We start from the raw sequence: 226,056 nt of genomic DNA on the forward strand, positions 1-226,056 counted from the left end.
CCGGACCCGTTCACCGCGTGCCCGCCGCGGCCTCCACCGGAGGCACGGCGGGCGCGCGGCGTTCGGCCCCCTTCCGGCCGTAGGCGATGGCGGGCTGTTCGACCCAGCGGCGCAGCGCGCAGGCGAACAGCAACGCGACACCGGTGGTCGCCGCGGCCTTGGCGAGCCCGCTGGGCAGCAGCCAGCCCGTGACCCCGGCCGCGCCCGTCTGGGCGAGGTAAAGCGCGTAGGAACGATCGCCGATGAAGGTCAACGGCCTGCTCGAGAGCAGCTTCCGGACCGGACCTGGCGACACGACGGCCACGAGCAGCAGTGCCGAGCCCGCCGCGTAGACCGGGACCACGAACTGCCAGTGCCCGCCGAGTGCCTTCGCCAGCGGGCCGACGGAGAACTGCAGCACGACGAACCCGCACCCGATCGCCGCGGCGACGACAGGCCTGGTCAGCGGCCGGACCAGGGCGAACCCGCGCGGATGGTGCAACGTCATCGCCAGCAGACAGCCGATGACCAGCGAGCAGTAGTGCACCGACAGACTCGCCCAGGTGTGCGCGGGTGCCAGCGGCAGCGCGAACAGCACCACACCGAGGACGACCGAGACGCCCAGCAGCAGGCGCAGCGCCGTCTTCCCGCTCCGCGCGAACGACGTGAGCACCAGCAGCGCGGGCCACACCAGGTAGAACTTCTCCTCCACCCCCAGCGACCACGACGTCGGATAGGGCGTGTTGTAGTCGACGAGTTCGTTGCCGAAGACGAGGTAGTACGGCATGGCGTCGGCGAGCCTGCTGCTCTGATACGTGCCGCCGAGCACCACCGCGAGCGTGGTCAGCGCCAGGAGCAGGAAGTACACCGGCATGATCCGGAAGACCCGGCGAACGAAGAAGCCGCGCAGCGAGATCCGGCCCTCACGGTCTTCTTCCCTCAAGGCCAGTGTCGTGATGAGAAAACCGGACAGCACGAAGAACAGCTGCACGGCGATCCAGCCCTGCAGAGGGTCGGCGACGGGGCCGCCGTAGTGGAAGAACACGACGGCGACGGCGGCGAGCGCGCGCACGCCGGTGAGGCCGGGGAACCACGACGAGGCCAGGTAGTCGGCGTGGCCGAGCGGCCGCCACCAGGAGTGACGCGAGGGAGCGAACATGACCCGAAGGTTCGAGCGTGAACGCTGAACGGAAGCTTAAGGAAACTGAAGACGTCTTCAGCTTCGCGCTTCCGCCGACGGCAGGCGGACGACGAGGCGGGCTCCACCGTCGTGGTCGGCGACCTCGACGGTGCCGCCGTGCGCCCGGGCGATCTCGGCGACGATCGCCAGCCCGAGTCCGGCGCCACCGTCGTCACGCGCACGTCCGTCGTCCAACCGCACGAAGCGGTCGAACACCCGCTCGCGGTCGGCTGCGGGAATGCCGGGACCGTCGTCGGTGACCGTCAGCACCCCGAAACCGTCCACTGTGGACGCCGTCACTTCGACGCCGGTGCGGGTGTGGCGTTGCGCGTTGTCCACCAGGTTGCGCAGCAACCGTTCCAGCCTGCCGCGGTCACCGAGGACCGTCGGATCCTCCTCGATTTCCGCGCGCACACCCTGCCGTCCGGACAGACAGGATTCGACCACTTCGGACAGTCGCACCGGGGTGAACCGTTCCGGAGCCGCGTTGTCCAGCTTGCCGAGCAGCACGAGATCGCCGACGAGGTCCTGGAGACGGGTGACGTCGAGGAGCGCGTTCCGGCAGGCGTCGCGCCAGTCCAGCCGGTCCGGATGCGCGAGCAGCACCTCCAGCTGGGTCCGCAGGGACGCCAGCGGGGTGCGCAGTTCGTGCGAGGCGTCCGAGGTGAACCGGCTCTGCCGGGTGACCGCGGTGTCCACGCGGGCGAGCATCGTGTTCATCGTTTCCGCGAGCTTCGCGATCTCGTCGGCACTGTCCGGGGCCGGGACCCGGCGGGAGAGATCGTGCGCGCCGATCTCCGCGACCTCCGAGCGGATCGCCTCGACCGGCCGCAGCGACCGGCGTACCGCGAGCCACGCGATCACCCCGATCAGCAGTGCGATCACCGGGACACCGGCCAGCAGCGTCACGCGCACCGAATCGAGCGCCGCCTGTCCGGACTCGTCCACGATGGCCGCGCCGAACACCCGGTACTTACTGTCTCCGCTCGGGATGGCCGCCACGTGCAGCCGGAGTCCGTTCCCCTCTGGATCTTCCCCGAGCGCACTCGCGCAGCCGATGGATTCCTGGCTGGCGAGGTCGACGTCGCCCGGCTTGAGGTCCTGGACACTGTCTCTGTACAAGATGCCCCCGTCCGGGACGATCCCCCCGGATCGCAGGCCGGGACAAGACGCGACCCGCTCGCCGGTCCGGGTGGTCACCTCGTAGATCGAAGCCCGCACGTGGAGCCGCAGATCGGCCGGGGCGGCGCCGGTGTTCAGTACCTGGACGATCGCGGCCGCGCGCTCCCTCGCCACCTGCGCGGCGCCGTTGCCCAGCCGGTTCTGGGCATCGAGCACGAGCCACGCCGAAACGACCGCCAGCGCGATGAGCGACGCCAGGAAAGCGGTCAGCGCGACCCGGAACCGGGTGGTCCGCAAGAATCTAGGCACCGGAGCCCACCACGTGGTAGCCGGCGCCGCGCACCGTCCGGATCGTCTCCACCCCGAACGGCAGATCGATCTTGCGCCGCAGCGCACTCATGTGGACCTCAACCAGGTTCGCCGTCGCTGACGCCGCGAAATCCCAGAGGTTCTCCAGCAGTTCCGCCTTGGTGACCACTTCACCCTGCCGTTTCATGAGATACGCCAGCAGCGCGAACTCCTTGGTGGTCAACGGGATCTCGGCCGCGCCGCGACGGCAGCTGTGACTGGCCTGGTCGAGTTCGAGGTCGCCGAGCCGCAGCGTGCCCGGCCGGATCGCTCCCCCGCGCCGGATCAGCGCCCGCAGCCGGGAGAGCAGGACGCCGTACGAGAACGGCTTCGGAAGGAAGTCGTCGGCGCCGGTGTCCAGCGCCTCGATCTCGTCGTCCTCGCCGTCCTTCGCGGTCAGCATGAGGATCGGGGTGTTGTCGCCTCGTTCGCGGAGCCTCCGGCAGACGCGGTAGCCGTTGAGGCCGGGCAGCATGATGTCGAGGATCATCGCGGCGTAAGGATGCTCGGCGGCATACCAAAGCGCGTCGCGGCCGTTGTGCGCGACGTCCACGGCGTACCCTTCGGCGCTCAGCCCGGCGCGCAGCGATTCGGCCAGCCGCCGCTCGTCTTCCACGAGCAAGATCCTCATCGGCTCACGATCCCATACGGCCGGTCGGCACTTGGTCACCGTGCCGGGCACAATTACCCTCGTACGCGAGGAAATCCGATGTCACCGTCCCGGCATGCCCACCCACCGCGGCCGCGGAGCGCTTCTCATGGCGCTCGCCGCCGTCCTCGTCGCCGGATGTTCCTCCGAGCCCGAGCCGCCGCCGGCCTACCGGCTCAGCGGTGACGCGTGCGGGGCGGTGAATCCGGCGGAATTCGAAGCGCTCACCCGCGCCACGCCGGCCAAGAAGCCGAGCAACCTCGTCGAGAGGCTCGATGGCGGGAACTGCGCGATGGAGTTCGACGGTGCCGGTGGTTACGTCCTGCTGACGACGTTCATCGCCATCCACCCCTCGGGAGAAGCCGCCGCCAAGGCCATGTACGACGATTTCCGGCAAAAGGACGGCGAACGGGTGACGTCCGGTCGCGACCTCAAGGTCATCGACGTCGAAGGTCTCGGCACCGCGGCCTATCTGTACCGGCAGCACGACGACTCGAAGCCGTGGACACCCGGCGAACTCTGGCTCTACAAGTACCTCGTCCGGCACGGCTCGCTGTTCCTCACGGTCACCGGAACCGGCAACGCGCGAGAGGCCGACGGCTGGCCCACCGTGGAGCAGGAAATGCAGGACAAAGTCAAAAAGAGCGCCGAAGAGACCATGAAGGCGCTTAAAGCCTGATCACCGCTGTCCGGGTGAAGGCTTCGTGTCCTGCTCCAGCACCACGGGGTCAATGGTCCGGCCCGGACAGCGGCCGAGCAGGAAGCCGGTGATCCAGGCGAGGTAGGTCTCGACGGTATGGAGGCCTCGCATGCGATGCAGCGAAAGCGCCCTTCAGCCCTCGAGCGCACCGGCCGTCTTCTGCGCGGCACCGGTGATGTTGCGGACCATGCCGCCGAAGACGACGCCGTGGAACGGCGCGATCGCCTTCCAGTACGCGTGCCCGGCGAACCCGTGCGGCTCGAACACCGCCCGCTGCCGGTAGATGGTCTCACCGTCCTCATCGGACTCGACGCCGAGTTCGAGCCAGGCGCGGCCCGGCAGCTTCATCTCGGCTCGCAGCCGCAACATCCGCGGCCGGTCGAGGTATTCGACGCGCCACCAGTCCAGCGCTTCGCCGAGGTGCAGCCGTCGCGGATCCCGCCTCCCGCGCCGCAACCCGACCCCGCCGACGAGCCGGTCCGCCCAGCCACGGACCGACCAGGCCAGCGGGAACGAGTACCAGCCGTGTTCGCCGCCGATGGACTCGATGACGTCCCACAGCGCTTCCGGTGAGGCGTCCGTCCGCTGCTCGCGCTTGTCCTCGTAGACCGTGCCGCCCGCCCACTCCGGGTCACTCGGCAGGGGGTCCGACGGCGCGGTCGAGGCGTCCGACCAGCGGGTCGGCACATCGGCGTTCCGAATCCGGGTCAGTGCCAGTTCGACCGCGTGTTCGTAGTGCGTCAGCCCCGCTTCCGGGTCGGGGATGTGCCCGGCGATCGCGTGGTCGTGACAGACCACTTCGTGCACCAGCGATTCGATCAACGGCACGGCGATCGACTTCGGCACGGGGGTGACCAGGTTGACCCACTGCGCGGAAAACCACGGGGTCAGCACCGGAACAGGCACGACGGCCCGCCGGGGCAAACCCGCGACGACGGCGTAGCGGCGCATCATGTCCAGATAGGTCAGGACGTCGGGGCCGCCGATGTCGAACGCGCCGTTCACTTCGGGCGGCAGGTCGGCGGCGTGCACGAGGTAGTGCAGCACGTCCCGGATCGCGATCGGCTGGATGCGGTTGTGCACCCACCGCGGGGTGATCATCGCGGGGAGGCGTTCGGTCAGGTAGCGCAGCATTTCGAAACTCGCCGAACCCGAGCCGATGATCACCGCGGCCTGCAGGACGACGGCGGGCACCCCGGAGTCCAGCAGGACCTTACCGACTTCGGCCCGGGACGCCAGATGCGGCGACAACTCCTCGTCGTCCGGCACGATGCCGCCCAGGTACACCAGCCGCCGCGCGCCCGCCTTCTTCGCGGCCTCGGCGACCGTCTTCGCCGCTTCGCGGTCGATGTCGACGAAATCCCTCTGCGCCAGAGAATGCACGAGATAGTAGACGACCTCGCCCTCGGCCAGCGCCGTGCTGATCGAGGCCGGATCGGTGACGTCGCCGCGTTCGACCTCGACCCGGTCCCGCCACGGCTCCTCGGCGACCTTCTCCGGCGAGCGAGCCACCACGCGGACCTCGTGACCTGCTTCGAGCAGATGCGGCACCAGCCGCCCGCCCACGTATCCCGTCGCACCGAGCACCACACATCGCATGCCCCGAGTGTTCACGGTGCCAGGCGTGCTCGCACCTCCACGGTCGCGGCGATACTGCTCCGGAGGAACCGCGCGACCGTCCGCCGCTCGTCTTCGCCCAGGTCACGCCACGCGGTAGAGAACCGCTCACCGAGGGGCTGGAAGAACTCGCCGCCGATCTCCCGCGCCTTCTCGTGCATCCGCAGCTCGACCTTGCGCCGGTCGGTCGCGCTGCGGTCCCGGTAGAGGTGCCCCGCCCGCTCCAGCCGATCCAGCACCGACGTCGTCGCCGACGCGCTCAGGTGCAGGGCGCTCGCGAGCCTGCTCGGGCTCATCGGGTCCCCCATCCTGGCCGCGTCCATGATCACCGCGAGGGCGTTGAGGTCGGTCCGGTGCAGGCCGTGGGCCTCGCCGAACATCTCGGCGAACCGGTCCGATTCGACGGTCAGCTGCCGCAGCAGAAGGACGAGCAAGTCGTCCGTGACCTTCTCGGTGTCGTCGGTGTCAGCCACGTCCGAACCCTCCCCTCACACTGCACCGTTCGGGTGACCACTCTACTATTTCGATGGTCGAATTATTCACCCGTCGAAGTAGTACTGCCTCGGGAGCCATCCGCTCATGATCTCCGAAGTCGAACATCCCACTCGCACGCGGTCACGTCTGCGCTGGCTGCTCCCCGCCCTCGTCGCGGTGGCCTGGCTGATCTTCGGGGGATTCAGTGGCCCGTACGCGGGCAAGCTGAGCCAGGTCACGGAGAACGACAGCAGCAGCTTCCTGCCCGCTTCGGCCGAGGCCACCGAAGTCGGTGAACTCCAGAAGCAGTTCTCCAGTGCCGCCGTCATCCCGGCCATCGTCGTCGCGGAGCGGCCGTCGGGCCTGACCGAGGGCGACAAGCGGTTCCTCGCCGATCGGACGGCGAACGCCCGGCTCGTCCCGGCGCCGGGGAGCAACGCGGGCGCACAGGTCGTCGTGCTCCTGGACGCCACGACCGACCCCGGGGACGGGGTCGAGGCGCTGCGGGACGCGCTCGCCCGTGACACACCGGATGGGCTGAAAGTGCTAGTGACCGGGCCGGCCGCGCAGGTCGCCGATCTCAAGGAGGCGTTCGGCGGGATCGACGGGCTGCTGCTCCTGGTCGCGGGCGCGGTGGTCGCGCTCATCCTGATCATCGTCTACCGAAGCCCGCTGCTGCCCCTGCTCGTCCTGTCGTCCGCGGTGTTCGCGCTGGGCACGGCGAGCCTCGCGGTGTACCTGCTCGCGGAGCACGACGTGCTGGCGCTGAACGGGCAGAGCCAGGGCATCCTGTTCATTCTCGTCTTCGGCGCCGCCACCGACTACGCGCTGTTGATGATTTCGCGCTATCGCGAAGAACTCAGGACGACCGAAGACGCCCGCTCCGCGCTCCGCACGGCCTGGCGCTCGACCATCGAGCCGATCGCGGCCTCCGCCGGGACGGTGATCCTCGGCGTCCTCTGCCTGCTGTTCAGTGACCTGAACTCCAACAAGGGACTGGGCCCGGTCGCCGCCATCGGCATCGGCGCGGCCTTCCTGACGACCATCACGTTCCTGCCCGCCGTCCTGGCCCTGTGCGGACGCAACGCCTTCTGGCCGTTCCGGCCGGCGGTGGCCCCGCCGAAGGAAGAAGCCGGCGGGATCTGGGGTCGCGTCGCGGGCTGGATCTCCCGCGCGCCGCGAACGATCTGGCTCGTCACGACCGTCGTCCTCCTCGCGGGCGGCGCGTTCCTCCCGCAACTGAAGGCTTCCGGCACCGCGCAGTCCGACGTCTTCCTCACCCCGGTCGATTCCGTGGCGGGGCAAGAAGTCCTCTCGCGCTACTTCCCCGGCGGCTCCGGCTCTCCGACCGTGCTCATCACCCCCGCCGGACAAGCCAAAGCGGTGACCGACCTCGCGCGGGTCCCCGGTGTTTCGGACGTCCGTCAAAGCGGCGAAGCGGGCGGGCTCGCGAAAATCGACGCGGTACTGACCGATCCGCCCGATTCCGACGCGGCCCTCGCGACGGTCCAACGGATCCGCGAGGCCGTGCACACCGTCGACGGCACCAAGGTCGGCGGGCCGACGGCGACCCTGCTCGACACCAGGGAGACCTCGGAGCACGACCGGCTGCTGATCATCCCGATCGTCCTGGTGGTGATCTTCCTCGTGCTCGCCCTGTTGCTGCGATCGCTGCTCGCGCCGCTGCTGCTGATCGGCACGGTGGTGCTGTCGTTCGCCGCGACGATGGGTGTTTCGGCACTGGTGTTCAACCACGTCTTCGAATTCCCCGGCGCCGACCCCGTCGTCCCGCTGTTCGGCTTCGTCTTCCTCGTGGCACTGGGGATCGACTACAACATCTTCCTGATGACCAGGGTCCGCGAAGAAGCGGGCAGGATCGGCACCAGGGACGGGACGCTGCGCGGCCTGCGTGTCACCGGCGGCGTGATCACGTCCGCGGGTGTCGTGCTCGCCGCGACGTTCGCCGCGTTGGCCGTCCTGCCCATCCTCTTCCTGGCGCAGCTGGCTTTCATCGTCGCGTTCGGCGTTCTGCTCGATACCCTTCTGGTGCGTTCGCTGCTGGTGCCCGCTCTGTCGATGGACCTCGGTCGGAGGATCTGGTGGCCGTCCAAGCCGGCGAGGACCGGCCGGGAATGAACGCGGCGCAGGAACTGCCCTTGGCCTGGTGCCATGAGTGACGAACAGGACGCCATCGACGAGCGGGTCCAGGACGCCGGGGAACGCGGCGACCTGGCCGGACTCCGGCGGCTGGCCGACGGCGGCAGTGCCGACGCGGCGGACCAGCTGATCGAAACGGCGACCGGACTGGGCGCGCTGGACGAGCTGCGGCGACTGGCCGAGCGCGGCAACCGGGATGCCGCGGACCAGCTGGCCGAGCTCACGGAGGAGTAGGCGGTCAGAGGTCGATCGGCTCGACCGTCACTTTCGCCCCAGCACGATCTTTCCCCACTCGGCACCTCCGTGTCGCTCGCCTCGGTTTCCGGGGAGATTCTTGGTCAACGGAGGATTCGGATCTGCCCGCCCCGAAATCGGTGGTCCCTGCCAGCACCCGGTCGAGCCCCGCGGGACCTCGGTTCTAGTCCTGCGAAGGATGCCGCAGCGAGCGGCTCGTCGACGCGCCCAGCACGCGCGACGCCATCCACGCCAGCGCGTCGGCCGTACGCGCCGGAGTGTCCGACGGCTGCATGACGTGGCTCAGCACGGTCCGGACCACGACGTCGATCGCCACGTTCAGCTGCTCCGCGTCCAGCGGTGGACCGTAGGCATGAACGCGACCGCGCAGCATGAGCGTCGCCTCGCTCAGGAGGCTCCCGGCCCGCACCGTCAGCAGTGGCAGCAACTCGGTGTCGGCGCCGTGCGTCGCCGAGACGATGGCTCGCAGCAGGAGGTTGTCGTCGGCGAGTTCGAGGACGCCGCGGACGGCGTCGTGGATCGCCTCGACAAGGTTTTCGGGATGCCCTTCGAAGGCGTCCTGGACGATTGAGAGGAACCGGCCGAGTTCGTGCGAGATCATCGCTTCGGCCAGCTGGTTCTTCGAGCCGAGTTCGTTGTAGACGGTCTGGCGGCTGACGCCGACGATCTCCGCGAGCTTGCTCATCGTCACCGAGGACCAGCCGGAGCGCACGGTCACCTCGATCGCCGCCGCGACGATCGGTCGACGGTACGGACCTCCCGTGACCGGCGCCTCGCTCATGATCGTCATTCTAGGCCGTGCCTTTTCAGGGCGCGCTTTCGGATTTCCGTAGCCGGGACATGGCATCCGCTGCCGGCTCGCCTGTTCGGGACACACTTTCCAAGCCGCTGCTCCCACGACGACCAGCGCCACGATCAGTCCCGCGGCTTCGGGTGACGACCGTGCCGTAGTCGTCCACCTCGAAGAAGCCGGGCGTTATCGCCTCGTATGCCCAGTCACATCTCGCGCGGCGGCCTCGATCTTCATCAGGCTCCGACCTTTCCCGGTGCCACGAAATCGACCTTCTCCCGCACCCCGCAGTCCGGGCAGCACCACGAATCCGGGATCGCCGACCACGGCGTTCCGGCGGGGAAACCTTCACGGGGGTCGCCGAGTTCCTCGTCGTAGACGTAGCCGCAACCGGGGCACGTCCCGCCCTCGGTCGCGTCGCCGTGCGTGTCGGCGGCGACGCGGGACGGCGCGGTGACGCGCGTTCCGTAACGTGCCAAGATCTTGGCGCGTTTCGACGGCTGGATGTTGGCGCGGGAGATGTCACCGTCGAAATGCGCGAGCACGCGTGGATCCATCACTCGCCGCCACACCGGTGGGATCAAGGCCAGCACGATCATCCCGGCGTAGCCCGTCGGCAGGACCGGCGATTCCGCGAAATCGCGCAGCGTCTGGTAGCGGCGGGTCGGGTTGGCGTGGTGGTCGCTGTGCCGTTGCAGGTGGTAGAGCAGGACGTTGGTGGCGATGTTGTTGGAATTCCAGCTGTGACCGGGGTCCACGCGTTCGTAGCGTCGCCGATTCGGCGGGCCGACCTTCCGCCGCCGCATGCCGTAGTGCTCCATGTAGTTCACGACCTCCAGCAGCGAGAAGCCGATCACGGCCTGGATCACCAGGTACGGCAGGATCCCCGGGCCGAGCCACCCGGTCATCGCCGCCCACAGCACCGCCGACATCAGCCAGGCGTTGAGCACGTCGTTGCCGATCCGGAACGGATGCCGGTCGCGCCGGGCGTACCGCTTGCGCTCCAGGCGCCACGCCGATTCCAGGGAGCCGAACACCGTGCGCGGCCAGAACCGGTAGAAGCTTTCCCCCACCCGGCTGCTGGCCGGATCCTCCGGAGTCGCCACCCGGACGTGGTGGCCGCGGTTGTGCTCGATGTAGAAGTGTCCGTAGAAACTCTGTGCCAGTGCGATCTTCGACAGCCAGCGTTCGTGGCGTTCCTTCTTGTGCCCCAGTTCGTGCGCGGTGTTGATGCCGATGCCCCCGATGCAGCCGATCGAGATCGCCAGGCCGACCTTGTCCGCGACGGAGAGATCACCGCGGGCGATCAGCCAGAACGCGACCACGAAACCCGCGTACTGGATGGGCAGGAAGGCGAAGGTGATCCACCGGTAGTAGCGGTCCCGCTCCAGCCGCTCGATCACGTCGTCGGGCGGATTGCTGCGATCGAGCCCCGCGAGCAGGTCGATCAGCGGCACGATCACCAGGATCACGATCGGCCCGAGCCAGAACCACACTCCCCAGCCGGTGGCCGCGTGCAGCCCGATGGCCAGGAACGCGAGCGAGGGGACGACCAAGCCGATCAACCACAGGTATCGCTTGCGGTCGGTCCATCGTTCGGTCGAGCCCGCCGGGATCGTGCCCGTCAGCTGGTTCATCGCACCCTCCTCCGCCGGGCTGGGTTTACAAAACTTTAGGTGATGTACATCAAGTTTGACAAGTAGTCATTATTTGTAAATCCGGCGTTGCTTCGTTCGTTGGGAACTCGGCGATATCTTGCGTTAGTAAAGAAACTTACTTAACTTGAGCTGACACGCCGCGACCCACTTCGTCCGCCCCGAAGGAGCGCGAATGCCCCGATCATCTCGTCGGATCCGACCCGTCGCCGTGGCCGCCGTCGCCGTGGCCCTGCTGGCGCCGCCCGCCACGGCCGCCGCCGCGAGCACCGCGGCGAACAGCCCTTGGCCTGGCGCTTCCGCCGTCACGAACGCCGACGGCTCGAACGTCCTCGGCGGCAACATGAGCGGCTTGTCCTTCGGCGAACCCGGTGTCCTTTGGGCGGTCAAGAACGGTCCCGGCACGCTGTACCGTCTCGTGCGCAACGGCACGAAGTGGCAGCCGGACACCGCCAACGGCTGGTCCTCGGGCAAGGCGCTGCGCTACCGCGACGGCAAGGGTGATCCCGACGCCGAAGCCGTCGTGGCCACCCCGGACGGCGTGGTCGCGGCCACCGAACGCGACGGCGACAACAGCAAGACGAGCGCGCTCAAGGTGCTCCGTTACGACGTTTCCGGCTCGGCCAAGACCCTCACCGCCAAGGCCGAGTGGAATCTGACCGCGGATCTGCCGAAGGTCTCGGCCAACGACGGTCTCGAAGCCGTCTCGTGGATCCCCGACAGCGCCCTCACCGCGAAGGGATTCGTGGACGAGCGCACGAAGGCGCCGTACAACCCGGGCAGCTACCCCGGTCACGGCACCGGCCTCTACCTGGTCGGCCTCGAGAGCAACGGGATGATCTACGCCTACGCGCTGGACCAGGCGGGCGGGAAGTACACCCGCGTCGCGAGTTTCGCGAGCGGTCTCGACTCGATCATGGAACTCGAGTACGAGACTTCGACCGGCAAACTGTGGGCGGTTTGCGACGACAACTGCGGCGGCGCCTCGACGACACTCGCCGTCGGCCCGCAGGGCAAGTTCGCCGTGACCGCCACATACGACCGCCCGGACGGGATGCCGGACCACAACAACGAAGGCTTCACCATCGCGGGCGCCTGTGTTTCGGGAAGCAAGCAGGTGGTCTGGGCCGACGACGGGAACGAAGACGGCCACGCACTTCGCGCCGGCACTCTGTCCTGTAGCTGAACTTTCACTCCATTCCGGCGCGGATCGGAGTGCATCGATTCCTCCCGGCCGGTTCCTGAACTGTTGAGGGGTAAGCAAGGGTGTCGTGTGGGTGACGAGTCCGTGAAGGCCTCCTTGAGGGACTTTATTTGCTTGCCCATGGGAATCCGGCTTTGTCTCGCTGTCGCTGTGGGTGGTGCTGGGCGGTGTGTCGTCCGTTGCTCAAGCACTGGGACCGGAACATCCTCTCGACGATGGAGGAATTGGGACACTCAACGTCCCGATTCCTCCATCGTCGACACCGGTACGCGGTAAGCGGTCAACCCTCATCGTCGGCCTGGTCAGGGGTGGGCAAAGCACGGATCGGTCCGTATTCCTCGCGCCAGGAGCCTTCGCATCGCTTTCGCGGCGGCGGCACCGAAGGAGCAAGGGACCTTTAGTGTCGCTAGCTTTCCTAGCGGTGCTAGCGGAATAGTGGGCGCCGCACAAGTCCGTGAAGGCCTCCTTGAGGGACGCAGGGTCCCTCAAGGAGGCCTTCACGGACTTCACGACCCAACGCTGGCGTCACAGCCGTATACGCGGCGGGCGTCCTCGCCCCGTCCCGACGATGATCGCCGACTCCCCGGACACAAGATCGAAGCCATGACCTGTCTTTCGCACTCATGCGGCAGCCTGCTCCACGGAACCGACGACGAGGCCGCGGGCGGTAGGCTCCGGATCGCGACCAGGAACGACCCGGAGGACCAGTGATCAGCGAAGACCTGCGCGAACGCCGCCACAAGATCATCGAAGAGCACATGGACACCGAGGTGGCCCACGAGTTCGAGCGCACCCTGGACACCTTCAACGGCCATCCGCACTACGAGATCATGGCGACCGGGCAGATCTTCGACGGCGACGAAGAGGTCATGGCGTACTACCGCATGACCCGGACGGCTTTCCCGGACCAGCGGCACGACAACGTGCGGTACCACTTCGCCGACGAGTCGGTCGTCGTCGAATTCGACCTGCTCGGCACCAACCTCGGCGAGTTCTACGGCCGCCCGCCCACCGGCAAGGCGTTCCGGGTGCCGATCATCGCGGTGTTCTTCTTCGACGGGGACCGGATCACCAACGAGCGCGTCTACTTCGACGCCGCCAGCCTGATCACCCAGGCCGGGCACGCCGAACTGCTGACCCTCCTGGCGTCGGGCGAGGTCTGAACAAGCAGCCGGTGATCAGCCGCCGACGTGCGAAAGGCCGAACGCGGTGAGGAAGCCGGCGACCGTGATCAACCCGGTCCACAGCTGCGCGTCTTCGAAGGCCTCGGGGATCATCGTGTCGGCGATCATGGCGAGGATCGCGCCGCCGGCGATCGCCGTGATCACCGCCAGGGTGGCGCCGGAAGCGCCGCCGAGAACGCCGTAGCCGAGCAGGGCCGCCACACCGCTGATCACGGCGATACCACTCCACAGGAGGAAGACGTAGCGCGGACTCCGGCCCGCCCGCTTCATCCCCGCGGCACTGGACAACCCTTCCGGGACGTTGCTGATGAACACGGCGGCCACGGTCACCACGCTGACGCTTCCGCCACCGAGCAGGCTGGTGCCGATCACCATCGATTCGGGGATACCGTCCAGCAGGGCACCGAGCGCGATGGCGGTCCCGGAGCCCGCTTGCTCGGTTTCGGACGGTTGCTGGCCACCGGAGCGTTTACGATGGCGGGCGCCTCGCCGGGCCAGAGCGACGTTGGCGAGAGTATAGATCAGCGCGCCGCCGAGAGCGCCGAGCGCGGTCGGCAGGAAGCCGCCCTTCTCGTGGGCCTCGGCGATCAGTTCGAAGGAGACGGCGGAGATCAGCACGCCGCTGCCGAAGGCCATCACACCCGCCACGGCCTTGCCCGGAATTCGGACGAGGAAGCCCGCCACCGCGCCCAGCAGCAACGCCGACCCGGCCAGCAGGCCCCAGCCGCCCGCGGCGAGTAGTTCCGGCACCCGAGCCTCCTCCTCGTTCGGAAATCCCGGCGTTCAGTCTGTCCGATCCGGTGGCCGGACGCGCGTCAGGAGGATTGCCCCGCAGAACGCGCGGGTACCCGGCCCTCATGGAACAAGAAGGCGTGACACGCGGCACCCGACGGCATCCGCCGCAGGTGGCCGCCCTGATCGTCGGCGTGGCCTTTCTCGTGGTCGGGATCCTCGGCTTCATCCCGGGCATCACCACCGGCTACGACGGGCTGAAATTCGCCGGACACCATTCCGAAGCCCGCTTGTTCGGTGTCTTCGCCGTGTCGATCCTGCACAACCTGGTGCATTTGCTCTTCGGCGTGGTGGGCGTGCTCGCCGCTCGCAAACGCGCCGCCTCCCGTGTCTTCCTCATGGTCGGCGGCGGGCTCTATCTGCTCCTGTGGATCGTCGGTCTGGTGATCCCCCAGAGCAGCCCGGGTAACTTCCTGCCGTTCAACGTCGCCGACAACTGGCTGCATCTCGGCCTCGGCCTCGGCATGGTCGCGCTGGGTCTCCTCACCACGGCGCTCGAACGCAAGGCGGGCGACTACCCGGAGCCCGAACTGCAGCACGAATGAGAAAGTCCGGGCCCGCCGCGGAGGCGACGGGCCCGGACTTTCTCCGGTCAGCGGGTTCACGCGGGACGGAGGGCGCCACTCGCGTGATCGGACGCGGAACACACGGCGGATCCGGTCACGGGTGACGTCCGGCTCGGATCAGTCGTCCCGCGCCAGCAGCTCCCGGACCCGTTCCTGCAGCGCCTCCCGCGGGTACGCGTTCACCTGGGCACCCGCCATCCGCACCGGGTCGCCGAAGAAGAAGTACTCGTACAGCGACTCACGCCCGGCGAAGCTCGAGACCGACGCGTCGAACGCCAGCTTGAACAGTCGCGCGCGGTCCTTGGCGGGCAGCGTGGCCGATTGAAGGTAGGTGTCGATGTCGGGACGGCCTTCGGCCTCGAAGTCCGCTTCCCCCGGCAGAGCCATGAGGCCGGACGCGGAGAACTTGCGGATGATCTCGGTCAGCCGCGGCGAGACCTTCGTGGGATACCAGTTCCGGGCGGCGTTGAGGACTTCCCACTTGGGCAGGAAGACACCGTCTTCGCTCACCTTGCCGTCGGCTTCCGCCGCGCGCAGCACGGCCTTCTCGATCTCGACGTAGGAGATCAGCTCCGACAGGTCCTGCTGGATGTGCTGGAAGCCGCCGATGCCGATCGCGGCGGCGATCTCGCTGGCGAGACCGAGATAGAACTCGGTCTTGGCCAGGGTGCGCGTGACGACCTGATGGGTCATGAGCGCGCCGGCGCCGGTCTCGGAGTACCACGCGTTGCACAGTTCCGGATGCCCCAGCAGGAACACTCGCTCGTTCGGGACGAAGACGTCGTCGAACACCACGACCGCGTCCATCTCCTCGAACCGCGAGGCGAGCGGCTCGTCGAAACGCGAGCGGCCGTGGTCGAGTCCGGCGCGGCAGAAGTACTTCAGCCCGGGCGCGTCGTTCGGGACGGCGAAAGCGTAGGAGTACGGCGCGTCCTCGGGGGTGCCGCGCAGGACGGTCGAGGGGAACACCAGGAGTTCGTCCGCGATCGGCGCGATGGTGGCGAGCATCCGGGCACCGCGGACGACGATGCCGTCCTCCCGTTCCTCGACCACCTTCGCCGACAGATTGCCGCCGCCCTGCTGACTTCCGGACACCGAACGGTTGACCTGCGGCGGGATCAGGGTGTGCGTCGCGAGGAGGTCGTTCTCACGCGCCGTTTCGTAGTACTTCTCGATGCGCTCGCCGAAGACGGGATCCGCCTGGGAGAAGAACTTCTTCGCGGTCGACAGCGCGGTGAGCGACGAGTTCATGTAGTCGCCGGTGCGGCCGAGGAAACCCCCTGCGTACTGCGCCCACACGGAGAAGGCGGCACGGCGCCGCTTGAGGTCCTCCTCGGTGCGCGGCACCAGGAACGAGGTTCCGACGCGCTCCCCCGTCGTCGGTGATTCGTAGGTGAGGACGTCACGGTGCGCCGGGTCGTGCTGGAGGTCGAACAGCTTCGCGTAGGTCAGCGCGTTGTTGCGGAACGCCGGATGCTCGGCGACCTTCGAAGTCACCTTCTCGCCGTCGACGTACAACTCCGGCGTCATCGCGTTGAGCTTGTCGAGATACTGCCGTCCGGTACGGGCTCCCATGTCGTGCTCCTTCTCGAGGGGGACGTCGTTGTCAGAACAGGGATTCGTGGCCTTGCACGGATTCGTGGATGGTCGAGAACTGCCCGTCGACGAAGCCGAGCGCGTCACCGGATCGGTAGTCGAACTCCCGCACCTCGCCGAGGAACAGGGTGTGGTCGCCGCCGTCGTAGGCGGCCCATGACGTGCAGTCGAACCAGCTGAGGACGCCGCCGAGCCGCGGCGCGTGCCCGCCTTCGACCCAGACCGGCGCCCCTTCGGGAGTCGGGCGGCCGGCGAAGTTCATCGCGAGCGCCTCCTGTTCCGCACCGAGGACGTTGACCGCGAAGGGGCGGCCCGTGAGCAGGTCGTGGCTCTTCACGGTCCGCTGGATCGAGACGAGCACCAGCGGCGGATCCATCGAAACCGCGGTGAAGGAGTTCACCGTCAGGCCGTGCCGTTTCACCGTCCCATCGGCCGCGGTGGCGTCGAAGGTCACGACGGCGACACCCGTCGCGAACCGGCCGAGACAGCCTCGGAAGAACTGCGCGGGAGGCCGATAGAGATTCGAGCCCGGCGGAAAGCTGGACTCACGCGACATCGTGACCACTCCAGTTCGATCCTGTTCTATAATCGAACAAACAGTTCAATTATCGAAACGGATCGTATATGATGGCTTCGGACCCCCGCAAGACTTCCAGCACGTCTCAGACGCTCAGCCGAGGCATCCGCGTGCTCGAAGTCCTCGCCGACGCACGAGAAGCACTCAGCGTCGACCAGATCGCCGAAGGCCTCGGCGTCCATCGGTCGATCGCGTACCGGCTCATCCGCACACTCGAGGACCACGGGCTTCTCGTCCGGGAGCACGCGGGAAGATTCGAACTCGGGACGCGGCTGGCCGCGCTCGCGGCGGGGATCAAGCACGACCTGCAGGCCGCCGCGCTGCCCGAACTGACCGCGGTCGCGAACGAACTCGGCATGACGTGTTTCGTGGCGGTGATGGACCGCGAAGAATGCGTGACCCTGGTCAGCGTGGAACCCCGGCACGCCGTCGCGTCCGTCGCGCAGCGCCCGGGGTCCAGGCATCCACTCACCGCGGGCGCACCCGGCCGCGCCATCCTTTCCCAGCTGCCGTCCGAAGACTGGTCCCGGGAAGTACGAGAAACGGCCGCCCGCGGATACGCGGACAGCCAGGGCGAAGTGATCGAGAACCTGAGCTCGGTGGCGGTGCCCCTCCCCCTGCGCGGTCACGATCCGGCGGCACTCGCCGTCGTCCATCTGTCGAGCACACGGGCCCCCGCCGAGCTCGCGGAGCGGCTCAAGGCGGCGGCGAAGGCCGTCCGTGACGCTCTCGGCGGATGAGCGTCACGGACGGACTGCTCACTTCTCGAACGCGGTCACTTACCGAATCGGAGCGGGCTCACCGCCTGCTCGGCTTCGTGGTCCGGTCCGAGCGGGATCCCCGACCGGTCCCGCAGCAGCAAGGTGGCGACGAGGCCGACGACGGTCATCCCCGCCAGGTAAACGGCCACGGACATCGACGTGCCGGTCGCGCCGACCAGGGCGGTCGCGATCGTCGGCGCGAAAGCGCCACCGAGGATCGCACCGAGCGCGTAGGAGATCGAAACACCGGAGAACCGGATCGAGGCGGGGAACAGCTCCGCGTAGAACGCGGCTTGTTGACCGTAGGTGAACCCTAGACCGACACTGAGGATGACCAACCCGAGCGCCAGCAACACGATGTTGCCGCTGTCCACCAACGGAAAGAGCACCGCGACGCCGGCGAGCTGCGCGATCCAGCCCAGTACGTAGGTGCGCCGCCTGCCGATCCGGTCGGACACCGCGCCCGCCGCCCACGTCGAGAGCAACCAGGTCGCCGCCGACGCGGTCACCGCCCACAACACCGGTCCGCGGTCGAGGCCGATCGGCCCCTTCGGGTTGGTCGCGTAGTTCTGGATGTAACCGCCGGTGGTCATGTAGCCGACGGCGTTGTTGCCCGCGAACACCAGCGCGGCCACCAGGACGAGCACGGAGTGCTTGCGGAACAGCTGGATGATCGGGGTCCGGGTCTGCTCGCGGCGTTCGGCGATCTCCCGGAAGACGGGGCTCTCCTCGACCCGGCGCCGCACGTAGTGGCCGACCAGGATCAGCCCGACGCTGAGCAGGAACGGAATCCGCCAGCCCCAGTCGAGGAACGCCTGGCCGGGAACGAGCAGGCTGGTCAGCGCGAGGACACCGGAGGCCAGCAGCAGGCCGAGCGGAACGCCGATCTGCGGCGAGGCACCGAAGAGACCCCTTCGCCGAGGCGGCGCGTGTTCGACGGCCATCAGCACGGCGCCGCCCCATTCACCGCCCGCCGAAACCCCTTGCAGGATCCGCAGCAGGATCAGCAGCACCGGCGCGAGGACCCCGATCTGGTCGAAGGTCGGGAGCACACCGATCAGCGTGGTCGCGGCACCCATCAGGATCAAGGTGAGCACCAAGACCACACGACGGCCGTACTTGTCGCCGAAATGCCCGGCCAGGAAGGCACCGAGCGGACGGAACAGGAAGCTCACGCCCACCGTGGCGAAGGAAACGAGGGTGCTGTTGGCACCGAGACCGGAGAAGAACAGCTTGCCGAACACGAGGCCGGCGGCGGACGCGTAAACGAAGAAGTCGTACCACTCGACCGTGGTGCCGACGACGGTCGCGAAGGCGACCCGGCGCCGATCGGAAGACGGTGGGGCGGTCCGGCCGGGCGTGCGGGCATCCTGCGCTGGATTCGACACCTTGACTCCTTTGACCTGGGCCTGACGCGAGTGGCGGCCCGCTGGGATCCCGGGCGAGGCGAAGGCCACTCGGTGACCACCTTGCCACTGTGGCACAGAATCATATACGTTATTAGATACGAAGCAAGGGTCGAGGGATTCAGGGGAACATGGGCACTCACGAGACATCAGCGCCTTCCGGCCGCGCGTCCGGTCCGCTGGACACCCGGCCGGGCAAGATCATCGCCGTCCATCTCAGCTACGCGTCACGGGCCGCGCAGCGCGGGCGGCGTCCGGCGAACCCGTCGTACTTCTTCAAACCGTCGAGCTCGATCGGCACGTCCGGCGGCACGGTCGAACGTCCAGCCGGGACCGAACTGCTGGCCTTCGAGGGTGAGATCGCGCTGGTCATCGGCACCACGGCCCGGTGGGTCGAACCCGACAAGGCGTGGGAGCACGTCGCCGCGGTCACCGCCGCGAACGACTTCGGTCTCTACGATCTGCGTGCGGCGGACAAGGGCTCCAACGTCCGGTCCAAGGGCGGTGACGGCTACACCCCGCTCGGCCCCGGCCTCATCGACGCACGTGACATCGATCCCTCGTCGCTGCGTATCCGCACCTGGGTGAACGGCGACCTGGTGCAGGAGGACAGCACGGCCGGGCTGCTGTTTCCGTTGCGGCAGTTCGTTTCCGACCTCTCCCAGCACTTCACCCTCGAACCGGGCGACGTCATCCTCACCGGCACTCCCGCCGGTTCGACGGTGGTCTCCCCCGGCGACGTCGTGGTGGTCGAAGTGGACGTACCCGGCACCTCCGCCAGCAGCGGACGGCTGCACACCACCGTCACCCAGGGAATCCGGTCCTTTTCGGACACCGGCGGCCTACCCGAGGTCGACGACAAGCAGCGCGCCGAGGCTTGGGGCACGCCGGTGGAGGAAGCTGCCGGGAAGGACAGTCCCGCGATCGGCGAGGAGCTCCGGGCCAAGCTACTGCGCGCACCTGTCGCCGGCTTGTCCGCCCAGCTGCGCAAGCGGGGCTTGAACAACGTCGCGATCGACGGTGTACGCCCGAATCTGCCCGGCTCGAAGGTCGTCGGCACGGCGAGGACCTTGCGTTTCGTCCCGAACCGCGAAGACCTGTTCAAGTCCCACGGCGGCGGCTACAACGCGCAGAAACGCCTGTTCGACTCGGTCGGCAGCGGCGAGGTGATCGTCATCGAAGCCCGCGGTGACAAGGGTTCCGGAACGCTCGGGGACGTCTTGGCGTTGCGGGCACGCTATCTCGGCGCGGCCGGGGTGATCACCGACGGCGGGGTCCGTGACTTCGAAGCCGTCGCCGCGACCGGGCTCCCGGTGTTCTCCCAGGGCCCGCATCCGGCGGTCCTCGGCCGCAAGCACGTGCCGTGGGACACCGACGTCGCGGTCGCCTGCGGCGGTGCCACCGTGCTGCCCGGCGACATCATCGTCGGGGACGACGACGGCGTGGTCGTCATCCCGCCGGCGCTGGCCGAAGAGGTCGCCGACGCGACACTCGTCCAGGAGGACGAGGACGCCTGGATCGCCGAGCAGGTCGGCCAGGGCCGCCCGATCGAGGGGCTCTTCCCGCTGAACCAGTCGTGGCGGGAAAGGTATGAGGCATGGCAGAAGAAGCAGTGAAGACCACCAGCAAGTCCGAACTCGCCTACGAGTGGCTGCGGGAGCGGATCGCCCGGCACGAGTACGGGCCCGGCTACCGGCTCGTTCTCGCCGAGATCGCCGGCGCGCTCGACATGAGCGTCGTCCCGGTGCGCGAGGCGATCCGGCGGCTGGAGGCCGAACGGCTGGTGACCTTCGAGCGCAACGTCGGCGCGCGCGTGGCGATGGTGGACCAGAACGAGTACGTCCACGCGATGCAGACCCTCGGCGTGGTCGAAGGGGTCGCCACCGCGCTGTCCGCGCCCGGACTGTCCGAAGAGGACATCGCGAAAGCACGCCGGGTGAACGAGCGCATGATCGCGCTGCTGGACCACTTCGACGCGCACGAGTTCACCGCGCTGAACCAGCGGTTCCACTCGCTGCTGTTCGCCTGCTGTCCCAACCCGCAGATCCTCGACCTCGTGCACCAGGGTTGGACGCGGCTGTCCGGACTGCGTGACTCGACCTTCGCGTTCATCCCCGACCGCGCACACCGGTCGGTCGAGGAACACGAAAAGCTTCTCCGGCTGATCTCCGGGAAAGCCGACCCGCTCGACATCGAATTCGCCGCGCGCAATCACCGCTGGGCCACCATGCAGGCCTTTTTGGACGCGCGAGAGCGCGCGAAACGCTGACTGAGGAGGAATCTTGACCAGCACGACTCCCCGGCCGATCCCCGACGGCGTCCCGGAGCGGATCCGGCACTACATCGGCGGCGAACTCACCGACTCGGCCGATGGCGCCGTTTTCGACGTCCTCGACCCGGTGACCAACGAGGTCTACGTCCGCGCCGCCGCCGGAAAGAAGGCCGACATCGACCGCGCCGTCGCCGCCGCGCGGAAGGCGTTCACCGAAGGCCCCTGGCCGAAATTGCTGCCGCGCGAGCGTTCGCGCGTGCTGAACCGCATCGCGGATCTCGTCGAGTCGCGGGACAAGCGGCTCGCGGCACTGGAGAGCTTCGACTCGGGCTTGCCGATTTCACAGGCGCTGGGGCAGGCTCGCCGGGCCGCGGAGAACTTCCGGTTCTTCGCCGACCTGATCGTCGCGCAGGCCGACGACACCTACAAGGTGCCCGGCCGTCAGATCAACTACGTCAACCGCAAGCCGATCGGTGTCGCCGGGCTGATCACGCCGTGGAACACCCCGTTCATGCTGGAATCGTGGAAACTCGCCCCCGCGCTGGCGACCGGCAACACCGTCGTGCTCAAACCCGCCGAGTTCACCCCGCTCTCCGCGTCGCTGTGGGCGGAGATCTTCGAAGAGGCCGGGCTCCCGCAGGGCGTGTTCAACCTCGTCAACGGCTTCGGCGAGGACGCGGGCGACGCGCTGGTGAAGCACCCGGACGTCCCGCTCATCTCCTTCACCGGCGAGAGTGGGACCGGCAGCCTGATCTTCGGGAACGCGGCGCCGTTCCTCAAAGGCTTGTCGATGGAGCTGGGCGGCAAGTCACCCGCCATCGTCTTCGCCGACGCCGATCTGGAGACCGCGATCGACGCGACCATCTTCGGCGTGTTCTCCCTCAACGGCGAACGCTGCACGGCGGGCAGCCGGATCCTGGTCGAGCGCGCGATCTACGACGAGTTCGTCGAGCGGTACGCCGCGCAAGCCGAACGGGTGGTGGTGGGTGACCCGAGCGAGCCCGGGACCGAGGTCGGCGCATTGGTGCATCCCGAGCACTACGAAAAGGTCATGAAGTACATCGAGATCGGGAAGACCGAGGCCAGGCTGGTCGCCGGCGGCGGCCGCCCCGACGGCTTCCCGACCGGGAACTACGTGGCGCCGACGGTGTTCGCCGACGTCGAACCGGACGCCCGGATCTTCCAGGAGGAAATCTTCGGCCCGGTCGTCGCGATCACGCCGTTCGACACCGAGGAAGAGGCGCTCGAACTCGCGAACAACACGAAGTACGGGCTCGCGGCCTACGTCTGGACCAACGACCTCAAGCGGGCGCACAACTTCGCGCAGTCCGTCGAGGCGGGCATGGTGTGGCTCAACTCGAACAACGTCCGTGATCTGCGCACCCCCTTCGGCGGGGTCAAGGCGTCCGGACTGGGGCACGAGGGCGGCTACCGCTCGATCGACTTCTACACCGACCAGCAGGCGGTGCACATCAATCTCGGCGAGGTGCACAACCCCGCCTTCGGCAAGGGCTGACCCCGTTCCCCGTCCACGAAGGATGACGCAATGAAGCCGATCCCCACCCCCAAATCACCGCCGCCGGACGTCCTGCGCTGCGCGTACATGGAACTCGTCGTCACCGACCTGGCGCGGTCACGTGCCTTCTACGCCGACGTCCTCGGACTGACGGTGACCGAAGAGGACGACACCACGGTCAGCCTCCGCACGATCGACGAGTTCATCCATCACAACCTCGTACTGCGCCAGGGCCCGGTCGCCGCGGTCGCGGCGTTCTCCTACCGGGTGCGGTCGCCGGAGGACCTGGACAAGGCCGTCGCGTTCTACACCGAACTGGGCTGCCGGGTGGAACGCAAGGAAAACGGTTTCATCAGGGGCATCGGGGACTCGGTGCGCGTGCAGGACCCGCTCGGCTTCCCGCTCGAGTTCTTCCACGACGTCCAGCACGTCGACCGGCTCAGCTGGCGCTACGACCTGCACGTTCCGGGCGCTCTCGTCCGGCTCGACCACTTCAACCAGGTCACGCCGGACGTCCCGCTCGCGGTCAAGCACATGGAGGACCTCGATTTCCGGGTCACCGAAGACATCCAGGACGACCAGGGCGTCACCTACGCGGCCTGGATGCGCCGCAAGCCGACCGTGCACGACACCGCGATGACCGGTGGCGACGGACCGCGGATGCACCACGTCGCCTTCGCCACCCACGAGAAGCACAACATCCTGTCCATCTGCGACAAACTCGGCTCACTGCGGATGTCGGACCACATCGAACGCGGCCCCGGCAGGCACGGCGTCTCGAACGCATTCTACCTGTACCTGCGCGACCCGGACGGGCACCGCGTCGAGATCTACACGCAGGACTACTACACCGGTGACCCCGACAACCCGGTCGTCACCTGGGACGTGCACGACAATCAGCGCCGCGACTGGTGGGGCACGCCGGTGGTCCCGTCCTGGTACACCGACGCCTCCCTCGTGCTCGACCTCGACGGTAAACCGCAGCCGGTGGCCGCGAGAACCGAGGACAGCGAACTGGAGGTCACCATCGGCGCCGACGGCTTCTCCTACACCCGCAAGGGTGACGACGACGGCGAACTGCCGGCCTGGAAACAGGGCGAGTACAAACTCGGCAACCAGCTCTGAGGCGGGAACATGCTCGAACAGGAAACGATCACCGCGATCGCCGACGAACTGGCGGCCGCGGAGGAGACCCGGAAGACGATCCCGCTGCTGACGGCACGTTATCCGGAAATGACCGTCGAGGACTCCTATGCCGTGCAGAACGAATGGCGGCGGCGGGGCATCGCGGCGGGGCGCCGTCCGGTCGGCCGCAAGATCGGGCTCACGTCGAAGGTCATGCAGGCCGCCACCGGGATCACCGAACCCGATTACGGCGCCATCTTCGCGGACATGGTGTTCGAGAACGGATCCGTGCTCGAACACAGCCGGTTCTCGAACGTGCGCATCGAGGTCGAGCTGGCCTTCGTGCTCCGTGATTCCCTCGCCGGACCGGACACCACGGTGTTCGACGTCCTGCGCGCGACCGAGTACGTCGTGCCCGCACTGGAGATCCTGTCGTCGCGCATCGAAATGGCGGGACGGACCATCGTGGACACGATCAGCGACAACGCCGCCATGGGCGGGATGGTCTACGGCGGCAATCCGGTCGCCGTGGACGCCGTCGACCTGCGGTGGGTTTCCGCGTTGTTGTACCGCAACGAAACCATCGAGGAATCCGGTGTCGCCGCCGCGGTGTTGAACCATCCCGCGAACGGTGTCGCCTGGCTGGCGAACAAACTCGCGCAGCACGGCGACCACCTCGATCCGGGTGACATCGTGCTGGCGGGCTCGTTCACCCGGCCGATGTGGGTGCGTCCCGGCGACACCGTGACCGCCGACTACCGGGACCTGGGGGCGATCACGTGCCGCTTCGTCTAGACACGCCGTTCCGGGAGCGACTGACTGAGCGACCACGGATCGGCATGTGGGTCACGTCGGGCAGCCCGGTCGTCGCGGAGATCTGCGCGGGCTCCGGACTCGACTGGCTGCTCGTCGACACCGAGCACTCCCCCGCCGGGCTCGAAACGGTGCAAGCGTTACTGCAGACGATCGCCGCGTATCCCATCACGCCGATGGTGCGTGCCCCGTCCGGTGACGCCGTCGCGCTGAAGCAGTTGCTCGACCTGGGCGCGCAGAACCTGCTGGTACCCATGGTCGACAGCGCGGAGGAGGCGGAGGCCGTCGTGCGGGCCGTTCGCTATCCGCCGCGAGGCGTGCGCGGCGTCGGCAGTGCTTTGTCGCGGTCGGCGCGCTGGAACCGCGTCGAGGACTACCTCGCGAAGGCCGAGGAGTTCACGTCGCTGTTCGTCCAGATCGAGTCGACGGCAGGTGTCGCGGCCGCCGCCGAGATCGCCGCTGTCGACGGGGTGGACGGGGTCTTCGTCGGCCCATCCGACCTGGCCGCCTCGATTGGGCTGCTCGGAAAGCAGACGCACCCCGACGTCACAGCGGCCGTCTTGCGCACCTTCGAGGCCGTCCGCGCCCAGGGGAAACCGGTGGGGGTCAACGCGTTCGACCCGGCACAGGCTCAGCGTTACCTTGCTGCCGGCGCTTCTTTCGTGCTGGTGGGCGCCGATGTCACCCTGCTCGCTCAAGGCTCGGAGGCGCTCGCGCGACGGCATGCGGATCATTGAGGGGTCGACTCCAGGGAAGCGTTTCCGGAACTCAAGCCGGACACCGGCCTTTATGCCGATCTCGGCCTCATCTGTCCACAAGGACACACCGCCTCCTTCATACGCCCGATTCACGGGCTTTCCTGAGGTCGTAAGTGGTGATGATCGCCCTGACGACGCTGCCACTCACGACACCTCTGCCCGCTAGGCCACCGCCGTTCTCTCGTGAGTACATGAAGGCCTCCTTCCTTGCGCTAGGCGCAAGGAAGGAGGCCTTCATGTACTCGTGGGTCGCCCCAGGCGCACCGGCGTAGCCGACGACCCCTGCGGTGATCGGGTCCCGCAAGGATTCGGCGGCCGGACACGCTTGCCTCACCCCTCGATAACCGGTGCTTCGCCTTGGCGGACTGAATGCGAGTGCCTGGAAGCGTCCGGGTATCCATCGGTAAGGGCGGCGGTGCGTGAAGGCTTCACGGCCATTCACTTCGACCACCCGAAACAATTAGCCGACCGATTGCGAAAGCGGGCTCACGCCACCTCACCCACCCGCGAGCGCTCCGGAAGTCGAGAAGCGGCAACGACACCACCGACAGCCACAAGTCCCACGAACCCGAATACGACCTCGAAAGCCACCACGGGCCTTGCTTCGAGCCCCGCCAGGATCGCGCCGGTCACCGCCACCCCGGCCACCGCGCCCACCTGCCTGACCGTGGTGAACAGACCCGAGGCGCCGCCTGCGGCGCCGGGGTCGACGGAGGCCGTCGCGATCGCGGACAGCGGTGACCACGCCATCGCGTTGGCGGCACCCAGAAGCGCGGCGCCCACCGAGATCCACCAGGGGTTCAGGTCCAACGCCACCACCAGCCCGATGAGGTAGACACGCTCGGGGTCGAAGAGGTCACCCAGTCGGCCGGCGACCAGCAAGGGAACCGAAAACGCGAGCAGGTAGCCCGCCGTCACCCAGAAGAACGCGGCGACGTCCCCGCCCGGATCGGCTTGGATGCTCGGGCTCGCCACCGCGACGATGGTCGTGTCCAGCAGGAGCACGAAGAAGCCGGCGAGCAGGGCCGCGAGTCCGCCCCATCTGGAAGTACCCATAGCGCACAACCCATCCAGGAAAATAACGATCGCGGCCAGGACGAGCGCGGTCTAGGGTGCCGCCATGACCGTTCTTCCGCGCGGCGGCGGCCCCGCCGAGGCCTTGGTGGCCGTCGAGGCGAGCATCGAGGACCGCTGGCGCCGCCTCCTCGAGGAATACGGTGTCACCGCCGGCACGGAAGCGGAGAGCGACCTCGTCGAACTGGTCGTCACCGACACCTCCGTGTTCGAATGGCGAGTCGTCGACGCCGCCTACGACAGGGTGGACTGCACCGACTGTGGCAACGCGCTCGGCGCGGGGCCCACCGGCTGCGGGAAATGCGACCACGCCACCGGTTTCCGGTTCGCCGCGATCGAGACCGACAAGCCCGCGACGCCGCCGGGTACCGAGCACGCGCTCCGCGTCGCCACCGCCGTCGCCCGCACCCGGCACCGCTACGGAGTGCGTGCCCGCTGCGGTTTCGAACTCGGACTCCCGCTTTTTCTCCAGGGGGAACTGCCCGGTACGGCTCAGGCACAAGCGTGCCGGGCGGCCATCGACAAACTGACCGAAGAGGAATGCGAACGCGTGACCTCGTACGACGAGGTCACGCGGCTCAGTAGTCGTCGCGCCCGGTGAACTGCTGCTCCAGCAGCTCCGCGGAACCCGCGACGAGTTCGAGCGGATCGGTGAACTCGTTGATGTCGAGGTTCACCAACGGCAGGGAATGGCGCAGCACCAGGTGTTCTCCCATGACCACCAATCCCCCGACGACGATCGTGTTGCCGATCTCCGTCAGCACGGTCGCGAGGTCGACCTGGTCGACGCGCGCGAACGGCGTCGCGATCTGCACCCAGTCTTCGCGGCGGTCGAAGATCTCCCGCGCGATGACCACGGTTTGGGCCCGCTCTTCGTAGTCGTCGTCGCCGTAGGACAACCGGATGCGGATTTCGTCCGGTTCGTCCTTCACCACCCGATATTGTTGCCGTACGAACGCGACCAGATCGGCCCATTCCGCCATGAATTCAGTCTCCTTCGCAGTCGGAGATCAAGACTAGCGACTACCCGGGCGGGAGAGATCCCGTCCCAGCCCGACATCACCCGGACAGCTCCCCGTGCGGCAGCGCCGCGCCGACAGGAGGCAGGGTCAGCTCGAAGCGCGACGAGTGAGCGACACCGGCAATATCCGCTGCCGGGGTTTGAGCTCCCGGTCGTCCATCAGCGCCAGCAGGGTCTCGACCATCGCGTGGACCTGCTCACGCGGGTCCTGATGCACCGAGGTCAGCGGCGGGTCCATCTCCGGCGCCAAGGTCGCGTTGTCGTCGAAGCTGACGACGGCGACGTCGGCGGGGATTCGCCGTCCGGCGGAATGCAGGGTGCGAAGCGCCCCGAGGGCCATCATGTCGCTGGCCACGAAGACGGCATCGAGGTCCGGGCGCCGCGCGAGCAGGTTCGACATCGCCTTCGCGCCACCGGTCAGGGTGAAGTCGCCTTCCTCGACCAGGTCTTTCGGGTCGAGCCCGGCGTCGAGCAGGGTTTTGCGCCAGCCGGAGAGCCGGTCGATCGCCGCGCTCTGGTCCTGCGGACCGGCGATCGTGGCGATCCGGCGGTGGCCCGCCTCGACCAGATGCGCGACAGCCAGTTTCGCGCCACCCTCGTTGTCGAAGTCGACGACGTGGACACCCCGTTTGAGCCCGGCCGCCTGCCCGCCGTAGACCACCGGGATCCGCAACTGTCGCAACGCCTTGGGCAAGGGGTCGGTGCGATGCGGGGCGAACACCAGCACCCCGTCGACGTGCCCGCCGTCGAGGAACCGGACCGTGCGGTCGAGATCTTCACGGGTGTCGCTGAAGATCAAGACCATCTGACACCCGATGTCGGCGAGTTCGCGGTAGCCCGCACGCATGACGGCGGTGCGGTACGGGTCGTCGAGCAGCCGCGCCTCCGGCTCCGACAGCACGACCGCGACCGCCCCGGTTCGCCTGGTCACCAAAGATCTGGCCGCTTGATTCGGCGAGTAGCCGAGTTCGCGGGCGGCGGCCTGCACCCGCTCGCGAGAGCGCGCGCTGACGTAGCCGTCGTCGTTCAGCGCCCGGGACGCCGTCGACCGGCTGACCCCGGCGGACGCGGCGACGTCTTCCAGCGTCGGCCTGCCGTCTTCCCCTGGTCGAGGCCTCACCCGCGCCACCTTCACCCTTCGACTCCGTCCGGACACCGACAGCTTAGTGTCCGGCGGCCCCGGGTACTGAGAACGCTCCCCCTGGTGGAAACGCTCTCAGTACCGGCCCTTGACACGGCGAAACCTTGCCGACAGACTTTGCGCATCCTGGGAGCGCTCCCATTTCCTGGTCGAGACCCGACGGCGTTCCCTCCCATCGGCAAGGGGTGTGACACGTGAGAAGGATCCGGAACGGCCTGGTACTGACCCTGGGTATCACCATGACGGCGTGCGGACTGACGGCGTGCGGTGGTGACGACGGCGCGACGCCCGCGGCGCCGGACCCGAACGCGAAGGTCGAGCTGTCACTGGCGACGTTCACCGAGTTCGGCTACGAGGCACTCATTCCCGAGTACGAACGGCTGCACCCGAACATCGAGATCATCCACCGCAAGACCGGCCAGGGCGGGCCGTACCACCAGGACCTGATCACGAAGCTGGCGGCGGGCTCCGGCCTCGCCGACGTCACCGCTGTCGAGGAAGGGCATCTGTCGAACGTGCTCGACAAGGGCTCGAAGTTCAACGACCTGCCCGAGATCGGTCCGGCGGAGGCCTCCCCCGGCCGCTGGCTCGGCTGGAAGTACGAAGCGGCGAAGACCAAGGACGGCAAGGTCATCGGCTACGGCACGGACATCGGCCCACTGGCGATGTGTTACCGCAAGGACATGCTCGAGGCGGCGGGGCTCCCGTCCGATCCCGAAGCGGTCAAACCCCTGTTCGCCACCTGGGACAGCTACTTCGCCGCGGGCGACCAATACGTCGCCAAGACCCGCGGGAAGGCGTGGTTCGACTCGGCCGCGCAGAACTTCAACGCCATGGTCAACCAGCTCCCCAGCGGCTACCTCGGCCACGACGACAAGCTCGCGGTGGAATCCAACCAGGGCATCAAGGACGCCTGGACCAAGGTGACCGGCGCCGTCGCGAAAGGACAGTCGGCCAAGCTGACCGCGTTCAGCAACGAGTGGAACTCCGGGTTCAAACAGGGCGCCTTCGCCACGAAGGTCTGTCCCGCTTGGATGCTCGGCGTGATCGAGGAGCACTCCGGCCCGGAGAACGCCGGCAAGTGGGCGGTCACCGCGGCCTTCCCCGGTGGCGGCGGGAACTGGGGCGGTTCGTACCTGACCGTGCCCACGCAGTCGAAGCATCCGAAGGAGGCGGCCGAACTCGCCGCCTGGCTGACCGCGCCCGAGCAGCAGATCAAGGCGTTCCAGGCGAAGGGCACGTTCCCCAGCCAGGTCAAGGCGCTGGAGGACCCGGCACTGCTGAACGAGACCGACGCCTACTTCGGTGGCGCCGAGATCGGCAGGCTGTTCGCGGAGCAGGCCAAGAAGGTCGCCAAGCCGCAGTACAAGGGCCCCGGTGACGGCCAGATCCAGGAGAACGCGTCGAGCCCCGCTCTGCAGGCCGTCGAACAGGGCAAGTCGGCGGACGAGGGCTGGACGCAACTGCTCGACGCCGCGAAGAAGATCACGCGCTGACCGATGACCGTCGTCGACAAGATCGCGCCGGAGGGCAAGAAAGCCGGGGTGCGCACGTCATCCCGGCCCACCCTCCGCCACCGGCTGAGCCGCTGGGACGTCAAGGTCTCGCCGTACCTTTACATCACCCCGTTCTTCCTCGTCTTCGGGATCGTGGGGCTGTTCCCGCTGCTCTACACGGCGTACGTGTCGCTGTTCAGCTGGGAGGCGGGCGACGACAACCCCGTGTTCATCGGGGTGGACAACTTCAAGGAGTTGTTCGCCGACACGCAGTTCTGGAACGCGCTCGAAAACACCGTCAGCATCTTCCTGCTCTCCAGCGTTCCGCAGCTGATCATCGCGGTGCTCCTGGCCGCGCTGCTGAGCGCCAGGCTCCGCGGGGCGGCAGGCTGGCGCGTCGGCGTCCTGCTCCCCTACGCCGCCGGCCTGGTGGCGCTCGGGATCATCTTCGCCAATCTGTTCGGTCCGAAGTACGGGCTGGTCAACGGCCTGTTGCAGACCATCGGGCTGGACCCGGTCGACTGGCAGGCCGGCCGGTTCAGCAGCCACGTCGCGATCGCGACCATGGTGAACTGGCGGTGGACCGGGTACAACGCGCTGATCGTGCTGGCGGCGATGCAGGCCATCCCGAAGGAACTGCACGAGGCCGCCCTCATCGACGGCGCGGGAGCCGTGCGCCGGTTCTCGAGCATCACGCTGCCCCTGCTGAAACCGACGCTGATCTTCGTCACCATCACCTCGACGATCGGCGGGCTCCAGATCTTCACCGAGCCCAAGCTGTTCGACGCCATGCCGGGATCGAACAACGGCGGCTCGTCCAACCAGTTCCAGACCGTGACGCTGTACCTGTACCAAACAGCCTTCGAGAACTACGAACTCGGCTATGCCTCGGCGATCGCGTGGGTGCTGTTCGTGCTCATCGTGCTGATCGCGCTGGTGAACTTCTTCCTCACCGGCAGGCTCGCGGCGGTGAAGAAGAGATGACCACCCTCCAAAAGGGACTCCAGCGAAGGATGTCGGCGCTGGGCAAACCACGCCGGGCGACCTACGTGGTGCTCGCGATCTTCGTGCTGGGCTCGCTTTTCCCGTTCTACTGGTCTTTCCTGGTGGCCAGCCGGGACAGCGGGATGCTCACCGAGCGGGTCCCGCCCTTCCTGCCCGGCGGGAACTTCTTCGCCAACGCGGCCAGGGTCTTCGACACGGTGCCGTTCTGGAAGGCGCTCGCGAACAGCCTGATCGTCTCCGGCACGGTCACCCTCACCACGGTGCTGTTCTCGGCACTGGCCGGGTTCGCCTTCGCGAAACTGCGGTTCCGCGGCCGGAACGGGTTGTTCGTCTTCATCGTCCTCACCCTCGCCGTGCCGACCCAGCTCGGCATCATCCCGTTGTTCATGGCGATGTCGGAGTTCGGCTGGGCCGGCGGGCTGCACTCGGTGATCTTGCCCAATCTGGTGACCGCGTTCGGCGTCTTCTGGATGCGTCAGTACACAGTGGACGCCGTACCGTACGAACTGATCGAAGCGGCACGGGTCGACGGGTGCAGCATGATCCGGATCTTCTGGAACGTCTGCCTGCCCGCGGTCCGCCCGGCGGCGGCGATCCTGGCGATGTTCACGTTCATGACCTCGTGGAACGACTTCCTCTGGCCGCTCGTCGTGCTCGACGCCGGCAACCCCACCGTCCAGCTGGCACTGGAGAAACTGCAAAGCGGCTACTACGTCGACTATTCGCTGGTGCTGGCCGGGACCACCCTGGCCACCATCCCGATCCTCATCGTCTTCCTCCTCCTCGGCCGCCAGATCGTGGCCGGGATCATGCAAGGTGCCGTGAAAGGGTGACCATGTCCGCACATCCCGACAGTGTCCGGGCGAAGACCGCGCTGCTGTTCCCGCCCGGATTCGTGTGGGGCGCCGCCACCGCGGCTTACCAGGTCGAAGGAGCCACGGCCGCCGACGGCCGGACCGACTCGATCTGGGACGTCTTCGCCCGCCGTCCCGGCGCCGTCGCCGGTGGCGACACCGGCGAACCGGGCGCCGATCATTACCACCGCTATGCCGAAGACGTCGACCTGATGCGTCGACTCGGGCTGGGCGCTTACCGGTTTTCCCTGTCGTGGCCACGGATCAGGCCCGACGGCGGCACACCGAACCCGCGCGGGCTCGCGTTCTACGATCGGCTCGTCGACGAACTCCTCGGAGCCGGGATCGCGCCTTGGGCGACGTTGTACCACTGGGATCTCCCTCAGGCGCTGGAGGACGAGGGAGGCTGGGCCGCACGCGAGACCGCTTTCCGGTTCGCCGACTACGCCGAAACGGTCGTAACGCGCCTTGGCGATCGAGTGGCGCACTGGTCCACCCTCAACGAGCCGTGGTGTGCCGCGATGCTGGGCTACGCGCACGGGATCCACGCACCGGGCAGGCAGGAAACCCGTGCCGCCGTCGCCGCCGCACACCATCTGCTCCTCGGACACGGCCTCGCGATGGACGTCCTGCGGCGGCACGCCCCGGCCGCGTCGTCGGGGATCACGCTGAACCTGTACCCGGTGTCGGCGGTCGATCCGTCGTCCACCGTGGACGTCGAAGCCGCGCGCCGGATCGACGGCCTGCAGAACCGGCTGTTCCTGGACCCGGTGTTGCGGAGCTCGTACCCGGCCGATCTGCGGGCCGACCTGGCTCCGCTCGGCATCGAGGAGCTCGTGCGGGACGGTGATCTCACGACCATCGCCGCCCCGATCGACTGGCTGGGCATCAACTATTACCGCGGTTACCAGGTGGCGGGCACGCCCCGGCCCGGCAGTGCACCGGCGGACGCCGGCTGGCTCGGTGTCCCCGACGTCCATTTCGTCCCCGACGAGGCGGCACCGCGCACCGACTCCGGCTGGGAGGTCCAACCTTCGCGGCTCACCGAATGCCTGCTCCAGGTCCATCGCGAGTATCGGCCGATTCCTCTGTACATCACCGAAAACGGCGCATCCTATCCGGATTCCCTCATCGGCGGCGACATCGCGGACACCGACCGGATCGCCTTCCTCGACTCGCATCTGCGCGCCGCGTACGAGGCGATCGAGGCGGGCGTCGACCTGCGCGGATACTTTTACTGGTCGCTGCTCGACAACTTCGAATGGGCCGAGGGGTACGCCAAGCGGTTCGGCCTCGTACACGTCGACTACGCCACGCAGCGACGGACGCCAAAGCGAAGCGCGCTTTGGTACGCGCGAGCGATCAGCCTCAACGGACTGAGCTGAGCCGTTACGGCGCTCGCGGTCTCGCGCGGGCGCCGTCCGGTTTTGTTATGGTGGACGCGCAGCTGATCAACGAGCATGGAGACCAGACGTGGCAGGTGAAGACGACATCTCCGGGTGAGCCGGAGTTGCCAGGCCACCGGCGCTGACGCCGATGTGGCCGTTTTGTCGTCCCCTCACGCCACGTCCACCGCGGTGCTGCTTCATCGTGCCCGTACTGCTTCGCGAGGTCATTTCCATGTCAGACGCTTTCGTCGTCGTGTCCGCTCTCTCCTTCGCCTGGCCGGATGACACTCCGGTCTTCGACGACCTGTCGTTCACCGTGCCCGGTGGCCGCACCGGGCTGGTCGCACCCAACGGGGCGGGCAAGAGCACGCTGCTCAAGCTCATCGCCGGTGAGCTGCGGCCGGTCTCCGGGACCGTCTCCACGCAAGGGATCCTCGGTTATCTGCCACAGTCGCTGCCGCTCACCGCCGAACTGGACGTGGCCGAGGTGCTCGGGATCGCTCCGCAACTCGCCGCCCTCAGCGCCATCGAGTCCGGCGACGCGAGCGAAGAGCACTTCACCACCATCGGCAACGACTGGGACATCGAAGAGCGCACCCGCGCCCAACTCGACCGGCTCGGCCTCGACGGTCTCGCACTGGACCGGAGCCTGCGCACGTTGAGCGGTGGGCAGATCATCTCCCTCGGCCTGGCCGCGCAGCTGCTGAAACGGCCCGACATCCTGCTGCTGGACGAACCGACCAACAACCTCGACCTCGACGCCCGCCGCAAGCTCTACGGGGTGCTCGAAGATTGGCCGGGCTGCCTGCTGCTGGTGAGCCACGACCGGGAACTGCTCGACCGGATGGACCGTATCGCCGAACTCGACCGCGGCGATCTCCGTTACCACGGCGGGAACTTCACCCAGTACGAAGCGGCGGTCAAGGCCGAGCAGGAGGTCGCCGAGCGCAACGTCCGCAGTGCCGAGCAAGAGGTCAAACGCGAGAAACGGGAAATGCAGCAAGCCCGCGAACGCGCCTCGCGACGCGCGGGCAACGCGGCGCGCAACCTCGGCAACGCGGGCCTGCCGAGAATTTTCGCCGGCACGATGAAACGCGACGCCCAGGAGTCCGCCGGAAAGGCGAACGAGACGCACGCCGCCAGGGTCAACGACGCGAAGAACCGGCTCGACGAGGCCGAACGCTCCCTTCGCGACGATCAGAAGATCGCGCTCATCCTGCCGGGTACCCACGTTCCGGCCGGTCGCACGATGTTCCACGGCGAGCGCATCCAAGTACGCTACGGCGGCCGGAACGTCTTCGCGGGCGACGGGGTCGACCTGACGATCCGCGGCCCCGAACGGATCGCGCTGACCGGCGGAAACGGCACCGGCAAGTCGACGCTCCTGCGGGTCCTCAACGGAGACCTCGCACCCGACGGCGGCGTGGTGAAACGAGCAGAGGGCCGGATCGCGTATCTCTCCCAGCGGCTGGACCTCCTGGACCTCGACCGGACCATCGCCGAGAACTTCGAGACCTTCGCCCCCGGCCTCCCCGAGTCGCAACGGATGACCCTGCTCGCCCGCTTCCTCTTCCGAGGCGCGCGGAGCCGGCTGCCCGTCGACGTGCTCTCCGGAGGCGAACGCCTGCGAGCCACCCTGGCCTGCGTGCTGTTCGCCGAACCCGCGCCTCAGCTGCTCCTGCTGGACGAGCCGACGAACAACCTCGACCTCGTCAGCGTCGGGCAACTGGAGAGCGCGCTGGGTGCGTATCAAGGGGCATTCGTGGTCGTGAGCCACGATGAGCGGTTCCTGACCGGGATCAAGGTGGACCGGCGGGTGCGGTTGACCGACGGGACACTGCTGGAGTCCTGAGGTTTCGCGTCCGGGTCGTGAGCGGCTTCGGTCACTCACGACCCGGGGGAACTTCGGCGCCGATGGTTTCATCGAGACCCACCAAGAAGCGGGCCAGTCCGCCGGCCATCCCCGGATCGACGAGCGCCACCCGCAGTTCTTTGGGAGTGTCAAGCCGGTAAGCGATTTCTCGCGCCGGGATGGCCGACACCGCTTCGGCGAGTTCGTGTCATCGTCCAGGACATGACGTCCGAGTGCACGAAATCAGGTGTTCGCCTCAGCCACGGTCGTGAAGGGTGATCCGGTAGCCATCGGGGTCGGCGAAGGTGAACGTCCGGCCGAAGGGCCCGTCGATCGGCGCGGAGACGATGGGGTGACCGTCGGCGACGAGCGCGTCGTGAATGGCCTGAACGTCGGTCGCGTGGAGCCAGATCGCCGCGCCGATACCGGGCTGCGCGACCGAGGCGAGGTCGGTGCCGGGAACGAGGTCGCGGAGCGCGAACGCGATCGGCTTCGTCTCGAAGACGACGGCGTGCGGAGGTCCGGCCGATGAGCGGACGAGGCCGAGGTACTGCTCGTAGAACGCCTGCGAAGCGGCGAGGTCACGCGTTTGCAGCGAGATGAAGTCTGGGCCGGTGGCGGGCAAGGTGATGCTCCTTTGGTTCATGTCAGCCTTCTGACATTGGCCACCGTATGTCAGTGTATTGACATGCGTCAAGACGAAGTCGGCTTGGACAAGCCGCTCGGCTACCTGCCGAAGGAGAAGTCGAGCGCGCTGCCATGAAGGAGGTGGCGCGGTCGCTCCGGGTGAGCGTGATGCACTACTCCCACCTCGCACTGTCGGCTCAGCGACCGGGCTTGCCGAGGTTCCGAGCGTCCGTGACGCGGCGGTCGATGAACGCTTTCGTTTCAGGCCCCGGAAAGGACCATGCGCCCAGGCCTGCGCGGCACACACCGCGCGTCCGACTGCGGCTTGAAAAGGCGACCGTAGCGATTCAGTCCACCGAGGTCAGAATGCCGACCAGTCCAACTGATCCTGTAACGCGAGATTCCCTTTGCAGGTGGGGCAGGACTTGCCTCCGGGCTTGTCGCGTCGAGTAAGCGTCAGACTCTTCCACAAAAGCCCACCCATCACCCTTCAGTGTTGTTTGCTCGATTTTGATGTCGCTCAAAATTACGAACGCCTGTTCGATTGTTTTGCGGTATTCTTGGGGGTGTCCGAGACTTTTCTTCCCGAGTTGCCGCAGGAGTTGTGGCGTGCCGGCAAGCTGGAGCTCGCCCAGGGTGTGCGGCGGTCCTTGCAGGTGATCAGGATGGCTACCGCCGGGTTGGGGCGGTATCCGGCGGAGATCGAGTCCCGTGGTGTCAAAGACCTGTACGGCTATGGCCGCACGGCGACCTGGTTCGCCGACCTGGCGGGATTGTCGGTCGGTGAGGCGCGGCCGGTGGTGAACCGGGCGATCGCCCTGAACCCGACCCGCGCCCTGGACGGCACGGAGGTTCCGGCCGTTGCCCCGGCGACCGCCGCGGTGGCCGCCGAAGGCATGGTCGCGGACGAACGGATCGAGCAGATCCTGGGATTCTTGGCGAAGCTTCCGGCCGGGACCTCGATGGAGGATCGGGCCAGTGCGGAGAAGATCCTCGCCGACCTCGCCCGCGACGCCGGACCCCGCCAGTTGGCGGACGCCGAAGCGAACCTCCTCGCGTGGCTGGACCCCGACGGCGGCGAACCCAAAGACCCCGAACCTGCTCAGCCGCGCCGGGAAATCACCCTGGAGCGTCGCAGGGACGGGATCTGGAAACTGACCGGTCTCCTCGACGACGAGACCGGGGCCCGCACCGCCGCCGCCCTGGAGGCCTACGCCCAACCACGCCCGGTGGACGAGTTCGGCCAAGCCGACCTACGCATGAAATGCGAACGCCTGGGCGATGCGTGGGCCGACCTCCTGGACCTGGCGATCGCCTGCCCCGACCAACCCGGCACCAACGGCTACCGCACCCTCGTCCACGTCACCATCGGACTCGACGACCTGAAAACCGGCCTCGGCACCGCCTGCCTCGACTACCTCGGGCAAATGACCGCCCGCGAAGCCCGCCTCACCGCCTGTGACTGCCTCAGGCTCCCCGTCGCCATGAACGCCGCCGGTGAACCCCTGGACGTCGGGCGGCTCAAAAGGTTCGTCACCCCCGGCCAGCGACGAGCACTCAACATCCGCGACGGCGGCTGCGCCTTCCCCGGCCGTCATCGGCGGCCGAAGAACTGCCACGCCCACCACATCCACCACTGGGCAGACGGCGGCCCCACCAACCTCCGCAACCTCGTACTACTCTGCGGCTTCCACCACCGGTTGATCCACCACGGCGACTGGCAAGTCCACATGGCCGCCGACGGATCACCGGAATTCACCCCACCCCAATACCGAGATCCACTCCGCAAACCCCGCCGCAACACCCTCCACCACGTCCGACCCCGAGGAACCCGCCCGCCACACCCGACGACGGGCCCCTCGCCATGCCCACAGGTCGAGCGCCCTCTTGACAGCAAATGGGCAGACCATCCCGACCCAAGAGCCGCACCACGGGTTCGCAGCATCGAAGGACTGCCGTGCCGACTTCGGCTGATCTCGTCGTAAGACGACTTCAGGCCTTTGATGCTCGGCTGGCGGCCACGAGCGTGTAAGGGGACTCCTCGTTTCATGCCGTGCTCTGCACCTACATCGAAGACGGCGACGAGATCGGCGGAATGGCAGCGGCTGCACGGCTGTGCAGCGTGCACGAGAAGCCACATCCATTACCGGCAAAGAAAAGGTCCCGCTTCCGCTCAGCGAAGGCTGGGGGTACCTGCGAGCAGAAGCGGGAGTTCGTGGCCGGTACGGTGGGCCGCCTCTCGGCGAAAAGCACGACACAGCTCCGGCCGAACCGGTATTCCATGAAGGCGAAAGGTGAGGCCCGGGGGCACCATCCGTACCGACACCCTTTACAACGCACCACCATCCCAAATGTTCCCCCCAACCAAGCCCCACCGATGTGACCCGCATCAACACACCAATGCCGCAAACACCGACAAAACAAAAAAACCCGCCCCCGCTCAGCGAAGGCCTGGGGGTCGCCTGCGAGCGGAAGCGGGAGCAAAGGCCGGTACGGTGGCCGCCTCTCGGCGAAAAGCACGACACAGCTCCGGCCGAACCGGTATTCCATGAAGGCGAAAGGTGAGGCCCGGGGGCACCATCCGTACCGACACTCTCTACAACGCCTTGCCCCGCGAAACGTTCCCGCCGGAACAGTGACGCGCGTCAACACACAAAAGCAGTAACGCTCAGCAGGGCGGCGGGACCTGGGCGACGAGTTCCTCGGGAGCGGACAGCCGCCAGGCCTCGTAGACCAACTCGGTCAGCTCGTCGGATTCGATGCCGTCGAGGTGGACCACGACCCAGCCGAATCCCCCGGCGGTGAACTGCACCTCGAAGACGTCGGGCCGTTCGGCCACGAGGGCTTCCTGTTCCGAAAGCGTCTGCTTGAGACCGACGGTCTGGGTCCGCGGCCAGTAGTACCCGAACCGCTTCCCGCGCACGCTGAACGACTCCCACTCCCGCGCGTCGGATCGCTCGACGTCTGCGAGCGCCTCCAGCATCCGGTGGAACTCGTCACTCGGCACACTCATCTCGACCCCAAACCCCAGGAACTTCGGCGCGCCCAGTCTAAACAGGCGAACCGGCCCATCGTCCTCAGCGGACGCGTGGAACGGCGGGCTTCCTGACGGTAGATTCGCTCGCGGGAGATCCACTCGAGCCGGGGAGCGGCGAAATGGACCGACTGGTCACGGCGGCGGAGCTGTTCGACGCCATCGGTTCCGCCTACGAGGACGTCTTCGGGCGAGCGCCGGCGGTCGACAGGGCGGTGCGGCACCTGCTGAAGGCGCTGCCGCCGTCGTCGAGGGTGCTCGACATCGGCAGCGGGACCGGCAAGCCGGTGGCCGAGGACCTGTCCTCGGCCGGACATCGGGTGACCGGGCTCGACGTGTCACAGGTGATGATCGCTCTCGCGCGTGAGCAGGTTCCCGCCGCCACCTTCGTCCACGCCGACGTGCGCGAGTGGACTTCACCGCCCGAGTCGTGGGAGGCGGTCTGCGCCTTCTTCCCGTTCCTGCAGATGCCGCGCGAGGACACCGAAGCCGTACTCGCCGACATCGCTCGCTGGCTGGTGCCAGGAGGACTTTTCGCGCTGGTCACCGTGCCGCGGGATGCCGAGAACGTGCCCGCGGAGTTCTTCGGCCGCACGTTCCTCGAGACCAGTTTCGCGCCGGACGATCTCGTCCGGCGGGTCGAGGCGACCGGGCTGGAGGTCACCGCCACCCATTCGGAGATCTTCACCGCGGACGAACCGGGGACACCGCCGGAGGAACACTTCCTGATCACTGCTCGCCGTCCGGAGTGAGCATGCCGGTCATCAGCGTGCTCACCCCGGTCCGCCCGCCGAGTCCGCCGTACTTGCCCGAGGCGCACGAATCCCTAGCCGCGCAGGAACTCCCGCCGGGCTGGAGCTGGGAACGACTGGTGCAGGAGGACGGCGAGGCCGGTCTGCTCGACGGCGTCCTTCCCGCCGACGAGCGAGTGCTGCCCGGCTCGGGTCGCCGGGGTCGCGCGGATGATGGCGTTGTCGCGCTCGCGCGGAGAGCTGATCAAGGCGCTCGACGCGGACGACCTGCCGGGTGCTCGACCACCTCCCGGACGGGACGACGGCGGGCGTCGAGAGCGACCCCGGCGAGGGGCCGATCGAAACGCGGCGCGATCCTCCGGTACCGGCAGCGCAACGGCTACGTGTCTTCGGTGGTGGCCGGGACGTTGTGCATCCGTCGCGACCTGCTACTGAACCTTGGCGGCTGGACGGCGCTGCTCGCGTCGGAGGACACCAGGTCCGCGGCGCACAACGAGGACGGCGAACGGCTCACGCGAAGAAACCTGATCGGGGAACGCGCCGAGGTCATGCCGGCACGTCGACGAGGTCGAGCAGCGCCTTCGCGCACAGATCCCGCGTCTGGTCCCGGGTCAGCCGCCGGTACTTGAGCCAGTCGAGGCAGACCGCGACGACGAAGGCCAGCCAGCCGCGGACGAGCACCCTCAGGGTCTCCGGCGGCTCGCCGTCCGGGCACAGGACCTCGAGGATCCGGCGCCCTTGTTCGGCGAAGTTGTTGTCCAGGACCTCACGGACGCCGTCGACCGCGATGGACGTGCCCGAGTGCAGTGCCCGGTAGCCGTCCTCGTTGGCTTCGACGTAGCGGAGGTACGCGTCGAGCCCGGCCGTCAACTGCTCCTCGACCGGCAGCGTCCGGTCGGACTCGGTCATCTCGAGCAGCCGTTCGCCCTCGGCCCGGATGACCTCGGTGACGAAGTCCCGTTTCGTCGGGAAGTAGTGGTAGAGCAGTCCTCGCGAGACCTCGGCGATGTCCGCGACCTGCTCGATCCACACGTCGTCGTACGGCCGCTCCGCGAACAGGCGGGCGCCGATCCGCAACAGCTGTTCCCGCCGCTCGGCGGTGCTCAGCCTGCTGCGGGGCTTTCCGGAAGCACTCGGCGCCATCCGGACATCGTAGCTACTTGACACGGGTTCAGTACCAGGCCACGCTCACTATTGGATGCCGATTCAACAGCGCTGACCCTGGAGGGGCTCGATGGCCGCCGCTCTCCCCCATCCCCCACGCCGGATCCCGCTGATCGGGGACGTACTCGGCGTGTCGCCGAAGACCCCGGTCCAGGATTCGATGCGGCACGCCGCCGAGCTGGATCCCGTCTTCGAGCGCAAGGTGTTCGGCCGCGGCATCGTGTTCGTCCACGGCGCCGGGATGGTCGCCGACCTCTCCGACGAGAAGCGGTTCGCGAAGCACGTCACGCCCGCGATCTCGAACCTGCGCCCGCTCGGCGGCGACGGGTTGTTCACCGCGCACAACGAAGAGCCGAACTGGCGGCGCGCGCACGAGATCCTCGCGCCCGCGTTCAGCCGCAACGCCATGCAGCACTACCACCCGACGATGCTGGCGATCACCCGCGAACTGCTCGACGCGTGGGACGGGGGCGGTGAGGTCGACGTCGCGGACGACATGACCAAGCTGACGCTGGAGACCATCGGCCGCACGGGTTTCGGTTACAGCTTCTCGTCGTTCGAACGCGCGGAACCGCATCCGTTCGTCGCCGCGATGGTCCGCACGCTACGGCACGCGCAACGGATGGCGCTCCAGCCGCCGGTCATCGGCCCGCTCCTCGGCCGCAAGGCGAATCGGCGCAACGAGGCCGATCTCGCGTTCCTCCACTCCGTCGTCGCCGAGGTCGTCGAGGCGCGCCGGGGCGACACGAGCACCGACGACCTGCTCGGGCTCATGCTGAACACCACGCAGCCGAGCACCGGCGCGGCGCTGGACGAGGACAACATCCGGCACCAGATCATCACCTTCCTCGTGGCCGGGCACGAAACCACGTCCGGCGCGCTGTCGTTCGCGCTGTACTACCTCACCAGGAATCCGGACGTCCTCGCCCGCGCACAGTCCGAAGTGGACAAGGTCTGGGGTGAGAACCCCGATCCCTCCTACGAGGAGGTCGCCAAGCTCCGCTACGTCCGGCGAGTGCTCGACGAGGCGTTGCGGCTGTGGCCGACGGCGCCCGCGTTCGCCCGTCAAGCCCAGGTGGACACCCTCGTCGGCGGCGAGTATCCGATGCGGAAGGGACAGTGGGCACTCGTCCTCATCCCGTCGCTGCACCGTGATCCCGTCTGGGGCGACGATCCCGAGTCGTTCGATCCGGACCGCTTCTCCCCGGAGCGCAACCGGGCCCGTCCCGCGCACGTCTACAAGCCGTTCGGCACCGGCGAGCGGGCCTGCATCGGACGGCAATTCGCCCTGCACGAGGCGACGCTGGTCCTCGGCATGCTGCTGAGCCGGTACGACCTGCGCGGTGACCCGTCCTACCGGTTGAAGGTGCAGGAACTGCTGACCCTGAAGCCGGAGGGTTTCAAGCTGAACGTCTCACTCCGTGACCGGGCGCCGGTGGCCACGACCGCCTGAAGTCTCGGCACCCCGCACCTGACGCCGCCGGTCACGCCGCCGCCCTGAAGACCTTGATCGCGCTGACGGAGGCTTTCACCCACCTCGCGGACCGGGCCGACCCGGTCGGCGACGAGGTCTGGAACGAGGCGGCTCGGCACTACGACGAAACGCGGCTTTCGAGCCTCTCCAGCGCCGCCATCGACACCTGGAACCGGCTCGGCGTCGCCACCCGGCAGATCGCCGTCACCGCCTGAGCGGTCTACCTGGCCTGCCGTAGTTCCACACAGCACTCGGCCGCACCGGGAACGAGGGCCGCTTCCACGTTCCCGGCGCGCACGCCGTTCAGGAAGCCGGCAAGGAAAGCCTGATTGATCCCGCAGACGAGCTCCGGGGCCTCTGCTGCCAAGGACTGGAACGGACAGTTCCGCAGCCGGACGCAGGTCGTGCTGTCACGGCTCGGCTCGAAGCCGTAGCGACGCAGCATCCCTTCGGCCACCGTGAGCGCGCGTTCGACGCCGAGCCTGCCGGGCCGGGTCCGCGCGCGTTCCTCCTCGCCCGCCACGAAACCGCGTTCCCCCGCGACCCGTCGTACGGCGTCCCGCGCGGTCTCGCCGGATCCGTCGGCGAGCACGGCTTCGGCGAGGATGCCGGCCAGGAGCTCGTGCCGCCGGGCGGGAAGCTGCACCTGGATGGTCTCCCCGACGGGTTCGTAGACCTTGGGCCTCCGCCCCACTTTCGGCACCGGGCCCGCCGCGAAGCCGAATTTGAGCAGGCCCGCCACCACGAGCTTGTCGAGATGGAAGGCGGCGAGCTTGCGGGAGATGCCGACCGCGGCCGCCGCCTCGTCCCGCGTGACGGGACGCCGCGCGCGCCGGGCATAGGCGTACATACCGCGGCGGAGGTCGTCGTCGAGTGCCGCCACCGCAGCGATGGCTGGAGCATCGAGGCCGTCCGGGTCGGGCACTGTCACGTCCACCACGGTATCGCCTATCCCAACCGGCGGAACAACTTTCACCGCGGATCTACCATGTAGAATGAGCCGGCGGGTGGTAAAACACCCAAAAGTCTTGGTTGAATACAACTTGGTCGAATACTGGGGATCGCGGTCAGCCTAGGAGGCCTCATGTCCACTCCCGCCTTGCGTGTCGTGCACGAAACCGGGCCGGGGCCGGACCTGGCGGCCGCCGAGGCCGCGGCCACCGATTTCCTCACCGCACTGGGTATTTCCTTGGACTCCGAGAGTCTCCGCGGCACCCCGGGCCGGATGGCGCGCGCGTACGCCGAGCTGTTCACCCCGCGGTCGTTCGACCTCACCACCTTCCCCAACGACGAGAACTACGACGAACTCGTCCTCGCCAGGGGAATCCCGGTCCGATCCGTCTGCGAGCACCATCTGCTGCCGTTCGTCGGGGTCGCGCACGTCGGTTACCTGCCGGGCGAACGGATTCTCGGCCTGTCGAAACTGGCCAGGATCGTCGAGCATTTCGCCTGCCGTCCACAGGTCCAGGAACGGCTCACGAAACAGGTCGCGGACTGGCTCGACGAGCAACTCGAGCCGCGTGGTGTCGGTGTGGTCATCGAGGCGGAGCACTCGTGCATGACCCTTCGCGGCGTGCAGGCCGTCGGTTCGAGCACCGTCACCTCCACTCTCCTCGGCACGCTGCGCGAAGACGCCCGTTCGCGTCAGGAGTTCTTCGCGCTCACCAGGATCAACGGCTGACGGTGGGCTCTTACGCGTAGACCGCGGAGACGACCCAGTACGGCTCCGTCAGCCCGACTTCGACGCCACCGCGCCGACGTAGCGATCGGTGACGCAGCGGAGGCGGGGTTTCACTCACAGCCGAGCGGCGGCCCTCTGGACTGCTTTCCCGTTCGGCCTTGGGAGGGGACCACGAATGGTGCTGGTGCGCGACGTCAATCCGTCGATCCTGCTGATGAACAGGGCGCCGGGCGCGAAACCGGGACCCTACCTGCCCAGGGACATCGACCAGCCGCTCATGGCGGCACTGCTCGACGTGCCGTTCACTCTCGTCACCTACGAAATCAACGCGGGTGCGAGGCGGTCGGCGTTGCAAGCCCTGACCTCGACCTATTCCGGAACGGAGCTGATCGTCGAACCGGAGATCGACGAAATCGTGACGGACGGGTACGACGGCCCGGCGATCATCTGGCTCGACCGGAAGCTGCCGGAAACCCTCGTCCGCGCCCCCGCCGCGGTGGCCGATTGGCTGGAGAAGGATTCCCGGCGGCGAACTGGACGCCGAGTCCGACAGGCTCGAGAAGGCCGTCACCGAACTCGCGCCCGGACTGGATCTCGTGTCGTTCGCCGAGTCCCGGGTCGCGGACTACGTCGAACATCTGGGCGTGGTCTCGTTGCTGCGCAAAGATTTCGAGACGTTCGCGACGATGCTCGCCGAGGTACCCCACGGTTCGGGGAAGATCGAACGGACCGTGCTCTACATCGACGACCTCGACCGCTGCCCGCCCAAGGTCGTCGTGCAGGTGCTGGAGGCCATTCATCTCCTGCTGGCGCTGCCGGTGTTCGTCGTCGTGGTGGGCGTCGACTCCCGCTGGCTCAAGAAGGCCGTCGAGCAGCACTACGAGGAGATGCTCGGCGACGATCCGGAAACCTTCGCCGAGAGCTACCTCGAGAAGATCTTCCAAGTGCCGTTCACGTTGTCCCCCATGGACGATCCAGCGTTCGCGGGGCTCGTGCGCGGGCTCGCCGACACCGAGGTCCAGGTTGCCTCGCCGTCGCCCACGCCCGCCGGACCGGATCGGGCCACCGGTGACCGCTCTCCGGCCGGGGCCGATTCCCCTCCTTGTGCGGAAGCACCGCGACCGTCGTCCGAACAGTCCACAATAGACCTAAGACCTCCTCGGCTGGTGATCTCCACGGCGGAACTGGACTTCCTGCCGACGCTGGCGTCGCTCGTCCGGTCCCCGCGGGCCGCGAAAAGGCTCCTGAACCTGTACCGCCTGCTGCGGGCCCGGTTCGCCGGGGAGGATCTGGCGGAATTCCTCTCCGACGGCGACCGTGAGGCACCGTTTCGCGCGGTGCTGGTCCTGCTCGCGATCCACGTCGGGCATCCGGAGGCCGTCTCGTGGTTCGCGAACCTCGACGGCACGGGCCCCGAGGACAGCGCCCTCGAAATCGTCCGGTCCGTGAACGACCACGAACTGCGGCCGAAGCTCGAACGCGGCCTGGCCGTCGGTTCCTGGCCGACGCTGGCCGCGTCCTATCAACTCTGGCTGCCGCTGGTGAACCGGTTCTCGTTCGCCCGCGACGACTGATCCCGCGAGCGCTCGATGTCGGGTCCCCGGTAGAGCCGCTCGGGAATTTCGGCGAGGGTCGACGGGTGAACCTGCGGGCCGAGTCCGTAGAACTTCTGGAAGCTCATGATCAGCGGCCGCCAGCGCTCGGGGTCGATCCGGTCTTCGGTGCCCGGCATCCGCACGTCGTCGTGGACGTGGACGCGCTGCACGCGGACTTCGAACACGAGGACGCCACCGCGTTGTTCCGGGTCGTCCTCGGCGAGGGGATGGACGGCCTCGACGACGGCCTCCATCGTCACCGGGCATTCCGCGACGCGCGGCGGCCGGACCGTCTCCGAGGTGACCGGGGTGAGCCCGGCGCGGGCGAACTTCTCCGGTTCGTACCGGTATCCGCGTTCGTGCTTGCGGGCCGGGACGGGATCCGAGCCGGTGGTCAGCGCCAACCTGTCGACGGCGGCCGCCAGCGCGTCGGACGGGAGATTCAGCACACATTCACGGTTGCGCAGGAGATTCTGCGCCGTCTTGGCTTTCGCGCCCAATCCGAGCATGCCGCGCCATCCGAGCCAGAACGCGGACGACATCGGGGCCAGATTCGGGACACCAGCCTGGTCGACCGTCGAGAGGAGCACCACGGGGGTGCCGAAGTAGAGGATTCCGGGCTCGATCCGGGTGTGCGCGGCCTCGGCCGCCGACGAGGTAACTGTCACGTTCGTCAGCTTCGCCGTCTCGTGCGCTCGAGGCTGGCATGAATCGGACGTCGCGATCAACACCGACGGCGGACGGCCCGGCGCCCCCACAGCACTTACCCTTTCCGGAATGGTTCCCTTGGCCTGCCGGGAATCCGCGGGCATTCGGAGTATTGCGTTCGGCCGATTGCTGGTAGGTTCGCCGAACTGGAAGGCGGAGCAGACGCCGGCGGCGGCCCGGTCGACACCCGAACGCGCGTGGTGAGGCGAATCGCATGCGAGACGATGTGGTCCAGGCGAGCTCGATCATCGGGCACTCCCCCGGCCAGGTTTGGGAAGTGATCGGCGATCCCGAGTCCTACTCGAGGTTCGTCGCGGAGCTCAGCTGGTGCGAGATCCAGCGGGCCGCCGAACGCGGACGTGGCCCGAGATGCCTCGTCCGGCTGGAACCACGGCCCGGCACGCTCATCGTCGGTGACATCGAGGCACGGGTCTGGCGGCCGGGCGAGCACGTCGTCTGGTGTGGTGTCGAGAACGACGGCAACTGGGTCTCGGTCGAGCTGAAGCAAGCTCCCGGAGGCGGCACCGAACTCACTGCTCAGCTGATGCTCCCGGCGCCGCAGCCGCGACTGGTGTCCGCCGCGTCGTTCGAACGCACCGTCCGCGCGGTGGCCCGGCGCATCGATCTGCACCTGTCCGGGCGGGCGGCGTCGCCCGATGAGGAACCGGCGCACACCAAGGCCACCACACTGCACACGGCGAGCACGCTGATCAAGGCCGGGGTGCTCGCGGCCGCGCGGCCGGACAAGATCGCCCGGCAGCTCACCTCGCTGTCGCAGTGGGGCGCCACCGTCGCCGGCGGCTACACGGCGAACGCCGCCCGTGTGCCCGAGGAAGTCGCGCTGCACGACGAACGCCACGTCCGGACGTTCAAGCAGACGGCGGAGCGGAGCAACCAGCTCGCGAACGCGCTGGCGGCGCGCGGGGTCCGCGCCCGCGACCGGATCGCCCTGCTGTGCCGCAATCACGCCGCGATGGTCGAGTCGCTGATCGCGTGCAGCAAACTCGGCGCGGACGCGATCCTGCTCAACACCGGCCTTTCCGCCGGCGCGGTCGCGGATGTCATCGGCCTGCACCAACCGGTCGCGGTGCTCGCCGACGACGAGTTCTCGCGGATCATCGCCGACATCCCCGGCGACTTCCTGCGGCTGTCCACGTGGCCGGAGACCGAGAACGGCCATCCGACGATCGACCAGCTGATCACCGGGGTGCCCGCCACCAAACGCAAACCGGTGGACCGGATCGGCAGGCTCGTCGTCCTCACGTCGGGCACCACGGGAACCCCCAAAAGCGCACGCCGCCCGACGCCCAAGGGACTCACGACGTCGGCCGCCATGCTGGACCGGATCCCGCTCCGCTCCGGAGACCGCTTCGTGGTGGCCGCGCCGCTGTTCCACAGCTGGGGACTCGCCGGGATGCAGATCGGGATGGCCGTCCGCGCTTCGCTGTCCTTGATCCGCCGGTTCGACGCCGAAGAGATACTGCGGACCATCGCCGAACACCGCTGCGGTGTGCTGTTCGCCGTCCCCATCATGTTGCAGCGCATTCTCGACCTGCCCGAACAGGTCCGCAGCCGCTACGACCTCTCGTCGCTGCGGATCGTCGCCAGCAGCGGATCCGCGCTGCCGGGCACGATCGTCACCGAATTCATGGACACCTTCGGCGACGTGCTCTACAACTTCTACGGCTCCACGGAGGTTTCGTGGGCCAGCATCGCCACACCCGAAGACCTCCGAGCCGCGCCGACCACGGCAGGCCGCTGCCCGCCCGGCACCCGCGTCGCCATCCTCGACGACGACCACAACCGTGTCCCGCCGGGCTGGGAGGGGCAGATCTTCGTCGGCAACGACATGCTCTTCGAGGGCTACACCGACGGCGCCGGCGTGCCGCGCGCCGAAGAGCTGATGGCGACCGGCGACGTCGGCTACCAGGACGCCTCCGGCCGCCTCTTCGTCACCGGCCGGGCGGACGAGATGATCGTGTCCGGCGGGGAGAACGTGTCCCCTCGTCCGGTCGAGGAGGCCATCGTCGCGCTGCCCGGCGTCCACGAAGCGGCCGTGATCGGCGTGCCGGATCGCGAGTTCGGGCAACGCTTCGCCGCGTACATCGTCCCGAAACGCGGCGCCCGGATGAGCGCGGACGACGTCCGCGCGTACATCCACCACCGGCTGGCGCGCTTCGCCGTGCCGCGGGACGTGTACTTCGTGGAGGAACTGCCCCGGAACGCGACCGGGAAGGTGCTCAAGCGGCTGCTGCGGGACGAGACCTGGCCCATCGACCAGTGAGACGGCGTGCGCCAACTCGTATCTCGCGTGCTTGGAGGCGGATCACGCGTGTGTACAGCCGAAAGACCCGGCCCCGGCGTGTTGCGCCTCCAAGCACGCGAGATACGACATCGGCGCTGCCCACCACCAGCGCGCCAGCACCCGCGAAGAACTCTCATCGTCCCCTTCGGACGGTCCAAACCAGCTCCATCGCAGGTCGGGAGTCCCTAGAATCGGCCCATGAGACGGCTGGCCGTGGTGGTCTTCAACGGGGCGTCGCTCGGCGCCATGTCCTTCGCGTTCGGCGTGTTCGAGATGGCTTCCGCCTTCGGGGAGCTGCCCGACCTCGATCTCAAGGTCGTCGGCGGTGAACCGGGGACCGCGCTGCGAGGCGGTGGGCTGACCGTGCCGGTCCCCGAAGACCTCGACACGGTCCGGGACGCGGATCTGGTGCTGGTCCCGAACTGGCGGTCGCCGATGGAGGATCCGCCGGAAACCGCGCTGGAGGCGCTCCGCGCGGCGCACGACCGGGGAGCCCGGGTGGCCGGGTTGTGCAGCGGTGCCTTCGTGCTGGCCGCGGCCGGGCTGCTCGACGGGCGCCCCGCGACCACGCACTGGGCGATGGCACCGCTGCTGGCGGCCCGGTTCCCTGCCGTCCTTCTCGACGAAGCGGTGCTTTACATCGACGACGGCGACATCCTGACCGCGGGCGGCGGCGCGGCGGGGATGGACCTCGGCCTGCACCTGATCCGTTCGTGGTGCGGCGCGGAGGTGGCGAACCGGCTGGCGAAGGGCATGGTCGTCCCACCGCACCGGCCCGGTGGGCAGGCTCAGTACATCGAGTCGCCGATGCCGGAACTCGACGAGGGCGACCCGGTGTCGGAGACGATGGCCTGGGCGCTCACCCGGCTGGACACGGCGCTCCCGGTCGACGAACTGGCCAGGCGGGCGCATATGAGCAGGCGCAACTACGACCGCCGGTTCCGGGAGATCACCGGTGCCGCACCCGGTACCTGGCTCACCCACCAGCGCGTCATCCGCGCTCAGCAGTTGCTCGAATCCACCGATCTCCCGGTCGACGAGATCGCCAGGTACTGCGGGTTCTCCTCGTCCGCCGCCCTTCGCCCGCATTTCCGGCGACAGGTCGGGGTCACGCCGGTGTCCTACCGGGAGACGTTCGGGCCGAGGCCGAGCGTGCCCGAACCCGTCCTGTCCTGACCGGGCTGTCTCAAAACCGACCACGGTTGGCGAAAACACCGCTCACGGCCGGCACCTCGGTCCGGCCACGATCGAGACATGACCGAAGACAGCCGTTCCTTCCTCAACCGCCGGTCCATGCTCACCCTCGGCGCGGGGGCCGCGGCCGCGCTGGTGGCCTCGGGTGGCATCGCCGAGGCCGGCCAGTCCGGCGCTCCCCACGACGCGGCACTCGCCCGGTCCCTGCCCGGCGGGTTCCGCAGCGAGTACGCCCAGGTGGACGGGGTCCGGCTGCACTACGTCGCCGGTGGCCGCGGCGAGCCGCTGATCCTGTTGCCGGGCTGGCCGGAGACGTGGTGGCAGTACCACAAGATCATGCCGGAGCTGGCGAAGCGGTATCGCGTGATCGCCGTCGACCTTCGAGGCATGGGCGGCTCGGGCAAGCCCCAAGGTGGTTACGACAAGAAGACGATGGCCCGCGACATCTTCGGGCTCCTGCGCGGCCTGGGTCTTCGGCAGGCGCATATCGCCGGGCACGACATCGGCGCCATGGTCGCGTTCGCCTTCGCCGCCAACCATCCCGAAGCGACGAAGACCGTCACCCTCATGGACGTCTCGCATCCCGACGAAAGCCTGTACCAGCTCCCGATGCTGGCCCCGCCCGGACAACCGGTGAACGTCTGGTGGTTCGCCTTCAACCAGGTCGCGACGCTGCCCGAACAGCTGCTGACCGGCCGGTCACGCTTTCTCGTCGACTGGATGTTCGACCGGCTGGCGGCCGATCCGGCCTCGATCACGGCGCGGGGTCGGGCCGTCTACGCCGCCGCGTACGACCGTCCGGACGCGATCCGCGCGGGGAACGGCTGGTACCGGGCGTTCGGCACGGACATCGAGGACCAGAAGGCGTACGCGAAGATCGCCGCCCCGATGCTCGGACTGGGCTCGGAGTACAACTACGACCATCTCGCCGCGGTACTGCCGTCGAAGGCGGCCGACGTCCGCGTGCGGAAGATCGCCGGGGCCGGGCACTTCGTCGCGGAGGAGCAGCCACGCGCGGTTATCGACGAGCTACTGGCCTTCCTCGGGTGAGGCACTACCCGGAACGGGTCGACGCCGCGCGCTGAGCCGCTCGGTTCACTCGGTCAGGTGAAAGACGCGGCCACGCGTCATTCTCGCGACCGGGCCCACTCTTCCCTGGTGTGTCGGTACCGGCCGGGCAGCCCCCCGAACGGCCGGTACCGACATGGAAGTCCAGCTCGACCGATCCACCAGCGGGCCTTGTAGATCCACGCGCCGTGCAGCGCCAGCTCGGCGCGTGGAAAGGCCGGCCGGACGGTGTCCGTGCACCACGTGCGCAGGTGACCGTCCTGCACCGAGGCCGTCAGGATCTGCCCGGTCCGAGGGTTCGTCGACACACTTTTCACGTGTGGCCGGTCGATCTCGCCCGCGTCCGCATGACGCCGGGTGAACCCACCGCTCGTCTTCGAGAACTGGTACACGCCCGCTTCCGTGGTCACCCACAGCAGATCCAGCCGGTGCGGGACCGGCTGGAGGTCGTGCCCGCCCTTGCTCGGCACCGGCACGGACCGCTGTCCGGTGAGCACCGGCGCCGCACGGGACCCGCCGACGCTCGACGCGACAAGCGCGTCGGTGCCCAAGGCCCACACCACGTTCCGGCCGGCGTCCCAGACCACGCCGTGCGCCCCCACCAGCCGATACTCGGTGCAGGTCGTCGAACGCTGCCCTTGGGAAGCGGTGTAGACCCGCACCCGGCCACCGGTGCTGGCCGCCACCGCCATGTTCCCGTCCCGCAGCAGTTCGATGCTGTGCGGATTGGCGGGAACGCCGACGTCAGCAGATACTTCTCCCCGTCCGTTCGGCGAGTTTCGCGTCACTCGGGTTGCTCCACGAGCCCATCGGCTCCGCCAGTCCGTTGGCCGCGTTCGGCGCCCACGCCCAGCTCGGCTTCCGGTGCTGCCAGGAGGTGCGGTCGGCGGGAAGGACCAGGATCCGTTCGGACGCCTGCTCGGTGAGGACGACCGAACCGCGATCGCGCCCGCCGCGGATGACGGGCGGGTGACGGCGATCGGAAACGTGGGTGTCGACGAGACGACCCGGAGCGCCCTGGCGCGGTCCCGTCCCGGTCCACGACGAACCGCCACCCGGCTGGTGACGAGCGGGGACGAGGGCCGCCACCGCCCGGTCGACGGCTGTGGGCAACGAGATCTTCGTCATGGTCTCCGGGGGAAACCGGTGATTGATCCACCTTCTTCCGGGGTACCCAGCGACCGCAGCGGTCGCCGGTCACGAACTCCGCGGACTTTCGCCCCCGACTCCCGGAGAGCGGGGACTGAGGACCCTGTGCCGCGAACGGCGGCGGTGAGAGCCTCGATGACCGGAACGGAGCCGACGATGACGGACAAATGGACGATCGACGTGTCCCTGCAGCACGAGCCGAACCGAGTGCGCGCGGAGGCGTTGCTCCGCCTCGAAGACGGTGGCGAGTTCGTCGGTGTCGGACTCGCGGAGGCCGGGTTGAGAAACAGTTCGGCCTCCCAGATCGGCGCCTATCTCGCGGTGACGCGGGCACTCTCGGACCTCACCGCGGAACTGCTCGAGACCGTCGCCTCGGACGTCGCCCGCTCGATCGAGGTCAACGGGGTCCTCAGCGCGCAGTCGGCGAACTGACCCGGATCAGCGCAAGGGGGCGGACCAGTCGACCCTGGTTCCGCCCCCGTCCCGGGCCTCGGCCTGGAACGTCCCGCCCGCCTGTTCCGCACGGTCACGCAGCTCCCGCAGTCCCCCGGCGCTTCCGGTGCCGTCGTCGGTGACCACGATCCGCAGGACGTCGTCCTGCACGGCGACGCTCACCGAAACACCGCTCGCGCGCGCGTGCCGGACGACGTTGCCGACCGACTCCCGCACCACCGCCTCGACGTGTTCGGCCAACGACGGGGGAATCGAGTCGAGCGGTCCGGACAGGCTGATCGTCGGGTGGACCGGTGTTTCTTCGGTGAGTTCGGCGATCGAATCGTGGAGGCGGTGCCGCAGCCGCACTCCCTGCCGCCCCGCCTCGCCGCCGTGGAGATCGAAGATCGCCGTGCGGATCTCGTGCACGATCTCGTGCATCTGGTCGATGCTCTCCCCGATCCGCCGCCGCAGTTCAGGAGTGTCCGCGCGGCGATGGGTGCTCTGCATGGTGAGACCGACCGCGAACAGCCGCTGGATCACGTGGTCGTGCAGTTCCCTGGCGATCCGGTCCCGGTCGGCGAGCACGTCGAGTTCCCTCGCCGTGCGTTGCCGCGCCGCCAGCTGGAGCGCGAGCGCGGCCTGGTCGGCGAACGAGGCCACCACCGGCAGTTGGGCGAGCTCGAACGGGACCGCGCCGGGGTTCCTCGCCGCCATCAGCACCCCGGACGTGCGTTCTCGCGCCCGGAGCGGCACCACGAGCGTCGGGCCCAGGCCGAACCCGCCATCGGCGCCGAGTGCCAGTTCCGGAACGCTGCGAGGGGTCCGGTCCCGGTAGACCGCCCCTGGCACGGAATCGGCGACGCTGATCCGCGCGCCGGTCAGTTCCGCCGCCCGCGCGCCCGCGCACACCGCGATGGTGAGTTCGTCGGACTCGTCCGGGCCGATGTCGAGCCCGCCGGAACCGGGCAGTGCCAGCAGGGTGAGGTCGGAACCGGTCAGTTCCAGTGCCCGCCCGGCGATCAGGTCGAGCGCGTCGGCGGGATCGGTGCCGCCCAACAGCTCCGTGGTCACTTCGCTGGTGGCGGCCTGCCACTGCTGGCGGATCCGTGCCTGCTCGTAGAGGTGGGCGTTCTCGATCGCGATGCCCGCCGCGGCGGCGAGCGCCTGGACGACCACCTCGTCGTCGTCGGTGAAGGCCTCACCGCGTTTTTCGGTGAGGTACAGATTCCCGAACACCTCGTCGCGCACGCGGATCGGCACACCGAGGAACGACCGCATCGGCGGATGGCGTGGCGGGAACCCGGCCGATGCGGGATGCCGCGAAATATCGGCCAGCCGCACCGGTCTCGCCTCCTCGATGACGAAACCCAGCAGCCCGTGCCCTTTCGGGAGATGCCCGATCTGTCGTTCCGTCTCACCGTCGATGCCGAGATAGACGAATTCGGAGAGCGAACCGTCGTCCGCGATCACCCCGAGCGCGCCATAGGTGGCTTCCCCGAGATCGATCGCCGCCCGCACGATCCGGCGGAGCGTCGCGTCCAGCTCCAGCCCCGAAGCGACCGCCAGCACCGCTTCGAGGAGGCCGTCCATCTTGTCGCGTGTGCCGATGAGCCGTTCGATGCGGTCTTGGAGGTCCCGCAGCACTTCGCGGACCCGCAGCTGGGAAAGCGCGCCGGTGATCCGGTCGTCGCTTCCGCCCAGCCGGTCATGAGCCGACATCCTGCTGCGCCTCCGAAGATCGGGACGAGTCGCGGCCGTGGTGACTTTCTCCTCTTTCGGTCCCGCACCGCGGACGGGGACCGTCTCCTCGAGACAACCGTATTACCCGTGGCGCGGCGGCGGGAGAAACCATGACCATACAAGTCACCGGGATCGGGCGCTTGAACTCCGAACAGGTGAATTCCGTGCTCCGGTCGGCCATGCTGGCCCCGTCGACGCACAACACCCAGCCGTGGCTCTTCCGCTGCACCGGGACCGGGATCGAACTCCACGCCGATCCGCGCCGGATCCTCCCGGTCACGGATCCGGACGGTCGCGAACTCGTTCTTTCCTGTGGTGCCGCCCTGTTCACCCTCAGGACGGCGATTCGGGCCTCGGGTTTCCACCCCGCGACGACCCTCGTGCCGAGCCGGACGGATCCCGACCTGCTGGCCGTCGTCCGCCCGCTCGCCGAACGCACGCCGGATCCGAAAATCTCGCGGCTCGCCCGCGCGATCCCGCACCGCCGGACCAACCGGCGGCCGTTCCTGTCCCGTGTCGTCCCGGACGCCACGCTCGCCGTGCTCCGGCACGCGACCGAACTCGAACACTCCTGGATGTCGCGTCTCGACGCCGAACAGTGCCGCCGGCTGCAGGACCTCACCGAACGCGCTCGCCGGGCGCAGTTCACCGACCCCGCGTTCCTCGCCGAACTCGGCCGCTGGACCGGACTGGGCGCGAACACTCGCGACGGCGTCCCGTCCTACGCGACCGAAGGCGCTCCCGCCGACGAAAGCTGGTTGCTCGACGAATTCCGCGGACCGCACAGCAACACGGGGCCGACTCCGCTCGTGGTGATGATCGGCTCGCTGACCGACGACCGGATCGACCGGCTCCAGGCCGGTCAGGCACTGCAACGGGTGCTGCTCACCGCGACCGGGGCCGGCCTCGACGCGTCGTTCATCTCGCCGCCGATCATGGTCCGTGAGGCCCGTGCCGAACTCCGGCGCCTTCTCGGCTGCGGGGTGTGGCCTCAGGTGCTGCTGCGCCTCGGCTACGGCGCGCCGCTGCCGTGGACGCCGCGCCGCTCGCTGGAGGACGTCTTGCTCGACACGCTCATCACCGCCTGAGACGGGGGCTGTCACTGACGCCGTAGTTCCGTGGCGAGCACGGCCGCCTGGGTGCGCCGTTGCATCCCGAGTTTCGTCAGCAACCGGGACACGTAGTTCTTCACGGTCTTCTCCGCGAGGAACATCCGCTCGGCGATCTGCCGGTTGGTCAATCCCTCGCCGATCAGTTCCAGCAGCGTGCGTTCCTGCTCGGAAAGCCCGGCCAGCGGGCCCTTCTTCGCGGCGTCGTCGCGGAACTTCGCCATCAGCGTCGCGGCGGCCCGCGTGTCCAGCAACGACCGGCCGAGGCCGACCTCCTTGACCGCCGCCACCAGGTCCATCCCCCGGATGTCCTTGATGACGTAACCGCTCGCGCCCGCCATGATCGCGTCCAGCATCGCCTGCTCGTCGGTGTAGGAGGTGAGCATCAGGCATTTCAGTCCGGGCATCTTGGAGCGCAGTTCCCGCGCGAGTTCGACGCCGTTGCCGTCCGGCAGCCGCACGTCGAGCACCGCGACGTCCGGCCGCGACGCCGGGATCCTCGCCAGCGCCTGGGAAAAGGTGGCGGCCTGGCCGACCACGCACAGGCCGGTGTCCTCCTCGAGCATGTCCGCGACGCCTCGGCGGACCACCTCGTGATCGTCGACCAGAAACACCCGGAGCATTACGACCTCCACGGTTTCCCCTCCTCGAATGAGAGCGTACGGCGCACGGCCGGTCACTGCGACAGGCCAAAGGGCCTTGTTCGGCGCCCGTTCGGGTGGCCGCCGCCGTCCGGAGGGGGTTCATTTGCATCATTCGAGTCAGGACGTTCTCTTCTTCCCGTGCCGGTCACGCCGCTGCGACGATCACTTCATGTCCGAAAACACGATTTCGACGGCCACGTCGGCCGGCTCGCCCGACCCGGCCGACGACCTCGTGGCCATGCGCGACCGCGTCCGCTTCTACCGGGCCCGCGCCGAGCAACTCCAGTACGCGCTGGATCACCGGGTTCCCATCGAACAAGCGAAGGGAATCCTCGCCGAGCGTTACCAGATCGGCGTCGACGCGGCGTTCGAACTGCTTCGTTCCTTCTGCCGCAACAACAACATGAAGATCCACGACGTCGCCAGGACGCTCATCGAGCAGCCGAGCGAAGGCCATCGCCGAGTGCCTTGCTGAGTCACGCCGAGTTCGGCGGGGGGCCCGCGACCACCACCGGCGCCGCATATCGCGCGGGCACGGATCGCGTGATGAACCGAATGCCGCCCCCCAGACTCCGGGTGCTCGTCGCGGACGACAACCCGGTCATCGGCGACGCGTTGCGCGCGCTCCTGGAATCCGAACCGGACATCGAGGTGGTCGCCGTCGCGCTGGACGCCGGTGCAGCGGTCGCGCTCGCGGAACTGCTGATCCCGGAGGTCGCCGTGCTGGACGTCCGGATCCCCGGCGGGGGCGGCGCGTGGATGGCGCGGGAGATCCGGCGCAGGGTGCCCCGCACCCGGCTGATGGCGTTCTCCGCGCACAGCGACATCCGGTCCATCGCCCAGATGGCGTCCGCGGGCGTCACCGAGTACCTGGTGAAGGGCAGCCCCAACACCGAAATCATCGCGGCCATCCGCCGCCTCTGCGCGAAGAGCCCCAACGGGACCGAGTAGGCCGCGGTTCAGTCCACGAGCCGGCGTTCCATCCGGGTCGGCAGTTCCTCCGCGTTCACGGGTTTGGTGACGTGATCGCTCGCTGTTGTGCTCGGTTCCACCACGAGCACCTGTTGTTCCGCGCCAGCGGCGCCTTCGGTGGCCCCTGTGGGAACCTTGCCACCGGCAGACAGAAGGGGAACGTGCTTCCCGTTCCGAGCGCGCTCTCCGCCCGGATCTCGCCGCCGAACAGATAGGCGACCTCACGACTGATCGACCGGCCGAGCCCGGTGCCGCCGTGTTCACGGCTAATGGTGCCGGGAACGGCTCGTGGTGAATGTCCATCTTGCCGGCCTCGACCTGTTTCGGCGTCAGGTTCTGGATCGTGTTCTGCGCCAGGACCCCGGCAAGGATCAGCAGGGGCCGCCATCTCGTTCATCAGGACGTCGTCCATTTGGGGCAGCCTGATGCTGAAGTCGCCGTCCCGCATGGCTTTCAGACCTTCCAGCAACCGTTGCAGACCCTGCTCGTCTATCACGCCGCCCACCCGCACCGCGGCTCTCGGTTCCGGCATCGGAATGCCTCCTCAGTCGCGATCCAGTGGAATCCAGAAGATCACCGATGTCCCTTCGCCCGGCCCGCTGGAGATCCGGAACCATCCTTGCGCCGCTTCCGCACGTTCCCGCATCGACGCCATGCCGATGTGCTCGCCCGACACCACTTCGCGGGCGTTCTCGACGTCCGGCTTCATCCCGTCGCCGTTGTCGTCGACCTTCGCCAGCAGACCGCCGTCCTGTCCCGTCAGCGAGACCACGACGGAGGTGGCGTTCGCGTGTTTCCGCACGTTGACCAACGCCTCCTGAAGGATCCGGAAGGCGGTGACGACGAGGTCGGGCGGTGGCTGGACCGGCAGCTCGTGCCGCAGCGTGCAGTCGAGTCCCCAGCCGGCGACGACCTCGTCGAGATAGTCGCGGACGGATGCGACCAGGTCGTTGTCGTTCAACGCGGGCGGGCGCAATTGGGCGACGAGGATCCGCAACCGCCGGATCGCCCCTTGGATCGCTTCGTCGAGTCGCCTCAACGCGGGATCCCGTCGTTGTGCGGCGAGCATCTGCACCCGCATGCTCACCGCGATCATCGACTGGATGGAATCGTCGTGAACATCCCACGCGATACGACGACGTTCGGTTTCCTGTGCCCGGACCAAATGCGCGAAAGCCTGTCGCCGTTCGGCCTTTTCCTCCTGTGATTTCCGGCGTTCGGTGAGATCACGGGTGACCTTGCCGAAACCGACGAGGCAGCCCTGTTCGTCCCGCAGTGCGGTGATCACGGTGTTGGCCCAGAACCGTTCACCGTCGCGGCGGACGCGCCAGCCCTCGTCCTCGCGACTTCCCAGCTCAGCGGCGATCAGCAACTCCGAGGTGGGTTTGCCGGTGGCGACGTCGTCCTCGAGGTAGAAAACGGAGAAATGGCGGCCGAGGATCTCCTCCTCCGCATACCCCTTGATCCGTTCCGCCCCCGGATTCCAGCTGATCACGCGGCCGTCGACGTCCAGCAGGTAGATGGCGTAGTCGACGACGCTGTGCATGAACAACTCGAACAGCACAGCGCCGCGGCGATCGGGGGTCCGTTTCGATGGCAGCATGGCCATAGTGCAGCTTGGCACCTGGATACCTCTCCCCGCTACGGCCGTTCGAGGAGGCCATTCTTCCGGGCATGGGCCACCGCTTCGAGTTTCGAATGGGTGCCGGTCTTGACCAGGATCCGCTGCACGTGATTCCGCACGGTATTCCGGGCCAGCCGCAACTCCTCGGCGATCCGATCGGTTCCCGCGCCCTCGGCGATCAGGCGGAGCACCTGCCGCTCCCGCAGGGTCAGCACCGGTCCGAGCCTGCCGGAACCATCGGCGAGCATGGCCAAGGCGCCGCTGAGCAGTTCCGAGTCGATGACCACGTCGCCCGCCGCGACGGTCCGGATCGCGGTGACCAATTCGTCGAGGAGACCGGATTTCAGCAACAACCCGGCCCCGCCGACCTCCAGGATCCGGGCGACGATGGCACTGTTCGCGTCACCGGTCAGCACGAGCACCCTGCTCGACGGCGAGATCGCGCGGAACCGGGCGATCGCCTCGATCCCGTCGCCGTCCGGCAACCGCCGATCGAGCAGGACGATGTCGGGCAGGTGCTCCTCCGCCGCGATGATCCCGCCCGCCAGTGACTCCACCGACGCCACCAGATGGATTCCCGGAAACTCCTCGAAGGCCGCGCCCAGCGCTTCGGCCACCATCTTGTGGTCCTCGACGAGCAGCACCCGGATCGGGGCCGGGGGCTTGGGCTGCGGGAACGTCGGGTTCGGCATGCACCTTCTCCGTCGATCGTGAGCTCGCCGATCCCCGAAACGGAGGCGAGACGCCGGGCGGGCATTCTCCCATCGTCTCCGGCCCGCTCGGCATTTCGAAGCCGACCCGTGACCCGCGGTACCCGTTCGGCGACCGAGAGAGGTCTTTGTGCCCTCGATGGCACGACCTTCGGCGGTGACCGGAACGGCCCCCGGTGCCTCATCGTCGGAGGGGACGCCCACCGGATCGTGAGCGCGGAGAGGGGACCGGGACGTGACCACGAGGATCTGCGAGACCCGCCGCCGTCCCGGCACCCACGCCGGCCTCGGGCGGGCGTCGATCGCCGCCGAGCGCGAGCGGGCACCGAGAGTCGCGGCGAAATCCGAGACGCACGCCTCTCTGCTCGACGAGGTCCTGACCATCATCCGGCATTTCGACGGCGCGGCCTTCGTCAAGCGGTCCCGGTGGAACCCCCGGGACCGGCGCGTCCAACGACTGCGCGGCTGGCTCGGCGGCGCGCCCGGCTGACGGGCACCCCTCACACCGGGTGCCGGCGGCCGATGTCCGGCTCCATCGGCACGATCCGGGTCAGCGAGGAGCGGATCTTCAGTCCCGCCGCCCTGTCCCGGCCGCGGGTCCCCCGCGGGGCGTACGGGTAGAAGGTGCCGCGTTCCCGGCGATAGACCATGGTCAGCTTCGGGTGCCGCATGTCCCTCGACTCGGCGAAGTCGACCGTCGTATGCAGCAACCAGGACGCGAACCCGGCCTGGGCCAGGCTTTCGTTGACGTCGGTGAGGTCGTCGAGCAACCAGCCCAGATCGCCGTTCTCCCGCCAGCAGCGCACGATCGTCCGTCCGTGCGCGTCGTGGATGACCACGTTGCGGCGAACGGTGTCCCCGGCGAGACCGGCGACGATCTCCGCGTCCGTCCCCGCGCCAGGACGGCCCTCCGCGACGAAGCAGACACTCCCCGACCCCGTCGGGGCCAGCCCGTGACCGGACCGCGGCGTCAAGGCCGCGAACCTCAAGTCCGGCAACGGAAGCAGGCTCGGCCGCACCGACCTGCTCCTCGCGAGAAGACTTCCCGACAACGCCATGACCTCACCGCACCTTTCCTCTGCGTGAAGCCTTTCCGACGACGTCGCCGCGCCCTAGGGCCGCACGGTCGCGCATCGTGTGGGACAAGTCCCCGGTTCCGGTGACCAACGGCCCTACCAGCGATCGCCGGTCACTTCACTACGGCTCCGCCCGCAGCCGACACGCGTGATTGGGCGGCCGACACGCGTGATCAAAGGGCCGACACTCAACGACGCCGCAGGGAGAACGGCGGCACCGTGTTCGCCCTCAGCGCGTCCTCGTCCAAAGTGGACTCCCCGATGCCCGCCTTGCCGATCCGCTCCGCGACGAGGGCGCCGGGATCGTCGAGCACGTCGGCCCGGCCGCTCAGGAAAGCCCACTCGTGCTCGTCCGAACCGTAGTAGAGAACGGTCCCGAACGACTCGGTGAACCGGCGCCACGACGCGATCAGCGTCTGGTTGCGCCACAGCGTCGGGCAGCCGGCCTGACAGCCGATCACTCCCCCGTCGGTGAGCAGCGCCGTGCACCGGGCCAGGAAGCCGGCGCCGTACAACCGGTTGTGCTGCGCCTCCGGATCGTCGTTCTCGTCCGGCAGGTCGATCACGACGACGTCGTAGGTGTCCCCGCGCTCTCGGGCTTCGGCGAGGAACTCCCAGCCGTCGCGGTAGTGGACGCGGACCTTCCCCTCCCCTCTCTCGGCACGGCCCAGATCGTCGAGGGTGTAGCCGTAGGGAAGGTGCTCGGCGCAGACCCGCACCGCTTCGGCGTCGATGTCGACGTGGTCGACCAACCCGGCCCCCGCAGCGACCGCCAGCCGGGAAGCGACCCCTTCGCTGGAGCCGATGATCAGCACCCGCTCGACGCGTTCGGCGAGCAGCAGCGACGGGACCATCAGGGCCTCGTGGTAGACGAGCTGGCTCAGTTCGGTGCTCTGCCGTTCGTCGTCGCAGAACAGGGAGATCCCCTGCGCGGTCCGTCCGATGAGGACGTGCTGGAACGCGGTACGGCCCTCGAACAGGACCTCCTCGACGTCCCAGTTCCGGGTGAGCCCGGCGCCCATCGGCTCGACGACCACTCGTTGCGCCATCAGTTCTCTCCTCGTTCCACAGTGGACATCCGGACGGTGCCGGCGCCCAGCAGCTTCGCCAGCAGCGCCACCGCGCGCTCCGGATCCGCCCGGTCCCCGCAGGTGAACACGTCCACGAACACCGAGCCGATCTCCGGATAGGTGTGCACGGACGCGTGCGATTCGGCCAGCAACGCGAGCACAGTGACCCCTTGCGGGGCGAAGGAATGCGACACGACTTCGAAGACCGTCGCCCCCGCCTCGATCACCGCGTCGGCGAGGGTCTTCTTCAGGAGAGAGGCGTCGTCGAGCAGTGACGGCTCGATCCCCTCGAACTCCGCGAGTACGTGGCGGCCGGCGAACCGGCCGACCAGTGGTTCTTCACCCGGCATCGGCGAACCTCCCCACACAATAGGTGCGCAACGGCTCGATCCCGTTGAAGGCGACGGACGAATAGCTGGCGGTGTACGCCCCGGTGCCCGGGATGTCCAACCGGTCACCCGCCTTCAACGACTCCGGCAGCGCGCACGGCGTCCGCTGGTACAGCACGTCGTCACCATCGCAGGTCGGCCCCGCGAGGACCACTGGCCCTTCCGGTCCGTTGACGCCGACGGGCTCCAGCCGATACGCGACGGCTTCGTTCTCGCACTCCGCCATTCCGTTGTACCTGCCGACGTCGAGGTAGACCCAGCGGCGTTCGTCGGCGGCGGCACGGGTGGTCACCAGCACGACTTCGGTCCTGATGAGCCCGGCGTCGGCGACGATCACGCGGCCCGGCTCCAGGAGCAGTTCCGGGCCCGGCAGATGCGCTTCGAGCGCGGTGTGGATCACGCGCGCGTAATCGGTCAGTGACGGCACGGGTTCCCGGTGCTCGGTGGCGAACCCACCGCCGATGTTGAGCCGCTCCAGGTGCACTCCGGCGTCGGCGGCGACCTTGGCCGCGGTCGCGATCCCGATCTCCCAGGCGGCCGGATCCGGCTGCTGCGAACCGACGTGGAACGCGATCCCCGGCCGTAGCCCGGCTTCCACGGCCTGGCGGAGCAGGGCCGTGGCCACCTCCGCGACACAGCCGAACTTGTGGCCGAACGGCGTCACCGAGTCCGGACCGCCGGTCAGCAAGCGGACCGAGACCAGCGAACCGGGCGCGTGCTCGGCCAGATTCGCCAGGTCCCCGGCGGAATCGGTGGTGAATTCACGGACGCCGCGTCGGTGGGCGAAGGCGATGTCCGCCGGTTTCTTGATCGTGTTGCCGTAGGCCAGTTCCGCCGCTCGCGCGCCACGGGACAGGCACAGCTCGATCTCCGCCGTCCCGGCCACGTCGAATCCCGCACCGGCCGACCGCACCGCGTCCAGAACCTCGGGCGCGGGATTCGCCTTGACCGCATACCGGATCAGCGCGTCCGGGAAGGCCACCGAGACCGCGGCGGCACGCTCCGCGACCAGGTCGGTGTCCACCACCAGGCACGGTGTCGGCGGTTCGCGATCCGCCAGGAAGGCACGGATCCGGTTCAGGCTTTCGGTCACACGCCCCAGGGTGTCAAAGACCGATCACCGGTACGGAACCCGGGTCACGCCCGGGCATCACCCGAGGGCTGCTCGGGCAGCTCCACCCCGTGCTCGGCGGCCAGCCGCTCCAGGTTGGCCAGATCGGCGCCGACGGCCGAAGCCCTGTCCTCGTCCGAGGCCTGTTCGGCGAGCTGGACGTCTTCCCTCGCCTGCCGTACCCGGTCCCGCAGATTCACCGCGAACTCGCTCATCCAGCACCCCCGATCTTCCGCACTTGTCTGCTTTCACCCTAGGACCCTCCGATTCGGTCACCGACGTGATCTGTGTCATCACGGGTTCGCTCGAGTCGGAGTGGAGCAGTATGACGGCAAGGGACCGGGTTCCGCGGCTCAGCGGAGCCCGGCTTTTTCACCGGGTTCCGGCGCGGCCGTCCGGCGGCCGATCACCGCGAGCGGGACGAGTGCGCACAGACCGCCCGCGACGGCGACCAGAACGTATCCGCCCAGGCCGAAGAGCTGTCCGGCGAGCAGACTCGCCGCGGCGGACGTCCCCCAGACGAAGGCGTCGACCGTGCCCTGCGCCCTCGTCCGCTGAGCGGGCGGCAGATCGCGGCTGAGCATGCTGCTGCCGCCGACGAACACCAGGTTCCAGCCGTAGCCCAGCAAGAACATCGCGAACGGAATTCCCACGTGATGCGAATCGGGAGCACCGATCGCGGTGACCGCCGCGACGGTGAGCGTGCCGATCCCGCCGAAGATCGCCGCGCGACCACCCCACCGGTCGGCGATCCAGCCCGACAGCGGTGCCAGCGCGAACATCCCGACCAGATGAGCGCTCAGCACCCAGCCGACGACGTCGAGCCCCTGACCGTGCTGGTGCAGCTGGACCGGGGTCATCGTCATCACCGCCACCATGGCCATCTGCGCGCCGACCATCGCCACGAGTGGCCCGAGGATCACCGGATTCCGCACGGACATCCGCTCCCGCCTCGGCACACCTTCCTCCGGGGCGGCGAGACCGCGCGGCAGGGTGGAGACCGCGACCACCGCGATGGCCACGACCATCGCCCCGGCCGCGATCGGACCGGACAGGGCGGGCAATTCGGCGGCTTCGGCCTTCGCCGCGGCCGGCGCGATCAAGGCGGGCCCCGCCACCGCCCCGACGGTTCCCGCCCAGACCATTGTGGACAGCGCGAATCCCTTGCGGTGCTCGGGTGACAGATCCGCGGCCGTGTAGCGCGAGAGCTGGGCCCCGCTGTTGCCGAAGCCGATCAAGGGCATCCCGGCCACCAGCGCGAGCACGGATCCGCCGAGCACACCGGCGAACGAGATCAGCGCACCGGCCACCGCGGCCCCGTACATCAGCACCAGGACGAAGCGCCTGCCGTAACGGGCGGCCAAGGTCCCCGACGACAGCGAACCCGCGGCGGAACCGAGCACCAGTACCGCGTTCGGCAGCCCGCTCCACGCGGCACCGGCGTGCTCGGCAACGATCAACGCCGCCGTGGTGGACAGACCGACGACCGCGGTGCTGAGACAGGCGACACCCATGAAGAGCGCGAACATCGGTTTCATGAGTCGAATCTAGGGATTCCGGGCGCCCCGGCGAATAGGCTGTCGAAGGCCTCGCGGGGGTGCGAGGCGCATCATGAAAGGAATCCGGGCGCGATGACCTTACGATCGGAAAGAGCGCTGGACGACCTCGACTGGCGGCTCGTCGAAACGCTCCAGAGCGACGGGCGGCTCTCGTTCAAGGAACTGGGCCGCCGCGTGAACCTCTCCGCCCCGGCCGTCGCCGAACGGGTCCGGCGGCTGGAGGAGTCGGGCGTCATCACCGGGTACCGCGCCCAGGTCGACGCGCGCCGTGCCGGGTACGACCTCCAGGCGTTCGTCGAAATGCGCTGCTCGCTCGGCAGCTGCCTGCTGCGCACCAGCAAGTCGGACGACTACCCCGAGGTGGTCGAACTGCACCGGCTCAGCGGTGACCGCTGCACCATGCTGAAGGTGCGGGCCGTGTCGCTCGAACATCTCGAAGGCCTGTTCGAACGGCTGGGCAAACACGGCGAGATCAGGTCGTCGGTGGTGCTCTCGACGCAGTACGAGGGCAGGCCGGTCGGCCCGCCGGTCGAGGACTACCTGAAGGCGACCAAGAGCGAGGGCTGGAGCGTCTAGCGGGCAGGGACCGATCAGGAATCGAGAAGCGACGGCGGATCGCGTTCACCTAGCGTGATCACCAATGAGGACGAACGGCTCGAAGCTGGTTAGATCGAGCCGGTGAGGCTGACGGAACGTACTCGCGGCCCACCCGAGGATGGAGAGACGATGCGCAAGACCACCGAGCCGCAACCACCCGAGAAACACCCTGCCGACAGCCACGACCTGATCCGGGTACTCGGTGCGAACGAGAACAACCTCAAGAACGTCGCCGTCGAGCTGCCGAAGCGACGGCTGACGGTGTTCACCGGGGTTTCCGGGTCCGGCAAGAGCTCACTGGTCTTCGACACGATCGCGGCCGAGTCGCAGCGGTTGATCAACGAGACGTACAGCACCTTCGTGCAGGGCTTCATGCCGACGCTGGCCAGGCCCGAGGTCGACGTGCTCGACGGCCTGACCACCGCGATCATCGTCGACCAGCAGCGGATGGGCTCCGACCCTCGCTCCACGGTCGGCACCGCCACCGACGCCTACGCGATGCTGCGCATCCTCTTCAGCCGGATCGGCGAACCGCATATCGGCTCACCGCAGGCGTTCTCCTTCAACGTCGCCTCGATCTCGGGCGCGGGCGCGGTGACCGTCGAGAAGGCCGGACGGACCACGAAGGAGCGCCGCGAGTTCAGCATCACCGGCGGGATGTGCGCCCGCTGCGAAGGCCGGGGCAAGGTCAACGACATCGACCTCACCGCCCTGTACGACGACACCAAATCCCTCAACGAGAACGCGCTGACGATCCCCGGCTTCTCCATGGACGGCTGGTACGGCCGCATCCTCCGCGGCTGCGGCTTCTTCGACCCCGACAAGCCGATCAAGAGGTACACCAAGCGGCAGCTGGACGATCTGCTCTACAAGGAGCCGGTCAAGCTCAAGATCGAGGGCATCAACCTGACCTACTCGGGGCTGATCCCCACCATCCAGAAATCGTTCCTGGCCAAGGACCGCGAGGCGATGCAGCCGCATATCCGCACCTTCGTGGACCGGGCGGTCACGTTCGCCGTCTGTCCCGAATGCGACGGCAGCCGCCTCAGCGAGCTCGCGCGGTCTTCGAAGATCAACCGGATCAACATCGCCGACGCCTGCGAAATGCAGATCAGCGACCTCGCCGACTGGGTCCGCGGGATCGAGGAACCGTCGGTCGCGCCGCTGCTGGAGAAGCTTCAGCACACGCTCGACTCCTTCGTCGACATCGGACTCGGCTATCTTTCCCTCGACCGGTCGTCCGGCACGCTTTCGGGTGGTGAGGCGCAACGCACGAAGATGATCCGGCATCTCGGTTCGTCGCTCACCGACGTCACCTACGTCTTCGACGAACCCACCATCGGGCTGCACCCGCACGACATCCAGCGGATGAACAACCTGCTCAAGCAACTGCGCGACAAGGGCAACACGGTGCTGGTCGTCGAGCACAAGCCGGAGACGATCGCCATCGCCGACCACGTCGTCGACCTCGGCCCCGGCGCGGGCACCGCGGGCGGGACGATCTGTTTCGAGGGCACCGTCGAAGGCCTGCGCGCCGGCGACACCATCACCGGCAGGCACCTCGACGACCGGGCGGCGCTCAAGGACAGCGTCCGCGAGCCCACCGGCAAACTGGAGATCCGCGGCGCCGACCGGCACAACCTCCGGAACGTGGACGTCGACGTCCCGCTCGGTGTCCTCTGTGTCGTCACCGGTGTCGCGGGCTCCGGCAAGAGTTCGCTGATCCACGGCTCGATCCCCGCCGCCGAAGGCGTGGTCTCGGTCGACCAGACACCCATCCGCGGCTCGCGGCGGAGCAACCCGGCCACCTACACCGGCCTGCTCGAACCGATCCGCAAGGCCTTCGCCAAGGCCAACGGCGTGAAACCGGCGCTGTTCAGCGCCAACTCCGAGGGCGCCTGCCCGACCTGCAACGGCGCCGGCGTCATCTACACCGACCTCGGCATCATGGCCGGTACCGCGACCACTTGCGAGGAGTGCGAGGGCAAGCGGTTCCAGGCGTCGGTGCTGGAGTACACCTTCGGTGGCAAGAACATCGGCGAGGCACTCGAAATGCCGGTGTCCGAGGCCGTGAAGTTCTTCGGTGAGGGCGAAGGGCGCATCCCGGCCGCGCACGCGATCCTCGGCAGGCTCGACGACGTCGGGCTCGGCTACCTCAGCCTCGGCCAGCCGCTCACCACGCTCTCCGGCGGAGAACGGCAGCGGCTGAAGCTCGCGACGCACATGGGCGACAAGGGCGGCGTCTACGTCCTCGACGAGCCGACCACCGGGCTGCACCTCGCCGACGTCGAGAACCTGCTCGGCCTGCTCGACCGGCTCGTCGACGCGGGCAAGTCCGTGATCGTCATCGAGCACCACCAGGCCGTCATGGCGCACGCCGACTGGATCATCGACCTCGGCCCGGGCGCCGGCCACGACGGCGGCAAGATCGTCTTCGAGGGCACCCCGGCCGACCTCGTCGCGGCCGCTTCGACGCTCACCGGCGAGCACCTGGCGGCGTACGTCGGCACGTGACCCGCCGGTTCACCGGACTCCTAGTCTTCGGGTTCGAGACCGTCGCGGTCGGCCCACTCGAGCAGGGTGTCGAGCGAGTACGCCGTGTCGTCGATGCCCGCGTGCAAGTCGCCGAGTTCGGCGAAGCGCGCGGGCACGGTGGCGATGGTGCACTCGCGCGGCTCGACGTCGTCGATCTCGTCCCATCTGATCGGGGTCGAGACGACGGCTTCGGGCACGCCGCGGACCGAGTAGGCGCTCGCGATGGTGTGGTCCCTGGCGTTCTGGTTGTAGTCCACGAACAGTTTCGCCGGGTCCCGGTCCTTGCGCCACCAGGTGGTGGTGACCTCGTCGGGCATCCGACGCTCCACCTCGCGGGCGAAGGCGAGCGCCGCCCGGCGAACGTCCTGAAAGCCCCACCGCGGTTCGATCCGGACGTAGACGTGCAGGCCGTGGCCGCCGGAGGTCTTCGGCCAGCCGGTGATGCCGAGTTCGGCCAGGATCTCGTGGACGGTGTGGGCGGCCTTCCGCACGGTCGAGAACGGGCAGTCGGGCATCGGGTCGAGGTCGATCCGCCACTCGTCCGGGCGTTCGGTGTCGGCGCGGCGGGAGTTCCACGGGTGGAACTCGACGGTCGACATCTGCACCGCCCAGATCACGTCGGCGGGATGCGTGACGCACAGTTCGTAGGCGTGCCTGCCGGAGGGGAAGTCGACGCGGACGGTCCGGAGCCAGTCCGGGGCACCGTTCGGCACTCGTTTCTGGTGGACCTTCTCCCCCGAAACCCCGGACGGGAACCGGTGCAGCATGCACGGCCGTTCCCGCAGCGCCCGTACGATCCCGTCGCCGACCGCGAGGTAGTACCGGACGAGGTCGAGCTTCGTCTCGCCCCGCGCGGGGAAGTAGACGCGATCCGGGTTGGAGACGCGCACCGTCCGGTCGCCGACCTCGATTTCCACCGCCGAGCTTTTCGCCATGCAGGCAAACTAACCCGAAAGTTGCCGATCCGCGTCCGCTCGATCAGGAACGGGGCTCGCCGCCCAGCTTTCGCGGAGCCCGTGGCGTGGACCCGACCTCCTCCTCACCGGGATCGACGGCGCCGGGCCCGGTGGATCGTCGCGACCATGACGGCGAACACCGCGCCGAGGAAGGTCACGTCCACCGCCGGGACCCAGCGCACGTCACCGCCTTTGAGCACATACGCCCCGACGGGTCGCGCGGCGAGGACGAAACCACCGCCCTCACCCTCCTTGCCTTGTTCGGTCCCGTGCCCGCCGCCTCCGCCACCGACGACGTTCGCGGCCGGGACGATCACCACGCCGTCCTTCTCCACGGGCTCGCCGTAGACGCGCCGGACGGTGAGGTTGTCACGCAGGACGCCGACGACCTTCTCGAGTCCCATCGAGTTCAGCCTTCCCGAGGCAGCACCGACATCACTTCGGACACCGGCCGCAAATGCTCCTCCAGCAAGCGTGCCGCCTCTTTCACGTCGTGGTCGTCCAGGGCGGCGACCAGCGCCCGGTGTTCCTCGTCGATCACCGTCAACCGTTCCGGGCGTGCCTCCAGCGCCCGGACGGTGACCCGCTGCTGCCGCGAACGCAGGGTGTCGTAGAGCTCGGTCAGGACGGTGTTGCCCGCCGCGTTCACGATGGCACGGTGGAATCGGCGGTCGAATCCCGAAACGGCGAACCAGTCGCTTTCGGCGCCGGCGCTCGCCATCGCTTCGATGAGTTCGGGCAGTTCGGCGGGCGCGCCTGCCCGGTTCGCGCAGAGTGCCGCGATGGCGTGACCTTCGATCAGCCGCCTGCTCTGGTAGACCTCTTCCAGTTCCCTGGCGGTGACCGTGCGCACCTGAGCGCCCTTGCGCGGCAGGAGGCTGATGAACCGCTCGGCGGCCAGCCGGTGGAACGCCTCGCGCACCGGCGTCCTGGACACGCCGACCACGCCGGACACCCACATTTCGTCGAGGAACCGGCCACCTTCCAGCTCGCCCGAGATGATTCCGTCGCGCAGCCACGTGTAGACCCGCTCGCGCGCCGGGCCGCCCCCTTCGGCGGTCACAGTCATCTCGTTCCCCCTCCATACCCTTACTTTCCGCGACCGAGACTACACCTGGACCAGTCAAGTATCCATCATGTATACAAGACTTCCACTGATTGGAAGGGGTTCCATGGTGCACGTCGCGGTGGCGCAGTTCGCGCCCGGCAACGACAAAGAGGCCAACCTCGCGCGCGTCTCCTCCCTCGTCGGCGAAGCGGCCGACCGTGGCGCGCGAGTGGTCGTGCTGCCCGAGTACTCGCTGTTCACCGTACCGACGATGAGCCGCGAATTCGTGACCTCGGCCGAAGAACTCGACGGCCCCTTCGTCACCGGGCTACGCGGTCTCGCGAAGGACCGGCAGATCACCGTCGTCGCAGGCCTCAACGAAGCACTTCCCGGCGGCGACCGGATCTCGAACACCCTCGTCGCGGCCGGTCCCGACGGGTCGGTCGCCGCGCTCTACCGCAAGCTCCACCTGTACGACGCCTTCGGGTTCCGCGAATCGGAACTGGTCCGGCCCGGCGACATCGAAGCCCCGGAGACATTCGAGGTCGACGGGATCACGTTCGGCCTTCAGACCTGTTACGACCTGAGGTTTCCGGAAGTCACCCGCCGTCTGGTCGACGCCGGCGCGGACGCGGTCTTGCTGCCCGCGGAGTGGATGCCCGGCCCGCTCAAGGAGGACCACTGGACCACGCTGGTCCGGGCGCGGGCGATCGAGAACACGATCTACCTCGTCGCGGCGGGGCAGGCCGCGCCCACCGGCTCGGGACACAGCATGATCGTCGACCCGATGGGCGTCGTCGTCGCCTCGCTCGGCGAACGCACGGGAACCGCGGCCGGGGAGCTCTCCGCCGACCGGATCGCCGAGGTACGTGCCAAGAACCCGGCCCTGGAACTGCGCCGGTTCGCCGTGACCCCGAAGTCCTGAGTATCTTCTGGTCCGGAGGTCCGTTCGTGAAGACACGCCCTCGGGCGTGGTGACGTGGCTTCCCTTCGCCTGGGTGCCGGGTGGCCGCCCGGCACCCAGGCTCTCGGCCGGTTCCGAGGCGTGGTACATCGAGGCCTCCTTCCTTGCGCCTAGGTACAGGAAGGGGGCCATCATGTACTTCCGACAGCGAACGCGGCGATCACGACCGCTTTCGTTTCACGGCACCAGCAGTCCCCAGTGGACCGCCCACGGTACGAACAGCACCGCTCCGGCCAGCAGCATGCCGACCCGGACTCCCCCGCGGTCCTTCTTCCGCCACCACGAAATCCCCGTCACCACACCGGCGACGACGACACCGATCGCGGCCAGCTGTAAGGCGAGCCAGGGCAACGTCCGTCCGAAAAGGACCGGTCCCGGCGCCATCGCGGCACCCGTGGTCAGGGTGATGTAGTAGCCGAGGAATCCCACTGTGGCGAGCAAACCGGTCGACGCCAGCCAGCGCGCCGGCCCGGCGAGCGGAACTTCCTTGCGACGGCGGAACAACGCCGTCGCCGGGTAGGCCGCGAACGCCAGCAACGCCAGTGCCCACACCCCGGCCTGGAGCCACGGCGTCTCGTACCAGGCGAGGGGTGCCGGCGCGACACTCCGTCTCTCCTGCGGAGGCGGCGGATCGGCGGACGGCTCGTTCCGCACGCCGTTCACCCAGGCTCCGACGAGGTCGAGGTACCCGGGAGCGAAGCCGTCGAGCTTGTCGAAACCATCCGTGGTCCGCCGGAGCCCGTGCTGGGCTTTCGGGAGCACCTTCAGCGTGTACTGCCGGTTTCCCGCCCGTTCCAGGGTTTCCCGGAAGATCCGGACGGCCTCGCCCGGCGGAGTGAGCCGATCCAGTTCACCCCACAGGCCGAGCACCGGCTGCCGCACCTTTTCCAGCACCGGCACCGGGTCGTATCCGGCCTCCGGGAACAAACCGGCACCCGCGAGGGTGCGCATGTTCGTCGACGCCACCATGTCCACCATCGAACCGGTGACCCCGCCGTGCCGCAGATAGGTCTCGAAAGCCCAGGACTGCTGGCGATCGGGCGAAACCCCGTTCGCGCCGACCGTGACCGCGAAAGCGACGTCCTTCGCTTTCGACGCCGCCAGCGGCGCCACCCAGCCGCCCTCGCTCAGGCCCCACACCCCTACGCGGGCGGGATCCACACCCGGCCGCGAGCGCAGCGCCCGCACCGCGGCGAGCGCGTCGTCGGCGAGGACCGCGTAGTCCCGCTCGAACAGCGAATAGCCTTCGGTCCGCTTGTCGTAGATCAGGGTCGCGATCCCCGCCTCGGCGAAGGCTTCCGCCTCGGCGCGGTAGTCGTCCCGGTCGTGTTCGCCGGAGCCGTGCACCATGACGATGCCCGGTGCGAGACCCCCGCGCCCCTCCGGCGCGACCACTGTCCCGTGCAGGGTGACGCCGTGACTGGTGAACGAGACGTCGCCGTTCGGAGCGGTGACGGGTGCCGGTGACGAGACCGCCACGGCGGCCGCGAGCAGCACGGCGATCATCGCCTGCTCACCCGGGCCACCTCGAGCGACGGCGACGCGAGAATGTCCTTCTCGCAGTACCGTTCGGTGACCCACTGGTCGCGCGAGTACCGCTCCGTCCGGTCGCTGTGGTTCACCCGATCGTTCGCGACGATGTGCGGGGTGCCGAATTCGACGCAGCCGGTGGTGGCGTCCGCCCTGGACACCCCGTCCGGCGGTTGCGCGGCGCCGACGGCCGCGACCTTTTTCCAGAGCAGCATGCTGCTCCCCCTTTACGTGTGGAGTCGTTCGTGAAGACACGCCGTCCGGCGTGGTGACGCGCCACCGGTGGTCGAGTGGCCGCTCTCCCACCGGTTTTCACTGCCCCTCCCGCACCTCCCCGCCGGGATCCGGGAACGCCGTCCAGCGCACGAACACCTTCCGCGCGCCCGGGCCGGGTTCCGGCCGCCAGTAGCGGCGCAGCAGGTCCAGGTACTCCTCCCAGAACTGCTTGAGCTCTTCGAGGTCCACGTGGACCGAGCCACGCGAGAACAACAGCGCGTCACCCCATTCGCCCAGTTCACCGCGGCGATCGAGGAAACGCGCCATCTGCTCGAGGTCTTCGGTGAACGCGGCGCGCTGCGCCTCGTCGAACACCGCGCGCATCTCGTCGTTCTGCTCGCTGTGCCGGGGCCAGCGGATGTCACGTTGCCGAGCGCGCCACCAGCGCTCCTTGCCGTGCGCGAGTTCACGCGCCTCCTGGACGAAGTCGTACTTCGCCAGTTCTCGCAGGTGATAGCTGGTCGCGCCCGAACTTTCCCCCAGTTCCTTGGCCAGCTTCGTCGCCGTCGCGGGTCCGCGGCCCAACGCCTCCATGATCCGGCGGCGCAACGGGTGCATCACCGCCTTCAGGACGGCGGCGTCGGCGATCTCTTCGGGTGGCGGCGGGCCGGTCATGCCACCAAGGTAGCCGTGCAAAGGAAATTGTGCAAAGGATTCTTTGCACGCGGTCCGGACTACGCTCGCGGAGCGACCGACGATCCTGCTGACGCTTCCGTGAACTCAGCGTGAAATTGACAACTTCACTACCAAGGTCTTGTGCCGGGCGGACGAAAACTCGGCAGGTTCACGGGTTTTTCGTTGCGTCGTCCCCGAATTTCGGTTGCATCGGATAGTTTTGCCCGAAGTCGACCTAGCGGGAGAGAACATGCCGAAGCACCGCCCTCGACAGACGGACAGGTTGTCCGCCCGGCACCGGACGGCTTTCGCGCTCGCCGGTGGCGCGCTCGCCGTCCTGCCCGCGGTCACCGCGTCGGCGGGACCAGACACCCCGATCGCCGCCCCGAAACCGTCCGTACCGCAGAACCAGGCCGCGGCCTGGCAACCGCCGGCGGGCACGGTCCCGGGGATCGCCGTCGACGGCAGCCTCCCCCAGCCACCCAATCCGGATCCGCTGATCGTTCCCGGCGGCACCGGCAACGTCGGTGGCTCGTTCGCGCCGTCGGGCGCGCTCGGCATCCCCGCCAGCATGATGAAAGCGTACAAGAACGCCGCCGACATCCTGGCGAAGGAACTGCCCGGCTGTCACATCGACTGGGCGTTGATCGCGAGTATCGGCCGCATCGAGTCCAACCACGCGCGCGGCGGTTACGTCGACGCGAAGGGCAACACCCTCGAACCGATCCTCGGCCCGCAGCTCAACGGCGCCGGACCGTTCGCGGCCATCCGGGACACCGACGGCGGCAAGTTCGACGGTGACGCGGTCTGGGACCGCGCCGTCGGCCCGACGCAGTTCATCCCCTCGACGTGGAAGGGCTACGCCTCCGACGGCAACGGCGACGGCGAGTCCAACCCGAACAACATCTACGACGCGACACTCGGTTCCGGCCGCTACCTCTGCTCCGGCGGCGTCGACCTCACCTCCGAGCAGACCCAGCGCGTGGCCGTGTACCGCTACAACCACTCGCTGTCCTATGTGGACACCGTGATCCGCTGGGCGGTCGCCTACCGCGGTGGCGTCGCGACGATGCCGGACAGTCAGGTCCCCGTCGGCGCCCCCGACTCCCAGGACGTCGCCGCCGGCACGCCGGGCGGCCAGGTCCCGGTGCCGACCCTGCCCGGAACTCCCCCGCCCGGTACCACCACACCGCCGCTCCCGCTGCCCGGTACGCCGCCGCCGAGCAGCACCACCCCTCCGAGCAGCAGTTCGCCTTCGAAGCCGAGCAGCACGCCGCCTTCGTCGACGCCTCCCTCGTCGACGCCGCCGTCGAGCACCCCTCCGTCTTCGACGCCTCCGTCCTCCACGCCTCCGCCGTCCAGCACCACGACCACGCCGCCGCCGTCTTCCACCCCGGCCGGGGACACCGGCGAGACGGGCCCGACCAGCACCGGTTCGCCCACCCCGTGACCCACGCGAGTGGTCGCCTGCTTGCCCTCGGCAAGTAGGCGACCACTTGCGGGTGTGGGTGTCCGGAATGTCGTGAACCCGGTCCGCGTTGCCACTTCTCAGAGATCACCAACCGAGAGAAGCGAGACACGGATGTCGTCATTCGTCATGACCGCCGAGGAACGGGAAACCTTTCTGAGCGAGGTCCACATCGGGGTCCTGGCCGTGGAGCGGGAAGGACGGGCACCGTTGGCCGTACCGGTCTGGTACGACTACGAGCCAGGCGGGGAACTCCTGATCTGGATGGACCGCGGTTCGGTCAAGGACAAGGCGATCACGAAGGCGGGCAAGCTCAGCCTGGTCGCGCAGTCGGAGGCGCTGCCGTACAAGTACGTGACGGCCGAGGGTCCGGTCGTCGCGAACGACACGCCGCCGACTCGGGAGCAGGCGCTGAAGATCGCGCGGCGTTACCTGCCCGGCGATGAAGGCACGAAGTACGTCGACGGCGCGCTCAACGACAACTCCGTGCTGGTCCGCGTCCGGCCGGAGAAGTGGCTGAGCAACGACCAGTCCAAGGCCTGATCGCGAGACGGTGTCCCGGCGGCCTCAGGCGTACCGGGACACCGTCGTTCAGCCCGCGATCGGCTCGAACTCGACGACGCTGTCGAGCGCCTTGCCCATCGCGGCGTTCCCTTCGCGGTCGATCACGATCTCCACCAGGACCGGCCGCGACGTCCGCCCGGCCTCCGCGCGCGCCCACTCCAGCGACGCCCGGATCTCCCCCGGCTCGGTGACGCGCGTGCCGGAGCAGCCGTAGGCCTCCATGACCTTCACGTTGTCCGTGCCGATCTTGTCGTAGTGGATGTCGACCTCGAAGTTCATCTCGTAGCCGGTCTCGGCCTGCCGGATGAGCCCGAGGTATTCGTTGTTCAGCATGATCAGCACGAACCCGACGTCGTACTGCGCGGCCACCGCCAGTTCCTCCACCAGGAACTGGAACGAGTAATCCCCGACGACGCCGACGACCTCGGCCTCCGGTCTCGCCTTCTTGACACCGATCGCCGCCGGGATCTCCCAGCCGAGCGGGCCGGCCTGGCCGCACACCTGGTAGTGCCGCGGCTTGTGCGCGCGCTGGAACTGCCCGGACCAGATCTGGTACAGCCCGATGGCGGTGACGAAGTAGGCGTCCTCGCCGTAGAACTCGTTGATCTCCTTGAACACCCGGGGTGCCTTGATCGGTGTGTCCTCGAAGTCCTCGCGCCGGGGCAGCCTCTCCTTGAGTTCGCCGATCCGGCGCGGCCACGCGCGATCCCGCGCCGGAACACGCTCCGACGCCGCCTCGATCAGCGCGTCCAGGAAGGCACCCGTGTCCGACACGATGCCGAGGTCCGGCCCGAAGACCTTGCCCAGCTGGGTCGGTTCGATGTCGACGTGGATGAACTTCCGGTTCCCTCGGTAGACGTCCAAGTCACCGGTGTGCCGGTCGCCGAATCGCGCGCCCAAGGCCAGCACCAGATCCGCTTCGAGGAAGGCCGCGTTCGCCCAGCGCTGCGAGGTCTGGATGCCCGCCATGCCGGCGAAGAGTTCGTGGTCCTCGGGGAAGGTCCCCTTGCCCATCAACGTCACACCGACCGGGACGCCGAGCAGTTCGGCCGCGGTCCGCAGCCGGTCGCTCGCGGCGCCGAGCACCACCCCGCCGCCCGCGAGGATCAGCGGCCGTTCGGCGGCCAGCAGGAGGTCCAGCGCTCGTTCGACCCTGGCCGGTGACGGCGTCGCCTTCGTGACCGGCAGCGGCGAATCGATGCTGGAGTCCCACTCGATCTCCTGGCGCTGGACGTCGATCGGCAGATCGATCAGCACCGGTCCAGGGCGGCCGGATCGCGCGATCCGGAACGCTTCCCGGAACACCCACGGCAGCTGAGCCGCCTCCTTGATCTGCACGGCCCACTTCGTCACCGGCTTGGCGATCTCGACGATGTCGACCGCCTGGAACGCCTCGGTGTGCAGCTTTCTCGAGTCGGCCTGCCCGGTGATGCACAGGATCGGGATCGAGTCGGCCTGCGCGGTGTAGAGCCCGGTGATCATGTTCGTCCCGGCGGGCCCCGAGGTGCCGATCGCGACGCCGACGTTGCCGGTGGTCCGTGCCCAGCCGTCGGCCATATGGGTCGCGCCCTCTTCGTGGCGCACGATCAAATGCTCGATACCGCTGCCCTGCATCGCGTGGTACAGCGGAAGGATCGCGGCGCCGGGGCAGCCGAACGCGGTGTCGACGCCCTCACTGACCAGGACGTCGACAACGGCCTGCATGGCGGGGATTCTGGGCATGCCTCACTCCTTGTTTTCCGCGCCGGACAGCGTTTCGACGACCTTCAGCAGGGCGGAGTGATCGAGCGAGCCGTGCCCCATCGCCCGTCCGGCGGCGACGAGCTGGGCGACCAGCCCGGTGAGCGGCAACGCGACATCGGCCTGCCTGGCGGCGGCGAGCGCGATGCCCATGTCCTTGTGGTGGAGGTCGATCCGGAAGCCCGGCGTGAATTCCCTCGCCACCATGGACTTCCGCTTGAGGTCCAGGATCCGGCTGCCCGCCAGCCCGCCCGCGAGGACGTCCAGCCCGACACCGGCGTCCACCCCCGAAGACTCGAGCAACACGATCGCCTCGGCGATCAGGCCGTACGTCCCGCCGACCACCAGCTGGTTCGCCGCCTTGACGACCTGCCCCGCACCGTGGGGCCCGACATGGACGATCGTCTTGCCGACCGCCTCCAGGATCGGGAGGGCGGCCGCGAAGTCCGCGTCGTCGCCACCGACCATGATGGACAGTGCGGCCAGTTCGGCGCCCGCCTGGCCACCGGAAACGGGCGCGTCCAGCATGCGGAGCTCCCGTTCGCCCGCCCGCTCGGCCACCTCGACGGAGGTCTCCGGCCGGATCGTGCTCATGTCGATCAGCAAGGTGCCCGGTTTCGCCGACTCCAGCACCCCACCCGCCGCCAGCACGACGGCCTCGACCTGCGGGTGGTTCGGGAGCATGGTGATGACGACTTCCGCACCCGACACGGCGTCCGGCACACCGCTCGCGGCCCGGCCGCCCGCGGCTTCCAGCCTCGCGAGCGCGTCGGCGTTCGTGTCGAATCCGCTCACCTCGTGGCCGCCGGCGACGAGATGTCCCGCCATCGGCCCGCCCATGATCCCCAGGCCGATGAATCCCAGCTTGGTCATGCCAATCCCCTCCGTTCGAAAGGCAGCCACGACAACGAATCCGCGCTCGGCCCCTCGGGGCTGTACTCCACGCCGACCTGCCCGCGATAGCCCGCCGTCTGCAGCTTTTCCAGGTATCCCTCGATGTCCAGCGTTCCGGTCCCCGGCTGGTGCCGCCCTGGGGCATCGGCGATCTGCACATGACCGATCCGTCCGGTGTGGACGGTCGTGACCGTGTCGAGGTCGTCACCGTTGACCGCCAGGTGGTACAGGTCGGCCAGCAGCTTCACGTTGTCCCGCCCGAGTTCGTCGAGCACCTTCAGTACGTCGTCCGCGGTCTTGAGCGGATACTTTTCCGTTCCGGACAACGGTTCCAGGACGATCTCCGCGTCGATCCGGGCGGCCGCGTCCGACGCGAGCGCGAGATTCGACAAACCGAGCTCGTCCTGCCCGGCCGGGTCCGCGCCGTCGATCCGGTTGCCGTAGAGCGCGTTGAACCGGCGGCAGCCGAGCCGCTCACCGAGGTCGATCGCCGAGGCGATACCGCGGGCGAACTCGTCCTCGCGCCCGGTCCAGGTGACCAGGCCGCGATCGCCACCCGCCATGTCGCCGGGAAAGAAGTTCAGCCCGGTCACCGCGACGCCCGCCCGACCGACCGACGCCACGAACGCGTCGACCTCGGCGGCGTCCGGCACCGCCGTCTCGAACGGCCACCAGAACTCGACCGCCGTGAAGCCCGCCGCGCGCGCCGCCTCCGCACGGTCAAGCAACGGCAACTCGGTGAAGACCAGCGACAGGTTCAGCACGTAGGGCAGCGCGTGACGCGAACCGGCGAGATCAGCCATCGAAACCTCTATAATTTCGCTATACGGAAATTTTCTTTCGTATATCGAGAATAGCCCGCTCGCCTGTCCTCGGTCAACGGGCGAGACACGGTCGCGGTCCGCCGGAAGGCCACGAAGTGTCAGACCCTCTCGTTAACGTTGTCCGCCATGAACACCACGCCCTTCCGAGCCCGGATCCCGGAGGCCGATCTCGAAGACCTCCGCGCCCGGCTTCGCCGCACCCGCTGGCCCGAAGACGAGACCGTCGACGACTGGTCGCAAGGCGTCCCCTCCGCCTACCTGCGCGAACTGTGCTCGTACTGGGCAGAGGACTACGACTGGCGGGCCGCGGAGTCGCGGCTCAACGCGATCCCCCAGTTCCGGACCGAGATCGACGGCCTCGGCATCCACTTCCTGCACGCCCGCTCCCCCCACCCCGGCGCGCTGCCGCTGGTCCTCACCCATGGCTGGCCCGGTTCGGTCTTCGAGTTCCTCGACGTACTCGGCCCGCTCACCGATCCGGTCGCCCACGGCGGGGACGCGGCGGACGCCTTCCACGTCGTCGTCCCGTCCTTGCCCGGTTACGGTTTCAGCGACAAACCCGCGCGAGCCGGCTGGTCGATCCAGCGCATCGCCGACGCGTGGATCCGCCTCATGGACGGCTTGGGTTATGAGCGCTACGGCGCCCAAGGCGGCGATTGGGGCACCAGCATCACCACCCTCATGGGGCGGACCGCGCCCGAGCGGCTGGCCGGGATCCACCTGAACCCGCCGCTGGCGGCGCCGGACCCGGCGACGTTCGGCGACCTGACCGAATTCGAGCGGAAGTCGCTCGAAGACCTCGAAAGGGCCAAGGCGGACGGTTCGGGTTACGCGATCCAGCAGACGACGAGGCCACAGACGATCGGCTACGCGCTGGCGGACTCGCCGGTCGCGCTGTGCGCGTGGATCGTCGAGAAGTTCCAGGCCTGGACGGATTGCGGCGGCCATCCGGAGAACGCCTTGTCCCGGGACGCGATGCTCGACGACATCACGCTCTACTGGCTCACCGGCACCGGCGCTTCGTCCGCCCGGTTGTACTGGGAGAGTTTCAACGAGGTGTCGAACTGGTTCGCCGAGTCCACTGTGGACAGCATCACCGTGCCGACGGGTTGTTCGATCTTCCCGCGCGAGACCCCACGCCCGTCCCGCCGCTGGGCGGAACGCCGGTTCACCGACATCCGGTACTGGAACGAACTCGAGCGTGGAGGCCACTTCGCGGCCTTCGAACAGCCCGGCGTGTTCACCGACGAGGTGCGGTCGTTCTTCCGGCTCGTCCGGTGACCGATCGCCCCTGACCCGGCGTCAGGCTGTCTGGTAGGAGGCGTCGGTCCGTGAAGGACTCCTTGAGGGACCCAGAGTCCCTCAAGGAGTCCTTCACGGCACAAGCTCGGCCAGCTCGACGCCGTCATCGGTGATCACCAAGGGATATCCATTAGGCGGAGCCATTGTCGTTGGCTATCTTCCGCGGCATGACGATGGACACGCCACCCCAGCGGACGGCCACCCTCGCCGACGCGCCCGCCATCGCGGCGCTGATGCGGACCTCGGTGCTGGAGGTGTTCCCCAGATTCTACGACGAGCGCCAGACCGCGAGCGCGGCCGAGCACGTCGCGCGTCTCGATCCGCGGTTGCTCGAGGACGGCACGTACTTCGTGCACGAGGCGGACGGCGAGATCGTGGCGTGCGGAGGGTGGAGCAGGCGCAACAAGACGCACGCCGGCGCCGGTGAGGCGGCGGACGACGACCGCCCACTCGATCCGGCCACCGAACCCGCGCGGGTCCGCGCGATGTTCGTCCGCGGTGACTGGACCCGGCGTGGGCTCGGACGTGCGATCCTGGAGTCCTGTCGTATCGCGGCGAAGGCCGAGGGGTTCACCTCGCTGACGTTGACCGCGACCTTGCCCGGCGTCCCGCTCTACCTGTCGTTCGGCTTCACCGAAGTCGAACGGGTGACGGTGACGACACCCGACGGCATCGACATCGCGGGCGCCGTGATGGCCAGGGACATCGACGATCCGGATAGCATCGAAAGATGATCCCTGGGGCCACCGCATTCTCGTTCGTCCTGATCTGCCTGCTCGGCGCGATGGCGCCGGGCCCGGATTTCCTGGTGGTGACCCGCAGCGCGATCCTCGGCGGGCGCAAGGCCGGGATCGCCGCCGGACTCGGCATCGCGCTCGGCGTGTTCGTCTGGGTGGTCGCGATCGCACTCGGGGTCGCGGCGATCCTCACCGCGTCCGCGATCGCCTTCACCGTGGTGAAACTGATCGGCGCCGGATATCTGATCTTCCTCGGCGTCAAGGCGTGGCTGGCCGTGCGCCGCGGTGACTACAGCGAACTCAAGGACAGGGTGGCGCCCGTCGTCGCCCCCAAGGAGGCGTTCCGGCAGGGACTGCTCACCAATCTGCTCAACCCGAAGGTCGCGATGTTCTTCCTCGCGCTCATCCCCCAGTTCCTCCCCCATTCGGCCTCGACCGCACAGACCCTGCAGCTGGCCGTGCTGGCCACCACCGTGGCCGTCGTCTGGACCTTCGTCCTGGCGACGCTGGTGGGTTCGCTGCGGAGGTTCTTCGGCTCCGGCCGGGTGCGGCGGGCGATGGACGCGGTGATGGGCACCTTCCTCGTCGGACTCGGGATCCGGGTCGCGGTCCAGAACTGACGAAGGCGCCCATCACCCGACGTCAGAGGGAACGGGCGGCGAGACGTGTGCCTTCGACGCGGGCGGCGATCTTGGCGAACGCGGTGTCCCGCGACGTCGAGGTGTCGTCGGCGAACGGCGAGAATCCGCAGTCGTCACAGGTGCCCAGCCGATCCGGCGAGATGTATCGCGCGGCCTGGAGAACCCTGTCCCGGACCTCCTCGGCGGTTTCGACGCGCGGATCGATCGGATCGGTCACGCCGACGAAGATCCGCTGCTCCGGCCGGGAGTGCTCGGCGATCACCTGCAAGGCACGCTCGGGTTCCGCCTCGCTGGCCAGCTGGACGTAGACGTTGCCCACCTTCAGCCGGAACAGCGTCGGGAGCAGTCCGGCGTAGTCGACGTCGAGACTGTGCGCCGAGTCCTGGTCTCCACCGGGGCAGGTGTGCACACCGATCTTCTTCCGCTCCTCCTCGGAGAACCGGTCCAGCACGGTGTTGTTCAAGTCCACAAAGGACTGCAAGAGTCCACCGGAAGGATCGAGCTTCAGCGACAACCGGCCTTCGGTGAAGTCGAGCTGAACGCTGTCGGCACCAGCGTCGAGACTGCGGCGGATGTCGGTTTCGGCTTCGTCCACCAGGTCGGCGGTGAACCGATCCCGGCCATATCCGGCCAATTCCTCACCGGGATAAACGAGGCTGATCGCCGAAGCCGCGATCACCGCCTGTTTCACCGGCCTGGTCGTGTGTTTCCGGACTTCACGCAGATAGGAGTCGGCGTAGGTCCGATACCGGAACGGCCCGGCGGTGAGCCGTGGAAGCTGACGGGTGTGCCCGTCTGCGAAGGGGATGACGACGCCGTCCGGAGCGAGGGAAGTGAGGCTGGCCAAGGGATAGGTGGCGAAGCTCGGCTTGCTCTGTTCTCCGTCGGTGATGACCGGGGAACCGGTCTCCTCCAGTCGCCTGACGGTGTCCACAAGGGCTTTTTCCCGCAACTCGCCGAGCCCGTCGGTGTCGAGCCTCCCCGCCGCGTGCTCACCGAGCGCTTCGATGAGGTAGCCGGGACGGGGGATGCTGCCGATCGGTTCGGTGGGAATGGTCATCTCTCGCGTCCTCCCAGAGTGAGCAACCGCGGCCGCCGTGGCCACAGGCTCAAAAGCTACCGAGCCCTTCCTGCTTTGACGATCTTTCGACGTGCCCGAACCCTAATGGCGTAACAGATCCACTCATGAAGATCAATATTCGCCGAGCCGTATATGTCGTTATACAAAAACCGGGAAATTCGGCGCTTATCCGGCCCTGCTCCTGGGTATTCCGTGGATGTCGACGGCCGGAGCGCGCCGAAGGAGAAGCCCGATGCTGAGCCACCACGATCGGCAAGAGCTGGAAAAGATCGAGCGCTGGTTCGAGCTGACCGAGCCGGCGTTGGCCGCCCGGCTCCGCTCCGGCAGGCCCGCCCAGCCCCCGCTGCTCCGGCTGGCCGTCCTCCTCGGCCTGGACATCACCGCGGGTCTGCTGATGCTGCTGGGCGTCGTGATGAACAGCCCCGCCCTGTTGCTGATCGGGATGGTCACCGTGACCACAGCGGTGATCGTGCATCTGTCCCGGTTCGGTCGCGACTGATCGTCTTCCCCGCACACCGGTAGGGTTCCGGTCGATACGTCCGGGCACCGAGAGGGAGACGCATGCGGTTCATGATCATCATCAAGGCGGACGAGGATTCCGAAGCCGGGAAGATGCCGCCGATGGAGGCCCTGACCGCCATGGCGAAGTTCAATCAGGACATGCTCGACGCCGGGGTGCTGGTGGGCGGCGAGGGCCTTCAGGAGAGTTCGAAGGGCGCACGGGTCACGATCAACGCGGCCGGGGCCACCGTCACCGACGGCCCCTTCACCGAGACCAAGGAGCTCGTCGGCGGTTACTGGATCGTCGATGTCCCTTCGCGCGCCGAAGCGATCGAGTGGGCGAAGCGCTGTCCCACTCCCCCGCACAGTGACACCGTCCTCGAGATCCGCAAGATCCTGGAAGCCGAGGATTTCGGCGAGAACTTCACGCCGGAGTTGCAGGAGAACGAGCAGCGGATGCGCGACGAGATCGCGGAACGGTCGTAGCACGAGACCTGAGCGGCCCCACAGGGCGCGGCTTAAGCTCGCTTCATGGCCGTCCGGGAGTGGGTGCGCTGGGTTCTTCACGTCGACCTCGACCAGTTCATCGCGGCGGTCGAGGTCGCCCGGCGGCCCGAGCTGCGGGGCAGGCCCGTGGTCGTCGGGGGCGCGGGTGATCCGGCCGAACGGGCCGTGGTGGCGACGGCGTCGTACGAGGCGCGGGCTTTCGGCATCCGGTCCGGAATGCCCTTGCGCACCGCCGCGAAACGCTGCCCCGACGCGATCTTCCTGGCGACGGACGCACCCGCCTACCAAGAGGTGTCCGATCGGGTGATGGCGACGCTCCGGGAGTTCCCCGTGGTCGTCGAAGTGCTCGGCTGGGACGAAGCCTTCCTCGGCGCCGGCACCGAGGATCCCGAAGCACTCGCCGCCGACATCCGGCGAGTGGTGGCCGAGGAGACCGGGCTGTCGTGCTCGGTCGGCATCGGGGACGACAAGCTGCGCGCCAAACTCGCCACCGGCTTCGCCAAACCGGCCGGGATCTTCCGGCTCGTCCAGGACAACTGGTGGGACGTCATGGCCGAGCGGCCGCCGGACGCGCTGTGGGGCATCGGCGCCAAGACCACGAAGAAGCTCGCCGAGGCCGGTTACCGCACCGTGCTGGAACTGGCGGGCGCCGATCCCGCGGACCTCGCCGCCCGGTTCGGCCCGAAGCTCGGCCCGTGGTACCGGCTCCTTGCCGGCGGAATCGGGGACGACGAGGTCACCGCGACGCCGTACGTCGCGCGATCCCGCAGCCGCGAGACGACGTTCCAGCGGAACCTCACCCATCCCGGGATCATGGCCGCGGAGGTCGCCGCGCTGGCGAAACGCGTCTCGCGGGACGTCGTCGACGAAGGCAGGCCCGCCGCTCGGATCGCGGTCAAGGTCCGGTTCGCGCCGTTCCACACCCATGTACACAGCGTGACCCTGCCCGCGCCGACCTCGGATCCCGCCGAAATCGAGAAGGCGGCGCTGGCCGTGCTCGGGATGTTCGACCTCGGCAGACCGGTCCGCCTGCTGGGTGTCCGCGCCGAATTCGCCACGCCCGCGTCACCTTGACAGCGCTCGCGGCGCTTTGCCATTCTGGGTTCCGGGCCGAGAGGCGCTGCGACGGAATTCTTCCGCCACGCTCGGCCCGCTGCGACAGACGTAAGGGCGCCTCCCACCGCGGAGGTGCCTTTCTTTGCGTCGAAACCCTTTTCCGGCCTTCGTCGTCGAGGCCGTGCGCTGAATCCTCGCACTGACACCGCCCTTCCCGCCACCGGCGCGAAGGGCGGTTCCGCCCTGCCTTCCTTCCTGATCGGAGAACCTGTGAGCCCCACCCTGTCCAAGATCAACGGGATCGAATTCGCCGTCGCCGATCTTTCGCTCGCCGAGGCCGGACGCAAGCAGCTGCGCCTCGCCGAGGTCGAGATGCCCGGCTTGATGGCGCTGCGCCGCGAATACGCCGAATCGCAGCCGCTGAAGGGCGCGCGGGTCGCCGGTTCGCTGCACATGACGGTCCAGACCGCCGTGCTGATCGAGACGCTCGTCGCGCTCGGCGCCGAGGTGCGCTGGGTTTCCTGCAACATCTTCTCCACGCAGGACGAGGCCGCCGCGGCCGTCGTCGTCGGCCGGGAGGGCACCGTCGAGCAGCCGTCGGGTTCGCCGGTGTTCGCGTGGAAAGGTGAGACGCTCGCCGAATACTGGTGGTGCACCGACCAGCTCTTCGACTTCGGCGACGGCCGCCTCCCGAACATGATCCTGGACGACGGCGGTGACGCGACCCTGTTGATCCACAAGGGTGTCGAGTTCGAGGCCGCCGGCGCCGTCCCGCAGGCGACCGAGGACGACCCCGAGGAGTACCACCTCGTGCTGGAGACCCTGCGCGAGAGCCTCGGCCGCGACACGAGCCGCTTCACCCGCATCGCCAAGGAGGTCCGCGGGGTCACCGAGGAGACCACCAACGGCGTCAAACGCCTCTACAAGCTCGCCAAGGAAGGCGAGCTGCTCTTCCCGGCGATGAACGTGAACGACTCGGTGACGAAGTCGAAGTTCGACAACAAGTACGGCATCCGCCACTCGCTCATCGACGGTCTCAACCGCGGCACCGACGTGATGATCGCGGGCAAGGTCGCGGTCGTCTGCGGCTACGGCGACGTCGGCAAGGGCGCGGTGGAATCGCTGCGCGGTCAGGGCGCCCGCGTGGTCGTCACCGAGATCGACCCGATCTGCGCGTTGCAGGCGGCGATGGAGGGTCTCGACGTCGTGGAGCTCGACGACGTCGTCGAGCGCGGTGACATCTTCATCACCACCACCGGCAACTTCGACATCATCATGGCCGACCAGATGGCCAGGATGAAGCACAACGCGATCGTCGCGAACGTCGGGCACTTCGACAACGAGATCGACATGGCCGGGCTGGCGAGGATCCCGGGCATCCGGAAGATCGAGATCAAGCCGCAGGTGCACGAGTGGATCTTCCCTGCCGGGGCGGGGGCCGACCGCGAGGCGCACTCGATCATCGTGCTGTCCGAGGGCAGGCTGATGAACCTCGGGAACGCCACCGGCCACCCGAGCTTCGTGATGTCGAACTCCTTCACGAACCAGACGATCGCGCAGATCGAACTGTTCACGAAGCAGGGCGAGTACGCCACCGACGTCCACGTGCTGCCGAAGCACCTCGACGAGAAGGTGGCCCGTCTGCACCTCGACGCGCTGGGCGTCCGGCTGACGAAGCTGACCAAGCGCCAGGCCGAGTACATCGGCGTGGACGTCGAAGGTCCGTACAAGCTGGATCACTACCGGTACTGAGCTCTCGCTCACCAAAGTGGGTGATCACTAGGCCGAATGCGTGAAAACTTCGGCCGGATGGACCCGTTTCCCCTCGCGTGGAGTGGGCATTCCTCAAGTAGCCCCACCCCGGCAGCACCCAGGCCGGGCGACTACGAAGGAGAAGGTGTTCCCGTGATCATTCTCGGCGTCATCCTGATTGTCGTCGGTGTCATCGCCAGTATTCCGGTTTTGTACTCGATCGGGATCGCGCTCGCGGTCATCGGCATCATCCTGGCCGTTCTCGGGAACACCGGGAAGGCCATCGGCGGTCGCGCCCACTGGTTCTGAGCACCGGATCGAACGGTACCGAGCCCCCGGTACCGGCGCTGAAACAGACCGGGCACCCGGCGTTCCCCTCACGCCGGGTGCCCGGTCTGTTTTCGTGCACCACTCGCCGGGTATCCGCTTCGGACGACGAGAAGGAGGCAGAGCCGATGGCAGGAACCGACCCTCGCCCGTTTTTGCGGCAGGCGACCTACCCGTGTGGACGCGACGAACTCCTGAGGGCCGCCTCGGCGGCAGGAGCGGGCGACAACGTCTTGGGCCCCCTAGGGTCGCTGCCTGCGCGTGACTACGCGGACGGGGACAGCGTGTGGGAGGCCGTACGCTCGTACGACGGCGCTCCGATTCACGACACCGCGAAGGAAGCACCGTGACGTGAAGGGGCCCCCCGGCTCCGAGGGGGAGGGAGAGCCGGAGGACCCCCGTCATGATTAACACATTCCCGGCCACGATGTACACGAATGCATACACCTTCGAGTGGCAATCGGTCGTGATCACCCGAAGCGGGCCCCAGTGGTGTATCGGCCGCCGGTCAAGAAGCCCGCAGCAACAGCCGGGCCTCCACCTCCGTGCAGGTACAGCCGCCGTCGACGTCGAAGCACTCGATCGTCAGCGTGTGCCGGGCGAAGTCGAAATCGACGCAGCCGTCCTCGCTGCATTCGGTGAAACCACCGTCGAGGTGCACCACCAGGGTTCCGTGGCAGTGGTCGAGTTCGCCGGCGCAGAACGCGCACTCCATGCTCATGCCGCCTCTCGCGATCAGCTCCTGGATCGCTTCGGAAAAGTTCTCCTCGCTTGCCTTACTACCACCGAGGGACGACAGTTCCCGGGATAAGACGCGGCGTGTCGCGGTGACGCCGGACACAAACGTCCACAAAGGAGAGTCAGGCGCTCTTGGGTGTTCGCTTGCCGGACGCGGGTTTCTTCGCCGCGGTGGTCTTCTTGGCCGTCGAAGGCTTCCTGCTCTTCTTCGCTTCGCTCACGCTGGCCTGCAAGGCTTCCATGAGGTCGACGACGTCGGCCTTCGCACCCACGGCCTTCGGCTTCGTGGTCTCGTTCCCCGAGGCCTTGGCCTCGATCATGGCCTCCAGCGCCTCGCGGTAGGAATCGGTGTACTTCTCCTGCTCGAAGACCGGCTCCGAGAGCGAGTCGATCAGTGAACCCGCCATCGTCAGCTCTTGCGGCCGCACCTGCGGCGGATCGTCGTGCAGGAACCCGAAGTCCGGGACGCGGACCTCGTCGGGCCACAACATCGTCGTCATCGTCAGGACGTCGCTGTGCACCCGCAGGATCGCGAGTGTCTCCCGTTGCCGGATGGCGACCTTCGCGACCGCCACGTGACTCGCCTTCTGCAACGCGTCACGCAGGACCACGTACGGTTTGACGGCGTTCTTCTGCGGTTCGAGGTAGTAGGTCTTGTCGAACTGGATCGGGTCGATGGACTCCAGCGGCACGAACTCGAGCACGTCGATCGCCCGCGACGACGCCAACGGCAGTTCGGACATGTCCTCGTCGGTGAGCACGACCATCTCGCCGTCGGGCAGTTCGTAGCCCTTGGCGATCTCGGCGTAGGGCACTTCCTCGCCGTCGATCGTGCAGAACCGCTTGTACTGGATGCGGCCACCGTCGGACTCGTGCACCTGGCGCAGCGAGACGTTCTTGTTCTCGGTGGCCGCGTAGAGCTGGATCGGGATGCTCACCAGCCCGAAGGACACTGAGCCCTTCCACATCGAACGCATCGCGCCGCACCTCCACCGCCGTCACCGACCGTACTCACGCACGGTGACCACGGTAGCCCGAAACGGCGCAACGCGACAGTCCCACGAACCCGATCGCGGGACCGTCGTGGCCGCGGAATCAGACCTCGGCCAGGTACTTCTCCGCTTTCGCGGGGTCGAGGAGCCAGTGCTGGAAGTCGGTCGGATCGGAGAACCCGTTCGCGAATCGCCGCGCCACGGCGGGCTTCTCCCCCGCCGCGCCGATGATCTGGAGCACGTGCGGGGGCGGCGGCCGCAGCATCGCGTTGGTCCAGGTCGTCACGTGCTGGGCGTACTCCCAGTACTTCTCGAACGACGTGGTCATCCACTCCTCGTCGAACGGCTTGTCCCCGCGATCGAGGATCGAGTCCAGATAGGACGCCGCGCAGTGGCTCGCGTTGTTGGAACCCTGACCGGTGATCGGGTCGTTGGCCACCACGACGTCGGCCATGCCGAGCACCGCGGTCCCCGAGTCGAGTTTGCCGACCGCGTTCCGCACGACCGGCGTGTACCCGCCCGCCAGCGTCGCCTTCGCGTCGGTCAGGACGGCGTTCTTCGAGCGCTCGTACTCCCACGGGAGGAACTGTTTCATCAGCGACAGGATCCGGTCGAGATGCTGCTGCGGCGAGGGCCGGTCGTCCCAGCAGTCGAGCGGGCCGCCGGGGACACCTTCGAAGAACAGGATGTCGCAGTTGCCGCTCAGCGTGTACGCGGGGATCATGAACAGCTCGCCCACGCCGGGGATGATGTTGAACCGCACCGCCGCCGTGTCCGGATGCTCGGGCCGTCGTTCGAGGCCGTGCACATACGCCAGCGAGAGCGCGCGCTGCGGTTCGGTGTACGGCGACCGCTCGGGGATCCGGTCGAACAGCTGGACCAGCTCACCCTTGCCCGCCGCGATGACGACCAGGTCGTACAGCTTCGCCAACGGCGCGAGATCCGAGGTGGTGACGCCGTGGATGACGACCTTGCCGCCGCGGTCCTCCACCAGCTCCAGCCAGGCCGCCATCTTCACCCGCTGATCCACCGACTGCGCGTAGTGCTCCAACGGGCCGAACCAGTCCAGCACGCGGCTGGAATCCGGTCCCGCGATCGAGACGCCGAGCCCCTCGACCTTGACGGTCTCGTCTTCCCACAGGTTCAGCTGGTGGTCCCGCTCGTGCTGCAGGGCGGAGTGGAACATGCACTGGGTCGACATCACCTTGCCGGACCGGATCTCCTCCGGCGTCCGCGCCGACATCACCGTGACGTCGTAGTCGTGGGCCAGCAGGCTCAAAGCCAGCTGCAAACCCGACTGCCCGGCACCGACGATCAGAACCTTGCGCATCCTCGACGTTCCTCCCGGAAAACTGTTCAGCTGAGTGACACGTACGGAGCTGATGGGTCCTCAGCGGAAAACCGTGCTTCGGACCGGCGGCCGGGCCCGGAGACCACCGCGAGAGACAGCGTGTGCGACACCAGTTCCCGCAACGTCGCGACCGCGGACTTCGGGTCTCGGGCGTCGCAGGTGATCAACGGGATGTCCGGGGACAGCGCCAGCGCGTCGCGGACCTCGTCGAGGTCGTGCACCGGCATGCCCTGGAACTGGTTGACCGCGACGACGAACGGCAGCTCGGAGTCGTTCTCGAAGTAGTTGATCGCGGCGAACGACTGGTCGATCCGGCTGGTGTCGACCAGCACGACGGCGCCGAGCGCACCGCGCGAGAGGTCATCCCAGAGGAACCAGAACCGGGCCTGGCCGGGCGTGCCGAACAGGTACAGGAGCAGGTCTTCACGCAGGGTGATCCGGCCGAAGTCCATCGCGACCGTGGTGGTCGATTTGGTCCCGGGCGGCACCAGCTCGTCGACCCCGGCACCGGCCTCGGTCATCCATGCTTCGTTGCTCAGGGGCGGGACCTCGGAGACGGAGCCGACGAACGTCGTCTTGCCGACGCCGAATCCACCGGCGACCACGATCTTGGCGGAGATCGCCAGGAGATCTGTGTCCGATTCGGAACCCGCGACCGCGTTCGCGTCGCCAGGGCGCTCTTTCACGACCTGCTCACGCCCTTCCTGAATGGCGCCCTGACACCCCGGAAGCGGGGCCTGCCGGCCGGGGCGGTTCGAACTGGGTACTCATGCGGCCGACGACCCGAAGGCTCTGCCGCTCCGCCTGTGTCAGACCGGGAGGCGCTTGAGTCCATCGAGGATCCTCTCGAGCACATTCGTATCGTGGTTGTAGGCGTGGGCCGTCGGGTGCACGAAGACGGCGCCTTGGGCGGCGAGGTCGCCGATGAGCACCCGGACCACGCCCAAGGGCAGGTCCAGTCCCACCGAAAGCTCGGCGATCGACGACCGGTCGCGGGACCGCTCGTACAGCGCGCGCGACTCGGGCATCAGCGCCTCGGCCAGCGACGGGTCGTAACGCGGGACCGAGATCAGGGTCTCCACGAGCAGCAGCTGGCTGCTCTTGGTCCGTCCGCCGGTCAGCGCGTACGGCCGGATCCTGCGGCTGCGCATCTTGCCGGGCCGGTCCGGAGAGTGGTCGGTGGACACGGTCATCCCTTCCTTCTCCGGATTCTCAGGCCTGCGGCCGTCGGGCGGTCAGGACCTGCCGGAGTCCCGCTCGCACCTCGGGTGTGAGGGCGTGACCGGCGTTGGTGATGAACTGGGTCATCTCGTAGGCGACGACCTTCATGTCGCAGTCCGGTTCGGTGAGCACCGCCAGCCCGGCCTCGGCGCCGATCCCCATGAACAGGAAGTACCCGCGGGTGAGCCGGATGATGATCTGCTCGCAGTTGCCCTTGCCGAACAGCGCGGCGCTGTTGCCCGCGAGGCTGAGCAGGCCGCTCGCGATGGCGGCGAGCTGCTCGGCGTCGTCACTCGACACCGATTCCGACGCGGTCAACGGGAAACCGTCGACGGACATGATCAGCGCGTGACTGGCGCCGTGCACCTTGCGCACGAAGTCGTCGAGCAGCCACGTGAAATCCGTGGTCGCGTCCTGGGCGGTCACTGGGTGTTTCCTCCGGTCTCACGCTCATGCCGGTCGTCGAGAGCGGCACGCTCGCCGTCGCTGAAGGCATCGAGGTCGGCCAGCAGCGCCTCGTGCCCGCCCGCCGCGTCGGCGGGCGGGATGGTCGGCGGGGCCGGTTCGTCGGGCAAAGTCCTGATACTGCGGGAAACGCGGCGCGGAAGACCGCTGGCCGTGGTGCCGCCGTCGGCGGGCGGCTGGAACGCCGGACGCGGACGCGGACTGGGCTTCCGTTCCGATTCCGGGTCCGCCGAGGGGGCGGGGCGGCGCCTCGGCAGCCCGGTCGGGGTCGCGACGGGGGTAGCCGCGGGTGCCCCGTTGGTGATCCTGGCCTGCGGCAGCACGACGGTCTGCGAACCGGACCACTGCTTCTCGGCCAGTTCCGAGACCACCGGCACCGGCAGCAGCACGGTCGCGACCGTGCCGTGCGGGGTACGGCGGTCGAGTTTGACGGTGATCTCGTGCCGGTCGGCGAGCCTGCCGACGACGGCGAGTCCCATATGCCGCACGGAATCGTCGTCGAGCACCGGACCGGCAGCCAACCGCTCGTTCAGCACCGCGAGCCGTTCGGGCGGCATGCCGATGCCCTCGTCCTCGATGCGGATCAGCACGCTTCCCTGTTCGGTGAGATGCGCGCTGACGCTGACCGGCGAACTCGGCGAAGACTGGTTCGCCGCGTTGTCGAACAGTTCCGCGAGGATCCGGCTGACGTCCTCGGCGGCGAAGCCGACGACACCGAGCGAAACGACGCGGCCGATCGTGATCCGCGAGTAGTGGTCGATCGACGACATCGCGGCCCGCATCACGTCGAGCACGGACGAGATCCCGGCGGTCGTGTCGTCGGCGTCCCGGCCGGCGAGCACGCGCAGGTTCTCGGCGTTGCGCCGCAACCGGGTCGCGAGGTGGTCGAGCCGGTAGAGCTCGGCGAGACGGTCGGAGTTCTCCTCCCCCGCCTCCATCGTCTCCAGCTGGGCCAGCAGCTGGTCGAGCAGGTTGAGGTCGCGCAACGCGACATTGGAGCAGACACCGGCGAGCGCGCCGGCGTCCGGTGCGTCCACGGCGGGCCGCTGTTCCACCGCCGGTTCGACCGGTGGAGCCGACGGAGCGTGCCGGGGCGGTGCGGCGAGGAACTGCGCCGCGGCGACCCTGGAACGGTCCAGAAGAACCCGTGAGCGGTCAAGCAAGCCTCGAGCCCGCGTCACCATGTGCTTCCACTTCTTTCTATTCGCCTACCCGGACCCGTGTCGCACTCCCCAGCACAACGACGGCCATGCAAGCAGAAGTCACTATCCGTGTCCACAGTCGGTCTCCGGTCGACCGCCGGCAGTGACCCGGTCACGAAGGCGTTACGGCTGGTGAGCGCGGCGCGCTAGGCCATTCGGCTGCATCTGGCGTGTTCTACGACACGACCACGACCAGAAAGTGCGGGCCGCGCACCAATTTGCGTGCAACGCAACTTTTGCCTACGCTTCCCGACGTGACCCTCGACCCGACCGCGCCCTTGGGGCTGCGTGAACGCAAGAAGCGCGCCGCCCGTCGCGCCATGAGCGAGGCGGCGTTCAAGCTCGCCGCGGAGAAAGGCGTCGAGCAGGTCCGCGTCGAGGACATCGCCAACGCCGTGGGCGTCTCCCCCCGCACGTTCAACAACTACTTCTCCAGCAAGGAGGAGGCGATCTGCTCGTTCATCGTCGAACAACAGGTACGCGTGCTGGAAGCTCTGCGCGAGAGGCCTCCGGAGGAGTCACTCTGGGCGGCGGTCACCGCGGCAACGCTGGAGACCTACGGCCGTGAAGGCGAACCGACCCGCGACACGGTGGAGGTCGCGCGGTCGATGATCCTGCACCCGTCGGTGCACGGCGAGTTCCTCAAGGCGCACGCCACCGTCGAACGGGTGCTGGCGGAGGGGATCCTGGAGCGGGCGGGGTCGGGCCCGGAAAACGCTTTGAACGCGCGGCTGATGGCGGCCATCGTGGAGTCCGCGGTGAAGACGGCGTTCCTCGACTGGCTGATGAACGAAGGTGCGAAGCCTTTTCTCGAGACGGTCGCGGTCCTGCTTCGCGAGGCCGCCCAAGGCATCCCGTCGCTTACCGAACCCGAACCGGTGAAAAAACCGAAGAAGCAGTAGTACCACCCACCACTGGGGGAGAAACCGTTGTGCTGACCAAGCTGTTGCGCATTCACCTGCGCCCGTACCGGCGAGACCTGTGGCTGATCGTGCTGCTGCAGTTCGTCCAGACCCTCGCCGGGCTCTACCTGCCGACGCTGAACGCCGACATCATCGACGACGGGGTAGTCAAGGGCGACATCGACTTCATCCTCGGCGTCGGCGGCGTCATGCTGCTCGTGTCGCTGGTGCAGATCGCCTGCTCGATCGGCGCGGTCTACTACGGCGCCCGCACCGCGATGGCGGTCGGCCGCGACGTCCGCGGCGCGATCTTCCACCGGGTGCAGGACTTCTCCGCCCGCGAAGTCGGCCAGTTCGGGACACCCTCGCTGATCACCCGCACCACCAACGACGTCCAGCAGGTGCAGATGCTGACGTTGATGGCGTTCACCCTGATGGTGTCCGCGCCGATCATGTGCTTCGGCGGCATCGTCATGGCGTTGAACCAGGACGTCACCCTCTCCTGGCTGCTCGTGCTCGCGGTGCCGATCCTCGGCATCTCGGTCGGGGTCATCATCGCGAAGATGCGGCCGGCGTTCCGGCTGATGCAGGAGCGCATCGACAAGATCAACCAGATCCTGCGCGAGCAGATCATGGGCATCCGCGTGATCCGCGCCTTCGTCAAGGACACCCACGAGCGGCGGCGGTTCACCGAGGCCGACACCGCCCTGCTGGACGTCTCGCTGATCGTCGGCAGGCTCATGGCCCTGATGTTCCCCATCGTGATGCTCGTGATGAACGCCTCCAGTGTCGCCGTGCTGTGGTTCGGCGGGCTGCGCATCGACGACGGCAGCATGCAGATCGGCGCGCTCACCGCGTTCCTGTCGTACCTGATGCAGATCCTGATGGCGGTCATGATGGCCACCTTCATGTTCATGATGGTGCCGCGCGCCGAGGTCAGTGCCGAGCGCATCACCGAGGTGCTCGGCACGCACACCAGCGTCGTCCTCCCGGCGAACCCGATCAGCCCCGGCGAGGTGCACGGGCGACTCGAACTGTCCGATGTGGAATTCCGCTACCCCGGCGCGGAGAAGCCGGTACTGCAAGGGATCTCGCTACTGGCCAGGCCGGGTGAGACCACCGCGATCATCGGCAGCACGGGCAGCGGGAAGACCACCCTGCTCAACCTGATCCCCCGGCTGATGGACGCCACCGACGGCTCGGTGCGCGTCGACGGCGTCGACGTCCGCGAACTGGACGCGACCGTGCTGTCCGACGCCGTCGGGCTGGTGCCGCAGAAGCCGTATCTGTTCGCCGGGACGGTCGCGAGCAACCTTCGCTACGGCAAGGCCGACGCCACCGACGAGGAACTCTGGCACGCGCTGGAGGTGGCCCAGGGCAAGGACTTCGTCGAACGGATGCCCGAGGGACTGAACTCCCCCATCGCCCAGGGCGGGACCAACGTCTCGGGCGGGCAGCGACAGCGGCTCGCGATCGCGCGGATGCTGGTGCGGCGTCCGGAGATCTACCTCTTCGACGACTCCTTCTCCGCGCTCGACTACGCCACCGACGCCGCGCTGCGGCGCGCGCTCGTGGCCGAAACCGCCGAAGCGACCGTGGTCATCGTCGCGCAGCGGGTCAGCACGATCCGCCAAGCCGACCGCATCATCGTGCTCGACGAAGGCCGCGTCGTCGGCAGCGGAACGCACACCGAACTCATGGCCGAGCTCGACACCTATCGGGAGATCGTGCTGTCCCAGCTGACCGAGCAGGAGGCCGCCTGATGAGCGCGCCAGAATCCACAGGAACCACAGCGTCTTCTTCCGCCACCTCCGACGCCCCGGCCGAACCGGTCGGCGAGCGGGCGAGCGCGGCACGGGGCCCCGGCCCCGGCGCCGGTCTCGGCCGTGGCCCCGCCGCCTTCATGGGCGGACAACCCGCCGAGAAGGCCCTGGACTTCAAGGGATCGCTGAACCGGCTGCTGCGCCTGCTGCGACCGCAGCGCGCCATGCTGTACGGCATCCTGATGTTCGGCGTCGTCAGCGTCGCGCTGAGCGTGATCGGCCCGAAGATCCTCGGCATGGCGACGGACCTCGTCTTCGCGGGCGTCGTCGCCAAGGACATGCCGTCGGGGCTCAGCAAGGACCAGGTCATCGCCGGGCTGCGGGCCGAAGGCGACAACACCCTCGCCGACATGTTCTCGGGCATCGACTTCGTCCCGGGCCGGCGCATCGACCTCGACGCCGTCGGCCAGATCCTGCTGTGGGTGCTGCTGCTCTACATCGTGGCGTCGTTCTTCTCGTTGCTGCAGGCCAGGCTGACCACGAACCTGGTCCAGCGGGCGGTGTTCGACCTGCGGGAGCGGATCGAGGAGAAGTTCGCCAGGCTCCCGCTGAGCTACTTCGACCGCCAGCCGCGCGGTGAGGTGCTGAGCCGGGCGACCAACGACATCGACAACCTCGCGCTCTCCCTGCAGCAAACACTGGCGCAGATCGTGTCTTCCCTGCTGATGGTCGTCGGCGTGCTCGCGATGATGTTCGTCATCTCACCGGTACTGGCGTTGGTCGCGCTGCTTTCGGTGCCGGCTTCGGTGCTCGTCGCGGCCAAGATCGGCAAGAAGGCGCAACCGCAGTTCATCAAGCAGTGGTCCACCACCGGGCGGCTCAACGCGCATATCGAGGAGATGTACACCGGGCATTCACTGGTCAAGGTGTTCGGCCGCCGCGAGGAGGCCGAAGAGGTCTTCCGCGAGCACAACGACACGCTCTACGGCGCGAGCTTCAAGGCGCAGTTCATCTCGGGCACCATCCAGCCCGCGATGATGTTCATCGGCAACCTGAGCTACGTGCTGGTGGCCGTGATCGGTGCGCTGCGGGTGGCGTCCGGGACGCTGTCGCTCGGCGACGTCCAGGCCTTCATCCAGTACTCGCGGCAGTTCAGCCAGCCGGTCACGCAGATCGCCAGCATGGCGAACCTGCTGCAGTCCGGGATCGCGTCCGCGGAGCGGGTCTTCGCGTTGCTCGACGCGGACGAGCAGGAACCCGAGCCCGCCGAGCCCGCGCGGGTGGAGAAGCTCCGCGGCCAGGTCGAGTTCGAGCACGTGTCGTTCCGGTACGCCGAGGACACGCCGCTCATCGAAGACCTGTCGCTCACCGTCGAGCCGGGGCACACCGTGGCCATCGTCGGGCCGACCGGCGCGGGGAAGACCACACTGGTCAACCTGCTCATGCGGTTCTACGAGCTCGACGGCGGCCGCATCACCCTCGACGGTGTCGACATCGCCGGGATGGACCGTGAGGATCTGCGGGCCAAGACCGGCATGGTGCTGCAGGACGCGTGGCTGTTCGGCGGCACCATCGCGGAGAACATCGCCTACGGTTCCACGGGCGCCACGCAGGAGGAGATCGTGGCGGCGGCCAAGGCGACCCACGTCGACCGGTTCGTCCGGACCCTTCCCGACGGCTACGACACGGTGATCGACGACGAGGGCGGCACGGTCAGCACCGGTGAGAAACAGCTGATCACCGTCGCGCGGGCGTTCCTGGCGAAACCCGCGATCCTCATCCTCGACGAGGCCACCAGCTCGGTCGACACCCGCACCGAGGTGCTGATCCAGCGGGCGATGAACTCGCTGCGCGAGGGCCGGACGAGTTTCGTCATCGCGCACCGGCTCTCCACGATCCGCGACGCGGACGTGATCCTGGTGATGGAAAACGGCTCGATCGTCGAACAGGGCGATCACGAAACGCTGCTGCTCACCGGGGGCGCGTACTCGCGGCTCTACGCCGCGCAGTTCGCGGAGGCGCTGGCCGAAACCGAGTGAGCCGACTCGGCACGAAGGCCCCTTTTCCTGCTTCCACCGTGGGAAAAGGGGCCTTCATCGCACAGGAAGACCGTGAACGGCGCTAGGCTTGCGTGACCCGACCCGGAAAGGGGTGCGCTGGCCGACCATGGCGGAGAAACTCGGCGACTACCGCCGTAAGCGCAGACCGGGGCGGACACCCGAACCCCTTCCCGATCGCGATGGGGAGACCGGGGCCGACGATCTCTTCGTCATCCAGGAACACCACGCGAGCAGCCTGCACTGGGACATCCGGCTCGAACGAGGCGGAGTGCTGGTCTCGTGGGCGGTGCCGAAAGGCCTGCCGATGTCGCCCGATCTCGAACGGCTCGCCGTGCACACCGAAGACCACCCGATGGAATACCTGACCTTCGAAGGCGAGATACCCGCCGGCGAATACGGTGGCGGCACCATGACGATCTGGGACACCGGCCGGTACGAAACGCTGCACTTCAACGACTACAAGGTCGAGGTCGTCTTCCACGGCGAACGGGCACGCGGGAAATACCTGTTCCTCAATGTGAAGAAGGACGGCAGGGAGCGCGGCTGGCTGCTCAAACGGCTCGACCCCGCCGACCCGGGCCGCGCGGAACTCCCTTCCTTCCTCGCCCCGATGCTGACCAGACCGGGCCGTCTCCCCTCGACCGCCGAGGACGCGGAATGGGCCTACGAATTCGACTGGTCCGGGCGGCGGACCTTGATCCGCGTGGCCGGGGGGCGGATCACCGCGTACGACGATTCGGGCGACGACGTCACCGGCTTGTACCCCGAATTCCGCGGGCTCGGCGAGCAACTCGGTACCACGGAGGCTTTTCTCGACGGGGAAATCGTCGTCTTCGACGGCGGGAAACCCAGTCCGGACGGGCTCGGGCACCGCGCGCGTGCGACGAAGGCTTCCGCGAAACGGCTCACTTCGCGCTTTCCGGCGTTCTACCTGGTGAACGACCTGCTGCATCTGGAAGGCAGTTCCTGCGTCGACTCGCCGTATGTCCAACGGCGGGAACTTCTCGACGAACTCGGGCTCGCCGGACCGCATTGGCAGGTCACCCGGTACTACCGCGGAGACGGTGGCGCGGTCGCGCGAGCGGCCCGCGAACACGGGCTGGCCGGCATCGTGGCCAAACTGGCCCGCTCCGCGTATCACCCGGGAAGGCGTACCGGGGAATGGCTTTCCATCACCGCGACCAGGGTCCAGCAAGTGGTGCTGGGCGGCTGGCGGCCGGGTGGCGGCAGCCGGGCGGGCACGTTCAGTTCGCTGCTGCTCGGCGTGCCGCACGAGGACGGCCTGCGGTACATCGGGAACGTCGGCGTCGGCTTCGCGGCCGACGAATTGGAGGAGCTGTCCCGGCGGCTGATCCGCTTGGAACGCAAGACATCCCCGTTCCACTCCGTCCCGGACAAACAGGCGCGGGACGCGCGCTGGTCCCGGCCGGTCGTCGTCGGCGAGGTCGTCTTCGGCGGCTGGACCGACGCCGGCTGCCTGCGCAATCCGCGGTGGCGTGGCCTGCTGCCGGACGTCAGCGCCGAAGAGGTCGAATTCGACGGGGCCTAAGCCTTAACGACATACCGGATGTCGAGATCGGCTCCGACCCCGCTGACGTCCAGGATCCCTGACACCAACGGGGTCTTCACGATCACCGAGAACCGGAGCGCCACGGCGTCGGCATCCTCCCCGACCGCGGTGAGGACGAGGGGCCAACCCGGGTTACCTCAGTTGAGCCATTTCGGGCGAAAACCTTGACTCAGCTCTTGCCATTCCCCGGCGAAGCGCCGGTGCGCGGCCTCGGCGGAGACGACGGAACGTCCGTACAGGAGGCCAAAGGTGAAAGCGTTTTCGTTCTCGGCGTAGGCGCGGAGACCGAGAAGCCGCAGCGTCTCCCTGGTGACCACGACGTCGTGATGCGTGCCGAGCGTGGTTTGCACCGCCTTGACGTTCTTCTGCCAGTTCTGCAGCTTCTTGCCGCTCACCGGCAGGAGCGCGTCCGCCGCGTACCGGGCGCGCTTGGCCTTCTTGCGCACCTCGTGCAACGCGATGTCCTGCTCCGCGCCGCTTTCGAGTTCATTCGCCGCGGCGACGGCCTCGCGCAGTTTCCGGTCCGTACGCGCGACAGCCTTGCGCAGTTCCTTCTTCCCTCCCTTGATCTTCCGCGGTTTACCGACGAGCTTTTCCAGTGCGCGCAACAGCTCCGTGTACCGCTTGCTGTCGAGCGCGCGAACGGCCCGCGCCTTCCCTTCTTCGGCCTCGCGCGCGAAATGCCTGGTCATCAGCTGCTCGACAGGGCCGAGCACCACTTCGGCCGGGAGGGCCTCGACCTCGTCGTGCAGGCGTTCGGCCATCACCTCGGTATCCCGCGCCGGCCCGAGCTCACCGCCGAGCCAGCGGAGTTCGGCGGCGAGCCCGTTCGCGACGTCGGCGTCGAAGGAATGCCGGAACGTCCGCAACGCGCTGCGCAGCCGCCTGCTGGCGACCCGCATCTGGTGCACCGCGTCCTCGGTGTCCCGGCGGACCCCGATGTCGTTGCGGCGCAGCGCGTCCAGCTGCTCGGCGAGATAGTCCGCCAGCACCGACCCGGACGCTCCCCGCGCCGAAGGCACGAATTCGTCGGTCAGCCGCCGGAGCTTCGACGGCCACCTCGACCGCTCCGCGCCGGCGCTCACGACGGCCTGGTCCAAACTGTCGAGCACGGCGGGATCGGCGCCGGGCGAGAGCTCGATCTCGAGTTCCCGCCAGCGGTCGAGATGCGCCTTGTCCCCGCCCGCCTCACCGGTGACGACGTCGTCGGTCAACGTCGCGAGCTCGCGCCCTTCGGCGTCGAGCAAGGCGTACGACGTACGCTCGGTACGCAGATGGGCGGCCTGGACGAGTTTCGCGCCGAGGGTGTGGGCCCGCACCAGCTTCGCCAGCGCGCCGGGCACCTTGTCCGGCTTGCCCGACAGCGGGAGGCGGAGTTCCTCGCGCCTGTCCTCGCTGACGGGGAGTTTCAGGTGCCAGCCCTCGTCACTTCCGCCGAGCCTCCGCCGCAGCGTGATACCCGCCTGCGCGAGCCGGAAGTCGGGAGTGTCGAAGTACGTGGCGTCGAGGACGTCGACCCTGGGATCGGCCTGGTTCGTCACGGGACCGACCGGGACCAGCGGTGGGATGGGCCGGTCGGCCGCCAGGTCGTACTTCCGCTCGATCTCCGCCTCGGCGACCGGGGCACCGCCCTGCGTCTTCGTCACCACGAACTCCTTCTTCTCGGCTACCGGAAGGATTACCCCGGGAAGGGGCGGTGGGAAACCTCGCCGGAGGTCACTCTTCCATCCGGTCGTACCGGTCCGCCCATTCGGCGAGCAGCTGACGTGATCGTTCCTCGGTCAAGGTGTCGCTCTCCACTCGCGCGACAAGTGAATAGTACGCCTCGACCGCCACCCGATCGTCGATGAATACCCCGGCCGCATAGGAATCCGTGTACACCACCGCCGGATGCTCCGTGAATTCCATGATGGTGAAAGAATTCTCGATCGTTCTGCTCACCTCGTTGCTTTCCGGGACGATACGAATGGAGCAATAGGGCAGGTTCGCCGACAGGACGAGGTGGAGCAGTTGCTCGTGCATGATCCGGGGACCGCCGACGACCGACCGCAGCGCGCGCTCGTGGACGTAGAACCGGCACTTCGGCGGCCGATCCCGACGCAGTACCCGCTGCCGGTCCATCCGCGCGTTCACGACCTTGTCCAGTTGCGCTTGATCGCGGTTCCCGATCAGCTCGAAGGCGGTGCGGGCGTACGGTTCGATCTGCAGGAGCCCTGGCAGGGTCAACGACTCGTAGCGCACCAGGGTGTGCGCGAGATTCTCTTGGATGGCCAGGGATTTCATCGGATCGACGAGCTCGTCGAAGTACGGCCGCACCCAGTACAGGTCTCCGCCGGGCTGCGTCAGCTCCAGCAGCAGGTCGCGCTCGGGCTCCGCCTCGCCACAGGTCGCGAGATACAGCGCCGCGTCCACCACGGACAGCTCACGCAGCCCTTGTTCCCACCTCGTGACCTTGCTCTGCAACCAGCCGTTACGGCGGCTGACGTCGGCTCCGCTGAAGTGCCTGCGCTGCCGGAACGCCCTCATGCGGTGGCCCAGTTCCCGGGTCCGCGCCGTCGAATCCTTCTCAACCATGCGGGCCAAAGTAGGGCCGAACTCCGGCCGCGCGGTGATTGCCACGCGGTAATTCACCTCAACTGCTGATAACTTGCGCTCGCGCATTTCTGCGAAGTGCCCCTTCGCAAGCGAAGCGCCTTCGCGCGCGAAGGGTTCTTAAGTTTATATCGAAAGAAGGGAATGGGTGCGAGTTATTCGGAAGTGGATTTGTTGCGACACGGCAGGCGGCCGCGCGGCAGTGGCTGGCAGCGGTCCGTGAAGGCCTCCTTGAGGGACCCAGGGTCCCTCAAGGAGGCCTTCACGGATCATGAACCCGAACGGCACCTGTGTCGAGGTGGAGTCGGGGCGGCCCGGCTCGCGGGCGGACGATGCGGGAACCGGGACGTTGATCGAGGTCGAGGCGAACTCACCCGCCGACCGCGGGATCAACCCGGCTCCACCACGTCCGGCACCTGACAGCGCGTTGAAGCTTCACGACCAAGGTCCAGCGAAAACACGATCAAAGTCTCAACCGCGTCATCAACGATACGCTTGAACCCCATGAGTCAAGACATCCGAGACTTCGTGACCCCTTCCTGCGACCTGCTCGCCCTGGGCGAGCCGACGCACGCGACCCCGGTCTTCGCCGACGTCCGCAACGAGCTGTTCGCCCAGCTCGTCGACCGTGGCTTCCGCTCGATCGCCCTCGAAACGGATCGGGTGGCCGCGCTCGTGGCGAACGACTTCGTCCGGGACGGCACCGGATCCCTCGACCTCGCGATGAGCGAGGGCTTCTCACACGTCTTCGGTGGTGTGGCGGCGAACAGGCGACTGATCGCGTGGCTGCGCGAGTACAACGAGAACCGGCCTCCCGAGGAGCGGCTTTCGTTCCACGGCTTCGACACCCAGACCGAGAACACCTCCGCGCCCAGCCCCCGGCGCTACCTCGAACACGCCCGCGATTTCCTGCAGTTCGACGTGGACATCGCGGGCCCGGCCGGTGACGACGAGCGCTGGAGCCGCACCGAAGCCGTCCTGGACGCGGCTTCGTCACCAGGCGCGACGGCCGACGCCTACCGGCTGCGGGCGATCGCGGCCGAGTTGCTCGGTTTGCTTCGCGCGCGGAAACCGGAGCCGGTCACGGACGACTGGTCACGGGCCGAGGTACACCTCATGGCGGGTATCGATCTGCTGCGCTACCACCGGCAATGCGCCGAACCTCTCGAGCCGCACGAGCGGTACGCGCCCCTTGCCGCCACCAGGGACGCCATCATGGCGCGCAATCTGCTGGACATCCGCGCGGCCGAAGCCGGTCGCGGCAGGACGCTGGTCTTCGCCCACAATCTCCATCTGCGCCGCCAGTCGAGCACGATGCGCGTGGCGGGGACGGAGACGCACTGGTTCCCCGCCGGGGCGCTGGTGGCGCCGTTGCTCGGTGATCGCTACACCTTCGTCGCGACCAGCCTCGGCCGAAGCGAGGACATCGCGCTTCGAGAGCCGGAACCCGACACCTACGAAGGCTTCCTTCAGAAACACGTCACCACGGCTTGGGGCCTGCTTCCCGCCGTCGACGTACCGTCGGCGAGCGTCCGGACCGATCCCACTCCACGACAGGGCTACTTTCCGCTCGATCAAGGGATTCTCGGCGACGCGGACGTGATCCTGCACGTCCGCGGCAGCTAGCCGTCGAACCGGGTGACGCCTCCTGCCCTCGGAAGGCGTCACCCGGCCGCGAGTACGCGCCGCCACCCCCAGTCCCGCGATTTCGGGACGGCGCGAAGTCCGCTCACCTGAGCCGGAGTCAACACGCCGTCGCCATAACTTCGCCAAACGCCGTTGGCGGTGCTCCCCCGCCGGACTAGGCCGGAGTCACCCTGGAGCGGATCTTCGCCAAGGCTTCACGAGCCCGATCCCGCTGGCGTCCACTCCTGTCCACGGCGGAAAGGCCCTGGAGCGCACGCAGCTCCCACACCGGGAATCCCAGCTCCCGGAACAACCCCGCCGCGGTGCGAAGCCCTTCGGCGGCTTCGGCCACGACGCCTTCGTCAGTCCGCAGACGCCCGAAGCTCAGTAAGGCATATCCGCCGCCGCGCCGATCGCCGAGCTCGCGGAACGTACTCATCGCGAGTCCCAGATGGTCTGCGGCCCGGCCGTGCTCACCCGCCAGCCGCAGGGATTCGCCGAAGCTTCGATGCGTGTAGGCGGCGGCGTGCCGGTGCCCGACGTCCTCGAACAGCTCCAGTGACCGCGAAAGACATCGTTCGCTCTCCCCCGCGTCACCGGCTTTCGCGTGGAGATCCCCGAAACTGCGGAGGACGTGCGCCTCCCAGTGGCGTTCGCGCGAGCTACGGGTGCCGATGAGGGCACTCGTCAACAACTCGCCGGCCTCGTCCACGCGGCCGGTCCGTCGCAGGACGTCGGCGTACCGTTTGGCGGACCGGTCGTGTTGCCGCCCGTCCTCGCAATGGAGCGACAGCAGCAGGCTCGCTTCGAAGCATTCCTTCGCCCGGCGGAAGTCGCCGAGGTCGTCCCACAACGAGCCGAACTGGGCCGAGGCCATCGCCTGCCCGGCGAGATCGCCGCAGTCCCGCAACAGCTCCATCGCCTCCCGCAGCGCGTGGACCGCCGAACCGGCCCGGCCGGAGTCCGCGTCGACGTCGGCGAGCGCGACGAGTGCGGCACCGGTACCCCGTTGCTCACCCGCGGCGCGGAATCTGGCTTCGGCCAGCGAGAAACAGGTCCTTGCCCGGGCCAGGTCCCCCGCGTCGGCGTGGGCATGTCCCAGCTTCAGGAGTTTCCGTGCCTCCGCGGGAAGATCGAGGCGATCGCGCACGATGCCGAAGCCGACCCAGGCCGGGGAACCGCCGTTCCGCGGTCCGACGAGATCGCTGTAGGCGTCGGCGAGCCGCGTGGTCAGCTCGGTCCAGCCGTACTTCTTCGCGGTCCGGACGGCGAGCGCCAGGTTCGCGCTTTCGGTGACCCGCCAACTGATCGGGCCGGCCGCGACGCGATCCGAAACCGCCGCCGGGGCATCGTCTCGCCGAGGCGGCGGATACGCGGCACCGAGCGCGGCGGCAGCGTGTTCGGCCAACGCCGCCATGACCGTCAGCGCGCGCTCGAGGGCCGCCGGATCGGGCGGCTCGCGGAGGGTGAGCCGCTCGAGATCCGGCAGCCGGTACCGAAGGAAGCCGGACCGGTCCGGCTCGGCGTGGAGCAGGTGGTCGTCCACCAGTTCGTCGAGCAGCTCGGCCGCTTCGCGGGCCGAACAGCCCAGCATGGCCGCCGCGAACCAGTCCGCGATCTCGGTGGCACCGGGGAAACCGAGCAGCCGCAAGGAATCGCGCTGTCGTGGCGAAAGCTCGGCCAGGGCTTCGGCGAGCACCGGGCGGACGGCCAGGTCACCGGCGGAGAGTTCGTCGAGGCGCAGGTGCTCGTTCTCCAGGCGGGTCGCGAACTCGGCGACGCTCAGCCTCGGCCGCAGCAGCAGCTTCGTTCCCGCCGCCCGCACCGCCAGCGCGAGGCCGTCACAGCAGGCCACCACCCGGCGGACGGCGTCGGGTTCGGCGGACAACCGGGTCTCTCCGGCGATCGCGCCGAGCAGTGTCCGCGCTTCCGCGTAGGACAGCGCGCCGACCTCGACCGGTCTGGCGCCGACGAGCCCGGCCAGCCTTCGCCGCGTCGTGACGATCGTCGCGCAGCCGGGACCGCTCGGCAGCAGCGGCCGTGCCTCCGCCTCGGACCGGCAGTTCTCGAGGATCACCAGCAGCCGCCGGCCCGCGGTGTGGCTCCGCCACGACGACATCAGTCCGGCCCGGTCGGCGGGGAGTTCCGTTTCCGCGAGGCCGAGCGCGCGCAGGAGCCCGGTGAGCACGTCACCGGGCTCGCGCAGGTCGGCGACCAGCTGACCATCGGGGAACCGCTTGCGTACCCGCCACGCGGCTTGGACGGCCAGCGCGCTCTTCCCCGCTCCCGCCCGCCCATGCAGCACGACCGGCGCGGGACTTCGCAGCGCACGGACCACGTCCGCCAATTCCGTTGCTCTTCCGGTGAAATCCGGCGTCGCGGGCGGTAGCCGGCACGGCGCCCCGCCCGCCGACCACCCGGTTCCGGCGATCCGCCGGTGGACCGCGAGCAGCTCCTCCCCCGGTGAAACACCGGCGTGCTCCCACAGCGTGTGACGGCACCGGTCGAGGACGGCCAGCGCCGCGTCCCGCCGCCCGAGCCCGTGCAACGCCTCGGCCAGCCACCCGGCGAGGCGTTCGTCGGCGGGCCGGACGGCCAGCTCGGGTCCCAGCCGGTCGGCGACGGCCTTGTGATCACCGGCCGCCAGCTCCAGCTCGACGAGTTTGCCCAGCACCGAGCTCCGCTGTTCCTCCAGCCACATCCGGTGCGCCTCCACCAGCGGGCCCGCCGGAACGTCGGCGAACGCCCGGCCACGCCACCACCCGAGTGCCCGTTCGAGCAGCACTTTGCGCTCGTCGCCGGTCGCCCTCGCGGCCGCGGCCGTCAACTCGGAGAAATCGGTGACGTCCAGCTCGCCTTCCGACACCGTCAGCCGGTAACCGCCCCGGCCGGACCGCAGCCGCTGCCGGACGTCGTCCGCCGGCACACCGGGCGACAACGCCTTGCGCAGTTTGGAAACCGCCATCTGCACGACCGCGGCGGCACTCGAGGGCGGTCCCTGCGGCCAGAGTTCGTCCACCAGGGTGTCCCGGTGGACGAACTCGTTCGGCCGGGTCAGGAGCACGGCGAGCACCCGACGGGGCTGAGCCGCCGACGGCAGCGGAACCGAGGCCGCGAGCGGGCCGAGCACCTGGAACTTCACAAATCACCTATCACCTGTACGGATGACCCGAATGTAACCCGGTGCTGTACCCGAATCGGTGATTTCTCACCCGGATGGCCGCCCCCTCACCTTCCCGTGTGCGCGAGCAGCCGGTCCCGCAAGGCGGGTTCCTCCGCGAGTGCTTCGTTCACCGTGTGTTCCAGCAGGGGCTTGAGGTCACCGTAGGGCCGCTTGGACCAGTCCAGCGGGCCCTGCGGCGGCTCCGGGTCGTACTCGATGACGAACTGGATCGTCCGCGCCGTCTCGGCCCCGGCGAGCCGCTCGACCAGGTGCAGCGCGAGGTCGATCCCCGCCGACACCCCGGCGGCGGTGATCACGTTCCCGTCCTCGACCCAGCGTCCGGCGACCGGTTCCGCCCCGAACGCGCCCAGCAGTTCGCGGAACATCCAGTGCGTCGCGGCGCGACGGCCCTCCAGCAGACCGGCCTGCCCCAGCAGCAGCGATCCCGTGCACACCGAGGTCACGAGTTCCGCGTTCGCCCCGGCTTCCCGCAGATACCCGATCAGCTTCTCGTCGGCGAGTGCCTTCAGCGTCGGGGCGGCGCCACCGGGCACGAGCAACGCGTACGGCGAGGGGACCTCGTCGTAGGTGTGGGTCGCCACCAGCTTCAGCGGGTTGTCGGTGGTGACCGGGTCCTTCGTCTCGCCGACCACGACCGTCCGGTACTCCTGCGCGGTGCTCGCCATCCCGTCCAGCACGGTCAGCGGCCCGACCAGGTCGAGCGGGGTCATCCCCGGGTACGCCACGAACGCGATCGTCTTCTCGTCGTCTGTCATGGGACCAAGGTGTCGCAGGCGCGGGGCCGCGGCGGGCCGGATGTCCGGATTCCTGCGAACAACGTCCGACGGCCGGACACTCCTGCTAGCGTTCGCTCATGCCGAGTTCACCCAGACGAGTGCTGATCGTCGGCTACAGCAACGCAGAGTTGCTCGACATCGCCGGTCCCTCCGACGTCCTGGACGCCGCGACCAAACTCGGCGGCAAGCCGGGGTACGAAATCATGCTCGCCGGCGTCGACGGCCGGGGCATCCGCTGCGAGTCCGGGCTCACGCTGCAGGCACAGCACCGGCTCGACCAGGTGACCGGCGAACTGGACACGCTGATCGTCGCGGGCGGCACCGGGCACGAGGCGGCCGCCGCCGACGCGCGGGTCGTGACCCACGTCCGCAGGCTCGCGCAGCAGAGCCGTCGGGTCGCGTCGGTGTGCACCGGCGCCACCGTGCTCGCCGCGTGCGGGCTGCTCAACGGCCGCCGCGCCACCACCCACTGGCGGTTCGCCAACCGGCTCGCGACGAACTATCCGCAGGTGAACGTGGATCCGGTGCCGCTGTACGTGCGCGACGGCAACGTCTACACGGCGGCGGGCGTCACCAGCGGGATCGACCTGACCCTCGCGTTCGTCGAGGAGGACCACGGCCCCAGCCTCGCCAGGGAGGTCGCCCGCATGCTGGTGACCTATCTGCAGCGGCCGGGCAATCAGGCGCAGGTGAGCATGTTCCTGTCCGGCCCGCCGCCCGAGAACCGGCTGGTCCGTGACATCACCGCGTACGTCGCCGAGCATCTCGCGGGCGATCTGGGCACCACCGTCCTCGCCGAACGGGCCGGGATCAGCACCCGGCAGCTGACCAGGTTGTTCGACGCCCACCTCAGCACCACGCCCAGCAGGTACGTACGCGCGGCGAGGACCGAAAGCGCGGCGAAATTGTTGTGCGGCACCGAACTTCCGCTGACGTCGATCGCGAGGCGATGCGGGTTCGGCTCGACCGAGACGCTCCGCCAGGCCTTCCTCGATCACTTCGACACCCCGCCGTCGGCCTACCGCCGTGTCCATCTTCGGCAGGCGTTCGGCTAGGCCGTGTGCGGCACGCGGCGCGCACTGTGGAGGATGTGCGGGTGAACCGCCGCGACCTCTCCGACGACGACACGGGCCCGATTCGCCGGGTTACGGACACCCCGTCCGATCGTTCGCCCGGAACGCCCCGTTCGCCGCGCCGCACGCCGCCGCCGCCCGAGGGCACGCGGCGTCCCCGCCCCCCGGCCCAGCGGCCCCGGCCGGCCGAATCGGGCAGACGTCGCGCCCCCGAACCGAAGCCCGAGCCGGTCGGCCACGGGCACTCGCACGGCCACGGACCGGCGGCGCCCGCCTCTCGCCAGGTCCGGCTGCTGCTGATGTGGCTGCTGATCCCGCTCGCCGTCGCGACCGTCGTCGGCATGATCCTGCTCTACCCGTGGGGCAAGGAGCCGGCGAAAAGCGCCTTCCCCCAGGGAGTTCCGGTGAACGCCACGATCACCGGAACGGTCACCGGTCCGTGTCTCGCCGAGGGACAGGTCCAGGTCGGCGAGCCGCCGCCGGACGCGAAACCGTGTCTCACCAGCGAACTGACGATGACCGATGGCCCCGGGGCCGGGAAGTCGCTGAAGCTGACCCTGCCGATCGAGCCGAGCACCCCGCGGTTCGCCGCCGGTGACGAAGTGGTGTTGTCCTACAACGGCGGCGACGTCGCGGACCCCGCGTCGTTCCAGATCGTCGACTTCCAGCGGGGCATCCCGCTGCTGCTGCTCGCCGGGTTGTTCGCGCTCGCGGTGATCGTGCTGGGCCGCTGGCAGGGGCTCGCCGCGCTGGTCGCGCTCGGGCTGAGCTTCCTGGTGCTGGCGCTGTTCGTGCTGCCGTCCATCCTCGCCGGGGAAAGTCCGCTGCTGGTGGCGATCGCGGGCGCGGGCGCGATCATGTTCGCCGCGCTGTACCTGACGCACGGGCTGTCCGCGAGAACATCGGTGGCGGTGCTGGGCACCTTGGTGAGCCTGGTCCTGATCGGCGTCCTGTCGGCGATCTTCTCGGCCGCGGCCGCGCTGACCGGGCTGGACGACAGCACTTCGCAGCTGATCGGTTCGCTCGGGCACGGGATCGACGCGCGGGGGCTGCTGCTGGCGGGTGTCGTGATCGGCGCGCTCGGCGTGCTGGACGACGTCACGGTGACGCAGACGAGCGCGGTGTGGGAACTTCGGCGAGCGAACCCGTCGCTCGGCTGGCGCGAGCTCTACGGCGCGGGCCTGCGGATCGGTCGTGACCACGTCGGCTCGGCGGTCAACACCCTCGTGATGGCCTACGCCGGGGCGGCGCTGCCGGTATTGCTGTACACGTCGCTTTCCGGCGTCGGACTCGGCTCGGTCCTCGGCGCGGAGAACATCGCGCAGGAGATCGTGCGGACACTGGCCGGGAGCGTCGGGATCGTCGCGGCGGTCCCGGTGACCACCGTGCTGGCCGCCCTGATCGCCTCACGGGAGCCACAAGAGTCCCTGTAGTCACCGCCGTCCCGAGGCCATGCGCCCCCATGACTTCCGGACAAGCGACCCGACGAGACCCACCACTCAGTCCAGCGTCGCCACGAACCGGCTCACCGCTTCCATCGCGAACCGCTGGATGTACTTCCCGCTGGGCGCCGCCGAGGCGAGCCGGTAGAGCGGCCGTTCCGCCGCCGCGTCCCCGCGCGCCTCCGACTTCAGCTGCGCCACCAGCAGTTCCGAGAACACCAGGCCGTTCGCCTCGGTGTTGTTCAGCAGCGCGTTCGCCAGCTTGCGCAGTTGCAGGATGCCCAGCTCCCGGCCGCCCGCGCCGGAGTACACGGCCATGTCGACCTTCGCGACCTTGCGGCGTTTGCCCGCGTTCACCAGCAGGCTGACCGTCCGGGTGCCGCGCACGTCGCTGATCACCAGGTCGAGGCGCTCGGCCGCGGTGAGATCGATCCGCCGCACCCCCCAGGTCCGCACGATGAGCGTCCCGCCTTCGAGCCAGACTCGGCGGCGCAGGTTGTAGAACATGACGTAGAGCAGCGGTACCGCGATCACTCCGGCGACCACGAGCCCGGCGAGCTCACCCCCGATCAGTCCGGCGATCCCGCCGAACGCGGCCGCGAAGATCACGACACCGGCGATGCTGGAACAGCCGCGCCTGCGACGCAGTTCCGGGTCGTCGTGGAACAGCGGGAGACGTTCGGGGGTCTCCGGGATCCCGGTCGGCTCCGCCATCACACGCCCCTCCCGGCGAGGAACGGGTTGCCCGCCCGCTCCTGCCCGATCGTGGTGGCCGGACCGTGCCCCGGCAGGACCACGGTGTCGTCGGGCAACGTCATCACCTTGGCGCCGAGTGACCGCACGAGTTCGTCGCCCTCGCCGGAGGACCGGCCGATCGAACCGGCGAACAGGCTGTCCCCGGTGAGCGCGATGCGGCCACCCTCGGCGGAAGTCAGCCCGAAGACCACCGAACCGGCGGTGTGCCCCGGGGTGCGGGACACCGTGATCTCCAGTCCGGCCAGCCTGAGCGGGCCATCGGCGAGTGGCACGATCCCGTCCTTCCGTTCCCCGGCGTCCCGACCGAGCAGTGGCCGGTCCGCCTCGTGCAGATGGAGAGGTATCCCGTGGAGCGCGCCGACCTCGGCCGCCGAAGCGACGTGATCCGGATGGCCGTGGGTGGCGAGCATCGCGACCGGCGTCAGGCCGTGCGCGGCGAGCGCGGCCTCGATCGGCTCGGCGACGTCCTCACCGGGATCGACGATCACGCACTCACCGCCGCCGCCAGGGGCGAGCAGGTAGCAGTTGGCTTCGAGGGGGCCTGCCGGAAAACCGACGACCAGCACGAAACGCCTCCTCAGAACTTCCGTCGAACGGGTGACAGGATGGTCCTGATCACGATCAAGTAAGCCTAGCGGCCCCTGTACGGGGGTCTCACAGCCTGTGCCCATAGACTTCCCCCACCTCAGACGTGTGAACATCGAGTGGAAACCGGGAGGGCGGGTGCCGACCAACCAGCAGCGCCGCGAAGCCGCGAAGCGCAAGCTCGAGCGACAGATCGTGCGACGGGCCGAAAAGGCCAAGCGGCGCAGGATCGTCGGCTCGGTGGCGGTCGTCGGTGTCGTCGCCATCGTGGCGGGCGCGGTGTGGTGGATCGTCAGCAGTAACAGTGGTGACGATGCCGCCTCCGACGCTTCCCCGAGCTCGGCTCCTCCGACCCCCGAGGTCACCATCCCCACGGAGCGCGCTCCGCTGCCGAAGCGGCCGACGCCGCTGGCGAACCCGGTGGCCTGCGATTACAAGGACGACTCCGCCAAGCCGGCTTCGAAGAAGGTGAACAAGCCGGAAGGCAAGGACGTCTCTTCGAACGGCACGGTGAACGTCGTGCTGAAGAGCACCGCGGGCGACATCCCGCTGACGCTGGACCGGGCACTCGCCCCGTGCGCCGTGCAGAGCTTCATCAGCCTTTCGCAGCAGGGCTACTTCACCGACTCCAAGTGCCACCGGCTCGGCACCTCCGGCCTGCAGATGCTGCAGTGCGGCGACCCCGAGGCCAGCGGCATGGGCGGCCCGGGCTACACCATGCCGGACGAGGCGTTCAAGGAGATCAAGTACGGCCGCGGCATCCTCGCGATGGCGAAGACGCAGCAGCCGAACTCCGGTGGAAGCCAGTTCTTCATGGTCTACGGCGAGGCCGAACTGCCCGCCGAGTACTCGGTCTTCGGCAGCATCTCCGACGAAGGCCTGAAGGTGCTCGACAAGGTCGCCAAGGCGGGCGCGAACACGCAGGCCGGCAACGGCGACGGCACCGGCCCGCCCAACACCGAGGTCAAGTTCACCGGCGTCACGGTCAACGCCTGACGTGAAACCGGAGCTCACGGCGCGCCCGCCCGGTCGGAAGACCGGGCGGGCGCGTTGGGCCATGGCCATTTCACCGCGATACCGTGAATTCTCGTACTCCTCGATGAAAGCGGACCTCAGCGGTAGGTGAACTTCGGCGGCCGCCGCGCCAGGAACGCGGCCACGCCCTCGGCGTAGTCCTCGCCGTGCAAGGCACCGAGCCGGATCTCGTCCACTTCGGCGTCCGATTCCTCTTGTCCCGCAACGATCTTCTCGATGATCCGGTTCATCCCGCGCACCGACGCCTGCGAGCGCGAAGCCAGCGTTTCGACGAACTTCGCCGTCGAGGCCGCCAGTTCACCGACGGGGAACACGTCGTTGAGCAACCCGATTTCCCGTGCCCTCCGCGCGTCGACGAGTTCGCCCGAGAGCAGGAAGTACTTCGCGTGCGCGGGGCCGACCAAGGAGACCAGCTGCCGTGTCGAAGCGAAGTGGTAGACGATCCCGAGCTTCGCCGGCGTGATGCCGAAGCGTGCCCCCTCGGCGGCGAACCGGAAGTCACAGGCGACCGAGATCTGACAACCGCCGCCGATGCAGTTCCCCTTGATCATCGCCACCGTCGGCTTCCGTGACGCGGTCAGCGCCGCCACGGCACCATCGACGGCCTTGTCGTAGGTCTCGGCCGCCTCGGCGGTGGACCGCAGGTCCCGGAATTCGCTGATGTCCGCGCCCGCCGAGAAATGCGCGCCCGCGCCGGTCAGCACGAGGACCTTGATCGCCGGATCCGCGTCCACCCGCGCCACCACGTCCGGGATCGCCGACCACATCCCGTAGGTGATCGCGTTCATCTTTTCCGGCCTGGTGAACGTCAGCCGCGCGACCTCGCCGTCGCGGGTGACCTCGAACCCGTCAGTCATCTTCCGAACCTAACCGGATGACACGGACGATCACGAAGCCGAAGTGACCCGATACACGTCGTAAACGCCCTCCACGCCCCGGACCACCTTCAGCACGTGGCCGAGGTGCTTCGGGTCGCCCATCTCGAACGAGAACCGGCTGACCGCGACCCGGTCGCGTGACGTCGTCACCGACGCGGACAGGATGTTGACCTTCTCGTCCGCGAGCACCTTGGTGACGTCCGAGAGCAGCCGGTGCCGGTCCAGCGCCTCGACCTGGATCGCGACCAGGAACACCGAAGACGCCGAAGGCGCCCATTCCACCTCGACCAGCCGTTCGGGCTGCGCGGTCAGGTCGTCGGCGTTGGTGCAATCCGTTCGGTGCACGCTGACACCGCCGCCGCGGGTGACGAAACCGAGGATCTCGTCGCCGGGCACCGGCGTGCAGCAACGGGCGAGTTTGGCCCAGACGTCGCTGGCACCCTTCACCACGACACCGACGTCGTTCGAGCCGCGGCGGCGGGTGACGGTGGACGGCGTCGCGCGCTCGGCGAGCTCCTCCTCCGCCTCGTCGACGCCGCCGATGAGCGCGACCAGACGCTGCACGACGTGCTTCGCGCTGGTGTGCCCCTCGCCGACGGCGGCGTAGAGCGAGCTGATGTCGGGATGCCGGAGTTCGGTGGCGACCGCGCCCATCGACTCGGCGGAGACCAGCCGCTGGATCGGGAGGCCGACCTTGCGGACCTCCTTGGTGATGGCCTCCTTGCCGCCTTCGATCGCCTCGTCGCGGCGTTCCTTGGCGAACCACTGCCGGATCTTCGCGCGGGCCTTGGGCGAGCCGGCGAACTGAAGCCAGTCACGGCTCGGCCCCGCCGTTTCGGCCTTCGAGGTGAAGATCTCGATGACCTCGCCGTTCTCCAGCTTGCGTTCGAGCGCGACGAGCCTGCCGTTGACGCGGGCGCCGATGCAGCGGTGCCCGACCTCGGTGTGCACGGCGTAGGCGAAGTCGACCGGCGTCGAATCGACCGGCAGCGTGATCACGTCACCCTTGGGCGTGAACACGAAGATCTCGCGCGACGCGAGCTCGTAGCGCAGTGACTCGAGGAAGTCGCCCGGGTCCGCGGCTTCACGCTGCCAGTCGAGGAGCTGGCGCATCCACGCCATCTCGTCGACGTCCACGGCGTTCCCGTTGTGGGTGCCCTTGGTCTCCTTGTACCGCCAGTGCGCGGCGATGCCGTACTCGGCGGTGCGGTGCATCTCGTAGGTGCGGATCTGGACTTCCAGCGGTTTGCCGTCCGGCCCGATCACCGTGGTGTGCAACGACTGGTAGACGCCGAACCGCGGCTGCGCGATGTAGTCCTTGAACCGGCCGGGGACCGGCTGCCACAGCGCGTGGACGACACCCATCGCGGCGTAGCAGTCGCGGACGTCCTCGACCAGGATCCGCACGCCCACCAGGTCGTGGATGTCGTCCAGGTCGCGCCCGCGGACGATCATCTTCTGGTGGATCGAGTAGTAGTGCTTCGGCCTGCCCTCGACCTTGGCGGTGATCCGCGAGCCTTCGAGGTTGCCGGTCAGTTCGGTGATCACCGAACGCAGGTACGTGTCGCGCGAAGGCGCGCGATCGGCGACCAGGCGGACGATCTCGTCGTACTTCTTCGGCTGCAGGATGGCGAACGCCAGATCCTCCAGCTCCCATTTGACCGTCGCCATGCCGAGCCGGTGCGCCAGCGGGGCGAGGACCTCGAGAGTTTCGCGCGCCTTGCGGGCCTGCTTCTCGGGCGGCAGGAAGCGCATCGTGCGCATGTTGTGCAGCCGGTCGGCCAGCTTGATGACCAGGACGCGCGGATCCCGCGCCATCGCGATGACCATCTTGCGGATGGTTTCGGCCTCGGCCGCCGTGCCGAGCTTGACCTTGTCCAATTTGGTGACGCCGTCGACGAGCTCGCCGACCTTCTCGCCGAAGTCCGCTTTCAGGCTCTCCAGCGAGTAGCCGGTGTCTTCGACGGTGTCGTGCAGCAGCGCGGCGACCAGCGTCGTGGTGTCCATGCCGAGTTCGGCGAGGATGGTCGCGACCGCGAGCGGATGCGTGATGTACGGGTCGCCGGACTTGCGCCGCTGCTCCCGATGGAGTTCTTCGGCGACGTCGTAGGCGCGCTGGAGCTGCGCGAGATCGGCGTTCGGATGCAGCTCGCGGTGGATGACGGCGAGCGGTTCGAGTACCTGCTTGACCGGCGCGGCGCGCTGCGCGGTGATCCGCCGGGCGAGCCGGGCACGGACGCGGCGCGTCGCGGACGGTGTCGGCGCGGCCCCCTGTCGCGTCGCACCGTTCTGCTCGGTGCCGTCCTTCGAGGACACCGCGGCATCGAGCTCTTGGCTCACCCGCACCTCCTGCGCTTCGTGCGGCCTTCGGACGTCAAGCGTAGCCGCTCCGCCTCGCGGCACACGGGGGATGCCCGCTCAACACACCCGGAGAGCCTCCACACGACGCCCGTCGAGCACGGAACGACCGCTGAGCGCGGCGAGTTCCATGACCACCGAAACCCCGGTGACCTGCGCCTTCGCCTCCTCCAGCAGTTCGCAGGTGGCCGCGACCGTGCCGCCGGTGGCGAGCACGTCGTCGAGGACCGCGACACGCTGACCGGGCGCGACGACACCTTCGGGGAGTTCGACGGCCGCGGTGCCGTACTCCAGCTTGTACCCGACCCGGCCCGCGACACGCGGCAGCTTGCCGGGCTTGCGAATCAAGGCGACACCGAGACCGCGGGAGTAGCCGACGGCGGCGGCGAGCAGGAACCCGCGCGCTTCCACTCCTGCCAGCAGGTCGGCGTCGGGATCGACGGTGGCGGCCAGCGCGTCGATGACGGCCTTGAAGCCCGCCGCGTCGGCGAACAGCGGACTCAGGTCCCGGAACAGCACGCCGGGTTCCGGGAAGTCCGGCACCTCGGCGATCAGGTCGAGTGCGTTGTCCAGCTCCATGTACTTCCCTGCTCTCGAACTCGCCTGTGTTCGTGACCGGTCGCTATGAAGGGACCTTTCCTTGCAAATTTTGCAAGGAAAGGTCCCTTCATAGCGCTTGAAAGCCGGTTCTACCGCTTGCGCTTGCCCGACGGACGGCCCTTGTGGGCCTTTTGGTTCCGGGCGGGGACACTCGCCGCGGCGGCGTACGCCTTCTCCTTGCGGAGCTCGGCGGCCAGGGAGTCCTCGTCGGCCGGGTCGAAGTCGTCATCGCGTTCGGCGGCGGCCTTGCGGGCCTGGTTCGCGCGTCGCGAGGCGACCCGATCGGCCTGCTGCCGGTACTTCGGGTCACGCATCTTGAAGTCGACCAGCAGCGGGGTCGCCAGCGCGACCGACGACAGCACGCCGACCACGGTGCCGGTGAGCTGCACGAGCGCGAGCTCCTGCAGGGTGCCGGAACCGAGCAGGAGGTAGCCGATCACCAGCAGCCCGAGGATCGGCAGCGCCGCGATCAACGAGGTGTTGAACGAACGCATCAGCGTCTGGTTCAACGCCAGGTTCGCCGCTTCCGCGTAGGTCCGGCGGGTCAGGCCGAGCAGGCCGCGGGTGTTCTCGCGGACCTTGTCGAACACCACCACCGTGTCGTACAGCGAGAACCCGAGGATGGTCAGCAGACCGATCACCGTCGCCGGCGTGACCTCGAAACCGATCAGCGAGTACACACCCGCCGTCACCACGATGTCGTTCAGCAGGGTGACCAGTGCCGCGGCCGCCATCCGGGGGTCGAAGTACAACGCCAGGAACAACGTGACCGCCAGCAGGAAGACCCCGAGCGCGATCAGCGCCTGCCGAGAGATCTCCCCGCCCCAGGACGCGCTCACCGCGCTGTCACTGATCGCCTGGACGCTGGGCTGGCCGGAGGTCCCGATGGGGCCCAGTTCCTGGAACAGGGCCTGCTTCACCTTGGCGACCTGGGCCGAGTCCAAGGTGTCCGACCGGAGCTGAATGGTGGACGAGACGCCGCTGCCGACCTTCTGTGCCTCGTCGGCGGGCTTGCCCAGCGCGGAGGCGAAGACCTCTTTGGCCCGCTCTTCGGTGATCTGCCCGCTCTTGCCGTTGGCGGGCATCTGAATCTGGGTGCCGCCTTCGAAGTCGATGCCGAAGTTGAACCCCTTGATCCCCATCGACGCGATGCACACCAGTACAAGCGCACCGAAGAAGAGATACCAGCGCTTGCGGGCGCCGACGACGTTGAAGACGCCGCTGCCCACGTACAGGCGGTGGAAGACGCTCTCGTGCTTGTTCTCGGTGGTGTTCTTCTCGTCGACCACGGTCACGCCTCCTTGACGTTCGGGCGACCGGTGGCGGGACGGGCCGCCTTGCGCTCCGAGCCCAGCTGCTGCACGGCGCCGAGGCCGAGGTTCTTGGGATTGGACAGGAACTTCGACTTCGACCGGGAGACCATCGCGACCAGCGGATGCGTCACGAGGTAGACCACGACGAGGTCGAGCACCGTCGACATGCCGAGGGTGAACGCGAAGCCCTTCACGTCACCGACGGCCAGCAGGTAGAGGACCGCCGCGGCGAGGAAGCTGACCGCGTCCGCCGCGAGAATCGTGCGCTGGGCCCGAGACCAGCCGCGCGGGACCGCGGATCGGAAGGATCTGCCTTCGCGGATTTCGTCCTTCAACCGTTCGAAGTAGATGACGAACGAGTCCGCGGTGATACCGATCGCGATGATCAGGCCCGCCACGCCCGCGAGGTCGAGGGTGTACCCGATCCACCGCCCCAGCAGCACCAGGACGCCGTACACGATCGCGAACGACAAACCGAGCGACAGAATCGTCAGCAGGCCGAGCAGCCGGTAATAGAACATGCAGTAGACGAACACGGCCAGCAGGCCGATACCGCCGGCGAGGAGGCCCGCCTGCAGCGACGCGAGACCCAGCGTCGCGGACACCGTGGTCGCGTCCGAGGACTCGAACGACAGCGGCAGCGAACCGTACTTCAGCACATCCGCCAGGTCCTTCGCCTCGGTCTGGCTGAATCGGCCGGTGATCTGCGTCTGACCGCCGAGGATCGCGGCCTGGATGGTCGGCGCGGAGACGACCTGCGTGTCGAGGACGAACGCGGCCTGCTTCTGGACGTTCTTCGAAGTGAAGTCGCCCCAGATCCGGGAACCTTCACCCTTGAAGTTCAGGTTGACGACCCACTGGGAGTTCTGGGTGTCGTAACCGGAAGAGGCGTCGGAGATCTCGGTTCCGGGGAGGAACTCCGGCTCCAGCAAGTACTTCATGGTGTTCTTGTCACCGCAGGCGACCAACGGTTTGTCGGTGAGGTCGTTACCGACCAGCGGGTCCGAGATCTTGGGGTCGCAGTTGAGCGCCGCGAAGGCCTTTTCGACCGCGGCGGCCTGCTTCGCCTGGTCCGTCGACAACAGATCGGGGTTCTGCCGGAGGCTCCGGGCCTCCTCGATCTCCTTCTTGGTCTTCTCGTCCGCGTTCTCGTCCGGTTGCTGCTGCGGCGGCGCGCCGACGGCGCCACCGCCGCCGTTGGCCGGGCTGCTCGGCGGAGCGCTCGCGCCGGGGGCACCCGACGACGTGGGCGGCGCCGAAGCGGGCGGGGCCGACGGCTGCGGGACCGGGGTCACCGGCTGCGACGTCACGACCTTCCGGAAGCCCAGCTTCGCGGTCTTGCCCAGGGACTTGGCCTGGTCGCCCTGCTCACCGGGGACGGTGATGACGACGTTGCTGCCGTCGAGGATGACCTCGGTGCCGCTGACGCCGATTCCGTTGACCCGGCGCTCGATGATCGAGCGGGCCTGTTCGAGGGACTCTCGCGGGGGGTCGCCGCCGTCGGGATTACGGGCGGTGAGGGTGACCCTCGTGCCGCCCTGCAGATCGATACCGAGCTTCGGCGTCGGCTTGCCGCTACCGGTGAAGAACACCAGGGCGTACAGCGCCACCACGATCAGGGCGAAGAAGGCGAGATAGCGTCCCGGGCGGAGATGCCCGGCCGGTGCGGCCACTGTGCTTCGGTCTCCTCGGACGGACTGGGTGTTCCCCAATGGACTTGGCTGTTCACGCACCGGACGGGAGTCCGGTGGTACCGCGAACCTGCCCCGACGACGGCGCCCGGTGAACGGGCACGACTATGACGGCGGACACGCACGCAGCACCGAGACACTACTCGGTGCTGCGTGAGCCCGGCGTTGGCCCCGCACCTACGAAAGTCTGGTGTCGGGGATGGCCTTACAACCGCTACTTCTTGCCGTGCTCCAGCGGAGGAGCGATCTGCGCGCCCGACTTCTCCTCGACGCGCTCGTCGTCCTTCGACTCGACGACCGGCTTCTCGACGACGGCTTCGTCGTCGATCGCGTCAGCGTCGTCTACGTCGGTCTCGACGACCGGCTCGACCTTCTCGCGGACGGCCTGACGCAGCCAGGTGGTCACGACACCGGGGGCGATCTCGAGGTCGATCGTGGTGTCGGCGGAAGCGTCGGCGACAGAGGCGTAGAGACCGGAGGTGGTCATCACCCGGTCACCGGGAGCCAGGCTCGAGAGCAGCTCCTGCTGCGCTGCCGCCGCCTTCTTCTGCTTACGGGTGCCCATGACGAGCGGAATCGCCACAACGAGCATCAGGAGCAGCGGCAGCAATAACTGGTTCATGATTCTCCATTTCGAGCGGACGCCGCGCGGTGCGCTGTTTTGTCCGGTTTGGCGGGGTGTGCTCTCTCCGAGTGTGCCAGGCGCCAGCGGAAACTCCACCACCACCCGTCGTCTCCACGGGCCCCTGGCCGCGTGGACGGCCCGGTCAGTCCTGGTCGAACAGGTTCGGTCCGCCCTGCTCGCCACGAGTGGCACCGGCCGGGGCCGGCAGGCCGAGGTGTTCCCAGGCGGCCGCTGTGGCGACCCGGCCGCGAGGAGTGCGGGCGAGCATACCGGCGCGGACCAGGTAAGGCTCACACACCTCTTCGACGGTGGTCGGTTCTTCCCCCACCGCGACGGCCAGGGTGGACACGCCGACCGGGCCGCCGCCGAAGGAGCGGACCAGCGCGGTCAGCACCGCGCGGTCGAGCCTGTCGAGACCGAGTTCGTCGACGTCGTAGACCTTCAGCGCGGCACGCGCGATCTTGCGCGTGACCTTGCCGTCGGCCCGGACCTCGGCGTAGTCGCGCACCCGGCGCAGGAGCCGGTTCGCGATACGAGGTGTGCCGCGGGAGCGCCGGGCGATCTCCGCGCAGCCGTCCCGGTCGATGTCGATGTCGAGGATCGTGGCGGCGCGGCGGGCGACGAGTTCCAGTTCGCTGTCGCTGTAGAACTCCATCTGCCCGGTGAAACCGAACCGGTCGCGCAGCGGGCCGGTCAGCGAACCGGACCTGGTCGTGGCTCCGACCAGGGTGAACGGCGCGATTTCCAGCGGGATGCTGGTGGCGCCGGGCCCCTTGCCGACGACGACGTCGACGCGGAAGTCCTCCATCGCGAGGTACAGCATCTCCTCGGCGGGGCGGGCGATGCGATGGATCTCGTCGATGAACAGGACGTCACCGGGCGCCAGGTTGGACAGCATCGCGGCCAGATCGCCCGCGCGTTCCAGCGCCGGTCCGGAGGTGATCCGGATGGCGGCGTCGAGTTCGGCGGCGACGATCATCGCCATACTCGTCTTGCCCAGTCCCGGCGGGCCGGAGAGCAGGACGTGATCCGGCGGGACCCCCCGGCGGCGCGCGCTTTCCAGAACGAGTTCGAGCTGTTCGCGCACCCGCGGCTGGCCGACGAACTCGTCCAGCTTGCGGGGGCGCAGCGTGGTCTCGACCTCGCGTTCGCCGGTCTGCGGCAACGCCGAAAGCGTCTCGTCGTCGGCGTCGAAATCCGTCACGGCTTCATAGTCCATGTGGCGCCGCTACCGCTTCCGCCCGAGGCCTGCCAACGCGGCGCGCAACACGGAAGCCGTCGTGTGGCCTTCGCCTTCGCCGAGCACCTTGTCGACGGCCAGTTCGGCCTGCTTGGCCGGGAAGCCGAGGCCGGCGAGCGCTTCGACGACCTCCCCTCGCAGCGCGCCGGGTGCGACCACCGCCGGTGTGCCGTCGGTCGGGCCGGCGAGCGCGGTGACCTTGTCGCGCAGTTCGAGGGTGAGCCGCTCGGCGCCCTTGCGGCCGATGCCGGGCACCTGGGTGAGCACGGTGATGTTGCCTTCGACCAGCGCGGAGCGCAGTTTGTCGGGATCGAGGACGGCCAGTGTGGCGAGCGCGAGGCGTGGCCCGATCCCGGAGACCGTCTGCAGCAGGCCGAACAGTTCGCGGGCGTCGGCGTCGGCGAAGCCGAACAGCGTCAAGGAATCCTCGCGGACCACGAGCGCGGTGTGCAGCCTCGCCTCCTCGCCGCGGCGCAGCGTCGCGAGGGTGGCGGGTGTGGCCTGCACGGCGAAGCCCACTCCCCCGACCTCGATCACGACGTGGTCGAGACCGATGGAGAGGATTTCACCGCGTACCGAGGAGATCATCGAGCCGCTCCCTGCGTTTTGGCTTGTCTGGCCGCGGCGGCGAGCCTGGCCTTGTGGTTCTTGGCGATCTCGGCGGCCCTGGCCTCGGCTTCGGCGAGCCGGACACGCATCGGTTCGCGCCACAGATGGCAGATGGCGAGCGCGAGCGCGTCCGCGGCGTCCGCCGGATGCGGTTTGACCTCGAGGCCGAGCAGCCGCATGACCATACCGGTGACCTGCGCCTTGTCCGCGCGGCCGGAGCCCGTGACGGCGGCCTTGACCTCACTCGGGGTGTGGAACACGACGGGCAGCCCCCGTTTGGCCGCGGCGAGCGCGACGACCCCGCCCGCCTGCGCGGTGCCCATCGCGGTGCGCACGTTGTGCTGCGCGAAAACGCGTTCCACCGCGATGGCGTCGGGCTGGTAGCGATCCATCCACCGCTCCGCGGCGTCGGAGATCCCCAGCAGGCGCACGGACAGCTCGGCGTCCGGCGGGGTGCGCACGACGTCCACGGCCACGGCGCGGACGGTGCGGCCCGTGCCGCCGTCGACCACTCCGAGCCCACACCTGGTCAAACCGGGGTCGACCCCGAGTACCCGCACGCGTTTCCCTCCGCCGCTCCAGCGAACATCAGTTCGAGGCTGAGGCTACCCGGAGCCGTGGGCGGGCAGGATGAGGACATGCCGAGCTTCGACGAGTTCACCGCTCATCTGGATCTCCAGCCGCTGCCCGTGGAAGGTGGCCGCTGGTCTCAGAGCTGGCGCGACGAAACCGCTTCCGCCATCTATTACCTGCTCGTTCCCCCGGAAACCTCGGCGCCGCACCGGCTGGACCGGCTGGAGATCTACGCCCACCATGCCGGAGCACCGGTGCGGATGCTGCTGCTGTTCCCGGACGGGCGGATCTCGCGGCCGGTGCTGGGGCCGGACGTCGCGGCCGGTCAGCGGCCGCAGGTGGGGGTGCCCGCCGGGGTCTGGCAGGCGTCGGTGAGCACCGGCGAGTGGAGCCTGGCCGGGACGGTGGTGGTGCCGCCCTACACGGACGACTGCGTCGAGTTTCGCTCCGCGGCGGCACTGGCCGCTGAATGGCCGGAGGCGACGGAGGATCTGGCGCCGTGGCTGGAGCTCGAGTGAGCCTGGGACTTGTGCGCCCTTGCCCGAGGTACATGAAGGCCCCTTCCTTGCGCCTAGCGCCGTGAAGGGGGCTTTCCTGTACTTCGGCCGTTTCCGTGAAGGCCTCCTTGAGGGACTCTGGGTCTCTTAAGGAGGCCTTCACGGATTTACGAACAGCACGCTCAGCAGCGGCTCAAGGACCGTCGACGCCCGGCGTCCAGCTCTCCGGGTCACCGGATTCGGTCAGCACCGGCTGGTATCGCGCGAAGCCCTCGGGCGCGTCCGGATGCCACGGGAAGTGCCCGTCCGGCGTGGCGACGATCATTTGCAGCGCCGGGAAATCCCCGTCCGGGTAGATCAGGAACGCGCTCCCGAAGTATTCGGGATAGTGCCCCTTCGCGACCCGTTCGAAGACCACCGGCGCGCCCTCGAAGAAATCGTCGTAGCGCCTGCCGACCTCGAAGATCTCACCGGCGGCCGCGCGGTCGACGTAGGCGTCGAGCAGGACGGGGCCCATGTGCTCGGGCAGTCCGATCACGACCGCTTCCGCGACGTTGTGCAACGCCCAGGCGCACGCGGTGAAGCAGAAGGCCGTTTCCTCCTCGTCGCCCTCGACCGCGACGACCGCGTTCCCTCTCGCCCTCGCCTGCGACTCGATCCACTGGAGGAGATCGGTTTCTTCGGCGGTGAGGGCGTCGGCTTCAGAGGTCGTCACGCGCGACATTGTGCCCCACGCGAGCGCTCACACCTAGTCCCGGGACCGATTCCCGCGGTACGACGGGAAAACCGATCAGCCGACCTCGGCCACGACCTCGTCCGACACACGGAATCCGACGCAGCGCGAACAACCGTCAACCAACCTCGGCCATGACCTCGTCTGATACGTCGAAGTTCGCGTACACGTTCTGCACGTCGTCACAATCCTCGAGCGCGTCGATGAGCTTGAAGACCTTCTTTGCGCCTTCGACGTCCAGCGGGACGCTGACCGACGGCAGAAATGTGAGGTCCGCGGACTCGTACTCGAAACCGGCCTCCTGCAAAGCTTTCCGGACCGGGACGAGGTCGGTGGCCTCGGCGACGATCTCGAAGTTCTCGTCGAGGTCGTTCACCTCTTCCGCGCCCGCGTCGAGCACGGCCATGAGGACGTCGTCCTCGCCGGCGTCACCTTTGGGCATGATCACGACGCCCTTGCGGTTGAACATGTAGGCGACCGAACCCGGGTCGGCGAGCGAGCCGTTGTTCCGGGTGAGCGCGGTCCGCACCTCCATGGCGGCACGGTTCTTGTTGTCGGTGAGGCATTCGATCAGCACGGCCACACCGTTCGGGCCGTAGCCTTCGTAGGTGATGGTCTGCCAGTCGGCGCCACCGGCCTCTTCACCGGCGCCGCGTTTGCGGGCGCGCTCGATGTTGTCCTGCGGGACCGAGTTCTTCTTGGCCTTCTGGATGGCGTCGTAGAGCGTCGGGTTGCCGTCCGGGTCGCCACCGCCGGTCCGGGCCGCCACCTCGATGTTCTTGATCAACCTGGCGAAGAGCTTGCCGCGCTTCGCGTCCAGGTTGGCCTTCTTGTGCTTCGTGGTGGCCCACTTGGAGTGGCCGCTCATCTCTCCTCCATCTACTCCCGTGCCCGCCGCTGAGCACAGTGTCGGTTTTGCTTAAGCCTGCCGCACGAGGTCGACGAACAGCCTGTGCACACGTTCGTCCCCGGTGAGTTCGGGGTGGAACGACGTGGCGAGTACCGCCCCCTGCCGGACCGCGACGATCCTAGCGGCCGCGTCGTGGAAGCCCGGCATTTCGGGGACACTGGCGAGTACCTCGACCCCGTCGCCCGCCTTTTCGACCCACGGGGCACGGATGAACACGGCGTGCACCGGTCCGCCGCCGACGCCGGTGAAGTCGAGGTCGGCTTCGAAGGAGTCCACCTGCCGCCCGAACGCGTTGCGCCGGACGACGACGTCGAGTCCGCCGAGTTGCCGCTGGTCAGGCCGCCCGTCGAGGGCTTGGCGGGCGAGCAGGATCATCCCGGCGCAGGAGCCGAACGCGGGCATGCCGTCCGCGATGCGCTCGCGCAGCGGCTCCAGCAGTTCGAAGGTTTCCAGCAGCCTCGACATGGTCGTCGATTCGCCGCCCGGCAGCACCAGACCGTCCACTTCGGACAGTTCGTTCGCGCGGCGGACCGGCAGCGCTCGCGCGCCGGCGCGTTCCACCATCGCCGCGTGCTCACGCACGTCGCCCTGCAGTGCGAGCACGCCGACCACCGGCCGTGCCCCCGTCGCGATCGCCACCCGACCTCCCGAAAGACCTTCCCCCCAGCTTAGGCGCCCCAGGGAACGGCCAGGTCAGGGGACCCCGGCCAGCCGCAGCAGGGCGGCGGTCGCGGCGGCCGCCACGACGACCAGCGCGAACGGCGCCTTGCGCCAGGCGAGCACACCGCCGACCAGGACCCCGGCGGGGCGGGCGTATCCGGCGAACTCGTGGCCTTCGGTGAGCGCGGCGACCGCGACCAGCGCGGCCAGCAGCACGACGGCCGAACGCGCCATCAGTTTTTCGGCCTTGGGCGACACGGTGAACCGCGCCTTCAGCACCGGCCCGGCGAATCGGAAGGCGAAGGTCCCGGCAGCGAGCACGCCGCCGGCGATGATCAGGTCCAGCGGGTCCATCAGTGCACTCCCTCGGGTTCGCGATCGGCGGGTTCCTTCGCGGCCACCCCGGCCAGCACGCCGACCAGTGCGAGCAACACCGGCAGCCCGGCGGGCAGGAACGGCGTCGTGCCCAGCGCGACGGCCACGCCGACGAGCACCGGCAGCCGGGCGGCACGATCACGCAGCGACGGCAGGACCAGCGCGAGCAGGACGGCCGGGAAGGCCGCGTCGAGGCCGAAGGCGTCGGTGTCGCTGATCGCGGTCCCGGCGTACGCCCCGGCGAGAACGCCGACGTTCCAGCACACGAACAACCCGATCCCGCACACCCAGTACGCCGCCCGGCGCCGCTGTTCGTCGCGCTGGGCCAGCGCGAACGCGACCGATTCGTCGATCATCAAATGACTGCCCACGATCCTCGACGACCACCGCTCGCCGAGGACGTCGCCGATCGCGAAGCCGAACGGCAGATGCCGCGCGTTGGCGAGCAGACCCGCCGCCACGGCCGCCACCGGGCTGCCGCCGGCGGCGATGATGCCGACGAACATGAACTGCGAGGCGCCTGCGAAGACCAGCACCGAAAGCAGCATCGGCGCCCAGATCGGGAAGCCGGAGCCCACCGCGATCGCACCGTAGGAGATGCCGACAATGGTGTCGGCGAGGCAGACCAGCCCGATGTCACGGAGAAGATCGCGCCCCAGGACACGAGTGGTTGTTCGCCATATCGAACGCATAGCGTCATACAATGAACGAACCCCCCGTGTTCGTCAAGGCGAACACATCGACCGATGGAGCGAACGCATGTCCCCGACCGCGTCCGACGGCGCCCCACTGGACGTCATCGCCACGTCCCTGCGCCGGGAACGCGCCCGCACCGGGTTGTCCCTCACCGAGGTCGCCAGACGCGCCGGCATCGCCAAGTCCACGCTCTCCCAACTGGAGTCCGGGGCCGGCAACCCGAGCGTCGAGACGATCTGGGCGTTGTGCGTCGCGCTCGATGTGCCCTTCTCCCGGGTGGTCGAGCCCGAACGCCCCCGTGTGCAGGTCATCCGGTCGGGCAGCGGGCCGACGGTGTTCGCCGAACACGCCGACTACGCGTGCACACTGCTCAGTTCCTGTCCGCCCGGCGCCCGGCGCGACGTCTACCTGATTCGCGCCGAGCCCGGAAAGCCGCGGCTTTCGGATCCGCACATGAGCGGCATCGTCGAGCACATGATCCTCAGCGCCGGGCGGGCCAGGGTCGGGCCGCAGGACGATCCGGTGGAACTGCTGCCCGGTGACTACATCTGCTATCCCGGCGACATCCCGCACATCTTCGAGGCGCTCGAACCGGGTACGTACGGCGTGGAGATCGCGGAGTACACCTGATCAAGCGGGCTCCTCGGCCTTCTCTTCGGTGACATCGGCCAGTTTCCAGCCGCCTTTCCGCCTCAGCACCAGGAGGTAGTACGCGATCGAAAGCAGGGTGACGCAGGCGGTGACGATCAGGCTCGGCCGTCCCACCGCCGGGTCGAGCAGGTTCTGGTAGACGACGAACGCCAGCACGGCCAGCGCCAGCACCGGCGCGACCGGGAACCACGGCATCCGGTACTCGGCGTGCGCGGTGGCGCCGGTGCGCCTGCCGACGATCGCGCCGAGACACAGCGCCGCGTAGACCGCCACGATCGACGTGCTCGTCACCACCAGCAGCAGTTTCGGGTCGACGAAACAGAGCAGCGCGGCGACCAGGCCGGTACCGACGGTGGCCACCCACGGCGTCCCGAACTTCGGATGCACGGCGGACAGCGCGCGGTTGACCGGCGACGGCCAGGCGCGGTCACGGCCACTGCTGAACAACATCCGCGAGCTGATCAGCACGATCGCCAGCACCGCGTTGATGATCGCGAGCGCGACGGCCAAGCCCAGCACCGTGTCGAGGGTTCCCCCGCCGCGCGAATCGATGAAATAGGACAACATGTTCCCCGAGGCGAACAGCGCGTTCAGATCGGGCGCGCCGAGCAGGACGGCGGTCACCGGGATCAGTTCCGCGAGCACCGTGATCCCGAGCGCCAGCAGGATCGCGCGGGCGATCCCCCGGGAGGCGTCCTGCGTCTCCTCGCCGAAGTACACCGCCGAGCCGTAGCCGTTGTAGGCGAAGATCGCGACCGAGGTGGCGATCGCGATGGCACCGACCGTGGCCGGGCCGCCGTCCGAGGCGACCGGATGCGCGAGCAGATCGGTGAACGACCGCGCCGGGTTCAGCAGTCCGAGCGCGCTGACCACGATCAGCGCGAGGATCTCGATCGCCAGGAAGATTCCGGTGACCCAGGCGTTGAGCTTGATGTCGAACACCCCGACGACGGCCGCGACCACGCACGTCACGGCGGCGATCACCGCACCGGGCACCCCGGGCATGAGCGCGCCGAGATAGGTGCCGACGCCGAGCGCGATCACCGCGACGATGAGCACCTGCGTGATGATCATCAGGCCGAGGACGGCGAAGCCCGGCAACCTGCCGAGCGTCCGGGTGACTATCGCGTACTCGCCGCCCGCCAGCGGGAACGCCGACGCGAGTTCGGCGTAGACGAAGGCCATGAACACCCCGACGACCGCGGCGGCCACGAAGCTGTAGAAGGCGCCCGTCCCGGCCCCGGAGATCACCCCCGGCGCGATGATGAAGACCGACGAGGCGGGACTGATCGCGGACAGTGTGATGAGCAGCGTGCCGAGCGTGCGCAGACCGCGGCGCAGGGTGGGAGTGGACACGGCCGACCTCCTACAAGGTGGGTTCCTTGAATCTCCTTCGAAGAACTGTTGAGCACGCATCAAAGGCCCTTCACGATGTAACGTCAAGAGTTGATCGCGCTCGGCGCTTGCGTTTTGCGAACAAGATTCGAAGAATGAGTGGATGGCGAGACCGAGCAAGGCAGCGGAGCGACGTGCCGAACTGATCGAGGTGGCCAGGCGGGCGGTCCTCGAACGCGGCGTGCTGAACCTGCGGCTGAGGGACGTCGCCGAGGGCGCCGGCCTGTCGTCGGGTTCGGTCCTGTACTACTTCCCCACCCTCACCGGCCTGCTCCAGGAGGTGCAGCGGGAGGCGGTGGGGCGGTTCTGTTCGGCACGGGAACGGGCCGCGAGCACGAAGACGACCCCGTCCGGGCGCCTGTCGGCGATGATCCGCAGCGGACTGCCCACCGGACCCGGCGACGAACTCTGCGTACTGCTCTACGAACTCGGCACGATCGCCCGCCGCGATCCCGTATACGCCGCCCGGCACATCACGCTCTACGAACAGCAGGTCCGGATCTACACCGGCATCCTCGAAGCGGGTGCCGCCACCGGTGAGTTCATCCTGACCGCCGACGCGGTGTCGATCGCGCGGAACCTCGTCGCCCTGGAAGACGGCTACGGCCTGCACCTCACCCAGGCCGTGCCGACGCTGGAGACCGCGACCGCCGAAGCGATGTTGCTTTCCTATGCCCGCACAGCCACTTCGAACCCTTTGGAGGACCGTCCATGACCCGCGCCCGTGACCTGGGTGTCCCGCTGCCCGGCAGGACCGGTGAGCACAACGCGCTCACCGACGTTCCCGGCGTCGAAATCGGCTTCACGACGCTCGTCGAGGGCGACTCCGTGCGGACCGGCGTCACCGCCGTCCTGCCGCGCGGCCGCGAGGATTTCGCCGTGCCGTGCGCGGCCGGGACGTACGCCCTCAACGGCAACGGCGAGATGACCGGAACCGCGTGGCTGGCCGAGACCGGGTCGCTGACCCTGCCGGTGCTGATCACCTCCACGCACGCCGTCGGCGCTTGCCACCGCGGTGTGATCGACTGGGTGGTGCGCGAGCGGCCGGACGTGGCCGCCGAATGGCTGCTGCCGGTGGTCGCCGAGACCTGGGACGGTTACCTGAACGACAGCACCGCGCCGACCATCCACGGTGGACACGCCGTCGCGGCGATCGACGCCGCGCGAAGCGGCCCGGTCGGCGAAGGATCCGTCGGCGGCGGCACCGGGATGACCTGTTACGGCTTCAAGGGCGGCACGGGAACGGCCTCCCGCCTCGTGTCCTATGGGGACGACGAGTACACCGTGGGCGTGCTGGTACAGGCCAACTTCGGCTCACGCCGGGAATTCACCGTCGCGGGCGAGCACGTCGGGGCGGAACTCGGCGCCGACAACCCGATGGAGGAGGACTGGGCGGCACCGTCGGGCGCGGGGTCGGTGATCGTGATCGTGGGCACCGACGCTCCGCTGCTCCCCGGTCAGTGCACGTCACTCGCCCGCCGCGTCCCGCTCGGCCTGGCCCGCACCGGCACCGCCGGCTCGCACTTCTCCGGTGACCTCTTCCTCGCGTTCAGCACGGCGAACCCGGGGGCGCTCACCAGCCGGTTCCCGCGGACGGAGGAAGCCGAGTACGAAAGCCTGCGCTTCGTTCCTTGGGGCAGGCTCGATCCGTTCTTCGAAGCCGTGGTGCAGGCGACCGAGGAGGCGGTGCTCAACGCGCTGTTCGCGAACGAGGAGATGACCGGCCATCGCGGTCACCGGGTTCCGGCGTTGCCGACGGCGCGCTGGCACCGGGGCTAGGTCCCGATCAGAGCCAGTCCGCCTCGATGCCGCGAGCACGCAGCGTCTCCAGCGCCTCGTCCTTGCCCGTGTAGAACAGTGTCATCGACTTGAGGTGGGGGAAGTGTTCGACGTCGGCGAACTCGTCGACGTCGAACAGCCCGTCCTCGCCGTCCCAGTTCGGCGCGATCTCGAGGTAGATCTCGTTGCCGCCGTCCATGTCGATCTTGGTGATCTTCTCCGCGAGCTCGACGGGGACCTCGAGCGCCTCGAAGTACGCCAGGGCCTCGGGTACCGCCTCGACACTTCCGCCGTCGTAGGTGAAGCCCTGCTCGGCGGCGTACTCCCGCAGGCTGAAGCCCGGCAGGAGTTCTTGGTCGTACATCAACTCCTGGACGACCGCGAGCTTGAAGTTGCGGTCGGTGAACTGGATGGTTCGGCTCATGCCCGAAGTCTAGGAGCGATCACCGTCCGGGCGGCCGGGATCCGGCGAAGTGGCCGTCCGATGTCACCATCGAGTTTCTCTTCGAAGGCGACCCCCGATCCGGCTATGATCGACTGGTGGTGCGATTCCACGGTGTGGCCGTACAGCCGGCCGGTTCCGCCGAGGGGGTGGAACGACCCGGTGCGATTCCGGGGCCAGGCGGTGAGACCCCGCGTTCCCCGTGTCCGGCCGTCGCCGGACTTCGTGGGGTTCGACCGTCAAACGGGGTGTGGATCGATGTTCACTGGGCGAATCGGCGAGCTGGGTGCCGTCGAAGAGATCAAGGGCGACGTGCTGCGGGTGCGGGCGCCGAAGAGTGCGGACCGCGTCCGCGATGGCGGATCGGCGTGCGTCAACGGGGTACGGCTCACCGTGCGACCGGTCGAGGGCGTATTGGAGGCGGCGCTCTCCGCGGAAACCCGTCGCCGGTCGACGTTCGACGCGCTCGCGGCCGGGGACGCCGTCAACGTCGAGACGCCCCTTCAGGTCGGCGATCCGCTGGACGGCCACCTGGTCCAGGGTTACGTCGACGCCGTCGGCAAGGTGATCCGGATCGACGACGAAGGCGACTCCCGCCGGATTTGGCTCCGGCCGCCGCCGCGTCTGCTGGACCGGCTGCTCGCGAAGTCCCCGATCGCCCTCGACGGTGTCAGCGTGACCATCGCCGAGGTCCTGCGTGACCGGATTTCGGTGGTGCTGCTCCCGGTGACCCGCTCGGCCACCACACTCGGCGACTTGACGGCCGGAGACCGGGTGAACCTGGAACTCGACCTGGTCGGCCGCTTGGTGGAGAAGGCGCCCCCTTCGGCGGTGGGAAAGGCGTTGCCCCAGCTGCCGTGGGCCGGTCACGTCGATGGACGCGCCGGCGTGGAGAAGGTGGTGCGCCGGCTCGCCGCCGGTGGCGGTGTCGTCGTGTGGGACCCGGAAACCGAGGGCGAGGGCGACGTGATCTTCGCCGGCGCCCGGCTCCGCCCGGAGTCGTTCACCTTCCTGCTGACCCAGGTCTGCGGCTTCCCGGCGGTGCCGTGCGCGCCGGAAGTGTTGCGGCGCCTCGAGATCGCGCCGATGCCCGGTGAAGGCGACCGGCAGGGAACGGCGTGGTCGATCCCGGTCGACCTGGCCTCGGGAACGGGCACCGGCGTATCCGCCGCCGAACGTGCCGCCACCGTGCGGAAGCTGGCCGATCCGGACGCGACGGCCAAGGACTTCCTCCGTCCCGGACACGTGTTCCCGCTCGCCGCCCGGCCGGGTCTGCTCGCCGAGCGGGCCGGGCACACGGAGGCGACGGTCGCGTTGTGCACCGCCGCCGGCCTGCCCCCGATCGGCGTGTGCTGCGAAGTGATGAACCCCGACGGCACGATGGCAGGCAGCGCCGACCTCGAAGTCGCGGCGCTGTGCTGGGGAATGCCCGTGGTGGATTTGGCCGACCTGAAAGCGTGGCTCTGATGACCGCACTGACCCTCGAAGACGCCCGGAAGGGTCTCGCTTCGCAACCGTTCAGCGTTCTGCTCAAAGCCAGGGTGGCCGCATTCGGAAACGGTGCCGCGACCCTGGAACTCGACATCCGCGAAGACCTGTTGCAGCAGAACGGGTATCTCCACGGCGGCGTACTCGCCTACGCCGCGGACAACGCGATCACCTTCGCGGCCGGGACGAGGCTGGGTCCGGCCATTCTCACCAGCGGGTTCAGCATCGACTATCTGCGGCCCGCCAAGGGAATCCGGCTCGTGGCGGAGGCTCGGGTCCTGCACAGCGGCCGACGGCAGGCCACCTGCCGCTGCGATCTCCTCGTGCTCGGCGACGACGGAACCACGACGCTCAGCGCCGCGGCACAAGGAAGTGTGCTGACCCGGAACGGTCCCACCTCCTGACTCACCCGGGACGGCCCGGCGCTCGTCGAGGAGCGCCGGGCCGTCCCGGGTCGGAGTCGAGATGGCTTACCAGCCGCGCTCGGACAGACGGTGGGGTTCGGGCACGTCGTCGACGTTGATCCCGACCATCGCTTCACCGAGGCCGCGCGAAACCTTCGCGATGACGTCCGGGTCGTCGTGGAAGGTGGTGGCCTTGACGATCGCCTCGGCGCGCTGCGCCGGGTTGCCGGACTTGAAGATGCCGGAGCCGACGAACACGCCTTCGGCACCGAGCTGCATCATCATCGCGGCGTCGGCCGGGGTCGCGATGCCGCCCGCGGTGAACAGCACGACGGGGAGCTTGCCCTTCTCCGCGACCTCCTTGACAAGGTCGTACGGGGCCTGAAGTTCCTTCGCCGCGACGTAAAGCTCGTCCTCGGGCAGCGAGGAAAGGCGGCGCAGCTCCGCGCGGATCTTGCGCATGTGCGTGGTCGCGTTCGAGACGTCGCCGGTGCCGGCCTCGCCCTTGGAGCGGATCATCGCCGCGCCCTCGTTGATGCGGCGCAGCGCCTCGCCGAGGTTGGTCGCACCACAGACGAAGGGCACGGTGAAGGCCCACTTGTCGATGTGGTTCTCGTAGTCGGCGGGAGTCAGCACCTCCGACTCGTCGATGTAGTCGACGCCGAGCGACTGAAGCAGCTGAGCTTCGACGAAGTGGCCGATGCGGGCCTTCGCCATGACGGGGATCGAGACGGCCTCGATGATGCCGTCGATCAGGTCCGGGTCGCTCATCCGGGCCACACCGCCCTGCGCCCGGATGTCCGCGGGGACCCGCTCGAGCGCCATCACCGCGACGGCGCCGGCGTCCTCGGCGATCTTCGCCTGCTCGGCGGTGACCACGTCCATGATCACACCGCCCTTGAGCATCTCCGCCATCCCGCGCTTGACCCGGGCGGTGCCGGTGAGCGAGGTGGTGGCCGTGTTCGTGGAGTCGTCAGACACTGCTGGACCTTTCGGAAAGCGCACGAGGTGGGATGACGCCTTCCAGCGTAGGCCGCTTTTGGCCCTCTGAAGCAGGCCAGTTCGCGGCGATTTCAGCAGTCCACTGGGTGATCCGGGCCGCACCTACGCCCGCAATTCGGCACCTGGTTGCGGTAGTTCGACGTCGAACTACCGCAACCAGGTGCCGAATTGCGGGGTTCAGCGGGCCAGGCCCTGTTCGAAGGCGAAGAGGCCGTCCGGGTCGTACTTCCGCGCCACCCGCCGCAGCCGCGGGAGGCTGTCGCCGTAGTACGCCTTCGCCCAGTCCGGCATCTCCGGATCGATGTAGTTGACGTACCCGGCCTGCCCGTACTCCCGGCCGAGTTCGTCGCGGACCAGGCCGATCGACCGGCGCGCGTACGCCTCGCCGCCCTCCAGGCCACGGGTGATCTGGATGCTGCCCAGCGCCGATCGGTGCGGGAAGCACGAGTCGCTCGACGGCACCCGCGCGATCGCGCCCCCGTACGCGTCCACGATCGAATACAGCTTCGGATCACTCGTCAGCAACGACGCCAGCGCGCCGGGGTCGGGTACCGGATGGGTCAGCATCCTCGATGTGGCCACGTACTCACCGCGCTGGGCGACCGCGGCGGGGAACTCTGCCTCCTGGGCGAAGGCCCGCATCGTGGCCAGGTGGCCCTGCTCGGTCACCTCGCGTTCGGTCGGCTGGGTGCCGACGCGGCGGACCAGCTCGTCCAGCAGCGGGTTCACCCGCGCGGCGGAGCCCACGAAGCAGCCACCGCAGTTCGCGGCCGTCGCGCCGAGACCCATCCCGGACCACAGTTCGTCCGGCATCGCGGGCTGCCACTCCTGCCAGGCCGCGACCAGCGCGGCCAGCACGGCGGGCGGGAAGGTCAAGGTGAAGTTCGTCAGCGTCCTGGCCGCCGCCGTGCGGAAGGTGAACGACGTGACGATGCCGAAGTTGCCGCCACCACCTCCGCGCAACGCCCACAGCAGGTCCGGTGCGGTCTCCGCCGACACCAGGCGCAGTTTCCCGTCAGCGCCGACGAACCGCACGGATTCCACGTTGTCGCAGGTGAGACCGTATTCGCGGGCCAGCACGCCGATTCCGCCGCCGAGGGTCAGGCCCGCGATGCCGACCTGAGGACAACTGCCGGCGGGCAGGGCGCGGCCCGCCGCCGCCAGTGCCTCGTATACCTGGCCGAGCCGCGCGCCCGCGCCGATCGCCGCCCGGCCGCCGGGCAGGATCTCGACCGCGTTCAGCCGCGACAGGTCGACGACGAGCCCTCTGTCCACAAGGGAATAGCCGGCGTAACTGTGCCCGCCGGAACGGGCCGCGAGCGGAATCCGCTGCCTGGCCGCGAAATCGACGCAACGCCGGACGTCGTCCTCGGTCGCGCAGACCACCACACCGGCAGGCAGCCGATGGTCGTAGAGGCTGAAGAACCCGAGCCGCGCTTCGTCATAGCCGGGGTCGCCGGGCCGGAACAGCCCACCCGTCAGCCGGGCGCGCAGCCGTTCCCACGGACCACCGCCCCCGGAAATCGCCGCGGGCGCCGCCGCGAGCACCGGAACCGCGCCTGCCAGCCGCAACACCGTTCGCCTGTCGAGCTCCATCGCTCATCCCCACCGTCGGATCCGCCTCCGGGTGTCCGCCATCGAGCATAACGGCGCGTCGACATTCGGGGGGTCCCTCGCCGGTCACCTTGCCGCGACGCCCGGCGCGGGTGTGTGATCGAGGACACACCTGACACGCGGCATCATGTGGTGAGGAGACCGGCATGGCCGACAAACAGAACAAGAACGGAGACTCCGGGGCCGCCGTCGCTGTGGACGACCCGGCGAAAGTCCGCAACGTCGTCTTGGTCGGCCCCTCCGGATCAGGCAAGACGACCCTCACCGAAGCGCTGCTCGCCGCCTCCGGCACGGTGACACGGGCAGGCTCGGTCACCGACGGCACCACGGTGTGCGACCACGACCCCGCCGCGGTCCGGCAGCAGCGGTCGGTCGGCCTTTCGGTCGCGCCGGTGCTGCACCGGGGCCACAAGATCAACCTCATCGACACCCCCGGGTACGCCGATTTCGTCGGCGAACTGCGGGCCGGACTCCGCGCCGCCGACGCGGCACTGTTCGTGGTCTGCGCGGCGGAAGGCGTCGACGCGGCCACGATCGCGGTCTGGGAGGAGTGCGCGGCCGTCGGGATGCCGAGAGCGGTGGTCGTCTCCCGGCTCGACCATCACCGCGCCGACCCCGAAGGGGAGATCGCGGCTTGCCAGGAGGCATTCGGCGCCGGCGTCCTACCGCTCTACCTTCCCGCTCGCGATGGGCTCGTCGGACTCATCACGCGCCGCTACTTCGACTATGCGAACGGCTTCCCACCCGAGGCCGGAGAGCCGGACGAGGCCGATCTCGCCCGGATGACCGAGGCCCGCAACGAACTGATCGAAGGGGTCATCGCCGAGAGCGAGGACGAGTCCCTGATGGACCGCTACCTCTCCGGCGAGGAGATCGCCGAGGACACGCTGATCGCCGACCTCGAGACCGCCGTCGCCCGGGGGTCCTTCCACCCGGTGATCCCGGTGTGCGCGACGACGGGGGTCGGGCTGGCCGAGGTCCTCGACGGGATCGTGCGTGCCTTCCCGTCACCGCTGGAGCACGTCCCGCCGGAGGTCACCTCGCCCACCGGTGAACCGCACGCCGGTCTCCGCGCCGATCCCGACGGTCCCCTGGCCGCGGAGGTGGTGCGGACCGCCGTCGACTCCTACGTCGGCAGGGTGTCGCTGGTGCGGGTGTTCTCCGGGACGCTGAGACCGGAACGGCCGGTGCACGTCTCGGGCCACGGTCTCGCCGAACGCGGCCACGAGGATCACGACGCCGACGAACGCGTCGCGCATCTGTATTCACCGCTCGGGGCGAACCTGCGCGAGGTCCCGTACTGCGTCGCCGGCGACCTCTGCGCGCTCACCAAGGTCGGCTCGGCGGAAACGGGCGACACCGTCTCCTCGCCCGAAGACCCGCTGATCATGAAACCGTGGGCGATGCCGGAACCGCTGCTGCCGGTCGCCGTCGTCGCGAAGACGCGCAGTGACGAGGACACCCTGGCGCGCAACCTTTCCCGGCTCGTCGCGGGTGACCCGACGCTCCGGCTGGACCGCAACGCCGAAACCAGCCAGCTCGTGCTGTGGTGCATGGGCGAGGCACATGCCGACGTCGTGCTGTCACGGCTGCGCGCAGGAGGCGCCGACGTGGACACCGAACCCGTCCGCATCAGCCTGCGGTCGACCTTCGCCGGGCCGGGCCGCGGGCACGGAAGGCACGTCAAACAGTCCGGCGGCCACGGCCAGTTCGCCGTCTGCGACATCGAAGTCCAACCACTGCCGAGGGGTTCGGGTTTCGAGTTCGTGGACAAGGTCGTCGGCGGCTCGGTGCCCCACCAGTTCATCCCGAGTGTCGAGAAGGGAGTCCGCGCCCAGGCACAGCGAGGGATCGTCGACGGCCATCCGCTGATCGACATCCGGGTGACCCTCGTCGACGGCAAGGCGCACAGCGTCGACTCCTCGGACGCCGCGTTCCAGACGGCGGGCGCGCTGGCACTGAAGGAGGCCGCCGCGGTGGCCAGGATAGCGCTGCTGGAACCGCTCGAAGAGGTGGCCGTGCGGCTACCGGACGAGCATCTGGGCACCGTGCTGGGTGATCTCTCGTCCCGGCGCGGACGCGTACTCGGCACCGAATCGGGGGACGGCGGCCGTACGGTCGTCCGCGCCGAGGTGCCCGCGGTCGAACTCCTGCGCTACGCCGTCGACCTGCGTTCGCTGACCTCGGGCACGGCGACGTTCACCCGCAAGCACGCCCGGTTCGAGCCGATGCCGGAAGGGGCGGTGGCCTAGAAAGCCCGCAATTCGTCATCTACTTGCGGTGGTTGCGCGTGCAGGTATCGCAAGTAGGTGACCAATCGCGGGGTGGCGGGAACTCGAAGCCGCCGGGGCGGCAGCCGAGTTCCGGCACCGTCGTGACGGCCACCGGGGTCGCGGACACAGCCACCGGCGACCGCTCGCTCACGGCTTCCTCTTCCTACAGCTCGGGCTCGGCGATCTCGAAGTATTCCGGAAGCCGGGCCGTCCCGGCGAGACCGAAATACCGGACCTTTCGCCGTCGCCTCAAGTGCAGGGTGTCCCGGACGGCGTCGTTGTGCACGCGCCGCGCGATGACGACCCGGTGTTCGGCGTCGGTGAGCTCCTCGGCCAGCGGCGGTGGCAGGGTCGCCCGATCGACTCGTGCCAGTCGCAACGTCAGGTCGCTTTCCTCGGCTTCGCGATCCTGCCTTCGCGCCCGCTCGGCACGCTCGGCCCCCACGCGCAGCTCCTCGTCGCCCAGGATCGCGGCGGCCGCCCTGGCGACGACGGCGCGCCGCGCGAGGGCCGCGTCGAGCGCCGCCCAGCCCGCGTCCGTACGGACGTGCAGCCGGTCCAGCCGGTTCGCCGTCGCGAGCAGGAACAGCCCGCCCAGCACCACGATCGCGGCCACCAGACCGCCGATCCACACCCAGGACGTCATCGGCTGAACTCGCGTTCACCCGCGCCGACCCGGCGGGGATCGGCGGCGATCGCCGTCTCGTACACGCGCAGGACCTGAGTGGTGACCACGGACCAGTCGAACATCGCGACCCGCTCCCCCGCGGCCGCCGCCAGCGACGCCCGGCGTGCCGGATCCGCGAGCAGCTCACGCAGGCCGCCGGCCAGCGCCGCCGCGTCGCCGGTCTCGGTCAGCATCCCGGCCTTGCCGTCGTCGAGCACCCGGCGGAACGAGTCCAGGCCACTCGCCAGCACGGGGGTCCCCGCCGCCATCGCCTCGGTGAGGATCATCCCGAAGCTCTCGCCGCCCGTGTTCGGCGCGCAGTAGACGTCGACGCTGCGCAGCGCCCGCGCCTTCGTCTCGTCGTCGACCTGGCCCAGCAGGTCGACATGCGGCGCGAGCTCCGGCCCGGCCTCGCGCCGGAGCTGATCGGCGTCGCCGCGGCCGACGACCAGCAACCGCAACTCCTCGAACTCCGGCAGCAGCAGCCGCAACGCCTCCAGCAGCACCCCCATCCCCTTGCGGGGCTCGGTGTACCGCCCGACGAACCCGACCGTGCCACCCGCTCGCGGATAGCCGTCGAGCGGCAGCGCCCTGGAGAAGAAGTCGACGTCGACGCCGTTGGGCACCTCGACCGCGTCCCCGCCGGCGTGTTCGACCTGGACCCGGCGGGCCAGCGCCGACACCGCGATCCGCGCGGTGATCTTCTCCAGCAGCGGCCGCAGCACCGGCTGGAACGCCGCCAGCGTGCGCGAACGCGTCGTCGCGGTGTGGAAGGTCGCCACGATCGGGCCGTCCGCGACCTTCAGCGCCAGCAGCGAAAGGCTCGGCGCGGCGGGCTCGTGCAGGTGCAGGACGTCGAAGTCGCCGTCGCGGATCCACCGCCGCACCCTGGAGTAGGACACCGGGCCGAACTGCAGTCGTGCGACGGAGCCGTTGTACGGGATGCCGAGCGCCTTGCCCGCGGGGACGACGAAGTCGGGGACGTCGGAGTCCTCGTCCGCCGGGGCGAGGACCGAGACCTGGTGCCCGCGCGCCAGCAGTGCCTTCGCCAGATCGATGACGTGCCCCTGCACGCCACCCGGCACGTCGAACGAATAGGGGCAGACGATCCCGATCTTCATGACCCTCGCCTGAGCCATCGGCTCAGCTCGCTTCGCCGAGTTCGGCCTGTTCCCCGGCTTCGAGATCGGAGAGCCAGAACTTCTGCATCATGTGCCAGTCGGCCGGATGCGCGGCGATGTCGCCGGCGAAGATGTCCGCCAGCGCCTGGGTGGCCGCCGGGACCTCGGACCGGTTCGTGACCCTGATCCGCGGATGCAACCGGATCTGCCAGCCGTCCTCGGTGAACCAGCAGCCGGCCGGGATCAGCGCGGCACCGGTGGTGGCGGCCAGCCGGGCAGGCCCGCCCGGCATCCGGGTCTGCTCGCCGAAGAACTTGACGGGGACGCCGGACTTCGTCAGGTCCCGGTCGCCCACCAGGCAGATCGCCTTGTTCTCGCGCAGTCGCTTGAGCAGCACGCGCATCGCGGAGCTGTCACCGGTCAGCGGCACGATCTCGAAGCCGAGCGACTCCCGGTAGGACACGAACCGCTGGTACAGCGATTCGGGTTTCAGCCGCTCCGCGACCGTGGTGAAACCGCCGAGGTAGTCCGCGAGCCAGACGCCCGCCGCGTCCCAGTTCCCGCTGTGCGGCAGCGCCATCACCGCGCCGTTGCCCTCGGCGAGGGCGGCGTCGAGGTTCTCCACGCCGGTGATCGACTGGGCGACCTTGCGGCTGACCTCATTGTGGTCCATCGAGGGCAGCCGGAACATCTCGTGCCAATAGCGCGCGTACGACCGCATCGCGCGTCGGGTCAGTTCGTCGAGTTCGACCCCGTCGGCCTGCGGTACCACCCTGGCGAGATTGCGCCGCAGCTGGCGAACGCCGCCGCCGTCCCGCCGGACGGCGAGGTCGGCGCCCAGTCCGAAGGTCACCGCGCCCGCCGACTCCGGCAGCCAGCGCGCGAGCCGCCAGCCCGCCGCGTAGCCGAAGTCGCTGAGCCGCTGGGAGAACCCGCTCATGCCCCGCCCTCCGCGGCGGGTGGCCCGGCCGCCTTGGCGGCCCTCGCCGCCTTGGCCACCGCGGCGGTCCGCTGCAGCAGGGTGATCACCGAAAGCACCGCGAGCAACCAGAGCGTGATGTCCACGGTGTACGGAACGCCCAGCCCGTGCAGCCCGGTTCCCACGAGGGCGATGATCAGCCGTTCCGCGCGCTCGACGAGCCCGCCGTCTGCCTCCAGCCCGGAAGCCTCGGCACGGGCCTTGACGTAGGAGATGACCTGCGCGAGCACCAGGCAGATCAGCGCGGCGGCCGCGGCCGGGCGGTTGTCGTCGTGGACGAAGCACCACCAGGCGATCGCGGCGAACAACGCGCCGTCGACCAGTCTGTCGCAGGTGGCGTCGAGGACGGCCCCGAACGCCGTGCCGTACCCGCGGGCGCGGGCCATCGCGCCGTCGAGCAGGTCCAGCATCGCGAAGCCCCAGACGGTGAAGGTGCCCCACAGCAGCATGTCGTTGGGGAAGAACGCGAGCGCGCACAACACCGCCCCGGCCGTGCCGATGACGGTCATCGCGTTCGGGGTCAGACCGGCACGTACGAGCACCTTCCCCATGGGGTCGGTGACGCGGGAAACGGAGGCGCGCGCGAAAATGTTGAGCATCGGTTCTTCAGGTGCACCTAAGCAGCAGGGTCGGATGGCTGCCCGAAGCCTATCCACCCGCACCGACACTCGTCGCCGTGCCCGCCCTGGAGCGGCTCCCGGTCAGTCCGCTTCGGCCAGTTCGGCAGGCTCCTCGAGGTCCGCGAGCGTCTCTTCCCGCAACGCCAGTTCCGCCTCCGCGGCGGCACATTTCGGCGACAACCGCTCCAGCACGGCGGCGCTGATCTCACCGAGCGCCGTCACCTGTTCGGGGGTCAGCGGGTCGAAAAGGCTCTCGCGGACGGCCTCGACGTGCCCGGGCGCGGCCTCCTCGAGCGCGGCGAAACCGGCGGGGGTGAGCACCGCCCAGGAGCCGCGTTTGTCGGTGGGACAGGACTCACGGCGCACCCAGCCGTTCGCCTCGAGCCGCGCGACCGCGTGCGAAAGCCTGCTGCGCGACGCCTTGCGCGCGTCGGCGAGCTCGCTCATCCGCAGCCGCCTGTCCGGTGCCTCGGAAAGGGCGACGAGCACTTCGTAGTAGGTGTGGGGCATGCCCGCCTCGTGCTGAAGCTGGCCCTCCAGATGCGCTTGCAGCATCCGCGTGGCCGCGGAGAAGTCGCGCCAGACTTTTTGCTCCTCGTCGGAGAGCCATCGGGGTTCGGACATGCCACCATTCTACCCCTGGTTGAACGCTCAACCAAATTGCGCTACAGTCCTCGTTGAGCGCTCAACCAGCTGAGGGTTCACCACAGACGCACTCAGACTTTTGGAGATCGACTTTCATGACCACCACCGAGATCCCCGGCTACGTCGCAGGCAAGTGGACGATCGACACCGCCCACTCCGACATCGCCTACACCGTGAAGCACCTCGGCCTGGCGAAGTCCCGTGGCAACTTCACCGCCTTCACCGGCGAGGTCGTCACCGCCGAAAACATCCTCGACTCCTCGGTCACCGTCGAGATCGATGCCTCTTCGGTCGCCAGCGGTGTCGACGGGCGTGACACGCACCTCAAGTCCGAGGACTTCTTCCACGTCGACGAGCACCCGGTCATCACCTTCCGCTCGACCGGCATCCGCGAGGACGGCGGCGACTACGTCATCGACGGCGAGCTCACCTGGCGCGGCAAGACCGTCCCGGTCTCACTGGAGGCCGAATTCAACGGCATCGGCACCAACCCGGCCAACGACAACGCCACCACCCTCGGCGTCTCGGCCGGCGCCACCGTGAACCGCCGCGACTTCGGCATCGGCCCGGAGGGCAACGCCTTCCTGTCCGAGAAGGTCAAGATCGACATCGAGCTCCAGGCCGCGCTCAACGCCTGAGCCCTGCTCTCCGAGGTACGCGAAGGCTCCTTGAGGGACTCGGAGATGTCACGACCCGCTCAGAGCCCAGGCCTGGAGCTGTTGAGAGGCAAGGCGCGAAGGTGGCGTGATGGATTCGGCGCCGGGAGCGTGCTCGCCGAAGAAATCGGGACAGTCTCTACTGTCCACAGGGGACTTTCCAGGTCAAGATGCCCGATTTCGCAGCTTCGCGCGGGGGTCGCGCTGAAGGGCCTGGCGTGGCTTCAAAAGTCCGTGAAGTACATGAAGGTCCCCTTCCTTGCGCTAGGCGCAAGGAAGGGGACCTTCATGTACTTCACGTCCGCCCCCGGCGCACCGGCACAGCCGGCGAAACCCGATCTCACCCTGCCGAAATACGTGACGGCCCCCTTCATTCCCTTCAGCGTAGGGAAGAAGCCTTCACAGACCTACGGTCAGCGCAAGCCGCAATCCAGCAGGCACTCAAGGCACTCTTGACCCTAACCGTCCTCACTACCAACGACCCCGCGTAGCGATGCCCAATGAACATCAAACGGACATTCAGTCACCAGGAACTGTCCCCTGTGGACACTCAGGACGCGGACCGACCCCAGCACGAAAACTGCCCAGACGTCCGGAGCTACCAGGCATCCGCCAGCAACTGCCGCGTCTCCCCCAGCAACTGCGGCAACACCTTCGTCTGCCCGATCACCGGCATGAAGTTCGCGTCCCCGCCCCATCTCGGCACCACGTGCTGGTGCAGATGCGCGGCGATTCCCGCGCCGGCGATCACGCCCTGGTTCATCCCGATGTTGAACCCGTGCGCCGAGGACACCTCGCGGATCACCCGCATCGCGCGCTGGGTGAACTCCGCCACCTCGACGGTCTCTTCCGCCGTCAGGTCCGTGTAGTCCGCGACATGGCGGTACGGCACGGCCATCAGGTGGCCGGGGTTGTACGGGTACAGGTTCAGCACCGCGTACACCGTCTTTCCGCGAGCGAGGATCAGCGCGTCCTCGTCACTCTTCCCGGGGAGACGGCAGAACGGGCAGCCCTCGTCGGGTTTCTTCGACCCCTGCACGTAGGCGAGCCGGTGCGGGGTCCACAGGCGTTGCAACGCGTCGTGGACCCCCACACCGTCCTGTCCGACGACTTCAGGGCCATCGGAGCCCGTCACCGGAGGACCGCCTCCAAGCCCGCCACGGTCGGCGAGGAGTTCTCCCGGCGCTGGACCCAGCCGGTGATCGCCTCGACCGCGTCGGCCACCGGGACACCGTTGATCTGGCCACCGTCGCGGAACCGGAACGACACCGCGCCCGCCTCGACGTCCTTCGCACCCGCCAGGAGCATGAAGGGCACCTTCTGCGTGGTGTGGGTGCGGATCTTCTTCTGCATCCGGTCGTCGCTCGCGTCGACGCTGGCCCGGATCCCTTTCGCCCGCAACGCCTTCTCGACGCCGCGCAGATGCTCGACCTGGTCCTCGGTGATCGGGATGCCGACCACCTGGACGGGCGAAAGCCACGCCGGGAACGCGCCCGCGTAGTGCTCGGTCAGCACGCCGAAGAACCGCTCGATCGAACCGAACAGCGCGCGGTGGATCATCACCGGGCGCTGACGGCTGCCGTCACCCGCGGTGTACTCCAGTTCGAACTTCTCGGGCAGCATGAAGTCCAGCTGGATGGTCGACATCTGCCAGGTGCGACCCAGAGCGTCCTTCGCCTGCACGGAGATCTTCGGCCCGTAGAACGCGGCGCCACCCGGGTCCGGCACGAGCTCCAGCCCGGAGTCCACGGCTGCCGTGCGCAGCACCTCGGTCGCCTCGGCCCAGACCTCTTCGGACCCGATGTACTTCTCTTCGTTCCGGGTGGACAGTTCGAGGTAGAAATCGTCGAGACCGTAATCGCGCAACAGGTTCAGCACGAAGTCCAAAAGGGACTTCAGTTCACCGGGGACCTGCTCGAGGGTGCAGAAGATGTGCGCGTCGTCCTGCGTCATACCGCGGACCCGGGTCAGGCCGTGGATCACGCCGGACTTCTCGTAGCGGTACACGGAGCCGAACTCGAACATCCGCAGCGGCAGTTCGCGGTAGGAACGCCCGCGCGACCGGAAGATCAGGTCGTGGAACGGGCAGTTCATCGGCTTGAGGTAGTAGTCCTGGCCGGGCTTGCGGACCGAACCGTCCTCGTTGTGCTCGGCGTCGAGGTGCATCGCCGGGTACATGCCGTCGCGGTACCAGTCGAGGTGACCGGAGGTCTCGAAGAGCGCGCCCTTGGTGATGTGCGGCGAGTAGACGAAGTCGTACCCGGCTTCGACGTGCCGCTGACGCGAGTAGTTCTCCATCTCCTGCCGGATGATCCCGCCCTTGGGGTGGAACACCGGCAGCCCCGAACCGATCTCGTCGGGGAAGGAGAACAGGTCCAGCTCGACACCGAGCTTGCGGTGGTCGCGCCGCTCGGCCTCGGCGAGGCGCTCCAGGTAGACGTCCTGCGCTTCGGCGGATTCCCAAGCGGTGCCGTAGATCCGCTGCAGCTGCGGGTTCTTGTCGTCACCGCGCCAGTACGCGGCGGCGACGCGCGTGAGCTTGAACGCCGGGATGAACTTCGTGGTCGGCACGTGCGGGCCGCGGCAGAGGTCGCTCCACACGCGCTCCTTGGTGCGCGGATCGAGGTTGTCGTAGATGGTCAGCTCCCCGCCGCCGACCTCCATCACCTCGGAGGTGTCCACTGTGGAGTCCTCGGACTTGAGGTCCACCAGTTCCAGCTTGAACGGCTCGTCGGCCAGTTCCTTCTTGGCCTCGTCGACCGAGTCGAAGACGCGGCGGGAGAACTGCTGCGCGCCCTTCACGATCTGCTTCATGCGCTTCTCGAGCGCCTGCAGGTCTTCCGGGGTGAACGGGGTATCGACGGCGAAGTCGTAGTAGAAGCCGTCCTTGACCGGCGGCCCGATGCCGAGCTTGGCCTGCGGGAACTGCTGCTGCACCGCCTGGGCGAGCACGTGGGCGGCCGAGTGACGGATGACGCTGCGGCCGTCCTCGGTGTGGGCGGCGACGGCCTCGACCTCGACCTCGGACTCCGGTGCCCAGGAGAGATCGCGGAGATTCCCCTCGGCGTCGCGCACGACGACGATCGTGTCCGGCCCCTTGGTCGGCAGCCCGGCTTCGCGGACCGCGGTGCCCGCCGTAGTGCCCGCCGGTACCACCACGCGCGGGGCGGTTGCGGCTGCTACTGACGACGGCTGGGACACGATGGACTCCTCGCGGTGATAGCGGATGGTTCCCGTGATGTTAGTCGTCAGGCACGGCGCGGCTCACGCGCGTTACCCCAAACAGCACGAAGGCCTCCTTCCCATCGGAAGAAGGCCTTCGCGTATCGCCGGACGAGGTCAGACGGTCTCGACGACCTCGTCGAAGTCCAGCCGCGGCAGGCGGTCGAACCAGGGGTTGTCACCCGGCTTGCCGACGTTGATCACGACGAGGGACTTCCACGGCTTGCCCGCGAAGAACTCCTTGTCGATGCCCTCGGCGTCGAAGCCGGTCATCGGGCCGGCGGCCAGCCCGGCGGCGCGGACACCGATGATGAAGTAGCCGACCTGCAGCAGCGCGTTGAGCTTCGCGGTCTCGACGCGGCCCGCCTCCTCGGCGAACAGGTCCTTCGCGCCCGGGAAGTGCGGGAAGGTGCGCGGCAGGTTCTCGTGGAACTCGGTGTCGGCGGCCAGCACGACGGTCACGGGCGCGGCCTCGGTCTTGGCGCGGTTGCCCTCGGCCATCAGTGGGGCGAGCCGCTTCTTGCCCTCTTCGGAGCGGATCACCAGGGCGCGCAGCGGCTGGTTGTTCATCGACGTCGGAGCCCATTTGACCAGCTCGTAGATCGCGCGGATCTGCTCGTCGGTCACCGGCTCGTCGCTGAAGTTGTTCGCGGTGCGGGCCTCGCGGAACAACAGGTCCTGAACGTCCTGCGGGAGATTCAAGGCTTCGGTCGGCTCAACGCTGGTGGTCATGGGTGACTCTTTCCTTCCGTACGCGTCCTGTTACTCGCCTCAACCTAGTTGAGCGCTGAACTATTTCTCGTTCAACTATTGCCGAGTGTGGGTCCGATCACAGAAACGCGTCAGTAGGCTCCTCGCCCCTGCACGACGGCACGGAAAGTCTTCCAGAGGATCACCAGGTCGAGGGCGAGAGACCAGTCCTCGACGTACCGCAGATCCAGCCGGATGCTCTCGGCCCAGCTGAGGTCGCTGCGGCCACTGACCTGCCAGAGCCCGGTCAGCCCCGGTTTGACCAGGAGCCGGCGGCGCGCGTCGGGGGCGTACTTCGCGGTCTCTTCCGGGAGCGGCGGCCGTGGGCCGACGAGGGACATCCGCCCGCCCACGACGTTGAACAACTGCGGTAGTTCGTCGAGCGAGTACCGGCGAAGCAGGCCGCCGACCCGCGTGATCCGCGGATCCTTGCGCATCTTGAACAGTGGGCCCGCGCCTTCGTTGCCCGCCTGGAGGTCCTGTTTGAGCTTGTCCGCGTTCGTGACCATCGTGCGGAACTTCAGCATGGTGAAGGTGTGGCCGTCGCGGCCGACGCGCCGCTGCCGATAGATCACCGGCCCGCGATCGTCGAGTTTGATCGCGACCGCGATGACCAGCAGCAGCGGGGAAACCAGGGTGAGGAGCAGGGCGGAGCCGAACCGGTCGAGCGCTTCCTTGACCAGGCGGCGGCCGCCGGTGAACATCGGCGCGGTGACCCGCAGCAGGGGCATCCCGAGCACACCGGAGACGTTCAACCGGGGACCGGCGACCTCCATCAGCACCGGCGCGACCACCATCTCGGCGGACGTCCCTTCGAGGTCCCAGGCGAGCCGCTGCAGGCGTTTCGGGTTCCAGTGCTGATCGGCGGTCACGGCGACCACCCGGTAGCCGCCGCGGCGGACATGGCCCGCGAGGTCGTCGAGCTTCCCGACGACCGGGACACCCCCCACCTCGCCACTCCCCCGCTCCGCGCCGGCACCGGAGTACGTGCAGACGGCTTCGACCCGCCAGCCGACATGCGGATCGGCCTTGGTGCGGGCGATCAGATCGGCGACCGTGTCGGGGCTTCCCGCCGCGAGCACCGGCAGCAGGCATTCACCGAGCCGTCTGCGCCGGTGCAGCACCTGTCTCAACGCGTACCGCTGCAGGAACATGAAGACCGAGATCATCGGGACGACGATGAAGACCCAGGGCTGCACGGCGAGCGCACCGAAGAGCAGGCCGCCCAGCGCGACGAGGACCGCCGTGGTCACCAGGCCCCGGCCGAGCGTCCGATACTCCTCCGCGCCTTCGCCCAGCACGCGCGGGCTCCAGGCGCGACAGACCGACAATCCGAAAAGGAACGCCGCGGCGGTACCGAGCGCGTGCATGTCGTGCGGATCCGATCGATCGATCAAGAAGGCACTCATCACGATGAGCACGAAGGCGGTGAAAACGTCACTACCGACGACCCAGGCGCGGTAGCGCGATTCCCAAGCCGCGTACGGCGGCCGCGCCGACGTGGTGTCGACAGCGGCGGCAGCGCCCGCACCTCGCCGAGGGGCGGGCGGGATCGACTGAAGGTCGATGTGCTGCGGCGTCCCGTTGACGGTGGACGACGGCCGCACCGACTCTTCCATCAGACCTCCCGGAGTGGGGATTCCCGAACGCCGGATCAACACGCTGAGTAAATGAGAACGATTTCGAAGAGTGATCGATTCTCGAGGTCCCTCAGCGGCCGATGGGGCGACACACGCCAAGGTATCGGCCACTCTCCGGCCATCGTTACAAGGGTTTCCAGCCACACCCTGCGCGGGCATCCGGCAAAAGACTGCCTTGTTGATAACAAGATGATGACGATGCGTAATAGACCGTATCCGCCGGACAACTACTCAAAGTAGTCACGAATTCCCGGCCTTCGCGGCCACTTGGAGCACCGCGTCCCCGATCGGCCGAACAGCTCGGAAAACTCCATTTTGGACGGTCTCGGCAAGTCGATCCCCCGCCGGTCCATTGTGGATTTCACCGGCCCGGAGGACCGGCGCCCGCCGGTCGCGTTCACCGGGCGCGGACCTACCTTGTCAATCGGTCACCGGAGTGGCGTTTCGTCACATCACGTCAGCATCACGACGGCCCCGTCGCCGGAGCTGGACGGGTGAACCGCCCGGCCGTGCCCCACGTCACGTTCCCTATGGTCTGAACCTTTCGTCGGCCATCAAGTGCCGAGGATCACAAAAGTGACACGGCAACCGGATGATGCGACATCTTCGCGACGTGACACGAGGTTCTCGACGAATGTCCACACCGGCCGGAACGGCGGGCTCCGTGGATCTTCGAACCAGCGGCACCCTGCGACCCTCACCGCACCCCGTGGATTCAGCCGCGTCCGCCGGGATTTCCGCGACGGCAGAAGTACCGTCCCCATACAACCCGCGTCCGACCTGGGGATCGAATGCCGCCGGACGGCTCACCACGAAACGGCCCGGAAATGAATCAAGGCCCCGGACCGATGGTCCAGGGCCTTCATCCGGTGGGCGATACTGGGATCGAACCAGTGACCTCTTCGGTGTGAACGAAGCGCTCTCCCGCTGAGCTAATCGCCCGCTCGCGGTGTCCGGCAGACTTTACCCCACGACTTTAGGGGGCCTGCAAACGGGTGGTTCCCGCCGACCACCCTCCGTTCACCAGCAAATACGGAGCGAACAACCACGAGCTAGCCGGGGTTGTCCCGGCTAGGGGGCGCCCGCGATGCGTTCCGACATTCATGCGACGGTGCTATCGCGCGACGACTAAACCACGCAGTATGTACAGGTGGGCTGCCTGCAGGGCGCATGGATGGCTGCGCGTCGCGCGGGTGATGATGGGGTGACGGAGGATGGAACCGGGGTCCGATGACCCCGTCCGGGTGATCTGCGGCAAAACCGCGTTCCGATCAGCCGGCCGATGCGTCACATCATCGCCACTCGGTTCGACCGGGCCGGGAAGGAGACGAAGGGTAGGACGATGCGCAACGATCACGTGACTCTCCGCTCGACGGCGGTGTTCGACCTCCTGGCGCCGCGGACGCCCGCGGTCCCCGTCAAGGTGGAACTGCGATACGACACTCGCGACCCGTACGCGGTCGTGGCCGCCTTCCGCACCGGCCGGGCCGGCTGGGTCGAGTGGGTCTACGCACGCGACCTCCTCGCGGACGGCCTCCTGGCCGACGCGGGCGACGGCGACGTACGCATCCGCCCCTCCGTCGAAGACCCCGAGTCCGTCCTCATCGAACTGAACTCGCCCTCCGGACACGCCATGTTCGAGGCGTCCGCTCAGGAACTGGCCGACTTCCTCGACCGGACCTACGACGTCGTGCTCCCGGGCAACGAGCACCTGTGGGTGGACGTCGACGACGCCCTGACCCACCTGATCCCCAACGATATGGCCTGATGACGTGCTTGCGAACAGCAAGTGGCACCCCGGTTGCAGGGACGATTTCGGGGTTCGATAGTGTTCACACACACCACGGCGACGGGGTGAGAGACAGAACCGCGAGGGTCTGACCTCCCATCCAGACCGAGGATGTGCGGATGTAGCGCAGCTGGTAGCGCATCACCTTGCCAAGGTGAGGGTCGCGGGTTCGAATCCCGTCATCCGCTCGGAAGGCCTTCTCGGGCCTGACACGGTGGAGTGGCCGAGAGGCGAGGCAACGGCCTGCAAAGCCGTGTACACGGGTTCGAATCCCGTCTCCACCTCGCGCGATTAGCTCAGCGGGAGAGCGCTTCCCTGACACGGAAGAGGTCACTGGTTCAATCCCAGTATCGCGCACCATCTGTTTTCGCAGGTCAGAAGCCCTGCCCCTCCTCGGAGGGGCGGGGCTTCAGTCGTAAAAAGGCGATAAATCGGCGTAGGAGTCCGCGCCCACCACCGCGCTGTCCCCGGACCGCAGCTCCGCCGCGAGATGGGAGAACACGCACACCTCCAGATGCCGGCGCGCCACCATCCCCCGGCTTGTGCTTGTCCCGCAAGACTTGTGGCGTGAAATTCTCCACCTGGGTTCGCACCGTCACCGTCGTGCTGTCCCGCTCCATGTGCAGCACGCCGGGAATCCACTCGGCGCGCCGGTCCCGCGTCTCCCACCCGAAATCGAGTGCGTCGAGCACGTCCCGGTCCGCGCTCGGCAAGAAGTGGAAACGTGATGACCGCGGCTGCGTCGACGTCCCTCTCACTTCCCCCGCACTGACCGAACTCGAGATCGCCCAGCAACTGCCCCACGCTCGGGCTGTCGATCGGCGACAAACGCCCGCACGTCAAGGGTGAGATCCGCGAAGACCTCCTATGGTGAGCGAGGGCCACACCGCGGTGCGCCAGCTGCGGCACCCGTCCCGCAGCGCCTGGTGCTCGACCACGAGATCGCGCGACGCACGATTCTGCCTCTACCACGGGTCCTCGGTGACATGGTGTGCACTGCCCAGCGCGGCTGGTGGCAACGCCGCAGCGATCTCGGCATGTTTTCGGCTCGGATCTCGCCGATGGATCCCGGAAACAGGCCGGAACGATGGTTCAACTCAGTGCAGGAATGGACGGTTCGACATCACCGTGTGCACAACCGGTCCAATGCGGACTGGCTCTCATCGTCCGCGGCGCGGTAGCTCACCAACAGCTGGTCCGGATCTTGAAGTGGCGTCAGCGTTTCGAAATGCACCGCGAGCTCGCCGACGTCAGGATGCCGTATCACCTTGCGGCCGCGACCGTTGACCTTGACGTCTCGCCCGGCCCACAATCGCGCGAATTCCTCGTCACGGCACCGCAGGCCAGCGCCCGCCCACGCCTGATCCAGGCCACCGGCGGGCAAGCCGGTTCCCATCCCCCGGTCAGGCAACGTCGCGTCGACGATGCGGTCGTCGTCGCCGACGACGGCGGTGAGTGGCATGGTGGTCAGCGAGGCCGGGTGGCCGCGGACAGTGGGCATTCCGCGTTCATGGCCGAAGACTACTTCCGCCTTCCACGAACCCGTGACCCCATGTTGCCGGCAACGGAGGTCAGCAGCCGTCCTCACCACTCACGAGGCGAGAAGCGCCCGGGTCCGCGCTTGCTCTTCGGGCGTTCCGACCGGCATCAGGATCAGTTCCGTCGCACCGGCCTCTTCGAGTTCACGGATCCGTGCCCGGACGAACTCCTCGTCGCCGGCGATCACTGTTCCGCCGGGACCGTCGACCCGGTCCCGGGTGAAGATCGCTTGGTACGCCGGGATCTTCGCCGCCATGCCGTAGGTCTCGGCAACCCAGTTCCGTGGCCCGTCGGGGTCGTCGGTGACGGAGATCAGCTGCCCGGTGACGATGCGCGGTGCTGCGCGCCCGGCGTCCGACGCCGCTTTCGTCAGCGTCGGGACGATGTACTCCGCCAGCGAGCGCGGTCCGGCCCAGGTCGACGCCACGCCGTCGGAGTGGGCGCCGGTGACCTTCAGCGACAGCGGGCTCATCGCGCCGACGAGGACCGACGGTGGCTCGGCGCCGGGTGCCTCGACGGTGCCGACGGCGGTCAGCGTTTCGCCGTGCACGTCGGCTTTTTCGTGCCGCAGCAACGGGTCGAGTGCCTGCAGGTACTCGCGAAGATGCCGGACCGGACGGTCGAAGGAATAGCCGTACTGGCCTTCGATGATCGGCCGGTGGCTCAGCCCGACACCGAGCGAGACCGGCACTTCGGTGGCGGCTTGCAGCGTCAAAGCCTGTGCTGCCAAGGAAATCGGATGCCGTGAGTAGGTGGGGACCACCGAGGTGCCCAGCGCGAGACCGGGGGCGGCCGTGCTCAGCGCCGTCAACGCGGTGAGCGCGTCCCAGCCGCCTCGTTGCGCGAGCCAGATCGAATCGTAGCCGAGCCGCGCGGCTTCTTTCGCTTGCGTGACGACGTCGCCGAAAGGGACACCGATTTCGTCGAGGAGGATTCCGGTCCGCATACGCGGCTCCCGTCAGTAAGCGCGCCGGAGGTTGGCGCGGTCGATTTCCGCGGTCGCGCGGAAGAGGGCGATGGCGCCCGGTGCCGCCGCGCGCACCTTCGCGGCGGGCGGAGTGGCCGTCGGCTGGAAGGCATGGGCGACGGTGTCGGCCAGCAGGTCGGCGGCGGCCTCGGGATCCGCGGCCGAGGCGAGCAGGAAACCGTGCAGGACGGCCTGATACGCCGTCGCCAGGTCTTCGACCTTGAGGTCGGTGCGGATCAGGCCGTGCTCGGCTTGCAGTTTCAGGTAGTCCAGAAACGCCTCGTGGTGCCGGGGATCCTGGCTGTCGTGGAGCTTCGCCGCGAGCTTGCCCAGCACGCCGGAGTCGGCGAGGTACGGGGCGTGGAGCAGGGGCCTGCGCACGACGTTGAGGAATTGGGTGCGGGTCATCCGGTGCAGCAACGTGAGCTCCGGCTCGTCTTCGATCGCCTGCGCCAGGTTTTCAATGGATTGCGCCGCTTCGCGCAGCATCACCGCGAGGAACAGCTGTTCGCGTGTTTTCCAGTGCAGGTAAAGGGTTCCCTTGCCTACGTCGGCGTGCTCGGCGACGTCTTCCACGGTCACCCGGCGGTAACCGTGGCGCAGGAGCAGCTCCGCGGCCGCGTCGAGAATGCGTTCCGCGCGTTTCTGCCTGTCCTCGGTCACGCGGCCAGTATATGACTGATTTTGAAATCTGGTCAAGCATTGCGGCGACGGAGCTTGGTCATGGTGGCCACGCCCAGCAGCGGTGCCGACGCCCGCCAGCCGACTGCGTCGTCGAGTACCGGAAGGCCTGGATGGTCAGCGCGCTTGACCAGGAGACCGATCACCGTCTGCGCCGTAAGCGCGATGCCGACGTAGCGGGATCCGCGACTCGGTAACCACCGACCCGGATCACCAACCGCAACGCCGTGGCCGCCCATCGGCACGAGTGGGCGCTGCTGGTTCGGTTGTGCCACGGCGCCCGGCTGCAGGGTCTCGCTGCACATCGCATGTCGATCTTGAGCGATCTGCGCATTCTCAGCTGGGGGACCGCGCGGGCCGTTCCGTCCGTATGCCCGGAGGTCCTCATTGCGGCAGAAGAGTGTGTTGCGGTGTTCCTGGTGGTGACGGTGATCCCGTGCCGTCGCTGAGTTGGTAGACAGGTGGGGTGAACAACTTCTACCACCTGTGCTTCGTGGTCCGGGACATCCAGAGCGCGACCGAGGACCTCACGCGCACCCTGGGGGTGACCTGGAGTCCGGTCCGTGGCGGCAAGCTCGGGGACTGGGAGTACAGCATCGTCTTCTCCGTCGAGGGGCCACCGTTCTTCGAAGTGATCCAAGGCGCCGCCGGCAGTCCCTGGGACGCGACCGCCGGGGCTCGCTTCGACCACATCGGCTACTGGTCCAGGGACGTCATGACGGACAAACAGCGCCTGCAGGCGCGGGGCGCACCGATCGAGTTCGACTCCTGCCCCTACGGTCGGTCCTTCACCTACCACCGCCTCGACAGCATCGGAGCACGAGTTGAACTGGTCGACATCGCGGCACAAGACGGATTTCTCGCCACCTGGGCCCCGGAGGGGACGACGATGCCGGTACTTGACCTCGACGACCCGACCACCGACCTGTGACGGTCACGCCGAACCCGGACATCGGCACGAGCGGACATTCGCCGAGATGCGCGACCTGCGCCATGACAGGACCTTTGGCGAGGAGTGGCCGCGCTCGTTGATCCAGTGGCGCGGCGTCGCCAGGGTCGACAACTGTCACGGCGAGCCCGATTGGGCGATAATGAGACGTGACCGATGGGGTGGAACGAGCGCGGCACCGGCTTCCTGTTCTCAAGTGGTGGTGGGTAGTGGCCGCTGCTGCCACCGCCATTCTGCTGACAGGCGGGACGATCTGGTTGTTGCTGGTCGTCCTGGGCAGGCAAGCGAGCACCGAGCAGGCAAAAGCCCAGCTGGAGGCGATCCGTACCGCGCTGACCGTCGGCGTGGGAACCGGTGGGGCGTTCGCTCTGTGGATGGCCGCCCGCAGACAGCGGTCCACAGAGATTCAGCTGCACGAGAGCGCTAGAGCTGCGGAGGCCACTGAACTCGACTCGCGTGAGCGGCGGCTGACGGACCTCTACGTCCAAGCGGTGGAACAAATCGGGTCTGACAAGGCGCCGGTCCGACTCGGCGGACTCTACGCACTCGAACGGCTGGCGCGGGATGACGTCGGACGCCGCGCGGTTGTGATCAACGTGCTCTGTTCCTACCTGCGGATGCCGTATCTCGTACCGGAGCAGCTCAAGGGCGGGCGATACCGGCTTCCTGCTGCTTCCGATGTGCGGCAGCACGAGGAGTGGCAGGTCCGGATCACCGCGCAGCGCCTTCTCGCCGACCTGCTCCGGGATCGACCGTACGACCTGGATCTCCGTGGGGCGATCCTGATCGACTTCGACCTCACGGGTTGCGCGATCGGCAAGGCGCTCTTTCACGACGCCCAGTTCATCTCCACGCCGACGTTCATGGACGCGACGTTCCATGACGAGGCGTGGTTCTTCGACACGTCATTCGACATCGTCGTCCGAATGGAAGGCGTGACCTTTCGCGACCGGGCCATCTTCACCCGCTGCGAATTCCGCAAACTTTGCCTACGGGATGCCACATTCGCCGGCGGCGCATACTTTACCCAGTCGAAGTTCGCCGGCAAGGCGGACATGACACAGACGACATTCAAGTCAGGCATCGAGTTCGAAGACTGCGTACTCGACATGGACCGCTACACAGCCGAAGAGATGCAGAAGCGTGGCTGGGAGCCACCCGAGATCGATCTCACCGGCGCCACGGCGGATGTGCCATCGCTCAATGAGCCGGCGAAGTTACCCTCGGGCTGGCAACTGCGGGGATCAGCCATCGTCCGCGCGGCCACACTTGAGCCGAAGTCCGGTGTACGACGGTGAATGAGACGCCACAAGTCGCCGATGCGGCTGCCGCTGTGGCTCAACCTGATACTCGGTGTCGGTGCCGCGGTCCTCTGTCACGGACCCGCAAAAAGCCGGGGGCGCCGATGGGGGTGCAGCAATTGTTTCTCGTGTGCCTGTCCTTCGCAGGCAGTGGTGCCGGTTTTTCCGGAAATGGAAGAAATCAGAGGTGGCCCGACATCGACATGTCCGGTGCCTGACGCATGATGGAGGCCATCGCATCGATCATGGTTCAGCGGAGATCCGGCAGCATCATCAAGGTGTCCTCGACCGCGGGCACGGTCGGCTATCGGCACTTCGGGAGTTATTTCGCAGCCAAGCACGACGTGATCGGGCTGTCCGGGGCGGTCACCTTGGACCACGCCCCACTGCGGGTGAAGCCCTCTGCCCCGGCTCGGTGCCAGACGCTCCGCTGGTGGACGGCCGGATGCTCGGCGCGATCGCCTAGACCTCGGAAACAATTACACGGTAGCCGGCTCTGAAAGGCGGGGAACGCTCCGCTGCGCCCACGCCATGACCGCCACGGTGCCGACGATCCCCAGCGCGCTTGCCGAGCCGAGCACCCACGGCAGACCCGCCAAGGCCACACTGGCCAGACCCAGCGAGTTCGCCAGCACCCGCATCAGCCCCAGCATCGACATCGGGACGGTGTACTCCGTCGCGGGCGCCTCCGGTCGCGCCAGGGCCATCGACACCGTCGACACCCACGTCAGCTTCGCCCCGTACACGGCCGCTAGGAGGACGAGCACTCCGGCGGCGAACACCGCACCGCCCGTGCCGGCCCTGCCCAGTCCGGACGCGACCGGGAACAGCAACACGGTGCCGACGACGCCTGCGGCGCCCGCCCACAACGGGAAGCGGCGCCTTCCCAGTCGGGTGACCAGCCACCCTGCCGCGAGCGCGGCGACGACCTGCGCCGAAGTGGCCACTGTGTACTGGACGAGCCCGATCTTCTCCACCGACCACCCGTGATCGAGCAGGATCGCCGTCTGCGGGGCGTAGGCCACCCAGTCGCCCAGCACGAACACCGGCACGACCAGCAGCGTGAACAACCCGGTTCTCGCCTGTCGGAAGAACCGCCACAGCGAGGACCACCCTTCCAGTCCGCGCACGGTGGGCGGACCGGCGGGCTCGCGCAGCGTCAGCAGCACCGAAAGCGGCGCCAGGAACACCGCCGCCAACGTGATCAGCGTGGGTCCCCAGCCGATCCACGAATACAGCAGCAGCGCGCCGCCGGAGCCGATGATGATCGACAGGCTGCCGGTGGCCACCTGCACCCCGTTGGCGATCCCGTGCTCCTCCGGCGGTATCAGCCGCACCGCGAGCCCGTTGATCGCCGTGTCGTTGACCGACGACACGAACAACACGACCGACATCAGCGTCAGCATGAGCGCCATGTTCTCGATCGGGTCCACCATCGCGAGCGCGAGCAGGACCGCGACGATGATCACCTGAGTGCAGATCAACCAGCCGCGGTAGTGACCCAGCCGCGCGAACCCGTACTGGTCGACCACCGGCCCGACCATGAACCGGCAGAAGTACAGAATGCCGAGCAGATTGATCAGCGCCAGATCCTGCACGCTGGTGCCGCGGTCGAGCAGCAGTGTGCCCAACCCGGCGAAGAAGAACGAGTAGCCGATGTCCGAGACCAGCGACAGCGCGCCGATGGTCGTCAACCGCCCAGCCCGTGACTGCATTACCGGCACCAACCTTGACTCAGCGACTGACTGATGGTCAGTCACCGTATCGCAGTTAGCGGAAGGGCAATGCTAGGGTCTCTTCACCCCAGGACAGCCCGATCGGCGCGCGGCTCCGCCCGCCTGCGGCGAAGGAGGCGACGTGGCCCGCACCAAACCGGGCGAGCAGCGCAGGGCCGAACTGCTCGACTCGGCCGAAGCGGTCGTGCTGCGCAGTGGCATCGACGCGCTCACCGTGGACGAGGTCGCCCTTGGCGCCGGTGTCGCAAAGGGGACGTTCTACCTCCACTTCGCCAACAAGGAGGAGCTCCTCGGCGCCTTGCGCGACCGGTACGTCACCCGATTGGTGGAGCGCCAGGATCGCGCGGTCCGTGACGCGCACGGCTTCGAGCGTGTCGAGCGCTGGATCCGTGCCGGCATCGACGAATACCTGAACGACGTGCGGTTGCACGACGTCCTCTTTCACTACCCGGCCAGGGTGGACCCGGTGCCCAATACCGCCGTCGACGCGCTGCGCGACGCGCTGGTCGCTTCCGGCTTCGGCCTCCCCGACCCCGAGGCCACCGCGGTCGTGCTCTACCACGTGATGCACGGCGTGGCCGACCGCATCGCGCACATCCCGGCCGACCGCGAGCGGCTGCTGGCGGAGATCACCCGGATCTGCAGGCTCCTGCTCGGAGCAGCCGCGGCGGGCTGAGCCCGCCACGCACCCCCGCCGAAGACGCCGCGCCCCACGCACGGCGGTCTTTTCGTGCCCGTTGCGTACACCGATTCCCGCAGCCGTACAGGAGCCCTTGGCCCGCACTGGCAATCAGGTTACCCTTCCTTTAAATGACTGACGGTCAGTCAACTGTCTGCATCCGACGGAGAAGGGCCTATGACGACCACGGACACCAAGCCCGAGCGGGCGCGGCCCACTCCGCCCACCACAACATCACCCGGGGAGCCGTCCGCCGGACTCCTGCCCGCGCGCCCCGCTGCCGCCCTGCTACGCCCGGTCCGCGCGCACCTCGTCGCCTGCGGCGTGCTCTCGGCCCTGGGCGCCGCGGCTGGTGCCGCCCCCTACATCGCGATCGCCGAGATCGCCCGCGTCATGCTCAGCACCCCCACTGCCGCCGCGGCCGCGCCCATCGCCTGGACCTGGGTGGGCATCGGCGTGGTCGGCGCGTTGCTGCGACTGGTGCTGCTCGGCGCCTCGTCCTACGTCGGCCACTACGCCGATGCCAAGCTCCTGCATGAGATCCGCACCCGGGTCGTGGACAAGCTCGGGGTGCTGCCGCTGGGCTGGATCCGGGCCAAGGGCTCCGGCTCGGTCAAGAAGACGATGACCGACGACCTGGAAGAGATGCACCACCTCATCGCGCACGCGCTCGGAGAACTGATCGGCGGCGTCACCGCGCTCACGGTGAGCTTCGCTTACCTGCTCGTGACCGACTGGCGGATGACGCTGATCACTGCCGTCGTGCCGGTCCTTATGGTGCTGTCCTACCTGGTCGCGATGCGTTCGATGACCGAGCACGTCGGCAACCTCATCACCGCGGAGACGCGGATCAGTGCCGCGAGCGTCGAATACGCCGACGGCATCACCGTGGTGAAGACCTTCGGCGGAGGTGGGCGCATCCTCACCCGGTTCGCCACCGCTGTCGCCGAGCACACCAAGGCGCTGCGCACGTGGGTGCTGGAAACCCGGTACAGCACCGGTTTGGCACACCTGTTCGGCTCCGAGGTCACCGTGCTCGCCGTCGTCCTCGCCGTCGGAGTGTGGTTCGTCGCGGGCGGTGCGCTGACCGCCGCCGACCTGCTGCCGTTCCTCGTCGTCGGCGTTGGCCTGCCCACCCCGCTGACCCCGATCACCCGCGGCGCGCAGGGCTTGCGCAAGGCGCGCATGGCCGCGGGCGACATCGGCGCGCTGCTCGGCCGCCCGCCGCTGCCCGAGCCCGAGGCCCCGCAGATGCCCGACGGGCATCGGGTCGAGCTGGACCGGGTGACCTTCAGCTACGACGGCAAGACCGACGCCGTGCACGACGTCACCGCTACCTTCGAGCCCGGTACCGTCACCGCGCTCGTCGGCCCGTCCGGAGCGGGCAAGAGCACGCTCGCCTCGCTGCTGCCGCGGTTCGCCGACGTGACCGGTGGGGCCGTGCGCATCGGCGGCGTGGACGTGCGCGACATGGCCTCGGAGCAGTTGCTGGCGTCGATGGCGTTGGTGTTCCAGGACGTCATCCTGCTGCGCGACACCATCACCGACAACATCCGGGTCGGCCGCCCCGGGGCCACCGACGAGCAGGTGCGCGCCGCCGCTCGGGCCGCGCGCGTGGACGAGGTGGTCGAGCGGTTGCCGCACGGCTACGACACCGTCCTCGACGGTGCCGGCGGCGGCCTCTCCGGCGGCGAGCGGCAGCGGCTGACCATCGCCCGCGCCCTTCTCGCCGACGCGCCGATCGTGGTGCTGGACGAAGCCACCGCCGCGCTCGACCCGGACAGTGAGGCCGCCGTACAGGACGCGCTGGCCACGCTGATCGAGGGCCGCACGGTCGTCGTCATCGCCCACCGCCTGCACACCGTCGCCACCGCCGACCGGATCGTCGTGCTCGACGGCGGCCGCGTCGTGGAGACCGGCGACCACCCCACCCTGCTCGCCCACGACGGCCTCTACCGCCGCATGTGGGCCGCCCAGCAGAACGGAGACCACTCGTGATCGGCCGCCTGCACCGGCTCCACCCGCACCCGTCCGACCTGGCCAAGGTCATCGGCGTGCACGGCGCGATGGCGATCCTGCAAGGGCTCGTCCTCGCGTTGCTCGTTCCCGTCCTGCGCGCGCTGCTCCAGCCGGAGCCCGACATCGACGCAGCCCTGCCGTGGCTGCTGCCGGGTGCGGCAGGGGTGACCGTCTACTGGGTGCTCAAGGCGGTCTCCACCCCGATCGATTTCGCCGTCAGCATGCGGATCGCCGCCCAGGTACGCAACCGGCTGATGGCGCACGTGACCAAGTTGCCGCTGGGCTGGTTCACCTCCAGCGCCAAGGCCAAGCTCTCGCGCACCATCACCACCTCGGCCGGGGCGGTGGCGCACCTCGGCGTCACCTTCGGCCCACCCGCCATCAGCGGCGCGCTGGTCCCGCTCACCGTCGTCGCGGTGATGTTCTTCGTGGACTGGCGGCTCGCTCTGCTGCTGCTCCTGGTTTTGCCTGCGGCCTTCCTGGCGCTGCGCCGCTCCGGTCGTATCGTCGCCGAAGTCGACCGCGACCTGGAGAAGGCCGCGGTCGAGATCGCGCGCCGGGCGATCGAGCTGGGCCAAGCGCAGCCGGTGCTGCGCGCCGCCGGGCTGGGCCGAGTGGGCAGCGGACGGATGCGCGCCGCCCTGGACGAGCACCGCGCCGGCTACCGCCGCGGACTGCGCCGCACCGTGTTCCCGAACCTGTCCTACACCGGCGTCATCATGCTCGGGTTCACCGCGGTCCTGATCATGGGGACGCATTTCCTGCTCCGCGGCCAGCTCCCGGTCGCCGACGCGGTGGCCCTGCTCGTGCTCGCCGTTCGGTTCCTGGAGCCGCTGGGCACGCTGACCGAGCTGATGGGCGTGTTGCACGCGATGGACAACGCGACTACGCGCGTGCAGGACATCCTCGCCGAGGAGCCGCTGCCCGACTCGGCGAACCCGATATCGGAAAAGCGTGACGCGGGCATCGAATTCGCCGGGGTCACCTACTCCTACGGCCCCGAGGGCAGGCCCGCGCTGTCGGACGTGTCCTTCCGCTGCGCGCCGGGCACGACGACCGCGCTGGTCGGCCCTTCCGGCTCGGGCAAGACGACGGTCACCCGGCTCGTCGCCCGCTTCTTCGACCCGGACCAGGGCTCGGTTCGCGTCGGCGGCATCGATGTCCGCGACCTCGACCCGGCCGCGCTGCTGGACGACATCGCCATCGTCTTCCAGGACGTCTACCTGTTCGACACGACCATCGAAGACAACCTCCGCCTGGCCCGCCCCGGCGCCACGGACGACGAACTGCACGCCGCGGCCCACGCCGCCCGCCTGGACGAGGTCGTCGATCGCCTGCCGCAGGGCTGGTCCACCCGGGTGGGCGAGGGCGGCGCGCGGCTCTCCGGCGGCGAGCGGCAGCGGGTCTCCATCGCCCGTGCCTTCCTCAAGCAGGCCAGGATCGTGCTGCTGGACGAGGCGGGCTCAGCCCTCGACCCGGAGAACGAAGCCATGGTCAGCGAAGCCATCGCCAACCTGACCACCGACCCCGGCCGCACGGTCATCGTCATCGCCCACCGTCCGGCCACCCTGGCCACGGCCGACGCGGTGGTCGCCCTCGACGCGGGCCGAGTGGTCGAGCAAGGCACCCCTGCCCAGCTCCGCGAGACCGGGGGAATGTTCGCCCGTGTGTACACCCAGTACGAGAACGCCCGCGGCTGGCACATCGCCGGCACGACGACGGGCGCTGACTGACCCCCGGTCCCGTACCGCCTCTCAGGGAACGCGGCAGCAACGAAGACCCCGAGCCGGATCATGCGCGAGTCCCGCCCGAGAGCGTCGGCATCCCCGCCGTGGCGTCCTTGTCCTCACAGTGTTTCCGGCACCGCTGACAGAGGTGTAGGGGCCCGGGCGGGCGACCTTCTTGGTTCGCACGGCGTTCGCGGACTCGACGCTGATGACGAGAGTCGCTCACTCCAGGCATATCGGCATTTGGCCACCATCGTCGGAGGGGGCGCAAGTCAGACCTCGACGGCGGACGTCTTCTGGAGCGTCGCCACCTGCGAGCATCGGGTGGCGACCACACGGTCATCGAGGGTGGATCGAGCCAAGGTGATGCGCTGGGGCGGGAACAAGTCGATGGACCGACTTCGAGAATTTCGCGCTCGCATGTCTCGTTAAGATCGCCGAGGGGTGACACGTGATCGGGAAGGGACTGGGCGATGTCGGAAACCATCTCGGCCATGCGCTTTCGGCCATCGCCGCCGCTGGCCTGGCCGTGGTCGCCGCGTCGCGCGGTGCACGGTGCCGGCGGAACCGGGGTGCTTCCAGGAGACGATGCCGCGCAGCGGCGGGCTATGCGATGGGCGGCGCGCAGACGACTGACGCTCATCGGTCTGCTGGTGGTGTCCCTGCTCGGCGTGGCTGTGTTGACCCTCGCTGTCGACTGGGATTCGCTCACGTGGTTTGGGGGCGTGTACTCCCAGGTCTTCGAGGTCGCCGCCGTCTTGTGGTGGTTGGTCATCGCCTTGACCGTGCGGGAGCGGATTCGTCGCCGGAGGGAACCGTGCTCACCGATCGAGTACACGCACGGCCTGCCCGTGCCAGCCGAACTCTACGAAGATCTCTGGAGTTACAGCTACGAGGTCCACCGGCTGGCCGAAGAGATGGCCCGACCCGCAGAATTGATGCGCTATCGGCGTGAGTGGCGTCGATATGTGCGCGCGCAGTACGACCTCTACGGACAGGCGTACTTCGCCGCCGGTCGCAAAGCTCGTGCCTGCTGGTCGGGTGGTGACGCCGAAGGCTGGCGCGCCCACGTGGCCACCATGATCGAGTTGGCGGGAAACCTGTCCGGGCTCCTCCTGGCAGACGACTGAGACCGCACCGGACGGTGGTTCGGGTCGCTCCTGTCGTTCAGGCGTGAGATCCGCCGGAATCGCTGGCAGGTTCCCGAAACGTGTCGCCGCCAGCACCTCACGCTGCTGGACCCGGCCGGGGCCTCCGGCGGTGCTCATCAGCGGAATGCACGCTGAGACATGGTCAGGTCGTGGTGTTTCCCGGTGGCCGCCAGCCGGCCCACTGGGTCGCGTCCACAGCCTGGATGAACAACTCCGTGCACTCTGGTAAGGCCAGCGGAGCACCGGGTTTCATATCACCGAGGAAATGCACGATTCCGACATCGTCGAGGGCTCGCTCGGCGTAGTGATTCCAGCCCGAGGGCAGCGCCGTCCAGCGATGCTGGAGTACGACATTGAAGCCGTACTGATCGTGCTGGTTCCACCGGTTCTGGATGAGCAGCCGGTGGCGATTCTCCTGACATTGCCGCATGACCTGCTCACCGATGTTCTCGGCCCGCCAGCGCGCCAGGTCGATCACCATCACGCCGGCATTGAAATATGGCGCGTCGGGATCGAGTCCGATCTCCTGCCAGTGACTGATGGCATCGCTTATCACCGACACCAGATCACCCACGGCGGCGATCGGGTTCCCGTTGAGCGGCCAGCTCCACAGCGGCCTGAGGTCCTTCAGGATCACCGTGTCGGAGTCGATGTAGACGGCCCGCTCGACCGTTTCGGGATAGATCCTCGCGAGGAGACAGCGAAAATAGTGCGGGTCAAGAATCAGCGGTTCCGGCTCGACCCCCCAGCGCCGGTAATTGTCCGGATGCATCGACACCCACCGTACGGTGATTCCGTCGATGACGGCTTCGAGGCGAGCTTGGTCTGCGGCTGATACCCCCGCATGCATGATGGTGAGCTCGAGTTCGGTGTCCGGGTCTCGGCACGCGGCAAGCGACCAAGCCATGGCCGCCGCATATGGCAGGTATGCCTCGTCCGTCGCGGTCGCGATGTGGACGACGGATTCTGCGAGGTGATCGCCGCCGTCTCGTCGAGCTTCCTGTCGAGCTTGCGTCACCATCGGCCTTCCTGATCTGCTGAGGTCGGACCAGGACGATCTTCCACACTTTTCGGCAACGGAGCAACAGACGATCCCGGAGACCGCGGGCATCCAGGCTCCGCTGGGGGCCGCCGCGGCCGACCGGTCGGCGATGGAGCTCGCGATCTGCAACGCCAGTACGCGCCGGCATTCCCGCGATCGGGATACTCAGTCCCGGCAACTTCGAGCAATCACTCTCCAAGCGGTTGCCTGAACCCTCGTAAGCCTCTGTCCACCATTCGGAGTGAACCTCCATTCCCCACAGGAAGCGACTCTCCGCGCCCAGCGCCAGCAGATGAAGACGTCGACCCTAGCCTCGCCTGGTGGAGCAGCTAATTCAGGTCTGTTTCCGCGCCACGAGCCGGTCCCACAATTCGAAGTTGTGCAGTTTCGCCCGGTCGACCTTGCCGATCCTGTACAAGTCCAGCCCCTGTACGTAGTGAGTGGCCGCGGTCACGGGATGCCACGGCGGGAGCCCGTGCCTATTCGGGTCGCCGGCCGAAGCGAACCGTGACCAGTAGTCGATCATCCGGTCCCCCAGTCGTCGTTGAGCCGCCGTCAACGGGCGATCGTCATACGGAAACTCGAACAGGTACTTCAGCTCGGACGCGTGCCCGGCCAACGGCTGGACACCGGCGGGAAACTCGAGAATCGGCGGTGCCGTGCGGTCCAGGAATTCATAGGCGTAGACCGGCACCGTTGCCGAGAACCGTCGTTCACTCGCCTGCTGGGCCCAGGCCCAGTCCAGATCACTCATGACCGCACCGATGGCCTGTGCCGCCGTGCCGTGCGCGGCGACGGGGTACTCGGTGGCCACCACCGCAGCCTTGTCACCGAAATGGGTGTCCAACGCCTTCCGGTAACCCGCCTCGGTGAGTCCGGGGAACATCGACGGCGAGAACAGGGTTCCTTCGTCCCTGGTGACGCCGGTCAAAAACGGCACGCGCTGAAAACGTCCTGCGGGCACGGCGACTGCGGGATCCTCCGGAAGCACGGCGTTGCCATAGGCCGGCAGGGGCAGGACCGGCGCGGCCAGCAGATCCGCCACCGGCACCTGCCTCAGGCAGTCCAATGTCGTGCAGCCGAACCGGGTCGCCAGGTTCTGGCCGTGTCCCTGCTGCCACTCCGGCGGCACGAAGTACGGCACGTCGAGCAACGGCCGGACACCCTTGCCGGCGAAGGCATCCGATACGCACGGTGTGCTCTGTCCGATGGCTCGCTGAAACAGCCCAGCCGACCCTGGGGACGCGAGCAGGCCACAGACCGAATGGGCGCCGCCCGACTCACCCGCGACCGTCACGTTCCCCGGGTCGCCACCGAAAGCGGCGATGTTGCGCTTGACCCACCGCAACGCGGCCTGCTGATCTTCGAGGCCGAACGCGCCACCGTCGGCGAGACCGGGGAAGCCCAGGAACCCGAGGTTCCCCAGCCGGTAGTTCACCGTCACGACGACCAGATCGCCACGTTCCGCGAGCCGCGACGGATCGTAATCGCCACCGGCACCGGACACCAGTCCACCGCCGTGCACCCACACCAGCACCGGCGCCCTCCACACGCGCTTCTTCGCCACCACATTCAGGTACAGGCAGTCCTCGGTGTCACTGGCCGGCCTGTTGGGCAACGCGGCTTGCGGACAGCGATCAGCCGGTCGGGTCGCGTCACGCACACCATCCCACCGCCCCGGCGCGACCGGCGCGTGCCAGCGCAACTCACCGACCGGCGGGGCCGCGTAGGGCACACCTCGATGAATCCGGAGACCGCCGGTCACCTCACCCCGCACCAACCCGGACTCGATTCGCACCACACCGCCCGGCGCGGCCACCGCAGGTGCTGTTCCCACCACGAGTCCCACGACAACGAACAGGGCCCCCAGATATCGCCTCATGCAGTCCACGGTGGCCATCCGGACGCGACTTGGCATCAACCGATCAGTTGATTTCGGACCCTTTTTCTCGCCGTGGCGGCACTCCGGCGTACGGCGAAGCGTTCGCGGACGGGAAAGAAAAGACGTGGGGCCGGTCGAACACGAACCGGCCGACCGCGGCGAATTTCCAGTCAGGGTGATGGTCATGGGCCACGACGCCTACCACGGCAGTCATGGCGGCCCCAGGGCCGGGCCGGCAGTAATATCCATCCGGTGCTCCCAGGACGTCACCCACGCTGGTTCGGCGCCGACGCGCCCGGCGACGTCCAGCAGCGCTGCACCATGCGCCGGATTGAGCAAGGCTCGTCGCACCGCGCTTCTCCACCACCGCGACAGCACCACAGATACTCGACATGGCATGAACGTCCACCCAGATTTCCTCCTGGATGTGACGACAATTACCATGCGCCGTCCCCCTGAAGATGGCAAATGAGATACTACGCAAACCGGCCGAATAGAAACACAGGACGACCTGTGCGGTGTCGCAATTCTCGGCACACCCGGGGACCAATAGCCGGATTTTCACCGATGCACGGATCGCCGCCGACTTTTCGATCTGCCGAACCGGATTCGACGGCCGGACCGACCGAGATGTCGCTGCGGTTCCCGAGTAACGGCACGTTTCTCGGGCTGCTTTCGCCGATGTTCGACATCGGCACGGAGCTGTAGTACCGCTCGGCGCGTGAACGCGGTGCACGCTGGCCAGGCTGGTACATGTGGCGCACCACCTTGCTGTTCTTCGAAGAAGTCGTCCACTGCACACTGATCCTCGAACTCGACGTGCTGATGTATTACGCCGCCGTATCCGTCGCGATGATCGGATTTCTCGCCCTCTCGCGGTACTACCGCGGTTCGCCGCTCACGATCGATGGCAGCGGACCGAGCACGACCAGTCGGTCTGCCGCTGTCACCCATCAGGCATCGATGTCAGGAGCCGGGCCAGGAAGAGTCGCATCCGGATTTCTTCCACGTCTGCCGTGACCATTTCCGTTGCTGCACGCACGTGCTGATCATCGAGGACGGCGCCGTAGAGCCTCAGGGCAGGTGGTATCGCTTGCGCGATGCCTTGTCGTGGCTTCGCGTGAGCAGCACTGCGCCGATGAGGGCGGTGGCGCCGGTGATGGCCAGCGCTACCATGCCCGCCACCTGCCATCCGTCGGGCAGGTACAGCGCGGCGAACCACGTCGGCTCGCGGATTCCCACGCGTGACAGCACAAACGCGACCACGGCCTGGACGACCAACAGCACCGCCCCAAGCAGGTACAGCGCCCACGCGGCGAACGCCTTCCCTGCGGACATCGACACTTCGGATACCGTGTCGGCAGGGGACACAGGGGACATAGGGGATCTGGATCGTGTACCGCTACGCATCGTCAGCAGTAGTTCGGTGCCGGTGTCCCGCAACCGCCGTTCGGCGAGTTCGCCGAACCACCAGGCCGCCCCCGCACCCAGCGCCACGCCCATCGGAACGCCCACCCAGCTCAAGAAGACACTTCCGGTGAGCCAGCCGAGCAGCGGGAGCAGGGCGGCCAGGGCGGCCACGAGCACGGTGAGGGGCAGCATCACCCAGGTGATCAAGCCGCCGGTGCCGTCTCCGCCGACGGTTCCGCGCGCCCGTTTCTTCGGATCGGGCCGCGGCACGAGTGCGAACACCGATACCAGTACCGCCAGCCCTGCCCCTGCCCCGAGCGCGGCGGGCAACAGCGAAAGCGCCCACGGCCACGCCCAGCCCAAGCCGCTGAGTGGGACACCGAGCGCGGTGGCCACGATCGCCACGGGCGCGATGAGCAGCAACCAGGCCAGCTGCCGACCGCGCACATCGGCGCGTTCGGCGCCCCCCACCATCAGCGTGAACCACAACGCGGTGCCATCGTTGCCGTAGAGCTGCGCGGAACCGGCGGTGGCGAGCAAGGCGACGATCACCCCCGTCGCGGCCAGGTAGCCGCGTTCACCGGCGAGCAGCGGCACCAGGGTCACCGCCAGCGCGAAGAACACCGCGAAAGCCAGGTAGAGCGTGCGATCGAGGTCTCGGATCCAAGTACGCAGCTCCTTGGCCGCGACCGCACCGAGGCGGGTCGCGGGCAGCAGGCGCGCCAGGTCCCAGCGGCCCCCGACGTCGTGCCCGCCGGCCGTGCTCAGCTCGGTGGTACGCCGAGCGATCAGCCGGGACCAGCGCGCACCGAGCACCGCGATCAGCGCCACCAGACCGGCGAGCGGCAGGATCGCGAGCACCGGCTCATCCCTGCCCGCCGCGTCGACCGCGACGAGTCCCCAGCTCGACGGCAGCACGCGGAGCACCTTGGACAGCGACGGTGCGAACCCACCGAGCCCGGAGAACGCGGGAAGCAACAACCAGAACTGGGCGACGAAGGCACCGACCACGGCCCATGGCAAAGCGGCCACCACGGCTCGTGCCGTGGAGGTGAGCTGCGCGCTCGTCAGTTCGGTGAGCACTTTGGACGCCAGCACCACGGCGATCACCTGCAACGGCATGGCGAACACCGCGACGACAACGGAGAACGTTGTGCTCGCGTGCACAACGACCACGCTATGCGCGGCGAGGGTGACCAGCGGCCCCATACCAACCAGCGAAGCGGAGAACAGACCGAAAGCGAGGCGCCTCGACCCGATCGGCAAAGCGGCGAAGTACTCCGGGCGCAGCTCGCCTTCGCCACCGCCGAGGAACACCGGCCCGAACAGCCAGCCCAGTGCCCAGCCCGCCAGTGCCAGGCAGAGCAGATCCAGGCGGACCTCCGGCGGCGCGCTCAGCGCCAGCCATACCGTGCCCACCGCGGCGGCCAGTCCCGCCACCGCGCCGAGCGCGGTGGTCACCGCACGCATCCCGGTCAGTGAGCCGGTCAGCAGTGCCACTTTCATCCGCAGCAGGACGGGCACGGTCGAGGTCAGGTCGACAGCCATGCCAGCCCGTCCTGCCCGCCGGTGCTCGCACCGGCCAGTTCGATGAACCTGGCCTCCAGGCTCCGACCCTCGCGCACCTCGGCCAGCGTGCCCGCGGCCGCGACGCGCCCCCTGGCGATGATGCCCACGTGCGAACAGAGCTGCTCCACCAGCACCATCACGTGGCTGGAAAGGATCACCGAGCCCCCACCGGCGACGAACCGCTCCAGGATCGTGCGGATCGTCGCGGCGGACACCGGGTCGACGGCCTCGAACGGCTCGTCGAGCACCAGGAGCTTCGGCGCGTGCAGCAACGCGGCGGCCAAGCTGATCTTCTTCCGCATGCCGGTGGAGTATTCGAGAACCGACGTCCTGCTCGAATCGAGTTCGAGCACCGCGAGCAGCTCGTCCGCCCGCCGCCCCACCATCTCCTCGCCGAGCCCGCGCAACAGTCCCAGATAGGTCAGGAACTCCCGGCCGGTGAGGCGCTCCGGCAGTGCCAGCCCGTCGGGCAGCACACCGACGAGTTTCTTGGCATCCAGCGGATCGCGCCATACGTCGTGGCCGAACACGCGAGCGGTGCCCTCATCGGGCCGCAGCAGGCCGACCGCCATCAGCAGCGAGGTCGTCTTGCCCGCCCCATTCGGCCCGACCAGGCCGTAGAACGAGCCGGCAGGCACCGTCAAATCCACCCCGTCCACCGCCCGGTGCACACCGAAGACCTTGACCAAGCCAGACAGCTCCAACGCCGCGGTCATCGCGCCGTCGCCCGCTCGAACAGGGCCACCAGATCGCGGGCATAGGCCGCCAAGTCCAGGTCGGGCACGGCGGTGAGCTGCGGGCCGATCGCGTCGATCGCCGCGCGGATGGTCATCGCCGTCGTTCGCGTGTCGAACTCACCGAAGTGGCCGTCCGCCTGACCCCGGTTCAGAATGTTCCGCAGCGGCGCCAAACTCGTCTCGTAGACCGAAGCGTCGCCGCGGAGCTTGGACTCACCGTTCTCGTCGGTGAACCCGACCGCGATCGCGACCAGCACCTTCACGTCGTCACGGTGCTCTGCGACGTAACCGACGTTGGCCTCGATGTAGGCCCGCAGTTCCTCCGGTGGCGTCGGCCGCTCGGGCATCCGGGCGGCCATGTACTCGGCACCGCGCTGCAGCACGGTGATCACCACCTCCCCGATCAGGACCACCGGAGACGTCGCTTCGCCGGTGGGTGAGCCTGATCATCGAGCGCACCACCACCTACCAGTGACTTGCGGCCATATTCGCGGACGGAGCTGGCGACAAAGCCTTCGCACTTCACGTGACCTGCGCTCGGATGACGGCGATCAGGACCGGCTGGTCACCCGTGCGGTCGACGTGGGTGTCGTGCGCTCTGATTTGACCGGCGCGGACGTCTTCGCCCTGATGAACACCGGACCATGGATGTGAGGACACTCATCCGCCGGGCAGGCAGGCCGCCTGGCCGGCTACGTCATCGATGGAATACTGGAAGTCCGTCCAAGATCGTGAACCCCTCGCTCCCCTTCCGTACGCCATCAGGAGCCTGCCCTGCTTTGAGCAAGGCGAACAGATGACGGGACGCGTCGAGAAGGTCACTACGCAGGTCGTCGGTCCGGCCCTGGGCCGCGTTCGTGAAGGCGGCCCGCAGATAATGAAGGATCACCGGATCCTCCGCAGCAAGCAGTCGCTCCAGGCTGATCGCCGTGCCAGCGAGTCGTTGCATTAATCTCCGCACGTCGGCCGGATCGGACGCGACGGTGAGCACCACCACAAGTTCTTGCAGTTGCTTGTGCAGGAGCGGAAAACCGTCCAATGTCGACTTGCCGTCGAGCCGGTTCATTGCGTCGCACCTCCGGACCGCAGTTCTCGGACGATACGTACGACGAGGGGACGGTGGTCGAATCTCCGGCTCGTGACGGGAAAGACGTCCAGGTCGGCCGGAACGCGCACCCGTCGAACAAGAACGGAGTGCCCCGCTCGACTACTTGAGGACAATTCCATAAGAAAGCTTCACCTAGGTAGTTCGCGATACAGTCGTCGACCGTGATGGCGCCGAGCGCGCTTCGGCCGAGACAGGTCACCGTGTAGCAGCCTGTTCGCCTGGGCACCTCGCGCCAGCGGATGCGTCGAGTCAACACCCTTTGCGCCGCCGAGGCATGGATGAAGCGGCGATTCGGTCATGACTCTTCGACGGAGATCTATAACCGGCCGCGCATTGATTTACCTCCGCCGCGGCCATGACCTGGTCGAACCGTGCTTGATGCGGCACGAGCATGGTTCGCCCAGGTGGGACAGTGCAGTCGAGCTTCGCAGGCGTGGTCAGTCATCCGGTACCCGTGACGGAAGTCGGCCCGGCGGGTTTCTCACCGCTACTGGCTCGGGCCGGCTCGACCGGGTCGCCGTTCTCGTTGTGGGCGTACTGGCATCGTCGGTGGGCCGGCCGCGAGCATCGCTGCGGACGATGCGGGCATCGTGACGGCCGGTTCGATGGCGACTGCGCTCTGGCGCCGAGTTCCGTTGTCAACGGTGATGACGCCGGAGCCCACCGTCGACCGAGGCAAAAGTTGGATATTATTCGTGACGCTGCGCAGACTGGGGAGTGCGGATATCACCGGCGTGCGTAGTCAATTGAGTTGCGCCGATGTCGGCCGGCCGTTGGAGTATCCTGCGGTCATGACAGGTGATGTCGGGGATCGATCGACTCCGACCGTGCATCAATTACGAATGTTTCTCGTGCTCGCCGAAGAGCTGCATTTCGGTCGGGCCGCGGCACGGTTGTACATGAGTCAGCCCGCGTTGAGCCGCCAGCTGAGTGCGCTGGAACGACATCTCGGTGTCGAGCTGGTCGCCCGTACGAGCCGATCGACTGTGATCACGGCAGCCGGTCTGGCTATCCTGCCGGACGCTCGCATGGTGGTTCACGCGATGCGCAGACTACAGCGATTGGCCGGGGAACACACCCGCGGCCTGGCTGGCCGGGTGGTGATCGGCACGGTAGGCGCCGAGGCGGCGATGACGCATACCGTGGTGATTCTCGATGAAGTGCGCAGACGTCACCCCGCCCTCGAACTCGACGTCCGACTGCTGGGCCTGGGTGAGCAGTATCTGAGTCTGAGCACCGGCGAAGCGGATCTGGTGTTCTGCCGCCCGCCCGTCGCGGAGGACATTCGGACGCTTCACCTCAACAGTGAGCCTCGAGTCGTCTGTGTGGCGGCGGACGATCCGCTGGCTGCCAAGGACAGTGTGCGGCTCGCCGATCTGGACCACCGCGTCGTGGCGTCGTTCCCGCCTGAATGTCCCAGGGTCTGGCGGGACTTCTGGGCAGCGGACCCACGCCCGAGCGGAGTGCCCGTCCGGTATGGGCCCGTCGTCTCCGACGTCGAGTCCCTGTTCGCGCTGATCGCCCGGGGTGGAACGATCGGATTTCAACCCTCGGCCGCTCGGCACCTCTTTCCCCGCCCAGGAATCAAGTATCTCGACGTTGTCGACCTGAAGCCGTGCACCTCCGCGCTGGCCTGGCATGACACGGCAGAGAACCGTCCGGCCGTCACCGCGATTCGCCAGGCCGCGCTCGCCGTCTGGCAGCCGGAATGACCTACTACCGAACCCATTGGACCGGACGCCGCAACCCAGGCATCCGAAACGCGAGCCTCACCATCCGCTGCCCACCGACGTTGCCGCTACCTCTACGTCACCACCCGTTTCGCGCTTACCCATGACCCCGGCGAAGACCTTCACCCCCTCCCCACCAGTGCGGTCCTGGGGTGAAGCCAGAAACGAAGCAAGCGGGCGATAGCGTCATTGCCCGCAAGTCCGGCTACAGGCAAGGTAAGAGAATGTCCTTGGCCACAATCTGGTGCGTATCGAGATCGACGGTGGTGGCCTGAGGGTCAACTTCGTTAGAGCTTCCCTGACATAACAGCCGCTTCTTCGGCCATTTCCACCTTTACGGTGGCGGGCTGGACCAGAACACCCAGACTGACAATTGGGGGCATCCGCCCAGCTACACGCTGCCCGTCAACCGCGACCTGCCCAATCGCTCCGTTGTCTGTGCGAAATGCTGGTCACACGCCAACGGTCGTCTCGACCTGGTTGGCCGTGCATGCGGGGAAATCAAATTCTAGTCTGCTCCAGCCGGACTCGTTGATGTCGCTGGTGTGCTGTCCGTAGACAGGTGTCGCCACCAGTTGTTCATGGTCGGTTGTCTGGACCAACCGTGATCATCCGGTGGCCGCCGGCCCCAGCGTGAAGCCTGATTGATGGGTGGCGATGTCCGAGGAGACGATCAGCCGGGTCGAACCCCGCCAACGAGCACGAACACCGCTGCCCGGGTTGCCGTGGGATCTGCCGTACAAGAATTGCTGGATCAACTCCGAACAAGTCGGCGACGACACCTCGCACGACTCGACTGGCGGTCAATCGAACTTGCTGGCCAGTGGGGACGCCCTCTCTTCCGACTGGTTCGACCAGTCGACGCGGGCAGCACTTCAGTCACCGGCTGACGAGACCACGGCTGGCCGGATTTGTCTCCAGCGGTTCATCGGTCACCACTACCGTCGACCCCATCAACGGCATCCTCACGAAATACGGCGGTGACGGACCGAAGAGCGCCTTCTGGTCAGGTCCTGGAAACCCCCCTTTCCCCGATAGCGGCGATGGGGACATCCGGGGCGACACCGATACCGTTCTTTGCGGCTGTCTACAGCCCGCTCGACACCACTGCGGTATGATCCATTCGGCAACGTGCGGGGCTCGTACTCGACGGATACCTGGTCTCGGCTGCCCGCGATCAGGAAGAACCACGGTCGCCCAGCTGGCGGACCTTGTTCGCGAGGCCGGTAGTCAGGCCGCTGAGCAGACGCAGGTGGCCAAGGAGCCTCGGACAAGGCCGTCGAGTCGGTCGGACTCGTCAAGGACGCCAGAGAAAGCGGCGGCGAGGAGGCAGTGGCGTCTTTACTCCCCGCCGATATCCCCGACGCGACTATCGAGAGAAGCCCTTCAGTCGGTACAGGTTGAGATGCAGCGGACAGCGATGGCAGTACTCATCTCGTTCCCCGGACCGGAAATCATGCCGGTGATCAGCTTGTCCAGATCTTCCCGCACTCCACAGCCGGAGAACGGCGGAATGTCGAAACCGCTCTTGAGCGTGGTAGGTGGCGCCGTGTCCTGCAATCCGACCAGGCCTTTGATCTTGATGATCATCGGGCTTTGCGTCTTGCAGTTCGTTCCGACATCGAGTACTTTGCCGTCAACCTTGGTCTCGCTGAGTCGGATTGTGAGCCGCAGAGTCAAGTCTACGATCACCGAAAAGTACTTTTTGCCGTCGGAGAACGGACGCGAAGCCACCTCACCGGCATCCCCCGCCTCTTTCAACAGTGAACCACCCTGATCCCCTTCGGCGAGCAACTCCACAGTACTGGTCACCGGCATGAACCCGAACGTCACGAAATATGCATTCACGGTCTTTGGCAGCGCCATCGAGCCCGTCAGGGTTTTCTTCGCCGCGTCGATCGTGCTGTCGTAACGCCCTTCTCCGGTAATCAAGTTCGAGCGAAGCTTCGCGATGCGCGAAACCGTGTTACGAACATAGTGTGACGCCGTCAGGCCGGCGGAGGCGGCATCCACGAGGTCAGGCACCATCGGCGCATCAGCACTGGAGCGGGTAGGTGCGGCGGATGCAGAACTCAACGATACAACCCCGAGGGCAAGCATCACAACGACAGCCAGCCAACGGGAGCCGCGTCGCGTCGCCAGGAACATGGCCACCGTCCTTGGTCGGCTTGACAAGATGAGAGAACGAACCGGTGTACGCCGCAACAGGAACTTACTCGGCAGAACTTCTGCAATGCAAGCATCCCGGGAACCATTAGGCCTGCTGCTCCGACTCGCCATCACGATTACGATCGCCGTTCGGCGATTCACTATGGGACCTGGCATGCGCATGACAAGTGCTGCACGTGTGACGCCGCGGCCGCGGGGCACGGATTCCGTCCATGGTCGTTGGATACACGAACGCGTATCAGCCTGGATACGAGTTATCGACAGAACATTCACGAAGTTCCTGCTGAACCACTACGATATACGACAGACTGTCGAATGGCGCGTTTACCGCATGATCCACAGGTTGCGCCCGACTACGATCAGGAGGAAGTGGACCACATCCCGCGGATTCACAGTGACTTGTGCCTATGTCATGCCAACTTCGCGAGGTCCGAGGAAAATCGTGAGATGCCCCCGGGGGCTGACCGCAGATTGCGCATACTACCCGAAGAATTCGTGTGGAGGCGCCGGCGAACGGGCCGGATGCGGATGATCTGCACGACACGGTTGTGTAGCGACCCACCGAACTTAGCCTTGGCATGCCTCGGCCTCTGTTTCTCCAAGCGGCTTGGCGAGCGGCGGCCTCCCAAAGCCGGCGGCAGTTCCGGGACCGGTCGTGCCGACGGTCTGCGTCTCCGCCGAAGAGGCGATTCAACCGACGTCAGTATAGAGGTTTGCGAAACATTGTCTGTTATTCAACCCCTAAGAGCGTCGCTTGAGTCTGGTTTCAAGTCACGAGTCTGCTCGCTCTCGCCCGAAACGGAAAGGCGGAGGTAGCCGACTCGCACTGTCTCCGGACCTGTCAGTGAGCCGTCGCTCGTGTACAACCCTGTCCGACGTGTCAAGGATGTCCGGTTGGAGCCAGCCCCTGGCGTTCGTCCCGTAGCCGGGCTATCAGGTCCAGCTCGGCGAGAACAGTGGAGTGCCGTTGTGCATGGCCGCCTCGCCGGAACCACACTTCGACCTCAAGAAGAAGCTTCTCAGCTGAGGCCAGGTCCCCCGTGCGGAGACAGACTTGCCCCAGTCCGGTCATCGCGATGGCTTCCGCGGGCTTGAAACTATGGTCTGCGGCGAGCTTCCTCGCCGCCTCAAAATGCTGCCGGGCGACGGCATAGTCCTGCCGGGTCAGCGCTAACTTGCCGAGGCCGGAATGCCGGTCTGCGGCTTCTGCCCACATACCAAGCTCGTCGGCCAGCGCGAGGCCGTCGCGGTGTAACCGTTCGGCGGCGACATGGTTGCCACCGTACTCGGCTAGTACAGCGCGAGGGTAGATGGTGAGGAGCTCACCACCACGGTCGCCCAGCCTGCGAAATCCTGCGAGTGCCTCCTCGGCGGCGACGGCCGCCGAGGTCCGGTCTCCTCGGAGGATGGCGTGGTGAGCGCGCAGGCTCGCGCACGCGGCCATGCCCCAGGCATGCCCGAGCGACCGAAAGCCCGCGGAGGACTTCTGCACCAGGTCCTCGCTGACTTCGACGTCGCCCGCATGAAGCAGTACGTAGCCAAGGAACCACTGCGCCATCGACAGTCCGGTCGAATCACCCACGTCGTCGAATGCCGCTAGGGCAGCTCTGGTATGAGCTGCCCGGTCAGGTTCAGTGTCGAGCAAAACGGTGATGCCTGCCTCCCAGCACTTCACCCGCGCGTACAGCGTCTGTGATGCGGCGCCTGGAGTGGCCAGTGCCCGCCTGGCCCAGCGGGCAGCCTGCTGAACCCTGCCCCGCAATAGCAGGTACCACGTGAGTGCATCCACCAGCCGCAGCGCGATGTCCGCCGCGCTGTCGTCGGCAGTGGCCTCCAAAGCCGAATGGAAGTTGCCGGAATCGACATCAAGGCGTTCGAGGCTCGAGCGCTGCCGCAGGCCGAACAACCCAGGTGTGAGCTCTTCGGCCAAGCCCACATAGTACCGAGCATGCTTGCCACGGAGCGTGTCCGTCTCCTTGGCTTCCGTCAAACGCGTACGTGCGTAGGCCGCGATCGTCACCAGCAATCCGTATCGGCTGCTTTCGCTGACGACGACCATCGAGCGGTCGACCAACCTCGCCAAGATCGCCGCCACATCACGACGATCGATGGTCTCATCAGAACAAATCTCCTCCACCGCTTCCAGGCTGCCACCGTCCAGGACGGCGAGTCGTCGCAAGACGATTCGCTCCGGCTCAGTCAGCAGCTCCCAGCTCCAGTCGAGCAAGGCGGGCAGGGTGCGCTGCCGGGCGGGAGCGCCGTGATTGCCACCGGACAGCAGATGGAACCGATCGTCCAGCCGCGCTACGAGCTCAGGGAGCCCTAACGCCCTCATCCTGGCCGCGGCCAGCTCCAAGGCAAGGGGAAGACCGTCCAGTGACCGGACGAGGTCGGTCACCTCGTCGGCGTTCGAGGAGTCCACCGTGAAGGTGGGGCGACCTTCGACGGCACGGATCGAGAACAGGCGGACCGCGCTGGACTGCCGCACTTCGTCAACTTCGGCACCGACTTCTGGCAGATCCAGCGGAGTCACCGGCTGAAGAATCTCGCCCGGTATGCCCAGGGGTTCTCGGCCTGTCGCCAGCACCTTCAGGCCGGGCGCCGCGGCAAGAAGGGTCCGCACCAGCCCTGCGACGGGTTCGGTCACATGCTCGCAATTGTCGAGCAACAACAGCACCGACCGGTCCCGCAAGAACACGGAAAGCCGTTCGAGGTGCGCAGTCGGCGCCGCTGGAGGCAGTCCCCCGAGCATGGTGTTTTCACGGAGACCGAGCACCCTCATCACAGCTTCGGCGATTTCGTCACCAGACCGAGTTCCAGCAAGCTCCACCAGCCACGTTCCATCGGAAAACGCGTCAGCCAAGAGGTCCGCGACAGCGAAACCCAAGCGTGTCTTTCCCACGCCTCCGGGCCCGGTGAGGGTTACGAGCCGCGCGTTGCAGACCACATCGGCGACGTCAGTGATCATCCGTTCTCGGCCGATCAACGCGGTGAGCTGCGCCGGCAACTTCGTCCGCCGGCGAGAGGGTGGCGTGTCCAGGGTGGGGTCCCTGGTCAAGATCGCATGCTGGAGGGCGATCAACTCCGGACTGGGATCGAGACCGTGTTCCTCGGCCAAGACACGGCGAAAGGCGTCATAGCTCGCCAGTGCATCACTTGGACGTCCGTCGCGGTATAGGGCACGGACATGCGCCGCTCGGAGTCGTTCCCGATGCGGATACCGGTGTACCCACCCTGCCAACTCGGCAACCAGCCCGCTGTGCTCACCGAGAACGAGCCTGGTCTCGACCAGTTCCTCGACGGCCAGCAGCCTCAACTGCGCCAAGCGCTCCGCTGCCGGCTGCGCGAACGCCTCATCGGCGAACTCCATCAGGGCATCACCTCGCCACAGAGCGAGCCCTTCAGAAAGCAAATGCCCCCGCGGGAGCGGGTCATGGGTACTCCGCGCCTCGCTGAGCAACTGCTGGAAGCGAATGGCGTCGACCGTGTCGGCAGGCGTGTCCAGCCGGTATCCCGCACCGGTCAGCTCGACCGCAGAGGACCCCAAAAGGCGACGGAGTCGGGAAACCCTGACTTGTAAGGCATTCGTCGGATGCGCGGGCAGTGAATCCGGCCAGAGGTCAGCGATCAAGCGCTCGACGGGAACCGCGACGCCCTCGTTCACCAACAGTACGGCCAGTAGCGACCGTAAGTCAGCACCCTGAGGCGTGACAGGGACCCCATCCTCCTGCCACACCGTCAACGGTCCCAGCACACCGAAACGCACTAGCCCACAGTACTGAGCGGCGGAGGCGCGCGCTGGAAAGTTCGTCGGAAACCTCCAGACAACAGCAGAGGTGCACTCTCGACGCGATCACCCCGCGGCGTGGCCTACAGGCAGCGGTTCCCACTCGGCCATAGGCGCAGTCATGAGGAGTACGAGCCTCCTGTTGTCGAGCAGTCCATCCTACTATCGTCAGGGTACCTACGTAGAGCCGTGATTGCGTCCTTGCCAATAACGCTTCACGAAGACGACTGGTGCCAAGCGCCCAACTCGGCCTGCCGGGCTTGAAGTAACTCGGTGATCCACCTTGCGGGAAGGGTTGGGTAGGCCCCTCGCCCGGTATGGTGAGCGTTTCAGTCATGCCAATCACCGGAGAACAAGAAGGAGGGACCACTTTTCGGCTGTTGATGCTCAGCCCTCGCTCCCCCAAGGGCAAATCCGGTCAGCACGCACTACCGAGGCATGGTCACCATGCTATGAGCCACCTCCCGCACAGCCGCCGCCATCTCCTGGTGGTCAGCGGGCACACGACCGAAAAACCCCTTGTCATAACCGTCATATTGAACGCGAATCACTCTGCTTCCGACCTGGACGACGGCAATGGCGGTCGCGAGATCAGAGCGCTGCCATAAGCCCTGGACCCCTCCCCCTCCCGATACCGTGAAGGGCTGAGATCCAGCCAATATTCGGACCTCTACTGTATATTCTTGGTCCGCAGCCGCCTTATGAATATAATCGCGCACTTTTATGGACAAAGCGCGATAACCGACCCCATTCGCCCCTTTGAGGGTATCGTAGTCACAATAAATTAGGCGGACATCTTCACCGCGCAGCGTACTAGACTCCGTCGGGTTCGTGACGTGGAGACGATCGAGCTGCTCGCCTGAAAGTCGACACTCGGGAATGACCGAGATATTCTTGGCTTCACTGCCGACCGGAACAAGAAGGTCGAAAATACGGAAGACTGCAAAAAAGACAAAGATCAGCAGCACAATTACGGAAACAATAATGGCGAAGACAAACCCGGCACGACGTCTCGCCATTGGTCGATGGTACACGAAACCTTTCCAAACGTCCGAGGTCGTCGTTCCCTCAAGGGACCACACTCGTCAATCAAAGATTATCGATCCCTGTTCCACAGCATACCTCCCCGCGAGACAACTCGGCCAGGTGCACCGAAAACGCAGATCCCCTCCGAGGTTTCCCCATGACGGCGACTCGATGAACCACCGCAACCTGTACGAACAAGGTCCACCGAGGGCCACTGCAGCCTCGCTTCAGGTGGTCATCCATACACCCTGCCCGAGCAGGGATCATCGTTCAAGAGCGGAGCGATGCAGAAAGTTGCCAATTGATACCCGACCAGGTATCGAACTCTTTGATTGACGACAACCGGCGCTTCTTCTCACCACGCGTTGCGCGCGACGCCTAGTCAAAGTTCAACGAAGTCACAGTTACGCGAAATCCATACTCCTGCAGCAGATCTACAGTAGAATCAGCAAATGATATCCGCCGGACAACTTGCGCCGTTCGCCGCACTGACGTTTCTTATGGTGATCATACCCGGGCCGAGCGTATTGTTTACCATCAGCCGCGCGCTCACCGCCGGCCGGCGCGACGCACTCCTCACCGTCGCCGGTAACGCAGCGGGGGTCTATACCCAGGTGGCGGCAGTAGCCTTCGGTCTCGGAACAATCGTGAGTAATTCGGCCGCGGTTTTTACCGCTGTCAAGCTGGCCGGTGCGCTCTACCTGATTTACCTGGGCGTTCAGGCACTGCGAAAACGCCGCAAGCTGACCGAGGTTTTCGCGTCGGAAGTACGCGCTGCCCCGGGACATACTCTCTCGGTGTTGCGCGACGGTTTTGTACTCGGATTCGCCAATCCGAAGTCGATCGTGTTCCTGGCCGCGATCCTGCCACAGTTCGTCGACACGCAGGCCGGGACCACGTCCACGCAAATGCTGTTGCTAGGCATCTGCCTGCCGATCATCGCACTCATCTGTGACAGCACCTGGGCGTTCATCGCCAGCCAAGCCCGGACCTGGTTCGCCCGCTCGCCCAGGCGCCTGGAACTGCTCGGCGGCACGAGCGGTCTAACGATGATCGGCCTGGGCGCTTCTCTTGCCTTGAGCGAACGTCAAAATTGAACCTCACCCCTGGAGCAGTGTACAGCCACTTCCGAAATCGGAAATCCCAAACGCCGCCTTCGTTTTCCTGCTTCAGCCGAGACGAGACGGAGCATCAGCACTCTCGAATAGACGTGTCCCCGCCGCCGACCAAATCCTTGTGATTCGATCACCCTCGATGTCCAGCTGATCGATTCCGCTCTTACCGACACGATCAGCGTCATGAACGGCACGCCAGCGAGCGCTTACCTGTCCGGTAGCGAGGTCAACGATTGGCGTGCCCTCCACTGTGAAGACAAGCCCAGGACGTGCTCCGCGCCAGGATCGAATGAAGGCGAGTACCTCATCGGGTCCGCGCAGCGCGTCCGCTCCGGGAATCTCAGCGGCGAAGTACACCCGAAAGCCAGGCGCGAGAATTTCGTGAGCGAGGCCATATTCACCGCTCCAGAGAGCGGCCCACTGGTCGATGAGTCGGCCACCGGTTGCCCTGACGCCAGCTGGATCGAGGTTTTCGCTGTTCATGACAGGTCCTTTCGGGCTGACCCTTCGATGTCCACTGCCGTGGTCGTACGCGAGCCGAAACAGTGATGCGGTACTACCCACGTTGCCTTCAAGCCCGGACCAGACGAAGCCGGGCGACAGAACTTTCGCTGCGCGAGGCATGTTCCCTTCGTCGCTCCAGAAGCACAATGGCTCGGCCGATGCATATCGACGCGACACCGATGCGGCTTGAGGTATCGTCGCTGGTTCGCGCTCGAGCTTGCCCGGTCTCCGATCGGCATGCCTCCTGATCAACCTGCCGGGTGCGCTTCGCTGTGAACCCGTGCCCGACCAGATGCGCCAGGCCCTCTGCGCGGCCGTCAACCGTGTCGCGGCTAAGTCCAAGCACATGCTCGATGTCTTCGACAGTTGTGACACCAGCGCGCCGGACAGCCGTACTTGTCGCTTCCTTCACAGACCAGAAAGTCACGGCGTTGCCAGAGGCGGCACAGGTATTGCCCCCGGCGGCCCGAGCACACCCGATCGCACCCACCCTCCGATGGAGAGGGGCGCCTCCGCTGGAAAGCGGGACGAAAGCATCCGGACAGCGGCCTCGGGCAGCCTTGGTCTGATCGACCGCCGGACGAAGGAGGGCTCACGGATATGGAACGCAGGAACGGGCTGTTCACAAGGCTCTTGCCGTTGGCGATAGCCATGTTCGCCGTCGGCACCGACGGCTTCGTCATAGCTGGTCTACTCCCCCAGATCGCCGCGGATCTCGAAGTCAGCGTCACAGCGGCGGGCCAGCTAGTCACCGGGTTCGCTCTGGCACTCGCCATATCCGCGCCAGTTCTCGGGGCGGTCACCAGCGAATTGGATCGCCGCCGAGTGCTGGTGCTGGCGCTGGCGATCTTCATCCTGGGCAACGTGCTCACCGCAGTCGGCCCCGACTATACGACCGTGCTGAGTGCCCGGGTTCTGACCGCGATGGGCGCGGGTCTCATCGGCGCCGCCGCCTTCAGCGCCGCAGCGGCCATCGCACCCGAAGAGCACCGCGGAAAGGCACTCGCCACCGTCATGGGCGGCCTCACCTTGGCCATCGCTTTCGGCTTACCGGCAGGTACCCTCATCGGCGCGGCCGAATGGCGCATCACCTTGTGGGCGGTAGCCGGACTCGGCCTTGTCGCCGGAGTCGGCGTCATCGTCGCACTGCCGCCCATCAATTTGCCCTCTGACCCTCTCCGCGCACGGTTGGCACCTTTGGCGAAACCTCGGATCCTCGGCACCCTTGCCGTTACCATCCTTTCCCTGGCGGGTACGCATGTGCTCTACACCTACATCGGCCCAGCCATGACGGCGGCCACCGATGGTTCGAGCGGTACGCTCACGGCACTCCTGCTGTCATGGGGAGTGGGCAACATGGTGGGGAACCTGCTGGCCGGACGCCTCGCGGACCGGTATCCACCCCGGCAGGTCGTCACCGCTGGACTAGGCGCGGCCACAATCTGGCTCGGCGTGAGCCCGCTACTGACGAGCAATTCACCGCTGGCGATCGGCTGGGCGTTGGTGTGGGGAATCTTCGTATCCCTGCCCGTCGTGCCGCAGCAGAGCCGGCTCGTCGCACAGGCGCCGAGTTCGTCGGCCATCCTGCTCGGCTTGAACAACTCGGCGATCTATGTCGGTGTCGCTCTCGGCGGCGCGCTGGGCGGCTTGAGCCAGTACCAGCTCGCGCCCGATCTCCTAGGCCTGGCAGCGGCGGCAGTAACGGGTCTGGGTTTCCTCCTCGATCTGCTCTCCCGACGAAAGCTCCCACCCCCCACTCGGCGGCCCAGCTGTACGAGGATCGAGGATCGCCCTTCGGCCCGCTGACCCGCTGACTCGGTCAAGCCGCGACGAAATATCGGTCGATATGGCCCAACGTCTGCGCTGGAGCATGTTTGGTTGTTCTTCAGGTGGGCAGATGGCGACGGGCCGTCGACGTCGCCGGGGAAGTTGCCGGTGTACTTCCCGTACCGGGCAGGGATGCTCTCATCAGGGTTCGAGACGAAAGCATGAAACGCGCGCGATGGGCGGCGTTGCGGAAGAACCCGGACAACCTCACCGATCATCGGTGTCACAAACTTGCCTGGATCGCCAAGACCAACCCCGGCTTTATCGCGCCTACCTACTCAAAGATGGCCTTCGGCACCTCTTCGCCGTGGGCGGCCAGGCTGGAAAAGAAGCGCTGCAACGCTGGCTGGCCTGGGCGGCACGCTGCCGGATGCCCGAGTTGAGATTCTCGGAGCGAACCCGGAACGGGGATGGGCAGCGCGGGTGCTTGTGCCGGCGATCACCGCGTCATCCGAGCTTGCGCTTACCGCAATCTCCACCACTCGTGAAGACAGCGCACAAGCCGCGCGCACGCGATTCGGCGCACAACTTGCCTTCACCGATGCCCGCAGGCTCGCGACGCATCCCGACGTCGACCTCGTGGTCGTCACCGTAAAGGTGCCCGCCACATCGAGTTGGTCACCGCCCCGCTCCAGGTTGGCAAACACGTGTACTGCGAATGGCCACTGACCACTACAGCGACGGTGTCACCGTCGCCGAACCAGCTCAAAGCGGGATCCCCGGGGTAGCGCCCACTCGGCCAGCGCACGCCATCCTCCAGCAGGCCCGCATAGCTGCCGGCAAGGTCAGAGTTCCCCTCGCGTCGCGCAAAGGGTAGCTCAGCTTTGCCAACCAGGTCGGGCAGAGGTACGCCGTTCAGGTGCGGCACGAGTGTCGGGAACACGCCGACGCCGACGAGGTCGCACTCACCCAGCTCGAGCTCCCCCTCGACGTGGCAGGGCGCCTTCGTCGAGGAAGTGCCGGGTTTCATCGCGGTCCACGCCGCCCCTGCGCAACCACTCTCCCGTTGAAGCGGATCGAACGCGTCGACTTCTTCATGGTCAACGTCCGTTTTTACCCTGATGCCCGAAGCTTCGCCAAGCGAATCTGGCAGCCGTCACGTATGGCTTGCGGGGCGCCGCACTCTTCGAGCAGGGTAACGAAATTTCCCGAGCCGCCTGGGGTACACATGTGAGCGCATATCGAAGCAGGATGTCCCTCTGGCCGAACCCTCCAACCGCCGACAAGTGGCAGGCCCGGCAGGCCGATCATCCCCAAACGTGGGGAGTGGCGGCATCTACGTAGTTTCCACGATGTGACCCTCTCCGCTTTCCAGGCAATATTGGCATGATCACCGGCGAAACCATGCCGGGCCACAGAGGAGCCCAAGGAGGTCCGGGAACCGCCATGCGCCGACCCCGCTCACTTTCTGGTTCGTCGATACAAGAAGGCACCCCGCATGCGAAACGATCCATATCGATATTCGTCATGACCTTGGCCTTGATTGCATCGGCCGCTCCCGCGCTTGCTGTGGCCGCGAGCGTCGGCACCGACGTCTACGCGGCGCCGGGTCCCCATTCCACGGTGAAGCTGCACGGCGGCCCCGATCACACCTTCCACTACCCCGCCGACCTCAGCGCAGGCACCCGCTACCCGATCCTGCTCTGGGGCAACGGGACCGGTGCGACCCCGGAAGCCTACGAATCCCTGTTGCAGCACCTCGCCTCCTGGGGTGTCGTGATCGCCGCCGCGAACACCGAGACCTCGGGATCCGGTTCGGAAATGCTCGCGGGCGGCCGGTTTCTCATCGGGGAGAACACACGCCCTGCAAGTCCGTTCCATGACGCCATCGATCCGGTCAAAGTCGGCGCCAGCGGCCGTTCACAGGGCGGTGGCGGCACGATCGCGGCCGGCTCAGACCCGCTGGTGACCGTGACCGCACCGGTCCAGCCCGGACCACAAGGCGACGTCCGGGCGTTGCGTGGACCGAGCCTGTTCGTGGCCGGGCAAACCGACACCACCGTCCCATCGTTCTATGTCCGAGCCCGGTACCACCACGCGGATGACGCCGCCGCCGTCTTCGCCGAGCTGCGAAACTCCAACCACTACTTCTCCGATGGCGGCGGAAAACGCCTCAAAGGCGTGCTTGCCGCATGGTTCCGCTACTGGCTCGTCGACGACCAGCGCGCGGCCGCCCTGTTCTTCGGCCCACGGTCATCCTGCGGCCTTTGCGGCGAAAAAGACTCCTGGTCGGCCGTCGAGCGGAACGACAAGGCACGACAGATCACGTGACAGGCTCCGAGCGCACCTGGAACACCGCGCCGATACCGGCCGTCGTCCGTACGACCTGGCCGATGGTCACCCGATGGCGCTGGGTGTCACCCCTTCGACTCTGGGGTGGCCCCTCCTCCACCTCGGACGAAGTCCACCTCGTGGTCGTCGATCCACTCCGGGAACGCGCGTCGGGCCGGAGTGTCCGTCTCAGCGAACTGACCGATCCCGATGAAGCCGCACAGATCTACGCGAGATTGTGGATTCACTTCATCAGCGAGGAAAGCAGTGCCGGAACAGCCGCTTCACCGGTACGCGTCCCAGGCCGTCCCACAACATCCCGATAGTCGCGGCGGCGACCGCGCAATGGCGGAAAGGCGGAGGCTTGTGTTCGTGGCAGCATGCGCCTGGCGTCGGTTGCGCAACCGACAACGAATACCGCCCTCGCCCCCGATTGTTGTCGGCTGTCAAAGGTGCAAAGTTGGCGTTGCCGACCGTTTGCCGGTGTCGTCGATATTTTCAGGATACGAAAATCGGAAAGGGTAAGCATGCCTGTTTTCGCGCGTCGCAAACTCGCCACCACCGCCACGGCCGTGATGCTCGCCGCCGGTGCGCTGGTCGTGCTCCAGCCGGGCGCCTCAGCGTGGGCGGACACACCGCAGGGCGCGAATGGGTGGACGGGCACCTATCCCGGCGCCGACTGGCAGCGCGCCGACGCCGCCGCCGAGGGCTTCGACCCCGCCAAACTCGCCGAAATCGCCTCGGCCGCCCAAGCCGACGGCACGAACTGCATGGTCGTCATCCGCCACGGCCGCCTCGTCGGCGAGTGGTACTGGAACGGCACCAACGCCGACTCGGCCCAAGAGGTCTTCTCGGTCACCAAGTCGGTCACCAGCACCCTGGTCGGCATCGCCCAGTCCCGCTGGAAACTCAATGTCGATGACAAGGCCGCCAAGTACATCCCGGCCTGGGCGGGCACCCCAGCTTCCCAGGTCAAGGTGAAGAACCTACTCGGCAACAACTCCGGCAGGCACTGGGACGCGGTCACCGATTACGTCACCCTCCCCACCGCGGACGACCGCACCGCCTTGGGCGCCTCCCTCCCGCAGGAGCACCGACCCGGTGACGTCTGGGCATACAACAACGCCGCCATCCAGACCCTGGACGACGTGCTGAGCAAGTCCACCGGCGTCGAACCGGCGGACTACGCCGACAAGAACCTGTTCGCCCCCATAGGTATGCGTGACACCCGCCTGACCAGGGACCCGTCGGGCAACACCAACATGTTCTTCGGCATGCAGTCCACCTGCGAGGACCTGGCCCGGTTCGGCCACCTGTTCCTCGAAGACGGACGGTGGAACCTCCGGCAGATCGTGTCCAGCCGCTGGGTGCACGAGGCCACCGGCAAACCGTCCCAGCCCATCACCTCGTCTTACGGCTACCTGTGGTGGCTCAACCACCTCGGCGCCGTCGCCAACGCCCTGGTCCCGATGACCCGCGAAGACAGCGCCAACGCGCCCCGCGAGCGCATGGTGTCGAACGCGCCCGCGGATATGTACTGGGCCATCGGTCTCGGCGGCCAGGTCGTCCAGGTGGATCCCGGCTCCGACACCGTGGTCGTCCGCCTCGGTCCGATGAACCTGACCAACAAGAACTGGCCTGCGACGAGTGCCCGGGTGGTCACCGAGGCTCTGGTTGGTCGCTGATTCAGCCTGGTCGTGCTGTCTGCTCGATGGGGTGGAGCGGCTTCTTCGGGACCCCTCCGCAGGAAGATCGCCGTGTGAAAGAGGGTGGAGAGCCTCCGGTCTCACACGCGCGGCCAGCTTGGTGATCTCCCTTTTCTTCGAAGCAACCGCCCCACCCCATCGAGCACTTATGAACAGCTACGGGTCAGCCTGCCGGACAGCTGACCCCCGACGACATCACCTCGATCGTGAAAACCGAAGAATTCAGCGGGACCACTTCAACAGCCACGTCCCCTGCTGAATGAGCTTCGAGCCAGCAATACCCCCATCGCCTGTTTCCTGAGCCTGAGGAAGCCGCGACACGCCCGAGTGTCAAGCAGTGGGGTGGATTCGGGCTCCTGGGGCACGACCGCCACGTCGGGCAGTGTCTTGAGCAGAAGATCACACACCTCACCGCGCATCGGGTACTCGGCCGTGGCGAACAGGTCGGAGCCGTGTAGGCTGAATCGCGTAAGTTCGCGGCCCCAGAGCGAGCTCGGCCGCGGTCATCTCGACACCGTCCACCGTTGTCGGCACTGGTCGGCGCCCCCTGCGCCGAAGACACTCTCAAAGCCCGCGAATCGCCGTGGAACGAGCCCTTTCACCGTGGTCGACGGCGGTCTCGATGTGGTGCAGGAAGAGAATGGCCGCGATGATCGCGGCGGCCCGGCGCGGGCAGCGATATCCGATGTGCGAGGACGTCGTACATCTCGCGCACGAAGCGCTGGAGTTCGGCGCGACGGCTGTTTCCTTGGCGACCTGAGTGGACTTCTGCCGACCTGGTCACGCAAGCCGGGCTGAACTCGTGTACATATGCCAGCGGTCGCCGGTGCGGCACCGCTGGTCCAAGCCGGGCCGGCGGTCGCAGTGGACTCGTTCGGCGGGGTGTCCCAGCGGTGAATCACGTGGTGAACGCCGCCATCCTTCCCGGAGTGCTGATCTGCCCGCATCGGCATGGCATCGCTCCAAGACCGTTCGCGGAAAGGAACGACCGGATGCTGACCGTGCGCGGCATTTCCTATCTCGTCGGCGAAATTCCGGTGGACATTGTCCGTCGCGACCTGACTGCGATTCGAGACGACCTGCACTGCACCGCGGTGATGTCCATCGGCGCCGACGTCGACCAGCTGATCGCGGTCGCCGGCCAAGCGCTTGACCTCGGCCTGGACGTGTACATCCGGCCCAACGCGACGGAGCTGCGGCCGCCTGAGCTACTCGCGCACCTGACACGGACCGCGGCGTCCGCCGAACAGCTGCGGATCCGCTACCCGGGAAAAGTAACCCTGCTGGTCGGCAGCGAGTTTTCGCACACCGCCCGGGGTATCGTTCCCGGCTTCCGCTCCTACCTGCGCTTGCGGCTCATTCTGCGAGCACGCACGCTGCTCCGGCACCGCATCGACCGTCGGCTGGACGCCCTACTCGCGAAAGCGGCGGAAACCGCCCGCGACGTATTCCACGGGCCGGTCACCTACGCTGCGGCTGGCTGGGAATCGGTGGACTGGTCCCGATTCGACCTGGTCGGGGTCAGCCTCTACCGGTCCGGGACCGATCACACGAGCTATGAACGGCGGGTCCGCGCGCTGGTCGGCGAATCGGCCAAACCGGTGGTGATCACCGAGTTCGGCTGCGGCGCCTTTACCGGGGCGGACGTCCGCGGGCCCGGCTCCTTCCAGATCGTCAACTGGTACGCCCGCCCGCCGCGGATCATGGACGCACATCCGCGCGACGAGAACACCCAGGCCCGCTACCTCACCGAGCTGATCGACCTTTACGACCAGACGGGCGTGCACGGCGCCTTCGTCTTCACTTTCAGCATGCCCGATTTCGCTCATCACGATGATCCGGCGCTCGACTTGGACCGAGCCGGATTCGGCATCGTCACAGTGACAGCCGACCACCCGGCACAATGGCGGCCTAAAGCGGCGTTCCGCGCTGTCGCCCATCGCTACGGCGGCAGATAGGCCAACTCTGATCGTCGTGAATCCTGCTCCGATCGCCCGGCAGCACGCCCTCGAGAACGCCGTCCGACCTTGCCGTCGGCCCACCGGCGGCGCGTTTCGGGCCGGCCCGTCGGCTGGGAATTCCTCGGAACCACCGCAACAACAGCTGCGGCAGGCGGAGTCTGAAAGGTGTGGAGTCCACACAACGAACCTTCGACGAGTTTTCCCGCAAGCAGCTTCCGGGCCTGGTCCGGTTCGCCGCGGTCCTGACGGGCGATCGCGATCTCGCACAGGATCTCGTCCAGGACGCGCTGGTGCGCGCACATCGGCACTGGCCACGGGTCGTCTCGGCCGACCGGCCTGATCTCTATCTGCGACGGATGGTCGTCAACGGCCACCTGTCCTGGCGGAAGCGCTGGTACCAGCGCTCCGTCCGGCTGACAGCCGACTACGCGGGCACCGAACCGGCGTCCGGGGACCCGGCTGCCGCCGTGGCCGACCGCGACCAGCTCGACCTGCTGCTCAGGAAACTGACCCCTGCCCAGCAGGTCGCGATCGTCCTGCGTTTCTACGAAGACCGCGACGACACCGAGATCGCCGAAGCGATGGGGTGCGCGGCCGGGACGGTGCGCAGTCATATTTCGCGTGGCCTCGCGGCCCTCCGGCTTCGCCTCGAATCCGACCTTACGGAGGTATCTGAACCATGACCGACCTCGACCTGCTCCGAAAGACCCTGCGAGAGCGCGAGAACCTGGCCCCCGACCCAGAAACGATGCTGATCAGGACACACTCGACCCTACGACGACGCGTGGCAGTGCGGCGCGCGACTGCGTTCGCCTCCGCTGCGACCGCCACCACCGGTGTCCTGATCGCCGGCGGGCTGCTGACGATGGAAGGGGACCGACCACCCGTCGCCATGACGCCGGCGGCATCGGCCGTCGCCCCGGTGAAGGCGGTCGATCCGGCGCAGTCCTTGCCGTTCACCGTCGGCCGCCTGCCTGGTGGATTCGTGCTGGACTCTTGGACACTCGATCCCGGCGAGGTCTCGGCGCAGTATGCGGGCAAAGGAAATTTCGAGACGATCACAGTCCGGGTCCGGACCGAGGACCCCGCCACGGCGACCGGGGGCGAATCCCGTGACGTCAACGGGATCCCCGCGGTGCTGCGGACAGTCGACGAGCGATCCGGTTTCAAGGAACTGAGTTGGCAGCTCTCCCCCGGTAAGTGGGCCGCCATCGGCGGCGCGTCGAGTCGCATCACAGTGCGGACACTGCAGGAGGTCGCCGAGTCCGTCACCGCACGACCGAGCCCGGTGACCGCGATACTGAAGAACATCACGGTACCCCCGCTACTGAAGGTGTACTCCGCCCAAGGAGGAAGGGCCGGCAGTGCGGAATCGTTCCGCTTCTGCCCCGACGGCTCCGCCACCGACGACCCCGCCTGTGTCCTCGTCGGCGTCCAAACCGGGACCGCGCCTGCCAGCTGGCAAGTGATCGGGCCTGGCACGGTGAACAATGTCGAGAACACGCCGTTGAAGCCATCTGACGGGCTTCTGCTCACCGACGACGGCCGCGTCGTGATTCGGCAGATCGACGCCAGGCACTGGATTTCGGTAACCTCGGATAGCACGGCCACAGGCACTCTCGAAGAGATCGCGCGAAGCGGCGTAGCCAGGTAAACCGGGTTCCCCGGATCCTCAGCTGATCCAGGTATTTCCTCGAAGCAGATGATTGTGGCGGCGAGGGTGAGGAATGCGCAGAAGTGGTTGGCGTAGCGGTCGTATCGGGTGGTGAGCTGGCGGTAGCCGAAGAGCCAGGCGGTGATGCCTTGATCGCAGATCCATTTTCGCAGGCCGGCGTGGTCTTACGCCTTGTCGGCGGGCAGTTTCCCGGCTGTTCGGCGACGCGGTCCCCATCGGGATCTGCTCGCCGGGACAGCCATCACCAGTGGCTTGAGCGCGGAGGAGCCCTGGGTATCGGCCGCGGACACCGCCACCCGTAAGAAGAAGTTCTGTCCGATCGGGCAGAACGTGGATCTTCGAGTCGCTCTTGCCGCGGTCGACCGGGCTCGGCTCGGTCGTCAATTTCCCTTTGCAGGGCCCTTCGCAGCGATGTGGGGGTAGTTTTGCCCAGGTATGGCAGAAGGACACGTCGTTGCTGGGTCTGGGTTTCCGGGCTGTCGAGGAACAGAAACTGGGTAGACGAGCACGACGTGCCCGCTGCCAGCGGTATGGGGTCGGCTGCTGGTTGTGAACACAAGACCGGCACCGCACCGTCCTATCCGGTACGGCACCGTGATCCCAGGTCTCGCGTCCTCCGCAGCCTTTGGCTTCATCGCACGTTGTTCCGTCGCAAGTGCTCGCACAGCACCGAATACACTACATCACTTCTTGATTATCACCAAGAAACGTGTTCATCGAAGCTGAGGACAATGCGAAGTGCCGTCCGGAAATACCGTTCAAGCTGATAGAAGCTCGCCGGGTCAGACGCCCTCGACGGCCCCTGGCGGAAGGAAGTCCACACCATACTGGCTCGCCACACTCAACCCCTCTTCCATGCTCATGGTCTTGTCCAGCTTGTCGAACAAGGAAGCCAGCTGACCGGCAGGGCTGACCCAGAACAACGCTCGAGTCGGCACATCGCCACGGTTGTAATAGGCATGCGGAAGATTTCTGGGCATCCGCACGGTGTCACCCGGGCCGGCTGTCTCCCACTTCCCGTCGATGTAGAGGGTGAAGACCCCGTCCAGAACGTAAATGTGCTCATCTTGCCGCGGATGCACGTGCGGTGGCACCCCGGTGCCAGGAGGATCGAACGTCTCGAACGCGAAACTCGATTCGCTGGCTGACTTCATCGTGTAGGTATGGCCGAACACGTTCCATACCCTCGACCCCAGGGCCTCGTTCGCGGGGGTGATCCCTTTCGGCAGCGGGCCGAGCACGATCTCTTCGTCTGACATGACACCTCCTGATGAACCTACCCGCCCACTATGCATGGCCCACGCCACGTTGCCAATAAATTCCGCCTGCATGAAGCCGGCACGTCCGAAACGGACCGGATACGTGACGCGATCCCCTGTCCACAGGAGTCCTCATCCCGCAAGACCACGAGAGCGTCCTCGCTGCCAGGCGGACCGCACTCCTGCCGAATAGCGCAAGGATCTGGCGCCCGACGGCATCCGGGTCTCCAGCTCCGCGAGTTCCCGACAGGCCATTGCTTAGCGTCCACACACTGTGGCCGACGTACTGCTGCTCGTCGCGAGAGCCGATACTGCGGTACAGGCCTTCGGCGTTGCGGACATCGGACATGCCACGTTCGCCTTCGGACAATGCGGCGTGGAGGACTACCGCGGAGCGGCAGACGATGGCCGTTCACCGGTGCCGAGATCCACCGTGGTGGAAGCGGACGTGGGGCGAGGGTCGGCCCGGCTGGAGAAGTTGATCGTTCAGTCCTGACCTCGAGGTCGTGTATCGGCCGGCGCTGGCCATTCGGTGGTGCTCAGCCGGCGGTCCGGCGTCGGTCGTGTCCGGCGGTGGTCACGAGGCCGAGGCCCGCGTCCTCGGGCGTGTACGTGTCCCTGAACCCGAAAGCGCTGGGCGATGGGCCGTGCGCGCGCAAATGTCGTAGCCGCTCGACCGCCTCTTCGACGGTGGGCACGTGGCCGACCGGGATCCACCACATCACCTGGAACGCCGTCTTCGGCAGCTCGAACCACTCAGCGCGGCGCCGGAGCACATCCAGATGGCCGCTGCGGTAGACGTAGTCCCACAGGCTGTCGCGACTCTCCCAGACCGACATGTTCACGATGACGTCCGCGCCGAGGGTGGTCCGGATCGCGGTGGCGTCGTTGCTCTCTTCGTCGACCAGTCGCCACACGAATCCGGGCGACCGGTCGGCGACGTCGTTCAGGGTGTCCAGCATCGACGTGAACCCGTGCGTGCGCGGGTCGTCCAGTGGGTGCTTCAGGGTGCCCACGTTGAGCTGGGCGAGGTGGTGTGCGGCCATGTCACCCACCTCACCACTCTCGCCCTTCTATGTCAATCTTCGTTACTTTTAGAACTCTCGACGGTGACGCAGCATCTCCCGAGCTGCGGATCCATCCGGGCCCGCAGTCCTTCGGCGTCCTCGATGAGACCTTCCAATAACGCCAGGTTCATGCCGCAGATCAGCGCGGGATGCCGCTCCGAGAGGACATGGAACGGGCAGTTGGCCAGGCGAAGGACGGCACCGTCCGCGTCCGTGCGCGGCTCGTAGCCGCGCACCGACAGAACGGCCCGCACCGCGTCGAGGTCCTCGATCGGTCCGGCGGTGGCCCGCGCGGCTCGTCCTTCCCGCACAGCGGCGGCCCGCAGCTCGACATCCAGCCGGGCGCCGTCCGCCACCACGGCCAGCAGGTCGGCGGCAGTGCGGTAGTCCCGGGCGGGGACCGAGACGAGATGTTCGGCGCCGGACCGACGGTAGAGCTTGGCCGGCCGCCCGGCGCCCGGGCCAGAACGCCCGGTGAGTCGCCGGCTCTCGGTGGCGAGCAGCCCGGCGTCGACGAGCTTGTCGAGATGGAACGCGGCGAGCGTGCGGCCGATCCCGGCACCCTCGGCCGCCTCGTTCCGGCTCACCTCGTGGTCCTGGGCGACCACGTACTCGTACAGCTGCCGCCGGACGGGGTCCCGCAGCACGACGATCGCCTCGATGTCCTCCATCCCACCATTCTAAGAACAACGCAGGCTTCCGTTAGACACCCGTCGCGACGAGCCTTGCCGACGTCGTTCCCCGCGACGGTCGCACGATGATGCTGAGCCGGCACCTTCGACAACGAACAGTGACCACCCCTGCCGTACGCACATCGGCATGTGCGGACGTTGCAGTTGACGCTTCCGGATCGGCTTGAGTGGAAGATGCGGGAACACCGGCGGCACCACCGCGAGGCAGGCAGTCCCCCGTCACCTGGTCGCGATGGTGCCCCTCGTCGACCGCGGCGAAATCACCGTCGACATCTCCGAGCGCCACCCTCCATCGCAGAAGTGAAGCAGGCGACATCTGCGGCAAGATCATCATCCGACCGGGAGCAGGGTCCGAGTGAGGGCAAACAAACCGCGGGCGATCGCGTCGAAGTCGTGGTCGGCCATGCCGATTCACCGGGCCTCCACGAAGGCACTGCGCGAGTCCGCAGGTGGTTGTCCGATGAGCCTGATGACGGGTGAGATACCTGCCATGACGGGCTTGCCGGCCCTCTGCAATCGATCGACCTGTACGGCGGTGTCCGCATCGCGGTGCCACCGCCCCATCGTCGACAACGGCAAGCCGGCCCTGGCTCGCCCATGAGCGATTGAGCTGCTCGATGAAGTCACAGTGTGCTCCTCCGGCGGCGTCGAGTTCTTCAGGCTCGGGTTCAGGCCTGATTCCTCGCTTGCCATTGGCAAGTCGGCGGGGAGCTACCTGGCCGCGCGTGGTCACCGAACGTCGCCTGCCTACCGCCTCGTAGTGCTTCCTCTGCGGTTGATCGTGGCAGCGATCGCTACCCCGCCCCTCATCGCGTTGGCGACGCTAGCGCGAGAGCTTCCATCTCTCTCCAGCTAGCGCTAACCAGCTGTTCCTTCGGAAAAATAGGGGCTGGCCCCTTCGGGGACCGGCCCCGTTCCGCGAGCTCACACGTCGAACAGTGTCCTCCATGTCAGCAACGCGGACGGACGCAGTATCGCACGAAAGCAAAAAAGTTCCCCAGAATCGAGCCGAGGATCTTCGGCTCGGTATCGACACTGCCGATACCCCCTGACCTGATCATTCTCGCCCGGCGCCGACCGGAGAAGCCGTCGTGGTGCTCGCTCACTGTATCCATGGTTGATCACCGATCGATCCACTTGATCGCCGGTCGGGAAATGTCCCGGAGAACTGCGGACCTCGAATGCGGGCGACGGCCCGACAGCCGGGGGGCGTGCTGGCCATGCTTATCGTCATCGTCGGCGCGGTGACCAAGGTTTACTCGTGAACCAGTAACCCGGCGGACTGTCGCGGACGGGGATGTAGACCGGTCCGCCGTTGCGGCATCATGCCGTTGCGCTACGAAATGGCTAGCGGAATCCAGACGCCACTCACGGCCGGCTCATATCAACGAAGCAATCGCCGCTCGGCTCTAGCTGCCCTCACGCCATCGCGTCACTGCCCTCTGGCAGAGGTCCAAGGCGAATAAGCCGAAATTTTCACCAAGAGTCTCCATGCTGCCGCGATCGGGCACCCCGGGATTCCAAACTCGGACAGGAGACTCAGCGACCTCGTCCACCTGTGAAGAATCGAGGACGACCAAGCCGCCCATGCCGTCGGACATCACCACAATGAGATCGGCAGGCATACCGTACTGATCGCGAGCACTCAAGGTCTCCATAACCGACCCCAGCAACTCTTTCCCCAATGCAGGAGTCCGATAAACGCCAAAGAACTCTTCTCCGGCAATATCCCAGGTGCCAAATTCTTCAATCAAGCGACGACAGGACGGCGGAAACGGAATACCGAGCACACGCTCCGCAGTCGCTACTGTCAGTTCATCGCAACCCTCTGCATGGTTCGCCAAGTCCGGATTGGCGCGCACCAAATCAATCAGCCGCTCACTCGCTTCGACAGCGCTCATCCGGCAAAACCCCCTGCTCGATCCCACCAATACAACTCTTCCCAGGTGTTGAAGGCATTCCGATCAATGCCAGAGGGAATCTTAGCACCCGCTTCCCAAGGCAACTCATTGCAGTGCTCGAAGTGTATCAAATGCGTCACCGGCGATGGCGCCATCGTGCACCTGAATAACATGATGAAGATTTAGAGCCTCTATCATCAAGACCCATCGGCGCTGGCTCCTGCCACATTCGTTCGAGGTTCGTTCGCTCAAACCTGTCCACAGGCGAACGCTGACACCGCAAGCTCTCCTATGGAGTGCCGGCCAGTGTCGACATCATGCGCTGGACGCCAAGACGCTGATCCAGTCCGGTTCGCAAACCATCGTGGACATCGCCACCGATCCGCTGGGCTGGCTGATCGGGCAGGGATCGAGTTTCCTCCTCAACGTCGTCCAGCCGGTGCAGGACATGCCGGTCAACTTCGACCTGGTCGCCGACGAGCCCCTCGCCGACCAGCAAGCGAACGCAGTGGGCGGCACTCCAGCGCATCTCGACCTCCACTCGGCGGTAAAACGTCAGCCGGCTTGGGTGACTTGCGGGTTTGCCGGATTCCGGTCGGCGAGGGCGAGGATTTCCTCGAAGCTTTCTCGCACGCAGGTGACGAAGGTGTCCGGCGCGGTGAACGCCCCGGTGTCCAGCGCCAGACCGAGATGGCAGGTATCGAGATAGGTGACCAGTGCGACGCTCGCGGCTCCCCTGAGCAGTGGGGCGAACGGCGTGACCGCGACGACTTCCGCCCCGGCGAGGTAGCCCTGGATCGGCACGCCGGGGAAGTTCGTCGCCATCAGGTCGTTGCCCCGGAACATCTCGGCGAACACGGATCGCACCACTGGGCCCGGTAGCGGGGTGATCGGCCTGCTGAGCAGGTCGAGCCCGCGCAGCACAGGGCCGGTGCGCATCGTGGCGACCCGGTCGCGTACCTCGGCGATGCGTTCGGCGGGGCCGAGGTTCTCCAGCGAAATGCCCAGCCGGGTACTGGCCAGCCGGTTTCCGGCAGGCAGGTCGTGCTGGTGACGCACGCTGATCGGTATCACCAGCGGCACCGCCGCCAGGCGCAATCCGAATTCGTGGTGGTATCGCTGGAATCCGCCGGCCAACCCGGCCACGAAGGTGTCGTTCAGCGAGCCGCCGGCGGCCTTGCCTGCCAATCTGAGCTGAGTGAGGGGGAACTCGAGTGCGTCGAACTGCGCCGACCGGCTGCGCTGCTGGAGCAGCGGCGAGGCCGGTACCGGGGGCAGCAGCATCGTCCGCGCGAATGAGTCCGCGGCGTGGAGCAGCCGCCGGATCGACGGAACGCGCCGCTGGGAGGCCTGAGGCCAGCGGGCTTTGCGGAGGCGGCCGGCGGCGTGCCCTACCGCCGAGGGCAGCCGGGCGGCTTGCCTGCCCAGACGCCCGGCCAGCAGCACCGCACCGGACGCTGGCCGGGATCGGCGTAGTGAAGCCGCAAACCTCCTCGGAGCCGCGTCCCTGCTGGTGACCGGCTCGGTCCGGGAGGCGGTGACGACGGCGGTGGGCGCGGGTGGCGCTCTCGGAGAGGCCCTGATCGCCATCAAGGACCAACCGGACAGAACTGCGGAATGGCTGTCGGAGGTCTTGCACATCTCGCAACCGGGCACCGCCCACCTCGTCCGGCGGCTCATCGATCAGGGATGGGTCACGCGGCCCGACCGAGGCCGCGCCAGACCTCTGCGGCTGACCCCGGCAGGTGAGCGGCAAGCGGCTTCGGCCCTGGCCGGCCGGAAGGCGGTGCTGGACCGGTTTGTCGGGCGGCTGTCCGAGGAGCAATGCGGGCAGCTGATCGCGATCACAGGCGCCTTACTGAGCACGGAGGCCCGCAGCGAGAGCCTTCTGGCCGAGCTGTGCCGGCTGTGCGATCGGGCGAGCTGCCCGGCCTGCCCGGTGCACGAAGGTTGGCAACGAAACTGCAGTGGATGAGTCGCGCCAGGCTGTCCGGATTGCCCGCCACCGACGTCGACCCGGACCCGGCCAGGCACACCGCCTCCCCGAGGTCGAGGGACACCTGGTCCCGCTCCCCCGGCCTGCCCGCGAAACCGCCGCCGGACTTCGTGCTCGACCCGATCAATCCGCCGAGACCAGCAGCTCCGAAACCTGTGGTGCCGCCTCGACCACCCGGCGGCAAGACTTGCGCCCGTCCCGGCCAAGCGCCCGGCGCTATGGGTGGTGGTGAGAAGGTGTTCCATGAGGTGATGGAACTGCTCGACCTCGGCTGGTGACCAGTCTCCGGTGAGTTCAGCGAAGGTCTTTCCTGTTACTTGCCAGCAGCCTCGACAAGGGCGGCTCCGCGTCGGCGCCGATCGGGTTTCGTGAGACCTGATGGCAGCCAAAGCTCATCGATGTGTTCCTTGAACCAGGTTCAGGGGTAGAGCGCGCCGCTCCAAGCATGCGGTCTCTCGTTCGGCCAGAGGTTATCCCCGTCGGGCAGTGTGGTGCGAAAGCCACTTCGCGATACGAGACGTCACAATCTGCAACGCCGCGAAAGTGGCTCTCGCACCATCGCGAGTCCCGCGCCGAAACGTCACGGTCTGCCCGGTTTCACCAGAGCGCGGCGATGGCCGGCCCGAAGGCCGCCCCCAAAAGGTAGGTGAGGTTGAACAAGCCCATCCCCGCCGCGCGGTGCGAGCCGGCGGCGTCTCCGGCTCGCACGGCGTAGACACCCTGTCCCGAAGCCGCCGCGAGCGATGCCAGTGCCTGCGCGATCAGCAGCGCGGCTGGGGAAGCACTCACTCCCGCGAGCGTCAGCGCGAGAACGGCGAGTGCCGGGAACAGCACCGCCACCGCCCGGAACGGGGTCTTCGCCGTCGCCGCGATGACCACATAGGACACCAGCCCACCGAACAGCAGCGGCCACAGGATCGCGAGCCCGACCTCTCCGCTGGTCCACCCGGACTCCGCGGTCAACCGCGGCGGCAGCATGTACATCAACCCGAAGTTGACCACCGCCAGCGCGAACGCGAGCCCGGCGGCGGTCAGGAAGACCGGCGTCCGCAGGAGCGCGGCGGGCACGAACCCGTCCGGCCGCGCTCGCAGGTGCCCGGCCAGCAGGACCGCGATGACGACGACCGCGATTCCCGCGGGCAGCCAGTAATGCGGCACGAACACGAGCGCGGTGACCAGCGCGGTCACCAGGACCGCACCGATCGGGTCGAACCTCGCCGGTACGGCCGGTGTCCTGGGGGCCGACCGCAGCGCGGCAGGCACGGCGAGCAGGCTGAGCGCGGGCAATGCCAGCGCGAATCGCCAGCCGAGCGCGTCGCCGATCAGGTCACCGACCAACGGCGACGCCGAGCCGACCACCGCCAGTGACGAGGTGACGAGGCCCATCGCGCGCGCCGACCCGGCGAGGGTCATGCCCATCGTGGTGAAGCCTGCGGTGCCCAGCCCTTGCAGCGCGCTGCCGGCGATCAGTACCGGCAACCACGGCACGGTCGCCACCGCGACCGCGCCCGCCAGCACCAGCGCGGCACAGGCGAGCAACGCGGTCCGGGCGCCTCGATGACTCTGCAACCCGGCGAGCAGCGGGGTACCGACGGCGATCCCCCAGCCGAACGCCGTCACGATCCACGTCACCGCGCCGATTCCGGTGCCGAACGCCGCCGCGGCGTCGGGCAGGATCAGCGAGGGCCCGGCGATCCCGAACGACAGCGGACCGGCCAGCAAAGCCAGCCATGGCCCTGAGATCCGGGCGCGCACCGGCGCGGTCATCGCTCGGCCAAGGTGGGGTAGTCGGTGTAGCCGCGGTGGTCGCCGCCGTAGAAGCTCGTGGGATCGGCGGCGGTGAACGGGCCACCGGCGGCGATCCGGGCGGGCAGGTCCGGATTGGCCAGCCACAGCTGGCCGAGGCTGATCGCGTCGGCGACGTCGTCCCGCAGGGCGTCCACGCCGTCCGCCGCGGTCGCCGGTTCCTCGCCCGCCGGGTGCGGGTTGAGGATGAGCGTGCCCGGCCACTCGGCGCGAATGAGCTTGGTGACGTCCCGCGTGCCGAACTCCGAGATGTGCACGTAAGCCAGTCCAACCGGGACCAGTGCGCGGATGAGTGCCGGGTACAGGGTTTCGGTGTCGCTCTCCCGCGTGCCGTTGAGGGTCGAGCCGGGAGACAGCCGGATGCCGGTGCGTTCCGGGCCGATGGCGTCGCCTATGGCCCGCGCCACCTCGACCGCGAACCGGATCCGGTTCTCGATCGGGCCGCCGTAGACATCCGTGCGCCGGTTGGTGTTGCCGGCGAGGAACTGGTGGATCAGGTAGCCGCTGGCACCGTGCAGTTCGACACCGTCGAATCCGGCCTCCCGCGCCAGCCGGGCGGAGGCGACGAAATCCTCCACGGATCGGGCGATGTCCGCCAGGGTCATCTCCCGCGGTTCGGGGTGATCGAGCAGGCCGTCCGGGGTGTACAGCTGTTCGCCGGACGGGATCGCCGACGGCGCGAGCGGCAGGCTGCCGTCCGGGTAGAGGGACGGGTGCCCGATGCGGCCGGAGTGCATCAGCTGGACGAAGATCCGCCCGCCCCGCGCGTGCACGGCATCGGTGACCACGCGCCACGCGGTGGCCTGCTCCGGCGTGTGCAGTCCCGGAGTGTCGATGTAGCCCTGGCCGATGACGCAGGGTTGCGTGCCTTCCGTGATGATCAGCCCGGCCCCGGCCCGCTGTGCGTAGTATTCGGCGGTCAGGTCGGTAACCAGGCCGCCCTTCGCGCGGCTACGCGTCATCGGAGCCATGACCAGGCGGTTCGGCAAGGACAGGGTGCCCGCGGTGAGCGGGGTCAGCAACATGTTCATGCGCTGAAGCTTGATCCGTTCCCGCCTTCGGCGAATCGGTAAGGTTTCCGTACCGGGTACTGGGATTCGACCTACGTACCTCACGCACGGTCACGGAGGCGGGTGTGCTGTACGGCAGAGCGGGCGAGCAGGCGGCCATCGAAGCGCTGCTCGCGGCGGCTCGCGATGGCCGAAGCGGCTCACTGGTGGTGCGCGGCGAAGCGGGTATCGGGAAGTCCGCGCTGCTGGACTGGGCCGCCGAAGCCGCCGACGGGCTGCGTGTGCTGTCGGTGACCGGAATCGAGGCCGAAGCCGATCTGGCGTTCGGCGGGCTGGTGCAACTGCTGTGGCCGATCCAGGACCGGCTCACCACGTTGCCCGCCCCGCAGGCGGAGGCGTTGCGCGCGGTACTGGACTCGGGCCGGACCGGCGGACAGGACCGGTTCGTATCCGGGCTCGCCGTGCTCACCCTCCTCGCCGACGTCGCCGAAGACGGTCCGGTGCTGTGCCTGATCGACGACGCACAGTGGCTGGACCGCACGACCGCCGACGCGTTGCTGTTCGCCGCCCGGCGGCTGGCCGCGGACCGGGTCGCGATGCTGTTCGGCGCGAGGGACACCGGTTTCCCCGCTCCGGATCTGCCGGAACTGCGCCCGGCCCGGCTCGACGCGGCGGACGCCAGGCGACTGCTCGCCGAACGCGGGCTGGCACCTCCGTCGCCGTCGCAGGTCTTCGAGGAATCGGCGGGCAATCCGCTGGCGCTGCTCGAATTCGCCGCCGCGCAACAGGAACCCCACGTCGCCGCCGGGCCGCTGCCGGTCGCCGACCGCGTGCTGGCGGGCTTCCGCGCGCAGATCAGCGCGCTGCCGTCGCGGACCCGGCTGATGATGCTCATCGCGGCAGCCGAGGGACGCGGGCATCTGCCGACGCTGCTCGGTGCCGCAGAGGCGCTGGGAGTCGATCTCACCGACCTGGAGCCCGCCGAAACCGCGCGGCTTCTGGACGTCACTCCGACGACGGTCACTTTCCGGCATCCGCTGATCGGCACGGCCGCCTACCAGGGTGCCGTGCTCGCGCGCCGGGTCACGGTGCACCAAGCGCTCGCCGAGTCCACTTCGGACGCCGACTGCCGGGTCCGGCATCTCGCCGCGGCCACCACCGCTCCCGACGAGCGGATCGCCGCCGAGATCGAACGCTCGGCCGAACGCGCGCGGGCCCGGACGGCGTTCACCGCCGCTGCCGGCTTGTATCGGCAGGCAGCTCAGCTCACCGTGGAAACCGGTGCACAAGCGGCACGGTTGAGGAAGGCAGCGGAACTGGCTTTCGCCGCCGGGCACGGGCAACTGGCCGCGGAACTGGTCCGGCAGGCGGAGCCGGTGACCGACGACACCAAGGCGCGCGCCGGTTTGGCGCAGGTGCGGGCTGTTGTGGAGTTCGAACGGGGAGACTGCCGTGCGGCCGCGCGTCTGCTGGTCGAGCACGCCCAGTCCGCCGAACCGGCCGACGCGGTGGCGATGGCGCGCACCGGCGCCCGGTACGCCTGGTTCTCCGGCGACCGGGAAGCCGTGCACGCCGCGAACGACGCGCTGAACGGTACCGACCCGCTGATCCGGGGCATGGCGGCATTGGTGACCGACGACTTCGCGGCCGGGTTGCCCCTGCTGGCCGAGTTCGTCAAGCGGGCACCGAACTCCGACCCAGCCCGGACATACAGCGCGATGATCCTCGGCGACGACACGGCGACCAGGGAGCTCGCGTCCGCCGAGGTGGCTCGCTGCCGTCGCGACGGGCTGATCGGCGTCCTCCCTCAAGTGCTGCAAGACCTCGCGGGGGCACAGGTTTCGGCCGGGCTGCACCGGGACGCCGCCGCGTCGGTGGCCGAAGCGGTACGGATCTCTCGTGACACCGGCTCGCACCGGCGGCTGCCCCGGCTGGACGCCGTGATGGCGCGGGTGGCGGCGATCGAAGGTGACGAGCGGCGCTGCCAGGAGCTGTCGGAGATGACGCCGGATGCCGGTGGCGCGGCGAGCGTGGCCGCACTCGCGCTGCTCGACCTCGGCCTCGGCCGTTACAAGTCCACTTTGGATCGGATGGCAACCGTACGGCGCGGCCCGCTCGGTTACACGACGGTCGTCCTCATGGCGGCCGCCGACGAGTTGGAGGCAGCGGTGCGCCTGGGCGATCCGGGCCGGGCCGAAACCCCGTTCCAGCGATTCGAAGCGTGGGCGACGGCAGGCGGGCAGCCGTGGGCGGAGGCCGTCGCCGCGCGATGTCGCGCCATGCTGGGCGATGACGAGTCGCAGTACCTGCGCGCGCTGGACTTGCACTCGACCGGTGAGCGGCCCTTCGAGCGTGCGCGTACGGAACTGCTCTACGGCGAATGGCTACGTCGAGCCAAACGCCGCAGCGACGCCCGCGTCCCGTTACGCTCGGCGATGAAAATCTTCTCGCGGCTGCACGCGAAACCCTGGACCGAGCGCGCCTCGATCGAACTCGAGGCCACCGGCGACTCCGGCCCAGCGACCGAACCCGCCGCCGCGAACCCGCTGGATCGCCTTACCCCGCAAGAACTGCAGGTGGTCCGGCTCGCTGCGGACGGTGGTACGAGCCGGGAAATCGCCGCGCAGCTGTTCCTCAGCCCGCGAACGGTCGAGCACCACCTGTACCGGGCTTTCCCGAAACTCGGCGTGCGATCCCGACGAGAGCTGGCTCGCTTGGACCTCCGCCAAGTGCAGTGAACCGCGCGGCTCGGGCTCCCACTTGTCGCCTTCTCCCCCGGATCACGGCAGCACCGTGCCGTTCCCGTCGTCGATCCGAGAACTCGACGTGAAGCCGGCCGCCCGGAAGCGGGGCGATCGTCGCTGCGGGCAGCCAAACCGATGCATCCTTGCCCGCCCTGAACACGGCCGCCGCTGTGCTGACCGAAACCGGAAAATCGAGGTCAGGTACCAGCTTCAGCGCATGCGGGCCGAACAACGACCCGCGCTGTGCGTACCCAGCGGCTCGGCCGCGGGCGGCCAGCTCACCGAGACGCACCGGGTTCTCCGTTGATCGCCAACGCGAGTCGGGTTCGGCGGATCGGCCGGTAGGCGATCGAGTCATGATTTCCGTCGGCCCAGTGTTCGAGAGCGTCTCCCGCTGACTCGACCGCCGTAGGAGCGCCGACAAGGTGCTCTCCTTTGTGGTCGGCTCCGCATCGACACGCGACGTCGACAATGGCAGGCACAGTAAGACGTGGTCCGAGGTCGCGGCTGTAAGACCCAGGGCCCAGAGGCAGCGGACATGATCGGTCCCCGGTCCGACGCGCGCGGGTGTCCCGCTGGAATTGACTGTCGGGCAACGTGATCGCACCGGACGGGAAGAAGACCTGATGCTCAAGTTCGACCAGCTCACCAAGCGACGAGGAGCGGCGACGATCCTCTCCGACGTCAGTTTCGAAGCGCGCCCTGGGAGGGTGACCGGATTTCTCGGGCCCAACGGCGCCGGGAAGTCGTCCACCCTGCGGATCCTGCTCGGACTCGACCGTCCGACCTCGGGAACCGCGCTGCTCGACGGCGTCCCCTTCGCCGAGTTGCGAGATCCCCTGCGCAAGGTCGGTGCCGTACTGGACGGCTCGGGGGCGCATCGTGCGCGCACCGGACGGGCGCATCTGAAGTGGATCGCCGCGGCGGGCGGTATCCCTCGTGGCAGGGTGGACGAGGTCTTGGCGGAGGTCGGCTTGTCCGAGGCGGCGGGCAAACGCGTCGGTGGTTACTCGCTCGGGATGGGGCGACGGCTGGCCTTGGCGGCGGCGCTGCTCGGCGATCCTGAGGTGCTGGTCCTCGACGAACCGGTCAACGGCCTCGATCCGGAAGGGATCCGCTGGATCCGGGGTTTCCTCCGCGAGCGTGCCGGGGACGGGCGCACCGTCCTGTTGTCGAGCCATCTCATGGGAGAACTGTCCGAGACGGTCGACGACGTCGTGGTCATCAACGGCGGCAGGATCGTCGCACAGGGAACGCTCGCCGAAGTCGTCGGCGAACACCGGAACCTGGAGAACGCCTTCTTCGCGCTCACGGCGGGGGCCGTGCGATGAGGGCTTATCGGGGCGAACTGCGCAAGCTCGTCTCCCTGCCGTCGGTCTGGGCCGCGGTCGCGGTCGGCGTACTGGTCCCGGCCACCCTCACGGTCCTCAACGCGAAGTCGGCGGTCGCGGCCGGTCGCGGCGGCCACGCGGACATCGGGTTCCAGGAACTCGCGTTCGGCGTGGTGGGGGCGGTGGTCCTGGGTGTCGTCGCGGTGAGCAGCGAGTACACCACCGAGGGGGAGAACGCCGGTGGCGGCCGTCAGATCACCACGAGCCTCACGGCCGTGCCGTCGCGGCGGCGGTTGCTGGTCGCGAAGCTGACGGCGGTGATCACCGCGATCGCCACCCTGGCGGCGGTCTCCTCGGCCATCACCTTGATGACGGTCGAAGCACTGTTGGGTGAGGGAGCCGGCGTCAGTGGCCTCGGACGCCTGCCCGGAGTCGTCCTCTACTGGGTACTGACGGCACTGCTCGCGTCCGGCCTGACTTTGCTGACGCGTAACGGAATACTGCCGCTCACCGTGCTGATCCTGAACACGTCGGTGGTCACGGTCACCTACCTGCTCGCGAAACTCACGCCGCTGGCCGTGTTCTTCCCCGACCTGGCCGGGATCCGGATGTTCGTCGAGCGAGTGGATTTGCCCGTCCGACTCGCCCCGGTCACCGGCGGCCTGGTGATGACGGCCTGGGTCGCGGCGTTGCTCGCCGCGGGTTTCCTGGTCTTCCGCGGGAGGGACGCATGACGAGCGGCCGGGCGATCCGCGCCGAGACACTCAAACTACTCAGCCTGCCGGCGACGTACTGCACCGTGCTGGGCACGATCGGCGTTGCGGCGGTCCTCGCGATCGCGTTCTCACGGCAGGGCGTCTCACCCGTCGGCTATCCGCAGGCGGGGTTCATCGTCCTCGGCGTCATCGCTGCGACGTCGGAGTACCGCGATGGCCAGATTTACCTGACCCTCATCGCCATGCCACGCCGGATCGTCCAACATCTGGCCAAACTGGGCGCCCTGCTGATCGTGAGTGTCCCCACGGCCACCTTCACCGTGCTGGTCGGCGTCCAAGTGGCCGGCGGACCGTGGCCCGACGCGGTGGGAGCGAGTGTCCATCTCGTACTGACCTCTGTGCTGTCCGCCGCCGTCGCGACGGTCTTGCGGCGGAGTGTTCCGGCGGTGGCCGGGTTGCTCGGGTACTACTTCATCGTGGGCCCGCTTCTCCGGGATCGGGTCACGTTCGCGGCATACCTGCCGGACGCCGCAAATCACGACCTCGCCGCGTTCGGCGATGCGATCATCGTGCTGGGGTGGGTGCTCGTCGCGGTGGCATTCTCCGCGACCATGTTCCACCGGCGGGACGCTTGATCGCGTGCCTCAGCTTCGCGGAACCACCAGGCCCCGGTCGTACGCCGTGATCACCAGCTGAGCGCGGTCCCGGGCGGACAGCTTGCTCAACAATCGGCTGATGTGCGTCTTCACCGTCTTGACGGAGATGGTCAACGTCTCGGCGATCTCGGTGTTGGACAACCCGCGGCCGACGAAGGTGAGGATCTCGATCTCACGCTGGGTCAGCCCGGCGGGCGGGCGCGGGCTCCGGTGCGGCGGCGCCGCGACGTAATGCTCGATCAACCGGGTGAGGATGGCGGGCGCGAACAGGGATTCGCCGGCTCGCGTCCGGCGGACGGCGGCGATGAGCTCGTCGGGTTCGGTGTCCTTGAGCAGAAAACCGCTCGCCCCCGCGCGAAGCGCACCGTAGACGTACTCGTCCAGTTCGAACATGCTCAGCACGAGGATCCTGCACCCGGCCAGGTCGGGGCAGGTGCTGATCTCCTTGGTGGCCACGATGCCGTCCAGGCCGGGCATGCGGATGTCCATCAGCACGACGTCCGGGCTCAGCCGCCGCGCCATCTCCACCGCTTGCGGCCCGTCCTCGGCCTGTCCGACGACGACCATGTCCGGCGAGGCGCCGATGATGATCGCCAGGCTGTGCCTCAGCAGGCGTTGGTCGTCGGCGAGCAGGACTCGGATCGGTGGCTGTTCGGGATTCGTCACCATGCTCCGTCGGGTAGTCGTGCGGTGAGCCGGAATCCGGTCCCGGCCGGTGCCGCGCGCAGGTCGCCGCCGAGCACCTCGGCGCGTTCTCGAAGTCCTGCCAGGCCGTGGCCTGCACCACGGGTGGGGGACCAGGCACCTCGCGGCCCGTCGTCCTCGACGGTCACGACGAGCGCGTCGCTGTCACGCCGTACGTCGATGTGAGTGACCGTCGGTCCGGCGTACCGCGCGGTGTTCGCGACGGCTTCGCGGACGATCTCACAGATTGTCGCCTGCACCCCAGGAGAAACTTCCCCGAGTTCGCCGACGGCCAGCCGCGGCGTCAGCCCCAGCGACCGGGCGTCCTCGACGATGGCCGGAAGATCCGACAGCTTCCGCACGGGCCGCAACGGCGCGTCGTACTCGGCAGGGTCGCGAAGCACGGCCAGCATACGTCGGAGTTCGATGACCGCGTCCCGGCTCGCTTGTTCGATGTCAACGAGCGCCTGCTCGTGTTCCGCCTCCCGGACGTCTCCTCGGACCCGTCTCGCCGCACTGGCTCGCAGGGTGATCACGCCGAGGCCGTGGGAAACGATGTCGTGGAGTTCCCGGGCGATCCGGAGCCGCTCATGGTGCGTGGCGTGCTCCGCCGCCCAACCGGTGAGGCGTGCTTCGTAGTCGAGGCGCCGCTTGCGCGCGCGAACCAGCGTCCACGTCGTCACTCCGATGGCCGTGGCCACGACGAGAACCGGCACTGCAACCGCGCCAGGCCCGTTCGCACCGACAGCCAGCAACACGACCGCGGCTACGACCAGTACCGCGGAGGCGGCCAGCCACGCACGCGATCGCCATTCGGGGCGGTCCGGTGGTGTCATCGCCGGCCATCGTATTACCCGGCGGGTGCGGCCGTGATCACTTCTCGCGGAAGCAGCTCGCGGCCATCAGGCGGCGTGTGCCGGCGGCACGAGTCGGCTACTGGATCTCCTCCAGCGGAACACACTGGATCGACTCGACTCGGATCGTCGGTTATCGAGAACACGCCGGTCGGCTGGAGCAGTTGCGCTCCGATCAATGCGGTTCGGCGTCGTCGAGCGCTGTTGCAACCGACGTCGTGCTCCAGGATCGCTCCAGGAAAATCAGGGTGAGAGTTCGGGGTAGTCGCTTTGATCGCTACTCGGAGTTTCTGGTCGTTTCCTCGTGCAGGTAGGCGACGAGGTCACCGTCCCACTCCGGGTATCGGCCGGTGGCTCGCGCCAGTTCCCAGCCGTGTACTACCAGCTCGCCCACCATCATGCCGCCGCCGACCAGTTCGGCGGGCAACTCCGTCGGCCCTCCCATGTGAGCGGCCCCATCCACGCGTCAGGCTCGCCTCTGGCCGGACATCCCTATGCCCGCCGGAAGAGTGACCAGGTCGATCCCGGTGTCCCACCCCGGGCATGACGTCCGCCTCGCCGCGATATTCGCCGGAACTGCTGCCGAGCTTCGCCGCGTACCACGTAACGATCGTGCTTTCACCTCCCGTCGAAACACACGTCGGGCGGTGTGCTGGGCGTACTACCGCCAGCTGATCGTCTACTGGGCTCGTCCGGCGTGGCGGGCACGGGCTTCTTAGGCGGCGCGAACCCGCTTGACATTGCCACTGGTGTCAAGGATCCAAGATGCCCTGTATGAGCTCCGACCTGCAGGACTGGAACAGCCGGATCATCGCCGAGTTCCGGGCGAACGCCGGGTTCATCCGATGGAGTACCGACGAAGACCTCGCCATGGGACGCCCCATTCCCCCACTGCTCCCGGGATTCGACCCGCATCAGAGCGTCCCGATCATTCTTCTCACCCACACTGGCGCCACTACCGGTCGCACACGCACCAACCCACTCGTATACCAGGCCGTGAGCGAGACGTTCGCCGTCTTCGCCACCTACGGCGGTAGCCCACACCCACCAAGCTGGTACCGCAACATCACCACGAATCCACGTGCGACCGTCGAGGTCGGCACCGAAACGACACCCACGCGAGCCCGGCTCACCTCCGGAACAGAACGCGACCGCATCTGGGCCCGGCAGGTGCAGCTCATGGCCACTTTCGCCGACTTCCAAGCAGCAGCCGGCCGGCAGATCCCCGTCGTCGTCCTCACCCCCGACCGTGACACGCACCCGAGCCCCCGCCCCGGTCACCCAAGTAGCCAGGAGCAGTCACAATGAAGGCATGGTCTCCACCGCCAGCCACCACGAGGGGCTACGTATCGGCCAGCTGTCGCGTGCCACCGGCGCCAGCACTCGCTCTCTGCGCCACTACGAGCAACGCGGCCTGATCAACGCGCACCGCGATCACAACGGCTACCGCCGCTACGACGCCAGCGTCATTCAGGTGGTCCACAACGTGCGCCGACTGCTCAGCGCGGGTCTGTCCATCGACGACATCCACCAGTTCGGATCCTGCGTCCGTGCACTCGACCTCGACGCGTCCCCTTGTGTCTCGGCCCTCGAGATCTACCAGCAACGCCTCCGAACCCTCGACGCCAGAATCACCGCCCTCAACCACTTACGCGCCAACCTCGCCGAGCAGACCGACCAACTTCGATACGCACTACAACCCCAACACCGCGGCGGGCACGGCAATCGACTCCTGAACGAATCCACGCCGGCTTGAGCGGCACCGACGGCTCCCGCGCGTGCACGCGAATCGACGCTCGGTTCGTGCCTGCCAGGCAACCGGAAACGAGTCGAGCAGCTTATGCGCGAGACCGATCCAGGACCTTCTCGCCAGGGCCACTGGATCGCATCATGTGCGAACCACCGTCTCCGGACGCGTCACCGCGCCGAAGAGAGCCGGCAACACGCCATCCGCAGCGGCGAGTCGCGTAACAGAAAGTGTTCGACCGCGTAGCGGATGCCACGTCCGATGCCGCGCAGGGCGGCGGAGCGAAGCTGCTGCTCCGACTCTTGCCCGGAACGCGACCGCTACATCGGCCATCACCGTTCCCCGCGTCCGAGTCGCTATCGGCAGAGACACCCTCCCGCCGGCCGCACGAGCGGGTCCGCGGCAACGTGAAGTGTCGGCAACATCATCCAGACGGCCCGGTCCGACGCGGCAGCGGTGTCCTCGGTGTCCGCGTACAGGACAATGTGCTCAGCAGGTGCGAGTGAATGTGCTCAGGTGGTGAGGCTGCGGACCGGCGGGGTCGGTGTGGTGTCTTGGCGTTGCTGCCACGTGGCCTTGGTGATGTCGTACTCGACTTCGCCTTGCTCCGCGCCGGATACCGCGTCGTCGTTGGCTCCGGCAGAGGGGAACGCTCGAACGAAGGAGAGCCCTGCGGCAGCCATGGTTGCCCGTGAGGCGGTGTTGACGGCCAGGGTCTGGGCGAAGATGCGGTTGAGCCCTAGGTCGGTGAAGCCGTAGCGGATGAGTTCTTTCGCGCCCTCGCTGGCGTATCCGCGACGCCACCGGTGACGTAACAGCCGGTAACCCAGGTCGGCTTCCCCTGCGATGTCGGGCTGGTCCGGCCCATGCGGCGGTTGCAGAATCCACCAACCCACGAAGCCATCCTCGGCGAATCCGACCCAGAAGCCCAGGCCGGGCACCTTCCGTGCGGCGGCGCGCCGACGGTGATGTGCACGCTCGGTCTCGGCGCGGGTGCGGGCTCGGCCGGTAAGGTAGCGCATCACCTCGGGATCGGAATCCAGCTCGATTTCCAACTCGAGGTGCTCCTCGGTCAGCGGCACGAGGGTCAGCCGCCGGGTACGCAACGTAGGCTGGGTCACCTGATGATCTTCGCAGCCTGGGCAAGCGAATAACCGGCAGCTAGGGATCAGTGGGAGCCCGACGACTGAGCACGTACACACTTGAGCACTCAGATCAGCACACCGACATCAGGCGACACGCCCGGGAACACCGTTCCGAATCGGTGTCAGTCATCGTCTGTGAGCAGCGAGCGGATCAGGGGCGTGATCGTTCGATCAAGATCATTTCAGCGCTCGCTCCTGCGACCGGAGCTGTCTCGATGCGACAGGCTGCTCGAGATCCGCGACAACCTCAGGAGAGCCCGGTGAAATGGTCGTGGTCGAGCCCGACGCCGATGGTCCTCCGGCTCGCGCGGTCGTCCCCGCCGTAGGGCGACCCACGAGGTAGCCGATCGCGCGGCCGGGCGTGGTACTGGACCTGCCCGGTGTCACGTTCTGCTCGACCATCGAGATCAGCGCGTTGCGCACCTTCCACTCTCACCCCGCTGCCGCGTGCACACAGCCGCTGCTTGTCCCAAGTTCCCCAGTACGGCGTCCCCTGGACCTCGTGGGACTGCCGGACATCTTCACCGTGCACCCTGCCCACACCTCCGCGCTCAATGCCGCGACGACCACGACCCGCATCGGCCCCCGCTGCCTCGCAAGGCGGTCGCGGGCATGCGGCCGGCCGCCCGCCAGTGACCTGGTTAGTCGGCATCCGGCGCGTAGCGCAACAACGCAGGCACACTCGCCGAACGTGACCAGCACGCCCCCGCGGCCTACCGCGCAATCTTCTTGCCGCCCACGGGAGACCACCACGCCGTATCAGAAGTCGGAGGCGGCGACCGCTCGGCCTTCTGGGTCGAGTACGCGGAATCCGCCGGCGTTCGAGCGCAGGACGGAGCTGTTGAGATTGCAGTGCATTTCCACAGCACCAGTCCCGATGAATTCGCCCGCGTCTGTCTGCGCGCCGTTCCCGTCCACGATCACTACTCGGTAGCGTTCGCCCGTCTCGAACCCGGTCGCGGTCAGCTTGATCTCGACACCCCAGGTGTGCGGCACCAGCCCGGCGGAGGCGTGGATCGCCGTCGTTGCCGATCTCACCCGGACCGCTTCGAAAGGGCCCGGCGACGGCACATCGGGATGGACGACCCAGCCGATACCGACACCGCAGACCACCGCGATCACCGCGGCCGCGACCCAGCGCGGCGGCTGCCACCGGCGACGGGGCAGCCCCGCCCGGACCCGGCGCACGACGGCGTCCCCCAGGTCAGGCGGGACGGTCACCTGCTCGTGGTCACCGACATGCGACATGTCGACCAGACCCAAGGCGAGTACGACCGGCCCCAGTTCCCGTAGCTTCGACCGGCAGTCCGCGCATCCGGACAGATGTGCGTCGATCCTGAGCCGTTCGTGCTCGTCCAACTGGTCGAGCGCGTAGGCACCCAGAGTTTCGCGCAGGGCGCGGTGATCGTCGGGTTTCACAGCTCGACCCCCATTTCCTCCATCGCGACGCGCAGCGCCCGCAACCCGTAGAAGAGCCTGGTACGCAGTGTGCCGACCGGGATACCCAACTCAGCCGCGACCTCCGCGTACGGCCTGCCCCTCAGGTGAGTCTCGACCAGGCACACCCGATGTTCCAGGCTGATCCGCCGCAACGCCTCCTCCACCAGCCAGGTCGTCACCTGCCTTTCTGCGAACCCCGCCTCCATCGGTTCCTCGGCCAGTCCGAACCTGCTCGCCGGGCGGACCGACCGGCGGCGTATTTCGTCGACGATCACGTTCCTCGCGATCGCGAACAGCCACACTCGCAGGCTCGCCACCTCGGGGTCGAACCTTTCGGCCGCCCGCCATGCCCGCAGGAACACCTCCTGCACCACGTCCTGGGCCGCGCCGTCGTCGTTCAGCTGTCGCATCGCGAACCGGTACAGCTCCGGTCCGTGCGCGTTGTACACCGCACGAAGAGCGTGTTCCTCGGTCAGGCCGAGGCCGCCACTGGCCGATCTACCCATCCCGCGTCCCTCCTACCGGACTGTGTTCGGAGCGGACGGGGTGAACGTTCACCGGATCACGGATTTTTCCCGGAATCGGTGAACGCGGGAGAGGTCCCGGCCGTATGCACCGGCCGTCAACATTTTCGACGAACAGGAGCTGACCATGCGCACAACCATCCGCGCGCTGGTGATCGGAGGCGTGGCACTCACCCTCATGGCGGGCGGCACCGTGGCTTCCGCCTCACCATCCCGGAACGACGACTGCGGCGTCCTCGTCTTGAGCGACAACGGCGTTTTGAGCAGACATCACTGCGACCGCCCGCTACTCGCCACTTCTTCGAAGAAGATCTCCGGGCTGGCCAAAGGCGATCGCCTGATCGGCCTGGACACCCGTCCCGCCACCGGCGGGCTCTATTCACTTGCCGCCTCGGGTCAGCTGTACCGGATCGACGCCAAGACGGCGAAGGCCATCGCGGTCGGCACGCGAAACGCGTTGAGCGGAAAAGCGATCGGCTTCGACTTCAACCCGGTCGTCGACCGGATCAGGGTCGTCTCCGACAACGGCCTCAACCTTCGGCTGCACCCCGACACCGGCGCGATCGCCGGCACCGACACCCCATTGACCTACCCAGGCCGGGCACAGACCCCCCGCGTTGCCGCGTCCGGTTACACCAACAGCGTCGCCGGGGCGACATCGACGGCGCTGTACGGGCTCGACTCCGGTCAAGGCACCTTGGTCAAGCAGGGCAGCCTGCCCGGCGAGACCCCGGTCGTCTCCCCCAACACCGGTCAGCTCACCGCGATCGGCAAGCTCGGACTGAACATCAGTTCCGTGAACGGCTTCGACATCACAGGCGTCGCGAAAGCCGGCACATACGACGCCCGCGACTACAAGGCCGTCGCAGCGGTCCGGGCACACGGAGTCCCGCTGCTGGTCCGGATCGACCTCACCACGGGTCGCGCCCACGTCGTTTCCCTGCTGCTGACGCGGCCGGTCGGCTTGGCCCTGACCAACTGATTTCCCGGCGGATGGGCGATCCCCTGCTCGGGATCGCCCCTCCGCCGAGTTCGCGTCAAAGGTGCTCAAAAGTGCCGACCAACCCGCTTTCGAAACGTTCACCAACGATCGCCTTCTCGCGCGTTTGCCACTTGACCGGCCGGGGTGAGGCCGGTGTGCGCAAGGTGATCGACTTCGTCGGGCGGGCCGCGGAGACAGCGGTCGAACTCGTCGTGTTTCCCGAAACCTTCCTGCCGGGATACCCATTCTGGCTCACGCGGTCCGGTGACACGGGACTCGACGACCCCAAGCAGGAGTTGGCCTATGCGGCATACCAGGAGGCCGCGATCGAGCTGACCGACCCCGTGGCAGGGGTATGTGGCGGCCACCGAAAGCTCGTACCCACCTTCGAGGAACGGCCGGTGTGGGGCAACGGGCACGGCCCGCGAGTGCACCAGGTCGGCGGGCTGTGCCGCTGGGAGCACCGGATGCCGTTGGCGCGGCATGTCCTCTACGCGCAAGTCCCCGACCTGCACGTGTCGATGTGGCCGGGATCCACGAGACTGACCTGCGACATCACCCTGCCCTGGCAGGGTCGAACGTACTCACTCGCGGCCGGCGCGCTGATCAACTACGCGGACTTTGCCCGCCAGCTTTCCCCTTACGGGACGAGATCCTGGCGGCCAGTCAGAGTTCCCCCTACGACGGTGGATCCGCGATCGCCGGGCCGACCGGCCGATGGGTCGTCGAACCCGTCAAGGACGAGGAATGGCTCGTCATCGCGCTGAACATGCCGAGGTGACCACGGCAGCGGCCGGGCAGCAGGGCCCGCGGTCGCGGCCGATCCCGCGGTGTGCCCCGGGCCGCGGGAGCCTTCGATCCGCGTCGGCGAGTTGCTCACTCACTGGTGTTGAGGTGCGCGGAAGCCGTTTCCGGTGTCGCGGGGCGGGCACACCACTGTCACGTGGTTGATCAGGCTGCGGATCGGTTGTCAGGAAAGGAGAAGTGCGATGAACGAGGAACAGACGATTCCGGTGTACGAGCCGCCGGCTCTGGTGGAACTGGGCGAGTTCAGTGAGGACACTCTCGGTTTCGGCCGCCACATAATCGACGCGATCGGATTTATGCACTGACGAGGGTGACGTGATGTCCGGGCAGTGGTGGTTGGTGTTGCCGGACGCGCCTCGGATCCGGTCGTGGTCACGAGTGGCTGAGGTGATGGCCGGGTGTGAGTCCGTGCCGCATGCCTCGGGACGGCCGTGGCTGCTGGGTACGTGGGCACCCGGCCAACTCACCGTGGCCCGGACCGGTACGACGGTGGTGGCGGTGATCGGCACTTCGCCGATCACCGCCTCCCGGCTGGCCGGCCTGGCCGCGCGCGTGCGCCGGGTGGAGGATGTGGACGGTGTGCTGCGGGCAGCGCCCGGGAGCGCGCACGTCCTGGTCTCCGCCGCGGGTGTGGTGCGTGCGCAGGGCACGGTGAGCGCGCTGAGGCAGGTGTTCCACACCCGCGTGGGCGGGCAGATCATGGCCGCGGATCGTGCTGATGTGCTGGCCAGGATGAGCGGCGCCGGTGTGGATGAGGACATGCTGGCCACGCGGGTGGTGTGCCGGGGGATGGCGCTGCCGCCGCCGCTGGCGCAGCGGCCGCTGTGGCGGGGTGTGCACGCGGTGGCGCCGGATCACTACCTGCGCATCGACCCCGACGGCACCAGCGCGCGCCCGGTGCGCCGGTGGAGCCCGCCCGATCCCGGCCTGTCGCTGGCCGAGGGCGCACTCCGGCTGCGCCAGGCCCTGTCCGAAGCGGTGGCCGCCCGCCGGCCCGACCGCGGGCGATGGGGCAGTGATCTGTCCGGCGGCTTGGACTCCACCACCCTGAGTTTCCTCGCCGCCCGTACCCGGCCCGCCGATGATGGGGCCGGGCTGGTGACTTACCGATGGGGTGAAGCCGAAGCCGGCAACGACGACGCGATCTTCGCCTCTTCCGCCGCGGCCGCACTGCCTCACGCCCAGCACGTGGTGACACCCCAGCACGAGCTGCCCGCGCTGTTCACCGACCCCCAGCACCCCGGTGACCTGGAAAGCCCGTATCCGTTCGCCCGGACCCTGGCGCGTATCGCCCACACCGCCGCCATCCTGGCCGGGCACGGGGTACGGACCCACCTGGCCGGACACGGCGGAGACGAGCTGTTCCACGAAACCCCGGCCTACGTGCACGACCTGCTGCGCACCGATCGGTGTCAGGCGCTGCGGCACCTGCGCGGGTTCCGGGCGCTGGGCCGCTGGCCGTGGCCGGCGACCCTCGCCGCCTTGGCCGACCCGTGCGGCCTGGACGCGTGGTGGCGCGCCCAGGCGGACCAGCTCACCCAACCCGCGCCTTCGCCCTACGCCCCGGCACCGCTGTCGTGGGGACCGCCGCTGCGCGCCCCGGCCTGGGCCACCCCCGCCGCGATCGCCACCGCCCGCGCGGTGCTGCGGGACACCGCCGAGCACGCCCATCCCCTCGCCCGGCGACGCGGCCAGCACGCCACCCTCGCGATCCTCGGCACCAGCGGCCCCGCCTACCGGCAGCTGGCCAGGGTGTTCGCCGCCGCCGGGGTGCGGCTGGAGATGCCTTACTTCGACGACACCGTCATCGACATCACCCTGGCCGTGCGTCCCGAGCAACGCCGTATGCCGTGGCGGTACCGGCCACTGCAGGCCGAATCGATGCGCGGGATCGTGCCACCGGAGATCACCGGCCGGTCCACCAAGGGCGAGTTCGGCCAGGACGTGCGCGACGGGCTGGCCGCCAACACCGCCGCGATACTGGAGGTCTTCACCGACTCCGCCCTCGCCACCGCCGGCCTGATCGATCCCGCCCGGCTGCGTGATCGCCTGCTGGCCCCCCACGCCGACAACACCACCGTCATCGCCCTGGAAGACCTGCTCGGCTGCGAAACCTGGCTGCGCACCACCACACCCACCACGGTCACCCCCCGCGGAGCACGGCTCCGCCACGGGAACCGGTGAGAACAGGAGCACCGATGACCCTGTCCCTGCGCCCTGACGTGGCCACCACCGACACCGACCACGGCAGCGTGCTGCTCGACGAACGCAGCGGCCGCTACTTCCAGCTCAACACCACCGGCACCCACGTCCTGCACGCCCTGCTCGCCGGCGACGATCCCGAGCAGATCGCCACCGGCCTCGCCGAGCACCACCACCTGCCCGCCGCACGGGCGCGCGCCGACGTCGACGCCATCATCGAGCAGCTGCGCACAGCGAACCTGGTGGTGACCCGGTGAGTGTCCCGGTCACCCTCGAACAGCGGGTCCACCTGCCCTGGCGCCAGCGCGCCCTGGCCATGCTGGCCGTCACCGCCGCCCGCCCCCTCGCCCGGCTGCGACCCCGCCGGCTGCGCACAGTCCTGCAACACGCGCGGCGCGGCGCCCGCCCGGCGACGGCCGCGGAGGCGACCGCGGCCCGGGCCGCCGTGGTGACGGTCAGCCTGCGCTGCGCCGGGAAAGGTTGCCTGCAACGCTCCATCGCCGCCGCCCTGCTCTGCCGCGCCCACGGCAGCTGGCCCACCTGGTGCACCGGCGTCCGCACCCACCCCTTCACCGCCCACGCCTGGATCGAAGTCGACGGCCAGCCCATCGGCGAACCACACCCCGCCGGCCACCACCGAACGCTGCTCGCCATCCCACCCCGGCACAAACACCGCAACCCTTCTTCGCCCGCCGAACTCCGGCCCGAAGAACCCTTCGCGACCTAAACGGCGCACCGGAACCTCGCGCCCCGGAACGATCTCCTGCAACCTCAGCGTTATGCACCGCGTCGGCCTCGCCACCAACAGCCGCGATGGATGCTACGTGAAGCCAGGTGTTCAACCACGGGAAGAGGCGAGGGCGGTCGTCTGGCCGGCCTGGAGGACTGCCGGATCGAAGCCATCACGTCGATCTTCGCCGCGACCCTTGGCATCCGGTGATGGCGGCGGCCGGATCCGCCTGATCAACCGGAACTCATCGCCTGCCGCCACAGGCGCGTGATCCCGGCGCGGATTCGCTCTTCGCCGAGCTCCGGCAGCAACGCGGTCACGTGCTCGGCCGCCATCGGCGCGAGCAGGGCGTGCGCGGCGTGCTCCGGGTCGGACGTGCCGTCGAGCAGGATCGCCACGTGCCGATGCCAGAAGCGGTAGGCGCCGATGCGGTAACGCGCCCCCGGCGCCGCGGTCTCCGACATCCGCACCAGCGGCAAATGCTTGAACAAGTAATCGAGGTAGGCATCGGCGAAGGCCACGAGCCGTTCCGACGGTGGGGCGCCGGGGCCCAGCGAAGGCGGTCCCTGCAGGACTCCTTCCTGGAGCACGCGTTCCCTGGTATCCAACAACGACGCGGCCAGTCCCGCCTTGTCGCCGAAGCGGCGGAACAGCGTCCCCTTGCCCACACCCGCGGCCGCCGCCACCTGGTCCATCGATACCGCGTCGACGCCGTGCTCGGCGAACAGCGACGCGGCCGCGTCCAGGATGGCGGCCCGGTTGCGGGCGGCGTCCGCGCGCTCCTTGGGCGGCGGCGTGCGCAGGAGTTCCAACGGGGTTGCGTAAGCGGACTTCGGTCCGTTATGGTCACGAGGCACATGCGGACTATAGTCCGATTAACTGGAGGTAGCGACATGACCGCACTCATCACCCGTGACGAGCTGAAGGCCGCAATCGACGCGAAGACCGTGACGGTGGTCGACGCCCTGGGTGGCGAGTACTACGCCAAGCAGCATCTGCCCGGCGCTGTTCCCCTCGTCCTCGCCGACGTCGACGCGCAGGCCGCCACCGTGCTGCCCGATCGCGGCGCCGCGATCGTCACCTACTGCTCGAACCCCGCCTGCCCCAACAGCGGGCAGGTCGCCGACCGGCTCACCGCGCTCGGCTACACCGACGTCCGCAAGTACCGGGAAGGCATCGAGGACTGGGCCGACGCGGGCCTCCCCCTCGAACAGGGCTGACCTTGAGCCGGCGAGGTCGTGAGTGTTTCGGGTCGTTGAAAACGACCCGAAACACTCACGACCTCAACTGCGGTCAGGACTCCCTTCGTCGCCGTCCGGCCAGGAGCAGGAGGGCGCCGATGGCCGGCATCCCCAATGCCAGCACCGTCATTGTCTTCACCGGCGAACCGGTGACGGCCAGACCGGGCGGACGCGGGGTGGTCGGCGGCCGCGGGTTCGGCTTCTCCGGTGTCGGCGGCTCAGGCGGCACCCGGGTGTCGGTGCCGCAATCCGGGTTCGCCGAGCCGGGCGGGCAGTCGACGCCCGGCGTGTCGGACGTGACGACGTTGCGGAGCCGGTGGTCACCGCGTGCCTCGTCCTCAACCGACACGCCCATCCATGGATTCGCGGGCCAGTTCAGACGGCCCGCCAACCGCCGCAGCCCCAGCGACCGCTTCGTCGGCATCTGATACGTGTGTCGAGGGGTGTCCACGATGACCGCGACCGGGCGCTGACGTTCCTCACGACGACGACGGTCCGCCTCGATAGCGTTCTCAGCGAGGTCTGGGATGCGAGCCCCTTGGCGGCTCAGCGACGAGAAGCCGCCTCTCCGTGAACTCCCCGAAAAGGCGGCTTCTCGCGCTTGTGGAGCTAAATGGGCTCGAGTTCGCCCGCTACTCGCTGTGACTTGGCTCGATAGTGAAGGCCGAGGCCAAAGCCGGTGATCAGCATGACGAGGCCGAGGCAGGTCATGGCGATGACCACGGGCCACTGGAGATGCCGGGGCAGATGCAGCGCCAGAAACCAGGACGGCGTGATCTGGCCGGTGGTCAGCATGAGCGCGGGCACGATGCCCTGGGCGGCCAGAGGCACCCAGCACAGGATCAGGCTGGCGACGACGTAGACACGCTGGCCCTTCGGAGCCAGGTGGAGGCCGAGTTTCTCCAGGTGCGGTTCGGGCTTGCGCAGGGAAGACCTCTCCGGTTTCCAGGCCAGGGCCGGTCGCTTCCGTTGGGGCGAGACACCGGTACGCAGATACAGGAGTAACTCCGGTGCGCTCGATTCGAGCTTGGCCGCGGCCCAGCGTCCCAATGACCAGGCCAGGAAGGCGCCGCCGGCCACGCCCGCGACCGGCCCCGCCCAGACCGGTCCCAGCCGCGCCGCAAGATAGCCGGGGACGGCGGTCGCCATGCTGAGGATCAGCACCAACAGGACCTGCGCGAAGTCGGTACCGTTCTCCAGCAGGTTGCCGCCCCGGAGGTGCGGATCGGTCATGGGTACCGGCCTCAGCACCGACACCAGCACGGTCACGCCCGCACCGCCGCCCAGCAGCGCGGGGAGCATCGTGGCCAGCCAGGGCCAAAGGTCGTATTCGCCGGTCAAGACGACCATCGCGATGGTCAGGGTGAGTGCCGCCGGCGCGGTGACCAGCAACCAGGCGAGCTGGCGGCCGCGTACATCGTGGCGGGCGGAACCGGGGATCGCCAGCTTGCCCCACAGCTCGGTGCCGTCCTCGCCATAGAGGTTCGCGGAGATCGCCGCGACCCACAGCGCGAACACCAGCCCGGTCCACGGCAGGAAGATCGACGCGCCGACGGCCAGTGGCAACAGGCAGAACACCAGCGCGTAGCACAGGGCGAAAACCAAGTAATGAAAGCGAAGCAGGTCTCGGGACCAGGTGCGCAGTTCCCGGGCGACGACCGCTGTCACCGGGCCCCTGGCCCAGTCGCCGGAGGACATCCGGACCGGACGTCCGCTCGCGCGACGGGTGGCCAGCCGTCGCTTCAACAGACCGGCCCAGCCGTACCAGCAGAGCAATCCGAGTGCCGCCAGCCCCGCGAGGGCGGCGGCCACGGTCGGCCAATCCCCCTGCGCGGCGGCGTGCACGGCCAGCAGTCCCCAGCCTGAGGGCAATGCCGTCAACCACGCGGAGAACGAATCCGGGAAGCCGGTGCGCAAAGCGGTCTGTGCCAGCGGCGAGAGCACCCAGCTCGAATGCAGTCCGGCCAAGATCGCGGCGCTGACGAGAGCGGCGAGCGCCGCACCCACCTTGGAGCGCATGACGTGGCCGAGTACCGCGGTGATCAATCGTGAGGCCAGCACGCACACCGACAACTGGAGGACGACCGCGAGCACGCCGACCACCGTGGCCGCTGCGCCAAGCCCTGTCTTGACCGACGCAACCACCAGCGCGGAGAAGGCGACGAGCGTGATCAGCGGGGCCACGCCGACGAACGACGCCGCCGCCAACCCGGCCGCCAGACGGCGTGGTGTCAACGGCAACAGCGAGAACTGTTCGGGACGCAACGTCTCGTCACCACCGCCGAAAACTGCCGGGCCCAGCAGCCACCCCGCCGTCCAGAGCGCGAATCCTGCTCCCAGCACATCGAAACGCAGCGACGCGACCGGGTAGTCGCGTCCGGCGAGCAAGATCAGGCCCGCCGCGAGCGTCAGCCCGGCCACGGCGCCCGTGACCAGTCGGCCGGCGCGCTCGCCGTTCAGGGAATTCCGCAGCACGGCCAGTTTCATCCGGATCAGGAGAACAGCCATGTCAGCTCCCCCGTCTCGGGGGCCTGGCCGCCGACCAGGTCCACGAACCGCTCTTCCAGGCTTCGGCCCGATCTCACGGTCTCCAGTGGGCCCGAGGCCACGACCCGGCCGGAGGCGATCACCGCCACGTGGTCGCACAACTGCTCGACGACGGCCATCACGTGGCTGGAGAACACCACGGAACCGCCATCGCGGACGAACCGCCGCAAGATGACCTTGATGGTGGCGGCCGAGGCGGGATCGACGGCCTCCAGCGGTTCATCCAGCACCAGCAACTTCGGCGCGTGCAGCAGTGCGGTGGCCAGGGCGATCTTCTTCCGCATGCCCGTCGAGTACTCCATCACCAGGGTGCGCCCGGTATCGGCCAGCTCCAGGATCTCCAGCAACTCGCCCGATCGCCGCTCGACCTCGGCCGGCTCCATACCGCGCAGCAGTCCGGTGAAACGCAGCAGTTCGCGGCCGGTCAGCCGTTCGGGCATGGACAGCCCGTCGGGCAGCACGCCGATGAGTTCCTTGGCCCGTGCGGGGTCGGACCAGACGTCGATGCCGAATATCCGGGAGTGCCCGCTGTCGGGACGCAGCAGTCCCACTGCCATCGACAACGACGTCGTCTTGCCTGCACCGTTGGGACCGATCAGGCCGAAGAAGGATCCTCGGGGCACTTCCAGATCGATGTGGTCGACCGCAGGCCTGTCGCCGAAGGTCTTGGTCAGCCCGGCGAGCCGAAGCGCCGGAGCTGTACCCGATGACTCCATGAAATTCCTCCAGTTGCGGAACGGCACGTGTCGTGCCGCTTCAGGAGCGAGCATGCTGGAGTACGAGGGCAAAGTCAATACGGCACGTGCCGTTCCACTATGCTGGCGAAATGGCCGACAAACGCGGCAGTCGTGTCGCCGACCGGACCGACGCCATCATGCGGACCACGCTGGAACTCGGGCAGGAGGTGGGATACGCCAAACTCAGCATCGAGGCGGTCGCGGCGCGCGCCGGAGCCGGCAAACACACGATCTATCGTCGCTGGCCGTCCAAGGGCGCTTTGTTCCTCGACTCCCTGCTGTCGCTGAACGAGCCCGAACTGAACTATCCGGACACCGGCGACATCGAAGCCGACCTGCGCGAGCAGATCTACGCGGCCGTCGACCTGCTGGGCAAACCGCCGCTGGGGCCGCTGTATCAGGCTTTACTGGTCGAGGCCCAGCAGGACCCTCAAGTTGCGGAGGCGTTGAACGAACGTTTCATCGGCCCGCAAGAGGAGAAGACGATCGCTCGTTTGCGGAAGGCTCGCGACCAGGGGCAACTGGCCGGCGACTTCGACCTGAGCCTGGCGATGGCACTCCTGTCCGGCCCCTTCTATTTCCAGGTGTTGATCACCCGGAAACCGCTGACGCGCGAATACGTCGACCGCGTGATCGAGGCGGTCTTCGCCGGGATGGGACCGAAGGCCCCGACGACTACCGGTGGCTAGGCACTGCCGCCACTGGTGGCCGGGCTCCTGTGGTCGACCGGATGGCCTGGTGGGCGCTCGCGGACCTAGTCGAGGTTCAACGTTCTTCGTATAGCGCGTCCAGCACCGTGACACCGGGTCGGCCGATCGATGAGAAAGAGCCGCAGTCCGGGTGACCTGAACAGGCACGGCGAGTGATCGTGCGATTACCGTCATGAGATCATGGGAACGCTCAGCGCCGAGCACATCCCGCTTCCCGCACGTACTGTGAAAGGGGCCTGACGAGTGATCAAGTTCAGTAAAGGTCGCGACGGCACCGGCGCCCGGCGCCTCACCTTCAGCCTTCCTGCGGATACACCACCCGGGCGCGTGAGTGTCGTCGGTGACTTCAACAACTGGACCCCCGGCCGGCACCTGCTCGCGCCTCGGTCGAACGGCCGCCGCTCAGCCTCGGTCGAACTCGCCCCCGGGACCACGGTCCATTTCCGGTACCTCGCCGAAGACGGGCACTGGTTCGACGACCCCGACCTGCCCGAACGGGCCGAGGGCAACTGTGTCTGCACCGCACCCTGACCTGCCACCCGGCGGTTCGCCAGGATGTGGAAAAGGCCGTCGTGGCCAGGCACCACCAGACTGCCATGCCGCCGCCGCTGGCCGGCTACGTCGAGGGCGGAACCGGCGCGGAGCCGGTCGGGGGTGCCGGGAGGTTCGGCGCCGACGAGGTGAGGGCTGGCGTGGCGTTTCCACTCCTCGCTCGGTGAGGCACATCGATCGGTGTCTCATCGCGTGAGGGCGCTCGCCTTCCTCCTGGGTGGGCTTATGGCCGGTCCGGCGCTGCTTACCTCGTGCTGGTTCGCACCGTCGCGGTCCAGGTGGCTTCGCGACCGGGCGTGCGCTCGCCGAGCGCGATCCGGGCGCACGTGCGGCCCTGGTCGCGCAGGTTCTGGGTGATCGTGGTGAGACCTTGGCGTTCGGCCTCCGGATCGTCGTCCCAGCCGGCCACCGCGACGTCCTCCGGCACGCACCACCCTCGGTGCTGGGCGGCGTCGAGCACGGCGAAGGCGAGTTGGTCACTCATGGCGAGCACTGCGTCCGCTTCGCCGGAGTCGAGGAGTGCCCCTGCCATGGCTGCGGCGTGGTCGCGGTCGTTGCGGGCCACGACAGCAACCGGCAGGCGCCGCGAATCGATGCCCGCTTCCCGGCAGTGATCGTAGATTCCGAGCAAGCGTTCGCGGGTGACGGGGAATTCGACCCGCTCGGCGTCCGGCCCGGTCTCCAGCCGTGGTCGGCGGTCACGGTCGAAGGGAAAGCTCAGCACAGCCGGGCGGCGGGCTCCGGCGAAGGTGTGCGCGGCCAGTTCACGGGCGGAAGCGCGGTTGTCGATGCCGACCACTTGGGCGCCGTCCACCGCGGGACCGCCGTGGACGGCGACGGGCTTGCCGAGCCCTTTCACCACCGCGAGCACGGGATCGGCCTCGACGGTGGTCCAAACGATGTAACCGTCCACGGACGCCGACCGCACCCGGTCGGCGTCGAAGGCCGACCCCGTGGTCGGGATGAGGTTCAGCCCGGTTCCGCGTTCCCGGCAGACTTCAGCGACACCGGTCAGGAACCGGCGGGCCTGCGGATCCTCGAAGGCGTAGGCCAGGTGCTCGCCGAGCACCACGCCGATCACGCCATTGTGACGGCGGCGCAGCGACCGCGCGGTCGGGTGGGGACCCTGATACCCCAGGTCGGCGGCAGCTTCCCGGACCCGGCGCAGGGTGTCCGGCGCGACCCGGTCCGGCTGGTTGTAGCAGTACGAGACGGTCATCGGTGAAACACCGCAGCGGCGCGCCACCTCGGCCATGGTGACCCGGGCCGCTCCAGGGGTGGACATGACCCCACTGTATCTGTGTATCGTTACACAATGCCAGCTGAGCGGACGGTGCGGACGAAAGCGGCGCTCGGGGTGCTCAGTGCCGCCTGCTTCGTTTCGGTGACGTCGGAAAACCTGCCGGTGGCGCTGCTACCTCGGCTCGCGTCGGGGCTCGGGGTCTCCGGATCGGCCATCGGCCTGCTGCTGACCGGGTATGCGCTGGTGGTCGCCGTTTCCGTGGTGCCGCTGGTCGCGCTGACCTCTCGGTGGGATCGCCGGGCGGCCGCACTGGGCACCATCGCGGCGATCGCGGTGTCCAACGTGCTTCTGGCCGTCGCGCCCGATTACACCGTCGCCGTGTTGGCCAGGGTTGTTTCCGCTGTGGGCCACGGGGTGTTCTGGTCGGTGGTCGCGCCGATGGCCGCGCGGCTGCTCGGACCCGAGCGAAGCGGCCGGGCTACCGCGGTCGTCTTCGCCGGCAACTCACTGGCGTTCCTTCTCGGGTTGCCGCTGAGTTCGTGGCTCGGCGCGCTGATCGGCTGGCGAGCGACCGTGCTCGCCGTGGCGGGCGGCGCGGTGTTGTCGGCGGTGTTGATCCGGCTCACGATCGACCCGCAGCCCCCGGAGCGGTCGGCGCGGCGGCCGGGGCCGCGATCGGTCTGGCACGTGGCGACCGACCGGTCGCTCGTCCCGATCAATGTGACCACGCTCGTCCTGGTGTCGGGCCACTTCGCGGCGTTCACCTACATCACCGAGATCATTGCCGAGTACGTGCACCTCACCGGCTCCGCGACCGCGAGCCTGCTCTTCGCGCACGGGGTCGCCGGGGTGCTCGGGCTGGTGCTCATCGGCGGGCAGGTGGACCGGCGGCCACGGGGCACGGCGCTGCTCGTCACCGGCGGGATCGCCGCCTGCATGCTCCTGCTGTTCGTGGCCGGTTCCAGTGCGCTCGCGGGATTCGCGGTGGTGCTGTGGGCCGCGCCGGCGGGAGGGATGGCCGTGGTGCTGCAGTCTGCGGTCCTGCGCGTGGTCGGCGACACCGCCGGCCAGGCGGATCTGGCATCCGCGGTCTACATCGTCGCCTTCCAGATCGGCATCGCGCTGGGTGCCGGGATCGGCGGTGTCTCGCTCGACCACGGCAGGCTGCCCGCCGCGGTGATCACCGCGGCGGCGGGCGGCCTGCTCGCCGCCGTCGTCGTCCGCCGGTCCACCGCCTTCGACCGACGAGGAGAGTCATGACCCGCCCCTGGTGGCAGGACGCTGTTTTCTATCAGATCTATCCGCGCAGTTTCGCCGATTCCGACGGTGACGGGATCGGTGATCTGCCCGGCATCGTCGAGCGGCTCCCGTATCTCCGATCGCTGGGCGTCGACGCACTGTGGATTTCGCCGTTCTTCCGGTCGCCCATGGCCGACTTCGGTTATGACATCAGCGATCACTTCGCGGTCGACCCGATCTTCGGCACGGACGCCGACGCGACGGCGCTGATCACCGCCGCCCACACTCACGACTTGCGCGTCCTCGTCGACGTCGTGCTCCCCCACACCAGTGATCAGCACCCGTGGTTCCGCGCTGCGCTCACTTCGCGCACCGCGGACGAGCGGGCTTACTACGTCTGGCGCGACGGGCCGACACCCGGCAAGCCGGACGGCGGCCCGCCGAACAACTGGGCCGCCGGTTTCCCGCCGGGCAGTTCGGCGTGGACCTGGCACCCCGGCACCGCCCAGTGGTACCTGCATTCCCACCTGCCGCAGGAACCCGATCTCGATTGGACCAACCCGTCCGTGCGGGCGGCACAGCTCGAGGTGCTGCGCTACTGGCTGGATCGTGGCGTCGACGGACTGAGGCTCGACTCGATCAACCGCCTCGGCAAGGACCCCGCCTATCGTGACAACGTCGACGGCCTGCCCTCACGCCAGCAGGACTGGCCGGTACTGCACGACTATCTGCGCGAGGTCCGCGCGCTCGTCGACAAGTATCCCGGCGCGGTCGTGATCGGTGAGGTCTGGGAATTCGACCAGAGCCGCCTCATGCCCTACCTCGCCCCGGACGAACTGCATCTCGCCCACAACTTCGTGTTCGGCCGAGTGTCTTTCGACGCCGGTGAAATCCGGCGGACGGTCGAAGAATTCCAAGTGCTGGCCGACCCGGCCACCTGGCCCGCCTGGTTCCTTGGCAACCACGACGAGCCCCGGATCGTCAGCCGCTGGTCGGTACCCGGCGACGACGAGCAAAAGCGTCAGGCGCGCGGACGCCTCGCCGCCGTGTTGCTGCTTACCCTGCGCGGCACGCCGTTCCTCTACCAAGGCGAAGAACTCGGCCTCCCCGACACCGGACTGCCGCCCGGTGTGGGGAAGGACCGCAACGGACGCGACCCGCAGCGCACCCCGATGCCTTGGCTCCCGCCGTCCACGGCCGGTCCCGGCGCCGGGTTCAGCGCCGGCGAACCCTGGTTGCCGATCGGCGCCACCGCCGAACAACTGAACGTCGCCACCGAACTCCAGGACCGCAGTTCCATGCTGCACCTCTATCGTGACCTGCTGGCACTGCGTCGATCCCGGCCCTCTCTTCGCTCCGGCAGCCAAGTGTTCCTCGATACGTCACCGGGCGTACTGGCATATCTCCGCGTTGAAGACAACGAACGCACGCTCGTGCTCCTGAATTTCGCCGAACAGGCTTGTACACCTTTTCCGGGAACTACGCTGAACCCGCTCAGCGGGATCATCCTCGACGAAGCGGGCCAATGCCTGGCGAACAGCTCTCCGGCCGCCGAGGCGGAACCTGGTGGCGATCGCGCTTGAAACTCGTCTCAGTTGGCGAGCTTCTTGTAGCAGGTGAAGGCGGCGCCCGCATCCGGTCAGCCAGGCGATCGTGCGCTGGATGCCCAACGGTGCCGACCGGATTCGACGCCCTTGCGGGCGACGCGGATCGTGATGCCTCGGTCCCGGACCCAGTCCCGCAGTTCGGTGGTCGCGTATGCGAGGACCATGCGGTTTGAGGAACGACCGGAGGGGGAAACGTGAGAAAATGTCGAGTCCCGTGGAGGAACAGGCCGTCCCGTCGGAACACCAGCGCCGGCGCAGACGCTGGGTAGCGGAGCACGCTGGAGTGATGACCGTTGCCTCGGCCGCGGTTTTCGGCGCGATGGGTGTGTTGTACGGCTCCTGGACAGACGCTGAGGTCAGTTGGTTGAACCCGGCGGTGGCAGGTGTCATCGGAGTGGTGCTCGGCGGGTTGCTCGGTTTCGGCGCGTCCACGGAAGCTCGGGAGTCGCAGCCGAAGGGCGTGCGCCGAGTGGTGGTCGTCGTCGGAGCGGTGCTTTGTGCCGCGGTGGTCCTGGGTATGTGATACCTCCGCCACCAGACGCTTTACTGAGGGTTAAGACGAAGGTGACGTGTCGGGTGGCGAACGTGGCGTTCGCAACCCTCGCGGGCGGCTCCCGACACCTGCTGCCGCAAGGGTTTCTACTCGAAGAGCACCATGTCCAGCGCGCATCCTTTGTGGACAGTAGGCCGGGGTGACCGCCCGTGACATGTCGACGAACTCCGTGGCTGGACCGAGCCGGTGAAACCGTCCGAGGGCAGGGAAAGAACGGACCCGCTGACATTCAGGCGCATCCGGAGGACGTCCCAGCACGCTGGGGTTCAGCACGAAGAGCTGAAGGGAACTTTCACCGCGTGACATGCGGTGAAAGTTCCCTTCACCACGTCAGACGCGGCGAAGGTCCCCTTCGGCTCCCTTGAGACTGGACGACGGAGCGGATCGCCGATATCGGCGGGCGAGC

Annotated in this window: 221 protein-coding genes, 4 tRNA genes and 3 pseudogenes (1 of these 228 only partly in view); 105 read left to right on the forward strand and 123 right to left on the reverse strand. The window is 67.9% G+C overall.

What is annotated here, in order from left to right:
• Positions 1–10: 10 nt before the first annotated feature.
• The 3 genes from P3102_RS20865 to P3102_RS20875 are packed head-to-tail and all read right to left on the reverse strand — an operon-like array spanning position 11 to position 3,260.
• Entirely contained in the window at positions 11–1,138 is a 1,128-nt protein-coding gene (locus P3102_RS20865; protein ID WP_276361029.1) for an acyltransferase, read from the reverse strand.
• A 57-nt stretch (positions 1,139–1,195) separates the two neighbouring features.
• Complete coding sequence (locus P3102_RS20870) at positions 1,196–2,590, reverse strand: ATP-binding protein (RefSeq protein WP_276361030.1); 1,395 nt, start codon at positions 2,588–2,590, stop codon at positions 1,196–1,198.
• The gene (locus tag P3102_RS20875; RefSeq protein ID WP_276361032.1) at positions 2,583–3,260 is read right to left on the reverse strand and encodes a response regulator transcription factor; all 678 of its coding nucleotides are present in this window, start codon (positions 3,258–3,260) and stop codon (positions 2,583–2,585) included. Before P3102_RS20875 ends, P3102_RS20870 begins: the two co-directional genes overlap by 8 nt.
• Positions 3,261–3,354: 94 nt before the next feature.
• Between P3102_RS20875 and P3102_RS20880 the strand changes: the two genes are divergently transcribed.
• The gene (locus P3102_RS20880; RefSeq protein WP_276361033.1) at positions 3,355–3,957 is read left to right on the forward strand and encodes a hypothetical protein; all 603 of its coding nucleotides are present in this window, start codon (positions 3,355–3,357) and stop codon (positions 3,955–3,957) included.
• On the opposite strand, the gene P3102_RS20885 is transcribed toward P3102_RS20880, so the two are convergent.
• The 3 genes from P3102_RS20885 to P3102_RS20895 are packed head-to-tail and all read right to left on the reverse strand — an operon-like array spanning position 3,958 to position 6,068.
• Positions 3,958–4,089 carry a hypothetical protein gene (locus tag P3102_RS20885; RefSeq protein WP_276361034.1) on the reverse strand — a complete coding sequence of 44 codons (132 nt, stop codon included), beginning with the start codon at positions 4,087–4,089 and terminating at the stop codon, positions 3,958–3,960.
• A gap of 21 nt (positions 4,090–4,110) precedes the next feature.
• Complete coding sequence (locus P3102_RS20890) at positions 4,111–5,577, reverse strand: SDR family oxidoreductase (RefSeq protein WP_276361035.1); 1,467 nt, start codon at positions 5,575–5,577, stop codon at positions 4,111–4,113.
• Positions 5,578–5,588: 11 nt separating this feature from the next.
• Complete coding sequence (locus P3102_RS20895) at positions 5,589–6,068, reverse strand: MarR family transcriptional regulator (RefSeq protein WP_276361037.1); 480 nt, start codon at positions 6,066–6,068, stop codon at positions 5,589–5,591.
• A gap of 106 nt (positions 6,069–6,174) precedes the next feature.
• Here P3102_RS20895 and P3102_RS20900 point away from each other — a divergent pair, with 106 nt between their 5' ends.
• Positions 6,175–8,205, forward strand: a complete 2,031-nt coding sequence (locus P3102_RS20900) for an efflux RND transporter permease subunit (protein ID WP_276361038.1) — start codon at positions 6,175–6,177, stop codon at positions 8,203–8,205.
• A gap of 33 nt (positions 8,206–8,238) precedes the next feature.
• Positions 8,239–8,460 carry a hypothetical protein gene (locus P3102_RS20905; RefSeq protein WP_276361039.1) on the forward strand — a complete coding sequence of 74 codons (222 nt, stop codon included), beginning with the start codon at positions 8,239–8,241 and terminating at the stop codon, positions 8,458–8,460.
• Between the two features lie 184 nt (positions 8,461–8,644).
• On the opposite strand, the gene P3102_RS20910 is transcribed toward P3102_RS20905, so the two are convergent.
• Together P3102_RS20910 and P3102_RS20915 are read right to left on the reverse strand one after the other, a co-directional pair.
• Complete coding sequence (locus tag P3102_RS20910) at positions 8,645–9,271, reverse strand: TetR family transcriptional regulator (protein ID WP_276361040.1); 627 nt, start codon at positions 9,269–9,271, stop codon at positions 8,645–8,647.
• Between the two features lie 236 nt (positions 9,272–9,507).
• Positions 9,508–10,908 carry a fatty acid desaturase gene (locus P3102_RS20915; RefSeq protein WP_276361041.1) on the reverse strand — a complete coding sequence of 467 codons (1,401 nt, stop codon included), beginning with the start codon at positions 10,906–10,908 and terminating at the stop codon, positions 9,508–9,510.
• 193 nt (positions 10,909–11,101) lie between these two features.
• On the opposite strand from P3102_RS20915, the gene P3102_RS20920 reads away from it, so the two are divergent.
• The gene (locus tag P3102_RS20920) at positions 11,102–12,112 is read left to right on the forward strand and encodes a hypothetical protein (protein WP_276361043.1); all 1,011 of its coding nucleotides are present in this window, start codon (positions 11,102–11,104) and stop codon (positions 12,110–12,112) included.
• 725 nt (positions 12,113–12,837) lie between these two features.
• Positions 12,838–13,293: an ester cyclase gene (locus P3102_RS20925; RefSeq protein ID WP_276361044.1), complete on the forward strand. Its 456-nt coding sequence runs from the start codon at positions 12,838–12,840 to the stop codon at positions 13,291–13,293.
• A gap of 15 nt (positions 13,294–13,308) precedes the next feature.
• On the opposite strand, the gene P3102_RS20930 is transcribed toward P3102_RS20925, so the two are convergent.
• Positions 13,309–14,064 carry a ZIP family zinc transporter gene (locus P3102_RS20930; protein WP_276361045.1) on the reverse strand — a complete coding sequence of 252 codons (756 nt, stop codon included), beginning with the start codon at positions 14,062–14,064 and terminating at the stop codon, positions 13,309–13,311.
• A 122-nt stretch (positions 14,065–14,186) separates the two neighbouring features.
• Here P3102_RS20930 and P3102_RS20935 point away from each other — a divergent pair, with 122 nt between their 5' ends.
• A complete protein-coding gene (locus P3102_RS20935) occupies positions 14,187–14,651 on the forward strand; it encodes a DUF4383 domain-containing protein (RefSeq protein WP_276361046.1) in 465 nt (154 codons plus the stop codon).
• A 138-nt stretch (positions 14,652–14,789) separates the two neighbouring features.
• Here the strand turns inward: P3102_RS20935 and hpaB are convergent, their stop codons facing one another.
• Complete coding sequence (hpaB, locus tag P3102_RS20940; protein WP_276361048.1) at positions 14,790–16,247, reverse strand: 4-hydroxyphenylacetate 3-monooxygenase, oxygenase component; 1,458 nt, start codon at positions 16,245–16,247, stop codon at positions 14,790–14,792.
• 31 nt (positions 16,248–16,278) lie between these two features.
• Entirely contained in the window at positions 16,279–16,824 is a 546-nt protein-coding gene (locus P3102_RS20945; RefSeq protein WP_276361049.1) for a flavin reductase family protein, read from the reverse strand.
• A gap of 71 nt (positions 16,825–16,895) precedes the next feature.
• Here P3102_RS20945 and P3102_RS20950 point away from each other — a divergent pair, with 71 nt between their 5' ends.
• The gene (locus P3102_RS20950) at positions 16,896–17,585 is read left to right on the forward strand and encodes a helix-turn-helix domain-containing protein (protein ID WP_276361050.1); all 690 of its coding nucleotides are present in this window, start codon (positions 16,896–16,898) and stop codon (positions 17,583–17,585) included.
• A gap of 35 nt (positions 17,586–17,620) precedes the next feature.
• Here the strand turns inward: P3102_RS20950 and P3102_RS20955 are convergent, their stop codons facing one another.
• On the reverse strand, positions 17,621–18,994 hold the full coding sequence (locus tag P3102_RS20955; RefSeq protein WP_276361051.1) for an MFS transporter: 1,374 nt from the start codon (positions 18,992–18,994) through the stop codon (positions 17,621–17,623).
• A 149-nt stretch (positions 18,995–19,143) separates the two neighbouring features.
• Here P3102_RS20955 and P3102_RS20960 point away from each other — a divergent pair, with 149 nt between their 5' ends.
• The 6 genes from P3102_RS20960 to P3102_RS20985 are packed head-to-tail and all read left to right on the forward strand — an operon-like array spanning position 19,144 to position 25,475.
• Positions 19,144–20,628: a fumarylacetoacetate hydrolase family protein gene (locus P3102_RS20960; protein ID WP_276361052.1), complete on the forward strand. Its 1,485-nt coding sequence runs from the start codon at positions 19,144–19,146 to the stop codon at positions 20,626–20,628.
• On the forward strand, positions 20,610–21,281 hold the full coding sequence (locus tag P3102_RS20965; protein WP_276361054.1) for a GntR family transcriptional regulator: 672 nt from the start codon (positions 20,610–20,612) through the stop codon (positions 21,279–21,281). The genes P3102_RS20960 and P3102_RS20965 overlap by 19 nt, the downstream gene beginning before the upstream one ends.
• 13 nt (positions 21,282–21,294) lie before the next feature.
• Positions 21,295–22,800 carry a 5-carboxymethyl-2-hydroxymuconate semialdehyde dehydrogenase gene (gene hpaE, locus P3102_RS20970; RefSeq protein ID WP_276361055.1) on the forward strand — a complete coding sequence of 502 codons (1,506 nt, stop codon included), beginning with the start codon at positions 21,295–21,297 and terminating at the stop codon, positions 22,798–22,800.
• Between the two features lie 30 nt (positions 22,801–22,830).
• Positions 22,831–23,925 (forward strand): 3,4-dihydroxyphenylacetate 2,3-dioxygenase, encoded by a 1,095-nt coding sequence (hpaD, locus tag P3102_RS20975; RefSeq protein WP_276361056.1) that lies wholly within the window; start codon positions 22,831–22,833, stop codon positions 23,923–23,925.
• A 9-nt stretch (positions 23,926–23,934) separates the two neighbouring features.
• Positions 23,935–24,720 carry a 2-oxo-hept-4-ene-1,7-dioate hydratase gene (gene hpaH / locus P3102_RS20980; protein WP_276361058.1) on the forward strand — a complete coding sequence of 262 codons (786 nt, stop codon included), beginning with the start codon at positions 23,935–23,937 and terminating at the stop codon, positions 24,718–24,720.
• Between the two features lie 44 nt (positions 24,721–24,764).
• Complete coding sequence (locus P3102_RS20985; RefSeq protein ID WP_276361059.1) at positions 24,765–25,475, forward strand: aldolase/citrate lyase family protein; 711 nt, start codon at positions 24,765–24,767, stop codon at positions 25,473–25,475.
• A 507-nt stretch (positions 25,476–25,982) separates the two neighbouring features.
• On the opposite strand, the gene P3102_RS20990 is transcribed toward P3102_RS20985, so the two are convergent.
• On the reverse strand, positions 25,983–26,552 hold the full coding sequence (locus P3102_RS20990; RefSeq protein ID WP_276361061.1) for an MFS transporter: 570 nt from the start codon (positions 26,550–26,552) through the stop codon (positions 25,983–25,985).
• A 64-nt stretch (positions 26,553–26,616) separates the two neighbouring features.
• On the opposite strand from P3102_RS20990, the gene P3102_RS20995 reads away from it, so the two are divergent.
• A complete protein-coding gene (locus P3102_RS20995; RefSeq protein ID WP_276361062.1) occupies positions 26,617–27,171 on the forward strand; it encodes a hypothetical protein in 555 nt (184 codons plus the stop codon).
• On the opposite strand, the gene P3102_RS21000 is transcribed toward P3102_RS20995, so the two are convergent.
• Complete coding sequence (locus P3102_RS21000) at positions 27,149–27,553, reverse strand: hypothetical protein (RefSeq protein ID WP_276361064.1); 405 nt, start codon at positions 27,551–27,553, stop codon at positions 27,149–27,151. The two genes, P3102_RS20995 and P3102_RS21000, sit on opposite strands and share 23 nt — an antisense overlap.
• Before the next feature lie 126 nt (positions 27,554–27,679).
• Entirely contained in the window at positions 27,680–28,726 is a 1,047-nt protein-coding gene (locus P3102_RS21005) for a LacI family DNA-binding transcriptional regulator (RefSeq protein ID WP_276361065.1), read from the reverse strand.
• Positions 28,727–28,926: 200 nt separating this feature from the next.
• Between P3102_RS21005 and P3102_RS21010 the strand changes: the two genes are divergently transcribed.
• From P3102_RS21010 to abc-f, 5 genes are all read left to right on the forward strand, one after another.
• Positions 28,927–30,228, forward strand: a complete 1,302-nt coding sequence (locus P3102_RS21010; protein WP_276361066.1) for an extracellular solute-binding protein — start codon at positions 28,927–28,929, stop codon at positions 30,226–30,228.
• 3 nt (positions 30,229–30,231) lie between these two features.
• Positions 30,232–31,212, forward strand: coding sequence for a sugar ABC transporter permease (locus P3102_RS21015; RefSeq protein WP_276361067.1), 981 nt, complete (start codon positions 30,232–30,234; stop codon positions 31,210–31,212).
• A complete protein-coding gene (locus tag P3102_RS21020; protein ID WP_276361069.1) occupies positions 31,209–32,066 on the forward strand; it encodes a carbohydrate ABC transporter permease in 858 nt (285 codons plus the stop codon). Before P3102_RS21015 ends, P3102_RS21020 begins: the two co-directional genes overlap by 4 nt.
• A 2-nt stretch (positions 32,067–32,068) precedes the next feature.
• Positions 32,069–33,472 (forward strand): GH1 family beta-glucosidase, encoded by a 1,404-nt coding sequence (locus P3102_RS21025; RefSeq protein ID WP_276361070.1) that lies wholly within the window; start codon positions 32,069–32,071, stop codon positions 33,470–33,472.
• A 235-nt stretch (positions 33,473–33,707) separates the two neighbouring features.
• Entirely contained in the window at positions 33,708–35,327 is a 1,620-nt protein-coding gene (gene abc-f / locus P3102_RS21030) for a ribosomal protection-like ABC-F family protein (protein ID WP_276361071.1), read from the forward strand.
• A gap of 256 nt (positions 35,328–35,583) precedes the next feature.
• Here abc-f and P3102_RS21035 read toward each other — a convergent pair whose 3' ends face one another.
• Positions 35,584–35,952: a VOC family protein gene (locus P3102_RS21035; RefSeq protein ID WP_276371275.1), complete on the reverse strand. Its 369-nt coding sequence runs from the start codon at positions 35,950–35,952 to the stop codon at positions 35,584–35,586.
• A gap of 568 nt (positions 35,953–36,520) precedes the next feature.
• Here P3102_RS21035 and P3102_RS21040 point away from each other — a divergent pair.
• A pseudogene (locus tag P3102_RS21040) lies at positions 36,521–37,771 on the forward strand (DUF222 domain-containing protein); the annotation flags it as partial.
• An 851-nt stretch (positions 37,772–38,622) separates the two neighbouring features.
• On the opposite strand, the gene P3102_RS21045 reads toward P3102_RS21040, so the two are convergent.
• The gene (locus P3102_RS21045) at positions 38,623–38,967 is read right to left on the reverse strand and encodes an MmcQ/YjbR family DNA-binding protein (RefSeq protein WP_276361072.1); all 345 of its coding nucleotides are present in this window, start codon (positions 38,965–38,967) and stop codon (positions 38,623–38,625) included.
• Positions 38,968–39,110: 143 nt separating this feature from the next.
• On the opposite strand from P3102_RS21045, the gene P3102_RS21050 reads away from it, so the two are divergent.
• Positions 39,111–39,740 (forward strand): class I SAM-dependent methyltransferase, encoded by a 630-nt coding sequence (locus tag P3102_RS21050; protein ID WP_276361074.1) that lies wholly within the window; start codon positions 39,111–39,113, stop codon positions 39,738–39,740.
• 74 nt (positions 39,741–39,814) lie between these two features.
• Here the strand turns inward: P3102_RS21050 and P3102_RS21055 are convergent, their stop codons facing one another.
• Complete coding sequence (locus P3102_RS21055) at positions 39,815–39,988, reverse strand: hypothetical protein (protein WP_276361075.1); 174 nt, start codon at positions 39,986–39,988, stop codon at positions 39,815–39,817.
• A 298-nt stretch (positions 39,989–40,286) separates the two neighbouring features.
• On the reverse strand, positions 40,287–40,883 hold the full coding sequence (locus P3102_RS21060; RefSeq protein ID WP_276361076.1) for a TetR/AcrR family transcriptional regulator: 597 nt from the start codon (positions 40,881–40,883) through the stop codon (positions 40,287–40,289).
• A gap of 91 nt (positions 40,884–40,974) precedes the next feature.
• Here P3102_RS21060 and P3102_RS21065 point away from each other — a divergent pair, with 91 nt between their 5' ends.
• Together P3102_RS21065 and P3102_RS21070 are read left to right on the forward strand one after the other, a co-directional pair.
• Positions 40,975–42,357: a cytochrome P450 gene (locus tag P3102_RS21065; RefSeq protein ID WP_276361077.1), complete on the forward strand. Its 1,383-nt coding sequence runs from the start codon at positions 40,975–40,977 to the stop codon at positions 42,355–42,357.
• Positions 42,358–42,410: 53 nt separating this feature from the next.
• Positions 42,411–42,593 carry a hypothetical protein gene (locus P3102_RS21070; protein ID WP_276361079.1) on the forward strand — a complete coding sequence of 61 codons (183 nt, stop codon included), beginning with the start codon at positions 42,411–42,413 and terminating at the stop codon, positions 42,591–42,593.
• Positions 42,594–42,598: 5 nt separating this feature from the next.
• Here P3102_RS21070 and P3102_RS21075 read toward each other — a convergent pair whose 3' ends face one another.
• Complete coding sequence (locus tag P3102_RS21075) at positions 42,599–43,315, reverse strand: transcriptional regulator (RefSeq protein ID WP_276371279.1); 717 nt, start codon at positions 43,313–43,315, stop codon at positions 42,599–42,601.
• A 147-nt stretch (positions 43,316–43,462) separates the two neighbouring features.
• Here P3102_RS21075 and folE point away from each other — a divergent pair, with 147 nt between their 5' ends.
• Entirely contained in the window at positions 43,463–44,059 is a 597-nt protein-coding gene (gene folE, locus P3102_RS21080; protein WP_276361080.1) for a GTP cyclohydrolase I FolE, read from the forward strand.
• Positions 44,060–44,655: 596 nt separating this feature from the next.
• Positions 44,656–45,633, forward strand: a complete 978-nt coding sequence (locus tag P3102_RS21085; RefSeq protein ID WP_276361082.1) for a P-loop NTPase fold protein — start codon at positions 44,656–44,658, stop codon at positions 45,631–45,633.
• Here P3102_RS21085 and P3102_RS21090 read toward each other — a convergent pair.
• Positions 45,582–46,247, reverse strand: a complete 666-nt coding sequence (locus P3102_RS21090; protein ID WP_346660198.1) for a flavin reductase family protein — start codon at positions 46,245–46,247, stop codon at positions 45,582–45,584. The genes P3102_RS21085 and P3102_RS21090 overlap by 52 nt on opposite strands.
• A gap of 329 nt (positions 46,248–46,576) precedes the next feature.
• On the opposite strand from P3102_RS21090, the gene P3102_RS21095 reads away from it, so the two are divergent.
• From P3102_RS21095 to P3102_RS21105, 3 genes are all read left to right on the forward strand, one after another.
• Positions 46,577–48,646 (forward strand): AMP-binding protein, encoded by a 2,070-nt coding sequence (locus tag P3102_RS21095; RefSeq protein WP_276361084.1) that lies wholly within the window; start codon positions 46,577–46,579, stop codon positions 48,644–48,646.
• Positions 48,647–48,865: 219 nt separating this feature from the next.
• Complete coding sequence (locus tag P3102_RS21100; protein ID WP_276361085.1) at positions 48,866–49,843, forward strand: helix-turn-helix domain-containing protein; 978 nt, start codon at positions 48,866–48,868, stop codon at positions 49,841–49,843.
• Positions 49,844–49,921: 78 nt separating this feature from the next.
• The gene (locus tag P3102_RS21105) at positions 49,922–50,911 is read left to right on the forward strand and encodes an alpha/beta hydrolase (RefSeq protein WP_276361087.1); all 990 of its coding nucleotides are present in this window, start codon (positions 49,922–49,924) and stop codon (positions 50,909–50,911) included.
• Between the two features lie 77 nt (positions 50,912–50,988).
• Here P3102_RS21105 and P3102_RS21110 read toward each other — a convergent pair whose 3' ends face one another.
• Together P3102_RS21110 and P3102_RS21115 are read right to left on the reverse strand one after the other, a co-directional pair.
• Entirely contained in the window at positions 50,989–51,717 is a 729-nt protein-coding gene (locus tag P3102_RS21110; RefSeq protein ID WP_276361088.1) for a DUF6528 family protein, read from the reverse strand.
• The gene (locus P3102_RS21115; RefSeq protein WP_276361089.1) at positions 51,674–52,057 is read right to left on the reverse strand and encodes a hypothetical protein; all 384 of its coding nucleotides are present in this window, start codon (positions 52,055–52,057) and stop codon (positions 51,674–51,676) included. The genes P3102_RS21110 and P3102_RS21115 overlap by 44 nt, the downstream gene beginning before the upstream one ends.
• Positions 52,058–52,213: 156 nt before the next feature.
• Between P3102_RS21115 and P3102_RS21120 the strand changes: the two genes are divergently transcribed.
• On the forward strand, positions 52,214–52,510 hold the full coding sequence (locus P3102_RS21120) for a dsRBD fold-containing protein (RefSeq protein ID WP_276361090.1): 297 nt from the start codon (positions 52,214–52,216) through the stop codon (positions 52,508–52,510).
• Positions 52,511–52,516: 6 nt separating this feature from the next.
• Here the strand turns inward: P3102_RS21120 and P3102_RS21125 are convergent, their stop codons facing one another.
• The gene (locus P3102_RS21125) at positions 52,517–54,232 is read right to left on the reverse strand and encodes a GAF domain-containing sensor histidine kinase (protein WP_276361092.1); all 1,716 of its coding nucleotides are present in this window, start codon (positions 54,230–54,232) and stop codon (positions 52,517–52,519) included.
• A 131-nt stretch (positions 54,233–54,363) separates the two neighbouring features.
• On the opposite strand from P3102_RS21125, the gene P3102_RS21130 reads away from it, so the two are divergent.
• Positions 54,364–55,341 carry a nitroreductase family protein gene (locus P3102_RS21130; RefSeq protein WP_276361093.1) on the forward strand — a complete coding sequence of 326 codons (978 nt, stop codon included), beginning with the start codon at positions 54,364–54,366 and terminating at the stop codon, positions 55,339–55,341.
• A gap of 11 nt (positions 55,342–55,352) precedes the next feature.
• Here the strand turns inward: P3102_RS21130 and P3102_RS21135 are convergent, their stop codons facing one another.
• Positions 55,353–55,985 carry a response regulator transcription factor gene (locus P3102_RS21135; protein WP_276361094.1) on the reverse strand — a complete coding sequence of 211 codons (633 nt, stop codon included), beginning with the start codon at positions 55,983–55,985 and terminating at the stop codon, positions 55,353–55,355.
• A gap of 190 nt (positions 55,986–56,175) precedes the next feature.
• Here P3102_RS21135 and P3102_RS21140 point away from each other — a divergent pair, with 190 nt between their 5' ends.
• Together P3102_RS21140 and P3102_RS21145 are read left to right on the forward strand one after the other, a co-directional pair.
• Positions 56,176–56,481 (forward strand): ANTAR domain-containing protein, encoded by a 306-nt coding sequence (locus P3102_RS21140; protein ID WP_276361095.1) that lies wholly within the window; start codon positions 56,176–56,178, stop codon positions 56,479–56,481.
• 71 nt (positions 56,482–56,552) lie between these two features.
• Positions 56,553–56,957: a response regulator transcription factor gene (locus P3102_RS21145; protein ID WP_276361097.1), complete on the forward strand. Its 405-nt coding sequence runs from the start codon at positions 56,553–56,555 to the stop codon at positions 56,955–56,957.
• A 55-nt stretch (positions 56,958–57,012) separates the two neighbouring features.
• On the opposite strand, the gene P3102_RS21150 is transcribed toward P3102_RS21145, so the two are convergent.
• The 3 genes from P3102_RS21150 to P3102_RS21160 are packed head-to-tail and all read right to left on the reverse strand — an operon-like array spanning position 57,013 to position 59,294.
• On the reverse strand, positions 57,013–57,510 hold the full coding sequence (locus P3102_RS21150; protein ID WP_276361098.1) for an ATP-binding protein: 498 nt from the start codon (positions 57,508–57,510) through the stop codon (positions 57,013–57,015).
• 12 nt (positions 57,511–57,522) lie between these two features.
• Positions 57,523–58,581, reverse strand: coding sequence for a PAS domain-containing sensor histidine kinase (locus P3102_RS21155; RefSeq protein WP_276361100.1), 1,059 nt, complete (start codon positions 58,579–58,581; stop codon positions 57,523–57,525).
• Between the two features lie 38 nt (positions 58,582–58,619).
• A complete protein-coding gene (locus tag P3102_RS21160; protein WP_276361102.1) occupies positions 58,620–59,294 on the reverse strand; it encodes a response regulator transcription factor in 675 nt (224 codons plus the stop codon).
• A gap of 253 nt (positions 59,295–59,547) precedes the next feature.
• Here P3102_RS21160 and P3102_RS21165 point away from each other — a divergent pair, with 253 nt between their 5' ends.
• The gene (locus tag P3102_RS21165; RefSeq protein WP_276361103.1) at positions 59,548–59,802 is read left to right on the forward strand and encodes a hypothetical protein; all 255 of its coding nucleotides are present in this window, start codon (positions 59,548–59,550) and stop codon (positions 59,800–59,802) included.
• 10 nt (positions 59,803–59,812) lie between these two features.
• On the opposite strand, the gene P3102_RS21170 is transcribed toward P3102_RS21165, so the two are convergent.
• The 6 genes from P3102_RS21170 to P3102_RS21195 all read right to left on the reverse strand — a co-directional run bounded on the left by P3102_RS21170 (position 59,813) and on the right by P3102_RS21195 (position 64,496).
• Positions 59,813–60,331, reverse strand: coding sequence for a hypothetical protein (locus tag P3102_RS21170; RefSeq protein WP_276361105.1), 519 nt, complete (start codon positions 60,329–60,331; stop codon positions 59,813–59,815).
• Between the two features lie 245 nt (positions 60,332–60,576).
• Positions 60,577–61,437 (reverse strand): spermidine synthase, encoded by an 861-nt coding sequence (locus tag P3102_RS21175; protein ID WP_276361107.1) that lies wholly within the window; start codon positions 61,435–61,437, stop codon positions 60,577–60,579.
• Entirely contained in the window at positions 61,437–61,808 is a 372-nt protein-coding gene (speD, locus tag P3102_RS21180) for an adenosylmethionine decarboxylase (RefSeq protein ID WP_276361109.1), read from the reverse strand. Before speD ends, P3102_RS21175 begins: the two co-directional genes overlap by 1 nt.
• Entirely contained in the window at positions 61,798–62,940 is a 1,143-nt protein-coding gene (locus tag P3102_RS21185; protein WP_276361110.1) for a type III PLP-dependent enzyme, read from the reverse strand. The genes speD and P3102_RS21185 overlap by 11 nt, the downstream gene beginning before the upstream one ends.
• A 44-nt stretch (positions 62,941–62,984) precedes the next feature.
• Complete coding sequence (locus tag P3102_RS21190) at positions 62,985–63,173, reverse strand: hypothetical protein (protein ID WP_276361112.1); 189 nt, start codon at positions 63,171–63,173, stop codon at positions 62,985–62,987.
• 138 nt (positions 63,174–63,311) lie between these two features.
• Positions 63,312–64,496 carry an MFS transporter gene (locus tag P3102_RS21195; protein ID WP_276361114.1) on the reverse strand — a complete coding sequence of 395 codons (1,185 nt, stop codon included), beginning with the start codon at positions 64,494–64,496 and terminating at the stop codon, positions 63,312–63,314.
• A 93-nt stretch (positions 64,497–64,589) separates the two neighbouring features.
• Between P3102_RS21195 and P3102_RS21200 the strand changes: the two genes are divergently transcribed.
• Both P3102_RS21200 and P3102_RS21205 read left to right on the forward strand, forming a co-directional pair.
• Complete coding sequence (locus P3102_RS21200; RefSeq protein ID WP_276361116.1) at positions 64,590–65,093, forward strand: Lrp/AsnC family transcriptional regulator; 504 nt, start codon at positions 64,590–64,592, stop codon at positions 65,091–65,093.
• 150 nt (positions 65,094–65,243) lie between these two features.
• Entirely contained in the window at positions 65,244–67,628 is a 2,385-nt protein-coding gene (locus P3102_RS21205; RefSeq protein WP_276361117.1) for an excinuclease ABC subunit UvrA, read from the forward strand.
• Positions 67,629–67,648: 20 nt separating this feature from the next.
• On the opposite strand, the gene ligD is transcribed toward P3102_RS21205, so the two are convergent.
• From ligD to P3102_RS21220, 3 genes are all read right to left on the reverse strand, one after another.
• Positions 67,649–68,584 (reverse strand): non-homologous end-joining DNA ligase, encoded by a 936-nt coding sequence (ligD, locus tag P3102_RS21210; RefSeq protein ID WP_276361119.1) that lies wholly within the window; start codon positions 68,582–68,584, stop codon positions 67,649–67,651.
• A gap of 104 nt (positions 68,585–68,688) precedes the next feature.
• A complete protein-coding gene (locus P3102_RS21215) occupies positions 68,689–69,009 on the reverse strand; it encodes a sporulation protein (protein ID WP_276361120.1) in 321 nt (106 codons plus the stop codon).
• Positions 69,010–69,014: 5 nt separating this feature from the next.
• Positions 69,015–69,674, reverse strand: coding sequence for a GntR family transcriptional regulator (locus tag P3102_RS21220; protein WP_276361122.1), 660 nt, complete (start codon positions 69,672–69,674; stop codon positions 69,015–69,017).
• 103 nt (positions 69,675–69,777) lie between these two features.
• Here P3102_RS21220 and P3102_RS21225 point away from each other — a divergent pair, with 103 nt between their 5' ends.
• A complete protein-coding gene (locus P3102_RS21225) occupies positions 69,778–70,578 on the forward strand; it encodes a carbon-nitrogen hydrolase family protein (protein WP_276361123.1) in 801 nt (266 codons plus the stop codon).
• A 216-nt stretch (positions 70,579–70,794) separates the two neighbouring features.
• Here the strand turns inward: P3102_RS21225 and P3102_RS21230 are convergent, their stop codons facing one another.
• The 3 genes from P3102_RS21230 to P3102_RS21240 form a co-directional block, all read right to left on the reverse strand.
• Positions 70,795–72,123 carry a prolyl oligopeptidase family serine peptidase gene (locus tag P3102_RS21230; protein ID WP_276361125.1) on the reverse strand — a complete coding sequence of 443 codons (1,329 nt, stop codon included), beginning with the start codon at positions 72,121–72,123 and terminating at the stop codon, positions 70,795–70,797.
• The gene (locus tag P3102_RS21235) at positions 72,120–72,362 is read right to left on the reverse strand and encodes a hypothetical protein (protein WP_276361127.1); all 243 of its coding nucleotides are present in this window, start codon (positions 72,360–72,362) and stop codon (positions 72,120–72,122) included. The genes P3102_RS21230 and P3102_RS21235 overlap by 4 nt, the downstream gene beginning before the upstream one ends.
• A 97-nt stretch (positions 72,363–72,459) precedes the next feature.
• Complete coding sequence (locus P3102_RS21240) at positions 72,460–73,038, reverse strand: helix-turn-helix domain-containing protein (protein WP_276361128.1); 579 nt, start codon at positions 73,036–73,038, stop codon at positions 72,460–72,462.
• Between the two features lie 250 nt (positions 73,039–73,288).
• Between P3102_RS21240 and P3102_RS21245 the strand changes: the two genes are divergently transcribed.
• Together P3102_RS21245 and P3102_RS21250 are read left to right on the forward strand one after the other, a co-directional pair.
• A complete protein-coding gene (locus P3102_RS21245) occupies positions 73,289–74,488 on the forward strand; it encodes a lytic murein transglycosylase (protein ID WP_276361130.1) in 1,200 nt (399 codons plus the stop codon).
• Between the two features lie 132 nt (positions 74,489–74,620).
• Complete coding sequence (locus tag P3102_RS21250; protein ID WP_276361131.1) at positions 74,621–75,049, forward strand: pyridoxamine 5'-phosphate oxidase; 429 nt, start codon at positions 74,621–74,623, stop codon at positions 75,047–75,049.
• Positions 75,050–75,097: 48 nt separating this feature from the next.
• On the opposite strand, the gene gcl is transcribed toward P3102_RS21250, so the two are convergent.
• Genes gcl through P3102_RS21265 form a run of 3 tightly spaced genes read right to left on the reverse strand, consistent with a single transcriptional unit; the run spans position 75,098 to position 78,507 of the window.
• Positions 75,098–76,792 (reverse strand): glyoxylate carboligase, encoded by a 1,695-nt coding sequence (gene gcl / locus P3102_RS21255; protein WP_276361133.1) that lies wholly within the window; start codon positions 76,790–76,792, stop codon positions 75,098–75,100.
• Between the two features lie 3 nt (positions 76,793–76,795).
• Positions 76,796–77,683 (reverse strand): 2-hydroxy-3-oxopropionate reductase, encoded by an 888-nt coding sequence (locus tag P3102_RS21260; RefSeq protein WP_276361134.1) that lies wholly within the window; start codon positions 77,681–77,683, stop codon positions 76,796–76,798.
• A complete protein-coding gene (locus P3102_RS21265) occupies positions 77,680–78,507 on the reverse strand; it encodes a TIM barrel protein (RefSeq protein ID WP_276361136.1) in 828 nt (275 codons plus the stop codon). The genes P3102_RS21260 and P3102_RS21265 overlap by 4 nt, the downstream gene beginning before the upstream one ends.
• A gap of 147 nt (positions 78,508–78,654) precedes the next feature.
• Between P3102_RS21265 and P3102_RS21270 the strand changes: the two genes are divergently transcribed.
• The 3 genes from P3102_RS21270 (at position 78,655) to P3102_RS21280 (ending at position 81,187) form a co-directional block, all read left to right on the forward strand.
• On the forward strand, positions 78,655–79,809 hold the full coding sequence (locus P3102_RS21270; protein ID WP_276361137.1) for an epoxide hydrolase family protein: 1,155 nt from the start codon (positions 78,655–78,657) through the stop codon (positions 79,807–79,809).
• 188 nt (positions 79,810–79,997) lie between these two features.
• Entirely contained in the window at positions 79,998–80,564 is a 567-nt protein-coding gene (locus P3102_RS21275; protein WP_276361139.1) for a GNAT family N-acetyltransferase, read from the forward strand.
• Entirely contained in the window at positions 80,561–81,187 is a 627-nt protein-coding gene (locus P3102_RS21280) for a LysE family translocator (protein WP_276361140.1), read from the forward strand. The genes P3102_RS21275 and P3102_RS21280 overlap by 4 nt, the downstream gene beginning before the upstream one ends.
• Before the next feature lie 22 nt (positions 81,188–81,209).
• Here P3102_RS21280 and P3102_RS21285 read toward each other — a convergent pair whose 3' ends face one another.
• Entirely contained in the window at positions 81,210–82,268 is a 1,059-nt protein-coding gene (locus P3102_RS21285) for a cobalamin-independent methionine synthase II family protein (RefSeq protein WP_276361142.1), read from the reverse strand.
• 253 nt (positions 82,269–82,521) lie between these two features.
• Here P3102_RS21285 and P3102_RS21290 point away from each other — a divergent pair, with 253 nt between their 5' ends.
• From P3102_RS21290 to P3102_RS21315, 6 genes are all read left to right on the forward strand, one after another.
• Entirely contained in the window at positions 82,522–82,788 is a 267-nt protein-coding gene (locus P3102_RS21290; RefSeq protein WP_276361144.1) for a DUF3040 domain-containing protein, read from the forward strand.
• Positions 82,789–82,850: 62 nt separating this feature from the next.
• On the forward strand, positions 82,851–83,276 hold the full coding sequence (locus P3102_RS21295; RefSeq protein ID WP_276361145.1) for a YciI family protein: 426 nt from the start codon (positions 82,851–82,853) through the stop codon (positions 83,274–83,276).
• A 45-nt stretch (positions 83,277–83,321) separates the two neighbouring features.
• A complete protein-coding gene (locus tag P3102_RS21300) occupies positions 83,322–84,371 on the forward strand; it encodes a DNA polymerase IV (protein ID WP_276361147.1) in 1,050 nt (349 codons plus the stop codon).
• A gap of 252 nt (positions 84,372–84,623) precedes the next feature.
• Entirely contained in the window at positions 84,624–86,105 is a 1,482-nt protein-coding gene (ahcY, locus tag P3102_RS21305) for an adenosylhomocysteinase (RefSeq protein ID WP_276361149.1), read from the forward strand.
• Positions 86,106–86,258: 153 nt separating this feature from the next.
• On the forward strand, positions 86,259–86,414 hold the full coding sequence (locus P3102_RS21310; RefSeq protein WP_276371281.1) for a DUF6131 family protein: 156 nt from the start codon (positions 86,259–86,261) through the stop codon (positions 86,412–86,414).
• A 146-nt stretch (positions 86,415–86,560) separates the two neighbouring features.
• Entirely contained in the window at positions 86,561–86,782 is a 222-nt protein-coding gene (locus P3102_RS21315) for a DUF2795 domain-containing protein (protein ID WP_276361150.1), read from the forward strand.
• A gap of 158 nt (positions 86,783–86,940) precedes the next feature.
• Here the strand turns inward: P3102_RS21315 and P3102_RS21320 are convergent, their stop codons facing one another.
• From P3102_RS21320 to P3102_RS21350, 7 genes are all read right to left on the reverse strand, one after another.
• On the reverse strand, positions 86,941–87,153 hold the full coding sequence (locus P3102_RS21320; protein ID WP_276371283.1) for a hypothetical protein: 213 nt from the start codon (positions 87,151–87,153) through the stop codon (positions 86,941–86,943).
• A gap of 139 nt (positions 87,154–87,292) precedes the next feature.
• Positions 87,293–88,147: a Ku protein gene (locus P3102_RS21325; protein ID WP_276361152.1), complete on the reverse strand. Its 855-nt coding sequence runs from the start codon at positions 88,145–88,147 to the stop codon at positions 87,293–87,295.
• Positions 88,148–88,265: 118 nt separating this feature from the next.
• Positions 88,266–89,492, reverse strand: a complete 1,227-nt coding sequence (locus tag P3102_RS21330) for a styrene monooxygenase/indole monooxygenase family protein (RefSeq protein WP_276361154.1) — start codon at positions 89,490–89,492, stop codon at positions 88,266–88,268.
• A 26-nt stretch (positions 89,493–89,518) separates the two neighbouring features.
• Complete coding sequence (locus tag P3102_RS21335) at positions 89,519–90,199, reverse strand: ATP/GTP-binding protein (protein WP_276361156.1); 681 nt, start codon at positions 90,197–90,199, stop codon at positions 89,519–89,521.
• A gap of 123 nt (positions 90,200–90,322) precedes the next feature.
• On the reverse strand, positions 90,323–90,706 hold the full coding sequence (locus P3102_RS21340) for a DUF742 domain-containing protein (RefSeq protein WP_276361157.1): 384 nt from the start codon (positions 90,704–90,706) through the stop codon (positions 90,323–90,325).
• Between the two features lie 19 nt (positions 90,707–90,725).
• Positions 90,726–91,160: a roadblock/LC7 domain-containing protein gene (locus P3102_RS21345; protein ID WP_005159022.1), complete on the reverse strand. Its 435-nt coding sequence runs from the start codon at positions 91,158–91,160 to the stop codon at positions 90,726–90,728.
• Positions 91,157–92,383 (reverse strand): ATP-binding protein, encoded by a 1,227-nt coding sequence (locus P3102_RS21350; protein ID WP_276361163.1) that lies wholly within the window; start codon positions 92,381–92,383, stop codon positions 91,157–91,159. The genes P3102_RS21345 and P3102_RS21350 overlap by 4 nt, the downstream gene beginning before the upstream one ends.
• Positions 92,384–92,655: 272 nt before the next feature.
• Here P3102_RS21350 and P3102_RS21355 point away from each other — a divergent pair, with 272 nt between their 5' ends.
• The 4 genes from P3102_RS21355 to P3102_RS21370 all read left to right on the forward strand — a co-directional run bounded on the left by P3102_RS21355 (position 92,656) and on the right by P3102_RS21370 (position 98,675).
• Positions 92,656–93,303 (forward strand): TetR/AcrR family transcriptional regulator, encoded by a 648-nt coding sequence (locus tag P3102_RS21355; protein WP_276361165.1) that lies wholly within the window; start codon positions 92,656–92,658, stop codon positions 93,301–93,303.
• 29 nt (positions 93,304–93,332) lie between these two features.
• Positions 93,333–95,066 (forward strand): ABC transporter ATP-binding protein, encoded by a 1,734-nt coding sequence (locus tag P3102_RS21360; RefSeq protein WP_276361166.1) that lies wholly within the window; start codon positions 93,333–93,335, stop codon positions 95,064–95,066.
• A 140-nt stretch (positions 95,067–95,206) separates the two neighbouring features.
• Positions 95,207–97,105 carry an ABC transporter ATP-binding protein gene (locus P3102_RS21365; RefSeq protein WP_276371285.1) on the forward strand — a complete coding sequence of 633 codons (1,899 nt, stop codon included), beginning with the start codon at positions 95,207–95,209 and terminating at the stop codon, positions 97,103–97,105.
• A 112-nt stretch (positions 97,106–97,217) separates the two neighbouring features.
• On the forward strand, positions 97,218–98,675 hold the full coding sequence (locus tag P3102_RS21370; RefSeq protein WP_276371287.1) for a DNA polymerase ligase N-terminal domain-containing protein: 1,458 nt from the start codon (positions 97,218–97,220) through the stop codon (positions 98,673–98,675).
• A 158-nt stretch (positions 98,676–98,833) separates the two neighbouring features.
• Here P3102_RS21370 and P3102_RS21375 read toward each other — a convergent pair whose 3' ends face one another.
• Positions 98,834–100,342: a CYTH and CHAD domain-containing protein gene (locus P3102_RS21375; protein WP_276361168.1), complete on the reverse strand. Its 1,509-nt coding sequence runs from the start codon at positions 100,340–100,342 to the stop codon at positions 98,834–98,836.
• Positions 100,343–100,412: 70 nt separating this feature from the next.
• Complete coding sequence (locus P3102_RS21380) at positions 100,413–101,270, reverse strand: helix-turn-helix transcriptional regulator (protein WP_276371288.1); 858 nt, start codon at positions 101,268–101,270, stop codon at positions 100,413–100,415.
• Between the two features lie 522 nt (positions 101,271–101,792).
• On the opposite strand from P3102_RS21380, the gene P3102_RS21385 reads away from it, so the two are divergent.
• Positions 101,793–102,914 (forward strand): erythromycin esterase family protein, encoded by a 1,122-nt coding sequence (locus tag P3102_RS21385; RefSeq protein ID WP_276361169.1) that lies wholly within the window; start codon positions 101,793–101,795, stop codon positions 102,912–102,914.
• A 175-nt stretch (positions 102,915–103,089) separates the two neighbouring features.
• On the opposite strand, the gene P3102_RS21390 is transcribed toward P3102_RS21385, so the two are convergent.
• Both P3102_RS21390 and P3102_RS21395 read right to left on the reverse strand, forming a co-directional pair.
• Positions 103,090–106,056, reverse strand: a complete 2,967-nt coding sequence (locus P3102_RS21390; RefSeq protein WP_276361171.1) for a BTAD domain-containing putative transcriptional regulator — start codon at positions 106,054–106,056, stop codon at positions 103,090–103,092.
• 86 nt (positions 106,057–106,142) lie between these two features.
• Complete coding sequence (locus P3102_RS21395) at positions 106,143–106,853, reverse strand: DJ-1/PfpI family protein (RefSeq protein ID WP_276361172.1); 711 nt, start codon at positions 106,851–106,853, stop codon at positions 106,143–106,145.
• Positions 106,854–106,951: 98 nt separating this feature from the next.
• Here P3102_RS21395 and P3102_RS21400 point away from each other — a divergent pair, with 98 nt between their 5' ends.
• Together P3102_RS21400 and P3102_RS21405 are read left to right on the forward strand one after the other, a co-directional pair.
• Complete coding sequence (locus P3102_RS21400; RefSeq protein ID WP_276361174.1) at positions 106,952–107,929, forward strand: GlxA family transcriptional regulator; 978 nt, start codon at positions 106,952–106,954, stop codon at positions 107,927–107,929.
• Positions 107,930–107,970: 41 nt separating this feature from the next.
• Positions 107,971–109,380, forward strand: a complete 1,410-nt coding sequence (locus tag P3102_RS21405; RefSeq protein WP_276361176.1) for a YibE/F family protein — start codon at positions 107,971–107,973, stop codon at positions 109,378–109,380.
• A gap of 66 nt (positions 109,381–109,446) precedes the next feature.
• On the opposite strand, the gene P3102_RS21410 is transcribed toward P3102_RS21405, so the two are convergent.
• Both P3102_RS21410 and P3102_RS21415 read right to left on the reverse strand, forming a co-directional pair.
• Positions 109,447–110,103: a hypothetical protein gene (locus tag P3102_RS21410; RefSeq protein WP_276361178.1), complete on the reverse strand. Its 657-nt coding sequence runs from the start codon at positions 110,101–110,103 to the stop codon at positions 109,447–109,449.
• Positions 110,103–110,711: an MBL fold metallo-hydrolase gene (locus tag P3102_RS21415; RefSeq protein ID WP_276361180.1), complete on the reverse strand. Its 609-nt coding sequence runs from the start codon at positions 110,709–110,711 to the stop codon at positions 110,103–110,105. The genes P3102_RS21410 and P3102_RS21415 overlap by 1 nt, the downstream gene beginning before the upstream one ends.
• 157 nt (positions 110,712–110,868) lie before the next feature.
• On the opposite strand from P3102_RS21415, the gene P3102_RS21420 reads away from it, so the two are divergent.
• A complete protein-coding gene (locus P3102_RS21420; protein ID WP_276361181.1) occupies positions 110,869–111,726 on the forward strand; it encodes a peptidylprolyl isomerase in 858 nt (285 codons plus the stop codon).
• 116 nt (positions 111,727–111,842) lie between these two features.
• Here P3102_RS21420 and P3102_RS21425 read toward each other — a convergent pair whose 3' ends face one another.
• The 9 genes from P3102_RS21425 to ruvC form a co-directional block, all read right to left on the reverse strand.
• Positions 111,843–112,622, reverse strand: coding sequence for an enoyl-CoA hydratase-related protein (locus P3102_RS21425; RefSeq protein WP_276361183.1), 780 nt, complete (start codon positions 112,620–112,622; stop codon positions 111,843–111,845).
• Positions 112,623–112,652: 30 nt separating this feature from the next.
• Entirely contained in the window at positions 112,653–114,983 is a 2,331-nt protein-coding gene (locus P3102_RS21430; RefSeq protein WP_125796824.1) for a bifunctional (p)ppGpp synthetase/guanosine-3',5'-bis(diphosphate) 3'-pyrophosphohydrolase, read from the reverse strand.
• A gap of 78 nt (positions 114,984–115,061) precedes the next feature.
• Positions 115,062–115,580 carry an adenine phosphoribosyltransferase gene (locus P3102_RS21435; RefSeq protein WP_276361185.1) on the reverse strand — a complete coding sequence of 173 codons (519 nt, stop codon included), beginning with the start codon at positions 115,578–115,580 and terminating at the stop codon, positions 115,062–115,064.
• A gap of 110 nt (positions 115,581–115,690) precedes the next feature.
• Positions 115,691–116,896: a protein translocase subunit SecF gene (secF, locus tag P3102_RS21440; RefSeq protein WP_276361187.1), complete on the reverse strand. Its 1,206-nt coding sequence runs from the start codon at positions 116,894–116,896 to the stop codon at positions 115,691–115,693.
• Complete coding sequence (secD, locus tag P3102_RS21445) at positions 116,893–118,587, reverse strand: protein translocase subunit SecD (RefSeq protein WP_276361189.1); 1,695 nt, start codon at positions 118,585–118,587, stop codon at positions 116,893–116,895. The genes secF and secD overlap by 4 nt, the downstream gene beginning before the upstream one ends.
• Positions 118,588–118,819: 232 nt before the next feature.
• A complete protein-coding gene (yajC, locus tag P3102_RS21450) occupies positions 118,820–119,227 on the reverse strand; it encodes a preprotein translocase subunit YajC (protein WP_276361191.1) in 408 nt (135 codons plus the stop codon).
• A 145-nt stretch (positions 119,228–119,372) separates the two neighbouring features.
• Positions 119,373–120,449 (reverse strand): Holliday junction branch migration DNA helicase RuvB, encoded by a 1,077-nt coding sequence (ruvB, locus tag P3102_RS21455; RefSeq protein WP_276361193.1) that lies wholly within the window; start codon positions 120,447–120,449, stop codon positions 119,373–119,375.
• A 9-nt stretch (positions 120,450–120,458) separates the two neighbouring features.
• Positions 120,459–121,058: a Holliday junction branch migration protein RuvA gene (gene ruvA, locus P3102_RS21460; protein ID WP_276361195.1), complete on the reverse strand. Its 600-nt coding sequence runs from the start codon at positions 121,056–121,058 to the stop codon at positions 120,459–120,461.
• On the reverse strand, positions 121,055–121,639 hold the full coding sequence (gene ruvC / locus P3102_RS21465) for a crossover junction endodeoxyribonuclease RuvC (protein ID WP_276361197.1): 585 nt from the start codon (positions 121,637–121,639) through the stop codon (positions 121,055–121,057). The genes ruvA and ruvC overlap by 4 nt, the downstream gene beginning before the upstream one ends.
• Before the next feature lie 78 nt (positions 121,640–121,717).
• On the opposite strand from ruvC, the gene P3102_RS21470 reads away from it, so the two are divergent.
• Entirely contained in the window at positions 121,718–122,170 is a 453-nt protein-coding gene (locus P3102_RS21470; RefSeq protein ID WP_276361199.1) for a cupin domain-containing protein, read from the forward strand.
• Positions 122,171–122,342: 172 nt separating this feature from the next.
• On the opposite strand, the gene P3102_RS21475 is transcribed toward P3102_RS21470, so the two are convergent.
• The 5 genes from P3102_RS21475 to P3102_RS21495 all read right to left on the reverse strand — a co-directional run bounded on the left by P3102_RS21475 (position 122,343) and on the right by P3102_RS21495 (position 125,519).
• Positions 122,343–122,873 (reverse strand): DUF4262 domain-containing protein, encoded by a 531-nt coding sequence (locus tag P3102_RS21475; protein ID WP_276361200.1) that lies wholly within the window; start codon positions 122,871–122,873, stop codon positions 122,343–122,345.
• A gap of 127 nt (positions 122,874–123,000) precedes the next feature.
• Positions 123,001–123,750 carry a YebC/PmpR family DNA-binding transcriptional regulator gene (locus P3102_RS21480; protein ID WP_007034926.1) on the reverse strand — a complete coding sequence of 250 codons (750 nt, stop codon included), beginning with the start codon at positions 123,748–123,750 and terminating at the stop codon, positions 123,001–123,003.
• Between the two features lie 51 nt (positions 123,751–123,801).
• The gene (pdxT, locus tag P3102_RS21485; RefSeq protein WP_276361203.1) at positions 123,802–124,431 is read right to left on the reverse strand and encodes a pyridoxal 5'-phosphate synthase glutaminase subunit PdxT; all 630 of its coding nucleotides are present in this window, start codon (positions 124,429–124,431) and stop codon (positions 123,802–123,804) included.
• A 54-nt stretch (positions 124,432–124,485) separates the two neighbouring features.
• On the reverse strand, positions 124,486–124,806 hold the full coding sequence (locus P3102_RS21490) for an AzlD domain-containing protein (RefSeq protein ID WP_005159089.1): 321 nt from the start codon (positions 124,804–124,806) through the stop codon (positions 124,486–124,488).
• Positions 124,806–125,519 (reverse strand): AzlC family ABC transporter permease, encoded by a 714-nt coding sequence (locus P3102_RS21495; RefSeq protein WP_276361205.1) that lies wholly within the window; start codon positions 125,517–125,519, stop codon positions 124,806–124,808. Before P3102_RS21495 ends, P3102_RS21490 begins: the two co-directional genes overlap by 1 nt.
• Before the next feature lie 67 nt (positions 125,520–125,586).
• Here P3102_RS21495 and P3102_RS21500 point away from each other — a divergent pair, with 67 nt between their 5' ends.
• A complete protein-coding gene (locus tag P3102_RS21500) occupies positions 125,587–126,153 on the forward strand; it encodes an XRE family transcriptional regulator (RefSeq protein WP_276361207.1) in 567 nt (188 codons plus the stop codon).
• Here the strand turns inward: P3102_RS21500 and P3102_RS21505 are convergent, their stop codons facing one another.
• Entirely contained in the window at positions 126,154–127,530 is a 1,377-nt protein-coding gene (locus P3102_RS21505; RefSeq protein ID WP_276361208.1) for an APC family permease, read from the reverse strand.
• 142 nt (positions 127,531–127,672) lie between these two features.
• Here P3102_RS21505 and P3102_RS21510 point away from each other — a divergent pair, with 142 nt between their 5' ends.
• Entirely contained in the window at positions 127,673–128,284 is a 612-nt protein-coding gene (locus P3102_RS21510; protein WP_276361210.1) for a TetR family transcriptional regulator C-terminal domain-containing protein, read from the forward strand.
• A complete protein-coding gene (locus tag P3102_RS21515) occupies positions 128,281–129,348 on the forward strand; it encodes a P1 family peptidase (RefSeq protein ID WP_276361212.1) in 1,068 nt (355 codons plus the stop codon). The genes P3102_RS21510 and P3102_RS21515 overlap by 4 nt, the downstream gene beginning before the upstream one ends.
• A gap of 7 nt (positions 129,349–129,355) precedes the next feature.
• Here the strand turns inward: P3102_RS21515 and P3102_RS21520 are convergent, their stop codons facing one another.
• Positions 129,356–129,772: a hypothetical protein gene (locus P3102_RS21520; protein WP_276361213.1), complete on the reverse strand. Its 417-nt coding sequence runs from the start codon at positions 129,770–129,772 to the stop codon at positions 129,356–129,358.
• 276 nt (positions 129,773–130,048) lie between these two features.
• Here P3102_RS21520 and P3102_RS21525 point away from each other — a divergent pair, with 276 nt between their 5' ends.
• Both P3102_RS21525 and P3102_RS21530 read left to right on the forward strand, forming a co-directional pair.
• A complete protein-coding gene (locus P3102_RS21525; RefSeq protein WP_276361215.1) occupies positions 130,049–131,257 on the forward strand; it encodes a 3,4-dihydroxy-2-butanone-4-phosphate synthase in 1,209 nt (402 codons plus the stop codon).
• Positions 131,257–131,682, forward strand: a complete 426-nt coding sequence (locus tag P3102_RS21530) for a PaaI family thioesterase (RefSeq protein ID WP_276361217.1) — start codon at positions 131,257–131,259, stop codon at positions 131,680–131,682. The genes P3102_RS21525 and P3102_RS21530 overlap by 1 nt, the downstream gene beginning before the upstream one ends.
• A gap of 66 nt (positions 131,683–131,748) precedes the next feature.
• Here P3102_RS21530 and pdxS read toward each other — a convergent pair whose 3' ends face one another.
• On the reverse strand, positions 131,749–132,663 hold the full coding sequence (gene pdxS / locus P3102_RS21535; protein WP_007034941.1) for a pyridoxal 5'-phosphate synthase lyase subunit PdxS: 915 nt from the start codon (positions 132,661–132,663) through the stop codon (positions 131,749–131,751).
• A 198-nt stretch (positions 132,664–132,861) separates the two neighbouring features.
• Entirely contained in the window at positions 132,862–134,280 is a 1,419-nt protein-coding gene (locus tag P3102_RS21540) for an FAD-binding oxidoreductase (RefSeq protein WP_276361218.1), read from the reverse strand.
• A 164-nt stretch (positions 134,281–134,444) separates the two neighbouring features.
• On the opposite strand from P3102_RS21540, the gene P3102_RS21545 reads away from it, so the two are divergent.
• Positions 134,445–136,550 carry an elongation factor G-like protein EF-G2 gene (locus P3102_RS21545; RefSeq protein ID WP_276361220.1) on the forward strand — a complete coding sequence of 702 codons (2,106 nt, stop codon included), beginning with the start codon at positions 134,445–134,447 and terminating at the stop codon, positions 136,548–136,550.
• Between the two features lie 184 nt (positions 136,551–136,734).
• Here the strand turns inward: P3102_RS21545 and P3102_RS21550 are convergent, their stop codons facing one another.
• The 5 genes from P3102_RS21550 to P3102_RS21570 all read right to left on the reverse strand — a co-directional run bounded on the left by P3102_RS21550 (position 136,735) and on the right by P3102_RS21570 (position 140,582).
• Positions 136,735–137,217 carry an NUDIX hydrolase gene (locus P3102_RS21550; RefSeq protein WP_276361221.1) on the reverse strand — a complete coding sequence of 161 codons (483 nt, stop codon included), beginning with the start codon at positions 137,215–137,217 and terminating at the stop codon, positions 136,735–136,737.
• The gene (locus P3102_RS21555) at positions 137,214–138,359 is read right to left on the reverse strand and encodes a glycosyltransferase family 4 protein (protein WP_276361223.1); all 1,146 of its coding nucleotides are present in this window, start codon (positions 138,357–138,359) and stop codon (positions 137,214–137,216) included. Before P3102_RS21555 ends, P3102_RS21550 begins: the two co-directional genes overlap by 4 nt.
• Positions 138,360–138,381: 22 nt before the next feature.
• Positions 138,382–139,299: a phosphatidylinositol mannoside acyltransferase gene (locus P3102_RS21560; RefSeq protein WP_276361224.1), complete on the reverse strand. Its 918-nt coding sequence runs from the start codon at positions 139,297–139,299 to the stop codon at positions 138,382–138,384.
• Complete coding sequence (gene pgsA / locus P3102_RS21565) at positions 139,296–139,937, reverse strand: phosphatidylinositol phosphate synthase (protein WP_125788059.1); 642 nt, start codon at positions 139,935–139,937, stop codon at positions 139,296–139,298. The genes P3102_RS21560 and pgsA overlap by 4 nt, the downstream gene beginning before the upstream one ends.
• A gap of 102 nt (positions 139,938–140,039) precedes the next feature.
• Positions 140,040–140,582: a MarR family transcriptional regulator gene (locus P3102_RS21570; RefSeq protein ID WP_276361227.1), complete on the reverse strand. Its 543-nt coding sequence runs from the start codon at positions 140,580–140,582 to the stop codon at positions 140,040–140,042.
• 116 nt (positions 140,583–140,698) lie between these two features.
• On the opposite strand from P3102_RS21570, the gene P3102_RS21575 reads away from it, so the two are divergent.
• Positions 140,699–141,241 (forward strand): YceI family protein, encoded by a 543-nt coding sequence (locus tag P3102_RS21575; RefSeq protein ID WP_276361229.1) that lies wholly within the window; start codon positions 140,699–140,701, stop codon positions 141,239–141,241.
• Between the two features lie 616 nt (positions 141,242–141,857).
• On the opposite strand, the gene P3102_RS21580 is transcribed toward P3102_RS21575, so the two are convergent.
• From P3102_RS21580 to P3102_RS21600, 5 genes are all read right to left on the reverse strand, one after another.
• Positions 141,858–142,394 carry an HIT domain-containing protein gene (locus tag P3102_RS21580; RefSeq protein ID WP_276361231.1) on the reverse strand — a complete coding sequence of 179 codons (537 nt, stop codon included), beginning with the start codon at positions 142,392–142,394 and terminating at the stop codon, positions 141,858–141,860.
• Positions 142,391–144,460 carry a threonine--tRNA ligase gene (gene thrS, locus P3102_RS21585; RefSeq protein ID WP_276361232.1) on the reverse strand — a complete coding sequence of 690 codons (2,070 nt, stop codon included), beginning with the start codon at positions 144,458–144,460 and terminating at the stop codon, positions 142,391–142,393. The genes P3102_RS21580 and thrS overlap by 4 nt, the downstream gene beginning before the upstream one ends.
• Before the next feature lie 138 nt (positions 144,461–144,598).
• Positions 144,599–145,213: a malonic semialdehyde reductase gene (locus tag P3102_RS21590; protein ID WP_276361234.1), complete on the reverse strand. Its 615-nt coding sequence runs from the start codon at positions 145,211–145,213 to the stop codon at positions 144,599–144,601.
• A gap of 110 nt (positions 145,214–145,323) precedes the next feature.
• Entirely contained in the window at positions 145,324–146,850 is a 1,527-nt protein-coding gene (locus P3102_RS21595; protein WP_276361235.1) for a sugar transferase, read from the reverse strand.
• An 891-nt stretch (positions 146,851–147,741) separates the two neighbouring features.
• A tRNA-Val gene (locus P3102_RS21600) sits at positions 147,742–147,813 on the reverse strand.
• Between the two features lie 400 nt (positions 147,814–148,213).
• On the opposite strand from P3102_RS21600, the gene P3102_RS21605 reads away from it, so the two are divergent.
• The 4 genes from P3102_RS21605 to P3102_RS21620 all read left to right on the forward strand — a co-directional run bounded on the left by P3102_RS21605 (position 148,214) and on the right by P3102_RS21620 (position 149,020).
• Complete coding sequence (locus tag P3102_RS21605) at positions 148,214–148,639, forward strand: SsgA family sporulation/cell division regulator (protein ID WP_037307077.1); 426 nt, start codon at positions 148,214–148,216, stop codon at positions 148,637–148,639.
• A 136-nt stretch (positions 148,640–148,775) separates the two neighbouring features.
• A tRNA-Gly gene (locus P3102_RS21610) sits at positions 148,776–148,848 on the forward strand.
• 25 nt (positions 148,849–148,873) lie between these two features.
• Positions 148,874–148,944, forward strand: a tRNA-Cys gene (locus P3102_RS21615).
• Position 148,945: 1 nt separating this feature from the next.
• A tRNA-Val gene (locus tag P3102_RS21620) sits at positions 148,946–149,020 on the forward strand.
• A 763-nt stretch (positions 149,021–149,783) separates the two neighbouring features.
• On the opposite strand, the gene P3102_RS37840 is transcribed toward P3102_RS21620, so the two are convergent.
• From P3102_RS37840 to P3102_RS21635, 3 genes are all read right to left on the reverse strand, one after another.
• Positions 149,784–150,161, reverse strand: a complete 378-nt coding sequence (locus P3102_RS37840) for a hypothetical protein (RefSeq protein WP_346660137.1) — start codon at positions 150,159–150,161, stop codon at positions 149,784–149,786.
• Between the two features lie 90 nt (positions 150,162–150,251).
• Entirely contained in the window at positions 150,252–151,145 is an 894-nt protein-coding gene (locus P3102_RS21630; protein WP_276361237.1) for a TIGR03564 family F420-dependent LLM class oxidoreductase, read from the reverse strand.
• A 12-nt stretch (positions 151,146–151,157) separates the two neighbouring features.
• The gene (locus tag P3102_RS21635) at positions 151,158–151,829 is read right to left on the reverse strand and encodes a TetR/AcrR family transcriptional regulator (protein ID WP_276361239.1); all 672 of its coding nucleotides are present in this window, start codon (positions 151,827–151,829) and stop codon (positions 151,158–151,160) included.
• 484 nt (positions 151,830–152,313) lie between these two features.
• Between P3102_RS21635 and P3102_RS21640 the strand changes: the two genes are divergently transcribed.
• The 3 genes from P3102_RS21640 (at position 152,314) to P3102_RS21650 (ending at position 154,597) form a co-directional block, all read left to right on the forward strand.
• Entirely contained in the window at positions 152,314–152,778 is a 465-nt protein-coding gene (locus P3102_RS21640) for a VOC family protein (protein ID WP_276361240.1), read from the forward strand.
• 167 nt (positions 152,779–152,945) lie between these two features.
• Positions 152,946–154,094, forward strand: coding sequence for a pentapeptide repeat-containing protein (locus tag P3102_RS21645; protein WP_276361242.1), 1,149 nt, complete (start codon positions 152,946–152,948; stop codon positions 154,092–154,094).
• A gap of 248 nt (positions 154,095–154,342) precedes the next feature.
• A complete protein-coding gene (locus P3102_RS21650) occupies positions 154,343–154,597 on the forward strand; it encodes an SDR family NAD(P)-dependent oxidoreductase (RefSeq protein ID WP_276371290.1) in 255 nt (84 codons plus the stop codon).
• Here the strand turns inward: P3102_RS21650 and P3102_RS21655 are convergent.
• Positions 154,577–155,812: an MFS transporter gene (locus P3102_RS21655; RefSeq protein ID WP_276361243.1), complete on the reverse strand. Its 1,236-nt coding sequence runs from the start codon at positions 155,810–155,812 to the stop codon at positions 154,577–154,579. The genes P3102_RS21650 and P3102_RS21655 overlap by 21 nt on opposite strands.
• Before the next feature lie 142 nt (positions 155,813–155,954).
• Between P3102_RS21655 and P3102_RS21660 the strand changes: the two genes are divergently transcribed.
• The 4 genes from P3102_RS21660 (at position 155,955) to P3102_RS21675 (ending at position 161,388) form a co-directional block, all read left to right on the forward strand.
• Positions 155,955–156,509: a TetR/AcrR family transcriptional regulator gene (locus tag P3102_RS21660; protein WP_276361245.1), complete on the forward strand. Its 555-nt coding sequence runs from the start codon at positions 155,955–155,957 to the stop codon at positions 156,507–156,509.
• Positions 156,510–156,689: 180 nt separating this feature from the next.
• The gene (locus P3102_RS21665) at positions 156,690–158,510 is read left to right on the forward strand and encodes an ABC transporter ATP-binding protein (protein WP_276361246.1); all 1,821 of its coding nucleotides are present in this window, start codon (positions 156,690–156,692) and stop codon (positions 158,508–158,510) included.
• Positions 158,507–160,264 (forward strand): ABC transporter ATP-binding protein, encoded by a 1,758-nt coding sequence (locus P3102_RS21670; RefSeq protein WP_276361248.1) that lies wholly within the window; start codon positions 158,507–158,509, stop codon positions 160,262–160,264. Before P3102_RS21665 ends, P3102_RS21670 begins: the two co-directional genes overlap by 4 nt.
• 488 nt (positions 160,265–160,752) lie before the next feature.
• On the forward strand, positions 160,753–161,388 hold the full coding sequence (locus tag P3102_RS21675; protein WP_276361250.1) for a hypothetical protein: 636 nt from the start codon (positions 160,753–160,755) through the stop codon (positions 161,386–161,388).
• A gap of 163 nt (positions 161,389–161,551) precedes the next feature.
• Here P3102_RS21675 and P3102_RS21680 read toward each other — a convergent pair whose 3' ends face one another.
• Together P3102_RS21680 and P3102_RS21685 are read right to left on the reverse strand one after the other, a co-directional pair.
• Entirely contained in the window at positions 161,552–162,430 is an 879-nt protein-coding gene (locus tag P3102_RS21680; RefSeq protein WP_276361252.1) for a glycosyltransferase, read from the reverse strand.
• 355 nt (positions 162,431–162,785) lie between these two features.
• Positions 162,786–164,333, reverse strand: coding sequence for a carboxylesterase family protein (locus P3102_RS21685; protein WP_276361254.1), 1,548 nt, complete (start codon positions 164,331–164,333; stop codon positions 162,786–162,788).
• A 753-nt stretch (positions 164,334–165,086) separates the two neighbouring features.
• Here P3102_RS21685 and P3102_RS21690 point away from each other — a divergent pair.
• On the forward strand, positions 165,087–165,353 hold the full coding sequence (locus tag P3102_RS21690; RefSeq protein WP_276361256.1) for a hypothetical protein: 267 nt from the start codon (positions 165,087–165,089) through the stop codon (positions 165,351–165,353).
• A gap of 54 nt (positions 165,354–165,407) precedes the next feature.
• Here P3102_RS21690 and P3102_RS21695 read toward each other — a convergent pair whose 3' ends face one another.
• The 4 genes from P3102_RS21695 to P3102_RS21710 all read right to left on the reverse strand — a co-directional run bounded on the left by P3102_RS21695 (position 165,408) and on the right by P3102_RS21710 (position 169,115).
• Positions 165,408–167,291, reverse strand: a complete 1,884-nt coding sequence (locus P3102_RS21695) for a hypothetical protein (protein ID WP_276361258.1) — start codon at positions 167,289–167,291, stop codon at positions 165,408–165,410.
• Positions 167,276–168,028, reverse strand: a complete 753-nt coding sequence (locus P3102_RS21700) for an ABC transporter ATP-binding protein (RefSeq protein ID WP_276361260.1) — start codon at positions 168,026–168,028, stop codon at positions 167,276–167,278. The genes P3102_RS21695 and P3102_RS21700 overlap by 16 nt, the downstream gene beginning before the upstream one ends.
• Positions 168,025–168,462 (reverse strand): hypothetical protein, encoded by a 438-nt coding sequence (locus tag P3102_RS21705; protein WP_276361262.1) that lies wholly within the window; start codon positions 168,460–168,462, stop codon positions 168,025–168,027. Before P3102_RS21705 ends, P3102_RS21700 begins: the two co-directional genes overlap by 4 nt.
• Positions 168,463–168,746: 284 nt before the next feature.
• Complete coding sequence (locus P3102_RS21710; protein ID WP_276361263.1) at positions 168,747–169,115, reverse strand: hypothetical protein; 369 nt, start codon at positions 169,113–169,115, stop codon at positions 168,747–168,749.
• An 833-nt stretch (positions 169,116–169,948) separates the two neighbouring features.
• Here P3102_RS21710 and P3102_RS21715 point away from each other — a divergent pair.
• Positions 169,949–170,869: a LysR family transcriptional regulator gene (locus P3102_RS21715; protein WP_276361265.1), complete on the forward strand. Its 921-nt coding sequence runs from the start codon at positions 169,949–169,951 to the stop codon at positions 170,867–170,869.
• A 1,404-nt stretch (positions 170,870–172,273) separates the two neighbouring features.
• On the opposite strand, the gene P3102_RS21720 is transcribed toward P3102_RS21715, so the two are convergent.
• From P3102_RS21720 to P3102_RS21730, 3 genes are all read right to left on the reverse strand, one after another.
• Entirely contained in the window at positions 172,274–173,035 is a 762-nt protein-coding gene (locus P3102_RS21720; protein WP_276361267.1) for a hypothetical protein, read from the reverse strand.
• Between the two features lie 901 nt (positions 173,036–173,936).
• Complete coding sequence (locus tag P3102_RS21725; protein ID WP_276361269.1) at positions 173,937–176,822, reverse strand: BTAD domain-containing putative transcriptional regulator; 2,886 nt, start codon at positions 176,820–176,822, stop codon at positions 173,937–173,939.
• A 449-nt stretch (positions 176,823–177,271) separates the two neighbouring features.
• Positions 177,272–177,862 (reverse strand): hypothetical protein, encoded by a 591-nt coding sequence (locus tag P3102_RS21730; RefSeq protein WP_276361270.1) that lies wholly within the window; start codon positions 177,860–177,862, stop codon positions 177,272–177,274.
• A 459-nt stretch (positions 177,863–178,321) separates the two neighbouring features.
• Between P3102_RS21730 and P3102_RS21735 the strand changes: the two genes are divergently transcribed.
• Positions 178,322–178,966: a LysE family translocator gene (locus P3102_RS21735; protein WP_276361272.1), complete on the forward strand. Its 645-nt coding sequence runs from the start codon at positions 178,322–178,324 to the stop codon at positions 178,964–178,966.
• 72 nt (positions 178,967–179,038) lie between these two features.
• Here P3102_RS21735 and P3102_RS21740 read toward each other — a convergent pair whose 3' ends face one another.
• Positions 179,039–179,467, reverse strand: coding sequence for a nuclear transport factor 2 family protein (locus tag P3102_RS21740; RefSeq protein ID WP_276361273.1), 429 nt, complete (start codon positions 179,465–179,467; stop codon positions 179,039–179,041).
• 621 nt (positions 179,468–180,088) lie between these two features.
• Here P3102_RS21740 and P3102_RS21745 point away from each other — a divergent pair.
• Both P3102_RS21745 and P3102_RS37845 read left to right on the forward strand, forming a co-directional pair.
• Positions 180,089–181,294, forward strand: a complete 1,206-nt coding sequence (locus tag P3102_RS21745; RefSeq protein ID WP_276361275.1) for an MFS transporter — start codon at positions 180,089–180,091, stop codon at positions 181,292–181,294.
• 450 nt (positions 181,295–181,744) lie between these two features.
• Positions 181,745–181,984 (forward strand): hypothetical protein, encoded by a 240-nt coding sequence (locus P3102_RS37845; RefSeq protein ID WP_346660199.1) that lies wholly within the window; start codon positions 181,745–181,747, stop codon positions 181,982–181,984.
• Here the strand turns inward: P3102_RS37845 and P3102_RS21750 are convergent.
• Positions 181,902–182,285 carry a hypothetical protein gene (locus P3102_RS21750; protein ID WP_276361277.1) on the reverse strand — a complete coding sequence of 128 codons (384 nt, stop codon included), beginning with the start codon at positions 182,283–182,285 and terminating at the stop codon, positions 181,902–181,904. The genes P3102_RS37845 and P3102_RS21750 overlap by 83 nt on opposite strands.
• 356 nt (positions 182,286–182,641) lie before the next feature.
• On the opposite strand from P3102_RS21750, the gene P3102_RS21755 reads away from it, so the two are divergent.
• The 5 genes from P3102_RS21755 to P3102_RS21775 all read left to right on the forward strand — a co-directional run bounded on the left by P3102_RS21755 (position 182,642) and on the right by P3102_RS21775 (position 188,907).
• Positions 182,642–183,586: an acetylxylan esterase gene (locus P3102_RS21755; protein ID WP_276361279.1), complete on the forward strand. Its 945-nt coding sequence runs from the start codon at positions 182,642–182,644 to the stop codon at positions 183,584–183,586.
• Positions 183,587–184,113: 527 nt separating this feature from the next.
• Positions 184,114–185,271: a serine hydrolase domain-containing protein gene (locus P3102_RS21760; protein ID WP_276361281.1), complete on the forward strand. Its 1,158-nt coding sequence runs from the start codon at positions 184,114–184,116 to the stop codon at positions 185,269–185,271.
• A 923-nt stretch (positions 185,272–186,194) separates the two neighbouring features.
• Positions 186,195–187,250, forward strand: a complete 1,056-nt coding sequence (locus P3102_RS21765) for a hypothetical protein (protein WP_276361283.1) — start codon at positions 186,195–186,197, stop codon at positions 187,248–187,250.
• A gap of 170 nt (positions 187,251–187,420) precedes the next feature.
• Complete coding sequence (locus P3102_RS21770; RefSeq protein ID WP_276361285.1) at positions 187,421–187,936, forward strand: SigE family RNA polymerase sigma factor; 516 nt, start codon at positions 187,421–187,423, stop codon at positions 187,934–187,936.
• Complete coding sequence (locus P3102_RS21775) at positions 187,933–188,907, forward strand: hypothetical protein (RefSeq protein ID WP_276371647.1); 975 nt, start codon at positions 187,933–187,935, stop codon at positions 188,905–188,907. Before P3102_RS21770 ends, P3102_RS21775 begins: the two co-directional genes overlap by 4 nt.
• A 32-nt stretch (positions 188,908–188,939) precedes the next feature.
• On the opposite strand, the pseudogene P3102_RS21780 reads toward P3102_RS21775, so the two are convergent.
• Together P3102_RS21780 and P3102_RS21785 are read right to left on the reverse strand one after the other, a co-directional pair.
• Positions 188,940–189,306 (reverse strand): annotated as a pseudogene (locus P3102_RS21780) (IS5/IS1182 family transposase); the annotation flags it as partial.
• 404 nt (positions 189,307–189,710) lie between these two features.
• Complete coding sequence (locus P3102_RS21785; RefSeq protein ID WP_276361287.1) at positions 189,711–190,187, reverse strand: cupin domain-containing protein; 477 nt, start codon at positions 190,185–190,187, stop codon at positions 189,711–189,713.
• A 274-nt stretch (positions 190,188–190,461) separates the two neighbouring features.
• Between P3102_RS21785 and P3102_RS21790 the strand changes: the two genes are divergently transcribed.
• Positions 190,462–190,683, forward strand: a complete 222-nt coding sequence (locus P3102_RS21790) for a hypothetical protein (RefSeq protein ID WP_276361288.1) — start codon at positions 190,462–190,464, stop codon at positions 190,681–190,683.
• Between the two features lie 43 nt (positions 190,684–190,726).
• On the opposite strand, the gene P3102_RS21795 is transcribed toward P3102_RS21790, so the two are convergent.
• From P3102_RS21795 to P3102_RS21815, 5 genes are all read right to left on the reverse strand, one after another.
• Positions 190,727–191,233, reverse strand: coding sequence for a DUF3291 domain-containing protein (locus tag P3102_RS21795; protein WP_276361290.1), 507 nt, complete (start codon positions 191,231–191,233; stop codon positions 190,727–190,729).
• A 32-nt stretch (positions 191,234–191,265) separates the two neighbouring features.
• Positions 191,266–191,925 (reverse strand): helix-turn-helix domain-containing protein, encoded by a 660-nt coding sequence (locus tag P3102_RS21800; protein WP_276361293.1) that lies wholly within the window; start codon positions 191,923–191,925, stop codon positions 191,266–191,268.
• A gap of 1,430 nt (positions 191,926–193,355) precedes the next feature.
• Positions 193,356–193,847: an SMI1/KNR4 family protein gene (locus P3102_RS21805; protein WP_276361295.1), complete on the reverse strand. Its 492-nt coding sequence runs from the start codon at positions 193,845–193,847 to the stop codon at positions 193,356–193,358.
• A gap of 289 nt (positions 193,848–194,136) precedes the next feature.
• The gene (locus P3102_RS21810) at positions 194,137–194,376 is read right to left on the reverse strand and encodes a hypothetical protein (RefSeq protein WP_276361297.1); all 240 of its coding nucleotides are present in this window, start codon (positions 194,374–194,376) and stop codon (positions 194,137–194,139) included.
• Between the two features lie 26 nt (positions 194,377–194,402).
• Entirely contained in the window at positions 194,403–195,293 is an 891-nt protein-coding gene (locus P3102_RS21815; RefSeq protein WP_276361299.1) for a WS/DGAT domain-containing protein, read from the reverse strand.
• 67 nt (positions 195,294–195,360) lie between these two features.
• On the opposite strand from P3102_RS21815, the gene P3102_RS21820 reads away from it, so the two are divergent.
• Entirely contained in the window at positions 195,361–195,822 is a 462-nt protein-coding gene (locus P3102_RS21820; RefSeq protein ID WP_276361300.1) for a MarR family winged helix-turn-helix transcriptional regulator, read from the forward strand.
• Positions 195,819–196,121, forward strand: coding sequence for a hypothetical protein (locus tag P3102_RS21825; protein ID WP_276361302.1), 303 nt, complete (start codon positions 195,819–195,821; stop codon positions 196,119–196,121). The genes P3102_RS21820 and P3102_RS21825 overlap by 4 nt, the downstream gene beginning before the upstream one ends.
• Before the next feature lie 319 nt (positions 196,122–196,440).
• Here the strand turns inward: P3102_RS21825 and P3102_RS21830 are convergent, their stop codons facing one another.
• Together P3102_RS21830 and P3102_RS21835 are read right to left on the reverse strand one after the other, a co-directional pair.
• Positions 196,441–197,610, reverse strand: a complete 1,170-nt coding sequence (locus tag P3102_RS21830) for an MFS transporter (RefSeq protein ID WP_276361304.1) — start codon at positions 197,608–197,610, stop codon at positions 196,441–196,443.
• A complete protein-coding gene (locus P3102_RS21835) occupies positions 197,607–198,680 on the reverse strand; it encodes an alkene reductase (protein WP_276361305.1) in 1,074 nt (357 codons plus the stop codon). Before P3102_RS21835 ends, P3102_RS21830 begins: the two co-directional genes overlap by 4 nt.
• Before the next feature lie 104 nt (positions 198,681–198,784).
• Between P3102_RS21835 and P3102_RS21840 the strand changes: the two genes are divergently transcribed.
• The 4 genes from P3102_RS21840 to P3102_RS21855 all read left to right on the forward strand — a co-directional run bounded on the left by P3102_RS21840 (position 198,785) and on the right by P3102_RS21855 (position 204,085).
• A complete protein-coding gene (locus P3102_RS21840; protein WP_276361307.1) occupies positions 198,785–201,397 on the forward strand; it encodes a LuxR family transcriptional regulator in 2,613 nt (870 codons plus the stop codon).
• Positions 201,398–202,029: 632 nt separating this feature from the next.
• On the forward strand, positions 202,030–202,734 hold the full coding sequence (locus P3102_RS21845) for an ATP-binding cassette domain-containing protein (protein ID WP_276361308.1): 705 nt from the start codon (positions 202,030–202,032) through the stop codon (positions 202,732–202,734).
• Positions 202,731–203,468, forward strand: coding sequence for an ABC transporter permease (locus P3102_RS21850; protein ID WP_276361310.1), 738 nt, complete (start codon positions 202,731–202,733; stop codon positions 203,466–203,468). Before P3102_RS21845 ends, P3102_RS21850 begins: the two co-directional genes overlap by 4 nt.
• Positions 203,465–204,085, forward strand: coding sequence for a hypothetical protein (locus P3102_RS21855; protein ID WP_276361312.1), 621 nt, complete (start codon positions 203,465–203,467; stop codon positions 204,083–204,085). The genes P3102_RS21850 and P3102_RS21855 overlap by 4 nt, the downstream gene beginning before the upstream one ends.
• Before the next feature lie 9 nt (positions 204,086–204,094).
• On the opposite strand, the gene P3102_RS21860 is transcribed toward P3102_RS21855, so the two are convergent.
• The 3 genes from P3102_RS21860 to P3102_RS21870 form a co-directional block, all read right to left on the reverse strand.
• Complete coding sequence (locus tag P3102_RS21860) at positions 204,095–204,775, reverse strand: response regulator transcription factor (protein ID WP_276361313.1); 681 nt, start codon at positions 204,773–204,775, stop codon at positions 204,095–204,097.
• Positions 204,769–205,626, reverse strand: coding sequence for a histidine kinase (locus tag P3102_RS21865; RefSeq protein ID WP_276361315.1), 858 nt, complete (start codon positions 205,624–205,626; stop codon positions 204,769–204,771). Before P3102_RS21865 ends, P3102_RS21860 begins: the two co-directional genes overlap by 7 nt.
• Positions 205,627–205,921: 295 nt before the next feature.
• Positions 205,922–206,089, reverse strand: coding sequence for a hypothetical protein (locus tag P3102_RS21870; RefSeq protein ID WP_276361317.1), 168 nt, complete (start codon positions 206,087–206,089; stop codon positions 205,922–205,924).
• Positions 206,090–206,418: 329 nt separating this feature from the next.
• Here P3102_RS21870 and P3102_RS21875 point away from each other — a divergent pair, with 329 nt between their 5' ends.
• Entirely contained in the window at positions 206,419–206,952 is a 534-nt protein-coding gene (locus P3102_RS21875) for a nitroreductase/quinone reductase family protein (protein WP_276361318.1), read from the forward strand.
• Positions 206,953–206,956: 4 nt separating this feature from the next.
• Complete coding sequence (locus P3102_RS21880; RefSeq protein WP_276361320.1) at positions 206,957–207,400, forward strand: MerR family transcriptional regulator; 444 nt, start codon at positions 206,957–206,959, stop codon at positions 207,398–207,400.
• 503 nt (positions 207,401–207,903) lie between these two features.
• Here P3102_RS21880 and P3102_RS21885 read toward each other — a convergent pair.
• The 4 genes from P3102_RS21885 to P3102_RS21900 all read right to left on the reverse strand — a co-directional run bounded on the left by P3102_RS21885 (position 207,904) and on the right by P3102_RS21900 (position 210,482).
• A complete protein-coding gene (locus P3102_RS21885) occupies positions 207,904–208,512 on the reverse strand; it encodes a GNAT family N-acetyltransferase (RefSeq protein ID WP_276361322.1) in 609 nt (202 codons plus the stop codon).
• 271 nt (positions 208,513–208,783) lie between these two features.
• Entirely contained in the window at positions 208,784–209,068 is a 285-nt protein-coding gene (locus P3102_RS21890; protein WP_276361323.1) for a hypothetical protein, read from the reverse strand.
• 227 nt (positions 209,069–209,295) lie between these two features.
• Positions 209,296–209,955 carry a zf-HC2 domain-containing protein gene (locus P3102_RS21895; protein WP_276361325.1) on the reverse strand — a complete coding sequence of 220 codons (660 nt, stop codon included), beginning with the start codon at positions 209,953–209,955 and terminating at the stop codon, positions 209,296–209,298.
• The gene (locus P3102_RS21900; RefSeq protein ID WP_276361326.1) at positions 209,952–210,482 is read right to left on the reverse strand and encodes a sigma-70 family RNA polymerase sigma factor; all 531 of its coding nucleotides are present in this window, start codon (positions 210,480–210,482) and stop codon (positions 209,952–209,954) included. Before P3102_RS21900 ends, P3102_RS21895 begins: the two co-directional genes overlap by 4 nt.
• Positions 210,483–210,627: 145 nt before the next feature.
• Between P3102_RS21900 and P3102_RS21905 the strand changes: the two genes are divergently transcribed.
• The 6 genes from P3102_RS21905 (at position 210,628) to P3102_RS21930 (ending at position 215,218) form a co-directional block, all read left to right on the forward strand.
• On the forward strand, positions 210,628–211,482 hold the full coding sequence (locus P3102_RS21905) for a DUF4394 domain-containing protein (protein WP_276361328.1): 855 nt from the start codon (positions 210,628–210,630) through the stop codon (positions 211,480–211,482).
• Between the two features lie 155 nt (positions 211,483–211,637).
• Positions 211,638–212,249: a hypothetical protein gene (locus P3102_RS21910; RefSeq protein WP_276361330.1), complete on the forward strand. Its 612-nt coding sequence runs from the start codon at positions 211,638–211,640 to the stop codon at positions 212,247–212,249.
• A 222-nt stretch (positions 212,250–212,471) separates the two neighbouring features.
• Entirely contained in the window at positions 212,472–212,594 is a 123-nt protein-coding gene (locus P3102_RS21915; protein WP_276361331.1) for a lasso RiPP family leader peptide-containing protein, read from the forward strand.
• Positions 212,595–212,697: 103 nt separating this feature from the next.
• On the forward strand, positions 212,698–214,473 hold the full coding sequence (locus P3102_RS21920; protein WP_276361333.1) for an asparagine synthase-related protein: 1,776 nt from the start codon (positions 212,698–212,700) through the stop codon (positions 214,471–214,473).
• A gap of 14 nt (positions 214,474–214,487) precedes the next feature.
• Positions 214,488–214,748 (forward strand): lasso peptide biosynthesis PqqD family chaperone, encoded by a 261-nt coding sequence (locus tag P3102_RS21925; RefSeq protein WP_276361335.1) that lies wholly within the window; start codon positions 214,488–214,490, stop codon positions 214,746–214,748.
• Positions 214,745–215,218: a lasso peptide biosynthesis B2 protein gene (locus P3102_RS21930; protein ID WP_276361336.1), complete on the forward strand. Its 474-nt coding sequence runs from the start codon at positions 214,745–214,747 to the stop codon at positions 215,216–215,218. The genes P3102_RS21925 and P3102_RS21930 overlap by 4 nt, the downstream gene beginning before the upstream one ends.
• 236 nt (positions 215,219–215,454) lie before the next feature.
• Here the strand turns inward: P3102_RS21930 and P3102_RS21935 are convergent, their stop codons facing one another.
• Positions 215,455–216,033, reverse strand: a complete 579-nt coding sequence (locus P3102_RS21935) for a TetR/AcrR family transcriptional regulator (protein WP_276361338.1) — start codon at positions 216,031–216,033, stop codon at positions 215,455–215,457.
• Between the two features lie 81 nt (positions 216,034–216,114).
• On the opposite strand from P3102_RS21935, the gene P3102_RS21940 reads away from it, so the two are divergent.
• Positions 216,115–216,441 (forward strand): rhodanese-like domain-containing protein, encoded by a 327-nt coding sequence (locus P3102_RS21940; protein WP_276361339.1) that lies wholly within the window; start codon positions 216,115–216,117, stop codon positions 216,439–216,441.
• Positions 216,442–216,514: 73 nt separating this feature from the next.
• Here the strand turns inward: P3102_RS21940 and P3102_RS21945 are convergent, their stop codons facing one another.
• The 3 genes from P3102_RS21945 to P3102_RS21955 are packed head-to-tail and all read right to left on the reverse strand — an operon-like array spanning position 216,515 to position 219,725.
• Positions 216,515–217,168 carry a DUF5131 family protein gene (locus P3102_RS21945; protein ID WP_276371291.1) on the reverse strand — a complete coding sequence of 218 codons (654 nt, stop codon included), beginning with the start codon at positions 217,166–217,168 and terminating at the stop codon, positions 216,515–216,517.
• Complete coding sequence (locus P3102_RS21950; RefSeq protein ID WP_276361341.1) at positions 217,072–218,970, reverse strand: hypothetical protein; 1,899 nt, start codon at positions 218,968–218,970, stop codon at positions 217,072–217,074. The genes P3102_RS21945 and P3102_RS21950 overlap by 97 nt, the downstream gene beginning before the upstream one ends.
• Entirely contained in the window at positions 218,955–219,725 is a 771-nt protein-coding gene (locus P3102_RS21955; RefSeq protein ID WP_276361343.1) for an ABC transporter ATP-binding protein, read from the reverse strand. The genes P3102_RS21950 and P3102_RS21955 overlap by 16 nt, the downstream gene beginning before the upstream one ends.
• 110 nt (positions 219,726–219,835) lie before the next feature.
• Between P3102_RS21955 and P3102_RS21960 the strand changes: the two genes are divergently transcribed.
• A complete protein-coding gene (locus tag P3102_RS21960) occupies positions 219,836–220,435 on the forward strand; it encodes a TetR/AcrR family transcriptional regulator (RefSeq protein ID WP_276361344.1) in 600 nt (199 codons plus the stop codon).
• Between the two features lie 264 nt (positions 220,436–220,699).
• Positions 220,700–220,987: an isoamylase early set domain-containing protein gene (locus P3102_RS21965; RefSeq protein ID WP_276361346.1), complete on the forward strand. Its 288-nt coding sequence runs from the start codon at positions 220,700–220,702 to the stop codon at positions 220,985–220,987.
• Between the two features lie 265 nt (positions 220,988–221,252).
• Here the strand turns inward: P3102_RS21965 and P3102_RS21970 are convergent, their stop codons facing one another.
• Positions 221,253–222,293, reverse strand: a complete 1,041-nt coding sequence (locus P3102_RS21970) for a LacI family DNA-binding transcriptional regulator (protein ID WP_276361347.1) — start codon at positions 222,291–222,293, stop codon at positions 221,253–221,255.
• A 30-nt stretch (positions 222,294–222,323) separates the two neighbouring features.
• Between P3102_RS21970 and P3102_RS21975 the strand changes: the two genes are divergently transcribed.
• Positions 222,324–223,511 (forward strand): MFS transporter, encoded by a 1,188-nt coding sequence (locus P3102_RS21975; RefSeq protein ID WP_276361348.1) that lies wholly within the window; start codon positions 222,324–222,326, stop codon positions 223,509–223,511.
• On the forward strand, positions 223,508–225,073 hold the full coding sequence (locus P3102_RS21980; protein WP_276361350.1) for an alpha-amylase family glycosyl hydrolase: 1,566 nt from the start codon (positions 223,508–223,510) through the stop codon (positions 225,071–225,073). The genes P3102_RS21975 and P3102_RS21980 overlap by 4 nt, the downstream gene beginning before the upstream one ends.
• Positions 225,074–225,103: 30 nt before the next feature.
• Here P3102_RS21980 and P3102_RS21985 read toward each other — a convergent pair.
• Positions 225,104–225,237: pseudogene (locus tag P3102_RS21985) on the reverse strand (IS5/IS1182 family transposase); the annotation flags it as partial.
• A 146-nt stretch (positions 225,238–225,383) separates the two neighbouring features.
• Between P3102_RS21985 and P3102_RS21990 the strand changes: the two are divergent.
• Positions 225,384–225,620, forward strand: a complete 237-nt coding sequence (locus tag P3102_RS21990; RefSeq protein WP_276361351.1) for a hypothetical protein — start codon at positions 225,384–225,386, stop codon at positions 225,618–225,620.
• Positions 225,621–225,980: 360 nt separating this feature from the next.
• Here P3102_RS21990 and P3102_RS21995 read toward each other — a convergent pair whose 3' ends face one another.
• Positions 225,981–226,056 carry the final stretch of an MFS transporter gene (locus P3102_RS21995; protein ID WP_276361353.1) on the reverse strand. 1,226 nt of this gene lie beyond the right edge of the window, so 76 of the gene's 1,302 nt are visible here — the last part of the coding sequence; its start codon lies off the right edge, out of view — the gene reads right to left on this strand; it ends in the stop codon at positions 225,981–225,983.

This window comes from Amycolatopsis sp. QT-25 (assembly GCF_029369745.1).
In the GTDB taxonomy this organism is placed as follows: Bacteria; Actinomycetota; Actinomycetes; order Mycobacteriales; family Pseudonocardiaceae; genus Amycolatopsis.

Coding starts and splice junctions, on each gene's coding strand:
- P3102_RS21710 (WP_276361263.1), bottom strand. CDS start 169,115: ATGAACCGGCTCGACGGCAAGTCGACATTGGACGGTTTTCCGCTCCTG.
- P3102_RS21875 (WP_276361318.1), top strand. CDS start 206,419: ATGAGCTCCGACCTGCAGGACTGGAACAGCCGGATCATCGCCGAGTTC.
- P3102_RS20920 (WP_276361043.1), top strand. CDS start 11,102: ATGCCCCGATCATCTCGTCGGATCCGACCCGTCGCCGTGGCCGCCGTC.
- P3102_RS21290 (WP_276361144.1), top strand. CDS start 82,522: ATGCTGAGCCACCACGATCGGCAAGAGCTGGAAAAGATCGAGCGCTGG.
- P3102_RS21695 (WP_276361258.1), bottom strand. CDS start 167,291: ATGGCTGTCGACCTGACCTCGACCGTGCCCGTCCTGCTGCGGATGAAA.
- P3102_RS21045 (WP_276361072.1), bottom strand. CDS start 38,967: ATGAGTGTGCCGAGTGACGAGTTCCACCGGATGCTGGAGGCGCTCGCA.
- P3102_RS21475 (WP_276361200.1), bottom strand. CDS start 122,873: ATGTCGCGCGTGACGACCTCTGAAGCCGACGCCCTCACCGCCGAAGAA.
- P3102_RS21845 (WP_276361308.1), top strand. CDS start 202,030: ATGCTCAAGTTCGACCAGCTCACCAAGCGACGAGGAGCGGCGACGATC.
- P3102_RS21490 (WP_005159089.1), bottom strand. CDS start 124,806: ATGGACCCGCTGGACCTGATCATCGCCGGCGGCGTGCTCGCTGCCGGG.
- P3102_RS21315 (WP_276361150.1), top strand. CDS start 86,561: ATGGCAGGAACCGACCCTCGCCCGTTTTTGCGGCAGGCGACCTACCCG.
- P3102_RS21230 (WP_276361125.1), bottom strand. CDS start 72,123: ATGATCGCCGTGCTGCTCGCGGCCGCCGTGGCGGTCTCGTCACCGGCA.
- P3102_RS21500 (WP_276361207.1), top strand. CDS start 125,587: ATGTCCCCGACCGCGTCCGACGGCGCCCCACTGGACGTCATCGCCACG.
- P3102_RS21350 (WP_276361163.1), bottom strand. CDS start 92,383: ATGGTGACGCGGGCTCGAGGCTTGCTTGACCGCTCACGGGTTCTTCTG.
- P3102_RS21810 (WP_276361297.1), bottom strand. CDS start 194,376: ATGCGCTGGAGTGCCGCCCACTGCGTTCGCTTGCTGGTCGGCGAGGGG.
- P3102_RS21280 (WP_276361140.1), top strand. CDS start 80,561: ATGATCCCTGGGGCCACCGCATTCTCGTTCGTCCTGATCTGCCTGCTC.
- P3102_RS21135 (WP_276361094.1), bottom strand. CDS start 55,985: ATGCTCCGGGTGTTTCTGGTCGACGATCACGAGGTGGTCCGCCGAGGC.
- P3102_RS21960 (WP_276361344.1), top strand. CDS start 219,836: ATGGCCGACAAACGCGGCAGTCGTGTCGCCGACCGGACCGACGCCATC.
- P3102_RS21325 (WP_276361152.1), bottom strand. CDS start 88,147: ATGCGTTCGATGTGGAAGGGCTCAGTGTCCTTCGGGCTGGTGAGCATC.
- P3102_RS21605 (WP_037307077.1), top strand. CDS start 148,214: ATGCGCAACGATCACGTGACTCTCCGCTCGACGGCGGTGTTCGACCTC.
- P3102_RS21060 (WP_276361076.1), bottom strand. CDS start 40,883: ATGGCGCCGAGTGCTTCCGGAAAGCCCCGCAGCAGGCTGAGCACCGCC.
- P3102_RS21020 (WP_276361069.1), top strand. CDS start 31,209: ATGACCACCCTCCAAAAGGGACTCCAGCGAAGGATGTCGGCGCTGGGC.
- P3102_RS21755 (WP_276361279.1), top strand. CDS start 182,642: ATGATCACCGGCGAAACCATGCCGGGCCACAGAGGAGCCCAAGGAGGT.
- P3102_RS21805 (WP_276361295.1), bottom strand. CDS start 193,847: ATGAGCGCTGTCGAAGCGAGTGAGCGGCTGATTGATTTGGTGCGCGCC.
- P3102_RS21700 (WP_276361260.1), bottom strand. CDS start 168,028: ATGACCGCGGCGTTGGAGCTGTCTGGCTTGGTCAAGGTCTTCGGTGTG.
- P3102_RS21365 (WP_276371285.1), top strand. CDS start 95,207: ATGGGCGGACAACCCGCCGAGAAGGCCCTGGACTTCAAGGGATCGCTG.
- P3102_RS21825 (WP_276361302.1), top strand. CDS start 195,819: ATGAGTCGCGCCAGGCTGTCCGGATTGCCCGCCACCGACGTCGACCCG.
- P3102_RS21975 (WP_276361348.1), top strand. CDS start 222,324: ATGCCAGCTGAGCGGACGGTGCGGACGAAAGCGGCGCTCGGGGTGCTC.
- P3102_RS21980 (WP_276361350.1), top strand. CDS start 223,508: ATGACCCGCCCCTGGTGGCAGGACGCTGTTTTCTATCAGATCTATCCG.
- P3102_RS21575 (WP_276361229.1), top strand. CDS start 140,699: ATGACCACCACCGAGATCCCCGGCTACGTCGCAGGCAAGTGGACGATC.
- P3102_RS21000 (WP_276361064.1), bottom strand. CDS start 27,553: ATGGCGGAATGGGCCGATCTGGTCGCGTTCGTACGGCAACAATATCGG.
- P3102_RS21235 (WP_276361127.1), bottom strand. CDS start 72,362: ATGCTGCTCTGGAAAAAGGTCGCGGCCGTCGGCGCCGCGCAACCGCCG.
- P3102_RS21560 (WP_276361224.1), bottom strand. CDS start 139,299: ATGAGCGGGTTCTCCCAGCGGCTCAGCGACTTCGGCTACGCGGCGGGC.
- P3102_RS21740 (WP_276361273.1), bottom strand. CDS start 179,467: ATGAACAGCGAAAACCTCGATCCAGCTGGCGTCAGGGCAACCGGTGGC.
- P3102_RS21095 (WP_276361084.1), top strand. CDS start 46,577: ATGCGAGACGATGTGGTCCAGGCGAGCTCGATCATCGGGCACTCCCCC.
- P3102_RS21470 (WP_276361199.1), top strand. CDS start 121,718: ATGCCGAGCTTCGACGAGTTCACCGCTCATCTGGATCTCCAGCCGCTG.
- P3102_RS20880 (WP_276361033.1), top strand. CDS start 3,355: ATGCCCACCCACCGCGGCCGCGGAGCGCTTCTCATGGCGCTCGCCGCC.
- P3102_RS21760 (WP_276361281.1), top strand. CDS start 184,114: ATGCCTGTTTTCGCGCGTCGCAAACTCGCCACCACCGCCACGGCCGTG.
- P3102_RS21300 (WP_276361147.1), top strand. CDS start 83,322: ATGGCCGTCCGGGAGTGGGTGCGCTGGGTTCTTCACGTCGACCTCGAC.
- P3102_RS21220 (WP_276361122.1), bottom strand. CDS start 69,674: ATGACTGTGACCGCCGAAGGGGGCGGCCCGGCGCGCGAGCGGGTCTAC.
- P3102_RS21850 (WP_276361310.1), top strand. CDS start 202,731: ATGAGGGCTTATCGGGGCGAACTGCGCAAGCTCGTCTCCCTGCCGTCG.
- P3102_RS21595 (WP_276361235.1), bottom strand. CDS start 146,850: ATGGAAGAGTCGGTGCGGCCGTCGTCCACCGTCAACGGGACGCCGCAG.
- P3102_RS21410 (WP_276361178.1), bottom strand. CDS start 110,103: ATGGCGGAGCCGACCGGGATCCCGGAGACCCCCGAACGTCTCCCGCTG.
- P3102_RS21950 (WP_276361341.1), bottom strand. CDS start 218,970: ATGGCTGTTCTCCTGATCCGGATGAAACTGGCCGTGCTGCGGAATTCC.
- P3102_RS21015 (WP_276361067.1), top strand. CDS start 30,232: ATGACCGTCGTCGACAAGATCGCGCCGGAGGGCAAGAAAGCCGGGGTG.
- P3102_RS20915 (WP_276361041.1), bottom strand. CDS start 10,908: ATGAACCAGCTGACGGGCACGATCCCGGCGGGCTCGACCGAACGATGG.
- P3102_RS21685 (WP_276361254.1), bottom strand. CDS start 164,333: ATGAGGCGATATCTGGGGGCCCTGTTCGTTGTCGTGGGACTCGTGGTG.
- P3102_RS21025 (WP_276361070.1), top strand. CDS start 32,069: ATGTCCGCACATCCCGACAGTGTCCGGGCGAAGACCGCGCTGCTGTTC.
- ligD (WP_276361119.1), bottom strand. CDS start 68,584: ATGGCGAAAAGCTCGGCGGTGGAAATCGAGGTCGGCGACCGGACGGTG.
- speD (WP_276361109.1), bottom strand. CDS start 61,808: ATGCCGGGTGAAGAACCACTGGTCGGCCGGTTCGCCGGCCGCCACGTA.
- P3102_RS21690 (WP_276361256.1), top strand. CDS start 165,087: ATGTGGCGCACCACCTTGCTGTTCTTCGAAGAAGTCGTCCACTGCACA.
- P3102_RS21285 (WP_276361142.1), bottom strand. CDS start 82,268: ATGACCATTCCCACCGAACCGATCGGCAGCATCCCCCGTCCCGGCTAC.
- P3102_RS20990 (WP_276361061.1), bottom strand. CDS start 26,552: ATGGGTACTTCCAGATGGGGCGGACTCGCGGCCCTGCTCGCCGGCTTC.
- P3102_RS21065 (WP_276361077.1), top strand. CDS start 40,975: ATGGCCGCCGCTCTCCCCCATCCCCCACGCCGGATCCCGCTGATCGGG.
- P3102_RS21665 (WP_276361246.1), top strand. CDS start 156,690: ATGACGACCACGGACACCAAGCCCGAGCGGGCGCGGCCCACTCCGCCC.
- hpaD (WP_276361056.1), top strand. CDS start 22,831: ATGAAGCCGATCCCCACCCCCAAATCACCGCCGCCGGACGTCCTGCGC.
- P3102_RS21955 (WP_276361343.1), bottom strand. CDS start 219,725: ATGGAGTCATCGGGTACAGCTCCGGCGCTTCGGCTCGCCGGGCTGACC.
- P3102_RS21275 (WP_276361139.1), top strand. CDS start 79,998: ATGACGATGGACACGCCACCCCAGCGGACGGCCACCCTCGCCGACGCG.
- P3102_RS21520 (WP_276361213.1), bottom strand. CDS start 129,772: ATGAGCCGAACCATCCAGTTCACCGACCGCAACTTCAAGCTCGCGGTC.
- P3102_RS21590 (WP_276361234.1), bottom strand. CDS start 145,213: ATGACCACCAGCGTTGAGCCGACCGAAGCCTTGAATCTCCCGCAGGAC.
- P3102_RS21540 (WP_276361218.1), bottom strand. CDS start 134,280: ATGGAGCTCGACAGGCGAACGGTGTTGCGGCTGGCAGGCGCGGTTCCG.
- P3102_RS21525 (WP_276361215.1), top strand. CDS start 130,049: ATGTTCACTGGGCGAATCGGCGAGCTGGGTGCCGTCGAAGAGATCAAG.
- P3102_RS21880 (WP_276361320.1), top strand. CDS start 206,957: ATGGTCTCCACCGCCAGCCACCACGAGGGGCTACGTATCGGCCAGCTG.
- P3102_RS21830 (WP_276361304.1), bottom strand. CDS start 197,610: ATGACCGCGCCGGTGCGCGCCCGGATCTCAGGGCCATGGCTGGCTTTG.
- P3102_RS21250 (WP_276361131.1), top strand. CDS start 74,621: ATGTCGTCATTCGTCATGACCGCCGAGGAACGGGAAACCTTTCTGAGC.
- P3102_RS21190 (WP_276361112.1), bottom strand. CDS start 63,173: ATGAGCGAGTTCGCGGTGAATCTGCGGGACCGGGTACGGCAGGCGAGG.
- P3102_RS21905 (WP_276361328.1), top strand. CDS start 210,628: ATGCGCACAACCATCCGCGCGCTGGTGATCGGAGGCGTGGCACTCACC.
- P3102_RS37840 (WP_346660137.1), bottom strand. CDS start 150,161: ATGCCCACTGTCCGCGGCCACCCGGCCTCGCTGACCACCATGCCACTC.
- abc-f (WP_276361071.1), top strand. CDS start 33,708: ATGTCAGACGCTTTCGTCGTCGTGTCCGCTCTCTCCTTCGCCTGGCCG.
- P3102_RS21570 (WP_276361227.1), bottom strand. CDS start 140,582: ATGTCCGAACCCCGATGGCTCTCCGACGAGGAGCAAAAAGTCTGGCGC.
- P3102_RS21330 (WP_276361154.1), bottom strand. CDS start 89,492: ATGCGCAAGGTTCTGATCGTCGGTGCCGGGCAGTCGGGTTTGCAGCTG.
- P3102_RS21650 (WP_276371290.1), top strand. CDS start 154,343: ATGGTTCAGCGGAGATCCGGCAGCATCATCAAGGTGTCCTCGACCGCG.
- P3102_RS21925 (WP_276361335.1), top strand. CDS start 214,488: ATGACCCTGTCCCTGCGCCCTGACGTGGCCACCACCGACACCGACCAC.
- P3102_RS20885 (WP_276361034.1), bottom strand. CDS start 4,089: ATGCGAGGCCTCCATACCGTCGAGACCTACCTCGCCTGGATCACCGGC.
- P3102_RS21795 (WP_276361290.1), bottom strand. CDS start 191,233: ATGGCCGCACACCACCTCGCCCAGCTCAACGTGGGCACCCTGAAGCAC.
- P3102_RS21495 (WP_276361205.1), bottom strand. CDS start 125,519: ATGCGTTCGATATGGCGAACAACCACTCGTGTCCTGGGGCGCGATCTT.
- P3102_RS21750 (WP_276361277.1), bottom strand. CDS start 182,285: ATGAAACCCGGCACTTCCTCGACGAAGGCGCCCTGCCACGTCGAGGGG.
- P3102_RS21115 (WP_276361089.1), bottom strand. CDS start 52,057: ATGACGAAGATCTCGTTGCCCACAGCCGTCGACCGGGCGGTGGCGGCC.
- P3102_RS21735 (WP_276361272.1), top strand. CDS start 178,322: ATGATATCCGCCGGACAACTTGCGCCGTTCGCCGCACTGACGTTTCTT.
- P3102_RS21675 (WP_276361250.1), top strand. CDS start 160,753: ATGCGCTTTCGGCCATCGCCGCCGCTGGCCTGGCCGTGGTCGCCGCGT.
- P3102_RS21775 (WP_276371647.1), top strand. CDS start 187,933: ATGACCGACCTCGACCTGCTCCGAAAGACCCTGCGAGAGCGCGAGAAC.
- P3102_RS20945 (WP_276361049.1), bottom strand. CDS start 16,824: ATGTCGCGTGAGTCCAGCTTTCCGCCGGGCTCGAATCTCTATCGGCCT.
- gcl (WP_276361133.1), bottom strand. CDS start 76,792: ATGCCCAGAATCCCCGCCATGCAGGCCGTTGTCGACGTCCTGGTCAGT.
- P3102_RS21395 (WP_276361172.1), bottom strand. CDS start 106,853: ATGACAGACGACGAGAAGACGATCGCGTTCGTGGCGTACCCGGGGATG.
- P3102_RS21655 (WP_276361243.1), bottom strand. CDS start 155,812: ATGCAGTCACGGGCTGGGCGGTTGACGACCATCGGCGCGCTGTCGCTG.
- P3102_RS21990 (WP_276361351.1), top strand. CDS start 225,384: ATGACCGTTGCCTCGGCCGCGGTTTTCGGCGCGATGGGTGTGTTGTAC.
- ruvA (WP_276361195.1), bottom strand. CDS start 121,058: ATGATCTCCTCGGTACGCGGTGAAATCCTCTCCATCGGTCTCGACCAC.
- P3102_RS21150 (WP_276361098.1), bottom strand. CDS start 57,510: ATGCCGGAACCGAGAGCCGCGGTGCGGGTGGGCGGCGTGATAGACGAG.
- ruvB (WP_276361193.1), bottom strand. CDS start 120,449: ATGGACTATGAAGCCGTGACGGATTTCGACGCCGACGACGAGACGCTT.
- P3102_RS21785 (WP_276361287.1), bottom strand. CDS start 190,187: ATGTCAGACGAAGAGATCGTGCTCGGCCCGCTGCCGAAAGGGATCACC.
- P3102_RS21680 (WP_276361252.1), bottom strand. CDS start 162,430: ATGGTGACGCAAGCTCGACAGGAAGCTCGACGAGACGGCGGCGATCAC.
- P3102_RS21155 (WP_276361100.1), bottom strand. CDS start 58,581: ATGCTGCCATCGAAACGGACCCCCGATCGCCGCGGCGCTGTGCTGTTC.
- P3102_RS21425 (WP_276361183.1), bottom strand. CDS start 112,622: ATGACTGACGGGTTCGAGGTCACCCGCGACGGCGAGGTCGCGCGGCTG.
- P3102_RS21130 (WP_276361093.1), top strand. CDS start 54,364: ATGACCATACAAGTCACCGGGATCGGGCGCTTGAACTCCGAACAGGTG.
- P3102_RS21915 (WP_276361331.1), top strand. CDS start 212,472: ATGAACGAGGAACAGACGATTCCGGTGTACGAGCCGCCGGCTCTGGTG.
- P3102_RS21870 (WP_276361317.1), bottom strand. CDS start 206,089: ATGGGAGGGCCGACGGAGTTGCCCGCCGAACTGGTCGGCGGCGGCATG.
- P3102_RS21530 (WP_276361217.1), top strand. CDS start 131,257: ATGACCGCACTGACCCTCGAAGACGCCCGGAAGGGTCTCGCTTCGCAA.
- yajC (WP_276361191.1), bottom strand. CDS start 119,227: ATGAACCAGTTATTGCTGCCGCTGCTCCTGATGCTCGTTGTGGCGATT.
- P3102_RS20905 (WP_276361039.1), top strand. CDS start 8,239: ATGAGTGACGAACAGGACGCCATCGACGAGCGGGTCCAGGACGCCGGG.
- P3102_RS21340 (WP_276361157.1), bottom strand. CDS start 90,706: ATGACCGTGTCCACCGACCACTCTCCGGACCGGCCCGGCAAGATGCGC.
- P3102_RS20950 (WP_276361050.1), top strand. CDS start 16,896: ATGGCTTCGGACCCCCGCAAGACTTCCAGCACGTCTCAGACGCTCAGC.
- P3102_RS20965 (WP_276361054.1), top strand. CDS start 20,610: ATGGCAGAAGAAGCAGTGAAGACCACCAGCAAGTCCGAACTCGCCTAC.
- P3102_RS21270 (WP_276361137.1), top strand. CDS start 78,655: ATGAACACCACGCCCTTCCGAGCCCGGATCCCGGAGGCCGATCTCGAA.
- P3102_RS21140 (WP_276361095.1), top strand. CDS start 56,176: ATGTCCGAAAACACGATTTCGACGGCCACGTCGGCCGGCTCGCCCGAC.
- P3102_RS21435 (WP_276361185.1), bottom strand. CDS start 115,580: ATGGAGCTGGACAACGCACTCGACCTGATCGCCGAGGTGCCGGACTTC.
- P3102_RS21545 (WP_276361220.1), top strand. CDS start 134,445: ATGGCCGACAAACAGAACAAGAACGGAGACTCCGGGGCCGCCGTCGCT.
- P3102_RS21720 (WP_276361267.1), bottom strand. CDS start 173,035: ATGTTCCTGGCGACGCGACGCGGCTCCCGTTGGCTGGCTGTCGTTGTG.
- P3102_RS21385 (WP_276361169.1), top strand. CDS start 101,793: ATGAGTCAAGACATCCGAGACTTCGTGACCCCTTCCTGCGACCTGCTC.
- P3102_RS21480 (WP_007034926.1), bottom strand. CDS start 123,750: ATGAGCGGCCACTCCAAGTGGGCCACCACGAAGCACAAGAAGGCCAAC.
- P3102_RS20865 (WP_276361029.1), bottom strand. CDS start 1,138: ATGTTCGCTCCCTCGCGTCACTCCTGGTGGCGGCCGCTCGGCCACGCC.
- P3102_RS21800 (WP_276361293.1), bottom strand. CDS start 191,925: ATGGAGGACATCGAGGCGATCGTCGTGCTGCGGGACCCCGTCCGGCGG.
- P3102_RS20995 (WP_276361062.1), top strand. CDS start 26,617: ATGACCGTTCTTCCGCGCGGCGGCGGCCCCGCCGAGGCCTTGGTGGCC.
- P3102_RS21900 (WP_276361326.1), bottom strand. CDS start 210,482: ATGGGTAGATCGGCCAGTGGCGGCCTCGGCCTGACCGAGGAACACGCT.
- P3102_RS20875 (WP_276361032.1), bottom strand. CDS start 3,260: ATGAGGATCTTGCTCGTGGAAGACGAGCGGCGGCTGGCCGAATCGCTG.
- P3102_RS21730 (WP_276361270.1), bottom strand. CDS start 177,862: ATGGCGAGACGTCGTGCCGGGTTTGTCTTCGCCATTATTGTTTCCGTA.
- P3102_RS21970 (WP_276361347.1), bottom strand. CDS start 222,293: ATGTCCACCCCTGGAGCGGCCCGGGTCACCATGGCCGAGGTGGCGCGC.
- P3102_RS21145 (WP_276361097.1), top strand. CDS start 56,553: ATGAACCGAATGCCGCCCCCCAGACTCCGGGTGCTCGTCGCGGACGAC.
- P3102_RS21265 (WP_276361136.1), bottom strand. CDS start 78,507: ATGGCTGATCTCGCCGGTTCGCGTCACGCGCTGCCCTACGTGCTGAAC.
- P3102_RS21215 (WP_276361120.1), bottom strand. CDS start 69,009: ATGGGACTCGAGAAGGTCGTCGGCGTCCTGCGTGACAACCTCACCGTC.
- P3102_RS21195 (WP_276361114.1), bottom strand. CDS start 64,496: ATGAAACCGATGTTCGCGCTCTTCATGGGTGTCGCCTGTCTCAGCACC.
- P3102_RS21380 (WP_276371288.1), bottom strand. CDS start 101,270: ATGGTTGAGAAGGATTCGACGGCGCGGACCCGGGAACTGGGCCACCGC.
- folE (WP_276361080.1), top strand. CDS start 43,463: ATGTCCACTCCCGCCTTGCGTGTCGTGCACGAAACCGGGCCGGGGCCG.
- P3102_RS21260 (WP_276361134.1), bottom strand. CDS start 77,683: ATGACCAAGCTGGGATTCATCGGCCTGGGGATCATGGGCGGGCCGATG.
- P3102_RS21555 (WP_276361223.1), bottom strand. CDS start 138,359: ATGAAGATCGGGATCGTCTGCCCCTATTCGTTCGACGTGCCGGGTGGC.
- hpaB (WP_276361048.1), bottom strand. CDS start 16,247: ATGGGAGCCCGTACCGGACGGCAGTATCTCGACAAGCTCAACGCGATG.
- P3102_RS21050 (WP_276361074.1), top strand. CDS start 39,111: ATGGACCGACTGGTCACGGCGGCGGAGCTGTTCGACGCCATCGGTTCC.
- P3102_RS21200 (WP_276361116.1), top strand. CDS start 64,590: ATGACCTTACGATCGGAAAGAGCGCTGGACGACCTCGACTGGCGGCTC.
- P3102_RS21105 (WP_276361087.1), top strand. CDS start 49,922: ATGACCGAAGACAGCCGTTCCTTCCTCAACCGCCGGTCCATGCTCACC.
- P3102_RS20900 (WP_276361038.1), top strand. CDS start 6,175: ATGATCTCCGAAGTCGAACATCCCACTCGCACGCGGTCACGTCTGCGC.
- P3102_RS21240 (WP_276361128.1), bottom strand. CDS start 73,038: ATGACCGGCCCGCCGCCACCCGAAGAGATCGCCGACGCCGCCGTCCTG.
- P3102_RS21175 (WP_276361107.1), bottom strand. CDS start 61,437: ATGGCGCAACGAGTGGTCGTCGAGCCGATGGGCGCCGGGCTCACCCGG.
- P3102_RS21245 (WP_276361130.1), top strand. CDS start 73,289: ATGCCGAAGCACCGCCCTCGACAGACGGACAGGTTGTCCGCCCGGCAC.
- P3102_RS21745 (WP_276361275.1), top strand. CDS start 180,089: ATGGAACGCAGGAACGGGCTGTTCACAAGGCTCTTGCCGTTGGCGATA.
- P3102_RS21860 (WP_276361313.1), bottom strand. CDS start 204,775: ATGGTGACGAATCCCGAACAGCCACCGATCCGAGTCCTGCTCGCCGAC.
- P3102_RS21205 (WP_276361117.1), top strand. CDS start 65,244: ATGCGCAAGACCACCGAGCCGCAACCACCCGAGAAACACCCTGCCGAC.
- P3102_RS21120 (WP_276361090.1), top strand. CDS start 52,214: ATGACCGGAACGGAGCCGACGATGACGGACAAATGGACGATCGACGTG.
- P3102_RS21835 (WP_276361305.1), bottom strand. CDS start 198,680: ATGAACATGTTGCTGACCCCGCTCACCGCGGGCACCCTGTCCTTGCCG.
- P3102_RS20985 (WP_276361059.1), top strand. CDS start 24,765: ATGTGGGTCACGTCGGGCAGCCCGGTCGTCGCGGAGATCTGCGCGGGC.
- pgsA (WP_125788059.1), bottom strand. CDS start 139,937: ATGCTCAACATTTTCGCGCGCGCCTCCGTTTCCCGCGTCACCGACCCC.
- P3102_RS21320 (WP_276371283.1), bottom strand. CDS start 87,153: ATGAGCATGGAGTGCGCGTTCTGCGCCGGCGAACTCGACCACTGCCAC.
- P3102_RS21225 (WP_276361123.1), top strand. CDS start 69,778: ATGGTGCACGTCGCGGTGGCGCAGTTCGCGCCCGGCAACGACAAAGAG.
- hpaH (WP_276361058.1), top strand. CDS start 23,935: ATGCTCGAACAGGAAACGATCACCGCGATCGCCGACGAACTGGCGGCC.
- P3102_RS21630 (WP_276361237.1), bottom strand. CDS start 151,145: ATGCGGACCGGAATCCTCCTCGACGAAATCGGTGTCCCTTTCGGCGAC.
- P3102_RS20910 (WP_276361040.1), bottom strand. CDS start 9,271: ATGACGATCATGAGCGAGGCGCCGGTCACGGGAGGTCCGTACCGTCGA.
- P3102_RS21715 (WP_276361265.1), top strand. CDS start 169,949: ATGACAGGTGATGTCGGGGATCGATCGACTCCGACCGTGCATCAATTA.
- P3102_RS21515 (WP_276361212.1), top strand. CDS start 128,281: ATGACCCGCGCCCGTGACCTGGGTGTCCCGCTGCCCGGCAGGACCGGT.
- P3102_RS21295 (WP_276361145.1), top strand. CDS start 82,851: ATGCGGTTCATGATCATCATCAAGGCGGACGAGGATTCCGAAGCCGGG.
- P3102_RS21100 (WP_276361085.1), top strand. CDS start 48,866: ATGAGACGGCTGGCCGTGGTGGTCTTCAACGGGGCGTCGCTCGGCGCC.
- P3102_RS20960 (WP_276361052.1), top strand. CDS start 19,144: ATGGGCACTCACGAGACATCAGCGCCTTCCGGCCGCGCGTCCGGTCCG.
- P3102_RS20890 (WP_276361035.1), bottom strand. CDS start 5,577: ATGCGATGTGTGGTGCTCGGTGCGACGGGATACGTGGGCGGGCGGCTG.
- P3102_RS21855 (WP_276361312.1), top strand. CDS start 203,465: ATGACGAGCGGCCGGGCGATCCGCGCCGAGACACTCAAACTACTCAGC.
- P3102_RS21160 (WP_276361102.1), bottom strand. CDS start 59,294: ATGCCGAACCCGACGTTCCCGCAGCCCAAGCCCCCGGCCCCGATCCGG.
- P3102_RS21125 (WP_276361092.1), bottom strand. CDS start 54,232: ATGTCGGCTCATGACCGGCTGGGCGGAAGCGACGACCGGATCACCGGC.
- P3102_RS21550 (WP_276361221.1), bottom strand. CDS start 137,217: ATGACGTCCTGGGTGTGGATCGGCGGTCTGGTGGCCGCGATCGTGGTG.
- P3102_RS21510 (WP_276361210.1), top strand. CDS start 127,673: ATGGCGAGACCGAGCAAGGCAGCGGAGCGACGTGCCGAACTGATCGAG.
- P3102_RS21940 (WP_276361339.1), top strand. CDS start 216,115: ATGACCGCACTCATCACCCGTGACGAGCTGAAGGCCGCAATCGACGCG.
- P3102_RS21865 (WP_276361315.1), bottom strand. CDS start 205,626: ATGACACCACCGGACCGCCCCGAATGGCGATCGCGTGCGTGGCTGGCC.
- P3102_RS21400 (WP_276361174.1), top strand. CDS start 106,952: ATGCCGAGTTCACCCAGACGAGTGCTGATCGTCGGCTACAGCAACGCA.